This is a genomic window from Streptomyces sp. NPDC005811 (assembly GCF_040630405.1).
GTDB lineage: Bacteria > Actinomycetota > Actinomycetes > Streptomycetales > Streptomycetaceae > Streptomyces.
This window is the reverse complement of record NZ_JBEXXK010000007.1, coordinates 56,197-242,351: the sequence shown is the minus strand read 5'-3', so window position 1 is coordinate 242,351 and position 186,155 is coordinate 56,197. Positions and strand designations below refer to the sequence as shown.

Here is a 186,155-nt window from a genome sequence, read left to right as displayed (position 1 = left end):
TGAGGCGGAGACTGAAGCCGAGCCGGCCGCTGAGGCCGCGGCGGAGCCGGTGGCTGAGGCTGAGGTTGCGGCCGATGCGCCTGCCGAGGCGGAGGCGGAGGCCGAGACCACGGCAGAGCCGGTGGCTGAGGCTGAGACCGAGGAGAAGCCTTCGGCTGAGACCGAGGCGGAGCCGGTGGCTGAGGCGGAGACTGAAGCCGAGCCGGCCGCTGAGGCCGCGGCGGAGCCGGTGGCTGAGGCTGAGGTTGCGGCCGATGCGCCTGCCGAGGCGGAGGCCGAGGCGACCGCTGAGGCTGAGACCCCGGCGGAGCCGGTGGCTGAGGCTGAGGCCGAGGAGAAGCCTTCGGCTGAGACCGAGGCGGAGACTGAAGCCGAGCCGGTCACTGAGGCCGCGGCGGAGCCGACGGCTGAGGCCGGGTCGACCGCTGAGACTGAGGTTGCAGCCGGTGAGCCTGTTGAGGCGGAGCCGGTCGCCGAGGCGCCTGCTGAGACCACGGCGGAGCCGACGGCTCAGGCTGAGGCCGAGGAGGCGCCCCAGGCTGAGAAGGAGCTCGCCACCGAGGGTGAGTCCGAGGCTGCGGAGGAGTCCGCGGCTGAGGGCGACGCCCTGCCCGAGGCGAAGCCCGGGGCAGAGGAGCCGACGGCCGAGCAGGCCCCCGTGGAGGACACTGCCACCGAAGAGGCACCGGCGGCCGAAGCAACGACCGAAGCCCCCGCCGGGACGGACACCGAGCCCGAGGCCGCCGCCGAGGCCCAGCCCGAGGCGCCCGCCGAGGAGCCCCCGGCGGAAGCCGCAGTCGACGCTCCGGCCGAAGAGACCCTCCCGGCGGAGCCGGAGGCCCAGCCCGAGGCAGTCGCCGAGGCGGAGCCCGCGGCAGCCACCGTCGACACCGAGCCCGAGGCGCCCGCCGAGGAGCCCCAGGCGGAAGCCGCAGTCGACGCTCCGGCCGAAGAGACCCTCCCGGCGGAGCCGGAGGCCCAGCCCGAAACCGAGGCCGAGGCCGAGGCCGAGGCAACCATCGTCGACACCGAGCCCGAGGCAGTCGCCGACGCCGAGGCGGAGCCCGCGGCAGCCCCCGCCCCCGCCGGGACGGCCGCCGCCCCCCTCGAGCACGACGCCGCCGCTCTCGCGCTTGCGAAGGCCGGGCTCACCACTGCTCGGGCGAGCGTGTACCTCGTGCTCGACCGTTCCGCGAGCATGCGCCCGTACTACAAGGACGGCTCGGCCGCGGCGCTCGCCGATCAGACGCTCGCGCTCGCCGCCCACCTCACCCCCGAGGCCCCCTCGGTCCACGTCGTGTTCTTCTCCACCGAACTCGACGGCACCACCGACCTCACCCCCGCCTCCCCCGAGAACGCGATCGACGAGGCGCACGCGGGCCTCGGCCGCATGGGCCGTACCAGCTACCACGCCGCCGTGGCCGCCGTACTCGCCCACTACGACGAGAAGGCCGGCCCCGGCACCCCCGCCCTGGTCGTCTTCCAGACCGACGGCGCCCCGGACGCGAAGACCCCGGCCACCCAGTCCCTCACCGACGCCGCGAAGAGCCACCCCTCCGTGTTCTTCTCCTTCGTCGCCTTCGGTGATCACGACAACAAGGCCTTCGACTACCTCCGCAAGCTGAAGACCGACAACACGGCCTTCTTCCACGCGGGCCCGACCCCCCTGGAGCTCACCGACGCGGAGCTCTACGACGGCGTCCTCATCGACTGGCGCCCGTAGCAGCACGGCGAAAGCGCACCGCCTCCACCCATGCCGCCCGCTTCTCACCCCGTAAAACGGGAAGCGGGCGGCATACACATGTCGGATACGATTTCAAGGTTCGCATTAGCAGCAACAAACCGACCTGGGAGCAGCCCGCGATGGCTCGACACCTCATCACCAGCGCCCTTCCGTACATCAACGGAATCAAGCACCTGGGCAACATGGTGGGGTCCATGCTCCCGGCGGACGTGTACTCCCGGTACCTCCGCCAGCGCGGCCACGACGTCCTGTACATCTGCGCCACGGACGAGCACGGCACCCCCGCCGAGCTGGCCGCGAAGGAGCAGGGCATCCCGGTCGCCGAGTTCTGCGCCACGGCACACCACGCGCAGAAGGCGGTCTACGACGGCTTCGCGCTCGCGTTCGACTACTTCGGCCGCAGCTCCAGCCCGCAGAACGTCGAGATCACCCAGCACTTCGCCCGCCGCCTCAACGAGAACGGCTTCATCGAGGAGCGGGCGATCCGCCAGGTCTACAGCCCCGCCGACGGCCGTTTCCTCCCGGACCGCTATGTCGAGGGCACCTGCCCCCACTGCGGCTACGACAAGGCCCGCGGCGACCAGTGCGAGAACTGCACCCGGGTGCTCGACCCCACCGACCTGATCAACCCGCGCTCCGCGATCTCGGGCTCCACGGACCTGGAGGTCCGCGAGACCAAGCACCTCTTCCTGCTCCAGTCCAAGCTCCAGCACGAGGTCGAGGAGTGGGTGTCCCGCCACGAGGGCGACTGGCCGCAGCTGGCCTCCTCCATCGCCCGCAAGTGGCTGAACGAGGGCCTGCACGACCGCGCCATCACCCGTGACCTGGACTGGGGCGTCCCGGTCCCGGCCGACACCTGGCCGGAGCTGGCCGCCGAGGGCAAGGTCTTCTACGTCTGGTTCGACGCGCCGATCGAGTACATCGGCGCGACGAAGGAGTGGTCGGACCTCGACCCGGAGAACCGCGACTGGAAGTCCTGGTGGTACGAGGCGGACGCGAGCGTCCGCTACACCGAGTTCATGGCGAAGGACAACGTCCCCTTCCACACCGTGATGTTCCCGGCCACCGAGCTGGGCGTGCGCGAGCCGTGGAAGAAGGTCGACTACGTCAAGGCCTTCAACTGGCTGACGTACTACGGCGGGAAGTTCTCCACGAGCCAGAAGCGGGGCGTCTTCACCGACCAGGCCCTGGACATCCTCCCGGCCGACTACTGGCGCTACTTCCTGATCGCCAACGCGCCCGAGTCGGACGACTCGTCGTTCACCTGGGAGCACTTCACGGCCACGGTCAACAAGGACCTCGCCGACACCCTGGGCAACTTCGTCAACCGCGTCCTGTCCTTCTCCAAGAAGCGCTTCGGCGAGGAGGTCCCGGCGGGCAGCGCGCCCGGCGAGGCGGAGACCCGGCTGGGAGAGCAGATCGCCGAGCTGCTCGCCGAGTACGAGACCCAGCTGGAGGCCCTCCAGTTCCGCAAGGCGGCCGCCGCGCTGCGCGCCCTGTGGTCCGCGGGCAACTCCTACCTGGAGGAGAAGGCCCCCTGGCTGGAGATCAAGACCGACCAGGAGGGCGCGGCCCTCACCCTGCGCACGGCGATGAACCTCATCCACCTCTACGCGGTGGTGTCGGAGCCCTTCATCCCGACGACGGCGCGGACCATGCGCGAGGCCTTCGCCCTCACCGACGACACGGCCACCTGGGTCACCCCGGACGAGGCCCGCGCCCTCACCGCCGTCCCCGCCGGAACCCCCTTCACCGTCCCGCCGGTCCTCTTCGCCAAGCTCACGGACGACGACCTGGCGGCCTACAAGGAGCGCTTCGGCGGCCAGGAGGCCTAGCCAACCCTCCCAAACCCCTCCCAAGTCTCCTGCCCCGTGCGGGAGAAGCAAACCGCAGGGCATACCCCCGCACTCCCGGGCATACTTCAGCTGAACCAGGTATCAACGGGGGTACGGGGGCTGGGCAGTGGACTTCACATCCTGGGGGGACTGGCTGCGCGCATGCCTGGGTGCGGCCATCACGTTCCTCCTGATCATGCCCGGCTGGCGGCTGGTCGCGCGGGCGGCCGCCTTCGGTGATCCGCACCGGCACACGGGGCGCCGTATCGCCCTGGTACCACGCCGGGCGGTCCGGCGGCGCACGGAAGCCGTCCGCCTTCGGCTGCAGGGGGCGCGGGCGGTCCGCCGGTATTACGGTGTGGGCGCCACGACCCCGTTCGGCGAGCAGCTGGACCGTCTGGTGGAGGCGGACCGCTCGGCGCGCGTGCTGGTGGCGGGGCTCCGGGTGTGGTGCGTGGCCGTACCTCTGACGCTGCTGCTGTCCGGCGTTCTGCTCGCGGCGTGGATCATCGTCGGCGATTACGCGTTCGGCCCCTTCTACACCGTCTACGGCCCAACCCCCTACCTCGAACGGATCCTCGGCACCGACGGCTGGTACACCATGGACAGCGAGGACTGCGCCTCATGGTCCCTGCTGACCGGGTGCGAAACCGAAGCCGCGCCTTGGTGGCACGGCGCCGAGACGGGGCTGCTTTTCGGCATGGCCCTGGCGTGCGTCGGGTTCGCCTGGCTCCTGCGGCGGGCGGCGCTGCGGAGCTTCGCCGTCTGGGCGCGCCAGGAGCCGCCCCTGCTCACCTGCCTGGACGCGCTCACGGCCACCCGCGACGCCCTGCGCGTGTCACCCCCGCAAGCCACCGTTCTCGACGAGAAGGTGGCCGAACTGCGAGCCCTGCTTCTGGACTTCGCCCAGGAGGGCCTTCCCCTCGACGCGGACCGCCGTGCCGACCTGGAGGAACACTCCCGACAGGTCACCGACACGCTGAGTGAGGCCACGGGCCGGTTCCTGCGCGACGGGGCCGCCGCCCTGCCCGACCTGGTGGGGTTGCTCGCCACCCTTCAGGACCGGCTGCACGCCTCCCGTTGGCTCGCGCTGCTCGACCCGGCCCAGCTCGCTCCCGTGCCGCCGCCTCCCGGCCCGCCGCCCGCTGCCGCCCCGGCGGCGACCACTGCACCCGACACCGGCCGCTGGCAGCGCTACATGTGGGTGGCCACGGCGATGCCGACCGTTCCGGCCCTGCTGGCCCTCGGCTTCACCTGGGTGACGATCAGCCAGGCCAACGAGAACCTGGGCCTCACCAAGCGTGACCATGTGGCCACCACGTACAACGAGGCCGTCGACGGCCTGGGCGACGACTCGATCGATGTCAGGACCAGCAGCATCCTCGCCCTGCAGCGCATCATGCGCGAATCGCCGGGCGAACAGCCGGCGATCGTCAAGATACTGAGCGGCTACATAAAGAACCGCGCGAGGATGCCCGCCAAGGCGACGGCCGACCGGCTGCGCAAGCAGACCGGGACGCGCCCCGCGACCGATGTGCAGGCGGCCCTCGACGCCCTGCGCTCACGGCTGGAGGGCGGGGACGGGGAGTCGTACATCGACCTGCGCGACACCTTCCTGGTGGGCGCCGATCTCTCCAACGGCCAGTTCACCTCCGCGGACCTGCGTGGCGCCGACCTGAGCCATGCCTTTCTGACGGGCGGCCAGTTCAGCTACGTCCTCTTCAACGATGCCCGCATGGAGAGCGCCGAGCTGAGCGACGGCAATTTCTACGACTCCAACTTCACTGGCACGGATCTCACCAGGGCCTGGCTCGACGGAGCCGGTCTCGTCGACGCGGACCTCACCAGGGCCACGCTCGTCAACGCCATCGGCGCGTACGAGGGGGACATCGCGCATCTCGGCGGGGCGGACCTGACCGCCGCCGACCTGTCGAAGGCCGATCTGAGGGGGGCGGAGCTGGAGAACGCCGACCTCGGCACGGACGACGGCCAGGGCCTCCCGGCGGCGAACGTCACCGGCACGAACTTCGCCGGCGCCGATCTGGACGACGCCCGGCTGGACGGCGTGGACCGCGACAAAGCCATCTGGAAGGAACCCGCCATGGAGGACACGGCGTAGTACGGCCGCCGGGCCCGTACCCGGGTATGGAACGCGAGGGCCGGGGGCTCGTGGTTCCCGGCCCTCGCGCGTTCGGTGGGTTACCTCAGGACGCCCGCGCCCGTCGTCGTCGCCAGCGAGGTCGGGAGGTCCTTCGCGGAGGACTCCAGGCCCGCGGTGAGGGCCGGGGTCCAGTTGACCGTCGTCTTGAGGTCCTTGGAGGACGCGGCGTTGTAGGCGGCGACGAGGTCGGTCGCCGTGCCGTTGACGAGGTTGCCGGAGCCCAGGACCGCGCCGGTGCCGTCGCCGCTGAGCAGCTTGGCGACCTTCACGCTCGACGGGACCTTCCAGTAGTTGTTCTGGGCGACGACCTGGGCCTTGGCGCGGGAGTTGATGCTGTACTGCACCGCGTAGCCGTTGAGCGGCGTGACGTCGTACAGGTTGTTGTAGATGTGCACCTGGCCGACTCGGGTCAGCGGGGCGCGCTGGACGATGCCCTTCCACACGTTGTGGTGGATGGAGACCCGCAGCTTGCCGCTCGGCTCGCTGTCGCTGCTGCCGATCAGCATGGTCTTGTCGTGGTTGGTGAACTGGTTGCGTGAGACGGTCACCAGGTCGGAGCTCTTGGTGATGTCGAGGGCGCCGTCGTGGATCTGGTACTCGCGGCCGTAGTACCTGGGGTTGACGCTGTCCAGGTGGGGCGCGTCGGTGAAGCTGTTGTGGTCGGCCCAGACGTGGGTGGCGCCGCGCAGGGTCACCGAGTCGTAGTTGGAGTTCCAGTTGCCGTCGTCGCCGTCGGTCGGGTCCCACTGCGGGAAGCAGTCCTCGGTGCCGGAGAAGGCCAGGTTGCGGACGATGACGTTGTCGACGTTCTGGATCTGGAGCATGCCGCCGGCGAGGCCGGCGTTGGTGCCCGGCACGCCCACGACCGTGGTGTTGGCGGGCACCTTGAAGACGATGTTCTTCGCCTGCTTGGTCTGGGCGGCCGCGCGGGCCTTCTCCTGCGTGCCGGAGGGGAGCTTGGAGCGGCCGTAGGCGGCGGGGTCGTAGGCCTTGAGGTAGGCCGAGAGGGAGTAGCCGGTGCCCGAGGCGTAGTCGGAGCAGGTCAGCTTCTTGCCCGAGTCGTCGGTGTTGGCGTCGATGGTGCCCTTGATCTTGACGATCCGCGGGGTGGTGTCGGACGCCGAGCCCAGCGCCTTCACGAGCTGGGCACGGGTGGAGACGGTGAAGGTGTGCGCGGCGTCGGCCTTGGTGCCACCGGTGGTGCCCGTGCCGGAGGAGGCCCAGCCGTCCTTCGCGGCGAGCGTCTGGTGGTACAGGTCCACGGTCCCGGCGTTCGCGCTCATCACGATCGCCCCGGCACCGACACCGGCCGCGACGAAGGCGGCGGAGACGACGAGGGTGCGACGGGTGCGGAGCGACCGGCGGTGGGAAGCAGCTGCCACGGGGGTTCCTTACGGGGAGGAGCGGGGTTACGCCCTGTCAGTGGTCGCCGGTTCGTGAAGAGTTGCCGCCCGTCGAAAGAATTCTCGGCACCGCCGTACACAGCTTGATCGAACTCCTTCACGAATCGCTCACCAGCCACCTAAGGTGCCCATCGGGGGGCGAACAGCCCCTACGGGGAGGGGAATTCACACACATGGGCAGATCAGCGCTGCCGCCGCGCCGTCGTGTCGCGGCCACCGCACTCGCCACTGTCTCGCTCGTCCTCACCGCCGGCGCGCTCCCGGCCACGCCGGCCGCGGCGGCGACCGTACTGCCGCCGTGGAGCGGCGCGGCGATCGTCGCCTCGGTGAAGGCGGACGTCGAGGACGTCGTCGTCACCGGGGACGGCACCGCCGTGTCGCTCTGGCGGGAGAACACCTCCGGCGACCTCTACGCGTCGGTGCGCCCCGCGGCCGGCGACACCTGGAACGGCAGGGTCCGGCTCGGCGACACCGTCAACGAGGGGGCGCGCCTCGCGGCCCTGCCCGACGGATCGGTGGTCGCGCTCTGGACCACCGGCTCGGAGATCGCCTCCGCGACCCTGGGCGCCGGGCAGACGTCCTGGTCGCAGCCCACGGTGATCGCCAACGACGAGACCACGGACTTCGAGTACCCCGACCTCGCCGTGGGGCCGGGCGGGGCGGTCGCCGCCGTGTGGCGCCAGCGGGTGTGGAGCTCCGGCCGGAGCGAGGTGTACGCCGCGACCGTGATCGGGGAGGCCACCTGGTCCGCTCCGGCGCGCGTCAGCGAGGCCGCGGGGTCGGTCTCGGCGCCGCAGATCGCGTACGACGCCCAGCGCGGGCTCGTCGTGTCGTACGGGAGGGCGTACGGCACGGTCTTCCAGGTGATGAGCAACGCCCTGCCGTTCGACACGTACACCTGGCCGGCCCCGGAGGCGGTCGGCTACACCCGGCGGCAGCCCACGCTGGGCTCCGGCGCGGACGGCTCGGTCCAGCTGGTGTGGGAGGACCTGGACGGCGCGTTCCAGACGGTACGGCGGTCCGGCGCGGCCTCCGCGTGGAGCGCGCCGCAGACCGCCGCGACCGCCGTCGGCGATCCCGCCGTGACTCCGGACCCGCTGGTGGGCCCCGACGGCGATGTCACCCTCGTCTGGTACGACCGGGCCTCGGGCGCGGACGACGTACGGACCACGACCTTCGACAGCGCCGCCGGCACCTGGTCGGCGTCCAGGACCCTGTCCTCCGGCGACGCCCAGTACTCCTCGGACACGGCGATCGCCCCCGACGGCTCGGTCCACGCGCTGTGGCCCGAGCTCGAAACCGGGCAGACCACGGCGACCAGCCTCTACGAGGCCACGCTCGTCGACGGGGAGTGGACGCCGGCCCGCCGGGTGGGCGGCGGCGACCCGGCGGTACGCGGTGAGATCGCGGCCGGCTCCGCCGGTGCCGCCACCGCCGTCTGGGGCAGGTCGACAAGCGTGGGGGCCTTCCCGTACGTGTACGCCTCCCGCACCGTCTGGCCCAAGGTCACGGTGACCGGCGCCACGGTCCCGGCCACCGTCGCCCTGAAGGGCACCACCTCCTCCAGTGCCGCGTGGAAGCCTGCTTGGACGACGGACTCCGCGGTCGCCTCCTGGACGCTCACCCTCACCGACACCGCGGGCCGGACCGTGCGCACCCTCACCGGCGGCGCCGCGACCGGCACCACCGCCCTCGCCCCCGTCTGGAACGGCCGGACCGGCACCGGCGCGGTGGCCGTCAACGGCAGGCTCGGCTGGACGCTGAAGGCCGTCCAGTGGGGCTCCGGCACCGCTTCCACCCTCGCCACCGGCACGGTGACGGTGACCGGCGGCAGCCCGGCCTTCCGTGACTTCGGCGGTCACGACGGCACCCCCGACGGCCTCGGCGATCTGCTGACCCTCACCTCCTCGGGCCGGCTCCAGTGGGCCCTCGGCTCCCGCACCGGCTCTCCGGAGAGCGGTGCGGCCGCCTCGGGCTGGTCCACGAGCATCAAGGCCGTGCCGTTCGGCGACCTGAGCGGCGACCGCTGCAACGACGTCCTCGTCCGCGTCGGCGACGCCCTGCGCGCCTACCGTCCGGCCTGCGGGACCGCGCCGAAGCCGACGACGGCGTACAGGACGGTCTCCTCGACCGGCTGGAAGCAGTACGACGTCCTCACCTCCCCCGGTGACGTCACCAAGGACGGCCGCCCCGACCTGATCGCCCGCAACGCCTCCACCGGCGCGGTGTACCTGTACAAGGGCACGAGCAGCGGGACCCTGTCGGCGCGGGTGAAGCTGTACGCCGACTGGAAGACGTACAAGAAGGTCGTCGGTGCCGGGGACCTCAACGGGGACGGCATCGGGGATCTGATCGCCCAGGACAAGGCGAACAACCTCTACCGCTCCTACGGCAAGGGCAACGGCACCTTCTCCGCCCGGGTGAAGCTCTTCTCCGGCTGGGGGGCGTCGTACGACGCGGTCGTCGGCGTCGGCGACCTCAACGGGGACGGGAAGGCCGATCTGCTCGCGCGGGACACCGCGGGCACCCTCTACCGGCAGTACGGCGACGGCAAGGGGTCGTACGGCGGCCGCGTGCGGATCGGAGGGTACGGCGGCTACAAGGGGCTGTTCTGACGGACCGGCGGGGGCCGTCGCTCAGCCGCGGCCCCCGCCCGGCCCCCCGCCCCCGCCGAACCCGCCGCCCTCGGGCGCGTCACCGGCCGTGACCGAGGCGATCTCCTCGGCCGAGCCGAGGGTGCCCGCCCGGCTGTAGAGGCCGCCCGTGCCGTCGGTGGCGGAGGTGGAGCCGCCCGCGTAGATCCGGTAGGTCTTCCCGGACGTGATCGCTGACGACGAGTAGACGACGTTCTGGATCTGCTTGGCGGTGACGTACGTGGCGACGATCGCGCCGTCGGCGTCCACGACGTGCAGGGTCGTGCCCGCCGCGACGGAGGAGTCGAGGGTGGCCGACAGCCAGCCCTGGCCGGAGTCCTCGTCGGGGGCGACGGCCATGCCCGCGCTGCCCGCCGCGAGGAGCGTGCCGCCGCTGACGGTGAAGGTGCCGTTGACGTCGAGGGCGCCGTTGCCGCCCTGCTGGGGGCCGTTGACGACGATCGTGCCGCCGGTGATCTCGGCCGTGCCGTTGGAGTCGAGTCCGTCGCCCTCGGAGTCGACGACGAGGGTGCCGCCGGAGACGGTCACCTTGTAGTCGCCGACCGACTCCCCGCCGCCGGGCCCGCCGCCCCGGCCTCCTTCGGCACTTCCGTCGCTGCCGCTGGCGTTGATGCCGTCGTCGCTCGCCACGATCGACACCGAGCCGCCCGCCACCACGATGTCCTTGCCCTCCAGGCCCTCCTGCGCCCTGGTGACCTTCACCGTGCCGTCGTCGATGACGAGGTCGCCCTCCGCGTGCACCCCGTCGTCCCCGCTCGCGGCGGTCACGGTGGCCCCGGCGAAGTGGACCGCGCCGTCGCTGTGCACCGCGTCGTCGGCGGAGTCGACCGCGAGCGTGCCGCCCTCCAGGACGCCGATGACCCCGGCCTTCAGCCCCTTCGCCGAGGTGTCGTCGGCGGGCTGCGCACCGCTCCCGCCGCCGCTGCCGACGGTCAGCCGGCCGCCGGTGACGACGAGGTCGGTGGCCGCGAAGACGCCGTCGCCCTGCGCGGTGACGTCGATCGCACCGCCCGCCAGGGACACGTACCCGGAGTCCTCGTCCTCCTCGTCGTCCGAGGTCAGGCCGTCGCCGCCGGCCTCGACGGTGAGGTCGCCGTCCTCGACGACCAGGTAGTCCTTGCCGCGCACCCCGTCGTCGGCGGCGGTGACCCGGATCGTCCCGGAGGCGAGGACCAGGCCGTCCTTGCTCACGATCCCGTCGTTGCCGTTCCCCTTCACCGTCAGCGTGCCCCCGCCGCCGACGGTCAGGTCACCGGCGCTGAACAGGGCCGCGTCCGCCTCCGCGCCCTCGGCGTAGGACGCCGCGTCGGAGAGGGTGTTCGTGCTGCCGTCGGCGAGGACGACGACCAGGGCGTCCGCCTCGGTGGCCGCGAGGGCTGCCCCGGTGGAGCTGGAGATCCTCGCCCCGTCGAGCACGAGCCGTACGGTCGCGTCGGGCGCGTCCACGACGATCCGCCCGTCGGTGAGGGTGCCGGCGATCCGGTAGGTGCCGGCGGAGGTGATGGTCACCGTCGACCCGCTCGCCGTCGCCCCCTCGCCCGTCACGGTGGCGGAGTCCCCGTCGAGCGCGATGTCCACGGCACCGGAGGTGTCCTCGGAGAGGTCGGCGTCATGGGCCTTCTTGTCGGCGGCGAGAACCGTGGCGGCGCTCTGGGCACCCTCCACGGCACCGCCGGCGGAGGCCGACTCCGTGCCGCCGGCCGTCTCCTCGGTGCTCGCCGAGGAGCAGCCGGTCAGGGCGGCCGCGGCCAGGGCGACGCAGGCGAGGGCGGCGGCCAGCCTGCGCCGTACCGGGGTGGCGATGCTCATGCGGGGCTCCCGTCGAGTGCGGTGGGAAAGTGCCGGCGCAGGACCGGCAGCCAGCGGTGGGCGGGGAGTTCGGGGCGCAGGGCGGCGAGACCGGTGCCGTACTTGGAGACCGTGCAGGGCCGGTGGCCGAGCGACCACAGCAGCCGGTCGGCGCCGGAGCCGGCCCGTCCGGCCTTGGTCTCGACGACGGCCCGGTCCCCGGCGGCCAGCGCCCGCGATCCGTCGGGCAGCGCCCAGACGAGCCCGGTGTCGACCGTCATCCGGCTTCCGTCGCCGGGCAGCAGCAGGGTCGTGCGGCGGTACGTCGTGGTCAGCGCGGGACCAAAGCGCAGGGCGCGCGGGTCGATCCGGGCGCCGGTGAGGACGGCGTCGACGAAGGCGCGGCCGGCCGGGTCGAGCACGCGGTCGTCACCGTCGTACGGGATCCGCTGTTTGACGGTGGTGCCGCGCGGGCCCCGCGTCTTGACCTCCAGGAAGTCCAGGCCCGAGTCGAGATAGCTGCGGACGCGGAGCTTGAAGCGGCGCCGGCGGGACCGGGCGGCGCCCAGGTAGGCGTCCAGGCGCGGGGTGTCGTGGTAGAGCGAGCGGTAGCCGAAGTCCCGTCCGCCGTCGACCTCCAGGACCCGGACGTCCGTGCCGAGGCCACCGAGACCGCCGAGCAGGACGGGCAGATCGGCGGCCGGCAGGACGTACTTGCGGTCCACCCTGGTCAACAGCTCGGCGCGGGCCACGAGTTCGTCGAGGCCGACCGGGCGCAGGGTGCCCACGGCCGCGCCGAGCGAGTCGAGGGCCCTCATGCGGGGACCCGGCCGCGGGGCGCCCGCACCTCGGCGTCGACGACGTACCGGACCTCGACCTGGGTGGTGTCGTTGACGAGGTCGACCCCCTTGACCGACAGGTTCACCACCCGTCCGCCGAGCAGCACCTCCAGCTGGGCGCGCAGGGCGGCCTCGTCGGTGTACGCGGAGTCCAGCCGCAGACTGCGGGTGCGGTGGCGGGCGAACAGGCGGGGGTGGTCGGCGACGTAGAGCGTGCCGACGAGCAGCGCCGTCAGCGCGACCGGCAGGCCGGACGTCTCCTCGGGGATGCCGTTGAGCAGACCGATCGCGAGGGCCGCGAAGTAGTAGGCGATCTCGTGCTGGGCGATCTCGTACGACCGCAGCCGGATGATCGACAGCACCCCGAACAGGCCCATCCCGAGGCCGATCCCGACGGCGGCCTGACTGAGGGTCATCGCCACGGCGAGCACCCCGACGTTGATCCCGAGGAACGCGGTGACCAGGTCCCGCCGGTGATGGCGCGGGAAGTACACGGCGAAGGCCAGAACGGCGATCGCGGCCAGATCCGTGGCGACGAGGAGCGCTTGGGTGCCCATGCCCCGACGATCGGTCAGCCGGCTGTGAGCCTTCTTGGCGCTTCCTTAAGCCACTTTGAGAAAAGGCGGGGAAAGATAGGGGAACCTGCCGACAAAGCAAGGGAAAAGCCCTGCTAAAGTCCGCTCACTTGGGCGGGGGCAGGGGGCCCTCGTGGGGAGGACCAGCACGTGGGCAAGCACGCCCGGAGAACGGGGGGCGTGACCGCCGCCGTCTCCGCACTCGCGGTCGCGGTCGCGACCGTCGTCACCGCCGTCGGCGGCGGCACCGCCGGGGCGACGGGGTCCGGTGGCACCACCGGGATCACCCTGACCGACCCGGCTTCCGCCGCACCGCGCACCGAGCGGCCGCTGGTCGTCGGGGAGTCGGGCTATCTGCACCGGCAGAGCGGGGTCGCCGGACTGCTGTGGACGGACTTCACCACCGGTGCCACGGTCACCGTGTCGACCGGGGACGGCGTGTACGCGCCCGCCTCGCCCTGCGCCGACATCACCAGCACCTGCCGCACGGCCTGGTACGGCTCCGACGGCGACCTCGTCGCCCTGCCGACGGCCCTGTCCTCGAAGTCGGTCACCCTGTGGGACCCGGCGACGCGGACGACGTCGACCGTGTCCTCGTCGTACTCCTACCGGGCGCTGGCGGGCGGGACGGTGGTGACGGGCGGGAGCCTGATCGACTTCCCCGGAGGGGAGCGGCGCGAGCGCGTGCTGACCGGCGACGGCGCGACGACCCTCGCGGACAACACGGTGGCCGCCGCCGACTCCCGGGGCGTCCTGGTGAAGGGGAGCACCTCGCTCTCCTACGTCGACATCGCGACGGCCGTCTCGACACCGGCCTTCTCGGATCTGCCCTACGGCGTGCACGCCGTGCTGGGCGAGGACCGGTTCGGCTGGTACAACCCGGACACGGGCGGCCTGCACCTGAAGTCCCGCAGCGATCCGGCCGGTGAGGAGCAGGTGTACTCCCTGCCCTACCTCGGCGATCTCCGGGGCGCACCCCTCCTGGTCGGGGACCGTCTGCTGCTGTCCGCCGCGGCGAAGGAGGGCCTGACGGCCGTGTCCCTCGCCGACGGCACCTCGCAGACGCTGCTGGCGTCCTCCGGCGCCTACGCGCTGCCCGCACCTGGCGGCGACGCGCTGGTCAGCGGGGGCACCGGCGCGGACGACTGGTGGCTCCAGCGCATCGCGGCGGGCGAGGACGGCACGCCCGCGCCGACGAAGGTGGCACGGGTCCCCGCCGTGGAGAACACCAAGAAGGGGATCGCCCTCAGCCGGGGCAGCCTGCGGGTGGTGGAGAGCGACAACGACAGCTCCGTCCGCACCCTCACCACCGACGGCGGCGCCCTCTTGGAGTCCTCCGCCGCCACCGACAGCTCCGCGGTCAACGCCGTCTGCCCGTACACCGGCGTCTCCTGCGCCCCGCTCTGGGGCAACTCGGGCCACGAGCCGAACGACGTCTACCTCACCACGTACACCGGTGAGACCGACCAGAAGCTCGACCGGATCAAGGTCACGGGCTCCTACAACGCGATCGAGTTCGGCACCTCCGCCGGCCGGATCGTCGACGTCTCCGACGACTACGTCGTCTACCAGTCGGGCGGCGCCTCGCCCACGCAGTACGTGTGGGAGATCGGTCAGGGCCAGAAGCTGAAGCGCACCGGCCGGGCCGCCGCCCTGAACGGCTCCACCCTCTGGAGCGCCGGCACCACCGTCGGCCAGGTCACCTCGTACAGCCTCACCGAGGACAAGACCCTCACCACGGTCACGATCCCCGGCGCCGGCTGTGTCCCGACCGAGCTCCAGGCGACGGGCCGCTGGCTGTACTGGGCGTGCGGCACGGCGTCGGCGGGCGTCTACGACACCACGGCGGGCACGTCGGTCGCGGTCACCCCGGGCGATGTCCTGCTGGGCGACGGCTTCACCGTCCGCCACGACCACGCCGCCGACGAACTGGTCCTCACCGAGGCGGCCACCGGCACCACCCGCACCCTGGCCTCCGGCGTCCCCGACACCGGCCAGGACAGCGACCGCCGCTGGCGCTGGACCGTGGACGAGTACACGGGCCTGGTCGCCTGGTTCGACGGCTACGAGCGCACACAGGTCGTCACGACCGGCATCACGCCGTCCGCGCCGACCCTGGTCTCGACGGAGATCTACGGATTCGCGGCCATGGGCTCCACGGGCTACTGGAGTGCCACCTGGCGCCTGTCCCGCCCGGTCACCTCCTGGTCCCTGACGTTCACCTCGGTGCAGAGCGGCCCCACGGGCAGGGCCACCCGCACGATCACCGGCGGCGCGGCCACCGCGTACGCCTACGCCGACTGGAACGGGCTGACGTCGGCCGGCGTCCGCTTCCCCAACGGCTACACCCGGTGGACCCTGCGGACGACCGGCCTCGGCGGAACCTCCCTCACGACGACGGGCAGCGGCAGCCAGTTCATCAGCGAGGGCTCCGCGGTCCGCCACGACTACGGCAGCATGGACGGCACCGACGGCATCGGCGACCTGCTCACCCTCAACACCTCGGGCACCCTCACCGTCCACCAGGGCACCGGCGGCGGGAAGTTCTCCGAGAAGCTCAACGGCAGCGGCTGGCCCAGGACCGTCACGGCCGTCCCCGTCGGCGACCTCAGCGGCGACCGCTGCAACGACGTCCTGGTCCGGCTGAGCAGCGGCGCCCTGCGCCTCTACAAGCCGGGCTGCAACCGCGCCGTCAAACCCGCCACGGCGTACACCACCCTCGCCACCGGCGGCTGGAACCAGTACGACGTCCTCACCTCGCCCGGTGACGTCACCGGCGACGGCCGCCCCGACCTGGTCGCCCGTGCCTCCGCCACCGGCACGGTGTACCTGTTCAAGGGCACGAGCACCGGCAAGCTGTCCTCGCGGGTGAAGCTGTACGACAACCTCAGGACGTACAAGCGGATCGCGGGCGCCGGGGACCTCGACGGCGACGGCATCGGGGATCTGATCGCCCAGGACAAGGCGAACAACCTCTACCGGTACTCCGGTACCGGGAAGGGCACCTTCTCCGCCCGGGTGAAGCTGTTCGCGAACTGGGGCGCCGCCTACAACGCCGTCGTCGGCGTCGGCGACCTCAACGGTGACGGCCGCCCCGACCTCGTCGCCCGCGACACCGCCGGGAAGCTGTACCGGCAGTACGGCGACGGCAAGGGCTCGTTCGGGGCACGGACGCTGATCGGCTCGGGCTGGGGCGGGTACCGGACGCTGTCCTGACGCCTTGCGGCGCCCTGAGGTGACAGGGCGTCACCCGGCCGGGTAGTCCGCGCAGGACAACCCGGCCGGGCCGTGCTCCGCTGGACGTGTGCAGCTGCTCCCCGTGCCCGTCCGCCGGCTCGCCGCCTGGTGTGCGGTGATCCTGCTCGTCGCGGGCGTGGCGTACGTCGGGATCCGGCTGTGCGCGACGTTCCGTACGGCCGTCACGCCCGTGCTGCTCGCCCTGCTCGGGACCGCGCTGCTGCGGCCCCTGTACAAGCGGCTGGTGAAGGCGCGGATGCCGCGGTCGATGGCGGCGGCGCTGACCTGCGTGGCCGTCGTCGCGGTCGTCGGCGGCGCCGTGTACGTGGTGGTCGCCGCGCTGATCGACACCGGGGACCAGATCGTCGCCTCGCTGAAGGACGCGGCGAGGAGCGTCGCCGAGCACTTCGGGGCGGCCGGGACCTCGCTGGACGACCTCGCGTCCAACGCCGGGGACCTGCTGACGAAGTTCGGCGGGACCGCCGCCTCCAATGTGATCAGCGGGGTCAGCGTGGTCGGCGAGACGATCGCCATGGCCGTACTCGCCCTGCTGCTGGTGTTCTTCTTCCTGCGGGACTCCGACCGCGCCGCCGACGCCCTGCGCTCGGTGGCGCCGGGCGGCACGGGGGACACCCTGGAGGCGATGAGCCGACGGGCCTTCGCGGCGGTCGAGGGCTTCATGCGGGGGACCACAATCATCGCCCTCATCGACGCCCTGTGCATCACCGTCGGGCTGCTCGTCCTCGACGTCCCGGGCGCACCGGGCCTGGGCGCCCTCGTCTTCGTCGGCGCCTACATCCCCTACCTGGGCGCCTTCCTCTCGGGCGCGGTCGCCGTCCTCGTCGCCCTCGCCGACCGGGGGCTGGTCATCGCGCTGTGGGCGCTGGGCGTCGTCCTCGCCGTACAGGTCCTGGAGGGCCATGTCCTCCAGCCCGCGATCCAGAGCCGCACGGTCCAGATGCATCCCGCCGCCGTCATGCTCGCCATCACCGCGGGCGCCTCGGTGGCCGGCGTCCTCGGCATGCTCCTCGCGGTCCCCCTGACGGCGGCGGGCTTCGGGGTGCTCAGCGAACTGCGGACGCGTTACGGCGCTCCGGGGCCGTCGGAGCCGCCCGCGCCGTCGGCCTCGTAGAGCTCGAACCAGATCGTCTTGCCCTCGCCGCGCGGGGCCACCCCCCAGGTGTCCGCGAGGAGCTCGATGAGGACCAGGCCGCGGCCGGAGGAGGCGAGTTCGCCGGGGCGGCGGCGGTGGGGGAGGTCGTCGCTGGTGTCGGTGACCTCGATGCGGATGCGGCGCTCGCCGGAGGTCCCGGTGACCTCGGCGACCACGAGCGCGTCGGCGTCCGTGTGGACGAGCACGTTGGTGAGGCTCTCCGACAGCAGGAGCACGGCGGAGTCGACCTGGTCGCTGCTCGGCCAGTCGTGGAGCAGCTCGCGCAGCTGCTGGCGGCCCACCGCGACCCGCTCGGGTTCGGCCTGGGCGACGGTCAGCATGGTGCGGCGGACCGGGGTGCGGACGGGTGCGGCGGCGGCCGGGCCGCAGCCCGCCGCGCCGTGGCGGCACAGGAGCAGAAGGGCGATGTCGTCGCCGCGGCGGTCGGCGAGCGGGCCGGGGGTGTGGTGGGAGGGCGGGCCGTGCACGGCCTGGACGAGCGCGTCGGCCAGTTCCTCCAGGTCGCCCTCGTGGCCCTCCAGGATCGCGCGGACGCGGCTCCAGCCGGTGTCGAGGTCGTGACCGCCCGTCTCCAGCAGTCCGTCGGTGCACAGCATCAGCGCCTCACCGGGCTCCAGGGCGAGCCGGGTGGTGGGGTAGTCGGCTGCGGGGTCGATGCCGAGGGGGAGGCCGCCGGCGGTGGCGCGGACCATGACCGTGCCGTCGGCCATCCGCACGGCCGGGTCGAGATGCCCGGCCCGGGCCGTCTCCAGCACCCCGGTCACCGGGTCGACCTCGATGTAGAGGCAGGTCGCGAACCGCAGGTCGGTGTCGTCGCCGGCCTGGTTGATGCCGTGCAGGAAGCCGGAGGCCCGGGAGAGCACGGCGTCGGGGCGGTGGCCCTCGGCGGCATAGGCGCGCAGGGCGATCCGCAGCTGGCCCATGAGCCCGGCGGCGCGTACGTCATGGCCCTGGACGTCCCCGATGACCAGCGCGAACCGGCCTCCCCCAGGCAGCGGGATCATGTCGTACCAGTCGCCGCCGACCTGGAGCCCGCCGCCGGTCGGTATGTAGCGGGCGGCCAGGGTCATGCCGGGTATCTCGGGGCCGAGCGTGGGCAGCATCGAGCGCTGGAGGCCGTCGGTCAGCTCCCGCTGGGTCTCGGCGGCGCCCGCGCGGGTGAGGGCCTGGGCGAGCATCCGGGCGACGGTGGTGAGGACGGACCGTTCGTCGGGGGTGAAGGCCACCGGGTGGGTGAAGGCGGCCATCCAGGCGCCCATCGTCCGCCCGGCCACCGTCAAGGGCACGAACGCCCAGGACTCCCGGCCGAAGTGCGCGGCCATCGGCCAGGTGAGGGGGTAGCGCTCCTTGTACTGCCCGGGCGAGGAGAGGTACACGGCCCGGCCGGTGCGGACGACCTCGGCGGCCGGGTAGTCCGTCTCCACGGGCATATGGGTGAAGGGTTCCTCGTCGCCGGGCTGCTGTCCGTGGTGGCCGATGATCGTCAGCCGGTCCCCGTCGACCCCGAAGACGGCGAGCCCGTCCGGCGAGAACCCCGGCATCGCCAGGCCCGCCGCCACCCGCAGCACCTCCTCCGTGGACCGCGCCTCCGCCAGCGCCCGGCCGGCGTCCAGCAGGAACGCCTCCCGTGAGCGCCGCCAGTCACCGGTGACGGCGGTGCGCCCGGCGGGGGTGCCGGGGCGGGGCTCGGTGACCTCCTGGAGGGTGCCGATCAGCTCGTACGCCCGCTTCTCGGGGTCGAAGGACGGCTTGGAACGGCTGCGGACCACCCGGATGATCCGCCCCTGCTCGTCCATGATCCGGATCCGCACCTCGGCGAGGGTGCCCTCGGCGACGGCGAGCTGGATCACTCCGGTGATCTCGTTCCAGTCGACGGGGTGCAGCCGGGCCCGGGTCTGGGCCTCGCTGAGGACCGTCCCCTCGGCGGGCAGCCCGAGCAGCCGGGCGGCCTCGGCGTCGACCGTGACCTGCCCGGTGGCCGTGCTCCAGTGCCACAGGCCGGTCGCGAGGGAGGCGAGGACCTCTCCCACGGCGGGCAGGGACTCGCCAGCGCGCATTGCCCCACTCTAAGAAGACGGCGGCGAAAGGTGCCACTGATGAGCGGGTCGCTCCCCGTCGCCGGCGCCGGGGCTGATCGTCCCCGGCGCTATTGAGGGGAGGCGATCCCGGGCTGCCCGGTACCCTGGGGTTTGTTTCACGTGAAACGTGCCCCCTATCCACGAAGGCTGGATGAACGACGATGCATCGGTACAGGTCCCACACCTGCGGCGAGCTCCGCTCCTCTGACGTCGGCACCGACGTCCGGCTGAGTGGCTGGCTGCACAATCGGCGCGACCTGGGCGGCATCCTCTTCATCGATCTGCGCGACCACTACGGCATCACGCAGCTGGTGGCGCGGCCGGGCACGCCCGCGTACGAGGCCCTGGACAAGGTCACCAAGGAGTCGACGGTCCGCGTCGACGGCAAGGTCGTCTCGCGCGGCACCGAGAACGTGAACCCGGACCTGCCCACGGGCGAGATCGAGGTCGAGGTCGGCGAGGTCGAGCTGCTCGGCGCCGCCCAGCCGCTGCCCTTCACGATCAACGCCGAGGACGGGGTCAACGAGGAGCGGCGTCTGGAGTACCGCTTCCTGGACCTGCGCCGCGAGCGCATGCACCGCAACATCATGCTGCGTACGGCGGTCATCTCGGCGATCCGGCACAAGATGACGGCGCTGGGCTTCAACGAGATGGCGACCCCGATCCTGTCGGCGACCTCCCCCGAGGGCGCCCGTGACTTCGTGGTCCCCTCCCGGCTGAACCCGGGCAGGTTCTACGCGCTCCCGCAGGCGCCGCAGCAGTTCAAGCAGCTGCTGATGATCTCCGGCTTCGACCGCTACTTCCAGATCGCGCCCTGCTTCCGTGACGAGGACGCGCGCGCGGACCGTTCGCCGGGCGAGTTCTACCAGCTCGACGTCGAGATGAGCTTCGTCGAGCAGGAGGACGTCTTCCAGCCGATCGAGCGGCTGATGACCGAGCTGTTCGAGGAGTTCGGCGGCGGCCGCCACGTCACGTCCCCCTTCCCCCGCATCCCGTTCCGCGAGGCGATGCTGAAGTACGGCTCCGACAAGCCGGACCTGCGGGCCCAGCTGGAGCTGGTGGACATCACCGATGTCTTCGAGGGCTCGGAGTTCAAGGCCTTCGCGGGCAAGCACGTGCGCGCCCTGCCGGTGCCGGACGTCTCCGCCCAGCCCCGGAAGTTCTTCGACCAGCTCGGCGACTTCGCCGTCACGCTGGGCGCGAAGGGTCTGGCGTGGGTGCGGGTGGCCGAGGACGGCACGCTGTCCGGCCCGATCGCCAAGTTCCTCACCGAGGAGAACGTCGCCGAGCTGACCAAGCGGCTGTCCCTGGCCGCCGGGCACGCGATCTTCTTCGGCGCGGGCGAGTTCGACGAGGTCTCGAAGATCATGGGCGCGGTGCGCGTCGAGGCCGCCAAGCGGGCCGGCCACTTCGAGGAGGGCGTCTTCCGCTTCTGCTGGATCGTCGACTTCCCGATGTACGAGAAGGACGAGGAGACCGGCGCGATCGACTTCTCGCACAACCCGTTCTCCATGCCGCAGGGCGGTCTGGAGGCCCTGGAGACCCAGGACCCGCTGGACATCCTGGGCTGGCAGTACGACATCGTCTGCAACGGCGTCGAGCTGTCCTCCGGCGCGATCCGGAACCACGAGCCGGAGATCATGCTGAAGGCGTTCGAGATCGCCGGCTACGGCCGGGAGACGGTCGAGGAGAAGTTCGCGGGCATGCTGCGCGCGTTCCGCTTCGGCGCCCCGCCGCACGGCGGCATCGCGCCCGGCGTGGACCGTATCGTCATGCTCCTCGCGGACGAGCCGAACATCCGCGAGACGATCGCGTTCCCGCTCAACGGCAACGCCCAGGACCTGATGATGGGCGCGCCGACGGAGCTGGAGGAGGCCCGGCTGAGGGAGCTGCACCTGACGGTGCGCAAGCCGCAGCCGAAGTAGGTCACGAGGCAGGTCACAGGAAAGAGGCGGGAAACCACGGTCGGTTTCCCGCCTCTTTTCACGTTTCGGTGGCCGAAGACCTCAGGTTTCTCAGGAACGCACAGTCATCACCCATGGTCAGGACAGGCTTCTTACCTACCGTCCGGGGCATGACGGGAAACACCGAAGAGAACCTGCCCGAGAACGAGACCAAGCCCGAAGGTCCCGCGCACAAGCGGAACATGACGCGCCGTAAGGTCGTCGTCGCGGGCGGCGCGGCCGTGGTCGGCGTCGGCGCGGCGGGCGCGCTCGCGATGACCGCCTCCGCCGACGAGGCCTCGGACGCGACGGACACCGCCTCCGCGTCGAGCACCGCGGAGGTCTGTTACAAGCTCACCTCGGAGACCACCGAGGGGCCGTACTACATCGACGCGGACAAGCTCCGCCAGGACATCACTGAGGACAAGGAGGGCATCCCGCTGACCCTCAAGCTCAAGGTGATCGACTCCGAGACCTGCAAGCCGGTGGCCAACGCGGCCGTGGACGTCTGGCACTGCGACGCGCTCGGCCTCTACTCGGGCTACGAGTCCTTCTCCCAGGGCGGCGGTACGGCCCCCACGGACGCGCCCACCGGCGAGCCGCCGTCCGGTGAGCCCACCGGCGAGCCCCCGTCCGGCGGCACCGGCGGCGGTGGCGGCCACGAGGAGCCCACCAGCGACACCCGCTATCTGCGCGGCACCTGGAAGACCGACAAGAAGGGCTGTGTCACCTTCACGACGATCTTCCCCGGCTGGTACCAGGGCCGCTGTGTCCACATCCACACCAAGGTGCACGTGGACGGCGAGTGGACCGACGCCGGTTACGAGGGCGGGCACGCCTGCCACACCGGTCAGTTCTTCTTCGAGGAGGAGGCCGTGCTCCTCACGGAGGAGGTCGACCCGTACTCGACGAGCACCACGACCCGCACCCTGCTCACCGAGGACACCATCTACGACCAGAGCGGCACCACGGGCGGTCTGCTCAAGCTGAAGTACAACAAGAACAACATCGCCAAGGGCGTGACCGCGTCCATCACGATGGGCGTCGCCCCCGACGAGACCAACGACGGCACCAGCTGATCACGGACCGTCCGTAGGTCGATTTCCGGCCCCCTTTCGCGCGCACTGCGAAAGGGGGCCGTTTTCTCAGCTCTCTGACAGCCTTCACATCTAGCTTCCATGCTCATGACAGCTGAGCACCAGGAACCCCAACTGACGCATGAGACAAGTGATCTGACGCGCCGTCGGGTCGTCGCGGTGGGCGCGGGCGCGCTCGCCGTGGCGGGACTCGGCGGTGGCGCCCTCGCGGTGGACGCGGCGGCCGGAGAGAGAACCCCCGATCCGAAGGGCGGACCGGGCGGCCTCCCGGAGGACTGCTACGTCCTCACCTCGGAGACGGTCGAGGGCCCCTACTACATCGACGCGGACAAGATCCGCCGGGACGTCACGGAGGACCGCGAGGGCATCCCCCTCCTCCTCAGCCTCAAGGTCATCGACTCCGAGACCTGCCGGCCCATCCGGAACGCGGCCGTCGACATCTGGCACTGCGACGCGGTGGGCGTCTACTCGGGCTACGAGGACATGGGCAACGGCGGCGGAGGCGGAGGCGGCCCGGCCCCGACGGGCGAGCCCCCCACCGACGCGCCCACCGACATCCCGACCGGCGCGCCCCCGTCCGGCAACCCGGGCGGCCACCAGGAACCGACCGACGACACCCGCTACCTCCGCGGCACCTGGCGCACGGACCGCCACGGCCATGTCTCCTTCAAGACGGTCTTCCCCGGCTGGTACCGGGGCCGCTGCGTCCACATCCACACCAAGGTGCACGTGGACGGCGAGTGGACCGACGCCGGCTACGAGGGCGGCCACACCTGCCACACCGGCCAGTTCTTCTTCGACGAGGAGTCGGTGGTGGCCACGGAGACCGTGGAGCCGTACGCCTCGAACGAGGCGGAGCGCACCCTGCTGACCGAGGACACGATCTACGACCAGAGCGGCGCGACGGGCGGCCTGCTCAGGCTCCGCTACGACAAGCGGAACATCTCCAGGGGCGTACGCGCGACGCTGACCGTGGGCGTCGACCCCGCCACGACGAACGACGGCCAGGGCACCCCACCCCAGCCGAGCGCCTCGGCGTCCCCGTCGGCGACCTGACGCACTGTCCGTCCGGCCTGCCCCTTCCCTTGTTCCGCCCCTCTTGTCCACCCCCTTGGAAACCTCACCGGTGTCACACAGGAATCCCGGGGGGTGATCACAGCGCGCTGGCTTCTCATGGAGGAGAAGGGAGCCGACGAGGGTCGGCGGACAAGGGAGGAACGGGCCATGGTTTTCGCGACAGTGCTCTCGGTGCTGCTGATCGTCGGCGCGGTGGCAGGCGTCCTGGCCCAACGCCGCTCCCACCGCCACCGTCCCCCGTCCGACCTGGACGCGGAGGCGGAGGCCAACCACGCGCTGGTGCGCCTGACGGGCGGCCTGGTCCCGCCCGATGCCCGGGCCTGGTCGACGGCGGCGGCGGAAGAGGCGGGCGAGGCACTGACGAAGGCGGCGGAATGCCGGCGCGAGGCCCGCTCCCGCCTGGCGACAGCCCGCACGGCGGCGGAGTACGCGGAGGTGACGCGACTGGCGAGGGACGGGCTGGAGCACCTGCGCGTGGCTCAGGCGGGCCTGGGCCTGGACACGCCACCGACTCCTGCACCGACCCCGGCTCTGGCGACTACGTCTCGCTAGGGCGGAACAGATCGTCCACGCGGTCACACAGGATGGCGGCCTTGAGCCAGTGCGCCTGTGTCTCGGGGTCACCGCATCGGGCGATGCGCAGGCTGTCGCTGTCCGTCACACGGACCAGGCGCTTCTCCAACACCTGGAGGACCCCTTCGGACCGCCACCGGGCCAAGGATGTCGGTGTCGTGGCAGGGAGCGGAGTGACCGCCTCCCAGCCGTCCACCCACCCTTCCAGGTACCGCGTTTCCAGGAGGGTGCGGCTGCCTGGAAAGTGACTGCTGACGAAGAAGGCCATCAGGCGTCTTCCTCGGCCCCGCCCAACAGGTCTTCAGCCTTGTCGACCGTGCCGGCCCGTTCGAGCCAGACGTAGACGCGTGCCAGGTCCGTGCAGGCGCTGATGTGCTCACGGACATGCTCGGAGATCGCGAGGCCCCGCACCTCCAACACATGCAGAACGCTCGCCGCACTGATCCAGCAACTTCACGAGGCCGACGCATGACAGCCGCGCTCCAGTGGCAGAAATCGTCCTTCTCGAGCGGCTCGGACGGAGCCTCGTGCGTCGAGCTCGCCCACGACGACAGTTCGTTGCTCCTCCGAGAGAGCGACGACCCGACTCGAATACTTCCAGTCACGCCCACAACCCTCGCCGCCCTCCTCACCCACCTCCGCCCCGGCCACCCCTGACCTCCCCCCACGCCGGGATCTCCTCGCACGCCTCCCGCCAAGCCCGCGGCACCGCGCCCGTGCCGGTGCGGGCCGCGACCACTCCGCCCGCTATCGCGCAGGTCGTGTCCCGGTCGCCCCAGCCGCCGACCGTCTGCCAGAGAGCCTCGGGCAGGTCGTCCAGGTGGCCGGCCGCCGACCACAGGGCGAACGGGACCGTGTCCTGCGCCGACAGCAGGGTTCCCGTGCCCAGGACCGACGCCGCGTGGCGTACCGACGTCCGGTCGGGGAAGGCCGCCGCCACCCCCAGTCCCGAACGGACGTCGCTCTGCGGGACGTAGCGCATCACCTCCCGGAGGAAGTCGCCCCGCGGCGGCGCCTCCCTCTCCGCGCCGCCCGCCGCCAGTGACGCCGCGACCGCCACCGCGACCGCTCCGGCCACCGCCTCCCGGTGGGCGTGCGTCGTCAGCGCCGACAGCCAAGCCTGCGCCGCGGCCATCCCCGGCCGGTCGTGGAACCACGCCCCCAGCGGAGCCACCCGCATCGCCGCGCCGTTCCCGTGCGAGCCCAGCCCGCCGAACGCGCCCGTCGTCACCTCACGCCAGTGCTCGCCCTCCCCGATACGGCGCAGCACCCCGTGCATCGAGGGGCCGTAGCCGCGGTCCGGGTCGCGCGCGTACGCGGCGGCGAACTCCCGGGCCAGGTCGTCCTCCCGGACCTCCCCGTGCTCCGCCAGATGCGCGCACAGCACCAGCGCCATCGCCGAGTCGTCCGTCCACGGCCACGGCGCCGGGCGCGGCTCCCGCGCCGCCCACAGCCCCTCCGCGTCCTCCTCCGCCCGCAGGAACCAGCCGTCCCCGAACGCGTCCCCCAGGACCAGCCCCTCCAGGCTCCGGGTCATCAGGCCCAGCCGTACGGCGTTCACCGCGTCCACCTCCCCCGCCCTCCCTGCTCTCCCGGCTCTTCCGTCAGGAGCGTGAGCAGGCGCGTGAGTTCGTCCTGCTCGGCGGGGGCGAGGGGGGCCAGGAGTTCGCGCTGGGCGTCGGCGATGAGCTGGTCGAGGCGCTCCAGGCGGCGGCGGCCCGCGGCCGTGAGGGTGATGACGTTGCGGCGGCGGTCGGCGGGATCGGGCTCGCGGCTCACGCACGCGGCGTCGGCCAGCGCGTTGAGGACGGCGACCATGTCGCTGCGGTAGATGCCGGTGCGGCGGCTGAGTTCCGCCTGGCTGGCCGCCCCGGCCTCGGCGAGCGCGACCAGGACGGCGAAGTGCCACTTGTGGGCGCCCTCGGCGGCCAGCCGCTCCCCGACGAGCCGGTCGGCGACGGCCGCGGCCCCGGCGAGCAGCCGGCTGGGGATGGCGCGCAGCCGGGCCGGGGTGTGTTCGGGGGTCGGGCTCATCGGGGGTCCTCCGCCTCTTGTGTTAGTGCCACTAACAGTCTACCTTCGCTAGTGACACTAACGTTTATGTCACTAACATTCACGCAGCTAACGTTCGGGAGAACGACCATGATCGAGCCGTTCCGCATCCACATCCCCCAGGCCGACCTCGACGACCTCACCGACCGCCTCGCCCGCACCCGCTGGCCCGACGAGATCGCCGACGCCGGGTGGGACTACGGCTTCCCGCTCGCGCGGCTGAAGGAGCTGGCCGAGCACTGGCGCACCCGCTACGACTGGCGCGCGCACGAGGCCGAGCTCAACGAACTGCCGCACTTCACCACCGAGATCGACGGCCAGAACATCCACTTCGTCCATGTCCGGTCCCCGAGGCCGGACGCGCTCGCGCTGATCCTCACGCACGGCTGGCCCGGGTCGTTCCTGGAGTTCCTCGACGTGATCGAGCCGCTCTCGCGCGACTTCCACCTGGTGATCCCGTCGATCCCGGGATACGGCTTCTCGGGGCCGACCCACGAGCGCGGCTGGGACGCCGTCCGCACCGCGCGGGCCTGGGCCGAGCTGATGCGCCGCCTCGGCTACGACCGCTACGGCGCCCAGGGCGGCGACTTCGGCGCCGGTATCTCCCTTGCGCTCGGCGCGCTGGCACCCGAGCAGGTCGTCGCCGTGCACGTCAACTACCTGCCGACCCGCCCGGACCCGGACGCCGGCCTCACGCTGTCGGAGACGGACGAGGCCCGGCTGGACAAGGTGCGGCAGCTGATGGCGCAGCGTCCGCCGTACCAGGCCCTCCAGGCCACCGCCCCGCAGACGATCGGCTACGCGCTCACCGACTCACCCGTCGGGCAACTGGCCTGGATCGCCGAGCGGTTCGCGCAGTGGACCGACCCCCGCTCGACGATCAGCGACGACCGGATGCTCACCGACATCTCGCTGTACTGGCTGACCGCCACCGCGGCCTCCTCGGCACGGCTGCACCGTGAGACACAGCGGCAGACCCTGCCGTGCCCGGTGCCGGTCGGGGTCGCGGTGTTCGCGCACGACATCACCCGGTCGGTACGACCGCTGGCGGAGCGGCTGTACGACATCAGGCACTGGTCGGAGTTCGAGCGTGGCGGCCACTTCGCCGCGATGGAGGTGCCGGAGCTGCTCGCCGGGGACGTCCGGGACTTCTTCCTCGTCGACAGCGGGAAGGAGTGAGCACGGCCCAACTCGACGAGGTCCTGCGGCAGTCGAAGCCCCCCGCCCGGACAACTCCCCCTCACCCCACCGCCCTCGTCGGCGTGACAGGACTCAGGCGCACCAGAGCAGTTGAGCCGTAAAGTTCACAAGTAGCCGCAAAATTGGACACATCTTCCCGTGCTCGATACGGTCGAATGACAGGGCGCCATCGCCGACGGTAGTCGCGACTCGATCGAAGTCCCGGCCGGAGACGTGCCGGACCAGCCCCGCACATGGGTGAGCGAGGTCGGGCACCGCCCACAGGGCAGGCGCATCCACGCAGATCGACATCCCCCAGTGGAGACCGACATGCGGGCTTTCAGCAGGCACACCAGGACGAGGCTGCTCGGCTCCGTCGTGACCGTGACGTCATTGGCCCTCGTCGTTCCGGCGGCAGCCGTCGGCACGGCACACGCCAATCCGGCTTCGTCGAGAGTCAAGGTCACCGGCACCGCGAGCTGCGACCGATTCGAGGACGCGAGTCCGACCACGGTGACCATCACCCCCAAGGGCAAGACGGCCAAATCTGACGACCTCCCCGGCGAGGACTCGACCGAGACCTACGCGATCACGTTCACGGGCATCCCGAAGAGCAAGGGCCTGCCGGCGAACGCGAAGGTCACGTGCACGGACTCCGACGGCGACACCTTCACGTACGGCAAGAGCTTCACCATCACGAGGCCCCCGGCCGCCAACACCGAGGTGCAGACGCTCAACCTCAAGTGATCGCGTGGCCCACCAGGCGACACACACACGGGCTCCCAGGGCCGAGCAAGCCCTGGGAGCCCGTGTCCGTGACGCGCCGACGGCGGATCGGCGCCCGTTACTCCTGCGGTCCCGCCTCCGTCATCCCGTGCACCGCCGGGACGGTCCCCAGGCGGCCCTTCTGGAAGTCCTCGAAGGCCTGCATCAGCTCGTCCTTGGTGTTCATGACGAACGGACCGTAGTGGGCCATCGGCTCACGGATCGGCTGTCCGCCGAGGAGGACGACCTCCATGTCCGGGGTGTGGGAGTCCTGCTTCTCGTCCGCGCGGACGGTCAGTGAACCACCGGCCCCGAAGACCGCGGTCTGGCCGAGGTGGATCGGACGGCGTTCGGCGCCGACCGAGCCCTTGCCCGCCAGGACGTACGCCAGGCCGTTGAAGTCCTCCCGCCAGGGGAGGGTCAGCTCCGCGCCGGGGGCGAGCGTCGCGTGGATCATCGTGATCGGGGTGTGGGTGATGCCGGGGCCCGCGTGACCGTCCAGCTCACCGGCGATGACACGCAGCAGCGCGCCGCCGTCGGGGGTGGTCAGCAGCTGGACGTTGCCGCCGCGGATGTCCTGGTAGCGCGGCGCCATCATCTTGTCCTTGGCCGGGAGGTTCACCCACAGCTGGAGGCCGTGGAAGAGCCCGCCGGACATGACGAGGTGCTCCGGCGGCGCCTCGATGTGGAGGAGGCCCGAGCCGGCCGTCATCCACTGGGTGTCACCGTTGGTGATGGTGCCGCCGCCGCCCTGGCTGTCCTGGTGGTCGAAGATGCCGTCGATGATGTAGGTGACGGTCTCGAAGCCGCGGTGGGGGTGCCAGGGGGTGCCCTTGGGCTCGCCCGGCGCGTACTCCACCTCGCCCATCTGGTCCATCATGATGAACGGGTCGAGGTGGCGGTAGTGGATCCCCGCGAACGCCCGGCGCACCGGGAAGCCCTCGCCCTCGAAGCCGCTCGGCGCGGTCGTGACGCCCAGCACGGGACGCGCCACGGCCTCGGCCGACGCGGCGACACGCGGCAGCGTCAGCGGGTTCTCGACGGTCACTGCAGGCATGGTCCCTACCTCCTTGGGCGATGTGCGGCCCAGTTTAGTTGAGCATTGAACTTTCTGCCAGCCCCAACGACGAAAGCCCGGAGGACATTCCCTCCGGGCCGCGCCGTCCCTCGGACGAGGGATCAGTTGCTGAAGTACAGGTACTTCCAGGAGCCGTACGTCGTCGAGTTCACGCTGTCGCCGGACGAGCCGTTGACGTACACCGAGCGCATCCGGGCCCGGATGCCCGCCTCACCGGGCGCCCCGAGGCTGACGGCCGACTTCCCGTTCGCGCCGACGGGGAACCACTCCGAGTCCGCCGAGTACCACGAACCCTGGTAGTAGACCTGGAGGTCGAAGCGCTGCTGACGGCCCGGGTAGTAGGTCATCGTCGTGGTGAGCAGCGGGTCGGTGTTCTTGTGGAACCAGTAGTACGACGTCGAGCCGATCTTCGCCGTCCTGTAGTGCTTGGAGACGGCGGTGGAGACCTTGACCCGCGCGTAGGCCGTGGCCTTCACGGTCTTCGGGTTGTAGCGGGAGTCGCCCGTGAAGACCGCGGTGACGGTGGTGTCCCGGGTCATGTCCACCCAGGCGGCGATGTTGCCGCTGGAGTTGACCTTCCCCTTCTTGATCAGCTTCTTCGGCTTGTCGCTGCCGAAGGGGTCCGCCCAGATCTCGACCGTGCGGTTCTTGTACGTCGAGCCGAGGTGCGCGGTGAACTTCACATCGGCGCCGTAGTTGTACAGCTTGCCGTTGTTGTTCAGGGTCAGCGCTGTCGCGGCGCGCGAGACCGCCACCTTGTCCGAGGCGGAGACCGCGATGTGCTCGGCGTCACCCGCGTAGGTGACCTTGTAGGTGACCGTGCCGCCGGCCGGCGGGGTGTCCGTGAAGGAGTACGTGCCGTCCGCCTTGACCGTGACGGCGGCGAGCGCCTTGCCGCTCGGGCTGTCGAGGTCGGTGCGGGTCACGGAGAGCTTGACGCCCGCGGGCAGCGGGACCGTCGCCGAGAGCTTGCCGGTGACGGTGAGCTTCTTGGCGCGGGTCGCCGAGCTGGGGGCGTTGACCGTGAGCGTGGGCACGTTCAGCGTCGGCTGGGTGAGGGCCTTGAGCGTGAAGGTGCCGCTGCCCGGGACCAGTGCGAAGATCCGCGAGGAGTCCGGCGCCCAGCGCACCGTGCCGGCGTTGTAGTCGGAGGAGGAGCCGACGGTGTAGGTGCGCAGCGGCGTCGTGGTGTTCGGCCGGTAGACCGCGACCTTGCCGGCGGCGACCTGGGCGACCAGCCCGTTCGGCGCGATGTCGGCGGCCCACGCGCCGGGGTAGGCGCCGGCCTTGGTGAACTTCCCGTCCGCCCACGCGTCCCGGTCGGTGCCGTTGACCAGCACCTCGTCGGCGCCCGGCACCAGGTCGATGTCCCCGATGCCGCTGTTCAGGGTGTAGTCGCCGTTGTACCAGGCGGTGGCCTTGGTGGTGGCGCCCGAGACGTCGACGACGGCCATGGAGTCGGTGGAGATCCCGGTCTCGCCGACGGCCAGCAGGCCCGGCCGGTTCGGGTCGGTGTCCAGCAGCGCCTGGCCCCAGATGCCGATCGAGGTGCCCTCGGTCGGGAACTGCGCCATCGCCACCGGGTCGGTGCCGCTCGCCGGGTCCACCGCCGGGTCGATGGAGCCGATGTCGCCGTCCCACTGGTCGCCGTACGAGAACCAGGCCTTGCCGCCGGCGAAGGCCAGGTGGCGCGGGCCGGTGTCGGTCGGGATCGCGTACGTCTGCCTGACGTCCAGCGTGGCCGGGTCGAGCGCGAGGATCTGGTGCGTGTTGGGCAGCGCGGCGTACAGGGTGCCGCCGTCGTCCGAGAGGGCCAGGTCGCTGACGCTGCCGAAGCCGGCGTTCAGGTCGACGAGGGTGCCGTTGTAGTCGGAGGCGAGGATCCGGCCGTTCGCCGCGTCGCCGACGAACACCCGCTGAAGGGTGCCGTCCACGACCAGACCGCCGGCGTTGGTGACGGTGGTGGCGGCGGCCGAGGCGGTCCCCGCCGCCATGACGCTCAGCGCCGCCGAGCTGAAGAGGACCGCGAGTGCCGTCGCGGCCGAAGTGCTGCGCATGCGCACAGTGATGAACCCCCAGTGGAAACCCGGGTTCGCCGGGTTGATGAGAGCGCCGCGCGGCACCCGGACACGACCGCGGGAGAGCGGTTGCGCGCGGGGCGCGGCTGCCTGAGGGCACCCTATGGCATGACTGTGACAAACAGGGAGCGGATTTTCCCCCGACCGCCTTGCCTGTGGGGACGGCTCAGCCGTACATCCTGCGCATCGCGAACTCGACCATCTGCTCGACCGCCTTCGCGTCGAACACCATCCGGTGCTCGCCCTCCATGTCGACGACGAAGCCGTAGCCGGTGGGGAGGAGGTCGATGACCTCGGCGCCGGTGATGACGAAGTACTTGGACTCCTTGCCCGCGTACCGGCGCAGCTCCTTCAGCGAGGTGAACATCGGGATCACCGGCTGCTGGGTGTTGTGCAGGGCGAGGAAGCCGGGGTTGTCGCCGCGCGGGCAGTAGACCTTGGAGGTCGCGAAGACCTGCTGGAAGTCCTCCGCCGCCATCTGCCCCGTGGTGAAGGCGCGGACCGCGTCCGCGAGGGAGGGCGGGGACGGCTCGGGGTACAGGGGCGGCTGCTGCCCGTAACCGCCCGCCATCGGCTGCTGCGGCGGGGCGTACTGCTGCTGGGCGCCCATGTTCTGCTCGTAGCCGTACATGGGCGCAAGCGTACCGAGACCGCACGGCCGGCGGGGCGGTACGGGTGCCCCGGGGAATCGACAGCGACCCGACAGCGGCCGGGCGGGTTTCCGACAGCCGGCCGCTCGTAGCCTCCGCGGCACGCAGGAGCACGAGCAGCACGAGCACGACCGGGGCCTGTCCTACGACCTTCCCGTCCTCGCCCGCCGCCGCACGATCCGGCTGATGGCGGCGGAGGTCCCTTCGTCCGTCCCCGCGCCGCACCCCGGCGACGGCGTTCCGCTGACCGTCACCCTCACGGTCGCGGTGTGAGACGTCCGTGTGAGACGTCGGTGTGAACCGTCACAGATGACCGGATCGGGGTTGCGGCTTATTACTGACGGGTAGCATCATCGGTGCTACTAGTTGGTAAGTGAACTGGCGCGAGGATCAAGTGCCTCGCCGATCTCTCTACGGAGCCGTCGCCATGGGGCACTACAAGTCGAATCTCCGCGACATCGAGTTCAACCTCTTCGAAGTACTGGGACGCGACAAGCTGTACGGCACCGGCCCGTTCGAGGAGATGGACACCGAGACCGCGAAGAGCATCCTCGAGGAGCTCACCCGCCTCGCCGAGAACGAGCTGGCCGAGTCCTTCACCGACGCCGACCGCAACCCCCCGGTCTTCGACCCGGAGACCAACACCGCGCCGGTCACGCCGTCCTTCAAGAAGTCGTACAAGGCCTTCATGGAGTCGGAGTACTGGCGCCTGGGCCTGCCCGAGGCGATCGGCGGCACCACCGCCCCGCCGTCGCTGATCTGGTCGTACGCGGAGCTGATCCTCGGCTCGAACCCGGCCGTGTGGATGTACTCCTCCGGCCCGGCGTTCGCCGGCATCCTCCACGACGAGGGCAACGACGAGCAGAAGAAGATCGCCAAGATCGCCGTCGAGCGGACCTGGGGCTCCACCATGGTGCTCACCGAGCCCGACGCGGGCTCGGACGTGGGCGCCGGGCGCACCAAGGCCGTGCAGCAGGAGGACGGCTCCTGGCACATCGAGGGCGTGAAGCGCTTCATCACGTCCGGTGAGCACGACATGGAGGAGAACATCCTCCACTACGTCCTCGCCCGTCCCGAGGGCGCCGGAGCGGGCACCAAGGGGCTCTCCCTCTTCCTCGTCCCGAAGTACCTCTTCGACGTCGAGACCGGCGAGCTGGGCGAGCGCAACGGCGTCTACGCCACCAACGTCGAGCACAAGATGGGCCTGAAGGCCTCCAACACCTGCGAGATGACCTTCGGCGACCGGCACCCCGCCAAGGGCTGGCTGATCGGCGACAAGCACGACGGCATCCGCCAGATGTTCCGGATCATCGAGTTCGCCCGGATGATGGTCGGCACGAAGGCCATCTCGACCCTGTCGACCGGCTACCTCAACGCGCTGGAGTACGCCAAGGAGCGCGTCCAGGGTCCCGACCTCGCGAACTTCATGGACAAGAGCGCGCCCAAGGTCACCATCACCCACCACCCCGACGTGCGCCGCTCGCTGATGACGCAGAAGGCGTACGCCGAGGGCATGCGCGCCCTGGTGCTGTACACGGCGTCGGTGCAGGACGCGATCGCCGTCAAGGAGGCCGCGGGCGAGGACGCCAAGACCGAGCACGCGCTGAACGACCTGCTCCTGCCCATCGTCAAGGGCTACGGCTCCGAGAAGGGCTACGAGCAGCTCGCCCAGTCGCTCCAGACGTTCGGCGGCTCCGGGTTCCTCCAGGAGTACCCGATCGAGCAGTACATCCGCGACGCCAAGATCGACACCCTGTACGAGGGCACCACCGCGATCCAGGGCCAGGACTACTTCTTCCGGAAGATCGTCCGCAACCAGGGCGCCGCGCTGAACTCACTCGCCGAGGACATCAAGAAGTTCCTGGCGCTCGGCACGGGCGGCGAGGAACTGGCCGGTGCCCGGGAGCACCTCGCCAAGGCCGCCGTCGAGCTGGAGGCCATCGTCGGCCTGATGCTGACCGACCTCGCGGCCACCGAGCAGGACGTCAAGAACATCTACAAGGTGGGCCTGAACACCACCCGTCTGCTGCTCGCCTCCGGTGACGTGGTCGTCGGCTACCTGCTGCTCAAGGGCGCCGCGATCGCCGCCGAGAAGCTGGAGACGGCCTCGGCGAAGGACAAGTCCTTCTACACCGGCAAGATCGCGGCGGCGAAGTTCTTCGCGGCCAACGTCCTGCCCGGCGTCACCCTGGCCCGCAAGATCGCCGAGGGTGTCGAGCTGGACCTCATGGAGCTGGACGAGGCCGCTTTCTGACGTTCCGGACCATCGCGGCCCGGGGACCGGCGCGGCATGCTAGAAATGCGGCCCCGGTCCCCCACCCGGCCCCGGCTCCCCCACGGGAGCCGCCGGGCAGGGCCGCCCTCCACACCGTCCTCACGAGGGCCCGTTCCCACGACCGGGAACGGGCCCTCGTACGTCGTTAAGGTGAACCCCATGAGCGAACCCCCCCGCTTCGACCGCGGCCACACCGACGACCTGATGTCCTTCCTCACGGTGAGCCCCTCGCCGTACCACGCCGTCGCCAACGCGGCGGCACGGCTGGAGAAGGCCGGCTTCCGGCAGGTCGTCGAGACGGACGCCTGGGACGGGACGAGCGGCGGCAAGTACGTGCTGCGCGGTGGCGCGATCGTGGCCTGGTACGTCCCCGAGGGCGCCGCGCCGCACACCCCGTTCCGGATCGTCGGCGCCCACACCGACTCCCCGAACCTGCGCGTCAAGCCGCTGCCCGACACGGGCGCGCACGGCTGGCGGCAGATCGCCGTGGAGATCTACGGCGGTCCGCTGCTCAACTCCTGGCTCGACCGCGACCTCGGCATCGCGGGCCGGCTCACCCTGCGGGACGGCTCGACCCGGCTGGTGAACGTGGGCCGCCCCCTGCTGCGAGTCCCCCAGCTCGCCATCCACCTCGACCGCGCGGTCAACAGCGACGGCCTCAAGCTCGACAAGCAGCGCCACCTCCAGCCGGTCTGGGGCCTCGGGCACGAGGTGCGCGACGGCGACCTCGTCGCCTTCCTGGAAGAGGAGGCCGGGATCCCCGCGGGCGAGGTCACCGGCTGGGACCTGATGACCCACTCCGTGGAGCCGCCCGCCTACCTGGGCCGCGACCAGGAGCTGGTGGCCGGCCCGCGGATGGACAACCTGCTGTCCGTGCACGCCGGTACGGCGGCCCTGGCGGCCGTCGCGACGAGCGGCGCCGATCTGCCGTACGTCCCGGTGCTCGCCGCGTTCGACCACGAGGAGAACGGCTCGCAGTCCGACACCGGCGCCGACGGGCCGCTGCTCGGCACCGTGCTGGAACGTTCCGTTCTGGCGCGCGGCGGATCGTACGAGGACCGGGCGAGAGCCTTCGCGGGCACGGTGTGCCTGTCCTCCGACACCGGCCACGCGGTCCACCCCAACTACGCGGAGCGGCACGACCCGACGCACCACCCGCGCGTCAACGGCGGCCCCATCCTCAAGGTCAACGTCAACAACCGCTACGCCACCGACGGCACCGGCCGCGCCGTCTTCGCCGCCGCCTGCGAGAAGGCGGGCGTGCCGTTCCAGTCGTTCGTCTCCAACAACTCCATGCCCTGCGGCACGACCATCGGCCCCATCACCGCGGCCCGGCACGGGATCCGGACCGTCGACATCGGTGTGGCGATCCTGTCGATGCACAGCGCCCGCGAGTTGTGCGGCGACGCCGACCCGCATCTGCTGGCGAACGCGCTGGTGGCGTTCCTGGAGGGCTAGTTCACGAGCGAGGGGGTACCCGCAGGCGGTGGCCGGAAGGGCCGGCCGCGCCAAAGGGAGGCGAGACTCATGGGCCTCGGAGGGTGCATCATCCTCATCGCCGTGGGAGCGATCCTGACCTTCGCGACCGACTGGGACATGCAGGGGGTCGACCTCGACATGGTCGGCGTCATCCTGATGATCGTGGGGCTGATCGGCGTGACCACGTTCAGCAGCATCGCCCGGCGCCGACGGGTGGTGGTCCCGCCGCCCACCACCGTCGTCGAGGACGACCGGCGCAGGGACCCCCCTTTCTGACACCCCCTCACAAAGGGTATTCACAGGAAAAATTCAGACAACCGTGAGTAGTCCGTTACTCGGGACAACTTGTCGGGTTGTAGTAATTAAGTGAAGACTTCTGGGGACAGAAGGGGCCCGGAAGGGGTGCCGGCCCCACGACTTCACACCTGGGGGTCCCGGCGTGCTCGACCTCGCGCCACCGAGCGGTCCGCGAGCGCAGGACACGCGCCGCCACGCGGCACGCCGTGCGCACGCGGCCCCCGAGGAACCGGCCGAGCGCCCCCGGCTCGCCGTCCTGATCCCGGCGCACAACGAGGCGGACCGCATCGGCGCCGCCATCGACGGCCTGCGCGACCAGACCCGGCGACCCGACCTCGTCGTCGTGGTCTGCGACAACTGCACCGACGACACCGCCGAGATCGCCGTCGCCCACGGCGCCCAGGTCTTCCACACCCAGGGCAACACCCACAAGAAGGCCGGCGCCCTCAACCAGGCCATCGCCTGGATGCTGCCCCACCTCGACGACCGCGACCTGCTCCTCGTCCAGGACGCCGACACCGTCCTCGACCCCTGGTTCGCCGAGACCGCGCTCTCCACCTTCAACCGCAAGGTCGGCGCCGTCGGCGGGGTCTTCTACGGCGAGGAGGGCGGCGGCTTCCTCGGACTGCTCCAGCGCATGGAGTTCCACCGCTACGCCTGGGAACTGGAGCGCACCGGCGGCAAGGCCCAGGTCCTCACCGGCACCGGCACCATGTTCCGCGCCCGCGTCCTGCGCGAGGTGCGCGCCGCCCGCCGCGCCGGCGTCATCGGCGGCGGCACCAGCTACTACAGCCTCGCCTCGCTCACCGAGGACGACGAGATGACCAAGGCGGTCAAGACCCTCGGCTACCGGGCCATGTCCCCGGCCGGCTGCGCGGTCGTCACCGAGGTCATGCCCTCCCTGGGCAAGCTCTGGCACCAGCGGCTGCGCTGGCAGCGCGGCGCCCTGGAGAACCTGCGCGACTACGGCTGGACCAAGGTCACCGCCCGCTACTTCATGCAGCAGTTCCTGATGGGCTTCGGCGCGCTGTCCTTCCTGATCTACCTCACCTACATGGCCACCTTCACCACGCTGTACGGCTGGCCCGGCCTCTCGCCGTTCTGGACGGCGATCGGCCTGATCTTCGTGGTCGAGAAGACCGTCTCCGTCCGCCGCGCGGGCCCGAAGGCCGTCCTGGTCGCCGCGCTGATGGTCCCGGAGATGCTCTACGACCTCTTCCAGCACGCCGTCTACTTCACCTCGCTGTGGGGGCTGGTGCGCCGCAGCGAGGAGAAGTGGGTGGCGACGTAGGCCCCGGTGGCCTGCCTCCCGAACCCCACCCCCCTCCCCCTTGGCACCTCTCTAGGAGAAGCACGATGTACGGAAGAGTGATCGGCGCCGGAACCACGGGCGCCGGCGGCGCCACCCTGGCCGCCACCGGTCTGTGGATGAACAGCATGGCGCTGGTCGTCGCCGCCACCACGCTGGTCGCCGCGGGCGTCGCCCTGTTCAAGCTCGCCCCGCGCTCGCGGCGCGGCTGACCGCCCGGAGACCTACTGGTCGGGGTCCATCCCGGCCAGGACCAACGGCAGCCGGTCCGCCGCGCCTCGGGCGAGGCGGACCGGAACTCCCCAGTCCTGCTGGTGCACATGGCAGGCGGGGTACTCGTTCCCCGGGTCGTCGTCGCAGCTCGCCGCCATCGCGGAGACGTGCAACACCCCTTCCGTGACCGCCGGGTCGAGCTCCAGCGTGCGGAAGAGGTCCGTACCCGCGCCCTCGCCCTTCAGGAGCAGCCCGGGCGGGGTGGCGGAGACCAGCAGCCGGGTCGACGGCCCGTACCTGGTGTCCAGCTTCTGCCCGGACGGTGCCTGGAAGATCACATCCAGCCGCAGCGTGCCCGGCGCGACCTCGGTGGCGGCCCGCCGGGTGCGGTGTGCCACGGACTCCACCCGTACGGCCTCCTCCGGCAGCCGCAGCCGGGTCAGCCGGTGCCGGGCGGACTCCACGACCACGATGTCGTCCCCGACGAGCACGGCGTCGCTCGGCTCTCGCAGATCGGTGGCGAGGGTGCTGACCTCGCCCGTCGCGGGGTCGTAGCGGCGCAGGGCGTGGTTGTAGGTGTCGCTGACGGCGACGGACCCGTCGGGCAGCACGGTGACCCCCAGCGGATGCTGGAGCAGTGCCTGCCCGGCCGCCCCGTCCCGGTGCCCGAAGTCGAACAGCCCGGTGCCGACGGCGGTGCGCACGACCCCCTCCCGGTCCACCCAGCGCAGCGCGGACGTCTCGGAGTCGGCGAGCCACAGCCGCTCGCCGTCGCCGGACACGGCCAGCCCGGAGGGCTGCGCGAACCAGGCCTCGGCGACCGGCCCGTCGACGAGCCCCTCGTTGGTGGTGCCGGCGGCCACGGCCACCGTCCGCTCGACGGGGTCGTAGGCCCAGAGCTGGTGGACGCCCGCCATGGCGATCCACACCCGCCCGTCGAACACGGCCACGTCCCACGGCGAGGACAGATCGACGTCCCGGGCCGGCCTGGCCGTGGGCGACCCCTGCCACCACTGCCTCCCGGTCCCGGCGAGGGTCGTCACCTCGCCCGTCGAGAGGTCGAGCCGGCGCAGGGCGTGGTTGACGGTGTCGGCGACGACCACGGAGGAGCCGTCGAGGAGGGCGAGGCCCTGCGGCTCGTTGAAGGACGCGCTCGCGGCGGCACCGTCCTCGAAACCCCGCGCCCCCGATCCGATCCGCCGCACGAGGCTCTCCCCGTCGGCCGCCAGCTCCACCAGCTGGTGCCGGGTGGTGTCGCTGACGAGGAAGGTCCCCCCGGGCAGCACCAGCGCCTTCCCCGGGAACCGCAGGTCCGTCGGCTCCGGCTCCGGCGCCACATACGGCCCGTCACCGCGCCGCAGCGTCCCCTTCGCCCCGTGCTCGGCCTCCAGCTCCGTCACCAGCCGCTCGATCGCGTGCACATGCCCCTCCCCGGCGTGCTGCGCGACGACGTACCCCTCGGGGTCGATGACGACCAGCGTCGGCCAGGCCCGCACCGCGTACTGCTTCCAGGTCGCCAGCTCCGGGTCGTCGAGCACCGGGTGCTCCACCCCGTACCGCTCGACCGCGTCCACGACCGCCTGGTGCTCGGCCTCGTGCACGAACTTCGGCGAGTGCACCCCGACCACGACGACCGTGTCCCGGTGCCTCTCCTCCAGCTCGCGAAGCTCGTCCAGGACGTGGAGGCAGTTGATACAGCAGAAGGTCCAAAAGTCGAGGATGACGATGCGTCCTCGCAGGTCGGCGAGGGAGTACTGCGCTCCGCCCGTGTTCAGCCAGCCGCCCTTGCCGCTCAACTCGGGGGCACGGACACGGACGCGGCGGGGCGCGGGAGAGGCGGGGTTCATGTCTCCAGGGTGCCATCCGAGGCTCACGCCAGCCTGTGGCCCGTCGTCGCGTCCACGTGGGACGGGATCTCGTCGTGACGGTCGCCGACGGTGGAGGTGCCGGTGGGTTCGAGGACGAGGATCTCGGTGGGGACGGGGGCGTACGGCTTGTGCTCGGTGCCGCGCGGGACCGTGAAGACGGACCCCTTCGGGAGGACGACCGTCCGCTCGCCGGCCGCCTCGCGCAGGCCGATGTGCAGTTCGCCCGACAGGACCAGGAAGAACTCGTCGGTGTGGTCGTGGACGTGCCAGAGGTGCTCGCCCTCCACCTTGGCCACGCGGATGTCGTAGTCGTTGACGGTGGTGACGATGCGGGGGCTCCAGCGCTCGGAGAAGGACGCGAGCGCGGTGGCCAGGGAGACGGGTTCGGTGGTCATGCCGGTCATGGTCGTTCCTGGCGCCGGGCCGGGACGAGTGCTAGGAATCGCACATGCCGCAAGGATCCTCGCACCGAACCCACCGGACCCACCGGACCCACCGGCCGCACCGGGTCGTGGTGATCGTCGACGAGGGGACCAACCCCTTCGAAGTCGGGGTCGCCACCGAACTGTTCGGGCTGCCGCGGCCCGAACTGGGGCTACCGGGGCCGCTGTACGAGGTGACGCTGTGCACGCCCGCGCGTGAGGTGCGGATGAACCACGGCTTCTTCCGGCTGACCGGCGTGCCGGGGCTGGCGGCCGTCGACGGCGCGGACACCCTCGTCGTACCGGGGCGGCCGGACAACGTCGTACCGCGCGGGGACGACGTCCTCGACGCCATCCGTCGCGCCCACGCGCGCGGGGCGCGTGTCCTGAGCCTGTGCACCGGCAGCTTCGCGCTCGCCGAGGCCGGACTGCTGGACGGCCGCCGGGCGACCACGCACTGGATGTGGGCGGAGGCCTTCCGCCGGCTGCATCCGCGCGTACGGCTGGAGCCCGACGTCCTCTTCGTCGACGAGGGCGACGTCCTGACCGCCGCGGGCAGCGCCGCCGCCCTCGATCTCGGGCTGTACGTCGTCCGGCGCGACCACGGCGCCGAGGTCGCCAATGCCGTGTCCCGGCGGCTGGTGTTCGCCGCGCACCGGGACGGCGGACAGCGCCAGTTCGTGGAGCGCCCGCTGCCGGACGTGCCCGACGAGTCCCTGGCGCCGCTGCTGGAGTGGGCCCGGGCACGGCTGGCCGAGCCGCTGACCGTGGCCGGCCTCGCGGCCCGCGCCGCCGTCTCCCCCGCCACCCTGCACCGCCGCTTCCGCTCCCAGCTCGGCACCACCCCCCTCACCTGGCTGACCGGTGAACGCGTGGCGCTCGCCTGCCGGCTCATCGAGCGGGGCGAGGAACGGCTCGACGTGGTCGCGTCGAGGAGCGGGCTGGGGACCGCCGCGAACCTCCGCGCGCGCGTACGGCGGGAGACCGGCCTCAGCCCGTCGGCGTACCGGCGGCGGTTCGGGCCGGCGGGCGGGGTGACGGTGTCGTAGTCGCGTCGGTGGGAGGCGCCGTGGCCGCACCCCTCACCTGTTTCATCCATGCCGCGCTCACGGCCTTGGGGACGCTCTTCAGCAGACCGTCCTCCTTCGTGAAGGCGAGCGCCCGGCTGTAGCCGCCTCCGCCACAGCCGTCGGACTGACGGAGGAGCTTCACCTCGACGGATGCGTCGATGAAGGGGGTGGTGGCGCCCTTGCGGGTGACCCTGAAGCGGACCGGCGCGGCGTCGGGATCGGGGTCTTCCGGCAGCGTGAGGAACACGCGGGAGACGCCCTCCCGTCTCAGCGGGCCCTTGTCGCACTCACCCCGAGTGCACACCTCGGCGGAAGCGCCCGCGAGATCGCCGTAACCGTCCTGCACGAAGTACACCCCGACCTCGGTCACCACACCCCAGCCGGCGCACAGCTCGGGATCCGCGCATCCCGACAGGCCCGTGAGCAGCGCCGCCGCACCGGCCGCCGGCCCCAGCCGGTTCACCCGTCCGATCATTTCCCGCCCCCCTCCCGGAGAGATCATCCCAGCCGGGGGAAGCAGTACCGGCATGAGATTCCTCGTGCGCGACCGGCTCCTGGCCCTCGGTGACGACTACTGGATCGAGGACGACCGGGGCGAGAAGGTGTACCTCGTCGACGGCAAGGCGATCCGGCTGCGGGACACCTTCGAGCTGAAGGACACGCAGGGGCGGGTCCTGATCGACATCCACCAGAAGATGTTCGCCCTGCGGGACACGATGGTGATCGAGCGGGACGGCGAGCCGCTGGCCACCGTGCGGCGCAAACGGCTGTCGCTGCTGCGCAACCACTACCGGGTGTCGCTGGCGGACGGGCGGACCGTGCTGGACGTCAGCGGGAAGATCCTCGACCGGGAGTTCGCGATCGAGTACGACGGTGAGCTGCTCGCCGTCGTCTCCCGGCGGTGGCTGCACGTACGGGAGACGTACGGCGTGGACGTCGTACGGGAGGACGCGGATCCGGCGCTGCTGATCGCGGTGACGGTGTGCGTGATCCACCTCTCCGAGAAGGGGCGGGAGGAGGACTGAGGGGGAGGACTGAGCGGGAGGACCTCCACCATGAGGATCAAAAGACAATAGGACGCTGGTGCGTCGAAGCTGGTCGGACTCCCGGCGCCGTTACCGTGAGTGATCGAGAGGGTGCGGCACGCCCCCGGCGGTACGTGTCCCACACCCCGTCCGACCAGCGAAAAGGAATACATGTGAACGCTCGCTCCGGCACCCGGCGAAGACTGATGTTCGGGATCACGGCACTGACCGTGATCGCCGCGACGGCCGCCCCGGCATCGGCATCCGCCGACCCTTACGGGACCCCTCCGGTCGAGGACCACTGGGGTGTCATCACCCGAAACACCATCGGCTCCCCCGTCGCCGCTCTGCGGAAGGGACCGTTCGGCTCGTTCGGCGTACCCGGCCCCTCGGCGCGACCGCCCTACGGACAGGGCAGCCTCGGGATCGAGGTGGCCGACCACGCCACCAGCCTCACGCCGCCCAGTGAAAAAGCCAGTTTCGGCAACGAGGTCGACTTCTACGGCGACCCGGTGCTGGGCATCGACAACGTCGGCTTCCACGTCTTCCAGACCGGCGAGAACATCACCTACGGCGGCCCCGGAAACATGCCGAACATCACGTTCGAGATCAATCCGAGCCTCACCGCGGCCCCCACCACCACCTACTCCTCGATGGTGTGGCTCCCGGACCCCTCCCCCACGGTCAACAGCTGGAGCCCGTACCTGGACGCCACGACGACCGGCAAGTGGTTCCTCACGGGCAACGCCGGAACCGTGACCGGCTGCAACCTGACCACGACCTGCACCTTCCAGCAGCTCAGGACGGCCCTCACCGACGGAGGTGCGGAGCCGACCGTCTACACCGCCGCCGTGGGCAAGGGCCGCGACTACATGTGGATCGGGGCCGTCGACGGCCTGCGCATCAACCAGACGGTGTACGACTTCGAGCCGGACAAGGTCCGCGCCCGTCCCATCGGCTGAGCCGCGAGTCCGACACGGCAGCCGGCGGGACGGACACCGCGCCGGCTGCCGCGGTCGGATCCGGTCACGGAGCCGGGGACAGATCACGGAGCCGGGGACAGATCACGGAGCCGAGGACAGACCTTCAGCGTCGGCCGAGCACCCGGTCCTTCAGCGCCGGGAACTGTTCCCGGGTCGCGGCGACCTTCGCCGGGTCGAGGTCGACGGTGAGGATCTCCTCGCCGGGGCCCGCCTCGCCGAGCACCTCGCCCCAGGGATCCACCACGATCGAGTGACCCGCCTGGGGAACTCCGGCGTGCGTCCCGGCCGTTCCACACGCGAGCACGAACGCCTGGTTCTCGACCGCCCGCGCCTGAGCCAGCAGCGTCCAGTGCGCCCGGCGGCGCTCCGGCCAGCCGGCCGAGACGACGAGGGTCTCGGCTCCGGCGTCGACGAGACCGCGGAAGAGTTCGGGGAAACGGAGGTCGTAGCACGTGGCCAGACCGACGGTGGTCTCCGGGAGACGGACCGTCACCAGCTCCCGTCCCGCGCCCATCAGCACGGCCTCGCCCTTGTCGAACCCGAAGCGGTGGATCTTGCGGTAGGCCGCCGCCGGCTCACCGGAGGGGGAGAAGACGAGAGACGTGTTGTAGAGGGAGCCGTCAGGGTCCCGCTCGGGGATCGAGCCCGCGTGCAGCCACACGCCCGCGTCGCTCGCGGCCTTGGCCATCGCCTCGTAGGTCGGCCCCTCCAGCGGCTCGGCCTCGTCGGTGAACGCCTCGTAGGCGAAGGCGCCGGTCGTCCACAGCTCCGGCAGCACCACGAGGTCCGCGACACCGGCCTGTTCCCGTACGAGGGAGGCGACCCGCGCCCGCCGTGATTCGACCGATTCGTCCTCGTCTACGGCAATCTGGATCAGAGAGGCGCGCACAGTACCACCGTCCTGACATTCGAGTAGTCCACACGGGCCTACGATCGTCACACGAAAGCACTGCCGGGGTGCCTCACAGCAGCGTAACTTAGCGTTTCACGACACCCGCCGACAGCCGCCGACCGTCTCCGCCTCCCGTGGGCAACGCCGCCATCCGCCGCCACCATCCGCCCGTGCACCGACCGCCGAGGGGTCCCGTTCCGTGAGTCTGCATCCCACCCTCCAGCCCTACGCCGACGCCTGGACCCACTCCATCGAAGCGATATCCGAGTTGGTGCAGCCGCTCGTCGAGGGCGAGTGGAACTGGCGGACCCCGTGCCCCGGCTGGTCGGTCCGCGATGTGGTCTCGCACGTGATCGGCCTGGACAGTGAGATGTACGGCGATCCCCGCCCGATCCACTCACTGCCCCGGGACCTTTTCCACGTCACCACCGACATCCAGCGGTACATGGAGGGACAGGTCGACGTCCGTCGGCACCACACCGCGCCCGAGATGACCTCCGAACTGGAGCTGATGATCATCCGGCGCAACCGCCAGCTGCGCAACGAGTCGCGCCAGCCGGGCACGCTCGTGCGCGGCCCCCTCGGCGCGGAGCTGACGCTGGAGGAGTCGATGCGCGGCCACGCGTTCAACGTGTGGGTGCACGAGCAGGACCTGCGCGCGGCGCTCGGCCGCCCCGGCAACCTGGACTCCCCCGGCGCCCACATCGCCCGGGACGTGCTCCTCGGCGAGCTGCCGACCGTCGTCGCCGACCGCTCCGAGGCCCCGCGCAGTTCGGCGGTCGTCTTCGATGTGCACGGGCCGATCGAGTTCCTGCGCACGATCCGGGTCGACATCCAGGGCCGCGGCACCCTGGAGACCGCCCCGGCGCTGGGCCCCGCCGCCTCCTTCGCCCTCGACTGGGAGACGTACGTCCGGCTGGCCTGCGGCAGGGTGACGGCGGAGGCCGTGGCGGACCGGGTGAAGGCGGAGGGGGAGCCCCGGCTGACGGCGGCGATCCTGCGGAACTTCGCGGTGACCAGGTAGCGGTCCCGGTACCCGACACTTCACCGGGGCTTCCCCGTCACCCATGGAGAAGCGGTACGAGGGGGAGGTCGCCGGGCGTTCGGCGACCGTGGAGGCCGACGGGACGCACCGGGTGTGGTTCGCGGACGAGCTCGGCTGAGGCCGAGAGCGGGAACGCGCCGGGCCCGCCGTGTGGATCACGGCGGGCCCGGCGCGTTCGGTGCGGTGATCCGCGTCAGCTGATCTTGGCGTAGCCGTAGCTGATCAGCTTCTTGACGTCGGCCGTGCGGCTCGTCGCGTCGGGCGCGGTGAGCACGGTGCCCATGACCGACTCGCCGTTGAGCGTGGCGGCGAAGATCAGGCAGTACTTGGCCTCGGTGCCGGAACCGGTCTTCACACCGAGCGTGCCGTTCCAGCCGAGCAGCGTGTTGGTGTTGGTCCAGGCCGCCATGGTGCGGATGGCGCCGGTCTTGGTGACGGTCTTCGCCGTGTACGACTTGGTCTTCACGACGGTCTTGAAGGCGGAGCTCTTCATCACGCTGCGGGCGAGCAGCGTGAGGTCGCGCGGCGTCGAGGCGTTGGCGCCGTTGCTGAGGCCGTCGAACGAGTCGAACTTCGTGTTCGTCATGCCCAGGCTCCTGGCCATGGTGTTCATCTTGGCGATGAAGTTCTTGGTGCGGGCGGCGACCGTCGAGCCGGTCCCGAACTTGTCGGCGAGGGCCATCGCAGCGTCGCAGCCGGACGGCAGCATCATCCCGTACAGCAGCTGACGCACGGTGACCTTGTCACCGACGATCAGCCGGGCCGACGACGGGTAGCCCTCGGCCACCATGTAGTCGCTGACCGCCTGCTTGATGGTGACCTTGGCGTCCAGATTCAGGTTCGCCTGGGAGAGCACGACCTTCGCGGTCATGACCTTCGTGGTGGAGGCGGTGAGCCGCTTCGTGTCGGCGGCCTTGGTGAAGAGCGTCTTGCCCGTCGCGCTGTTCATGAGGTACGCACCCTTGGCCGTGAGGGTGGGCGCCGTGACGGCTTGCGCGGGAGCCGCGGTGAGGACTCCTCCGGCGAGCACTGCACTGGCCGTGGCGACGACGGCGGCGGCTCGAACGCGGATGCCCTTGGTGGCGGTTATCAACTGAAATACCCCGATTATGTTGAATGCCCCTGAAGTGCGGCCGGGTTGGCATGGGGAAAGTTGGTGGGGCCGCACGTGTGTGACACGTAAGTAGCACAGAAGGTTGTGCGTCCGCTGGGACGAATTTCTGATTACCCCGAGCGCGAACACCCCTGCGGGCGAACCGGGTTCCGGATGTTGGACGCTCCCCCCTTTGCGCCCATGTTGTATCTATCCTGTGGGCATGCCGTCGTCCGCTCCGCCCCGTCCCGCCGCAGCCCCCGACTCCCCGTCCGCCCCCTCCTCCGTCTCCCTCAAGCAGCCGCCCGCCGCCGACCGGGTCTACGCCCACGTCAAGCAGGGTGTGCTGGACCGCCGTTACGAGGGCGGCACCCTCCTCACCGAGGGCGAGCTGGCCGAAGCCGTCGGGGTCTCCCGGACCCCCGTGCGCGAGGCGCTGCTCCGCCTGGAGGTCGAGGGCCTGATCAAGCTGTACCCGAAGAAGGGCGCCCTGGTCCTGCCGGTCTCCGCACAGGAGATCGCGGACGTCGTGGAGACCCGGCTGCTGGTCGAGGAGCACGCGGCGCGCAAGGCGGTCCCCGCGCCCCCCGGCCTCCTGGAGCGTCTGGAGGAGCTGCTCGCGCAGCAGAAGGCGCAGGCCGCGGCGGGCGACCTCGCGGCGGCCGCGGTCACCGACCGCTGCTTCCACGCGGAGATCGTCCGCAGCGGGGGCAACGAGATCCTCTCCCGCCTCTACGACCAGCTCCGCGACCGCCAGCTGCGGATGGGCGTCGCCGTCCTGCACTCGCACCCCGACCGCATCGCGAAGACGCTGACGGAGCACGAGGAGATCCTCCAGGCGCTGCGCGCGGGCGACGCCGAGGCGGCCGTGGACATCGTCCACCGGCACGTCGGCTGGTTCTCCCACCTGGCCCGGGGCGAGGTCCGATGAGCGTCACCCGCGGTGGATCCCACTCCACCCTTCCGGGTGATCCTCCCGGCGGACGGCGCGCGATGGCCGTCTGGGGGATCGGCGTCTCGGTCTACTTCGTCGCCGTCATCTTCCGTACCTCTCTGGGGGTCGCCGGCCTCGACGCGGCCGACCGCTTCCAGGTGAACGCCTCGGCCCTGTCGACCTTCTCGATCCTCCAGCTCCTCGTCTACGCGGGCATGCAGATACCCGTCGGACTGCTGGTGGACCGGCTCGGCACCAAGCGGGTGCTGACGATCGGCGTCGTGCTGTTCACCGCGGGCCAGCTCGGCTTCGCGTTCTCCCCGTCGTACGGCACGGCGCTCGCCTCGCGCGCGCTGCTCGGCTGCGGGGACGCGATGACCTTCATCAGCGTGCTGCGGCTCGGCACCCGCTGGTTCCCGGCCCGGCGCGGTCCCCTGGTGGCCCAGTTCGCCGGTCTCGCCGGCATGGCGGGCAACCTGGTCTCCACCCTGCTGCTGGCCCGGCTGCTGCACGGGGTCGGCTGGACGGCGGCCTTCGCGGGCAGCGCCCTCGCGGGCGTGGTCGTGCTGGTCCTGCTCGTCCTCTTCCTCAAGGACCACCCCGAGGGCCACGAGCCCGAGCCCTTCCCGCACCACGGCGCCGCGTACGTCCGCCGGCAGATCGCCGCGTCCTGGCGGGAGCCGGGGACCCGGCTCGGCCTGTGGGTGCACTTCACGACCCAGTTCCCGGCGATGGTGTTCCTGCTGCTGTGGGGCCTGCCGTTCCTCGTCCAGGCCCAGGGCCTGTCCCGGGCGGCGGCGGGCGAACTGCTGACGCTGGTCGTCCTCGCCAACATGGTCGTGGGTCTGGTCTACGGCCAGATCGTCGCCCGGCACCACGGCGCCCGGCTCCCGCTGGCGCTGGGCACGGTGGGCGCGACCGCCCTCGTCTGGGCGGTGACCCTCGTCTACCCCGGCGAGCACGCGCCGATGTGGCTCCTCGTCGTCCTCTGCGCGGTCCTCGGCGCCTGCGGCCCCGCCTCGATGCTGGGCTTCGACTTCGCCCGCCCCGCGAACCCGCCCGAGCGTCAGGGCACCGCCTCCGGCATCACCAACATGGGTGGTTTCACGGCCTCCATGACGACCCTGTTCGCGATCGGCGTGCTGCTGGACGCGACCGGCGACGACTACACGATCGCCTTCTCCTCGGTGTTCGTCCTCCAGGCCCTCGGCGTCAGCCAGATCCTGCGGCTGCGCAAGCGGGCGGCCCGCCGGGAACGCGAACGGCTGGTGGCGAGCCGGGTGGAGACGGTGCACGTGCCGGCGCAGGGCGTCGGATGACAGCGGGCACGGGCGGCCGGGTGATCGGGGAAACCCGGTTGTCCGTACGCCCGTTCGGCCCTTAGCGTCGGTGTCATCGACGTGTAGCTCAACAGCAGAGCGCCGGGCTTGAGACCCGGAGGGAGCGGGGGCGGCACCCGCCACGTCGGCTTATGAACAGCGACGCTGACCAGCAGCACCTCGCGCAGGCCGACCCGGCGTACGCCTCCGGGCAGTTGGCCAGGGCGCTCAGGACCGCGCTCACCCATGACGACCCCGACACCCGCCGCCGTGCCGGGGACCGCGGGCGTTCCTGGCGGGCCGTCCTCGCCGGCATGGCGGAGGGCGTCCTGGCGATCGGCTCCCGCACGCCCGTCGCGGGACTCCCCGCCTGGGTGACCCCCGAGGTGCTGCGCGGCGGCTTCGCCACCGGCGAGCCCGCCGCCGCCGGGCCCCTGACGGAGTACGAGAAGGAGGCGGCACGCGACGCCGGGGTGCCGTACGAGCGGCAGGCGCTGTTCGCGTACTGGCTCTCCGCGGACGGCCTGGGCCGGCTCTACGCCCTGCTGGACAGCGGACGCTACGAGGTGACCGTGCCGGAGGAGGCCGCCCTGCTCACCGTGGCCTGGCTGGCCCGCACCGGGCGGACCGGGGCCGCGGCCGCCCTCGTCGCCGAACTCGCCCCGTTCGCCGGGCGGCTGCGGTTCACCCCGCGTCCGGCCGGCCGCCCCGTGCCCGGGGCCGACGCCGTGCACCGGGCGACCGTCGCCGACGCCGGGGAGACCCTGGCCCGGCGCCGTCCCAGCAAGGCCGTGGAGACCCAGCGGGAGGCGCTGACCGTCTGGCAGCCGTTCGCCGACGCGCTCCTCACGCACTGGCTGGAGACCGTCGACGACGAGGGCACCCTCCGGATACCGGAGCGGGCCGCCCACGCCGACTGGTACGAGCGCGGCTCCGCCCTGCTCGGCCGCTACCACGAGCTGGCGCGCCGGCACACGTACTGCACCAAGCACCTCGATCCCCGGCAGAACCTGACGATCCTGCGCGGCGCGCTGGAGAAGACCGTCCACGGCCGGGGACCGGACCCGCGTCGGCTGGGGCTGCTGCGGCACGCCGTCACGGCGATGGTGCGGCGGCGCGGACGGCCCGGTTCCGCCCGGCACACGGCCCTGCGCCGGGAGCAGGCCGCGCAGGCGGCGCTGCCCTCCCACCACGCGCTGGCCCAGCTGGTGCTGCGCCGGCTCTCCGGGCTGGAGCGGACGGTGGGCGTGGCCGATCCGCGGCCGCTGCTCGTGCCGGTGACGGAGGCCGAGGCGAGGGAGACCGGGCTGCCGGCGGGCGCCGTGATCCCGGCCGGGGTCCGCCGGCCCGTCGAGGGCGCGCTGAGCGCTTCCCTGGAGACGCTGGTGGAACGCGGTCTGGTGCCCTCGGCGGAGGTGCTCGCGGAGATCGTCCCGCAGCTCGTCGCCGTCACCGCCGCGCAGGCCTACCCGGAGGGCGTCCTGCGCACGCTGGCCGTCGCGCACCACCGTGCGTTCGCCGGCCGCCGCTCGCTGCTGTTGCTGAACCTCCAGCAGCAGGTGCGGATCGAGGAGCTGCCATGGGTGCGGGCCGTGGCCGGACAGCGCACCGAGGCCGGGGCCGACGGCGACGCGGTGGTCGCGCTGCGGCGGCTGGGCGAGCTGGCCGTGCAGGCGTTCCCCGCGACGATCCTGCCGAACCCGCTGGTCCGCGAACTGTCCGTGCTCGCCCGCCAGGCCGACCTCGGCGCACCCCTGGTGGAGGAGCTGGCCAACGACATCTTCATGGGCGCGTTCAGCCCGAAGTTCCTCGCCTCGGCACGGGTGGCGGCGGAGCTGCTCGGCGGCGGCTCGCTCTACGAGCGCTACTACCGCATCGACTACGCGGCCGTCCGCAACCTGGCGATCGCGGAGGTCGCCGAGGCCCTGACCCGCAAGGACCGGCCGCGGACCTCGCCGGGGTTCGGGAAGCTGTGCCGGGAGCGGGCGGAGGCCTTCTCCGCGGGGAGCCGGTCCCGGTCGTCCGGCTGGTCGGTGGCCGGGAACGGCACGGTGATCGAGCAGGCGCAGATCCTCACCACGCACAACCTGGCCACCCTGGTCCACCGGGTCGGCATCGCCCCGTCCCCGGGCTGGGCGGACCTGGCGCGCCGCAGCTTCGTCACCGTGTGCCGGCTGACCGGGCGGGTGCACGGCCAGGTGTTCCCGCTGGCCACGATCAAGGACGCGGCCTACGCCTGGCGGCAGATGATCTTCCAGCTGTCGCTGTGCGCGGCGCGGGAACGGGCCGCGACCCTCGCCTGGCTGTCCGAGGAGGCCGCCCGTCACCCGGGCCATGTCGGCGCCCGGCTCGCCCCGGCCCTGACCGGGCTGCGCCAGGTCGCCGAGGGCGGCCACGCCGACGACGGCACCGGCCGGATGTTCCTCGGCTGGGCGGTCGACGGCCACTGGCTCCAGCGGGAGCCGGAGGGGTACCGGGGCTAGGCGGTACCGCTCCGGTTCCGGTTCCGGCTCAGGTCCAGGCGATCAGCCGCTTCGGCTGCTCCAGGATCGCCGCCACGTCGGCCAGCACCTTGGACCCCAGCTCCCCGTCGACCAGACGGTGGTCGAAGGACAGCGCGAGGGTGGTGGCCTGGCGGGGCTTCACCTTGCCCTTGTGGACCCACGGCTGGAGCTTGATCGCGCCGACCGCGAGGATCGCCGACTCACCGGGGTTGAGGATCGGGGTGCCGGTGTCGACGCCGAAGACGCCGACGTTGGTGATCGTCACCGTGCCGCCCTGCATGGCGGCCGGGGACGTCCTGCCCTCCCGCGCGGTGGCGACCAGCTCGCTCAGGGACGCCGCCAGCTGCGGCAGCGTCTGGGCGTGCGCGTCCTTGATGTTCGGGACGAGCAACCCGCGGGGGGTGGCCGCCGCGATGCCCAGGTTGACGTAGTGCTTGACCACGATCTCCTGCGCCGCCTCGTCCCAGGCGGCGTTGATCTCCGGGTGGCGGCGGATCGCGACCAGCAGGGCCTTGGCGATCAGCAGCAGCGGGTTGACCCGCAGCCCCTGCATCCCGTACTTGTCGGGGTCCCGCTTGAGCTCCTCGACCAGCTTCAGCGTGCGCGTGACGTCGACCGTGATGAACTCGGTGACGTGCGGCGCGGTGAACGCCGAGCCGACCATCGCCGCCGCGGTCGCCTTGCGAACGCCCTTCACCGGGATACGGGTCTCCCGCACCGCGTCGTACGACGCGACGGGCGCCGGCGCGGGCGTGGTGACCGGTGCCGGCGCGGGGGCCTGGGCCGGGGCCGTGGTCTGCGGGGTCGCCGCCGCGTGCACGTCCTCCCGCGTGATGATGCCGTCCGGGCCGGTCGGGACCACGGAGGTGAGGTCCACGCCCAGGTCCTTGGCGAGCTTGCGCACCGGCGGCTTGGCCAGCGGCCGCTCCGTCACGGCCGGGGTGCCGGTGCCGCCGTGGCCGTTCAGCTCGGACTGCACGGCGGAGGAGGCGGCGGCCGCGGCGGGCTCCTGGGCCGGGATCGCGCTGCTCTTGCGGGGGCGGCGCTTGGTGGAGGAGGCGGCCACGCCGTACCCGACGAGCACCGGCGTGCGGCCGGAGCCCTCCGGCTTCTTCTCCTCGGGGGCCGGGGCGGCGGGGGCGGCCGGGGCTGCGGCCGTCTGCACCGGTGCCGGTGCGGGGGTGTCGGCGGGGGCCGCGCCGCCCGCCACGTCCACCGCGATGATCGACATGCCCACGTCCACCGTGGTGCCCTCGGGGAAGTGGAGCGCGCGCACCACACCGTCGTAGGGGATGGGCAGTTCGACGGCGGCCTTGGCCGTCTCGACCTCGCACACCACCTGGCCGTCGGTGACCGTGTCACCGGGCTGGACGTACCACTTGAGGATCTCGGCCTCGGTCAGGCCCTCGCCCACGTCCGGCATCTTGAACTCGCGTACGGACGCTTCCGTCATCGTCGTCACGACCCTCTCCTCAGTACGCCAGGGCACGGTCGACGGCGTCGAGCACCCGGTCCAGGCCCGGCAGGTACTCCTCCTCCAGACGGGCCGGCGGGTACGGGGCGTGGTAGCCGCCGACCCGGAGCACCGGGGCCTCCAGGTGGTAGAAGCAGCGCTCCGTGATCCGGGCGGCGATCTCCGCGCCGGAGCCGAAGAACACCGGGGCCTCGTGCACCACGACCAGGCGGCGGGTCTTCTCGACGGAGGCCTGGATCGAGTCGAAGTCGAGCGGGGAGACCGAGCGCAGGTCGAGGACCTCGAGGTTCTTGCCCTCCTCGGCGGCGGCTCCGGCCGCCTCCAGGCAGAGCTTCACCATCGGGCCGTAGGCGGCGAGGGTGAGGTCGGTGCCCTCACGGACCACCCGGGCCCTGTGCAGCTCGCCGGGGATGGCCTCGGTGTTGACCTCGCCCTTGTCCCAGTAGCGCCGCTTGGGCTCGAAGAAGATCACCGGGTCGTCGCTCTGGATGGCCTGCTGCATCATCCAGTACGCGTCGGAGGCGTTGGAGGGGGAGACCACCTTCAGGCCGGCGACGTGCGCGAACAGCGACTCAGGGGACTCGGAGTGGTGCTCGACCGCGCCGATGCCGCCGCCGTAGGGGATGCGCACGACGACCGGCATCTTGACCTTGCCCAGTGAGCGGGCGTGCATCTTGGCGAGCTGGGTGACGATCTGGTCGTAGGCGGGGAAGACGAAGCCGTCGAACTGGATCTCCACCACGGGGCGGTAGCCGCGCAGGGCGAGGCCGATGGCCGTGCCGACGATGCCGGACTCGGCGAGCGGGGTGTCGATGACACGGCTCTCGCCGAAGTCCTTCTGCAGGCCGTCCGTCACCCGGAAGACACCGCCGAGCTTGCCGACGTCCTCGCCCATGACGAGGACCTTCGGGTCGGTCTCCAGGGCGCGCCGCAGCGATTCGTTGATCGCCTTGGCCAGGGCCATGTTCTTGGATGTCGCCGTCTCAGCCATCTCAGTTACCCCCCTCGTCCGCGAACGACGCCTGGTAGGCGGCGAACTGGGCGCGCTCCTCGTCGACGAGCGCGTGCCCGTCCGCGTACACGTTCTCGAAGATGGCGAAGTGGTCCGGGTCCGGCATGGCACGGACCGCTTCGCGCACTCGCCTGCCCAACGCCTCGCTCTCGGCCTCGAGTTCCGCGAAGAATCCCTCGTCCGTGTGGTTTGAGGTCTCCAGGTGGCGGCGCAGGCGCAGGATCGGGTCCTTCGCCTCCCACGCCTCACGCTCCTCGTCGGCCCGGTACTTCGTCGGGTCGTCGGAGGTGGTGTGGGCGCCCATGCGGTAGGTGTACGCCTCGACGAGGGTCGGGCCCTCGCCGTTGCGGGCCCGCTCCAGGGCCCAGCGGGTGACCGCGAGGCAGGCCAGCACGTCGTTGCCGTCGACGCGGACGCCGGGGAAACCGAAGCCCTGGGCGCGCTGGTAGAGCGGGACGCGGGTCTGCTTCTCGGTCGGCTCGGAGATCGCCCACTGGTTGTTCTGGCAGAAGAACACCACCGGCGCGTTGTAGACGGCGGAGAAGGTGAAGGACTCGGCGACGTCGCCCTGGCTGGAGGCGCCGTCGCCGAAGTAGGCGATCACCGCGCTGTCCGCGCCGTCCTTGGCGATGCCCATCGCGTAGCCGGTGGCGTGCAGCGTCTGGGAGCCGATGACGATCGTGTAGAGGTGGAAGTTGTTGCCGTTGGGGTCCCAGCCTCCGTTGTTCACCCCGCGGAACATGCCGAGCAGGTTGGTCGGGTCGACCCCGCGGCACCAGGCGACGCCGTGCTCGCGGTAGGTCGGGAAGACGTAGTCGTCGTCGCGCAGCGCCCGGCCGGAGCCGATCTGGGCGGCCTCCTGGCCGAGCAGCGAGGCCCACAGGCCCAGCTCGCCCTGGCGCTGGAGGGAGGTGGCCTCGGCGTCGAAGCGGCGGGTGAGCACCATGTCGCGGTAGAGGCCGCGGAGCTCTTCGGGGGTGACGCCGGAGACGTACTTGTCGTACGCGGCGTTCTTGACGCGCTCGCCCTCGGGCGTCAGCAGCTGTACGAGCTCGGGCTCGGTGCCTGGCGCGTTCCTTGCGGTCGTGCGCTTGCCGGCCGTGCTCTTGGTTCCGGCGCTGCGTCGCGGTTTGCGCGCGGCAGTGCTCTCCACGGTCACGTGTGCTCCTCCGTCGGTCCGGCTACCCGGGTTCGCCGGGTTGCCAGTGCGGCTCATCTGCGCCTTCGCATCCGCACAGGGTGGGTGCGGCAAAACGGGCACAGATGTGACAGGTGCCCCGGCGAGCGCCCTGCAAGGGGCACGTTACCCAGTAGTCCACATTTCTGTGAAACCCCTCCTGACCTGCGTTTTTGCTTGGATTTCCAAGTAAATTCGCAAAATCGGGAACTCTTCCTGGTCACAGCCTTGCAGGGGGCCGGAACAAGGGCACGTTATCCCGGTGACCCAGGTCACGGGAAGAGTCCCCCGAATGCACTACGCGCGCGTGCCGCCCGGAAAGGGCTTCACGCGCGCGTGGCTGAAAAATGCCGGACGGGTCAGTTGCCCCCGAGGCCGGCGCCGAGGGTGGTGCTGCCCTGGTCGGTGCCGCCGTTCGAGGTGCCGTCGGTCGTGCCCTGGTCGGTGCCGCCGTCCGTCCCCGGGTCGCTCGTCGTCGGGTCGCTCGGCTCCTCCGAGGTCCCCGGGTCGGTCTCCGTGCCGGTCGGCTCGCTGGTGGCCGTCTCGGTGGGCGTGTACGACGGGGTGTACGAGGGGGTGTACGACGGCGTGTAGTTCGAACCGGAGTCCGAGCCGGTGCTGTCGTCGGAGGAGTCGTCCGAGGACTCCTCGGAGGCCTCGTCGCTCGGTGACTCGCTGGCCTCGGCGCTCTGGGACTGGCTCACGCTCGGGGACTCGGTGGTCTCGCTGTCGCCGCTGCTGGTGCCCTTGTTGTTCAGCGCGAGCGCCACACCGGCCGCGATGGCGATCACCGCGAGGACGGCCAGGATCCACAGCTTGCCGCGGCCGCTGCCCCGGTTCCCGTGGCCCTCGAAGCCGCCGTCGTCGCCGCTGCCGTAGCCCGTGGGCAGGATCGGCTGCGGGATCTGGGAGGTCATGCCGCCGTCGTGCTGGGGCATCATCGTGGTGCCCGCGTAGGGGCTCGCGGCGGTGCGGCCGTCGTGCATCGCGACCGGGCCGGTGTTCCAGGTGCCGGTGTGGCCGCCCTGGTCGTACAGCATCTGGAGCGCGTACTGGATGAGTCCGCGCATCTCCTCGGCCGTCTGGAACCGGTCGTCGGGCTCCTTGGCGAGGGACCGCATGACCAGTCCGTCGAGCTCCGGCGGGCACTCGCCCTCGGAGGTCTGCGACGGCGGCATCGGGATGTCCTGGACGTGCTGGTAGACCACCGACAGCGGGGTCTCGCCGATGAACGGAGGGCGCAGCGCGAGCAGTTCGTAGAGGAGGCAGCCCGTGGCGTACAGGTCGGAGCGGTAGTCGACGGCCTTGCCGAGCGCCTGCTCCGGGGAGAGGTACTGCGGGGTGCCCATGACCATGCCGGTCTGCGTCATCGTCGTGGACGCGCCGTGCAGGGCGCGCGCGATGCCGAAGTCCATCACCTTGACGGCGCCGTTGTGCGTGATGATCACGTTCGCGGGCTTGATGTCGCGGTGCACGATGCCGTGCTGGTGCGAGTAGGCGAGCGCCTCCAGCACACCGGAGACGATGATCAGGGCCTGCTCGGGCCCGGGCGCCTCGGCGTTGAGGAGGAGGTCGCGGATGGTGCGCCCCTCGACGATCTCCATGACGATGTACGGCACGCTCTGGCCGCCCACGAAGTCCTCGCCGGAGTCGTACACGGCGACGATCGCGTGGTGGTTGAGGCCGGCCACCGACTGGGCCTCGCGCGTGAAGCGGGCCTTGGAGGTGGGGTCCTCGGCGAGGTCCGCGCGCAGCAGTTTGACCGCGACGGTGCGGCCGAGTCGTACGTCCTCGGCCGCGAACACCTCGGCCATGCCGCCCCGACCGAGTCTGCGGGTCAGCCGGTACCGGCCGTCGCCGACCAGCCCGCCGTTGCCCCAGTTCTCCGGCGCGTCTGACATTCCGCCGCCAGTCGCCTCGGGGTCGGACGGGCCCTGGGGCTGCTGCTGTGCCATCAGTCCTCGCCGTCGTTTCTGCCCGCGGTGCGCGCGGTGTTGTTACGGTCTCCGTCGGCCACGCTACAGCCTTCGCGCAAGCCTCCGGTCCTGGATGAGCCCCTGCCGGGCTCCGCCGCCGGTCGGAGACGGACCGGTCATCAAACCCGTACCACCGGCCGGCGCGCAAATTCTGTGTACCGGCCGCAAGCCACCTGTAACGCTTCCGCGACGCTTCTTTCTCGTAGGGTCACGGAACGGGCACCGAGCTTGACGTGTCAGTGCCCTGCGGCAGACTTGGCCGGGAATAGCACTTTCGATCAATGACAGTCAACGGAAGAGAGACGCCCGGCGGCGGACGACGGCGCCTCAGGGCCTACGGGGGACGCGGAACATGAGCCAGGACGGCGCCCAGGGCGCGCACGCGGGGCGGGCGCTGGCCAATGGCCGGTATCAGCTGCGCGATCTGCTCGGCCAGGGCGGCATGGCCTCGGTGCACCTCGCCTACGACTCGGTCCTCGACCGTCAGGTCGCGGTCAAGACCCTGCACACCGAACTCGGCCGTGAGCAGGCCTTCCGTGAGCGCTTCCGGCGCGAGGCCCAGGCAGTGGCCAAGCTCACGCACACCAACATCGTCTCGGTGTTCGACACCGGCGAGGACGAGATGGGCGGCCTGACGACGCCGTACATCGTCATGGAGTACGTGGAGGGCCGCCCGCTCGGCTCCGTGCTCGACGAGGACGTGCGGCAGCAGGGCGCGATGCCCGCCGACAAGGCACTGAAGATCACCGCGGATGTACTGGCGGCGCTGGAGATCAGCCACGAGATGGGGCTGGTCCACCGCGACATCAAGCCGGGCAACGTGATGATGACCAAGCGCGGCGTCGTCAAGGTGATGGACTTCGGCATCGCCCGCGCGATGCAGTCCGGTGTCACGTCGATGACGCAGACCGGCATGGTCGTCGGCACCCCGCAGTACCTCTCGCCCGAACAGGCCCTGGGCCGGGGCGTGGACGCCCGCTCCGACCTGTACTCGGTCGGCATCATGCTGTTCCAACTGGTCACCGGGCGGCTGCCGTTCGACGCGGACTCGCCGCTGGCGATCGCGTACGCGCATGTACAGGAGGAGCCGGTGGCGCCCTCCTCGATCAACCGGGCGCTGCCGCCGGCCGTGGACGCGCTGGTCGCCCGCGCCCTGAAGAAGAACCCGAACGACCGCTTCCCGAGCGCCGTCGCCATGCGCGACGAGTGCCTGCGGATCGCCGCCTCGCTCCAGCCGGCGCCGCCGAGCATCGTCCCGGGCACCCCGGTGCAGAGCGGCTCGGGCGTGGGCTCCGCGGTGTTCCCGCCGGTCGGCCAGAACACGCCGCAGCCGCCCCTGGGCAACGTGCAGACGCCGTACCAGCCGGCGCCGACCCCGAACCCGTACGGCGCCCCGACCCCGCCGAACGCCTCCTACGGCTACCCGCAGCAGCCCGGCTACCAGACGCCCGCCCCGGCCTACGGCCACCAGCAGGGGCCGCCCACGCCCCCGGCGTACAACCTCTCCCCGCAGCCCCCGGCGCCCGTGCCCGCGGGCGGCGGCAAGGGCAACAAGCCGGTGGTGATCGGTTCGGTCCTGGTCGCGGTGGTGACGGTGGGCGCGTTCCTGCTGAGCCTCGCCGTCACCGACGGCGGTGACGACGAGGGCGGCACCGGCGGCACCAGCGCCTCCCCCTCGGCGACGAGGGCGGCGGGCTACCGCGGCCCGGACACCGCCAAGACGATCGAGTCGACGGAGTGCTCCGAGCCGGAGGAGTCGTACAACGACCCCGACAAGGTCCGGGTGCCGAACTTCAAGTTCAAGTACATCCAGTCGGTCAAGGCCTGCTTCCAGGCGGCCGGCTGGAAGATGAAGATCAAGTACGTGGACGAGAACACCTACGGCGACGGCGCGGTGATGGACCAGTTCCCGTCCGCCGGTACCGACGTCGACCCCTCGGACGTGCCGGAGATCGAGCTGAGCGTGTCGACGGGCGATCCGGCGTCCTGACCGGCCCGGCGGCAGAGGAAAGGGCCCGGCGTGGACGCCGGGCCCTGTTGTTGTCTACGACTGTGGAAAACGCTGCGCCCCGAGGGCTGCCGTGCCTAGAGGTACGGCCCGCCCGTGCGGCCACCCGCGCGGGGGTCGTCGACCCCCTCGTGACCGCCCACCCCCGGCGGCAGCGCCCGGCGCATCTGCTCCAACTGCGCCCGCGCGGCCATCTGCTGGGCGAACAGCGTGGTCTGGATGCCGTGGAAGAGCCCCTCCAGCCAGCCCACCAACTGGGCCTGCGCGATGCGCAGTTCCGCGTCGCTGGGGGTGGAGTCCTCGTTGAACGGCAGGGACAGCCGCTCCAGCTCCTCGACGAGCTCCGGCGCCAGGCCGTCCTCGAGTTCCTTCACCGAACTGGAGTGGATCTCCTTCAGCCGGGCCCGGCTCGCCTCGTCCAGGGGAGCCGCGCGTACCTCCTCCAGCAACTGCTTGATCATGCTGCCGATCCGCATGACCTTCGCCGGCTGCTCGACCTGCTCCGTCACCGGGATCTCACGGGAGTCCTCGTCGGCGTCGACGCCACCGAGTGCCATACCGTCCTGGCCCACGACCAGGATCTTCTGGGCGGTCTCCGGCGACCTTTCGTTCCTCGGCATCTCCATGCCGCCATTCTCTCGCACCCCTCCACCTCATCACCGTGGTGCCCCCCATGAAGGAAGATCCACCATTTCCGCACGGCACGCGTTCGGTGTAGTCCGGTATGCGGCGCTTTGGCGGGGGTGTGAGTCTGAGGGCGTGACTCGATTGCGGCGGGGGTTGTGCGCGGTGGGGGTGCTGGTGCTGCCGTACGGGGCCGTGTCGACGTACGCGGCCGTCTCGTCGTACGGAGCCGTTTCGACGTACGGGAGCGTTTCGTCGTACGGGGCCGTCTCGACGTACGGGAGCGACGCGTCGTACGGCGGTGTCCCCACGCGCGACCGGCGCGGCCGTGGGTACGGCGAGGGTGCGACCGACGACAGGGGCCCGGCGCACCACAGGGGCCCGGAGACGGCCGCCTCCCGCTCCGCCTCCGCTTCCTCCTCCCCCGAACCCGACCGGGCCGGAAGCCGGGCCGGTGAGGGGCGGGCGCGGCCCGGGCGGCCGGACGAGGAGAAGGGCGCGGCCCAGGACGAGGACGACACGGGCCAGGAGTCCGGGGACGGCGGGGACGGCGGAGACGGCGGGGAGGGGACGGACGGCACCGGCGCCACCGAGGGTTCCGGTGACACCGGCTCCGGCGACGCCGGCGACTCCGAGGGCGCCGGCGACCCGGACGCCGAGGCCGGAGCCGAGTCGCCGCCGGAGGCCGCCGTCGCGCCGGAGGCCTCCGCGCCGCAGGACGGGGCGGGACCGGCCGCCGCGGCGGGGGAGCGGGCCGACGGGCCCGTGCTGCGGATCCTGCCGCTGGGCAGCGGTCTGGTCCTCATCGGGCTCGGGCTGGGCCTCGGCCTCGCCGCGCTCCGGCTGCGGCGGTCCTGAACGGGCCCGCTACGGCACGACCAGCAGCACCTTGCCCACGTGGCCGCTCTCCTCGACGACCCGGTGCGCCGCGGCCGCGTCGCTCATCGGGATCTCCCGGTCGACGACGGGACGGACGTGGCCCTCCGCGAGCAGGGGCCAGACGTGTTCGCGCACGGCGGCGACGATGGCCGTCTTCTCCGCGAGCGGACGGGCCCGCAGCGAGGTCGCGCTGATCGCGGCGCGCTTGGTCAGGAGCGCCGCGATGTTCAGCTCGGCCTTGATGCCGCCCTGCATACCGATGATCGCGAGCCGGCCGTTGACGGCGAGGCTCTGGACATTGCGGTCCAGGTACTTCGCCCCCATGTTGTCGAGGATCACATCGGCGCCCGCGCCCCCGGTGGCCGCCTTCAGCTCGGCGACGAAGTCCTGCTCGCGGTAGTCGATCAGGATGTCCGCGCCCAGCTCGGCGCAGCGCTCCAGCTTCTCCTTGGTGCCGGCGGTCACCGCGACCTTGGCGCCGACGGCCTTGGCCAGCTGGATCGCCATGGTGCCGATGCCGCTGGAGCCGCCGTGCACGAGCAGGGTCTCGCCGGGGCGCAGCTGGGCGACCATGAACACGTTCGACCAGACCGTGCAGGTCACCTCGGGGAGGGCGGCGGCCTGCCGGAGGTCGACGCCCTCGGGCACGGGCAGCAGCTGCCCGGCCGGAACGGCGACCTTCTCGGCGTATCCGCCGCCCGAGAGCAGCGCGCACACCTCGTCGCCGACGGACCAGTCGGAGACCCCGGGGCCGAGCGCGGCGATCCGGCCGGAGCACTCCAGGCCGGGGTGGCGGGAGGCGCCGGGCGGCGGGTCGTAGAAGCCCTGCCGTTGCAGGATGTCGGCGCGGTTGACGGCGCCGGCCACCACCTCGACCAGGACCTCGCCCTCGGCGGGCACGGGATCGGGGACCTCGTCCCACACCAGCGCCTCGGGACCACCAGGTTCGGGAATCGTGATCGCATGCATGAAGGGGACGCTACCCCGCGTCCCCGACGCGGCATCCCCCGGAAATCGGCGTGCGATCACCGATGAGTTCGGTGGACGGTAAAGGTCTCCCCATGCGTAGCCCGAGTACGCGGAAGGACACCCCATGAGTCGGCACACCGCAGACCCGGCCATCGAGACCGCGGGCCTGGTGAAGACGTTCGGCGGGACCAGGGCCGTGGCCGGCGTCGACCTCACCGTGCCGGCGGGCACGGTCTACGGCCTCCTCGGCCCCAACGGCGCCGGCAAGACGACCACGGTGAAGATGCTCGCCACGCTGCTGCGGCCCGACGGCGGCGAGGCCCATGTCTTCGGCCACGACGTGGTCCGCGAGGCCGACGAGGTGCGCGGCCTGGTGAGTCTCACCGGGCAGTACGCGTCCGTGGACGAGGACCTGACCGGCACCGAGAACCTGGTGCTGCTCGGCCGGCTGCTGGGACACGCCAGGAAGGCCGCCCGGGAGCGGTCCGCGCAGCTGCTGGCCGCGTTCGGGCTGGCGGACGCGGCCGGGAAGCAGGTCAAGCACTACTCGGGCGGCATGCGGCGCCGTATCGACATCGCCGCGTCCATCCTCAGCACCCCCGACCTGCTGTTCCTGGACGAGCCGACCACCGGTCTGGACCCGCGCAGCCGCAACCAGGTGTGGGACATCGTGCGGGCGGTGGTCGCGCAGGGTACGACCGTGCTGCTGACCACGCAGTACCTCGACGAGGCCGATCAGCTCGCGTCCCGGATCGCCGTCATCGACCACGGGCGGGTGATCGCCGAGGGCACGAAGGGCGAGCTGAAGGCGTCCGTCGGCGCGGGGTCCGTGCATCTGCGGCTGCGGGACGCGGGGCAGCGGCCGGAGGCCGAGCGGGTGCTGCGGCTGGTGCTGGACGCCGAGATCCAGCGCGACCCCGATCCGGTGACGCTGACGGCCCGGCTCGCCGCGGCGCTCGGCGACACGGCCGCCGAGCAGGTCTCCCGCGCCCTCGGCGAACTCGCCCGCGCCGGGATCACCGTCGACAACTTCTCCCTCGGCCAGCCCAGCCTGGACGAGGTGTTCCTGGCCCTCACCGGACACGACACGACCGCGAACTCCCCGAAGGACGAGGTGGCGGCATGAGCACCACGACGACCACGGAGACCCGGGAACTCGCCCCGGTGAGCGCCGAGTCGCTGGCCGCGCTGCTCGTGGCCGGCGACCGGCCGGCGCGGCCCAGCGCCTGGTCGGCGTCCCTCACCTTCGGCTGGCGGGCGATCCTGAAGATCAAGCACGTGCCGGAGCAGCTCTTCGACGTCACCGCGTTCCCGATCATGATGGTGCTGATGTACACGTACCTGTTCGGGGGCGCCCTGGCCGGCTCCCCGCAGGAGTACATCCAGTTCCTGCTGCCGGGCATCCTGGTGATGTCGGTCGTGATGATCACGATGTACACGGGCGTCTCGGTGAACACCGACATCGAGAAGGGCGTCTTCGACCGGTTCCGCTCGCTGCCGATCTGGCGGCCGTCGACGATGGTCGGCTATCTCCTCGGCGACGCGCTGCGCTACACCATCGCCTCCGTCGTGATGCTCACCGTCGGACTCGCCCTCGGCTACCGGCCGGACGGCGGCGTCGGCGGGGTGGTCGCGGGGATCGCCCTGCTGGTCGTCTTCTCGTTCGCCTTCTCGTGGATCTGGACCATGTTCGGGCTGCTGCTGCGCACCGAGAAGTCGGTGATGAGCGTCAGCATGATGGTGATCTTCCCGCTCACCTTCCTGTCCAACGTGTTCGTCGACCCGCACACCATGCCCGGCTGGCTCCAGGCCTTCGTCAACAACAGCCCGGTGACCCATCTGTCGTCGGCGGTGCGGGGCCTGATGGCCGGGGACCGGCCGGTCGCCGAGATCGCCTGGTCGCTGGGGTGGGCCGGGCTGTTCGTGCTGGTCTTCGGGCCGGTCACCATGCGGCTGTACAACCGCAGGTGACGGCGGTCCGGCGCACGGCCGCTCAGTCGACGCGCACGATCGTGATGAGCCGGTCCGTCAGTTCCAGGACGCCGACGGCGGGGTCGTCGTAGGCGAGGACCCGGTGGCCGCGGACGACGCTGACCACCAGGTCGTCCGTCTCGCGCGGACCGCGGCCCGCCTCCGCCTTGGTCACGGTCCGCTCGACGAGGTCCAGCCCGCTGCCCTGCTGTATCAGGTCCTCCATCACCAGGCCGGCCGACGGGCTGAGCACGCTGAGCCCCAGCAGCCGTCCGGCCGCCCCGGCGCTGGTGATGACCTCGTCGGCGCCGGACTGCTTCAGCAGCGGCGCGTTCTCCTCCTCGCGCGCCGCGGCCACGATCTTCGCGGACGGGTTGAGCTGGCGGGCCGTCAGCGCCACCAGGACGGCCGTGTCGTCGCGCTGGGTGGCGATGACGATCTTCCCGGCCCGCTGCACCTCCGCCCGCCGCAGCACATCGCTGCGGGTGGCGTCCCCGACCACGCCCTCGTAGCCCTCGGCGGTCGCCGCGTCGATCGCCTTCGAGCTGGGGTCGATCACCACGACCTGGTCCTTGCGCAGCCCCGAGGCACAGGCCGTCCGGATCGCGGACCGCCCCTTCGTGCCGAAGCCGACGACGACAATGTGGTCGCGCAAGGGGACCTCCGGTGCGGGGAACGGACACGGGCCCTGGGACCGTGTTGCTTCATGACGGGTGGGGACCCGCCGGGAACCATGGTGCCCATCGATCGGATCACGGCCACAGGGGGCACGCGATGAAGGACCAGGAACGACAGCCCACCGGGCCGGTGCGGCTCTCTCTCGTCAGGTCCCTCTGGTACCGCTCCCGCCGTGAGGCACGCGACGACGCCGAGGCGGGGCGCTCCATCACCATGCCGGTGAGCGTCGGCGCGCCCCCGCTCCAGCAGGTGCTGCGCCGCCTCGCCATGGGACTGCTGGTGCTGGCCCTGACCACGGTGATCGTCTACGCCGACCACGAGGGCTACAACGACAACTCCGACGGTTCCGTGGACCTCCTGGACTCCGCCTACTACGCCACGGTCACCCTCTCCACCACCGGCTACGGCGACATCACCCCCGTGAGCGACACGGCCCGGCTGGTCAACATCCTCGTCATCACCCCGCTGCGCGTGCTGTTCCTGATCATCCTGGTCGGCACCACCCTGGAGGTGCTCACCGAGCGCACCCGGCAGCAGGTCCGCATCCACCGCTGGCGGATGCGCACCCGGGACCATGTCGTGGTCGTCGGATACGGCACGAAGGGCCGGCACGCGGTCCAGACGCTCGTCGGGCAGGGCATCGCCAAGGACCGGATCGTGGTCGTCGACGCCCAGCGCAAGGCCACCGAATCGGCCGGCGACGACGGGCTGGTGACCGTCACCGGGGACGCCACCCGCAGCGAGGTGCTGCGGCGGGCGGAGGTGCAGCACGCCTCCCGGGTGATCGTCGCCCCGCAACGCGACGACACGGCCGCCCTGGTGACGCTGACCGCCCGGCAGCTCAACCGGCGCGCCACGATCGTGGTGGCGGCCCGGGAGGACGAGAACGTGCCCCTGCTCCGGCAGTCCGGCGCGAACACCGTGGTCACCAGCTCCTCGTCCGCGGGACGGCTGCTGGGCGTCTCGATGGTCAGCCCGACCGTGGCGAAGACCCTGGAGGACCTGATGACCCTCGGGAGCGGACTGACCCTCTTCGAACGCCCGGTCACCGAGAGCGAGGAAGGACAGTCGCCGCGCAGCTCCACGGACCTGGTCGTGGCCGTCGTACGGGGCCGGCAACTGCTGGACTACGCCGATCCCCGCCTCACCCAGCTCCAGCAGGGGGACCGCGTGATCACGGTCCGCCGGGCGGTTCCGGCGCCCGAACAGGTGTGACGGGGTCCGCCATGCGGGTGTTTCACGTGAAACAGGCTGCCACCCCGGCTGTCGCCCACGGCAGGTCGAGGAGTTCCGTCCGCTGACCCGCCCGCGCTCCCCCCGGGGGTACGACGGCCAGCGCGTCGGCCGCCGCGACGCCCCGGAGCATCGCCGGGCCGTTGTAGTGCAGCGGGACGACATGATCGCCGCGCAGCACCACGGGAACGAGCCGGGTGTCCTGGGGATGCCCCTGCACCTCGTCCCGCAGGGGCAGCGCGTACCGCTCCTGGGCGGAACGGGCGGACAGGGTGCGCAGCAGGGGCTCGGCGAGCGTGAGCAGCCCGGAGACGGCCGCGAGGGGGTTGCCGGGCAGGCCGACGAGGTGCTGCTCGTCCTTGGTGCGGGCCAGCAGCATGGGGTGCCCCGGGCGCACCTGGACACCGTCCACGAGGAGTTCGGCGCCGATGCGGCGCAGGACGGGGTGGACGTGGTCGACGGGCCCGGAGGCGGTCCCGCCGGTGGTGAGGATCAGGTCGGCGGAGGACCTGCTGACGGCCTTGTGCAGGGCCTTCTCGTCGTCGCCGATCCGCCGCACGGCGACCACCTCGGCGCCCAGGGCCCGCAGCCACGGCGGCAGCATGGGGCCGAGCGCGTCCCGGATGAGCCCGTCGTGCGGGCGGCCCTCGGTGAGCAGTTCGTCGCCCAGCACGAACACCTCGGCCCGCGGCCGCGGTACGGCGGACAGGGTGTCGTACCCGGCGGCCGCGGCGAGGCCGAGGACGGCCGGGGTCACCACCGCGCCGACGGGCAGCAGTTGATCGCCGCTGCGGCACTCCTGCCCGCGGGGGCGGATGTCCTGGCCGTGGCTCATGTCCCGGGTCGGGTGCAGCCGGCCCTGGGCGTCGGTGCGGCCGTGCTCGCTGCGCAGGACCGCCGTGGTGTCCGGGGGGATCCGGGCGCCGGTGGCGATCCGGACGGCCTCGCCGTCGGCGAGGGGTTCGGGCGCGGTACTGCCCGCCAGCACGCCCTCGTCCCGGACCCGCCAGGGGCCGGGGCCCGCCACCGCCCAGCCGTCCATCGCGGAGGTGTCGAAGGAGGGCAGGTCGGTGAGCGCCGTCAGCGGACCGGCCAGGACCAGCCCGAGGGCGTCGCCGAGGGGCACGGAGACGGGCGCGCGGCGTGCGGCCGAGGCCCGGGACGCACGGGCGGCGACGGCCCGGGCCTCGGGCCAGGAGGTGGCGTGGTGCCGGTGGCCGTGACGTTCGGCCGCAGGGGCCGAGGCCTCCCGGGTGCGGGAGCCGTGGGTGGGGGCGGTGCCTTCGGTCCGTGCGCCGGTCTGCCCGGGGGCGGGGGCGCCGGTGGGGCGGGCGGGGCCCTTGCCGTCGTTCACGAGGGCGAGCACCTCCTCGACGTCGAAGCCCTCGGCATCGGGGGCCTCGGTGTCCTGGCCCGCACGGATGCCGCGGCGGGTCATCCGGCGTCCGGTGCCGTGTCACCGGTCCCGGTGGCGGCGGAGCCGTCGGGGCCTGCCGCCTTCGTCTTCTCCGGCTCCTCGGCCTCCTTCGCCTCGTTCGCCCAGCGCAGCGCCAGGGCGGCGGCCTTGCGGGCGGCCTCGGCGACGGCCTCGGGGCCTCCCTGGGCCTGTGCGGCCGCGTAGCCGACCAGGAAGGTGGTCAGCGGTGCGGCGGGCCGGGCCACGCCGTGGGCGGCGTCCCGGGCGAGATCGAGCAGCACCCCGGTGTCGACCTCCAGGTCGATGCCCAGCTCGTCCTTGACTGCGGAAATCCATTCGTCCAACACGTGGTCATGCTCCCTGATGCGGGCCCGGGCGGTGGCGATGTCGTCCCAGGTGTCGCAGTCGAAGGACGCGACGGGGTCGGGGACGCGGGTGAGGTCGAGTCCGGCGGTCAGCCGGCGCAGGGGCAGCCCCGTGAGGCCGCCGGGGGCGGCGCCGAGCGGCGCCAGTTCGCGGCGCAGGGCGGCGGTCCGGTACACGGCGACGAGCGGCTGGTCGCGGCCGTCGGCGTCGGTGAGCAGCGCGCCCTCCGCGGTGCCCGCGCGCAGGGCGGCCAGCAGCCGCCGCACGGTGCCGGCGGCGAGGAAGGGCAGATCGGCGGAGAGGACGAGGACGTCGTCGGCCGTGGTGCGGCGCAGTCCGGCGTCGAGCGCGGCCACCGGGCCACCGCCCGGCGGGTCCTCACGCGCCCAGCGCACGGGCCGGGCGGTGGGCCGGGGATCGGCGACCACGACGGTGGTACGGGCGTCGGCGCAGGCGGCGAGCACCCGGTCCAGCAGCGCCCGGCCGCCCACGCGCACCCCCGGCTTGTCGGCTCCGCCGAGACGCCGGGCGCCGCCGCCCGCGAGCACGACGGCGTCGTACGCGGCGGCGGCCGGCCCCGGTGGACGGCCTCCGGGGGTGCCGGGGGGTTCGGACGAGGTCACCCCCTGAGTATGCGGGCCTCCTCGATCACAGGGAACGCGGGGAGCCGCGTGATCACAGGGTGCGCAGCAGAACCGCGGGCTGTTCCACGCAGTCCGCCACATACCGCAGGAAGCCTCCGGCGGTGCCGCCGTCGCAGACCCGGTGGTCGAAGGTGAGGGAGAGCTGCACCACCTGGCGCACGGCCAGTTCGCCCTCGTGGACCCAGGGCTTGGGCACGATCCGGCCGACGCCCAGCATGGCCGCCTCGGGGTGGTTGATGATCGGCGTGGAGCCGTCGACGCCGAACACCCCGTAGTTGTTCAGCGTGAAGGTCCCGCCGGTCAGTTCGGCGGGGGTGAGCCGGCCGTCGCGGGCCACGTCGGTGAGCCGGGCGAACTCCGCGGTGAGCCCCTCGGCGTCCCGGGCGTGGGCGTCGCGGACGACGGGCACGACCAGCCCCCGATCGGTCTGCGCGGCGAAGCCCAGGTGCACCTGGTCGAACCGGACGATCTCCCGCGCCTCGAGGTCGACGGTCGAGTTCAGCTCCGGGAACCGGGCCAGGGCGGCGGTGCAGATCCGGGCCAGCAGCGCGAGGAGGGAGATCTTCGGGCCGCCGGCGGCGTTCATCGCGGCACGGGCGCGCATCAGCTCCGTCGCGTCGGCGTCCACCCAGCAGGTCGCGTCGGGGATCTCACGACGGCTGCGGGAGAGCTTGTCGGCGACGGCGCCCCGGACGCCCTTGAGGGGGACGCGATGGCCGCCGGTGAGGGCGGAGGGCACGGGGGCGGGCGAGGGTTCGGAGGTGGGCACGGGGGCGGGCTCGGGGGCGGCCACCGCCGCCCGCAGGGCGTTCTCCACGTCCACGCGCAGGATGAGGCCGTCGCGTCCGGAGCCCGTCAGCTCCCGCAGATCCAGGCCGCCCTCCCGGGCAAGGCGCCGCACCAGGGGGGAGATCACGGCGACCGGCCCCGCGGGCCCTGTGACCGGGGCGGCGGGCACGACGGGGGCGGCAGGCGCGGATGCGACCGAGCTGGGCGGCGCCAGGGATGGCGAGTGCGCGGGCCGTACTCGCCTGCGCCGCGCCGGTGCCTCCGAGGTGCCGTACCCCACCAGCACGTTGCCCGAGCCCTCGGCCGGGCCGCCGGAGGCCGGGGCGCCGGAGGCCGGGCCGCCGGCGGCCGGGGCGCCGACCGCGACCGTGATCAGCGGGGCGCCGACGGGCAGTTCGGTGCCCTCCTCGCCGAAGCGGGCGGTGACCACCCCGCCGTAGGGGCAGGGCACCTCGACCATCGCCTTGGCCGTCTCGACCTCGACGACCGGCTGGTCCACGGCGACGACGTCGCCGACCTGGACGAGCCAGCGCACGATCTCCGCCTCGGTGAGACCCTCACCGAGGTCGGGCAGCTTGAACTCCAGCACCTGTGCCATCAGTTCCCGGCCTCCCACTGCAGCCGTGCCACGGCGTCGAGGATGCGGTCGACGCCGGGCAGGTGGTGGCGCTCCAGCATCGGCGGCGGATACGGGATGTCGAAGCCGGCGACCCGGAGCACCGGCGCCTCCAGGTGATGGAAGCAGCGCTCCGTGACGCGGGCCGCGATCTCCCCGCCGGGGCCGCCGAAGGAGCCCGACTCGTGGACGACGACCGCCCGCCCGGTGCGGCGCACCGACGCGGCGACCGTCTCGTCGTCGAAGGGCACCAGGGAGCGCAGATCGACGACCTCCAGGTCCCAGCCCTCGGCCCGGGCCGCCTCGGCGGCCTCGAGGCACACGGGCACCGAGGGGCCGTAGGTGATCAGGGTCGCGCTGGAGCCGGAACGGCGCACGACGGCGCGTCCGATCGGGTCGACCGTCTGCGGATCCTCGGGGTTCCAGGTGTCCTTGGACCAGTAGAGCCGCTTGGGTTCGAGTACGACGACCGGGTCGTCGGAGGCGATGGCGGCGCGCAGCAGGCCGTAGGCGTCGGCCACCGTGGCGGGCGTGACGACGTGGAGCCCCGGGGTCGCCATGTAGTAGGCCTCGGAGGAGTCGCTGTGGTGCTCGACTCCGCCGATGCCGCCGCCGTAGGGGACGCGGATCGTGATCGGCAGCGGCATCCGGCCGCGGGTGCGGTTGCGCATCCGGACGACATGGCTGATGAGCTGCTCGAACGCCGGGTAGGCGAAGGCGTCGAACTGCATCTCGACGACCGGGCGCAGGCCGTACATGGCCATGCCGACGGCGGTGCCGAGGATGCCGGCCTCGGCGAGCGGGGTGTCGGTGCAGCGGTCCTCGCCGAACTCCTTCGCGAGCCCGTCGGTGACCCGGAAGACACCGCCGAGGGTGCCCACGTCCTCGCCCAGGACGTGCACGGCCGGGTCGGCGGCCATCGCGTCGCGCAGCGCGCGCGTGAGGGCCTGCGCCATGGTGGCGGGCTTGAGGGCGACGGTGGTCATCGGTGGGCGCCTTCCTGCTCCGCCGCGAGTTCGGCCTCCAGCAGGGCGCGCTGTTCGCGCAGCTGGGGGGTGTCCTCGGCGTACACGTGGGCGAAGAGGTCCCTCGGGTCCAGGGCCGGGTCCTGGTTCATCCGGGCGCGCAGGTCGGCGGCCATCGTCTCGGCGGCGTCCCGCGCGCTCCGCCGGGCGTCGTCGTCGAGCATCCCGCGCGCGGTGAGCTCGTGGTCCAGGAGCAGGATCGGGTCGTGCTCGCGCCAGGTCTCGACCTCGGCGTCGCCCCGGTAGCGGGTGGCGTCGTCGGCGTTGGTGTGGGCGTCGATCCGGTACGTGACGGCCTCGACGAGGGTGGGGCCGCCGCCCTCGCGGGCACGGCGCACGGCGTCGGTGAGAACCTCGTGCACGGCGGCGGCGTCGTTGCCGTCGACCAGGCGGCCCGGCATGCCGTAGCCGACGGCCTTGTGGGCGAGGGAGGGGGCGGCGGTCTGCTTGGCGAGCGGTACGGAGATCGCGAAGCCGTTGTTCTGGACGAGGAAGACGACCGGGGCCTGCCAGACGGCGGCGAAGTTCAGCGCCTCGTGGAAGTCGCCCTCGCTGGTGCCGCCGTCGCCGACCAGGGCCAGCGCCACCACGTCGTCGCCCTTGAGGCGGGCGGCGTGCGCGAGGCCCACGGCGTGCGGGAGCTGGGTGGCGAGCGGGGTGCACAGGGGAGCCACCCGGTGCTCGTACGGGTCGTAGCCGGTGTGCCAGTCGCCGCGCAGCAGGGTGAGCGCCTCGACCGGGTCGACCCCGCGGGCGACGACCGCGAGGGTGTCGCGGTAGCTGGGGAACAGCCAGTCGCGGTCCTCCAGGGCCAGCGCGGCGGCCACCTCGCAGGCCTCCTGGCCGGTGCTCGACGGGTAGACCGCGAGCCGTCCCTGCTTGGTGAGGGCGGTGGCCTGCGCGTTGTAGCGGCGGCCGAGCACCAGTTGGGCGTACAGCCGCCGCAGCAGCTCCGGATCGGCCTTCGCGGCCCGCTCGGTGCCGAGGACGCGGTAGGGCTCCGCGTCGGGCAGCAGCGGCGCGGGGTCGGTGCGGGGCTGCCAGGCGGGCGGCGGGGTCGGCCGGTACGCGCCCCGCTGCTCCATGACCGTCATGACGGCACCTCCTCGTGGGAGCGGCTCTGGGAGACGGGTCGGCTTGTGACCCGCCTCACCTACCGATTGTTCGGTCGTCGGCACATTTTGGCTACAGGCACCCTCAGGCTGTGGACAAACGGTTCTCCACAACCTGAGATGGATGCAGGACGTCCATGGCGGAGAGGCGGGGGGACATGGCACCTGAACAAATGGCCGAGCACCCGAGGAACGCGACGCCCCCGGAGAACGCGGCGGCCGGAACGGGCGGGGAGGGCGGGGAGGGCGGGGCGTACGCGCCGGAGCTGCCCCCGGCCCGGCCGCTCGACGCCATCGACCGGGACATCCTCCAGATGCTCCAGGCCGACGGCCGGGCCTCGATACGGTCGGTCGCCGAACGGGTGCACGTCTCGCGCGCCAACGCCTACGCGCGGATCAACCGGCTCGTCGAGGACGGCGTCATCCGGGGGTTCGGCGCCCGGGTCGACCATGAGCGCGCGGGCCAGGGGACGAGCGCCTACATCACCCTGAAGATCGTGCAGAACACCTGGCGGACCGTGCGCGCGCAGCTGCGCCAGCTGCCCGGCGCCTCCCACATCGCCCTCGTCGGGGGCGACTTCGACGTCCTGCTGCTGGTGCACACGCCCGACAACAGGGCGCTGCGCGAGGTGGTGCTGACCCGGCTCCAGGCCATCCCCGAGGTGCTCAGCACCCGCACACTGCTGGTGTTCGAGGAGGAGGACCTGGAACCGCAGAGCTAGGTCGTGTCCGGCCCAGGTCGTGTCCGGCCTAGTGCTCGGTGCGCAGACCTGCGAAGACCAGGCGCACCACCGCGTCGGCCACGTCGGCCTCGGCCATCCCCCGGCCGCCCGGCCGGTACCACTCGACGATCGAGTTGATCATCCCGAAGACCAGTCGGGTGGCGAGCCGCACCTCCACGTCGCCGCGCACGTCCCCGTCGGCGGCGGCCGCGTTCAGCAGGTCGGCGACCCGGTGGTCGAAGTCGCGCCGCCGCTCCAGGGCCCACCGCTCGGTGTCGGTGTTGCCGCGCACCCGCAGCAGCAGGGTGACGTACGGCAGTTCGCCGATGAGGACCTCGACCATGCGCCGTACGACGTACTCCAGGCGCTCCACCGAGCGCCCCACGCGTGCGTGCTCCTCCTCCAGGATCCCGAACAGACCGTCCAGGGCGCGGCTGACGGCCCGGCGCAGCAGTTCCTCCTTGCCGGCCACATGGTGGTAGATCGACGACTTGGAGATGCCGGCCGCCCGGGAGAGGTGCTCCATGGACGTGCCGTCGTAGCCGCGCTCGTTGAAGACCTGGACGGCGACGGAGAGCAGGGTCTCCGGGGTGTACGTGTCGCGCTTGGCGGTGGTCATGAGGCGCCGCCCTCCCGCTTGTCGGTGGCGAAGGAGTGCCGGTACAGGGCGAGGGACGGCGCGTAGCGGCCCGAAGGGTCGCGGTCGTGCAGGTCGTCCAGGAGGGAGAAGGCCCACATGCGGCCGAGGCGCCGGCTCCACTCGAAGGGGCCGAGGGGGTAGTTCACCCCAAGCCGCATCGCGGTGTCGATGTCCTCCTCGGTGGCGACGCCCTTGGCGACGGCGTCGTGCGCGAGGTCGACGATCCGGGCGACCGTCCGCGCGACGATCATTCCGGGGACGTCGCCGATGACGCTGACGTCCTTGCCGAGCGCCTGGAACAGGCCGATCGCCTCGGAGAGGGTCTGCTGCGAGGTGTCCTGGGAGGCGGACAGGGCGATCCGGGTGGCCTTGCGGTAGTCGAGGGCGAGGTCGAAGTAGACGACGTCACGGAACTCCACGGAGGTCTGGCCGTCGGCGAGGGCGAGCTGGCCGCCGCCGGGCAGCACCAGCCGGGTGCCGTGGTCCTCCTCGTCCACGCGGACCTGGATGCCCGCCTCGCGGATCAGCGCGAGCACCTCGGCGGCGGGGCCCAGGTCGCCCTCGGCGAGGACGTAGGCGGGCGCCTGCTGCTTCTCGGCGGTGTGCGGCTCGGCGCTCTCCGCCCCGGCGTCGTCGCGGTAGTCGAACCAGCCGTGGCCGGTCTTGCGGCCGAGGCGGCCGGACTCGACGAGTCGGCGCTGGGCGAGCGAGGGGGTGAAGCGCACGTCCTGGAAGAAGGACTGCCACACCGAGTGCGTGACGGACTCGTTGACGTCCTGCCCGATCAGGTCGGTCAGCTCGAAGGCGCCCATCCGGAACCCGCCGGACTCGCGCAGCACCGCGTCGATGGTGGCCGGGTCGGCGCCCTGTGCCTCGTAGACCGCGAACGCCTCGGCGTAGAAGGGCCGCGCGATGCGGTTGACGATGAAGCCGGGGGTGTCGGCGCAGGCGACCGGGGTCTTGCCCCAGGAGCGCGCGGTCTCGTACGCGCGCGTGGCCGACGTGACGTCGGTGGCGTACCCGGAGACGACCTCGACCAGCGGCAGCAGCGGCGCCGGGTTGAAGAAGTGCAGGCCCACGAAACGGCCCGGGTTGCGCAGGGCGCCGCCGATGGCGGTCACCGACAGGGAGGAGGTGTTGGTGGCGAGCAGACAGTCCTCGCCGACCACGTCCTCCAGCGCGCGGAAGAGCTCCTGCTTGACGTCCAGCTGCTCCAGGACGGCCTCCACGACCAGTCCGCAGTCCGCGAGGTCGCCGAGGCTCTCCGCGGCCGTCAGACGGGCGCGGGCGATGTCCCGGTCGGAGGCGGCGAGACGGTTCTTCGACACGAGCCGGTCGAGGCGGGCGCCGATCGCGGCGGCCGCTTCCCGGGCCCGGCCGGGGACGGTGTCGAACAGCCGTACGGGGTGGCCGGCGACCAGCGCGACCTGGGCGATGCCCTGGCCCATGGTGCCGGTGCCGACGACGGCCACGGGGCTGCTGAGGTCGAGTGCTGTCATGTGCGCGATCCTCCCGCACGGGGTTTTCCACAGATGCGGCAGGCCCCCTTGTCCCGACCGATCGTTCGGTTACTCTAGCCCTGACTGGCAGTTCCTGCCCAGGTTTCCGCCAGGTCATGAGCTCGACGGAGAGTTCTCAAGACGAGGAGTTGGTCCCGCATGGCCGCCGCCGAACCGACCGCGCACCATCTGATCGCCCAGCACCGGCCCACCCTCGACCAGGCCCTGGAAGCGATCCGCACCCGCGCGTACTGGTCCCCCCACCCGGAACACCCGAAGGCCTACGGCGAGAACGGCAGCCTGGACGCGGCGGCCGGCAAGGCCGCCTTCGACGCCCTCCTGAACACCCGTCTCGACCTCGGCCAGCCCGGCACCGACGACTGGGTGGGCGAGGAGACCTCCCCCTACGGCATCGCCCTGGGCGTGACCTACCCGCACGCGGACGTGGACGTGCTGCTGCCCGCCATGACGGCCGGACAGCGCGCCTGGCGCGAGGCGGGCGCGGAGGTCCGCGCGGTGGTCTGCCTGGAGATCCTCAAGCGGATCGCCGACCGGACGCACGAGTTCGCGCACGCGGTCATGCACACCTCCGGCCAGGCGTTCATGATGGCGTTCCAGGCGGGCGGCCCGCACGCGCAGGACCGCGGTCTGGAGGCCGTGGCGTACGCGTACGCCGAACAGGTCCGCACGCCCGGCACGGCGGAGTGGAGCAAGCCCCAGGGCAAGCGCGACCCGCTCGCGATGACCAAGACCTTCACGCCCGTCCCGCGCGGCATCGCCCTGCTCGTCGGCTGCAACACCTTCCCCACGTGGAACGGCTACCCGGGCCTGTTCGCCTCCCTGGCCACCGGCAACGCGGTCCTGGTCAAGCCCCACCCGCGCGCGGTGCTGCCGCTCGCGCTGACGGTCCAGGTCGCCCGCGAGGCGCTCGCCGCGGCCGGCTTCGACCCCAACCTCGTCGCCCTGGCCGCCGAGCGTCCGGGCGAGGGCATCGCCAAGACCCTGGCGACCCGCCCCGAGATCAAGATCATCGACTACACGGGCTCGACCTCCTTCGGCGACTGGCTGGAGGCCAACGCCCGGCAGGCGCAGGTCTACACCGAGAAGGCCGGCGTCAACACGGTCGTCGTGGAGTCCACCGCCGGCTACAAGGGCATGCTCGCCAACCTGGCGTTCTCGCTGTCCCTGTACAGCGGCCAGATGTGCACCACCCCGCAGAACCTGCTGATCCCCCGGGACGGCATCCGCACCGACGAGGGCCCGAAGACCTACGACGAGGTGGTCGCCGACCTCGCCCGCTCCGTCGACGGCCTGCTCGGCGACGACGCGCGCGCGAACGCGCTGCTCGGCGCCATCGTCAACCCGGACGTCAAGGCCCGGCTGGAGGCCGCCGCCGGCCTCGGCGAGGTCGCCCTCGCCTCCCGCGAGGTGACCCACCCGGAGTTCCCGGACGCGGTCGTGCGCACCCCGGTGATCGTGAAGCTGGACGGGGCGCGGAAGTACTGGGAGGGGGCGGACGACGAGGCCGCCTACATGGGCGAGTGCTTCGGGCCGGTCTCCTTCGCCGTCGCCGTCGACTCCGCCGCGGACGCGCTGGCGCTGCTGCGGCGGACGGTGCGGGAGAAGGGGGCGATGACCGTCGGGGCGTACACGACCGACCCGGAGTTCGAGCGGGAGATCGAGGAGGTGTGTCTGGAGGAGGCGGCTCAGTTGTCGCTCAACCTCACCGGTGGGGTGTACGTCAACCAGACGGCCGCGTTCTCCGACTTCCACGGGTCGGGCGGCAACCCGGCGGCCAACTCCGCCCTGTGCGACGGGGCGTTCGTGGCGAACCGGTTCCGGGTCGTCGAAGTGCGGAGGGACGCCTGAAGGGGTGGGGGTGCCGCGCCCCTCACGAGGCGCTCTGCGCGCCGTGACTCCAGTGGTACAGCGTCATCGCCACGCTCGTCGCCAGGTTGTAGCTGGAGACCTGGGGCCGCATCGGCAGGGACAGCAGGTGGTCGGCCCGGGCGCGTAGTTCGGTGGACAGGCCGGAGCGCTCCGAGCCGAAGGCCAGCAGGGCGTCGTCGGGGAGCTTCACGCCCCGCAGGTCGTCGCCCTCGGGGTCCAGCGCGAACAGCGGGCCGGCGGGCAGCTCGGGCACCGGCAGCCGTTCCACGGCGGTCGCGAAGTGCAGCCCCGCGCCGCCGCGCACGACGGTCGGGTGCCAGGGGTCGAGCGTGCCGGTGGTGACCACACCGGTCGCCCCGAACCCGGCGGCCAGCCGGATCACCGCCCCCGCGTTGCCCAGGTTGCGCGGGTTGTCGAGGACCACCACGGGCGCGGTGCGCGGCAGCCGCGCGAGCCTCGCCAGCTGGGCGTCGCGGGCGGGCCGTACGGCCAGGGCGGCCACGGCCGTGGGATGCGGGCGCGGCACCAGCGCCGCGTACGTCGCCGCCGGGACCTCCGTCAGCAGGGCGTCCAGGGTGCCCCGTACGTCCGGGGCCAGCTCGTCGGCCAGGGCGAGCGCCGCGTGCCGGTCGGCGGTGACCGCGACCGGCACCTCCGCCCCGAAGCGCACGGCGTGCTTGAGGGCGTGGAAGCCGTCCAGCAGGACGTGCGAGTCGGTCAGGCGGTGCCAGGTGCTGACGGGGTCGGTCATGCCGGGAGCCTACGTGGGGGAGCCCACGTGGGGGGCCTCGGAGTTCTCCGGGGTGCGCTGGCGCGGCACCGGGACGCGGCCGTCGCGCGAGAACACCAGCTCCCGCGCGCGCAGCGCCCAGCCGCCGAGCCGGTGCAGGAAGGGCGTCGGCAGGAAGACCGCGTCCGCCGCGATCATCGCCAGCGAGAAGAACGGCAGGCCGAGGATCACGGCGATCGCGGCGTGCTCGGTCATCATCACCGCGAGGAGCACGTTCTTCACCCGCCGGTTGAACAGCGTGAACGGGAAGGCGACCTGCACGACGACCGTGCCGTACGTCACCAGCATCACCATCGTGCCGCTGCTCGACAGCAGGCCGCCGAGCGCGGGCCAGGGCGAGAAGTAGTCCAGGTGCAGGGGGTAGTAGACGGCGGTGCCGTCCTGCCAGCGCGAGCCCTGGATCTTGTACCAGCCGGCCGTCGCGTAGATCAGACAGGCCTCGGCCATGATCACGACCAGGGCGCCGTTGTGCAGGATGTTCCCGATCACGTCGAGCAGGATCCTGGGCTCGGCCGACCCGGTGCGGCGCCCGACGAGCCACCACAGGGCCTGCGCGGCCCAGGCCGCCCACAGGAGCGCGGGGATCGTCCACTGGCTGTGGAAGCCGCCCGTCGCCGTCACGGTGGTCAGCACGACACCGAGGACGAGCCACAGGGCGGGCCCCACCCGGTCGGTGACCCGCTCGCCCCGCGCGCGTGCCGCCTCGGTGCGGCGCGCCCGCCGCGCGTCCAGCGACCACACCCGGCCGCAGCGGGTGAACACCAGGTAGATCGACATCAGATGCAGGACGTTGTCGCCGCCGTCGCCCATGAAGACGCTGCGGTTCTGCAGCGAGAGCACGCCGACCATGAACAGCACCGACATCGTGCGGGTGCGCCAGCCCACCAGGAGCAGGGCGCTCGCGAGGACGGCGACGGCGTACACGAGCTCGAACCAGACCCGTCCGTCCGACCACATCAGCGCCGTGAACGCGCCGTTGGTGTCGATCAGCTGCCGGGCCAGGATCCAGCTCCAGGGGCCGTCGGGGCCGTAGAGCTCCGCGCGGTGAGGCAGCTCGCGCAGCAGGAACATCAGCCAGGTCGCGCTGAAGCCGATCCGGATCACGGCGCTCTGGTACGGGCCGTGCGCGGACTCGGTCACGCGCGCGATGGCGGCGGACACCGTCAGGGTGAAGCGGTTCACGAGACACCTCCGCGGGCCTCGGCGGCCGGCACCGTCCACCAGGGCAGCACCCGGTACACCGGCGTCGACGACACCTTCTCCGTGCTCCACTTCGGCGGGGTCACGTTGACGGTCCGGGAACGGACCTGGACCCGCTGGAGCGCGCCGTCCACGCCGTCCACCTGGAGGGCGCCGCCGCGCTCCAGGCGCAGCTCGACGATCCGGCGCAGATAGGTCTCGGAGAGGTCGCCGCGCAGTCCGACGGGGCGGTTGTCGGAGCCGTGGGTGGCGGTGAAGAAGTCCCAGGCGCGGCGCAGCTCGTTCTGCTGGGTGTGGCTCGGCACGATGTTGCGGTCGATGTCCCGGCCGTCCTGCGCGGACAGGTCGTACCAGCCGGTGGTGCGCGAGCGGCCGTCGGCGGTGCGGATCTCGGCGCGGACCTGGACCGCGATGTTCTGCTGGAGCGGGTTCGGCGCGAACAGCTTCCAGTTCTGTTCGAACTCCGGGTAGACCCAGTCGTCTATCGCCTTGCCGTGTGCCTTCGTCACCGTGTTCGACGGCGCGACGTGCAGGAACACCATGCCCAGGTGCACACAGACGGCGACGGCGACGACGGCGAGCGCCAGCGCGGCGCCTATCTGGTAGCGGGGCGAGAGCGCGGCCACACCGGTACGGGGCTCGGGCGGCGGCGGGTCGTCGCGGGGCGGGTCGTCCGGGGGCGGGGCGCCCAGCGGCGCGGCGGCCGCCGGCGGAGGAACCGGGGTCCCCGCCTCCGGTGCCTCCGCCGCGCCCGGGCCCCCTGCGGCGTCAGGCCCTTTGTCGTACGCGTCCATTCCGCCCCGTTCCCCGATCCCGGTCGACTTCCCGTGCCTGCTGCGTCGCGCAATCGCGAACGGTACTCAGCCCCACCCGCTCGGCGCAGCCCCTCCCCGCCCGCAGGTTATCCACAGCGGTTGACACCTTACGACGGCCGCCCCACCATGGAATGGCGCAGACCGAACGATCGGTCGGGAGCGATCCGGGCGGACGGTCCGGAGGACAGCCGGGAAGACAGAGGGGGACCTCATGGCGACAGCCACCGCGCCCCGCGCGGCCGACGACGAGGCGTACCAGCGCACCTTCGACGCCGCCGTCGCCGCCGACGAACGCATCGAGCCCCGCGACTGGATGCCCGACGCCTACCGCGCGACGCTGGTGCGGCAGATCGCCCAGCACGCCCACTCCGAGATCATCGGCATGCAGCCCGAGGCCAACTGGATCACCCGCGCGCCCTCCCTGCGCCGCAAGGCCATCCTGATGGCCAAGGTCCAGGACGAGGCCGGGCACGGGCTCTACCTCTACAGCGCCGCCGAAACGCTCGGCGTCGGCCGCGACGAGCTCCTCGACAAGCTCCACTCCGGCCGCCAGAAGTACTCCTCGATCTTCAACTACCCCACGCTGACCTGGGCGGACGTCGGCGCGATCGGCTGGCTCGTGGACGGCGCCGCGATCACCAACCAGGTCCCCCTGTGCCGCTGCTCCTACGGGCCGTACGCCCGCGCGATGGTCCGCATCTGCAAGGAGGAGTCCTTCCACCAGCGCCAGGGGTACGAACTGCTGCTGGCCCTGAGCCGCGGCACCCCCGGGCAGCACGCGATGGCGCAGGACGCGGTGGACCGCTGGTGGTGGCCCTCGCTGATGATGTTCGGCCCGCCCGACGACGAGTCCGCGCACTCCGCGCAGTCCACGGCCTGGAAGATCAAGCGGCACTCCAACGACGAACTGCGCCAGCGCTTCGTCGACATCTGCGTCCCGCAGGCGGAGTCCCTCGGCCTCACCCTCCCCGACCCGGACCTGCGGTGGAACGAGGAGCGGGGGCACCACGACTTCGGCCCGATCGACTGGACGGAGTTCAAGGAGGTCATCAAGGGCAACGGGCCCTGCAACGAACAGCGGATCACCCAGCGCCGGCGCGCCCATGACGAGGGCGCGTGGGTCAGGGAGGCCGCCGCCGCCCACGCGGCGCGGCACAGCGGTGCGACGGCCGCGCACACCGGCACGAGCACGCACGCGAGCACGCGGAAGGAAGAGGGACGGGCATGACGCACACCGACTGGCCGCTGTGGGAGGTCTTCGTGCGCTCACGGCGCGGCCTCTCCCACACCCACGCCGGCAGCCTGCACGCGCCGGACGCGGAGTTCGCCCTGCGCAACGCCCGCGATCTGTACACCCGGCGCGGCGAGGGCGTCTCCCTCTGGGTCGTGCCGTCCTCGGCGATCACCGCCTCCTCGCCGGACGAGAAGGACCCGTTCTTCGAACCGTCCGCCGACAAGCCCTACCGGCATCCGACCTTCTACGAGATCCCGGACGGGGTGCAGCACCTGTGACCGCGACCGTCCCGGTGACCGCCGCCCTCGCCCTCGGCGACGACGCCCTGGTCCTCTCCCACCGCCTCGGCGAGTGGATGGGCCACGCGCCCGTGCTGGAGGAGGAGGTCGCCCTCGCCAACATCGCCCTCGATCTGCTGGGCCAGGCCCGCGTCCTGCTGTCCATGGCCGGTGACGAGGACGACCTCGCCTATCTGCGGGAGGAGCGCGCCTTCCGCAACCTCCAGCTCGTCGAGCAGCCGAACGGCGACTTCGCCCACACCATCGCCCGCCAGCTGTACTTCTCGACGTACCAGCACCTGCTGTACGGCGAACTGGCCGCCGGTGACGGTCCGTTCACCGGGCTCGCCGCCAAGGCCGTCAAGGAGACCGCGTACCACCGCGACCACGCCGAGCAGTGGACCCTGCGGCTCGGCGACGGCACCGACCTCAGCCATGAGCGGATGCGCACGGCGTGCACCGCGCTGTGGCGGTTCACCGGCGAGATGTTCCAGCCCGTGGAGGGGCTCGGCACTGACCCCGCAACGCTGCGGGCGCCCTGGCTGGAGGCGGTCGGCGCGGTGCTGCGGCGGGCCGGCCTCGCGGTTCCCGAGGGAGCGCAGTCCGGCGCCTGGACGGCCGGCGCGGGCCGGCAGGGCCTGCACACCGAACCGTTCGGCCGGATGCTCGCCGAGATGCAGCACCTGCACCGCAGCCACCCGGGGGCGTCATGGTGACGGCCACCGCCCTGGAGGCGGAGCTGCTCGCGCTGGCCGGCTCGGTGCCGGACCCGGAGCTGCCGGTGCTGACCCTGAGCGAGCTGGGCGTGGTGCGGGGCGTACACGTCCAGGACGCCGGCGCGGTCGAGGTCGAGCTGACCCCGACGTACACCGGCTGCCCGGCGATCGAGACGATGGCCGCCGACATCCGCCGGGCGCTGCGCGGGCACGGCGTCCAGGACGTCACCGTGCGCACGGTGCTGGCCCCGGCCTGGTCGACGGACGACATCACCGACGAAGGCCGCCGCAAGCTGCGGGAGTTCGGCATAGCGCCGCCCCGGACCACCCGGGGGACCGGCCCGGTCGCGCTCGCCCTGGGCCCCACCAGGACGCTCGACGAGGACCCGGTGCGCTGCCCGCACTGCGGCTCCGCCGACACCGAGCTGCTCAGCCGGTTCTCCTCCACCGCCTGCAAGGCGCTGCGCCGCTGTCTGGCCTGCCGTGAACCCTTCGACCACTTCAAGGAGTTGTGATGGCCCGAGCCGTGACGGCCCGTTTCCACCCGCTCCCGGTGGCCGCGGTGGACCGGCTCACCGACGACTCCGTCGCCCTCACCCTCACCGTCCCCGAAGCCCTGCGCGAGGAGTACCGGCACGCGGCCGGACAGCATCTCGCGCTGCGGCGCACGGCCGACGGCACCGAGATCCGGCGGACGTACTCGATCTGCTCGGCCGCCCCCGACCCGGCCGGCGAGGGACCGCGCACCCTGCGGGTGGGCGTGCGCCTCGTGGAGGGCGGCGTCTTCTCGACGTACGCGCTGAAGGAGATCGGCGTCGGTGACGAGCTGGAGGTGATGACCCCGGCGGGCCGGTTCACGCTCGACCCGGCTCCCGGGCTGTACGCGGCGATCGTGGGCGGCAGCGGCATCACCCCCGTGCTGTCGATCGTCTCGACCCTGCTGGCGCGTGAACCCGGCGCCCGGTTCTGTCTGATCCGCGGCGACCGTACGGCCGCGTCGACGATGTTCCTGGAGGAGGTGGCCGACCTCAAGGACCGCCATCCCGAGCGGCTCCAGCTGGTCACCGTGCTCTCGCGGGAGGAGCAGCAGGCGGGACTGCCGTCCGGACGGCTGGACCGGGAGCGGCTGACCGGGCTGCTGCCGGCGCTGCTGCCGGTGGCGGACGTGGCGGGCTGGTTCCTGTGCGGGCCGTTCGGGCTGGTGCAGGGCGCCGAGCGCACCCTGCGCGAGCTGGGGGTGGCCCGCTCCCGGATCCACGAGGAGATCTTCCACGTCGACGAGGCGGCACCCCCCGCCCGCGCGTCGGCGCCCGCGCACGCCACGGTGACGGCCCGGCTCGACGGCCGGGGCGGCAGCTGGCCCGTGCGGGACGGGGAGTCGGTGCTGGACACCGTGCTGCGCAACCGGCCCGACGCGCCCTACGCCTGCAAGGGCGGGGTGTGCGGGACCTGCCGGGCCTTCCTGGTCTCCGGTGAGGTGCGCATGGACCGCAACTTCGCGCTGGAGCCGGAGGAGACGGAGGCCGGATATGTGCTGGCCTGCCAGTCGCATCCGGTGACGGAGACGGTGGAGGTGGACTTCGACCGGTGAGGTGAGAGTGCGCGCGCCCTGTGGGACCCGCCGCGGGCGTTCCCTTCTTCTAGAACCTGTTCTATCTTGACGGACCGTCAGATCCGGTCGGAGCCATCGGAGTTCCGCCGGATCAGCCGACCCCTCGGAGAGGACAGGCCGTGGACTTCACCTTCAGCGAGGAGCAGCAGGCGGCGGCCGAGGCGGCCCGCGGGGTCTTCGCCGGGGTCGCGCCCGACGCCGTGCCGAGCCCCGCGCTCACCCAGGGCCGCCCGGTGGCCGACGGCTTCGACCGGGCCCTGTGGGACCGGCTCGCCTCGGCGGACCTGCTGAGCCTGCTGCTCGACGAGGAGTACGGCGGGGCCGGACTGGACGCCGTGGCGCTGTGTCTGGTCCTGCGGGAGGCCGGCAAGGTGCTGGCGCGGGTGCCGCTGCTGGAGAACACCGCGGCCGCCGCGGCCGTACAGGCCTACGGCGGACCGGAGTTGCGGGCCGAGCTGCTCGCGTCGGCGGGGCGGGGCGAGACCGTGCTGACGGTCGCCTCGCACGGCCGTACCGGCCACGACGCGGCCGAACTCGCGGTGACCGCCCGGCAGGACGGCCCGGGCGGCGCGGACGGCCAGGACGGCGGTGACTGGATCCTGGACGGGGTGCAGACGACGGTGCCCTGGGCCCATGACGCCGACTACGTCCTCGTCCCGGCGCGCGTCGGCGACGACCGCGACGACCGCGATGTCCACGACATCCTCGCCGTGGTCGCCCGGGAGCAGGAGGGGGTCGTCCTCGGCGAGCAGATCTCCACCACCGGGGAGCGGCTCGGCGAACTGCGGCTGGAGTCGGTGCGGATCCCGGCCCGGTACGTCCTCACCGCCGAGGGCGCCGGGGAGTGGCTGCGGCAGCTGCTGGCCACCGGAACCTGTGCGCTGGCGCTCGGACTGGGGGACCGGGTCCTCGGGATGACCGGTGACTACGCGAGCAAGCGCGAGCAGTTCGGGCACCCGATCGCCACCTTCCAGGCCGTCGCCGTACAGGCCGCCGACCGCTACATCGATCTGCGCGCCATGGAGGTCACCCTGTGGCAGGCCGCCTGGCGGATCGCCTCCGGGGCGCCGGGCGCCCTGCCCGCCTCCGGCGATGTCGCCGTGGCCAAGATCTGGGCCTCGGAAGGGGTACGGCGGATCGTGCAGACGGCACAGCATCTGCACGGCGGGTTCGGTGCCGACGTCGACTACCCGCTGCACCGCTACCACGCCTGGGCGAAGCATCTGGAGCTGTCGCTCGGACCGGCCGCGGCGCACGAGGAGACCTTGGGCGACCTGCTGGCCGCCCATCCGCTCGTCGGCTGAAGGCTCCGGCTGACCGTCAGGTCAGAGAACGGCCCCCGGCTGTCCCCCGTCCGTCACCACGGGACGGCCAAGGGCCTGCCAGAACTGCATGCCGCCGTCGACGTTGACCGCGTCGATGCCCTGCTGGACGAGGTACATCGTGACCTGCGCCGAGCGACCGCCGGACCGGCAGATCACATGGACGCGCCCGTCCTGCGGGGCCGCCTCGGTCAGCTCGCCGTAGCGGGCGACGAACTCGCTGATGGGAATGTGCAGCGCGCCTTCGGCGTGACCCGCCTGCCACTCGTCGTCCTCACGGACGTCCAGCAGGAAGTCGCCGTCCCCGACCTCGCCGACCTCGACCGTGGGCACCCCAGCTCCAAAACTCATGCCCCCGACGCTACCCGACGCGACAGGACCGGTTACCCCACGAGCCCCGCGAGCTCCGCCTCCTTCTTGGCGACGTCCGCGAGCAGCTGCTCGGCGATCTCGTCCAGCAGGCGGTCGGGGTCGTCCGGGGCCATCTTCAGCATGGAGCCGATGGCGCTGTCCTCCAGGTTCCGGGCGACCAGTGCCAGCAGCTCCTTGCGCTCGGCGAGCCACTCCAGCCGGGCGTAGAGCTCCTCGCTGGGCGTCGGGCGGCGCTCGGCGGGCGGCGGGCCCGCGGCCCACTCCTCGGCCAGCTCGCGCAGCGCGGTCTCGTCCCCGCGGGCGTAGGCGGCGTTGACGCGGGTGATGAACTCCTCGCGCCGGGCCCGCTCCTGGTCCTCCTGGGCCAGGTCGGGGTGGGCCTTGCGGGCCAGCTCGCGGTAGAGCTTGCGGGCCTCCTCGCTGGGCCGCACCCGCTCCGGGGGCCGTACCGGCTGCTCCGTGAGCATCGCCACGGCCTCGGGGTAGAGTCCGTCGCCGTCCATCCAGCCGTGGAACAGCTCCTCGACCCCCGGCATCGGCTGCACCCGGGCCCGCGCCTCCTGTGCCTGGCGCAGGTCCTCGGGGTCGCCGGAACGGGCCGCCCTGGCCTCGGCGATCTGCGCGTCCAGCTCGTCGAGCCGGGTGTACATGGGGCCGAGTTTCTGGTGGTGGAGCCGCGAGAAGTTCTCGACCTCGACGCGGAAGGTCTCCACCGCGATCTCGAACTCGATCAACGCCTGCTCGGCGGCCCGCACGGCCTGCTCCAGCCGCTCCTCGGGCCGCGACTGCTCAGCTTCGGGGGTCGTCACCCGACCAGCGTAGGCCAAGCCCGCACGACCCGAGGCGGCTCACCGCCCCCGACCGGCTACGACAGGGCCGGCGGACGGGCCGTGGGCCGGTGGTCGTTCTTCCAGTCCGCGCACACCCCGGCGAGCCCGTCGTCCTCACAGCGCAGGCCCACGGTCACCCAGCGCACCCCGCCGCCCCCGGTGGCAGCCGTTCCGCCGGCTCGGGGAGCCGCTCCAGATAGGGCCGGGGGTCGATGACCCCGGTCGGGCCCCCGGCCTCGCCGTCGAGATCCACGTACCTCACCGGGGCGTCACCCTTCTCACACCCCCGTCTCCGCCGCGATCCGTCCCGCCCGTACCGCCGTCACCAGGTCGCCGTGGTCGGCCTCCGTGCGGTCGGCGTAGGCGACGGCGAAGGCGGCGATCGCCTCGTCGAGTTCCTCGTTCTTGCCGCAGTAGCCGGCGATCAGCCGCGGGTCGGCGCTGTGGGAGTGGGCGCGGGCCAGCAGGGCGCCGGTCATCCGCCCGTAGTCGTCGACCTGGTCGGCGGCGAGCGCGGCCGGGTCGACACTGCCCTTGCGGTTGCGGAACTGCCGTACCTGGAAGGGCCGGCCCTCGACGGTCGTCCAGCCCAGCAGGATGTCGCTGACGACCTGCATCCGCTTCTGGCCGAGCACCACCCGGCGGCCCTCGTGGTCCTCGTCCGGCACCTCGAAACCGGCCGTCCGCAGATGCGGCACCAGGGCCGAGACGCGCGCCTCCTTCACCTGGAGGATCAGCGGCTCGCCCCGGTGGTCCAGGAGCAGGACGACATACGAGCGGGTACCGACGCTGCCCGTGCCGACGACCCGGAAGGCGACGTCGTGCACCGCGTGCCGGGACAGCAGCGGGTGGCGGTCCTCGGAGAGGGTGGCCAGGTAGGGCTCCAGGGAGAGGGCCACCGCCGCGGCCTCCTCGTCCGGGATCCGGCGCAGCACCGGCGGCGCGTCGACGAAGCGGCGGCCGCCGTCCTCGGTGCGGGCGGTCGACTTCGCCGCGAACCGCCCGCTGGTGTTGGCCCGCGCCTTCTCCGAGACCCGCTCCAGCGTGCCCACCAGGTCGTGGGCGTCGGTGTGGGAGACCAACTCCTCGTCGGCGATCGCGTTCCAGGCGTCCAGCACGGGCAGCCGGGCCAGCAGCCGCATGGTGCGGCGGTAGGAGCCGGCCGCGCCATGGGCGGCCTGGCGGCAGGTGTCCTCGTCGGCGCCGGCCTCCCGGCCCGCGAGCACCAGGGAGGCGGCGAGCCGCTTGAGGTCCCACTCCCAGGGGCCGTGGACCGTCTCGTCGAAGTCGTTGAGGTCGATGACGAGCCCGCCGCGGGCGTCCCCGTACAGACCGAAGTTGGCCGCGTGGGCGTCACCGCAGATCTGGGCGCCGATCCGGGTCATCGGGGTGCGGGCGAGGTCATGGGCCATGAGACCGGCCGAACCGCGCAGGAACGCGAACGGAGTGGCCGCCATCCGTCCGACCCGTATGGGCGTCAGCTCCGCGATACGGCCCTGGTTGGACTCCTCGACCGCCGTCACCGCGTCCGGGCGGGCGGCGTCCAGGTCGAGCAGGGCGTGCGAGGACCGCGCTACCGCGTCCCGCAGCGCCTTGCCCCGCTCCTTCGGCGCGCGAGCCCCGGCGCCCTCGACGGACCCGGCCCCCGCCGCGACCCCGGCCGCCGCCTCCGCCGCGAACCGCCCGGCGAATCCCCGCACGTGAGGAAGTCTGCGCGCCCCGCCCGCAACTGCCCCCGACCCGGCCTCGGTCACGGTGACCGCCTCCCCCGCATATCCGTATATCCGTACACGTCGATCAATTCGAGCCGACCGTACCGCCCGTGGCCTGCGTCACGGCAGCCCTGTTTCACGTGAAACCACGGAGATCGACAGCCTGAGACGTTCCTCACACACGGTGAGCGGCTCCGAACGCGCGGAAGCCCCCAGGTCCGAGACCTGGGGGCTTCCGTCTGGTGCGCGAGGGGGGAGTTGAACCCCCACGCCCTTGCGGGCACTGGAACCTGAATCCAGCGCGTCTGCCTATTCCGCCACCCGCGCATTGAGTGTGTCCTCCGGCTTCGGGCTTTTCACCCCGGCGCCTTCCGACATGCAGAACACTAGCACGGTGACCAGGGTGCGTTCACATCCCTTATCCGGGGCACAGGTCCCCTGGGAGACCGACGGCAACCTCGTACGTCTCGGCGGTGACTGGTTCACGTATCAACCTCGTACCTATGGCGTCCGTCTCCCCGGGAGCAGGACGAGGTCCACAGTCGGGTGCGGGACACTGGTCCTCGGCCGCCTCTACGATCCTGGGCAGAAAACCGGTACGGAAGCAGGTACGGAGACAGGTGAGGACGAGCGCGTCGACACCCGTCGACGGGGCCGACAGGGGGAACCAGCCGATTCACCGGCGCGTGGATACGATCAGTAAGCAGTACCAGGTAGGCAGCAGGACACGGGACGCAGGTCACGACGGAGGAGGTGCCCCATGGGAGTCCTGAAGAAGTTCGAGCAGCGTCTCGAGGGTCTGGTCAACGGCACCTTCGCCAAGGTCTTCAAGTCCGAGGTCCAGCCCGTGGAGATCGCCGGCGCGCTCCAGCGCGAGTGCGACAACAACGCGACGATCTGGAACCGCGACCGGACCGTCGTCCCCAACGACTTCATCGTGGAGCTGAGCGCGCCGGACCACGAGCGCCTCAGCCCCTACTCCGGCCAGCTCGGCGACGAGCTCGCCGGCATGGTGCGCGACTACGCCAAGCAGCAGCGCTACACCTTCATGGGACCGATCAAGGTCAACCTGGAGAAGGCGGACGACCTCGACACCGGCCTGTACCGGGTGCGCAGCCGTACGCTCGCCTCCTCCAGCAGCCAGGCCGCCGCGGGCGCGCCCGGCGGCGGCGGCCCGGCCCAGCGGCCCGGTGGCTACGGCTACCCGCCCGCCGGCGGCACCGCCGCTCCCCCCATGCCGTCCGCGCCCCCGCCGGCCGCCGGCGGTTACGGCTATCCGCCCGCCGCCGGTGCCCAGCGCCCCGGCGCCGCGGGCGGCGGCCTCGCCGGCGCGCCCGCGCCCGGCTCGCGTACCCGCCACTGGGTCGAGATCAACGGCACCCGCCACCAGATCTCCCGCGGCACCCTCGTCCTGGGCCGCTCCACCGAGGCCGACGTACGGATCGACGACCCCGGCGTGTCCCGCCGGCACTGCGAGATCCGGACCGGTTCGCCCTCGACGATCCAGGATCTCGGATCCACCAACGGCATCGTGGTGGACGGGCAGCACACCACCCGCGCTACGCTCCGCGACGGCTCGCGGATCGTCGTGGGCAGCACCACCGTTATCTATAGGCAAGCCGAAGGGTGAAGCGGGGGCAATGTCAGAGCTGACCCTCACGGTCATGCGGCTGGGTTTCCTGGCCGTACTGTGGCTGTTCGTGATCGTGGCCGTACAGGTCATCCGCAGCGACCTGTTCGGTACGCGCGTCACCCAGCGCGGCTCGCGACGGGAAGCCGGACGACCGCAGCAGGCACAGCGCCAGCAGGCGCCCCCGCAGCAGCGCCAGCAGCCCGCCGCTTCCAGCGGCCGCCGGGGCCGTAACGCCCCGACCAAACTCGTCGTGTCCGAGGGCATCCTCACCGGCACGACCGTCGCGCTGCAGGGCCAGACCATCACCCTGGGCCGCGCGCACGACAGCACGATCGTGCTGGACGACGACTACGCCTCCAGCCGTCATGCCAGGATCTACCCGGACCGCGACGGCCAGTGGATCGTCGAGGACCTGGGCTCCACCAATGGCACGTACCTCGACCGAACGCGGTTGACGACCCCCACGCCGATCCCGCTGGGCGCGCCGATCCGTATCGGCAAGACCGTCATCGAGCTGCGGAAGTAGTGCTACATCATGACTGAGCGCGAGCGGAGCGAGCACGCCAGGGCGGCCGGCACCCCGGTCCCGGGCGCGCTCCCGACCGGAGGGTGGGCAGTGTGGCTCGACACGACCGGCTGTACCCGGGGCCGACGGGCGAGGTGGGCATGAGTCTGTCACTGCGTTTCGCCGCCGGATCGCACAAGGGCATGATCCGCGAGGGCAACGAGGACTCGGGGTACGCCGGTCCCCGTCTGCTCGCCATCGCCGACGGCATGGGCGGCGCCGCCGCCGGTGAGGTCGCCTCCTCCGAGGCCATCTCCACCATCGTCGCCCTCGACGACGACGTGCCCGGCTCCGACGTCCTCACCTCCCTCGGCACCTACGTCCAGCGCGCCAACGACCAGCTGCGCTCCCTGGTCGAGGAGGACCCCCAGCTCGAAGGCATGGGGACCACCCTGACCGCCCTGCTGTGGACGGGCCAGCGCCTCGGTCTGGTGCACGTCGGCGACTCGCGCGCCTACCTGCTCCGGGACGGCGTACTGACCCAGATCACCCAGGACCACACCTGGGTGCAGCGGCTGGTCGACGAGGGCCGCATCACCGAGGAAGAGGCCACCACCCACCCCCAGCGCTCCCTGCTGATGCGGGCGCTCGGCAGCGGCGAGCACGTCGAGCCCGATCTGTCGATCCGTGAGGTCCGGGCCGGCGACCGCTATCTGATCTGCTCCGACGGACTGTCCGGGGTGGTCTCCCACCAGACCCTCGAGGACACCCTCGCCAGCTACCAGGGCCCGCAGGAGACCGTGGGGGAGCTGATCCAGCTCGCGCTGCGCGGCGGCGGCCCCGACAACATCACCGTCATCGTCGCCGACGTCCTCGACCTGGACACCGGCGACACCCTCGCCGGACAGCTCTCCGACACCCCGGTCGTGGTCGGCGCGGTCGCCGAGACCCAGCACCAGCTGCACGACAACGGCATCATGCAGACCCCGGCCGGCCGTGCCTCGAACCTCGGCCGCAGGCGCCACGCGGGCGGCGGGGGCGGCGAGTTCGGCCCGCCCGGCTCCGGCGGCGACATCACCGGCTTCATCCCCACCGACGGCTTCGGGGAGTACACCGACGACGACTTCGTCAAGCCGCGCAAGGGCCGCAGGTGGCTGAAGAGATCCTTCTACAGCGTCCTCACCCTCGCCGTGATCGGCGGGGGTCTCTACGGCGGCTGGCGCTGGACGCAGACGCAGTACTACGTCGGCACCAACGGCGAGCACCTCGCGCTGTACCGGGGCATCAGCCAGGACCTGGCCTGGGTCTCGCTCTCGAAGGTGGAGAAGGACCACCCCGAGATCGAACTCAAGTACCTCCCGGAGTACCAGCAGAAGCAGGTCCAGGCCACGATCCCCGAGGGCAGCCTGAGCAGCGCCCAGAAGAAGATCGAGGAACTGTCGGTCCAGGCGTCCGCGTGCCAGAAGCAGACGCAGGCCGACGCCGCCAAGGCCACGGCCAGTTCGAAGACCGGCTCCGGCCGGACCGGCGGCGGCACGGGAACCACCCCCGTGTCCCTCACGTCCAAGGCTTCACCGAGCCCGACCCCGAACCCGAGCAAGCCGTCGGGTTCGTCGTCCCCGTCCCCGTCCGCGACCGCCACTCCCAGCCCCGGCCCCACTCTCTCGGAGGAAGAGCAGAAGGTCGTCTCGCGGTGCGGTGAGCAGTAGGCAAGCCGTGAGAGGCCCTGTCACATCATGAGCAGTACTACTAATTCGCCGACGCATCACACGTCCACGATCGGCTCGATCGGCACCCCGAGCCGGCGCAACACCGAGCTCGCGCTGCTGGTGTTCGCCGTCGTGATCCCGGTCTTCGCCTACGCCAACGTGGGCCTCGCGATCAACGACCAGGTACCGTCCGGCCTGCTGAGCTACGGCCTGGGCCTCGGCCTGCTGGCCGGCGTCGCCCATCTCGTCGTACGCAAGTTCGCGCCGTACGCCGACCCGCTGCTGCTGCCGCTGGCCACCCTGCTGAACGGCCTCGGTCTCGTCGCCATCTGGAGACTGGACCAGTCGAAGCTGCTCCAGCAGATCAAGCAGGCGGGCACGGCCGCGCCCCGGCAGCTGATGTACACGGCGATGGGCATCGCGCTCTTCATCGTGGTGCTGATCTTCCTCAAGGACCACCGCGTCCTCCAGCGCTACACCTACATCTCCATGGTCGGCGCGCTGTTCCTGCTGCTGCTCCCGCTCGTCCCCGGTCTCGGCCAGAACATCTACGGCGCCAAGATCTGGATCTCGGTCGCCGGTTTCTCCATCCAGCCCGGTGAGTTCGCGAAGATCGTGCTGGCGATCTTCTTCGCCGGCTATCTGATGGTGAAGCGCGACGCGCTCGCCCTGGCCAGCCGCCGCGTCCTCGGCCTGTACCTGCCGCGCGGCCGTGACCTCGGCCCGATCATCGTGGTCTGGCTGGTCTCGATCCTGATCCTGGTCTTCGAGACGGACCTCGGCACCTCGCTGCTGTTCTTCGGAATGTTCGTCATCATGCTGTACGTCGCCACCGAGCGGACCAGCTGGATCGTCTTCGGTCTGCTGATGTCCTCGGTCGGCGCGGTCGGCGTGGCGCAGTTCGAGAGCCACGTCCAGCAGCGCGTCCAGGCCTGGCTCTCCCCGATGAACGAGTACAAGCTCTCCCAGCAGGGCGTCGTCGGCCACTCCGAGCAGGCCATGCAGGCGCTGTGGGCCTTCGGCTCCGGCGGCACCCTCGGCACCGGCTGGGGCCAGGGCCACTCCGAGCTGATCAAGTTCGCCGCCAACTCCGACTTCATCCTCGCCACGTTCGGCGAGGAGCTGGGCCTCGCCGGCATCATGGCGCTGCTCCTGCTCTACGGCCTGATCGTGGAACGCGGCGTGCGCACCGCCCTCGCCGCCCGCGACCCGTTCGGCAAGCTGCTCGCCATCGGCCTCTCCGGCGCCTTCGCGCTCCAGGTGTTCGTCGTCGCCGGCGGTGTGATGGGTCTCATCCCGCTCACCGGTATGACGATGCCCTTCCTGGCGTACGGCGGTTCGTCCGTCATCGCCAACTGGGCCCTGATCGGCATCCTGATCCGGATCAGCGACACCGCGCGGCGCCCGGCCCCGGCCCCCGCCTCCAACCCCGACGCCGAGATGACCCAGGTGGTCCGCCCGTCATGAACAAGCCCCTGCGCCGGATCGCGATCTTCTGCGGCCTGCTCGTGCTGACCCTGCTGCTGCGGGACAACTACCTGCAGTACGTCAAGGCGGACACCCTCGCGAGCGACACCAAGAACCGCCGCGTCAACATCACGCGCTACTCCACGCCGCGCGGAGACATCATCGTCGACGGCAAGGCCATCACCGGCTCCGTCGAGACCACCGGCGACTACAAGTACAAGCGCACCTGGAAGGACGGCGCCATGTGGGCGCCGGTCACCGGTTTCTCCTCGCAGGCCTTCGGCGCCAACCAGCTGGAGAAGCTCGAGGACGGCATCCTCTCCGGCAACGACGACCGGCTCTTCTTCCGCAACACCCTGGACATGATCACGGGCAAGGAGAAGCAGGGCGGCAGCGTCGTCACCACCCTCAACGCCGCCGCCCAGAAGGCCGCCTACGAGGGCCTCGGCAGCAAGAAGGGCGCCGTCGCCGCGATCGAGCCGTCCACCGGCAAGATCCTGGCCCTGGTCTCCACGCCGTCGTACGACCCCTCCAAGTTCGCCGGGTCCTCCAGCAAGGACCAGGAGGCCTGGGAGGCCGTCCAGAAGAAGAACAACGCCGACGACCCGATGCTCAACCGCGCGCTGCGCGAGACCTACCCTCCGGGCTCCACGTTCAAGGTGGTCACGGGCGCCGCGGCGCTGGAGAACGGCGAGGTCGACGGGATCGACGACAAGACCGACACCCCGGACCCGTTCCCGCTGCCGGAGTCCTCGAGCAAGCTCACCAACGAACACGGCGAGTGCAAGAACGCCTCCCTGCGGTACGCGCTCATGGTGTCCTGCAACACCGTCTTCGCGAAGATGGCCGACAACGTCGGCAACGCGAAGATGATCGAGCAGGCGGAGAAGTTCGGCTTCAACGAGGCCGAGCTGGACACCCCGGTGCGCGCCGCCGAGAGCATCTACCCGAAGGACAACCGGCCGCAGAACGCCCAGGACGGCATCGGCCAGGCCTCCAACCGCGCCACCCCGCTCCAGATGGCCATGGTCGCCTCGGCGGTCGCCAACGACGGCAAGCTGATGAAGCCGTACATGGTCGACGAGGTCAGGGCACCGAACCTGGACACCCTGGAGACGACCGAGCCGCAGCAGCTGTCCCAGGCGGTCTCCGCGGAGACCGCGCAGAAGCTCCAGGACATGATGGAGACGGTCGTCAACGACCCGCAGGGCACCGGCGGCAAGGCCAAGATCTCCGGCGTCACCGTCGGCGGCAAGACCGGTACCGCCCAGCACGGCCTGAACAACAGCGAGAAGCCGTACGCCTGGTTCATCTCGTACGCGAAGCTGTCCGACGGCAGCGCGCCCGTGGCCGTCGCGGTCGTCGTCGAGGACGGCGCGGCCAACCGTGAGGACATCACCGGTGGCGGTCTCGCCGGTCCGATCGCAAGGGACGTGATGAAGGCCGTCATCGACAGCAAGAAGTGACCCCCATCACGTTGCCTGCACATCGGTGCACGTTGCGATACCGGTCCTGCATCGGGTGACGGGCTTGGCCAGGTCACAGACCGCCGTCCGGGTACGGTATGCCCGGACGGCAGCCTTCGACCGCACACGTGTGCCGGTCGGGACCGACGGAGAGGGCTGGTAGGTAGCTATGGAAGAGCCGCGTCGCCTCGGCGGCCGGTACGAGCTGGGCCATGTGCTCGGTCGTGGTGGCATGGCGGAGGTCTATTTCGCGCACGACACCCGCCTCGGCCGCGCCGTGGCGGTGAAGACGCTGCGCGTGGACCTCGCGCGCGACCCTTCCTTCCAGGCCCGGTTCCGCCGGGAGGCCCAGTCGGCCGCCTCGCTCAACCACCCTGCGATCGTCGCGGTCTACGACACCGGCGAGGACTACATCGACGGGGTCTCGATCCCGTACATCGTCATGGAGTACGTCGAGGGCTCCACGCTCCGTGAGCTGCTCCACTCCGGCCGCAAGCTGCTGCCGGAGCGGACGCTGGAGATGACCATCGGCATCCTCCAGGGCCTGGAGTACGCGCACCGAAGCGGCATCGTGCACCGGGACATCAAGCCGGCGAACGTCATGCTGACGCGCAACGGCCAGGTCAAGGTCATGGACTTCGGCATCGCCCGTGCGATGGGCGACTCCGGGATGACGATGACCCAGACCGCGGCCGTGATCGGCACCGCCCAGTACCTCTCGCCGGAGCAGGCGAAGGGCGAGCAGGTCGACGCGCGCTCGGACCTGTATTCGACGGGTTGTCTCCTCTACGAACTGCTGACGGTCCGCCCGCCCTTCGTCGGGGACTCCCCGGTGGCGGTGGCCTACCAGCATGTACGGGAGGAGCCGCAGCCCCCGTCGGTGTTCGACCCCGAGATCACCCCCGAGATGGACGCGATCGTCCTGAAGGCGCTGGTCAAGGACCCGAACTACCGCTACCAGTCGGCCGACGAGATGCGCGCGGACATCGAGGCCTGCCTCGACGGCCAGCCGGTCGGGGCCACGGCGGCGATGGGTTCCGTCGGCTACGGCTACGGCGACGACCAGGCCACCACGGCCCTGCGCTCCGCCGACGGCGGCGCCACCTCGATGCTGCCGCCGATGAACCCGGACGACGGGGGCTACGGCTTCGGCACCTACGACGACCGCCCGGACCGCCGCCGCCAGAAGAAGTCGAACACCTCGACGATCCTGCTGGCCGTGGCCGCGATCCTGGTGCTGGTGGGTGCGATCCTGATCGGGAAGTACGCGTTCAGCGGCAAGAACGCGAGCGACGAGACGGTGAACGTCCCCAGCCTGATCAGCCAGACCGAGGCCAACGCCAGACAACAGCTGACCAATGTCGACCTCAAGGTCGGCACGGTCACCAAGAAGGCCTGCGAGAACCAGCCCGCCGGCCAGATCTGCTCGCAGGACCCCGCAGCCAAGACCGAGGTCAAGAAGAACACCGAGGTCAACCTGGTCGTCTCGACGGGCGCGCCCAAGGTGGCGGTGCCGAACGTGATCGACAAGGACGAGGAAACAGCGAAGAGTCAGCTCGAGGACAAGGGCTTCGAGGTCGAGACCAAGCAGACGGTGTCCTCCCAGGAGGCGGGCACGGTCCTCAGCCAGGACCCCGACCCGGGCACCGAGCTGGAGAAGGGCTCGACCGTGACCCTGGAGATCGCCAAGGCCGAGGAGAAGGCCACCGTCCCCGACGTCTCCGGCCAGAGCTGTGAAGCCGCCAAGAACCAGATGCAGGCCAACAACCTGACCGGCAACTGCGTCGACGTCGACACCCAGGACCAGAACCAGGTCGGCAAGGTCATCTCGACCAGCCCGTCCATCGGGTCCCAGGTCGACAAGGGCTCCACGGTGACGATCCAGGTCGGCAAGAGCAGCCAGACCCAGGTGCCGTCCGACCTCCAGGGCCTGACCCTGAAGGACGCCAAGCAGAAGCTGTCGGACGCGGGCCTGAACGTCGGCCAGATCTCCGGTTCCCAGGACGACGACGCCCAGGTCATCAGCTCCGACCCGAGCCCCGGCAGCACGGTGAACCGCGGCACGTCGGTCAACCTGATCGCCATAAAGACCGGGAACAACGACGGCGGCAACAACGGCGGCTTCCTCAACGGCGGCAACGGCTAGCCGCTGAGCCCGCACGGGCGGACGGCGAGGGGCCCGGTACTCGGATCGGACGAGTACCGGGCCCCTTGTCGTGCCGCCGGGGCGGTCAGCCGTTCAGTTCCTTCGGGGGGGTGCGCCGCGCGTCGACCTTCTGGACCCGCTCCAGTTCGCCCCACACCACATAGCGGTAGCGCGAGGTGTAGACCGGGGTGCAGGTCGTCAGGGTGATGTAGTGGCCGGCCTTCTTCTTACCGGACTCCTCGGGGATCCGGCCGAGGACCTCGACGTTGTACTTCGAGGTCTCGGGGAGGATCGCGTAGACCTTGTAGACGTACCAGTCGTCCCGCGTCTCGAAGACGATCGGGTCGCCCTTCTTGAGCTTGTCGATGTTGTGGAACTTCGCGCCGTGGCCGTCCCGGTGCGCGGCAAGGGTGAAGTTGCCGTCCTTGCCGCTGGTGGGGAGCGCGGCCTTGACGGGGTCGGTGTAGTAGCCGGCCACCCCCTCGTTGAGGACGTCCGTCGAGGTGCCCTTCTCGACCAGGACGTCGCCGTTCCTCATGGCGGGCACGTGCAGGAAGCCGATGCCGTCCTTGGTGTCGAGCGCGCCCGGCCCGGTGTCCTGCTGGGCCCAGTTGTCCCGGACCTTGTCGGCCTGCTTGTCGGCGTGCCGGTCGGCGACGACGTTCGTCCACCACAGGGAGTAGACGACGAACAGGCCGAGGACCAGGCCCGCCGTGATGAGGAGTTCACCGAAGACGCTGACGGCGAGGGCGATCCGCCCCCGCCGCGGCGGCCCCGCCGACGCGTCCGCCTGAGGATCCCGTACCTGCTCGGTGTCGCCGGTGGTCGCTGCCACGTTCATGTGCCCCTACTCGACTAGCGCATCCGGCTTGCCCTTGCTGCGCGGCCGTTCCTCGACCATCTTGCCCCAGACGATCAACCGGTACTTGCTGGTGAACTCCGGCGTACAGGTGGTGAGGGTGATGTACCGGCCCGGACCGGTGAATCCGGACTGCGGCGGTACGGCCTCCAGGACGCTGGTGTTGCTGGGCGCGGTGACCGGCAGCGAGGACATCATCTTGTAGACGAAGTACTCGTCCTGGGTCTCCACGACGATGTCGTCGCCCTTCTGGAGCCGATTGATGTAGCGGAACGGTTCACCGTGGGTGTTGCGGTGCCCGGCGAGCCCGAAGTTGCCGCTCTTGTCCTCGGGCATGGCCGTCTTCAGCGCGCCCTCGCCGTAGTGCCCGACCATGCCCTTGTCGAGCACCTTCTTGTTGCTGACGCCCTCCGCGATCGGCACGACCACGTCCAGCTTGGGGATGTGCAGGATCGCGAAGCCCTGGCCGGGGGAGAAGGTGCCCGGGTTGCGCTTGCCGTTCGCCCAGTCGTCCTGGAGGCTGTCCGCCTCCTTGCTGGCCTGGGCGTGCGCCCGCACGTTCGTCCACCAGAGCTGGTAGCTGACGAAGAGCAGCATCAGTACGCCCGTGGTGATGAACACCTCGCCGACCGCCCGGCTGGCGACGACCGCGGCGCTGGGCTTGCGCGCCTTGGCCTGTCGGCGGGCCTCCACCCGCGACAGCGGCCGCTCGTCCTGCGAGGGCGCGAACGCCGGGTCGTCCGCGTCGAGGGATTCCGCGGCGGAGCCGACGTGACGCCCGTGACGGCCCTTGGCGGCCTTCCTGCGGGCCGCCCGGCCACCCGCGGGGGTTCCAGGGGCGGGAGAGGCCGTTGTGGCGCCAGAGGCGGCTGTGGCGCCTCCGAACGGTCCGAAAGGATCGGCCCCGGCCGGCGGTGGCTCCGGTATCCGCAGCGCCACCGTCTCCTCGTCGACGGGCGGAAGCTGCTGGGTGAACGCCTCGCCCCCCACCGCACCGCTCCTCGGTCCGGCGACCGGAGCGGCTTTCCGCCGCCGCCCGGTGCCGGGGCGCGGATCGCCGGCGTACGGCTCGGCCCCCGGCGGCTGCTCCCCGGCGTACGCATCCACGCCGAAGGACTCGTACGGCGCGGTGCCGTACGAGTCCTCGCGCTCGGGGCGCAGCGCGGTCACGCCGTGGCCCTGCCCACCACCGGGGCGAGCCCCGCCGACCTCGCCACCGCGCCCTGGTCGCCGCACTCCACCAGCCAGTTGGCCAGCATCCGGTGGCCGTGCTCGGTCAGCACCGACTCCGGGTGGAACTGCACGCCCTCGACGGGCAGTTCCCGGTGGCGCAGCCCCATGACGATCCCGTCGTGGGTGCGGGCGGTGACCTCCAGCTCGGCCGGGACGGTGGCCGGCTCGGCGGCGAGCGAGTGGTAGCGGGTCGCGGTGAAGGGGGTGGGCAGTCCGCTGAAGACGCCCTTGCCCTCGTGTTCCACCAGCGAGGTCTTTCCGTGCAGCAGCTCGGGCGCGCGGTCCACGACACCGCCGTACGCCACCTGCATCGACTGCATGCCCAGGCAGACCCCGAAGACGGGGACGCCGGTGGCCGCGCAGTGGCGGACCATCTCGATGCAGACGCCGGCCTCCTCGGGGGTGCCGGGTCCGGGGGACAGCAGGACGCCGTCGAAGCCGTCCTGGGCGTGGGCCGTGGAGACCTCGTCGTTGCGCAGGACCTCGCACTCGGCGCCCAGTTGGTACAGGTACTGGACGAGGTTGAAGACGAAGCTGTCGTAGTTGTCGACGACGAGAATGCGCGCGCTCACTGGTTGTCCACCGTCACATCGTTGAAGGGAAGCAGCGGTTCGGCCCACGGAAAGACGTACTGGAACAGGGCGTAGACGACAGCGAGGGCCAGCACGATCGAGATCAGCGCCTTCACCCACGCGTTTCCCGGCAGATGCCGCCAGATCCAGCCGTACATGCCGTCCCTTCCGTCGCACCACGGCACCTGACTCACGCCGTACGCCACCAGACTAACGGCGCAGGGCCTTCGGTTCGCCTGCCTCCACGGGCTGTGTGGAGTCGAGATGCGCCCAGACGATCAGCCGATGACTGTGCCCCCATTCCGGATCGCACGTGGTCAGCGTCAGATACCGGCCCGGACGCGTGTACCCCGACTTACGTGGCACAGCGTCGATCACCTCGACGTCGGAGGGCACGGTTTTGTAGGGGCCTTTGTCGATCCGATACGTGAACCAGGTCGTGCCGTCGGTGAGCACCACCGCGTCCCCGCGCCGCAGCTCGGGGAAGTCCTTGAAGGGGTCGCCGTAGGTACGCCGGTGACCTGCGACGGAGAAGTTCCCGGGCTGGCCGAGCCGTGCCGTGCCGGCGTAGTGGCCCAGCCCCTTCTTCAGGGTGCCGGTCCCGGTGCCTTCGAGGACCGGCTTGTTCCACGTGAAACCGAGACGGGGGATGTACATCACCGCGAAGGGCTGTCCGTTCCGGTACGGCGCCGGCGGCGCGGGGGTGCTCGCCCGCGGGGCCGGCTGCCGGGTCGCCCACTGTTCGTGCAGGTCGTCGATCTGGTCGCCCATGGCCCGGTCGGCCCGCACTCCGGTCCAGAAGAGCACATAGGCGACGAAGAGCACGATGACGGCGCCGACGGTGATGCACAGCTCGCTGAACGTCCTGACGATCACCCGTAACGACACAGGCGCTCCCGCCGGTTGCTACTCCACAGGCTTCGCGTAGTGCAGATCCACTGTGCCCGAGTAGCCCGGCAGAGTCACCGTCCCGTCCTCCGTGACTTTCCAGCCGAGGCCGTAGACGTTGACGTAGACCATGTAGTTCTGGATCGCGGGCGAGTCGGCGAGCGCCTTCTGGAGCTTCTCGGGGTCGCCGACCGCCTGGATCTTGTACGGCGGTGAGTAGACCCGGCCCTGGAGGATCAGGGTGTTGCCGACGCAGCGCACGGCGCTGGTGGAGATCAGCCGCTGGTCCATGACCTTGATGCCGTCGGCGCCGCCCTTCCACAGGGCGTTGACCACGGCCTGGAGGTCCTGCTGGTGGATGACCAGGTAGTCGGGCTGGGGCGCGGGGTAGCCGGGGAGCTTGGCGGTCGCGTCGGGCGGGGCGTCGTTGAGGGTGACCGTGATCGCCCTGCCCTTGAGCTTCTGGGTGCCGGCGCTCTTCTCCAGGCCCGTGAGCTTCTGGTCCTCGGCGCTGGTGCTGCCGTCGTCGGCCTCGGCCAGGGACTCCACCTGCGCGCGCAGGGCCCCGTTGGACTCGTCCAGCTCGCCGTTCTTGCGGCTGTGCTCCTGGATCAGGTCGGAGAGCTTCAGCAGGGAGGCGTCCGTGCGGATGTTCGTACCCTTGGCCGTCTGGAAGCTGGTGACGAAGAGGAGTCCGGCGAGGGCGAAGACGCCCGCGGTGAGCATGCGCACGGGACGGTGGCGGGGCGTTGAACCCGTGCGGGGGGAGTCGGCAGAATTGCTCAACGTACCCTTATCTCCTTCGGCGCCGTAGAAGCACTACGCTAACGGACGCCCGGGGGAGCCCCTCAGTCCCCTAGTACGCAGCCCCCGAGCCCGACCAGTTACCTGCGCGGCCACGCAGCGCATCGACAGGAGAGACCCTCGTGCCGAAGTCACGTATCCGCAAGAAGGCCGACTACACGCCGCCGCCGGCGAAGCAGGCGACCGCGATCAAGCTGACAAACCGCGCCTGGGTCGCCCCGGTGATGCTGGCGATGTTCCTGGTCGGACTGGCCTGGATCGTCGTCTTCTACGTGACGGACGGCACGCTGCCGATCGACCAGCTGAACAACTGGAACATCGTGGTGGGCTTCGGCTTCATCGCGGCCGGGTTCGGCGTCTCCACGCAGTGGAAGTAGCGGTCGCCGCCGGCTCTCCCCAGGGCTGTTCACTGAGTTATCCACAGGCCTGAGCCTTCTGTCCACAGATGGGGAAAAGAAACGACGATCTGTGGATAACTCACCGGAGGTTGACGCCGGTATGACGTAACTACCGGCAGTCACCAGCCCTCGAAAGCTCGTTCGCCCCCTGCCTGACCTGCATGAACAAAGGTCACGGACAGGGGGCGTCGACGTTCCCGCACGTTGTGCACAAGATTCGCCACGCGCTGTGGACAACAGGGCGCTCAAGTGAGCTGGGCGGTCCTCAGGAGGGTCAGCACGACCACCGCGGCCAGCACCGCGGCACAGATCCCGTACTGGACGAGCGCCCGGTGCTCACGCGGGGCGTGGACCATGCCGTATCCGATGATCACGCCCGCGACGAGACCACCGATGTGGGCCTGCCAGGCGATGTTGCTCCACCCGAAGGTGAAGATCAGGTTGATCACCAACAGGGTGAGGATCGGCCGCATGTCGTAGCGCATCCGGCGCATCAGCACGGCCGTGGCGCCGAAGAGACCGAAGATCGCGCCCGAGGCGCCGAGCGACGGCTGGTTGGGCTCGGCGAGCAGATACGTCAGCGCGCTGCCCGCCAGGCCGGAGACGAAGTAGAGCGCCAGATAGCGGGCCCGGCCGAGCGCCTGTTCGAGCGGGCCGCCGAGCCACCAGAGGCTCATCATGTTGAACAGGATGTGGACGATGCCGCCGTGCAGGAACATCGGCGTCAGCAGCCGGTACCACTGCCCCTCCGCGATGCCCTCGACCCCGCCGAGGACCGGCACGTACGCCCGGCCGAGCAGCTCGAAGCTGTTGGTGAAGCGGTCGCCGACGGCCATCTGGACCAGATAGACGGCCACGCACAGCCCGATCAGGATCTTGGTGACCAGGCGGGGATCGTCCTTGAGGGCACCCCCGGCGAGGGTGCGCGGCTGGGAGGCCGCCGGCGGATGCCCCGTGCCCGAACCTTCCCGGACGCAGGTGGGGCACTGGAACCCGACCGAGGCGCTGACCATGCACTCCGGGCAGATCGGCCGCTCGCAGCGGGTGCAGCGCACGCCGGTCTCGCGGCCCGGATGCCGGTAGCAGGAGGGCAGCCCGCTGTGGGTGCCGTCCGGCCGGCTGCCTGGCGCCTGGTCCATGAGCTCCCCCAGTTCGTCGTCGGGCGGGGCGGGCATACGGGATCCGCCCTGCTCATCCTTACGGACGAGCGGGGCAAATGGTTCCTGTTCCCGCCGCGGACCGCGCTAACGCGTCTCGACGACGACCGACTCGATGACGACGTCCCGCGTCGGGCGGTGGGTGCGCGGGTTGGTCTCGGTGGCCGCGATCTCGTCCACGACCTTCTGGCCGGCCTTGTCGACAACCTCACCGAAGATGGTGTGCTTGCGGTTGAGCCAGGCCGTCGGGGCGACGGTGATGAAGAACTGGGAGCCGTTGGTGCCCGGGCCCGCGTTCGCCATGGCCAGCAGATACGGGCGGTCGAAGCGCAGTTCGGGGTGGAACTCGTCGGGGAACTGGTAGCCGGGGTCGCCGGTGCCGTTGCCCAGCGGGTCACCGCCCTGGATCATGAACCCGCTCATCACCCGGTGGAAGACCGTGCCGTCGTACAGCGGGGCGGTGGAGCGCTCGCCGGTCGCGGGGTGGACCCACTCGCGCGCGCCGGTGGCGAGCTCGACGAAGTTCGCGACCGTCTTCGGGGCGAAGTCCCGGAAGAGCCGGATCTCGATGTCGCCCCTGCTGGTTCTCAGGGTGGCGTAGAGCTGCTCTGCCACGATCCTGCCTTCCGTTGTGCTCGTGTGATCCCCCGATCCTTGCACGGACGGGAGCGGGCGGCGCCGATCCGTGGCATTGTCGACGACAAGGTCCCGTTGCCCTTATTCATCCCCTATGGCCACCCGCCCGGCACCCGGATGCCCCTCCGCACGTGCCGTGACGGACACCGGCAGGCATGATCCGTAAAAGGGTGGAAAGTCGAAATACCGTACGCCACCGAGGAGGAGGAACCCGTGACCCGCATCGAGAGCGTGCGCGCCGCGACCGGCTCGGCGAAGGACAGCGTGCTGCACGCCGCGGAAGTGGTGGCGCCCTACGCCGACACGGCCAAGGAAAGGGCCGCGCAGTACGCGCAGGAGGCCCGGGAACGGCTCGCGCCCAAGGTGTCCCTGGCCGCCGAGCAGGCCCGCACCCAGTACGACACCCATGTCGCGCCCCGGCTGGAACTGGCGCGGACGCATGTACCGCCGAAGGTCGACCAGGCCGCGCACGAGGCGGCCGTCCGGACCCGGATCGCCGCCCGGCAGGCCGCCGAGTACTCCCGGCAGGCGGCGGAGTACTCCCGGCCGAGGATCGAGCAGGCCGTCGCCGCGGCCGGACCCATGAAGGACGAGGCCACCGCCCGGGGCGTCGCCGCGGTGGCCGCGCTGCGCGGCCAGGTGACGCCGAGGGAGATCGAGCGGCTCGTGCGCCGGCACCGGCGGCGGGCCCGGGCCGGCAGGGCCGCCCGCATCCTCCTGGTCTGCGGGGCGGTCGCCGGTGGCGCCTTCGCGGCCTGGAAGTGGTGGGACAAGCAGGCCAACCCGGACTGGCTGGTCGAACCGCCCGCGCCCACGGAGGTCCCCCCCTCCGGAGGTCTGACCTCGGTGGACGGCAGCGGTGCCGTCCTGGACCCGGAGGTGCAGGCCAAGCAGGCCGAGGAGGAGGCGGCGCACCGCGACGACGACCGCGGCTGACGCCCGCACGAACGGGACGCCGCCCGCCCGGAGTTCGCCGTCCCGCGTACCCCTTTGTGTCCTTCCGGACAGGCGGGACCGTCCGTCCGACCGGTCGGGCGGGACCGCCCGCCGGTCCGTGAGAGAACCCGGGACAAGCTGAGAAAAGCCCCCCTGCTCTGCGTTTCCGCAGATCAGGGGGGCTTTCCGGTGTGGAGCCTAGGGGAGTCGAACCCCTGACATCTGCCATGCAAAGACAGCGCTCTACCAACTGAGCTAAGGCCCCGGAAGGGACGTCCGGCCGGGAACTCGTCCCGACGGCCGCCGCAGACCAGAGTACCGGGTCACCGGGGGTATCTCGCAAAAAGATTGGGGGTCCCCGTGAATGACCACTCTCCGTAAGATGCTCGACGTGGTTCGCTACAGCGAACCGTGGATGTTCTGGGGAAGCGATGGGGAGACGCAATGGACGCCGCACAACAGGAAGCGACCGCGAGAGCGCGGGAACTTCAGCGGAACTGGTACGGGGAGCCACTGGGGGCGCTCTTCCGTAAGCTCATCGACGATCTTGGCCTCAACCAGGCTCGTCTCGCGGGGGTGCTGGGGCTGTCGGCACCGATGCTGTCCCAGCTGATGAGCGGTCAGCGGGCGAAGATCGGCAACCCGGCCGTGGTGCAGCGCGTGCAGCTGCTCCAGGAGCTGGCCGGACAGGTCGCGGACGGCAGCGTCAGCGCCGCCGAGGCGACCGAGCGGATGGACGAGATCAAGCGGTCGCAGGGGGGCTCCGTGCTCAGCAACACCACCACCACGACGAGCAGTTCGGGGGCTCCCACGGTGAAGCGGGTGGTCCGGGAGATCCAGTCGCTGCTGCGCTCGGTGGCCGCCGCCGGCGACATCATCGACGCCGCCGACACCCTCGCCCCGAGCCACCCGGAACTGGCCGAGTTCCTCCGGGTGTACGGGGCGGGCCGCACCTCGGACGCCGTGACGCACTACCAGTCCCACCAGAGCTGAGCCGTACGGACTGAGCCGCCGGACTGAGCCGTCCGACCGGTCGCCGAAGGGGGTTCGGCACCGGACGCACGCGCCCGGCCGTCGGGGGACGGTCGAGGGAGTACTCGAGAAGACCACTACGGGTGCACGGGGCACCGGTACGGGTACACGGGGGACGAGTACGCGGTGGACGGGGATCCGGTACGGGTGGACGGGGATCCGGTACGGGGTACATGGGGAACCGGTACGGGGTACATGGGGAACCAGTACGGGGTACATGGGGGACGAGTACGGGGTACTCGGGGGATACATACGGGGGCACGGGGGACATACCCGAGGGGCCGGGAAGACCTTCCCACAGGACCGCGGGGACACGGGGGTCCATCGCTCGCCACGGGGGTAGCGAGGGGGTAGCAGGGGGACATCCGAGGGGGAGGAGCGACGCACTGCCATGGGTGAGGTCTTCGCCGGACGGTACGAACTGGCCGACCCGATCGGGCGCGGAGGGGTCGGCGCGGTCTGGCGCGCCTGGGACCACCGCCGCCGCCGGTACGTGGCCGCGAAGGTGCTCCAGCAGCGGGACGCGCACTCCCTGCTGCGGTTCGTCCGGGAACAGGGACTGCGGATCGACCACCCGCATGTGCTCGCGCCCGCCAGCTGGGCCGCCGACGACGACAAGGTGCTGTTCACCATGGACCTGGTGGCCGGCGGTTCGCTGGTCCACCTCGTCAACGACTACGGTCCGCTGCCGCCCGCGTTCGTCTGCGGCCTGCTCGACCAGCTCCTGTCCGGGCTCGCCGCCGTGCACGCGGAGGGCGTGGTCCACCGTGACATCAAACCGGCGAACGTGCTCCTCGAAGCCACCGGCACCGCCCGCCCCCGGCTCAGGCTGTCCGACTTCGGCATCGCGATGCGGCTCGGCGAACCGCGCCTGACCGAGACCAACCTCGTGGTGGGGACGCCCGGTTACCTCGCCCCCGAGCAGATGATGGGCGCCGAACCCGACTTCCCCGCCGACCTGTTCGCCGTGGGACTCCTCGCGCTGTACCTCCTCGAAGGCGCCAAGCCGGACGCCAAGGCGCTCGTGCAGTACTTCGCCGAGCACGGAACCCCGGGTGCCCCCAAGGGAATCCCGGATCCGCTGTGGCAGGTCGTCGCCATGCTGCTGCAACCCGATCCGCAGGCCCGCTTCCGCACGGCCACGGGGGCGCGCAAGGCGCTGGCGGCGACCGCGGAGCTCCTGCCGGAGCCCGGCCCCGACGACGAACTCATCGAGATATTCGACCAACTCGGGCCCCTTCCCCAGGGGTTCGGCCCCGAGGGGCCCCTGACGCCGCTCCCGAGGAAGCCTCCTTCCGCGGCGCCGGGATCCACCGGCCTCACGGGATCAACCGGCCACAGGGGATCAACCGGTGAGCGCCTCCTGCCCGCCCGGCCGACGACTCCCCCCGACGGGTCCCTTCCCGTACGGCCCGACACTCCCCCCGGCCAGGCCCGTCCGGGCACGGATTCCCTGCCCGCGCGGCCTCTCACGCCCCCCGGCCCGACGGGCCCGCCCGCCTTGACCGGTCCAGGCGAAACGTCCCCTCACACAGCGTCCACACCGACGCCCTCTCCCTCCGTCCCCCCACGGCCGCCGGCGCACCCTCCGACGGTCACCCCCACACCGACCCCCACGCCGACCCCGACACCGACCCCGACACCGACCCCCACTCCGACCCCGTCCATGTCGGACACCGGCAGCTTCCACCTCCCGCCGCCGCTCCCGACGGTCACGAGCACACCCACACCCACACCCACCCCGACCCCCTACGACCCCACCTTCGCCCTGGTGCCCTCCCACGGCCCGCGCGCCGCCACCGCCACCGCCTCCTACACTGCTCAGGACCCGGTCGCGGCGGCCCCTCGGCCGCGGGGGCACCGGGCCGTACGGCAGCGGCGGCCGGGCCCGCCCGTCAGGGTCACGGTCCCGGTGCTGCTGCTCGCGCTGGCCTGCTACGCCGTCGGGTTCTGGGCGCTGACGCGGATCTGAGCGGAGGCCCGGCGGCGGGCGATCAGGGTCCAGCCGCCGAGGAACAGCAGCAGCGCGCTGCCGGTGCCGATCCCGGCCGCCGCGACCGCCCGCATCACGGGGTCGTCCCCGTCCCCCGTGGATCCCCCGGGCGACCCTGTCCCCGTGTCCGTGCCGAAGACCCCGGCGGGCACGGGCCGGCCCAGGTACCCCGGCCCGGACTCCGGGGAACCCCCGAGGCGGACCCGCAGGGTCACCTCGTAGGGGCCGTCGCCGAACTGCTCGGCGATCTGCGTGGAGAGATGGACGACGAGATAGTAGGAGCCGGCGAACCGCAGACTGTTCTGCGGGTCGGTCGGCGCGTACCGGTTGGCGTACCGGACGGGTGGGACGGGATCCAGGGCGGCCGACTTCTCGCTGCCGCCGTAGCCGGTGCCCCGGGCCACCACCTTGGCGCGCACCGGGTTGTAGAGGGACAGCTCCAGCGCGTCGACCACATATCCGGTGCCGGCTCCGGCGCCGGTGCCCGAGGCGCTGCTCGTGGTGCCGCCGGCCAGGTCCGCCTCGGCGTACAGCTGCTGTCCCCAGTCGACGGGCACCCGGAAGAAGACGGTCTCGCCGGGGACCACCTCGTCGCGCCAGACGCCCTGTCCGACGGCGGTCGCCGCGGTGAAGCCGGCGCCGCCGGGCCGCACGACCGGCTCCCCGGACGGCGGTGCGGGGGTCGCGGAGTCCCAGGCCCGAGGGGTGCTCGTGTCGCCGGCCGCCGCGAGCGGGGGCTCGGTGACGGGCGCGAGTTCCAGCTCCCAGGGGTCGCCGGCGGTCTCCCCGGTGCCCGTGTCCGACCGCTCGACGACCACGTAGTACGTGCCCGCCTCCTGGCACAGCCCCTTGCCGGGCCTGATCTCCCGCGCGCCCCAGGCCGTCACGGGCTGCGGGCTGCGCGCGGCGCCGATCGTCGCCGACTCGAAGGAACAGCTTCCGCTGTCGGCGTCCTGCACGGAGACCGTGATGCCGTCGCCGACGGCGGGGGTGCTCCCGGGGCGGGGGATCGCGGTGACGGCGACGTACGCGGTGGACGCGTCGTCGAGTTCGAGGCGGTAGTACGCCTTGCTGCCGCCGTCGAGCGTGCTCTTGTACGTCGCTCCGGGCTCCAGCCGTACGGCCGCGGCGGCGCCGGTGGCGGCACGGGCCTCACGGACGTCGTCGGCGAAGGCGTACGACGGGACGTCCGGCGCGGCCACGGCGGCGGGCGCCGGCACCGTCCACCCGAGCAGCACCCCCAGGACCACGGCGCGCAGCATCACCGCCGCGCGCCCCGTACCCCCCGTACGCCGGGCCATCAGAACCCGCCCCCTCGCCTTGGTCCGATCGTGGCCCATCCTGCCCCGCCGCCCCGGCCCCCGCCCCCGCAATCCCCACGAGCGTCCGGAACGCCCGCGTCTATCCGCAAACCGGAACCTCCGCAACCGGAGGCCGTACACCAGCAACACAAAACCCCGACCGCTTCGGCGGCCGGGGTCTGATCTCGATCTCAGTCTCTGGTGTCGGTACTCACGAACCCGTGGGCACGGAGTCGGTGGCCTCCGTCCACAGGTCCTGCTCGGCGCGATCCGCCTGGATCTGCCGGTACACGAGGAGACCGCCGATGGCGGCCAGTGCGACCAGGAGCAGCTTCTTCACCGCGCGACCTCGTCTTTCCTTGACGTAGGGGACCTCTGGCGCCCGACTATACACACCGACCGATATCGATCGGTGACCTGCGTCGGCCTCCCAACTCCCTTCTTCGGCCGCTCTGTGACTCGTTTCCCCCGGTGCGCCCATACGAGTGGTGTTCATCGGAACATCGCCTCGTCGTGTGCGTCGGTCCCCCGGTTCCCCCTCGCCATACACATGATGACCAAAGTACGCAAATCGCCCAACCTGAAGGTGAGGGGCATGACCGTGAACCGGGTCATGAAGCTCTGGACCGCGATCGTCACCGCGTTCCTCGCGCTGTGCACGGCGCTCGGCTTCGTCGCTTCGACCGCCGCGACCGCGGCGGCACAGACGGGACCGACACACACGGACGCCGAGAAGACCGGCGGCACCGAGAGCCCGCGCGCCGAGAGCGCGGGCGGATCGAGTCCCGGAGGATCGAGTGCCGGAGAATCGAGCTCCGGCGGCCCGAACGCGGGCGGCTCGCACTCCGGAGTCGAGAGCAGCCGCGGTACGAGCCTCCGCGCCACGAGCCCCGAGGCGTCGAGCCCCCGCGGTGCAAGCGTCGGCGGTGCGGGCGTCGGCGGCGGGATCCCCGCCGAGGAGAACGCAGGCACTCGGGACGCCGGTTCTGCGCGCCCTGCCCGTGAGGTGCCCGCCGGCGAGCGCCCGAGCGGACCGGTCACCAGGAGCACGCCCGTCACGACCCCGTCGCCCGCCTCCGCCTGGGACTTCTTCCAGACCCGCTCCCTGCCCCCCACCATGAAGCAGCGCATCCTCGCCGAGGCCCACGGCAAGTCCCCCAGCTGCCGCCACAGCTCCCTCGACGACGCGGACGCGGCCGAGCAGGGCGCCGACTGCGACCGCGACCACACGGAGGCGGCCGAGCCGTCGATCCCGGTCCAGCGCTGAGACGTAGCCGGTACAGATGAGGCATAGCAGTAAAGAGCGGTACCACCGACGTTCGACGTGACGGCGACTTGCGTACAGACCGCACGATGCAGGCCCGGCGGCTCCGAAGCGACCGGGCCTTCGCCGCATGCACACCTCACTGGGTGATCCACGAGGACGGTACGACGGACCAGGTCCGCCCGTACGTCCCCCAGGACCCCCCAGGACCCCCAACCCCCCGTGACCTGCCGGCCCCCCTCGGCCGGACCTACCCGGCCGGCCGGCCCGCGGCGACGGACAGCCAGTGGGCCACCCGGCGCAACGTGCTCTCGTCGGCCCCGTCCACCAGGGCCCGTACGGCCGTGACGTCGTCCGGGGTGAGGTCGTACAGGCCCGCCTTGCTCAGCCCGGCCATGAGCACCTGGTGCCGGCGGCCCTCCATGCGCTCGACGAGCTTGGCGGGAGAGGCGGCCACCGGAGTCTCGGCAGCCACCGGACTCTCGGCAGCCACCGGACTCTCCGCGGCCACCGGGCTCTCCGCGGCCGGGGCGCCCGCCGGGTCGTACAGGTGCCACCCGCCGTCCTTCGGCCCCCACAGGGCGACCGTCACCGCGTCCCCCCGCGCCCGCTTGACCTGCGCCATCTCGCCCATCGCGTACAGCACGGGGGTGCGGTCGGGCGATTCGGCGGCGGGCCGCCAGGAATCCGAGGACGGGTCGTGGAACATCGCGACCCAGCGCGGGTCCCCCGGCGGCTGCGGGCTCCGGGGACTGCCCTGTCGGGCCTGTCGGGTCTGTCGGGTCTGTCGGGTCTCCATGGCGCTCACCCCTTCCATATCGCCGTATCGGCACGGCGGGGCGACCATAACTGACGGACCGTCAGCTATCCAGCCCGGCGAGGCTCCGGTAAGGCACCAGGCTCCCGGGCCTCCCTACTGCGCCGCCGCGATCGCCGCCCGGGCCCGTGCCCGGAACGCCTCCAGCTTGTCCACCGGCTCGGTCAGCTGCCGGCTGCGCGAGCGGACGCCGACGTCATGGCCTGCCGCGGCCCTGCGCAGCGCGCCGACCGTGGCCCGCTCCCGCGGGATGTGGGCGAAGGGATCGAAGGAGTACCAGCGCATCGCGTTCTCGTGGGTCATCTTCGCGATGTCCGCGTCCGGTACCGCACACTCGCGCAACACCTCGTGGAGCTGCTCGGGCGCGTCCGGCCACAGCGAGTCGCTGTGCGGGTAGTCGCCCTCCCAGCAGATGTTGTCGATACCGATGTCGTGCCGCAGCCTGACGCCCAGCCGGTCGGTGATGAAGCAGGTCAGGAAGTGCTCGCGGAAGACCTCGGAGGGGAGCTTGCCGCCGAAGTCCTGGAGGGTCCAGGTCGCGTGCATCTCGAAGGTGCGGTCGACGCGCTCCAGGAAGTAGGGGATCCAGCCGGTGCCGCCCTCGGACAGCGCGATCCGCAGGGCCGGGAACTCCTTGAGGACCCGGGACCACAGCAGGTCGGCGGCGGCCTGGACGAGGTTGATCGGCTGGAGCGTGATCATCACGTCCGGCGGCGAGTCGACGGCCGGGATGGCGAGGCGGCCGGAGGAGCCGATGTGCACCGACAGCACGGTGTTCGTGTCGCAGGCGGCCTGCCACACCGGGTTCCAGTACGGGTCGTGGAAGCTCGGATAGCCGAGGGCCGCCGGGTTCTCCGGGAAGGTCATCGAGTGACAGCCCTTGGCCGCGACCCGCCGTATCTCGGCCGCCGTGAGCTCGGCGCTCCAGATGGCCGGCAGCGCCATGGGGATGAACCGGCCGGGGTACGCCCCGCACCACTCGTCGATGTGCCAGTCGTTGTAGGCGCGCACGAGGGCCAGGGAGAAGTCGGAGTCCTCGGTGGCGAACATCCGCGCCGAGAAACCGGGGAAGGACGGGAAGTTCATCTGGGCGAGGACACCGCCCGCGTTCATGTCCTTGATCCGCTCGTGGACGTCGTAGCAGCCGGGCCGGATCTCGTCCATGCCCTGCGGGTCGAGGCCGTACTCCTCCTTGGGCCGCCCGGCGACCGCGTTGAGCGCGGCGTTGCCCACGGTGTTGTCCCGGAACTGCCACACATCGCTGCCGTCCTCGCGGTGGACGAGCTTCGGCGCGTCGTCCAGGTACCGCTTCGGCAGGTGGTTCACGAAGATGTCCGGCGGCTCGATGATGTGGTCGTCCACGCTGATCAGGATCAGATCGTCCCGTTGCATGTCAGTGCCTCCCGCACGCCCTGCTGGATCCGCACTCTCGTTTTTTGAAAACTACATTCTCACCAGGCGCGAATCAAGCATTCGGCACAGGCGGACGGCGGACGGCGGGGGCGGCATCCGGACAGCGGGGTCCAGGTCTCGGCCAAAGGTGATCGGGAACCGGCCCGGCCAGTGGATCAATGCGTGAGGGCCGCGGGCCCGGGGTAACTCAACCCGGTTCGGGAACCGAGGAGCGGAAAGTGACCGGTGCGCACTGCACACGCCATCGCGCGCACCGCACCGTTCGGCACCGGTCCCTCCCCTCGTGCGGACCGCTGCCGAACGGTGCGGATGACGTCCGGTTGCCCTTCGGATCCTGCCAGCTACGGCTCGCGGCGAGGAGGGTGCCGACCTCGGGCCCACCTCGTCGCCGCAGGTCAGCCATATAAAGTGAGTTTTCCGGTCCGGATTCCAGGTGCGGGGGAAGTAAAGGGGTGGAGGCCTTGGGCTCCGACTCAGGGGCGCGCACAGCCTTCGCGGAACGTCTCGCGCTGCTCTACAAGGAGGCCGGCAATCCGCCCCTCAAACGCGTCTCCGAGGCGGTCACGCGACTGCACCGGGTCGACGAGCGCGGGCGCCCGGTGCGGGTGTCGGCCCAGCGGATCAGCGACTGGCGCCGGGCCCGCAACGTCCCGGCCCACTTCGCCGCCCTCGCCGCCGTCCTCCACGTCCTGATACCCGACGCGCGCCGCGCCCGGCCCGTCCCCGTCTCCCCCGGCCTCTACGACCTGCCGCAGTGGCAGCGGCTGTGGGAGCGCGCGCTGGCCGACCCGGTGGCGGCCGGCGAGGGCGCCGCGTCCGCCGAGGAGACGGAGGGGGATCAGAGCGCCTCGGGCTCCGGCACCGGGACCGGCGCGGGAGCGGGACCGGGCTCCGGCTCGGGCCCGCGCTCCGGCTCGGGCTCGGGCTCGGGTGAGTCCGCCGTTCCGGGGAGCGTGTGCCCCTACCGGGGCCTGGCCTCCTACCGTCAGCAGGACGCCCGCTGGTTCTTCGGCCGGGAGCGCAGCACCGAGGCCCTCGTCGCCCAGCTGCGCGCGGCCCGGCGCACGGGCGGCCCGGTGATGCTGGTCGGCGCCTCGGGCGCGGGGAAGTCCTCCATGCTCAGCGCCGGACTGGTACCGGCCCTGCGCAAGGGCGCGCTCCGGGACGGGGACGACGAGACGGACGTACCGGAAGGGAACGTACGGGAGGCGGGCGTACGGGAAGGGGGCGTACGGGAAGGGGGCGTACGGGAGGGGAGCTCGCCGCAGGCGAACGCCCGGCAGGGGCACCCTCCGCAGGCGAACGCCCGGCAGGGGCACCACCCGCAGGGACACCCCCCGCAGGCGAACCACCCACAGGGACACCCTCCGCAGGCGAACCACCCACAGGGAAACGCCCCGCAGGAAAACCCCCCACAGGGGCACATACCGCCCGGGGATGTCCTGCATCTGGTCCCCGGTGCCGATCCCCTCGGCGAGCTGACCGCGCGGATACCCGAGCTCGTGCCCCTCGTCGAGGGCGCCCACGAGCTCTCCGACCCCGTTCCGCTGCGGTTCGCGCGGTCCGTGCGGGAGGCCGTGACCGTCTGGGCCCGCCGCGAGGCGCCGGGGAGCGGCCAGGCGGTCGTCGTCGTGGACCAGTTCGAGGAGGTCTTCACCCTCTGTTCCGACGACGCGAGCCGGCGCCTCTTCGTCCAGCTGCTGCACGCCGCGGCCACCCCGGGCGCGGGGGAGCGGGCCCCGGTGCTGGTCGTCCTCGGCATCCGCGCCGACTTCTACGAACAATGCCTCGCCCACCCCGAACTCGCCGACGCCCTCCAGCACCGGCACATGGTCCTCGGCCCGCTCACCACGACCGAGCTGCGCGAGGCGGTCACCGGTCCCGCGAAGGCCGTGGGCCTGGAGCTCGAACCGGGCCTCGCGGAACTCATCGTCCGCGAGGTCAGCGCCGACGGACCGCGCGGCGCCCACGACGCCGGGGTGCTGCCCCTGCTCTCGCACGCCCTGCTCGCCACCTGGCAGCGCCGCAAGGCCGGCCGGCTGACCCTCGCCGGCTACCGCGCCGCCGGCGGCATCCAGGGCGCGGTCGCCGCGACCGCCGAACGGGCCTGGTCCGGCCTCGACCCGGCCGCCCGCACGGCCGCGCGGCTGCTGCTGCTCCGGCTGGTCCGGCTCGGCGAGGACACCCAGGCCACCCGCCGGCGCGGCACCCGCCGCCAGCTCGCGCAGGAGTCCACCGACCCCGGCGCGACCCAGGAGTCCCTGGAGGCGCTGGTGCGCGCCCGGCTGGTGACGCTGGACGCGGAGTCCGTGGAGATCACCCACGAGGCCCTGCTGACCGCGTGGCCCCGGCTGCGCGAGTGGATCGACGAGGACCGCAGCGACCATCTGCTGCGCCAGCGCCTGGAGGAGGACGGCCGGTCCTGGGAGGGCTCGCACCGCGACTCCTCCCTGCTCTACCGGGGCTCACGGCTCGAACAGGCGCACACCTGGGCGAAGTCGGCCGGTGACACCTTCCTCACCCGCAGCGCGGTGGACTTCCTGGCCGCCTCGGTACGGCTGCGCCGGCGCACCGTCTGGATCAGCCGCGCCGCCGTCTCCGCCCTGGTGGTGCTGTCCCTGCTGGCGGTCGGCGCGGCGGTCGTCGCCTGGCAGCAGCGCAACGACGCCGTGTTCGAACAGGTGGTCGCCGAGGCCGACCGGGTGCAGTACACCGACCCGTCGCTGTCCGCCCAGCTCGACCTGGTCGCCCACCGGCTGCGGCCCGGCGACGAGGGCGCCCGCAACCGGCTGATCTCGATCGTCAACGCGCCCCTGGCCACCCCGCTCCTCGGCCACACCGGCGCGGTCTACCTCACCTCCTTCAGCCCCGACGGCAAGCTCCTCGCCACCGCGAGCTACGACCGCACGGTCCGGCTGTGGAGCCTGGCCGACCCGGCCCGCCCCAAGCCCCTCGGCAAGCCGCTCACCGGCCACACCAGCTGGGTGAGCAGCGCGGTCTTCAGCCCCGACGGCCACACGCTCGCCAGCGCCGGCGACGACGGCACGGTCCGGCTGTGGGACGTCCGCAAGCCCTCCGCTCCCCGCCCGCTCGGCAAGCCCCTCCAGGCACACGGCGGCACGGTCTACCTGATCGCCTTCAGCCCCGACGGCCGGACGCTCGTCTCCGCCAACGAGGACAGCAGGGTGCGCCTGTGGAACGTGGCCGACCCGGCCGCGCCGAAGGCCCTCGCCACCCTCACCGGCCACAGCGCCGCGGTGCGCTCCGTGGCGTTCAGCCCCGACGGCCGTACGCTCGCGACCGGCGGCGACGACAACGCCGTACGGCTGTGGAACACCGCCGACCCGGCCCGGCCGCGGCCGCTCGGCGAGCCGCTGACCGGCCACGACGGAACGGTCCACTCCCTGGCGTTCAGCCCGGACGGCGACACGCTCGCCTCCGGCAGCTCCGACGACACCGTCCGGCTGTGGAAGGTGTCGGACCCCGCGCACCCGAGCGCCCTCGGTGCCCCGCTGACCGGCCACACCGGCCCGGTCTGGTCGGTGTCCTTCTCCCCGGACGGCTCGCTGCTCGCCGGCGCCAGCGCGGACAGCACGGCCATCCTCTGGAACGTCAGCGACCCGGCGTACCCCTCCCAGCTCGGCGAACCCCTCGCGGGCAGCAGCGGCGAGATGTACGCGCTGGGCTTCAGCCCCGATGGCACCACCCTCGCCACCGGCAGCGGCGACAACAAGGTCCGGCTCTGGTCGGTCCCCACCGCGGACATGATCGGCCGCACCGGCGCCTTCCGCCCGGACGGGCGGGTGCTCGGCACGGCGGCCCGCGACGGACGCATCCGGCTGTGGAACGTGGCGCGCCCCGACCGCCCGGAACCGCTCGGCAGACCGTTCATGGCCGCGGACGGCGGCTGGCGCTCCCTGGCCTTCTCCCCCGACGGCCGCACCCTCGCCGTCCTCACCGACAACCAGGCGGTCTACCTCTACGACGTCACCGACCCGTCCCACCCCGTCGCGCACGGCGCCCCGATCGCCCTGCGCACCCGCTTCACCGGCCCGGACGCGCTCGCGTACAGCCCCGACGGCAAGACCCTCGCGACCGGCTACGACGACCGCACGATCCAGCTCTGGAACGTGGCCGACCCCGCCCATGTCACCGCCCTGGGCTCCCCGCTCACCGGCCACCGCGGCTATGTCAACGCGCTCGCCTTCAGCCCGGACGGCACGACCCTGGCCTCCGGCAGCGCGGACGCCACGATCCGCCTCTGGAACGTGACGGACCCGAGCCGTGCGACGAACATCGGCAAACCCCTCAAGGGCCACTCGGGCCCGGTCAACGCGCTCGCCTACAGCCCGGACGGCACCACCCTGGCCTCCGGCAGCGACGACGACACGGTCCGGCTGTGGGACATCACGGACCCCTCCCGGGCGGGCGGCCTGGGCTCCCCGCTCACCGGCCACACCGAGGCGGTCGTCTCGCTGACGTTCAGCCAGGACGGCGGCACGCTCGCCTCCGGCGGCAACGACAACACGGTCCGCCTCTGGAACGTCCGCACCCCTTCCGACGCCTCCCCCATCGGCCAGTCGATGAGCCCCAACGCCAAGACCGGCAACTTCCTCTCCTTCAGCCCGAACAGCCGCCTGCTGGGCGTCTCCAGCGGCGCCGACACCGTCCGCCTCTGGAACCTCGACGTCGACCGCGCCATCACCCACATCTGCGCCACCACCCGCAACGTCCTCACCGCCGAGGAGTGGCACGAGTACCTCCCCCGCCTCTCGTACGATCCTCCGTGCCCCGACCACCCCCAGAAGTGATCCCGATCACAACTCACCCCTCGGCCGGACCAGTCGCCTCCCGTTGATCAACCACCCTTGTTAGCCTTGGCCCAAGCCCGGTCGCTGGTGCATCCCCCGTCGCCAGCGACCGGGCCTTTTTGCTGCCCACTTCGCGCCACCGCGCACACAACACAGAAGACCCCCGGTTCATCCGAACCGGGGGTCTTCTCACTGTGGGGCTAACAGGATTTGAACCTGTGGCCTCATCCTTATCAGGTCGGTCACAAGGGGGCGGCGACGTTGGCCAACCGCCTCTGGTGCCCGGCTGAGGGTTCGCCCGCGTTCGCCGCTGATCGCCGCCGTTCGGAGCTGTTGGTGTCAGGCGGTGGTGTCAGCCGCCTGGGGCGGACTTGACAGCCTCGCGAACTCCCCTCGCCAACTGTGGCACGGTCATCACTCCACGCGGATCAAGCCCGTCTGGACCTCAGCCGACGACAGTCAGCCACGGCGGCGGGTGCGCCGACCGACCACGCACGCGTGTGCCTCGCTGCACCCCCCACCAACCTCAGCCACGCTACTGGTGCCGTCGATGAGAGCAAGCCCCACTGACAGTTCCGTGACCGACCGCAGCAATCCTCTCGAATCATGACAAACGTCCTACTTGCCGGATGCTGCGGTCTCATGCAATCAGATCACATCTACACGAAGACCGGCTGCAGATGATGCCGCCGTGACTACAGTCAGCTCTCACTCGGCTACATGGAACCGCACGACTGTCAGTGCGGTCAGATAGCTTCGGATCAAAGGAGGGGTAGATGACGTCCAGCAGCAACCCATACCGCAGAGTGACCACCTTCATGTACTGGCTCATTGCGGTGGCTGTCTCGATTGTTGGCGTTCTCCTCATATATCTCAGCGGCACCACTTGGTTCAAAGAGCACAGCACCGTCTCAAACCTCGCAAATCAATTGGGCGGGCTGGCTATCGTGTCGGTAGCAATCGCCATTCTTTGGGAGCTGGCCGGACGTCGCGCATTCTTTAACGAGATGCTCGAAGTTCACAAATTGAAATATGATGTCGTTGAATCTGCGCTTGAATCTATCGGCACGGATTATACGAAAGCACTTGACTGGTCGTCCACAATTTCTAACGCCCGCGAGCTGGATGTCTTTTCCGCCTGGGCAAACACGTGGCGAAATCAGAATCTTGCAGCGCTGTCTACACTGATCGCGAAGAGTAACTCTAAGGTCCGCGTGTTCGTTCCTGACCCCACAGACCGCACCTGCGTCAAGACTCTCGCCAATCGCTTTGGCTACACAGAGAGCGATGCGAGAGGGAAGATTACTGAGGCTATCGACGGGTATAAGCAACTCGATGGGCCCACTCCGTCTGGACGCGTGGAGATCTGGACCACGAGCGTGTACCGAGTTTTCACATCCTACCGAATCGATGACCGTATCGTCGTTACCCTCTACCATCACGCCGCCGGACAGCGCGTTTCAGTACCTGTCTTCGTGTGTCGCGAAGGTGGAAGCCTCTTCAAATTCTTCGAACATGACTTGGAGGTCGTGCGTGGTGCTAGTCAAAAAATTTACCCTTGACGGTACCGCCGCGACCCAAGTTCGGGTCATGTCTCACGATCTGACCGCCGCAGCGTACGAGCAAATTATTGGTGACCAATTTGCTGCTTGGGACATAGAGACGAACGGGCTCGATCCGAAGACGTCCAAGATCGGAACTTGTCAGCTATTCTCGCCGACGGCCGGCGCGTGTGTCATTACAGAGATCCACAAGCCTCCACCACGGCTGACGGCACTGCTAGAAGCTCGAGAGGTTACAAAAGTCTTTCACCATGCCCCATTTGACTTGTCATTCATGGCGCACAAGTGGGGCGCAACGCCGGATTCTGTCGTCTGCACGAAAATCGCCGCTAAGCTGATCGCCCCGGAAGCTGATCCGCGGGAGTATTCCCTCAAGCATCTAATGCGTCTCCACTTTGAAATCGACCTCAACAAGGACATGCGTTTCAGTGACTGGATGAGCGCTTCTCTATCTGATGAGCAACTCCAGTACGCGGTGGGCGACGTTCGCAAGTTGATTGACTTGTATCGACTGCTGCACGGCACGCTCGACACGATGGGTCTAGCCCAGCTCTATCGCGAGTGCTGCGACTTCCTCCCTACTCATGTGAAGCTGCGGTTGCACGGCTGCCCAGATCCGTTCAGGTACTGATCGCGGCAGATGTACTCCCGATGCGTAGGGCGATTCGAGCCTCCCGGGCAGGCGCAACGAACGTGATCCACGACAAGTGGTCATTCGCTGCGCGCGGTACGGGCGGCGGCAGGGCTGGAGCGGGGCGGAGACAGGAGCGCAGGCCCGGCCGGGGGCCGGGCCGCGCGCGGGGAGCGGAGCGAGCCGCCTTGAACCAGTAGAGAAAGTTGTAACGCAGTCGGTCACTCGGGGCCTGTGGGCTTGAAGTCGTACGCACACATCGGGAGTTCGCCGCCTTGGCGGTGTGCGATCGGCAGGAAGAGCACCGGTCGCACCGTCCATGTGATGCGCGTGCTGGCGTGGATGACGGACACAGTCCAGGGCTCGCGCCGTAAGAGCGCTCGTCGGGTGTCGATGCGGTGGTCGTAGAGCCGTTCCCATGCCTCCGCGCAGGCTGCTGTGTCGAGGGCCGGTGAGATGGTGCGGAGGATCGTCGCTACCCAGTTGTTCGCCTCCACGGCGTCGTACGCGTCGTAGGACCCGAAGAGCGCCGGCGCCTGTCGCGCGTCCAGGTTCTGTGTCCAGCACTCGCACCAGAAGCCGGGGCCGGTTGTCGTCCTCACAGATGTCCTCCTCGTCGTGGGCCTGTGAAGAGCTCCGCGGTGACCGTGTGGCCGGCCTCGCTGTCGTGGACGACGACCCGGTGGGCGATCGAGCTGACCATGCCGAGTCCGCGGCCGCGTTCGGCGTCCTGGTCCTGGTGCTCGATCTTCGGGGCCGTGCCCGTGCCTCCGTCGTCCGTCACCGAGACGGCAACCACCTGGGCGGACACCGCGACGGCCAGGTGAAAGCTGCCTTGGTCCCGGCCGCTGGCGGTGTGGAGGATCGCGTTCGCGCTCAGCTCGCTCACGATCAGCTCGGCGTCCTCGGCAAAAGGGGAGCCTCGCAGGATGTCGCGGGTCCAGCGGCGGGCCCGGCTGATCTCTTCCGGGAAACCTGGGCAAGACAGTCCCCAGACCCTCGCTGTACTCGTATACTCGTGCATACAAGTTCCTTCGTGCTGGTAGGCCGCCATGTGCAGCGGGTTCGGGCTAGACGAGTTTCACGCCGTCGTGGGCGCGGATGGCCGGCGGAGACGCCGCGTCCAAAGCGTCCAGGACGCGGATCGCGTATGCCTCGTCGGCGAGTTCGGAGACCTCTTCGCGGGTGGCCCAGCGCAGTGCGCGGGTCTCGTCGCCGGTGGTGAGCACGCCGTCGGTCGCATCGCAACGGAAGACCAGCGAGACGATCAGGCCGGTCATGTTCTTGTAGACGCCGGTGAGGGTCGCGGGAAGCGCGATCTTGATGCCGGTCTCTTCGAGGACTTCGCGCTGAAGGGCTTCGGGGATGGTCTCCTCGCGTTCGAGGACACCGCCCGGGGGCTCCCACTTGCCGTTGTCCCGGCGCTGGATCAGGAGGGCCCGGCCCTGGTCGTCGACGACGACCCCGGCCACGCTCACGGAGTGCGGGCGTTCTGTGCTCACGTTCCTCGGCCCTCTCGGATGGCTAGGCTCTCCACCGTAGCAACAACACTCGCCCACTCGTCTAGATACCTAAAGGAGTACACACGTGAGCCCTTCACTTCCTTCGGGCCTCCTCGGTGACCTCGACCCCACGAGCGATCGTGCGGTCTTCCGGCAGATCGCCGATCAGCTGCGCGAAGCCATCGACCGGGGGCGGTTCCGGGAGGGCGAGAAGCTGCCTTCGGAAGCTGAGCTGGTGGACCACTACGGGGTGTCCCGGATGACCGTCCGCAACTCCTTCTCCGTCCTCCAGGGCGAGGGCCTGGTGCACGCCGAGCACGGCAAGGGCGTGTTCGTCCGGCCGCGTCCGCCGGTGCGGCGTCTCGCCTCGGACCGGTTCGCCCGGCGCCACCGCGAGCAGGGGAAGTCCGCGTTCATCGTGGAGGCGGATGCGGCCGGCAGTCACCCCCAGGTCGACAGTCTTGAGGTGAAGGAAGAGAAGGCCGGTCAGGACGTCTCCGCCCGTCTGGGCTCTGTGCGGCGGGTGCTCGCCCGGCGGCGCCGGTACCTCCTCGACGGTCGGCCCGTCGAGTTCGCGACCTCCTACCTGCCGCTCGACATCGCGCGCGGTACGCAGATCGCCGAACCCAACCCCGGGCCCGGCGGCATCTACGCCCGCCTCGAGGAGCTGGGTCACCGCCTCGACCACTTTGAGGAGGAGATCCGTGCCCGGATGCCCTCGCCCGCCGAGGTCAAGACGCTGCACCTGGCGGCCGGCGTGCCCGTCATCCACCTGATCCGGACCGCCTTCGACACCGAGGGACGGCCCGTGGAGGTCTGCGACACGGTCATGGCGGCTGACGCCTACGTCCTGGCCTACCAGCTCCCGGCCACGTGAGCGGGTGATTGGTGGTGGTGCGCGGGGGACGCTTCTCCGAACTCGTACACCCCAACACGCTTACTCGTATAGACGAGTGGGCAAGTTGTGTGGCAGGGTGATCCTCGTGAGCCCGGGAGATCGGGTTCACAGATCGCTACATGTATAGACGAGTAGATAGGGGAGTGTGCTGTGCGCACCATCCGTGTTGAGTCCTCCGCCGCGACGATCCTGCTGACGGAGGCCCCGGAACCGAAGGTCCGCGACCGGCAGACGGGCGAGATCGCCAAGGACGCCGTGACCGGTGAGGCGCTGATGACCATCGGCGTCGTGTACATCGAGGACGGAGAGTCCTCGCTCATCAAGGTCACCGTCCCGGAGGGCGGCGTCACCGAGGGCCTGATCCTCGGCTCGCCCGTCTCGCTGCCGGGGCTCATCGCCCGGCCGTGGGAGTCGGTGTTCAACGGGCAGCAGCGTCACGGCATCGCCTACCGGGCCGCCGCCGTCACCCCGGCCGCCTTCCCGGCCGCCATGGGGGCCACGGCCTGATGACCGACCTGACGACGCTCCTGGAGGTGGGTGGTCCCCTCGCCGCGCTCGGCGGCGGGGCCGCCTACACCCGGGCCAACCACCCGGCCCTGTACTGGTCGGCGGTCGGCGGTCCGATATCCACCGTCCGCCTCCTCAACTCGTACGCCTCGGTCATGGAAGCCTGCGGCCTGACCGTGGCCCCGTCCCGGCTGCGGGTCCTCGCCGTCAAGGCCACCACCCGGCGGGAGATCCGTCCCGTGCCACCCCGGCGGGGCATCATCCGGCCCACTTCGACCGGGCTGCGGCTTCGGCTCCGCCTCGCTCCGGGGCAGGAACCCGCCGACGTCGCCGCCTCGGCCGAACGGCTGCGGCACGCCTGGGGCGTCCACGCCGTGTACGTCACCACCGTCAAGCCCGGTGTCGTCGAACTGCGGCTCGTCGGCTTCGATGTCCTGCGCAAGGTGCGGATGCCGCGCAAGCTGGGCGGCGGGTTCCTCAAGGTGCCGGTCGCGCTGCGGGAGGACGCCCTGCCCTTCTTACGCGACTACCGGACCGTGCCTCATCAACTCACCCTGGGCGCCACGCTGTCGGGCAAGTCCATGTACCTGCGCCATCTCGTCTCCGGACTCGCCCGTCAGAACGTCGCCCTGGTCGGCTTCGACTGCAAACGCGGTGTCGAGCTGGCCCCATTCGCCCCGCGGCTGTCCGCCCTCGCCACCGAGCCGGAAGAAGTCGCCGAGCTGCTGCCCGTCCTGGTCAAAGAGATGGAGCACCGATACGACCTGATCAGGGCCCGGCAAGGCATCGCCCCCGGCACCCCGGACGAGGAGATCACCTCGGACATCTGGGGCCTGCCCGAGAGCGAGCGGCCCGTGCCCGTCGTCCTGTTCGTGGACGAGGTGGCGGAACTCTTCCTCGTCGCCACGAAGAAGGACGAGGAACGGCGCGACGAGATGGTCACTCAGCTCATCCGCCTCGCCCAGCTCGGCCGCGCGGCCGGCATCTACCTCGAAGTCTGCGGGCAGCGCTTCGGCGCCGAACTCGGCAAGGGCGCCACCATGCTCAGGGCCCAGCTCACCGGCCGCGTCTGCCACCGGGTCAACGATGAAGCCTCCGCCAAGATGGCGCTCGGTGACATCGCCCCGGAAGCGGTCGGGGCCGCCTGCGCCATCGCCCCTGAGCTGCCCGGCCTCGCCGTCGCGGGGGACACCTCCGGCGGCTGGTCCCGCATCCGCACCCCCTACCTCTCCCTCGGCGACGCCGCCGACATCTGCCAGCAAACGGCCCACCTGGTGCCCGACCTGCCCGCACTGAAGCCCTTCCGGCCCGCCGTACCCGTACGGACCGTTGAGGCCCGCGTTCCGGCCGTCCAGCCGCACCCCGTCACCGACTGACGCGCTCTTCCCTCCCCGGTCGGCGTGACCGCCTCGCGCCACGTCCCTACCCCTCCCATGCCTGAACCCGGAAGGAGCCGCCCTCATGCGCGCCCAACTGGCCCGTATTGACGCGGTGCTCGTACAGGCGCTGATCGCCGCCGCGCTGTCCTTCGCCCACATCCACGACATCGCCATGGCCGCCGGACAGGACGGCTGGAAAGCCTGGGCCTACCCCGTGTCCGTAGACCTGCTACTTGTCGCCGCCTGGCGTCGACTTCGCTCCGGCGCAGGGAAGACGGCGGCCTGGTGCTGGTTCGTCATCGCCATCACCGCCTCTCTCGGGGCGAACGTCGCCACCGCCGGCCTGCTCGACCTCGCCGACGTCCCGGCCTGGCTGCGCATCCTCGTCGCGGGCTGGCCCGCCGTCGCTTTCCTCGGCGGCACGCTCCTCGCCCACTCGACACCCCAGACGGCCCCGGCCGCCGAGGCCATCGAGGACCAGGAGGACGGCCCCGAACCCGCCCCCGAGCCACCCACCCCCAACCTGCCCGCCATCGAGGCACCGCCGGAACCCCCTCCCGTCCCGGTCCCGGCCGCCCTCATCAACCACGCCCGCAAGGTCGCCGCCGAGCACCACACCCGCACCGGCGCCCCGATCGACACCCCGACCCTCCGGGCCCGCCTCGGCGTCCCGGCACCCATGGCCGAAGCCATCGCCGCCCACCTCACACCGACAGGGAGCTGACCGTGCCCCTCTTCACCTTCAACACCGCCGCCGACTACCTCGACGCCGCCCGCCAGATGGCCGCCAGCGGTCGGCCCGCACTCGCCCGACTCCTTGCCGAAGCGGCGGCCGACTGCACCCCGGACCCCGCCGACGCCGCCCGGATCCTCGACGCCTTCCCCGCCCCCACGCCGCGAGAGGAGCGCTGACATGCCCGCCAACCGCCGCTTCCGCAACGTCACCCGCATCGGCCCCGTCCAGGTCGGCACCGCCTACGACCACCGGGGCCGCGAGAAGCACACCGCCGCCTGCACCGCCCCCCGCTGCAACTTCTCCGCCGACTACGACAGCCGCGCCGCCGCCGAACTCGCCGCCCGCACTCACCGCTGCCCCGTCCGCTGAAAGGACCCCGCACCCCGTGACGCTCAACCTCCCCCTCGTCGTCGTCCTCGGCTTCTTCGCCTGGGCGGCGGTCAAGTACCTCGGCGTCCGCACCTGGATCGTCGTCCTCATCGCCCTCTTCGGCTTCTGGCTCTCGCACACCTTCCTCGCCCCCGCCATCGAGTCCGGCACACGCAACGGCGTGACCGTCATAAACGGCCAACACATCTAGACGAGTAGACAGGGGATCGCCGCCGTGTTCCTGCCCAAGTACCCGGACAACCCCACCCCGCAGCCCACCCACACCCACGCCCCCACCGACCCGGCCCCCGCCCGGCGTCCCGCGCTCCCCTCGGTCTCCCTCGATCAGAAGACCGTCGCGGCCGTCCTCTTCGGCGGAGTCGTCCTGACCGCGCTCCTGGCCGCCGTCGCCGTCACGGCCATCTCGGTCGCCGTCGCCGCCGTGGTCCTGCGCTCCCTGCTCCGCGACCACCACCGCCGCTGACCAGCGGCCCGGCCTCCGGGGCGGCATGACACGCCCAAGCATCCGCCGCCCCGGTGGCCACCCCTCCCGACCAGTGCCCGTCAGAAGGAGATCGCCATCTTCGCCCGCCCCACCCCGCCCCCACTCCCCGAACTCAGCAAGCTCGCCTCAGACGGCACCCTGCCCGGTATCCTCCGCCAGCTCTCCAGCCTCGGCGGCTGCACCCACCCGATCCGCCTCGACGGACACCGCACCGAGTACGACGTCGACACCGCCACCGGCGAGATCGGCCGCATCCTCCAGCACCTCGACTCCACCAGCCTCCCGGTCGGCCAACTCCTCGTCCGCTGCAACAACCGTCGCATCACCCGTTGCCCGGCCTGCGCCGAGGTCTACCGCCGCGACACCTTCCAGCTCATCACCGCTGGCCTGCGGGGCGGCAAGGGCATCCCCGAACACGTCGCCACCCACTCCCGCGTCTTCGCCACCTTCACCGCCCCCAGCTTCGGCCCCGTCCACAACCGCCCGTCCACCGGCCGCCCCTGCCGTTGCGGCACCCACCACGCCCAAGACGACGAGACACTCGGCACCCCGCTCAACCCGGACACCTACGACTACGCGGCGGCCGTCCTCTGGAACGCCCACGCCGGCCTCCTCTGGCGGCGCTTCTCCATCCACCTGCGCCGGGAGGTCGCCAAGCGCGCGGGCCTCGCACAACGGCGTCTCCGCGACCACGCTCGCGTGTCCTTCGCCAAGGTGGCCGAGTACCAAAAGCGCGGAGCCGTCCACTTTCACGCCGTGATCCGCCTCGACGGCCCCGGCGGTGGAGACACCCCGCCCCCTGCCTGGGCCACCGCCGAACTGCTCACCGACGCCATCAGCGCCGCCGCAGCCAGGGTCCGGGTCGACGGACCGACCATCGACGACCGCGCGCACGCCTTCACCTTCGGGCGTCAGCTCGACGTCCGCACCATCCGCTCCGCCGACTTCAACGACGGCCAGGAGCTGACCGAGCGGGCCGTAGCGGCGTACATCGCCAAGTACGCCACCAAGGGCGCCGAGACCGCCACGGGAGCTCTCGACCGACCCTTGAAGTTCGCCGCCGAACTCGCCCAGCTCGACATCAGCGACCACGCCCGCCGCCTCATCCGCACCGCCTGGGCCCTCGGCGCCCGCAAGGACCTGGAACACCTCCGCCTGCGGGCCTGGGCCCACATGCTCGGCTTCCGCGGCCACTTCTCCACCAAATCCCGCCGCTACTCCACCACCCTCGGCGCCCTCCGCGACGCCCGCGCCGAATGGCAGCGCGCTCAGACAGGAGCAGTCACCACGCCCGAAACGACGTACGTCCTCGCTCACTGGGCCTTCGCCGGCACCGGCCTCTCCGACACCGAAGCCTGGCTCTCCGCCAGCCTCCACGGCGACGCGCAGCCCACGACCGCGCAACCCACCGCCTCCCCCACGGATGGAGCCGCAGCTTGACCACCGCCGCCCCTGAACTGCTCACCGTCCCGGAGGTCATGACCCGGCTCAAGGTCGGCCGCACCAAGGTCTATGACCTCATCCGCACCCGCCGCCTGGTCTCCATCAAGGTCGACGGATGCCGCCGGATCCCGGACGACGCCGTACGCGACTTCGTCCGCCACCAGATGGGAGAGGCCGCCTGATGGCCAAGAGACGCCCCAACGGCGGCGGCACGATCTCCAAGCGCGCGGATGGCCGCTACATGGGCCGCGCGTACGTCACCGACACCGACGGCAACCGCGTCCGTAAGACCGTCTACGGCGCCACGTGGGACGACGCGAACGAGAAGCTCGGCAAGCTCCAGGACCAGGAGCGCAACGGCATCCCGGTGCCCTCGCGTACCTGGACGCTCGGCGAGTGGCTGCCGTACTGGCTGGAGCACATCGTCAAACCGGAACGGGAGCACAACACCTACGCCAAGTACGAGTCCAAGGTCCGGCTCTACCTGCTGCCCCATCTCGGCAAGAAGCCGCTCACCAAGCTGACGCCCGCCCAGCTCCGCGCTCTCATGGCCGCGCTGAGGCGGGAGGAGGTAGGCGCGGCCACCCGCTTCGAGGTGCTGCGCGTCCTCCGGAACGCCCTCAACCGGGCCATGCGCGAAGAGCTGCTCACGCGCAACGTCGCCCTCCTGGTCGACATGCCCAAGGTCGCCAAGGACAAGGGCACGGCGTGGAGCGCACGGGAAGCGATCACGTTCCTCCGCTCGACCCGCGCGCACCGCCTCTACGCGGCCGGCGTCCTGGTGCTCGTCCTCGGCCTGCGCCGCAGTGAGGTCCTGGGCCTGCGTTGGCAGGACATCGACTTCGAGAACGGCCGGTTCACCCCGGTCAAGCAGGTGCAGCGGGAGAAGGGCGTGGGCCTGGTCCTCAAGGACCTCAAGACGGAGTCCTCACAGGCCGTGCTCCCGCTCCCGGAGTTCTGCGCCCGTGCCCTGGAGGAGCGCCGGGAGCTCCAGGAGCTGGAGAAGAAGATTGCCGGTGCCCACTGGGACCAGCCGGAAGACCACGATCTGATCTTCTCCTCGGAGCACGGCGGCATGATCGACCCCACCGGCTTCTCACGGACCTTCGATCGCCTCGTCAAGCGGGCCGGCGTCCGCCGGATCACCGTCCGGCTCGCCCGGCACACCTGCGGCACCCTGCTGGCCTTCTTGAAGGTGCATCCCAAGGTCGCTCAGGCGATCCTCCGGCACAGCCAGATCAGCATGACCATGGACGTGTACACGCACGTCGTGGGCGACAGTGAGCGGGAAGCTGTGACGATGCTCGCAGAGCTGCTCGAAGACCCGCTCATCGGTTGACCGCAGCCGTTCGCCCTCGTTGGTGTCAACCATGGGTGTCAAAAGACCCCCGGACCGATGGTCCGGGGGTCTTTTGGCTGGTGGGGCTAACAGGATTTGAACCTGTGGCCTCATCCTTATCAGGGATGCGCTCTAACCAACTGAGCTATAGCCCCGCCGCGCTCTGCGGTGTGTGTCCCGCGCGCTGACTCCTGAAGATTAGCGCACGACGTGGGCAGTCCCAAAATCGGTTGTCGGGGACCGCCCACGACGGGTTCAGCGGGAGTTCACTCGTCCTCGGCCAGCGTCAGCTCCACTCCGCCGACGAAACCGGCGGAGATGTTGTAGATGAACGCGCCGAGCGTCGCGAGGGCCGTCGCCAGGACGACGTCGATGACCGCGATGATCGTCGTGAACATCAGGACGTGGGGGAGCGAGAGGAAGGACTGCAGGTCGAAGCCGTTGGACTCGTTGGAGCCGGTGGCCTCGGAGATGGTGCCGCCGACCGTCGAGAAGACGCCCATCGCGTCCATGACCATCCACAGCACCGCCGCCGCGACGATCGTGCAGATGCCCAGCGCGATCGACAGCAGGAAGCTGACCTTCATCACCGACCACGGGTCGACCTTGGCCACCCGCAGCCGCGCCTTGCGCACCCGCGGCACGGTCCGCGCGCCGGCGCCGGTGCGCGGACGCCGTACCGTGCCCGGCGGCGTCGCCTGGGTCGGGTAGGCCTGCGGCGGGTGGTACGGCGTCTCGGCGGGCTGCTGGGCCTGCCGGTCGCCGGGCAGCGGTGAGGCCTGCTGCTGGGCCTGCGGACCTCGGGTGTCCGTCACGGTTCCCCCCTGGGATCCCTGGGATCCTTGCGTGTCGGGCGAGGAGGAGGCGTCGGCGGCCGCCGGCTTGATCGCCTTCAGCTGGGTCGTGTGCGTGTCCTGCTCACGTCCCTCCGCGCCCCGCGCGCCGGTCGTGCGCGCGTCCCCCTCCGGCGCGGCGGAGCCACGGCCGCCGCCGTTCTTGTCCGTGCCGGCAGACGTACCGGCGCCCGTGGCTCCGCTCACGATGACCCACTCCTCGTGCCTACTCGGCCGAGGGCGCCTCACCCTCGTCCGTGCCGCTGCTCGCGGCTCCCTCGGCGGTCTCGTCCACGGCCACGTCGCCGTCGACCTCCTCCGCCTCGCGCCCCGCCTCGGCGTTGCGTGCGATACCGACCACGGCATCGCGCTTGCCCAGGTTGATCAGTTGGACGCCCATGGTGTCACGGCCTGTCTCCCTGACCTCGTTGACTCGCGTACGAATCACACCGCCCGACAACGTGATGGCGAGGATCTCGTCCGTCTCCTCGACCACCAGCGCGCCGACGAGCGAACCGCGGTCCTCCACGATCTTGGCGGCCTTGATACCCAGGCCGCCGCGGCCCTGGACGCGGTACTCGTCGACGCCGGTCCGCTTCGCGTACCCGCCGTCTGTGGCAGTGAACACGAACGTACCGGGTCGAACAACATTCATCGAGAGCAGCTCGTCTCCCTCGCGGAAGCTCATGCCCTTGACACCCGAAGTGGCGCGGCCCATGGGGCGGAGCGTTTCGTCCGTGGCGGTGAAGCGGATCGACTGTGCCTTCTTGCTGATCAGCAGCAGATCGTCGTCCGCCGAGACGAGTTCGGCACCGATCAGTTCGTCGTCGGAACCGTCCTCCGTCTCACGGAGGTTGATCGCGATGACACCGCCGGAACGGGGCGAATCGTAATCCTTCAGCGGCGTCTTCTTGACCAAGCCGCCCTTGGTGGCCAGGACCAGGTACGGCGCCGCCTCGTAGTCGCGGATGGCGAGGATCTCGGCGATCGCCTCGTCCGGCTGGAAGGCCAGCAGGTTGGCGACGTGCTGACCGCGTGCGTCCCGGCCGGCGTCGGGCAGCTCGTACGCCTTCGCGCGGTACACCCGGCCCTTGTTGGTGAAGAACAGCAGCCAGTGGTGCGTGGTGGAGACGAAGAAGTGGTCGACGATGTCGTCTTCCTTGAGCTTCGCCCCGCGCACGCCCTTGCCGCCGCGCTTCTGGGAGCGGTAGTCGTCCGTCTTCGTGCGCTTGACATAGCCGCCACGCGAGATGGTGACGACGATGTCCTCCTCGGCGATCAGGTCCTCAATGGACATGTCACCGTCGTAGGGCACCAGCATGGTCTTGCGGTCGTCGCCGTACTTCTCGACGATCGCGGCGAGTTCCTCGCTGACGATGCCGCGCTGGCGGACCGGCGAGGCCAGGATGTCGTTGTACTCCGCGATCTTCGCCTGGAGTTCGTCGTGCTCCTGGATGATCTTCCGGCGCTCCAGGGCGGCCAGCCGGCGCAGCTGCATCTCGAGGATGGCGTTCGCCTGGATCTCGTCGATCTCCAGGAGCTCCATCAGGCCCGTGCGCGCGATGTCGACGGTGTCGCTGCGCCGGATCAGCGCGATGACCTCGTCGATGGCGTCCAGGGCCTTCAGCAGGCCGCGCAGGATGTGCGCCCGCTCCTCGGCCTTGCGCAGCCGGAAGCGCGTACGGCGGACGACGACCTCGATCTGGTGCGTCACCCAGTGGCGGATGAACGCGTCCAGGGACAGCGTGCGCGGGACGCCGTCGACCAGGGCGAGCATGTTCGCGCCGAAGTTCGACTGCAGGTCCGTGTGCTTGTACAGGTTGTTCAGGACGACCTTGGCGACCGCGTCGCGCTTGAGCACGATGACCAGGCGCTGGCCGGTGCGCGAGGACGTCTCGTCGCGGACGTCCGCGATGCCGCCGATCTTGCCGTCCTTCACCAGGTCGGCGATCTTCTGCGCGAGGTTGTCCGGGTTGACCTGGTACGGCAGCTCGGTGACCACCAGGCACTGGCGGTTCTGGATCTCCTCGACCTCGACGACCGCGCGCATGGTGATCGAGCCGCGGCCCGTGCGGTACGCCTCCTCGATGCCCTTGCGGCCGACGACCAGGGCGCCGGTCGGGAAGTCGGGGCCCTTGATGCGCTCGATCAGCGCGTCCAGGAGCTCCTCGTGCGAGGCCTCCGGGTTCTCCAGGTACCACTGGGCGCCGGCCGCGACCTCGCGCAGGTTGTGCGACGGGATGTTGGTCGCCATGCCGACCGCGATGCCCGCCGAGCCGTTGATCAGCAGGTTCGGGAAGCGGGCGGGCAGGACGGTCGGCTCCTGGGAGCGGCCGTCGTAGTTGTCCGTGAAGTCGACGGTCTCCTCGTCGATGTCACGGACCATCTCCATCGACAGCGGCGCCATCTTGCACTCGGTGTAGCGCATGGCGGCCGCCGGGTCGTTGCCCGGGGAGCCGAAGTTGCCGTTGGAGTCGACGAGCGGCATGCGCATCGACCACGGCTGGGCCAGGCGGACCAGCGCGTCGTAGATCGAGGAGTCGCCGTGGGGGTGGTAGTTGCCCATGACGTCGCCGACGACACGGGCGCACTTGTAGAAGCCGCGCTCGGGGCGGTAGCCGCCGTCGTACATCGCGTAGAGCACCCGGCGGTGGACGGGCTTGAGGCCGTCACGGACGTCGGGCAGGGCGCGCGAGACGATGACGGACATCGCGTAGTCGAGATACGAGCGCTGCATCTCCGTCTCGAGCCCGACGGGCTCGATGCGCATCACGACGTCGCCGCCCTCTTCAGGGGTGACGGGAGTGTTCTCGTCGGTCATTGCTGGTGGGGATCCTTCCTGGTGCGGTCAGCTGAGACCGACTCAGATGTCGAGGAAGCGGACGTCCTTGGCATTGCGCTGGATGAAGGCACGGCGTGCCTCCACGTCCTCGCCCATGAGGACCGAGAACAGGTCGTCGGCCTGCGCGGCGTCGTCGAGGGTGACCTGGCCGAGGACGCGGTGCTCGACGTCCATGGTGGTCACGCGCAGCTCCTCGGCGTTCATCTCGCCGAGACCCTTGAAGCGCTGGATCGAGTCCTCGCGCACGCGCTTGCCGCGCTGGCGGCCCATCTCGATCAGCGCGTCGCGCTCCCGGTCGGAGTACGCGTACTCGATGTCGTCCCGGCCCCACTTGATCTTGTAGAGCGGAGGACGGGAGAGGTACACGTGTCCGGCCTCGACCAGCGGCCGCATGAAGCGGAACAGGAACGTCAGCAGCAGGGTGCTGATGTGCTGGCCGTCGACGTCGGCGTCCGCCATCAGGATGATCTTGTGATAGCGCAGCTTCTCGATGTCGAAGTCCTCGTGCACACCGGTGCCGAAGGCCGAGATGAGCGCCTGGATCTCCTGGTTCTGCAGGATCTTGTCGATCCTGGCCTTCTCCACGTTGAGGATCTTGCCGCGGATCGGGAGGATCGCCTGGTACTGGGGGTTGCGGCCGGACTTGGCCGAGCCGCCGGCGGAGTCACCCTCGACGATGAAGATCTCGCACTTGGTGGGGTCGTTCGACTGGCAGTCGGAGAGCTTGCCCGGGAGCGAGGCGCTCTCCAGCAGGCCCTTGCGCCGGGTCAGGTCGCGGGCCTTGCGGGCCGCCACGCGCGCGGTGGCCGCCTGGATGCCCTTGCGGACGATGTCCGCCGCCTCGACCGGGTTGCGGTCCAGCCAGTCCTGGAGGTGCTCGTAGACCGCCTTCTGGACGAAGGTCTTCGCCTCCGTGTTGCCCAGCTTGGTCTTGGTCTGGCCCTCGAACTGCGGCTCGCTCAGCTTGACCGAGATGATCGCGGTCAGACCCTCGCGGATGTCGTCGCCCGTGAGGTTGTCGTCCTTCTCACGCAGCAGCTTCTTGTCGCGCGCGTACTTGTTGACCAGGTTGGTCAGGGCCGCGCGGAAGCCCTCCTCGTGGGTGCCGCCCTCGTGCGTGTGGATGATGTTGGCGAAGGAGTACACGCCCTCGCTGTAACCGCTGTTCCACTGCATCGCGACTTCGAGGGAGAGCGCGCGCTCCTTGTCCTCGGCCTCGAGGTCGATCACCGTCGGGTGCACCGCTTCGCCCTTGCGGGAGTTGAGGTACTTCACGAAGTCGACGATGCCGCCCTCGTAGTGGTACGTGACGGTCTTGACCTCGGACTTCTCGTCGGCGCCCGCCTCGTCCGCACCGGTGACGGCCTTCGCCGACTCGCGCTCGTCCGTGAGTTTGATCGTCAAACCCTTGTTGAGGAACGCCATCTCCTGGAAGCGCCGGGAGAGCGTCTCGAACGAGTACTCGGTGGTCTCGAAGATGTCCGGGTCGGCCCAGAAGGTGACCGAGGTGCCGGTCTCCGTGATGGCCTCGTGCTGGGCGAGGGGCGCCGTGGGGACGCCCATCTTGTAGTCCTGCGTCCAGCGGTGGCCGTCGGTCCTCACCTCGACGGCGACCTTCGACGACAGGGCGTTCACGACGGAGACGCCGACGCCGTGCAGACCGCCGGAGACCGCGTAGCCGCCGCCGCCGAACTTGCCGCCCGCGTGCAGCACGGTCAGCACGACCTCGAGGGCCGGCTTGCCCTCGGAGGGCACGATGCCGACCGGGATGCCGCGGCCGTTGTCGATGACGCGGATCCCGCCGTCGGCAAGGATCGTCACGTCGATCGTGTCGGCGTGACCGGCCAGCGCCTCGTCGACGGAGTTGTCCACGACCTCGTACACCAGGTGGTGGAGGCCGCGCTCGCCCGTGGAGCCGATGTACATACCGGGGCGCTTGCGGACCGCGTCCAGGCCCTCGAGGACGGTGATGGCGCTGGCGTCGTACGAGGCGGTGACCTCGCCGTTCACGCCGGCGCCGGTGGACGGGTTGTTCTCGTTGGGGTTGCCGGAATCGGCCACGAAGCGCCCTTTCTGGCACAGCACGAGCCAGGCTCCTCGGCAGGTTGCCGGGGCGGCTGCGGCATGTTGCGTTGGTAAGCCTTGATCAGCGTTGCTCAGCTTGTCCCGGGCGGTCCCCACGTTCGGGGCGGGATTGGCTTCCAGTCTACCGGTAGCACTGACAGTGATGGGGGTTTGCCGGTACCTGAGTCCGGATGTGCCGCCCTCAACCGGTCTCCGACGGGTCCCGATATACGGAAGGGGGCTTCAAGGGGCTCACGGAGGCACTCAGCGCTTCCGGGTGTCAACCCTTGGCTACCGACGGGTCAGGTCGGAAATCACGGGAAATCGCCCCCACGTGCGAGCTCTTGCGGCGCCGTCCACAGCCTGTGGGCAACGGGCGGCGCACCGCTCGCGGCCCCCGCGCCGGGCACACGAAAAGACGGCCGGGGCGGTACGCGCGTGCCACCCCGGCCGTCTCTACGTGACGCAGATCACCCGTAGGTGTCTCCGGGGCCGGTGGATCCGGGGGCGCGCAGCGGGCCGTAACGGCGCACGGGGCCGCCGGGACCCTGCACCTTGATCTGTCTGACCCGGCCGTGCCCGAGGTCCTCGTTGAGCCGGGCGACCAGGGTCGGCGCCAGCAGCCGCAGATTCGTCGCCCAGGCCGTGGAGTCGCAGCGCACGACCAGGACCCGCTCGTCCTCGTCGTACCGCTCGGGCACACAGTGCTTGGCCACGTCCTCGCCGACGATCTCCGGCCAGCGCCCCATCACGCCGCCCACCGCGGCCGGCGCCTCCCAGCCGCGCTCGTTCAGCAGCCGGTTGATCGCCGCGCCGAGCGCCATCGGGTCGCGTCCGTCCGCCCGCGCGCCGGAGCGCAGACCGCCCCCGCGCCGCGCCTGCTTCTTCTGCTGCGCGGCGTCGCCACGCGCGCGTGCCTGTTCGCGCGCCGCCCTCAGCGCCACGCGCGCGAGGTCGACGCCGGAGGGCTCGGGGGTCCTGCGGGGTTCCTGCTCGGTCATACGCGTTCCACCGTCCCGTCCGCCACCACGTACCGCGCCCCGCTCAGGACATGCGGTACGTCGTCGTCGACCGCCGCGGTCACCAGCACCTGCTCCCCCGGCGCGACCAGCTCGGCCAGCCGCTCCCGGCGGCGCGCGTCCAGCTCGGCGAAGACGTCGTCGAGCACCAGCACCGGCTCGTTGCCCTCGGCCCGCAGCAGGTCGTAGGAGGCCAGCCGCAGCGCGAGCGCGTACGACCAGGACTCGCCGTGCGAGGCGTAGCCCTTGGCCGGCAGCTGACCCAGCTTGAGCAGCAGATCGTCCCGGTGCGGACCCACGAGGGTGACGCCCCGCTCGATCTCCTGCTTGCGGGCGTCCGCGAGCGCCGCCATGAGCTGCGCGTAGAGGTCCTCCCGCGTGTGCGCCTCGCCGGGCGCCGACGGCCGGTACTCCAGGGCCAGCGGCCCCCCGCCGGGCGCCAGCTGCTCGTACGCCTTGTCGGCCAGCGGCTGGATCGCCGCGATCAGGTCGAGCCGCTGGGCGAGCAGCTCGGCCCCCGCGCGCGCGAGGTGCTGGTCCCAGACGTCGAGCGTCGACAGGTCCATGGACCGCCCGCCGTGCCGCCGCGCCAGCGCCGCCGACTTCAGCAGGGTGTTGCGCTGCTTGAGGACGCGCTCGTAGTCGGACCGCACCCCCGCCATGCGCGGGGAGCGGGCCGTGATCAGCTCGTCCAGGAACCGCCGCCGCTCCCCGGGATCCCCCTTGACCAGCGCGAGGTCCTCGGGCGCGAACAGCACGGTCCGTACGATGCCCAGCACGTCCCGGGGTCTGACCTGCGAGGACCGGTTGATGCGGGCGCGGTTGGACTTGCCGGGGTTCAGCTCCAGCTCGACGAGCTGCTGCCGCTCGCCCTGGCGGACCTGCGCCCGGATGATCGCGCGGTCGGCGCCCATGCGGACCAGGGGCGCGTCGGAGGCGACCCGGTGGCTGCCGAGGGTGGCGAGATAGCCGACGGCCTCGACGAGGTTGGTCTTGCCCTGGCCGTTGGGGCCGACGAAGGCGGTGACGCCCGGGTCGAGCGGGACCTCGGCCCGGGTGTAGGAGCGGAAGTCGGCCAGCGACAGATGCGTGACGTGCATGGTCGTTCGCCGACCTCCCCCAGGGTTCTTTGGTGCTACTTCGTCTCGACCGCGTGGCCGCCGAACTGGTTGCGCAGCGCCGCGATCATCTTCATCTGCGGGGAGTCCTCCTGGCGGGAGGAGAACCGCGCGAACAGCGAGGCCGTGATCGCGGGCAGCGGCACGGCGTTGTCGATGGCAGCCTCGACGGTCCAGCGGCCTTCGCCGGAGTCCTGGGCGAAGCCCTTGAGCTTGTCGAGGTGCTCGTCCTCGTCGAGGGCGTTGACCGCGAGGTCGAGCAGCCAGGACCGGATGACGGTGCCCTCCTGCCAGGAGCGGAAGACCTCGCGCACGTCCGTGACGGAGTCGACCTTCTCCAGCAGCTCCCAGCCCTCGGCGTAGGCCTGCATCATGGCGTACTCGATGCCGTTGTGGACCATCTTGGCGAAGTGGCCGGCGCCGACCTTGCCGGCGTGCACCGAGCCGAAGTCGCCCGCGGGCTTGAGCGCGTCGAACACGGGCCGCACCTTGGCGACGTTCTCGGCGTCGCCGCCGTACATCAGCGCGTAGCCGTTCTCCAGGCCCCAGACGCCGCCGGAGACGCCGCAGTCGACGAAGCCGATGCCCTTGGCCGCCAGTTCCCCGGCGTGCTTCTCGTCGTCCGTCCAGCGGGAGTTGCCGCCGTCCACGACGACGTCGCCGGGCTCCAGCAGTTCGGCCAGCTCGTCGATCGTCGACTGGGTGGCGGCACCGGCCGGGACCATGACCCACACCACACGCGGGCCCTTGAGCTTGCCCACCAGTTCTTCGAGGCTGTGGACGTCGGCGAGGTCCGGGTTGCGGTCGTATCCGACGACGGTGTGGCCCGCGCGGCGGATCCGCTCGCGCATGTTGCCGCCCATCTTGCCGAGGCCGACGAGACCGAGCTCCATCAGTTGTTCCTTAGGTCGCTGTGTGGCGTGTGGGGCACCTTCGTACCCATGTCCGAGCCTAAACCCGGACGGTCACGCACACCTGTGGGCATACGCGCTCAGACGTCGACCCACGAACGCGGGCTCACCTGCGGATTCGCCCACAGGCCGGGAGTCGGTTCTCCACGGCCTGTGGACAACGTCAGGCAGCTCAGCCGCTCAGCCGCACCGGCATGATCAGGTACTTGTAGGCGTCGTCCGCCTCCGCGTCCAGCGCCGGCCTGCCGCTGAGCAGCGCGGGCTTGGTGGACGTCGTGAAGGACAGCTGGGCGACGGGGGAGTCGATCGCGCTCAGTCCGTCCAGCAGGAAGGTCGGGTTGAAGGCGATCGAGATGTCGTCGCCCTCCAGCTGGGAGTCGACCCTTTCCACAGCCTGTGCGTCGTCGCTGGAGCCTGCCTCCAGGATGAGCACGCCCTGCTCGAAGCTGAGCCGCACCGGGGTGTTCCGCTCGGCGACCAGGGCCACACGCTTGACGGCCTCCACGAAGGGGGCGGTCTCGATCACGGCGACGGAGTTGAACTCGGTCGGGAACAGCGTGCGGTACTTCGGCAGGTCGCCCTCGAGGAGCCGGGTGGTGGTGCGGCGGCCCGCGCCCTCGAAACCGATCAGACCCTCGCCCGAGCCCGAGCCGGAGAGCGCCAGGATGACGCTGTCGCCGCTCGTGAGGGCCTTGGCGGTGTCAAGGAGCGTCTTGGCGGGCACCAGGGCGACCGCGGAGGCGTCCGGGTTCTCCGGCTTCCACAGGAACTCGCGGACCGCGAAGCGGTAGCGGTCGGTGGAGGCGAGGGTGACGGTGTCGCCCTCGATCTCGATGCGCACACCGGTGAGGACGGGGAGCGTGTCGTCACGCCCGGCGGCGATGGCCACCTGGGCGGCGGCGGAGGCGAAGACCTCGCCGGGGACGGTGCCCGTCGCGTTCGGCATCTGGGGCAGCGACGGGTACTCCTCCACAGGCAGGGTGTGGAGGGTGAACCGCGAGGAGCCGCAGACCACGGTCGCCCGTACACCGTCTGTGGAGATCTCCACCGGCCGGTTGGGGAGCGCGCGGCAGATGTCCGCGAGCAGACGGCCGGAGACGAGGACCGTGCCCTCCTCCTCGACCTCGGCCTCCACGGACACGCGCGCCGAGACCTCGTAGTCGAAGCTGGAGAGGCTCAGGGCGCCGTCCTCGGCCTTCAGCAGCAGGCCCGCGAGCACAGGCGCCGGCGGGCGGGCCGGGAGACTGCGCGCCGCCCAGGCCACTGCCTCCGCGAGTACGTCGCGTTCCACCCGGATCTTCACTCTTGCCGCCTCCTGCTGTTGCCGGCGCTTCTCGGCCTGCCTGGCTTCGTCTGGTGTCGGTGTGATCGGCCCCGGCGAGGGGAAGGACCACCCGGGGTCCAGTCTGACGCACCGCACTGACAGTAGGTGCCTCTCGGGGTCAAGTCGTGACGAGGGGCAGCCGGAGGCCGGAGAGCGAGTTGTGCACAGGACCCACTTCGAAACGGATTCCGAGCTCTCTCTAGTCGTCAGTAGTAGTAGGGCCTGTGGATACCGTGGATAACCCCGTTTTCGCAGCTCAGAGGCGATTTTTTATCCACTGGCCCTGTGGGCGGAGGCGGTGGACAACCGGGCCCGTCTGTGGAGAACGGAAAGTTCTGCACACTCCGTGCACAGGGAGGGGCGAGTTCTCCCCAGCACCGTCCCCAGCTTTACCCACGTTTCCCACAGGCCAACCAGGCAACTTCGTGTGACGCCTTTCACTCGACCCGGTGAGGAGGCGCGTCAGCTTGCCGAACAGTGGACAGGCATGTGGAGAAACCGCTGATCGCTGGGGACAACCGGCCGCAGCCTGTGGGCGGCCGGTGGACAACTTCGTGCACAGCCTGTGGATCATTTTCTTGTCCACAGCCTGTGGATGTTCTTCGTCCACGAATCCACAACCTGTTGACCTGGCTGGATGCTCCTCCCACAGGCTCGCCTGTGGATACAGTCTGGACAACTTCCGGGTCCCCAGGGTGTGGACGGCAAAAAGTCACCGAATCTGTGGAGAGTGGCCGTAACCCGGCCGGTAATCGAACACCGGATGACGGACCGCCGGGACGCACGGACCTTCCCGGGCGGCTCCTCGGACCTCCCGAGCCGCTCCTCGGACCCTCCGCGGCCGCTCCCCGGACCCTCCCAGGACGCGTCACCGCTCCCCCGGACACGCGAAAGGCGCCCCGGGAGCGGCTCCCGGGGCGCCCTGTGCGGCGTCGTACGGCGGTCAGCCGGCCTTGATGCGGTTGGTCAGCTCGGTCACCTGGTTGTAGATGGAGCGCCGCTCGGCCATCAGATTGCGGATCTTGCGGTCGGCGTGCATGACCGTGGTGTGGTCGCGGCCGCCGAACAGCGCGCCGATCTTCGGCAGCGAGAGGTCCGTCAGCTCGCGGCACAGGTACATGGCGATCTGCCGGGCCGTCACCAGCGCCCGCCCGCGCGAGGTTCCGCACAGGTCCTCGACCGTGAGCCCGAAGTAGTCCGCGGTGGCGCTCATGATGGCCGTGGAGGTGATCTCGGGCGCCGAGTCCTCGCCGCCGGGGATCAGGTCCTTCAGGACGATCTCCGTCAGCCCCAGGTCCACCGGCTGCCGGTTGAGCGAGGCGAACGCGGTCACCCGGATCAGCGCGCCCTCCAGCTCACGGATGTTGCGCGAGATCCGCGAGGCGATGAACTCCAGCACCTCCGGCGGGGCGTTGAGCTGCTCCTGCACCGCCTTCTTGCGCAGGATCGCGATCCGCGTCTCCAGCTCGGGCGGTTGCACGTCGGTGATCAGACCCCACTCGAAGCGGTTCCGCAGCCGGTCCTCCAGCGTCACCAGCTGCTTGGGCGGCCGGTCGCTGGACAGCACGATCTGCTTGTTGGCGTTGTGGAGCGTGTTGAAGGTGTGGAAGAACTCCTCCTGCGTCGACTCCTTGTCCGCGAGGAACTGGATGTCGTCGACGAGCAGGATGTCCATCTCGCGGTACCGCTTGCGGAAGCTGTCGCCCTTGCCGTCGCGGATGGAGTTGATGAACTCGTTGGTGAACTCCTCCGAGCTCACGTACCGCACGCGCGTGCCGGGGTACAGGCTCCGCGCGTAGTGTCCGATCGCGTGCAGCAGGTGCGTCTTGCCGAGCCCCGACTCGCCGTAGATGAAGAGCGGGTTGTACGCCTTCGCGGGCGCCTCGGCGACGGCGACCGCGGCCGCGTGCGCGAAGCGGTTGGACGCGCCGATGACGAACGTGTCGAAGAGGTACTTCGGGTTCAGCCGGGCGGTCGGCTCACCGGGCCCGCCCGAGGACGGCGACGGCGCGGCCGGAGCCCCGGGCCGCTGCGGCGGTCCGGAACCGGCCGGCGGCTCGGGCAGCTCGCGCCGGCCCGCGTCCCGCTGGTCGTACTCGGGCCGCTTCGGCTCGTAGGGCCCGGGGTCGTACGGCGGCCGCTCCATCGACTGCGGCCGGTAGTCCTGCGGCGGCTGACCGTAGGAGTCCTGGGAGTACGGCGCTGGGGACGGTGACCCGTAGGGGTCCTGGGCCGGGGGACCGTAGGAGTCCTGGGACGGCGAGGCATACGGGTCCCGCTCGGGGAAGCCGAGCCGCTGCTGCTGCCAGCCGTAGTCGTCCCGCTGGGGCCGCGGCCAGGCGCCGGGCTCCGGACGCTGGTACTCCGAGGGGTACGCGGGCCGCGCGGTCGGCAGCTGCTCCCCGCGCGGGCCCTCGCCGGAGGGACCCGGGAGCGGCTCGGCGCGGCGCCGGCCGTAGCTCCCGTCGTACGGGCTGTCGTGGGAGGTGTCGTACGTGCTGTCGTAGCGGCCCTTGGGCTCGTCGTACGGGCCGGCCGGGAGTTCGGGCTCCTCGTAGCGCGGCTTCGGCTGCTGCTGGACCGGGGGCGCCGGCGGGGCCGGCGGCTCGCCGACGGAGTCGTCCACGGTGATCGCGATACGGATCGGGCGGCCGCACTCACGGCTCAGCGTCTCGCTGACGATCGGGGCCAGCCGGCCCTCGAGTACGCCCTTGGCGAACTCGTTCGGCACGGCGAGCAGGGCTGTGTCGGCGACCAGCGCCAGCGGCTGGCAGCGCCGGATCCAGTGCTCGTCCTTCGCCTCGACACCCTGGCCGCGGCCCTCACCGAGGAGCTGCTCCAGTACGCGTGGCCACACTGCGGCAAGATCGGCAGGTACGTCAGCCACAGGGCACGCTCTCTCGTGGGGGGTCCCACGCACGTGTGGTTGCGGGACGGGTCGGGAACCAGGGGTCGATGGAACGGATCGGAGTCCAGCCACGGTAGTCAGGGCGGCGGGTGCGGTTCAAGTTGTTGTCCCCAGGCTGTGGATAGTGTCTCCCGGTGACCCCTGGTTTGACCGGATGGCGCAGCCGCGCGTACCGTAACCAGGTCGAGTTGTCGATGGCTGCTGCCGCCTGCCTCCGATGGGCACAGATCGCGTCAGGTGATCGGGAAGCGGTGCACTCGGGCGTAACGAGAGCTACTCGTGGGCGCACGGTGACAGCCAGGACGGCACCCGCCACCACCGATTGATTTCTGGAGCCCCCGAGTGAGCAAGCGCACCTTCCAGCCGAACAACCGTCGTCGCGCCAAGACCCACGGCTTCCGCCTGCGGATGCGCACCCGTGCCGGCCGCGCGATCCTCGCGAACCGCCGCAGCAAGGGCCGCGCGAACCTGTCCGCCTGAGCCTGATCAGGTCATGACGTCGTGCTGCCTACCGAGCATCGGCTGAGGCGGCGCGAAGACTTCGCGACCGCGGTACGACGGGGTCGTCGGGCTGGACGCCCGACCCTCGTCGTGCACCTTCGTAGCGGTGCCACGGACCCGCACGCGCCTGGGGAGAGCGCTCCCCCGACGCGTGCGGGTTTCGTCGTGAGCAAGGCCGTGGGCGGGTCGGTCGTACGCAACAAGGTCAAGCGCAGACTGCGTCATCTGATGCGCGACCGAGTCGTTCTGTTGCCCCCCGGTAGCCTGGTAGTGGTACGGGCGCTGCCCGGTGCGGGCGACGCCGACCATGCACAGCTGGCCCAAGACCTGGATGCCGCCCTTCAACGGCTGCTGGGAGGGGGCGCGCGATGAAGTACCCGCTGCTGGCCCTGATCAAGCTCTATCAGTGGACGATCAGTCCCCTGCTCGGGCCCGTGTGCAAGTACTACCCGTCGTGCTCCCACTACGGATACACGGCGATCGACCGGCACGGCGCGATCAAGGGAACGGCACTCACCGCCTGGCGCATTCTGCGGTGCAACCCGTGGTCGCTGGGGGGTGTGGACCATGTCCCGCCGCGGAAGCGCCCGCGGTGGCACGAAATGCTGCGGGACGCCTGGCGTGCACGCAGGGGCGGGACCTCCGCCGCCGAAACGGCCACCGGGGAGAGCGTTTCCCCGAGCCCGGCCGCAGAGACCCCGTCCCATGCCCAAGGAGCATGATTAGTGGACACGATTGCCAGCCTCTTCAGCTTCATCACGACACCCGTTTCCTGGGTCATCGTCCAGTTCCACACGGTGTACGGCAAGATCTTCGGCCCTGACACCGGATGGGCCTGGGGCCTGTCGATCGTGTCTCTGGTGATTTTGATCCGCATCTGCCTGATCCCGCTCTTCGTGAAGCAGATCAAGGCGACCCGGGCGATGCAGACGCTCCAGCCCGAGATGAAGAAGATCCAGGAGCGCTACAAGAACGACAAGCAGCGTCAGTCCGAAGAGATGATGAAGCTGTACAAGGAGACGGGCACCAACCCGCTCTCCTCGTGCCTTCCCATCCTGGCGCAGTCCCCGTTCTTCTTCGCCCTCTACCACGTGCTCAACGGCATCGCGAACGGTGACACCATCGGCGTGATCAACCAGAGCCTGCTGGAGAGCGCGCAGAAGGCGCACATCTTCGGTGCGCCCCTGGCCGCCAAGTTCACCGACAGCGCCTCGGAGGCCACGGCCCTCGGCGCCTCCCTCACGGACGTCCGGGTCGTCACCGCGATCATGATCGTCCTGATGTCGGCCTCGCAGTTCTTCACCCAGCGCCAGCTGATGACGAAGAACGTCGACACCTCGGTGAAGACGCCGTTCATGCAGCAGCAGAAGATGCTGATGTACGTCTTCCCCGTCATGTTCGCCGTCTTCGGCATCAACTTCCCCGTCGGTGTCCTCGTCTACTGGCTGACCACCAACGTGTGGACCATGGGCCAGCAGATGTACGTGATCCACAACAACCCGACCCCGGGTTCGAAGGCCCAGGCCGCGTACCTGGAGCGGCTGTACAAGCACGTGTCGCACGCCGGCAAGACGCGCCGCCGCAGCGAGAAGACGATCATCAAGGCCATCGTCGCCAAGGGCCGCGACCGCAACGAGGCCGAGCGCAAGTTCATCAACGGTCTGACCAAGGCGGGCCTCGCGGCCCAGGCCGACGGCACCGTGGCGAAGAGCGACGCCCAGACCGTCGTGGAGACCGCCGAGGACGGCACCACCACGACCACGTCCGCGGCCGCCGCCAAGCGCCAGCAGCCGAAGCGGCAGTCCAAGTCCCAGCGCCAGACCGGCGGCCCCAAGGCGGCCGGTGAGACGACCTCGCTGAGCAAGTCCGACGAGCCCGAGGACGCCAAGCCCTCCGGCGCCGCCCGGCCGTCCGCTCCCCAGGCCGGAACCGGCGGCGGGCGCAGCAAGGCCCAGTCCGGTCAGCGCAAGGGCGGCCCGCAGCGCCCCAAGTCCCCCTCCAAGAAGTAAGAAGGAGCCCATCCCGTGACGGAAGGCACCACCTCCGCTGCCGAGGGTGCAGACACCCTGACCCGCCTGGAGCAGGAGGGCGAGATCGCGGCGGACTATCTCGAGGGTCTGCTGGACATCGCCGATCTCGACGGCGACATCGACATGGACGTCGAGGCCGACCGCGCCGCAGTGTCGATCATCAGCGACTCCGGCACCCGTGAACTGCAGAAGCTGGTCGGCCGGGATGGCGAGGTGCTGGAGGCGCTTCAGGAGCTGACGCGCCTGGCCGTGCACCGGGAGACCGGGGACCGCAGCCGGCTGATGCTGGACATCGCCGGCTACCGGGCCAAGAAGCGTGCCGAGCTCTCCGAGCTGGGTGCCAAGGCCGCGTCCGACGCCAAGAACAGCGGCGAGCCCGTGAAGCTGAAGCCGATGACGCCCTTCGAGCGCAAGGTCGTCCATGACGCGGTCAAGGCCGCGGGCCTGCGCAGCGAGTCCGAGGGCGAGGAGCCGCAGCGCTTCGTCGTCGTGCTCCCCGACTAGATTCGTTACGTACGTCACCCCCGGCCCCGTCTGTAGCGCAGGCGGGGCCGGTCTTTGTCAGCCTGGTTGTCTGGTGGTCGGCGCTGGACGCGTCGAAGCGGTACGGAAGGACGGTCCCCGTGACGGAGGCAGCGGAGCTCCCCCCTGCGCCTGAGGTGGCACGCGAGGTATTCGGTGATCGCTTCGCTGATGCGGTCCGGTACGCCGAGCTCCTGGCCGAGGCAGGTGTGCAGCGCGGCCTCATCGGCCCGCGCGAGGTGCCACGCCTGTGGGAGCGGCACATCCTCAACTGCGCGGTGCTCTCCGAGGTCGTGCCCGAGGGCGTGACCGTGTGCGATGTGGGCTCGGGCGCCGGGCTGCCCGGCATCCCCCTGGCGCTGGTGCGTGAGGACCTGAAGATCACTCTTCTGGAGCCGCTGCTGCGGCGCACCAACTTCCTCACCGAGGTGGTCGAACTCCTCGGCCTGGACCATGTCACCGTGGTCCGTGGCCGCGCCGAGGAGGTCATGGGCACCCTTTCGCCCGTCCATGTGGTGACCGCCCGCGCCGTGGCGCCCCTCGACCGTCTGGCCACCTGGGGCATCCCCCTGCTGCGCCCCTACGGCGAGATGCTCGCGCTCAAGGGCGACACCGCCGAGGAGGAGCTGAAGAGCGCGGCCACCGCCCTGAGCAAGCTGGGCGCGGTCGGTACCTCGATCCTCCAGGTGGGCGGGGATGTCGTCGATCCGCTCTCCACGGTGGTGCGGGTCGAGGTCGGGGAGAGCCCCGGTGGGGTGCGGTTCGCGGCCAAACGGGCGAAGGCCGCCCGGACGGGACGGGTCCGTCGCCGGCGCTGAACGTACTCCACACCAGCTGCCCCACCTACGTAGGACGGAGTGTCGCGTCCGTTCGGGCGTAGGCGCTGTGCATCGTGTTTCACGTGAAACGTCGCTCTTTGCTGCACGGCATCATCGGCCGCGGTCGCGCTGCGGCCGAACCCCGCAAACGAAAGCCCCTCGGTTCACTCGATGCGGGGGTGGAGTTGTCCACAGAGGTGGATTTCTCCACAGAACAACAGGCCTCACTGGTTCGCGACCCCGAAGGCATGGCAGGCTCTGTTCATTGCGAGCTTGAAGTCGAGGAGAGTGAATCCTTGCGGTCCGACGCCAACATCGCGGGACCGATGGCCGATCCGGTCCCCGGTCCCCGTACCGAGTCCCTGGGGGAGGATGTTTCACGTGAAACACCGCCCCCGATGGACGACACTCCGATCGGTCGTGCTGCCCAACTGGCGGTGGAAGCACTGGGCCGCGCCGGCGAGGGTCTGCCACGTCCGGAGCAGACCCGGATCATCGTGGTCGCCAACCAGAAGGGCGGCGTCGGCAAGACCACCACGACGGTGAACCTTGCCGCCTCCCTGGCCCTGCACGGCGGCCGTGTCCTCGTCGTCGACCTCGACCCGCAGGGCAATGCGTCCACGGCCCTGGGGATCGATCATCACGCCGAGGTCCCGTCCATCTACGACGTGTTGGTCGAGAGCCGCCCGCTCGCGGAAGTCGTCCAGCCGGTTCCCGATGTCGAAGGCCTCTTCTGCGCCCCCGCCACGATCGATCTCGCCGGTGCGGAGATCGAGCTGGTGTCGCTGGTGGCACGAGAGAGCCGACTGCAGCGCGCCATCCAGGCCTATGAGCAGCCGCTGGACTACGTCCTCATCGACTGCCCGCCCTCGCTCGGCCTGCTGACGGTCAACGCGATGGTGGCGGGCGCGGAGGTCCTGATCCCGATCCAGTGCGAGTACTACGCACTGGAGGGACTGGGCCAGCTGCTGCGCAACGTCGATCTGGTGCGGGGGCACCTCAACCCCGCCCTGCATGTGTCGACCATCCTGCTCACCATGTACGACGGCCGGACGCGCCTGGCGTCCCAGGTCGCCGACGAGGTGCGCACCCACTTCGGTGACGAAGTGCTGCGGACGAGCATTCCTCGCTCGGTCCGTATCTCCGAGGCGCCGAGCTATGGCCAGACGGTGTTGACCTACGATCCAGGATCGAGCGGCGCCCTCTCCTATCTTGAGGCGGCCCGAGAGATCGCGCTGAGGGGTGTGGGCATCAGCTATGACGCCACCCACGCTCATATCGGCGCTCAGAACAGTCCGAGCATGGTGGAGGGGATCCAGTGAATGAGCGACGGAGGGGGTTGGGACGTGGTCTCGCCGCACTGATCCCTGCCGCCCCCACGGAGAAGACGCCGGCACAGACCACGGTGGCCGGCTCGACGGCCCCGGCGGCTGTCCCGAGTCTGAACGAGCGTGGGGTGGCCGCGGCGAAGGTGGCCACACTGCCGGCTGTTTCACGTGAAACAGAGGAGCCGTCGGCCTATGACGTCGTGGAGACGCCCGGGCCGCCCATCGGGGCGTACTTCGCGGAGATCCCCCTCGACGCGATCACGCCGAACCCGCAGCAGCCGCGTGTGGTCTTCGACGAGTACGCGCTGGAAGAACTCGTCATCTCCATCAAGGAGGTCGGTCTCCTCCAGCCGGTCGTCGTACGGCAGCTGGGCCCCGGGCGCTATGAGCTCATCATGGGTGAGCGCCGCTGGCGGGCCTGCCGTGAGGCGGGGCTGGAGGCGATCCCGGCGATCGTGCGGGCCACGGACGACGAGAAGCTTCTCCTGGACGCGCTCCTGGAGAACCTTCACCGTGCGCAGCTGAACCCGCTGGAAGAGGCAGCCGCCTACGACCAGTTGCTCAAGGACTTCAACTGCACGCACGACCAGCTGGCGGACCGGATCGGCCGGTCCCGTCCACAGGTGTCCAATACGCTGCGTCTGCTGAAGCTCTCGCCGGCGGTGCAGAACCGGGTGGCGGCGGGGGTGCTGTCCGCGGGTCACGCTCGTGCGCTGCTCTCCGTGGAGGACGCGGAGGAGCAGGAGCGGCTGGCTCACCGGATCGTGGCCGAGGGGCTCTCGGTGCGGAACGTCGAAGAGATCGTGACCCTCATGGGCTCCCGGCCCCAGTCGGCCCAGCGGGCCCGTAAGCCGCGTGCCGGTGCCCTGGTCTCCCCGGCGCTGTCCGAGCTGGCCACCCGGCTCTCGGACCGCTTCGAGACCCGGGTGAAGGTCGATCTGGGGCAGAAGAAGGGCAAGATCACCGTCGAGTTCGCCTCGGTGGAGGATCTGGAGCGCATCCTCGGCACGCTGGCCCCGGGCGAGGGCTTCGCCCTGCAGAAGGGGCTGGAAGAGGAGAGCGACGCGGAGGAAGCGGACGACTGAGTCAGGGGCCGGTCCTGAGACCCCGTCACAGGGCGGCCCGTGCGTGTCCCGAGCGAGCCGTGTCCGGTGTGTCCGGAACACGGCTCGCTCTTTGCGTTCAGTCGGTATCGACGGGAATCGCATCGTGGATACGATGCGAGGGGGTATGGCGCATCCATCAGGCAGCACCTCGAAGTGGGAGGCGAGGGCCATGCGAACGATGAGCCGGACCGGACTGGTGAGCGCGGGGCTGGGGCTGGGGGCGGTCGGCGGATTCGTCGGCAGTCTGCTCAGGGAACGCAGCGCTCTGACAGCCGCTCGCGATGCCGCGGGCGAAGGAAGCGAGGAACAGCCTTCATGGGGCGTCGGCTCGTACCGCTCACGCTGGACAACCTTCAGGACCTTCCCAAGCGCTGTCGCTCGTGTGTCTTCTGGGAGCTGGATCCCGTCAGGGGTGCGGCCGCGCTGAAGGCGGGCACGGCCGCTCTGGAGAAGGAGTCCTGGATCTCCGCCGTCCTGCTGGACTGGGGGTCGTGCGGCCGGGTGGTGTACGTCGACGACCGTCCTGTGGGGTTCGTGCTCTACGCCCCGCCCGCCTATGTGCCGCGCTCGACGGCGTTTCCCACCAGCCCGGTGGCACCGGACGCCGTGCAGCTGATGACCTCGTTCATCATGCCCGGGTATCAGGGGCAGGGGCTGGGACGGGTGATGGTGCAGACGGTCGCGAAGGATCTGCTGCGGCGCGGCTTCAAGGCGATCGAGGCCTTCGGTGACGCCCGTTGGAAGGAACCGGGCTGTCTGCTCCCCGCCGATCATCTGCTGGCCGTGGGCTTCAAGACGGTGCGGCCGCATCCCCGCCACCCCCGGCTGCGGCTGGAGTTGCGGACCACGCTCTCCTGGAAGGAAGACGTGGAGATGGCCCTGGACCGGTTGCTGGGGGCCGTGCAGAAGGAGCCGGCGCTGCGACCGCTGTAGTGATGCTGTGGTGATGACGAAGGGGCCGGTCCTCATGGACCGGCCCCTCTCTGTTTCACGTGAAACAGTGCGTCACGGGAAGCCGTGCGTCACGGGAAACCGTGCGTCACTCGGAGATGAAGGTCTCCAGGTCGCGGACGAGCGCGGCCTTCGGCTTGGCGCCGACGATGGTCTTGGCGACCTCGCCGTCCTGGTAGACGTTCAGCGTCGGGATCGACATGACGCCGTACTTCGCGGCCGTGTTCGGGTTCTCGTCGATGTTGAGCTTGACGATCTCGATCTTGTCGCCGTGCTCGGCGGCGATGGCCTCGAGGGACGGGGCGATCTGGCGGCACGGGCCGCACCACTCGGCCCAGAAGTCCACCAGAACGGGCTTGTCGCTCTTGAGGACGACCTCATCGAAGTCGGCGTCGGTCACATTCTTCAGGGTGCCGGCCACAGGGGGCTCCTTCATTCCTTGTGCGGTGGGGCGGGAGAGGGGGGTCAGACAGTGGTCTTCTCGGGCTCGGCCTGCTCCTCGTCCGCGAGGGCGGCGAGGAAGCGCTCGGCGTCGAGAGCGGAGGAGCAGCCGGTTCCGGCCGCGGTGATCGCCTGGCGGTAGGTGTGGTCCACCACGTCACCGGCCGCGAAGACACCGGTCAGGTTCGTCCGGGTCGAGGGCGCGGCCACCTTCAGGTAGCCCTCCTCGTCCAGGTCGAGCTGGCCCTTGAAGAGCTCGGTGCGCGGGTCGTGGCCGATGGCGATGAACAGACCGGTGACCGCGAGGTCGGAGAGTTCGCCGGTCTTGAGGTTGCGCAGCTTCAGCCCGGCCAGCTTCGGGTCGCCCTGGATCTCGGCGACCTCGCTGTCCCAGACGAACTTGATCTTCGGGTCGGCGAAGGCGCGCTCCTGCATCGCCTTGGAGGCGCGCAGGCTGTCCCGGCGGTGGACGATGGTGACGGACTTGGCGAAGCGGGAGAGGAAGGTGGCCTCCTCCATCGCGGTGTCGCCACCGCCGATCACGGCGATGTCCTGGTCCTTGAAGAAGAACCCGTCACACGTGGCGCACCAGGAGACACCGCGGCCGGAGAGGGCGTCCTCGTTCGGCAGGCCGAGCTTGCGGTGCTGGGAGCCGGTGGTGACGATGACGGCCTTGGCGCGGTGGACCGTGCCGGCCGTGTCCGTGACGGTCTTGATCTCACCGGTGAGGTCGACGGAGACGATGTCGTCCGCGATGAGCTCGGCACCGAAGCGCTCGGCCTGGGCGCGCATGTTGTCCATGAGCTCGGGGCCCATGATGCCGTCCTGGAAGCCGGGGAAGTTCTCCACCTCGGTGGTGTTCATCAGGGCGCCGCCCGCGGTGACGGCGCCTTCGAAGACCAGCGGCTTCAGCGACGCGCGCGCGGTGTAGAGCGCGGCGGTGTAGCCGGCGGGCCCGGAGCCGATGATGATCACGTTACGGACGTCGCTCACGGCTATGTTCCTCGTCTCTGGTCTGCGTCGTTCGACCGGTGGGAGCTGCTCTGAACTCTCACCCCACCCAACGGATCCTAAGGGGCGCGCATTCCCACTGTGTCCGGGCACACGGAGGGAGGATCCCCTGGGGGGAACCGCCGGGGACGGAGTCGCAGGTGGGCCGTCAGTGACGGGTGTAGGAAGACTTCAGAAGGATCTTGGCCGGGCCGGCGGAGGCATCCGTGACACAGGTGCTGTCCATGAGGTACGCGTCGACCTTGGTGCTGTCGGAGGTGTCCGGCAGGAGGACGAGAAGCGCGTCCGTTCCCTTGTAGACGCCTTCTTCGGTGGCGAGGGCCGTGTCGCTGCGGCCGATGCCCTTCTGGACGCAGGCGGGGACGGTGGGCTCCGTGTAGACCCGGGGCCGGGGGCTGCCGGTAGTGCCTTCGATGCCCAGACTGTTCGGCGCCTTGGACCCCTGGGCCCTGCCCAGGAGATCCGTGACCTTCTGCTCCAGGGTGCCCTGGGCGAAGGTGTCGGCGGCGGTGGACTGCCCGTGTGCGGCGGGGCCAGGCCCGCTGCCGCCCGTCAGCGAGGAGAGCAGGACGCCACCGAGCCCCAGGGCGGCGGCGCCGAGAACGGCGCCCAGCACGGCGACCCTGCGGCGACCGCCCCGCTTGCCGCTCTTGCGGCCCGGGCCGGTGGTGGCGGTGCGGGCGTGACCCGAGGGCCGGTCTGCGGTGAGCGGTGTTTCACGTGAAACAAGGGGTGCCTCGGCGCCGGCGGGAGCCGCGTCGGCGGTGACGGTCGTGTTGGCCGGTTCTGCCGGGCCGGTCAGGTCGGTCGCGTCAGTCGTCGTGCCGGGGACCGCTTCGGCGGCGAGCGCTGCGTCGATGCGCCGGGCGATGTCCTCCGGCATCCGGGGCGGCTCGGGGAGAGCGCCCAGCAGGCCGCGGATCTCCTCGAGCGAGCTGTGGACGTCGGCGCAGAGCTCGCAGTCGTCGAGGTGCCGCCGTACCTCGGCGCTCCGGGACGGGGCGAGCAGGCCCTCGGCGAGGTCGGAGATCTCCGTGACGTCCGGGTGCCCGGTCGTTTCCGTCGTCGATGTCACGTTCGCCCACCTCCGCCCTTCACCGCTGCTGAATCGCCTGACCCGGCGCCGGCCGATCCCTCCTCGGGAGGATCCGCTGCCGGTGGGACGGTTGTCCCCCGCGCCCGGTTCCGCGCCCCGTCGGTTTCCTTGTCGTCGCCGGGGCTTTCCGGCCTCAGATGGGTCAGCAGCGGCAGCAGCCGGGCTCTGCCCCGGGCACAGCGGCTCTTCACCGTCCCCGTCGGCACATCGAGGATGCGGGCGGCCTCGGCGACCGGGTAGCCCTGCATGTCCACCAGGACGAGGGCCGCACGCTGGTCGGCGGGAAGGGTGCCGAGCGCTTCGAGGAGCTGACGGTGGACGTCATTGCGCTCCGCGGGGGCGGAGGCGGCCTCATGGGGTTCGAGCAGCTGCTCCAGGCGCTCGGTGTCGTCGACCGGGGAGGTCTTGCGCGAGGCAGCCTTGCGGGCCCGGTCCAGACAGGCGTTCACGGTGATGCGGTGCAGCCACGTCGTGACGGCGGACTGGCCACGGAAGGTGTGGGCGGCACGGTAGGCCGACACCAGGGCGTCCTGGACGGCGTCGGCGGCCTCCTCACGGTCGCCCAGCGTCCGCAGGGCGACCGCCCAGAGCCGGTCACGGTGCCGCCGTACGAGCTCACCGAAGGCGTCGGGGTCGCCCTCCACATGCCGGGCGAGGAGGTCCTGATCGCCGGCCGCGTCGTATCCGCCGCCCTGCGTCATGGGACCCCCTCTCCCTCCGGTGTGTCATCACCCCGTGAACTTCACATCGGTGATGGCCTGCTTGTAGCCGGCCCCGCTGTAGTCGTCCGACCCCGAGTACGGGGCCGCCGTGATCCATACGAGAACGTACCGCGTCTTCGCCGCCGTCTTGGCGGAGATCTGCAACTCCTTGCCGGTGGTCTTGGCGTCGGCGATCTTCTTCATGGAGCTGAGGGACGCCGACGACGAGAGGGAATCGGCCGCGTACAGCGTGGCGGCCGTGTAGTTCCCGCCGTAGAGCAGCCCTATCGAAGCGGACGACAGACTCTGCTCCGAACCGAGGTCGTAGACGATGCCCACGCCCTGCTTGTACGGGGCGAGCACGGGTCCTCCGTTGAAGGACTTGGACCGCCAGTACGTGGAGCTGTCGTTGTCGTACGTCAGCTTCGCATCGCCGGGGTGCTGGGCCGAGCCGTCGGGGTAGTACTCGGCGGCGCCCTGGATCTTCAGCGTGGTGACCGGCTTCGGCGAACTGCTGCTCTTGTCGCCGTCGTCCGTCGTCTGCGTCTTGTTGGTGTCGTCGGACTTGTCCTGCTCCATCAGGGCGTCCGCGAGCTGCCAGCTGCCCAGGCCGAGCGCGGCGATGAGCAGCGCGGAGACCGCCCACTTCAGGGCCCGGCCGGTGCGGCTCTGCAGCGGGGGTGGCGGGGTCGGGACCGGCTGCGTGGCACCCGGGTGGGGCGCCGGGCGGCCGTAGGTGCCCTGCTGGTACGTCGTGCGCTGGTACTCCGGCGGCGCGGTGAACGCCGGCTCCGGCGGGCGGATGCGGGGCATCTCCCCGATCGCCTTCACCAGTTCCTCCGGTGTGGTGCACGCGGCCTCGTGCCGGGACGCGGTCGCCCCGTCGTTGGCGAGCGCGCGCATGGCCAGCTCGGACAGACCCCGGTGGACGCCGGCGCGCACCTGGTCGGGTGCGATCAGACCGACGTCCTTGGGCAGCCCGGACAGGCCGTGGGCGTCGTTCTCGTACGGCCAGCGCTGGGTGAGCGCCGCGTACAGCAGGGCGCCGATCGCCTCCGTGTCGGTGCGCTGCGGGGTCTCCGAGGTGATGCCGCGCAGCGCGGCGTTGACCGCGAGCCCCCGGATGCGCCACTGGCCCGTGGAGGTGCGCAGGACCGCGCTGGGGTTCAGCCGCAGATGGGCCAGCCCCTCACGGTGTGCCGCGGCCATCGCCGACGAGAGCTGACTGACCATCTGGTACGCGTCGTGCGGCTCCAGGGGGCCGGACGCCAGCAGTGTGGTCAGCTCGGTCGCGTCGGGCAGCCACTCGTGGACCACGTAGACGAGGTCGTTCTCCTCGACCGCGTCCAGGACCTGGACGAAGCGAGGGTCGCCGAGCAGCGCCGCCGAGCGGGCCGCCGCCAGCACCGAGCGGGCGCGGGCGTGGTCCGCGGGCAGGATGTGGACCCCCACGGCACGGCGAAGTTTCTCGTCGACCGCACGCCAACTGCTGAAACCGTCCAGACGGGTGACGCACTCCTCGAGGCGGTACCGTCTGGCGAGTTTGTGGCCGCTGTGCAGTTCAGGCGGTGAGGTCCTGCCGGGATGTTCGATCCCGCCACTCCCCTGTGCCTCGTCGCTGTCCGTGTCCCGCTCCCGGTTCTTGGCCACCCCGTCGGCCGTGGACTGGTCCGCCTGCGCGGTCAGCGGCTCATCGCCGCTGTTGTCTGCCACGTCGACGGCAGCCGTGCTCCGTTCCGCCACCGTCGTTCCTGCCTCCCCATCCCATGCGCGCCGCCGACCTCGTGCGCGCCGTCCGACGCCGGATCCAATTGTGCCCACAGTCCGCCGCTATGCACGACACACGGCAGCTAACGATGGTTGTGCGACTCCCCCTGGCTCAGCGCCCCAGGCGCCCCCGGACCATGCCGACGAGGGAGTTGAGCTCCTCGATGCGCATGCGCCGGGCGGCGACGAAGAAGATGCCGAGCAACAGGGCTCCGCCGACCAGCAGGGCGGCGAAGGAGCCCATGACGCCCTGACCCAGGGTCCGGGCGATGCCGTAGCAGGCCGCACCGCTGATCAGCGCCGCCGGTACGGAGGCGATGCACAGCCGCGCGTACGTGCGCAGGACGTGGGAGCCGTCGAGGTCGCCGCCGAGCCGCTTGCGCAGCCGGTTCCAGGCGACACCGACGCCGATCGCGTAGGCCAGCCCGTAGGCGGCGGCCATGCCCGCCACGGCCCAGCGGGCCGGGAGGACGAAGTAACAGACCGCCGAGGCCGTCGCGTTGACCGCGGCCACGATGACGGTGTTGTAGAAGGGGGTGCGGGTGTCCTCGTACGCGTAGAAGGCGCGCAGGACGACGTACTGCACCGAGTAGGGGATCAGGCCGAGGCCGAAGGCCATCAGCATGAAGCCCATGTTGGTGGCCTCGCTGGTGCCGGAGGAGCCGAAGATCAGGGTGCACATCGGGATGCCGAGCGCGAGGAAGCCGAAGGCGATCGGCACGATCGCGACGGCCGTCGTGCGCAGCCCCTGTGAGATGTCGTCGCGGACCGCGCCGCCGTCGCCCTCGGCCGCCGAGCGGGAGATCCGCGGCAGCAGGGCCGCCATCAGCGACACGGTGATGATGGCCTGGGGCAGGCCCCAGATCAGCTGTGCGTTGGCGTAGGCGGCGAAACCGGTGCCGTCGACGGGCGAGGCCTTGCCGGCCGCGGTCGACAGCTGGGAGACGACGATCGCGCCCGCCTGGTTGGCGAGGACGAACAGGAACGTCCACTTGGCGAGCGTCACGGCCTTGCCCAGGCCGTGGCCCCGCCAGTCGAAGCGCAGCCGCAGCCGGAAGCCGGTCTCCCGCAGGTAGGGGATCATCGCGAGCGCCTGCACCACCAGGCCCAGCAGCACGCCGATGCCCAGGAGCCGCTGGCCCTCCGGCGGGATGGACGTGACCTTCATGCCGGAGTCGGCGGCGGTGCCGTAGACCCAGATGAACATGCCCAGCGTCACGATGATGACGATGTTGTTCAGGACCGGGGTCCACATCATCGCGCCGAACTTGCCGCGCGCGTTGAGGATCTGACCCATCACGACATGGACGCCCATGAAGAAGATCGAGGGCAGGAAGTAGCGGACGAAGGTGATGCCGACCTCGTTGGCCGCCGGATCGCTGGCGACCGGGTCGGACAGCGCCCGGATCAGCAGGGGGGCGCCGGCGACCGCGGCGACGGTCAGTGCGCCGAGCGCCACCATCACCAGCGTCAGGAGCCGGTTGGCGTAGGCCTCGCCGCCGTCCTCGTCCTCCTTCATGGCCCGCACGAGCTGCGGTACGAAGACGGAGTTGAGACCGCCGCCGACGGTCAGGATGTAGATCATCGTCGGCAGCTGGTAGGCGACCTGGAAGGTGTCGCCCAGCAGGCCGACGCCGAGCGCGGAGACGATCAGCGCGGAGCGGACGAAACCGGTGAGGCGGGAGACCATCGTGCCCGCGGCCATCACGGCACTGGACTTCAGCAGGCCGCCCGCCTTGCCGCCCTTCTTCGCGGCCGGAGCGGCGGCCGGCTCGGGAGCCGGCGCCTCGGTCACGGCGGCCGCGCTGCCGAGGTTCATGGTGCGGTCGTCCACGGGCGGCACCGGGGCCGGACCCGGGTGGCGCGGCGCGGACCCCTGGCCGCCGGGGGCCGCCGCCGGGCCCGGCACCGCGGGGGAGTCGGCCGACGGGCGGATGCCGCCCTGCTGCTGGTCCTTGAAGAGGTGCGCGAAGGCGTCGGGCTGGTGCTGCTCCTCACCGGAGTGCGACACCAGGTCGTCCACGCCCACGAACTCGGTCGTGCGCGGGTCGTCGCCGTAGGGCAGGTACTGGGTGGGGCCCTCCGGCTCGGGCGCCGGGGGCCGGGCCCACACCTGCGGGTCGGGCGCGTACGGCGACGGCGTCGGGCGGCCGTAGAGCGGCTGCTGCGGCGCGTAGGTGCCCGGGGGCGGCGGCGGGTGCGCGGCACGGTCGTAGAGCGCCTCGGCGACCGGGTCCTGCGCGGTGAGGTCCTGGGCCCCGTAGGGGTCCTGGTCGTAGGCGTCCTGGAGGTACATGTCCGCGGGGTGCTGCGGCGGCACCTGGCCGTGCTCGGGCGGCGGGCCCTCGGGGTGACCCGAGCTGCCCGCGGCCTGGCCGCGGTCACCCTCGTACGGCGCGTTCATGGCTACCCCACCTCATCGTCCCGGGCCCACCGGCCACGACATCCTCAACGGTCCACTCTCTCACCCGTCCCCGAGGGGGCCGCGCTTTCCGCTGCGGTGTCCGCTGTCCCGTCACTCGGCTGCTCCGGGTCGTCTGCCCCGGACCCGGCGGCCGATTCTTCCCCGGTGTCACCTTCGGCGTCCTCGGACGTCCCGGGGGCGCCGTCGGCCTCGGCCGCCGTGCCCTCCTCGGTGTCCTCGGAGGTCGCGGGGTCGTCGGCGTCGTCGGCGTCCTCGGCGTCGTCGGCGGCTTCCGCCTCCTGCGCCTCACGGGCCGCGGCCCGCTTGCGCTGGGTGTACATCCGGAAGCCGGCGAGCACGAGCAGCAGCACACCGCCGCCGATGACCAGCATCACCGTGGCCGTGATTTCGGTGACCTTCACGTCGAAGGTCACCGGCGCACCGTAGACCTGGCCGTCCTCGGTGTACAGCTGGGCGATCACCGTGGTCTGGCCGTTCACATTGGCGGTCGTGGTGAACTTCACCGTCGTGCTGTGCCCGCCGGAGACCTCGATGCGCTGCTCGTCGTAGTCGTCGCCGCCGATCTCCAGGCGGGTGTTGTTGGACGAGGAGAGCCGCAGGACCAGGTGGTGGACGCCCTGGACCAGGTTGTTCTGCACGGTCACGGGGATCGTGGCGCTGCGTCCGGAGAGCTTGGTCTCCGACTTGTCGATCAGCTTGACCTGGTCGGTGAGGGTGTCCAGATAGCTCTGCACGCCCTGACGGAAGGTGCTCGCAGCGGAGGAGCGGCCCCGCCACGAGGTGGACATCTCCCGGTTCGTGGCCCTGCCGAAGGGTGTCACCACCCGGGACTTGTCGGTGAGGATCACCTTGAAGCTGTCGAGCGTGTCCTGCGTGGCCGCGATCTGCTCGAAGGCCGACTTCGGCAGTTCCTGCTTGCGCAGCGCGGAGGGGTACGAGGACCGCGTGGGCACCTTGGTGGTGGCACCGCCGTCGGGCTTGGCCGTGGCGGCCGCGGAGAGGTCCTGGGACTGCGACCAGCCCGAGTCCTGGAGGGCCGTGACGGCCGCCGCCATCGCCTGGGCCTGGCCGGCGGTCGGTGTGCGCTGCGGGGCGACGACGATGCTGCGCTGCTTGTGCGTCTGGAGGTTCAGCGCCAGGCTCTGGGCGAGGAACTCCTGCACCGCGAGGGTGGACGCGGAGGCGTTCGTCAGATCGCCCTGGAAGGTCTTGGACAGGCGGGCGTCGGCCACCACCGCCGTGGTGCCGCCGCCGATGGGCCGGGCCGCGGAGGGGGTGTAGGTCAGGCTGCCGGTCTCCGCCAGGCTGTCGCTGCGGGCGATCACCTTGTCGGCGCCCGCGGAGGTGGCGACCTTCACGATCGAGGGGTCGACGGCCCCGTCCAGCGGCCAGGCGAAGTCGGTGCTCGGCGTCACGTGGAGGATCGTCTCGACGGTGGTCGCGGCGACGTCCGTGGCCGCCTTGAACTGGCTCAGCGAGCCGCTGACGCCGGTGCCGTCGTGGGCCAGGGAGGCCAGGTCGGGGTCGGCGAAGGGCAGGGCGACGACCTCCTTGTCCGCCACCGCGTCCTGGAGTGCGGCCAGCCACTTCTTGGCGACGGCCTGGTGGGTACCGGCCGTGGTGGTGTCACCGTCGGCGCGGACCCGGTAACTGCCGGTCATCGCGTCCACGGAGGCCAGCAGGTCCGGGTCGATCACCCAGGTGACGTCGAGGTCCTTGCCGAGGCTCAGCAGCTGGTCCAGGCGGCCGCCGGGGGCGATCTCCTCGGCGAGGTCGTCATTGAGGAAGACGGGCGTCTGGCTGGCGTTCGAGCCGGTCTCGGCCGTCATGTGGACGCTGGAGACCAGCGGCCACAGGATCGTCGTCCTGGTCTCCGTGTCCGCCCCGTCCGGCTGCCAGGGCAGGAAGGTCCGCTGGACGCCGAGCACCTGATCCCACTGCTGTGCGGACGTCTCGCCCGAGAGGGAGACCGCCAGCGGGTAGACGCCGTCGCCGCCGAGGTCCAGCTCGTCGACCGGTACGGAGATGCTGAAGTGCTCTGCGACCCCTGGCGTGAGCTTGTCGAACTTCGCGACGTACTTGCCGCCCACCTCGGAGTCGTAGCCGGCGGAGAGGTCCTCGGCGTCGTCGGCGGCGTCGTCGATCGCCGAGCGGGTGGTGAGCGCGGACCCCACCCGTAGGCCGACGTGCGCCTTGGTGACGGCCTGCTTGCCCTTGTTGGTCACCGTGCCGGAGACGGTCACGGTGTCGCCGTCGGTGGGGACGGCCGGGCTGAGGGAGTCGACGGCGACCGAGACCGAGCCCGTGTCGGAGGCTTCCTTGACGCCTGCCGCGGCGTCGGCGTGCGCGGGGAGTGCGGGCAGCTGCAGCAGCCCGGCCAGCAGGGGCGCCCCGGCGAGCAGTGCTCCGGTGCGCCGCAGCCAGCGGCGGGCAGGTGAGGGACTCGTCCCCGGGAAGTCTGCCGCCTCGGCCACGCGTTCGCCCGTCTCTCGTCGTCGTCAGTGGTCGTCGGAATGTGCGTCCACGCATGGTAACGATGTGCGCGGAGGTGAAGTGCCGCGGACCGGTCCACAAGATCAGGTGCGGTTCGCGTCCTGCCCTCTATCGTCGCGTATGGAGGGGAGTGCCGGTGATGAAGGTCTAAGGATGGCCTTCCAGTGCTATGGGACGGTGTGTTCCCCGGCGGTAATCGGGGCGCCCCGGGTCGGCCGGGCCACGTACCCTTTCCTGTTGTGCCGAACGCCAACGAAGACACCCCCAGCGCCCTGAGCCAGGCGCAGCACAGCGCCGTGAGCGAGCTGCTGCGGGTCGCGCCTGTCGCCGACGACCTCGCCCGCCGCTTCCAGGAGGCCGGGTTCTCCCTCGCCCTGGTCGGCGGCTCGGTCCGGGACGCGCTGCTCGGCCGGCTCGGCAACGACCTCGACTTCACCACGGACGCCCGCCCCGAGGACGTCCTGAAGATCGTGCGGCCCTGGGCGGACGCGGTGTGGGAGGTCGGGATCGCCTTCGGCACCGTCGGGGCGCAGAAGGACGGCTACCAGATCGAGGTGACGACGTACCGCTCCGAGGCGTACGACCGCACCTCGCGCAAGCCCGAGGTGTCCTACGGCGACTCCATCGAGCAGGATCTCGTCCGGCGTGACTTCACGGTGAACGCGATGGCGGTGGCGCTCCCGCAGAAGGAGTTCATCGACCCGCACAACGGCCGTGCCGACCTCGCCGCCCGGGTGCTGCGCACCCCTGGTACACCGGAGGAGTCCTTCTCGGACGACCCGCTGCGGATGATGCGTGCCGCCCGGTTCGCCGCTCAGCTCGACTTCGAGGTCGCCCCCGAGGTCGTCACGGCGATGAAGGAGATGTCCGGGCGCCTCGACATCGTCTCCGCGGAGCGGGTGCGGGACGAGCTGAACAAGCTGATCCTCTCCGCCCACCCGCGCAAGGGCCTGAGGCTGCTGGTCGACACCGGACTCGCCGGCCATGTCCTGCCGGAGCTGCCCGCCCTGCGGCTGGAGCGCGACGAGCACCACCGGCACAAGGACGTCTACGACCACACGCTGATCGTGCTGGAGCAGGCGATCGCGCTGGAGGAGAACAGCCCCGACCTCACCCTCAGGCTCGCCGCGCTGCTGCACGACATCGGCAAGCCGCGTACCCGGCGGTTCGAGAAGGACGGCCGGGTCTCGTTCCACCACCACGAGGTGGTCGGGGCGAAGATGACCAAGAAGCGCATGACCGCGCTCAAGTACTCCAACGACCTGGTGAAGGACGTCTCGCGGCTGGTCGAGCTGCATCTGCGCTTCCACGGGTACGGCACCGGGGAGTGGACCGACTCCGCGGTCCGCCGGTACGTCCGGGACGCGGGACCGCTGCTCGACCGCCTGCACAAGCTGACCCGGTCGGACTGCACGACCCGCAACAAGCGCAGGGCCACGGCTCTCTCCCGGGCCTACGACGGCCTGGAGGAGCGCATCGCCCAGCTCCAGGAGCAGGAGGAGCTCGACGCGATCCGCCCCGACCTGGACGGCAACCAGATCATGGAGATCCTCGGCGTCGGCCCCGGCCCGGTCATCGGCCAGGCGTACACGTTCCTGCTGGAGCTGCGCCTGGAGAACGGGCCGATGGAGTACGACGCGGCGGTCTCGGCGCTCAAGGAGTGGTGGACCGTGCAGAGCTGAGGCCGGGAGCCGGGGCGATGTTTCACGTGAAACACCGCCCTGATCCCTGACCTCGGTCAGCCCCCGAACGCACTGAGGCCGGTGTTTCACGTGAAACACCGGCCTCAGTCGTGGCGGTCGCTACCGCTACTTGACTTCCTTCAGGCAGAGAACCACGTCGTGGCCGCCGCCGTACTGGACGTAGGAGATCGTCGCGTCGGTGACGGCCTCGCACTTGCTGTCGTCACTGGAGCCGTCGAACTTCTGGACGACCTTGTACTGGGCCTTGCTGTCCGAGCAGTCGACCTCGTTGAGGTCCGCGTTGGAGTCCGTGCCCTCGTTGTGCATGCACGAGCCGACCGAGGTCGTCTCCGCGTCGTCACGCGTCAGGAACCAGCCCGCGCCGAACTTGAGGATGCCGATGATGACGGCGACGACGATCGCACCGACGATCCGTATCGCCTTCTTGCCCATGCGCTTGCCGGCCGGCGCGGGCGGCGGGGGAACCGGAGCGCCGCCCTGGTTCGGGAACGGGGCGTACGGCTGCTGCGGCGGGACTCCCGGCTGACCGGGCTGCTGCCCCATGGGCGCGGTGGGCTGGGCGTACGGGTTCTGGCCCTGTGGAGGCGGCGGAGTGGTCATGCTGGGTCCCCCTAGAACATGGGTGCGCTGGAACATGCGTGCGCATGGCGCCAAATAAGACTCACGTAAAGTACCGGCCACCACTGACAGCGCCCGACCACCGAGGGACTCTGTGTCTTTGATGTGACACTTACTGGCGTTCAAAGCGGGTCATAGCCGCAGCAATTGCCCCGTAGATAACGGCGACCGTTACCACCAGCGCCGCTGAGCGGCCGTCAGGCGGCAGCATCAGGGCGGCCACTCCGGCGGCGCCGACGAAGGCGACGTTGAACAGGACGTCGTAGAGGGAGAAGATCCGGCCACGGAAGCCGTCCGCCACGGACGACTGCACGATGGTGTCGGTGGCGATCTTCGCGCCCTGGGTGACCAGTCCGAGCACGAACGCCGCGACGAACGTGGTGGCTTGGGTGAAGGGCAGCATCAGGGCGAGCTCCAGCACGGCGGCCGCGGCCGAACAGACGACGATCCAGCGGCCGGGGCCCAGCCGTCCGGCCGCCGTCGGGGTCACCACGGCCGCGACGAAGAAGCCGATGCCGGAGATGGCCACGGCCACACCGAGCAGCGCCAGCCCCTTGTCCGTGTCGGTGGACCAGGCGTACCGGCACAGCATCAACACCATGACCGTCAGGGCGCCGTAGCAGAACCGCATCAGGGTGATCGCGCCGAGCGCCCAGGCGGCCTCCCTGCGCTGCGGCTCCGTCAGATGGCGTACCCCGGAGGCGAGTCCGCGGGCCGTGCCCCGGACGGCGCTCGCCCAGCCGGCCGGCACCAGGCCGCGTTCGGGCCCGAGCAGATCCGCGGCCATGGTCAGGGACATCAGCGCCGAGCACAGGTACAGCGCGCTGCCGAGCAGGACCACCGCGGCATCGGTGTCCGCGATCGCCAGGCGTACGACGAAGGCGAGACCGCCGCCCGCGACCGCGGCCAGTGTTCCGGCCGTCGGGGAGAGGGAGTTCGCGATGACGAGGCGTTCGGCGTCGACCACCCGCGGCAGCGCGGCCGAGAGGCCCGCGAGGACGAACCGGTTGACGGCGGTGACGCACAGCGCGGAGACGTAGAAGAGCCAGTCGGGGACGTGGCTGAGCATCAGGACGGCCGTCGCCGAGGCCAGCAGGGCGCGCAGCAGATTGCCGTAGAGCAGGATCTGCCGGCGCCGCCAGCGGTCCAGCAGGACGCCGGCGAAGGGGCCGACGAGGGAGTAGGGCAGCAGCAGGACGGCCATCGCGGAGGCGATCGCCGCGGCCGAGGTCTGTTTCTCCGGGGAGAACACGACGTAGGTGGCGAGCGCGACCTGGTAGACGCCGTCGGCGCACTGGGACAGCAGCCGTACGGCGAGCAGGCGCCGGAAGGCGCCGAGGCGCAGCAGGACGCGCAGATCACGGACGACGGCCATGGGGCCCAGCCTCACATACGGGGAAGGTCCCCGGGTCATACGACCCGGGGACCCTCTCAGCCCTGGCAGGAGCGAATTTTCAGCGGGTGGCGCGCCGGGGCGCGCCCCGGCGTCGAGCTAGCGCTCGACCTCGCCGCGGATGAACTTCTCGACGTTCTCACGGGCCTCGTCGTCGAAGTACTGGACCGGCGGGGACTTCATGAAGTAGCTGGACGCCGACAGGATCGGGCCGCCGATGCCGCGGTCCTTGGCGATCTTCGCGGCGCGCAGGGCGTCGATGATGACACCCGCGGAGTTCGGGGAGTCCCAGACCTCGAGCTTGTACTCCAGGTTCAGCGGGACGTCACCGAAGGCGCGGCCCTCGAGACGGACGTAGGCCCACTTGCGGTCGTCGAGCCACGCCACGTAGTCGGACGGGCCGATGTGGACGTTCTTCTCGCCGAGCTCCCGGTCGGGGATCTGGGAGGTGACGGCCTGGGTCTTGGAGATCTTCTTGGACTCCAGGCGGTCGCGCTCGAGCATGTTCTTGAAGTCCATGTTGCCGCCGACGTTCAGCTGCATGGTGCGCTCCAGGACGACACCGCGGTCCTCGAACAGCTTCGCCATGACGCGGTGCGTGATGGTGGCGCCGACCTGGGACTTGATGTCGTCACCGACGATCGGCACGCCCGCCGCGGTGAACTTGTCCGCCCACTCCTTGGTGCCGGCGATGAAGACCGGGAGGGCGTTGACGAAGGCGACCTTGGCGTCGATGGCGCACTGGGCGTAGAACTTCGCCGCTTCCTCGGAGCCGACGGGCAGGTAGCAGACGAGGACGTCGACCTGCTTCTTCTTGAGGATCTTCACGACGTCGACCGGCTCGGCCTCGGACTCCTCGATGGTCTGGCGGTAGTACTTGCCGAGACCGTCGAGGGTGTGGCCACGCCGCACCTTCACACCAGTGTTGGGTACGTCGCAGATCTTGATGGTGTTGTTCTCGGACGCGCCGATGGCGTCCGAGAGGTCCAGGCCGACCTTCTTGGCGTCCACGTCGAACGCGGCGACGAACTCGACGTCACGGACGTGGTAGTCGCCGAACTGGACGTGCATCAGGCCCGGGACCTTGGCCGCCGGGTCGGCGTCCTTGTAGTACTCGACGCCCTGCACCAGCGATGCGGCGCAGTTGCCCACACCGACGATGGCTACGCGAACCGAACCCATTCCGGTTGCTCCCTGTGTGTACGAGTGAGGCCCTGGCTGGGCGCTCACGGGGTGGTGTCGCCGGGCGTATCCGTCCCGGGGGTGTCCCCGGGACGGGGCAGGACGCCCGGCGCTCCAGTGGTGTTCTGCTGAGCGGACTCCCCGGAGGCGGAACCCTTCAGGTCCCGTCCGGCCCGCTCGCTCTCGATGAGCTCGTTCAGCCAGCGCACTTCGCGCTCCACGGACTCCATCCCGTGGCGCTGGAGCTCAAGCGTGTAGTCGTCGAGGCGCTCCCGCGTGCGTGCCAGCGAGGCGCGCATCTTCTCCAGACGCTCCTCCAGCCGGCTGCGGCGGCCCTCCAGGACGCGCATGCGCACATCGCGCGACGTCTGCCCGAAGAAGGCGAAACGGGCGGCGAAGTGCTCGTCCTCATACGCGTCGGGGCCCGTCTGCGAGAGCAGGTCCTCGAAGTGTTCCTTACCTTCGGCCGTCAACCGGTAGACGATCTTGGCGCGACGTCCGGCGAGTGGTGCGGCGAGGGCGTCCTCGGGGGTGTTCCCCGGTTCCTCGATCAACCAGCCGTTGGCGACCAGCGTCTTGAGGCAGGGGTACAGCGTCCCGTAGCTGAAGGCACGGAACACTCCCAGTGATGTATTGAGTCGTTTGCGCAGCTCATAGCCGTGCATCGGGGATTCGCGGAGCAGGCCGAGCACGGCGAACTCGAGGATGCCCGAACGTCGGCTCACCGTCGCCTCCTCTCGCCCTCAGCGCGTTTATCTCGCTCCGATGTATCGACTCGATACATCACGACGATAGAACGGCCTTCCGGATGCGACAAGAGGGACGGTGGTGAACGGGATCACATCACCGTTTCTTCGCAGCTGACTTGTCCGGTATGAGGTGAACCTTGGGACTGGGCGGGTTTTGACGGTGCGTAGTCTGTGCGCCATGCAGACCACCGGGACCCGAGGGACGCCGGGGGGCGTCGAGGCCCCTGGTGCCGTACGGGTGAATGCGCAGCCGACCGCATCCGTACTTCGGGGGGACAGGAAACCAGCCGCCCTTTTCAGGCGCGCACGGATGCGCCTGCCCTAGGAGTAATCGTTCGATGAGCGAGCACCGTCGCAAACCGCCGCAGCCGCAGGGAGGCGGACGTGCCGCGGCCCGACGTGGCCAGTCCGGGCCGTCCTCCGGCCGCCGCGCACCGCGAGGCGCCACCGGATCTCCTTCCGACTACGGGTTGGGCCAGGTGTCGGGAAGCCCGGAGGAGTCGTACGGCAGCCGTGCCGAGGCCCGGCGTGCCACCCAGCGGCCGCCCGGTGGCCGGCGCAGAGGGGCCGAGCCCGCGGGAGACCACTTCGGCGGCCCGCACGGGCCCGGCCGGGGCAGAGGCCGCTCGGCGCCCGGCAGAAAGCGCCTGATCGACTATCCGCGCGCCGACAGGTACGGCTGGCAGCGCTGGATTCCGTCCTGGAAGCTCGTCGCCGGTCTGTTCATCGGCTTCGTCGGCGGCATGGTGGCCGTGGCCGGCATCGGCTACGCCATGGTGGGCGTGCCCGACGTCGACAAGACGGCGACCGCCCAGAACAACGTCTACTACTGGAAAGACGGCTCCCAGATGGTGGCCACCGGTGGTGAGACGAACCGTCAGACCATCTCGCTCTCGCAGATCCCGCAGGAAATGCGCTACGCGGTGATCTCGCAGGAGAACAAGACCTTCTACGACGACAGCGGCATCGACCCCAAGGGCATCGCCCGGGCCCTGTTCAACATGGCCCGGGGCGGCCAGACGCAGGGTGGTTCGACCATCACCCAGCAGTACGTCAAGAACGCGATGCTGAACGACCAGTCGCAGACGATCTCCCGCAAGTTCAAGGAGATCTTCGTGTCGATAAAGGTGGGCGCCGAGGTCGACAAGGACACGATCATGGCCGGCTACCTGAACTCCGCGTACTACGGACGCAACGCGTACGGGATCCAGGCCGCCGCCCGCGCCTACTTCAACAAGGACGCGATCAAGCTCAACCCGGGTGAGTGCGCCTTCCTGGCCGCCATGCTCAAGGGCGCCACGTACTACGACCCGGCGGGCGCGACCTCGATCGACCCCGTGGGCGCCACGCCCGAGAAGAACACCCGGCGGGCCACGCTCCAGATGCAGGACACCCTGGACAAGATGGTCGAGTACGGCCACCTCGACGCCTCGGTCCGCGCCAAGTACACCAAGCTTCCCGCGTGGAAGAACCCGCGGTCGAACACCCAGCTCAGCGGTCAGATCGGCTACCTCGTCGACCTCGCCAACGGCTACCTGGTCACCCACAGCAAGGAGACCGGGATCACCCAGAACCTGCTCCAGCAGGGCGGCTACTCGATCTACACGACCTTCGACAAGAAGAAGGTCCAGCAGCTCGAGGACGCGGTGACCAAGGTCCAGAAGGCCAACATCAAGCCGAAGGAACGCCCGGACACCGACACCCACGTCCAGTTCGGCGGGGCGTCCGTGGAGCCGGACACCGGCGCCATCCGGGCCATCTACGGCGGTGAGGACGCCACCAAGCACTTCACCGACAACGCCGACGAAACCGGTGCCCAGGTCGGTTCGACCTTCAAGCCGTTCGTGCTGGCGGCCGCGATGACCTGGGGTGTGCGGGATCCCGACCTGGGCTCCTCGCAGGCGCAGGACGAGCGCACCATCGTCTCCCCGGAGAGCCTGTTCAGCGGCAAGAACAAGCTGAAGATCGAGGACTACAACCGCACGGTCTGGAAGAACGAGAAGGGCGAGGAGTGGCTCCAGACCAATGACGGCAACGAGTCGTACGGCACTGCGCCCGACTTCAAGATCGACCTGCGCGAGGCCATGCGCGAGTCGGTGAACTCGGCCTTCGTGCAGCTCGGCATGGACGTCGGTCTGGACAAGGTCAAGGACTCCGCCATCAGCGCGGGCCTGCGGGAGAGCAGCCTCGCCGGCACCACCTTCCCGTCGTTCTCGATCGGTATCTCCGACCCGAGCGCGATCCGGATGGCGGGCTCGTACGCCACCTTCGCCGCGAGCGGCAAGCAGCGTGACCCGTACTCCGTGGAGAAGGTCACCAGTGAGGACGGCCAGATCTACACGCACAAGGTCGTGTCCGAGGAGGCCTTCACCTCGAAGGTCGCCGACAACGTCACGGACGTCCTGAAGACCGTGGTCGAGCGGGGCACCGGCACCAATGCCCAGCTGCCCGGCCGTGAGGTGGCCGGCAAGACCGGTACCACCGACGGCAACAAGTCGGCCTGGTTCGTGGGCTACACCCCGCAGCTGTCGACCGCGGTCAGCATGTTCCGGCTCGACGACGACGAGAAGAACAAGAACCGCACGTTCCTGGAGATGTTCGGAACGGGTGGCCAGAAGAAGATCCACGGTGCCTCGTTCCCGGCGCAGATCTGGCACGACTACATGGCGGACGCGCTGGAGGGCACCCCGGTGAAGGACTTCCCGGAGCCCGAGCCCATCGGTGAGGTCGTGAACGCGGAGCCGTCGGCGACGCCGACCCCCACGGTCACCGAGACCGAGGACCCGGAGCCGTCCCCGACGCCGACCGCCACGGAGACGCAGATCGAGCCTTCGCCCAGCGCGACGGAGACCTGCAACAACTTCTTCCAGTGCAACAACGGCGGCACGGACAACGGCAACAACAACGGTGGCTCGGACGGGGGCTCCTCACCGACACCGACCGCGACCGAGACGGACAGCACCAGAGGCAATCAGAACGGAGGCCTCTTCTCAGGGGCGGACGGGTAGCCGCCCTTATGCCCAGCTCGGGTGTTTCACGTGAAACATGTGGATGTTCCACGTGAAACGAGAGCCGCCCCACCGAACCTGGTGGGGCGGCTCTCGGCTTTTTCCTAACTGGGTACGGCAGGATGTGCCCCATGCCCAGTGCAGAATCGACGCCCACGCGCGTGCACGAGCCGGAGCCGGTGCAGCCGACCAGGAACGACAAGGTGGCCTCGGCCGGCAGCGAGCTGATCGGCGGCCCCCTAGGACAGCGAGCCCTGATCGGGACGTCCTGGTGGACGCCCGTACGGGTCGTCGCACTCGTGGCGATCGGGATGTTCGTCCTGGGCCTGGTCCAGAAGCTGCCCTGCTATGACGGGGGCTGGTTCTTCGGCGCCAGCACGCAGTACACCCACGCCTGCTACTCGGACATCCCGCACCTCTACCAGGGGCGTGGTTTCGCCGATGGGCTGGTGCCGTACTTCGACAAGCTCCCCGGCGACATGGACTATCTCGAGTACCCGGTCCTGACCGGTGTGTTCATGGAGGTCGCCGCCTGGCTGACTCCGGGCAGCGGCAGCATCCAGCACCAGGAACAGTGGTACTGGATGGTCAACGCGGGGATGCTGATGGCCTGCGCGGCCGTCATCGCCGTCTGCGTGAGCCGTACGCACGCCCGGCGCCCCTGGGACGGCCTGCTGGTGGCCCTGGCGCCCGCCTTCGCGCTGACCGCCACCATCAACTGGGACCTGCTGGCCGTCGCCCTGACGGCCGCGGCGATGATGATGTGGTCGCGGGGACGCTCGCTCGCCTTCGGTGTCCTCCTGGGGCTCGCCACGGCCGCCAAGCTCTATCCGGTGTTCCTTCTCGGACCGCTGTTCGTGCTCTGCTGGCGCGCGGGGAAGTGGCGGGACTACGGCAAGGCCTTCGGCGGCGCGGCCGTCGCCTGGCTGGTGGTCAACCTGCCGGTGATGCTCTTCGCCTTCGAGGGCTGGTCGAAGTTCTACCGGTTCAGCCAGGAGCGCGGCGTCGACTTCGGTTCCTTCTGGCTGATCCTGGCGCAGAACTCCAGCGACCCCCTCGCCACCGACAGCGTGAACACCCTTGCCACCGTGCTGGTGGTGGTGTGCTTCGCGGGCATCGCCTGGCTGACGCTCGCCGCGCCCCGCCGCCCCCGGTTCGCACAGCTCGCCTTCCTGGTGGTGGCGGCCTTCATCGTCACCAACAAGGTCTACTCGCCGCAGTACGTCCTGTGGCTGGTGCCGCTGGCCGTGCTGGCCCGGCCGAAGTGGCGGGACTTCCTGATCTGGCAGGCCTGCGAGGTCGCGTACTTCCTGGGCATCTGGTTCTACCTCGCCTACACCACCAGCGGAGACGCCCACAAGGGACTCCCGACCGACGGCTACCACTGGGCCATCGGGGTGCATCTGCTGGGGACGCTCTACCTGTGCGCCGTGGTCGTCCGCGACATCCTGATGCCGGAGCGGGACGTGGTGCGCCAGAACGGCGACGACGACCCCTCGGGCGGGGTGCTCGACGGGGCGGAGGACGTCTTCGTCCTCGGAGCCGCGGCGCACCCGCCCCGGCACGCCTCCCACGCCGACGGGCCGCAGGTCGACTGGGGCACCCAGCACGAGGTGGAGTGGGGCAGGCAGGGCACCGCCGACGGTTCGCTCTGAGCGAACAGGGGCTCCCTACCAGCGTGAAAGAGGCCGTACACGGCGATCGTGTACGGCCTCTTCGGTGCTCCGGGAGGTACTCCGGGCGGTTTCCCGGATGGTGTTCCGGATGGCGTTCCGGTCCGCTCAGCGGTCCATGAGCCGGTCGAACTGGGTCGTGGTGTGGCGCAGATGGGCCACCAGCTCGTCGCCGACCGTGGGCTCCGGGGCGTCCGAGGGGACGAACAGGATCGACACCTGCATGTGCGGCGGCTCGGCGAACCAGCGCTGCTTGCCGCCCCAGACGAACGGGGAGAGGTTCCGGTTCACCGTGGCGAGGCCGGCCCGGGCGACGCCCTTGGCGCGCGGCATGACGCCGTGCAGGGCCTTGGGGGCCTCCAGGCCCACTCCGTGCGAGGTACCGCCCGCCACGACCACCAGGAAGCCGTCCGAGGCCGCCTTCTGCTGGCGGTAGCCGAAGCGGTCGCCCTTGGCGACGCGCGTGACGTCCAGGACCGCCCCGCGGTACTCCGTGGCGTCGTGGTCCCCCAGCCACAGCCGGGTGCCGATCCGGGCGCGGAACCGGGTCTGCGGGAACTGCTGCTGCAACCGGATCAGCTCATCGGCCTTCAGGTGGCTGACGAACATGGTGTGCAGCGGCAGCCGGGCCGCGCGCAGCCGGTCCATCCAGCCGATGACCTCCTCGACGGCGTCGGAGCCGTCGGTGCGGTCCAGCGGCAGATGGATGGCGAAACCCTCCAGCCGGACGTTCTCGATCGCGGAGTGCAGCTGCGACAGGTCCTGCTCGCTGATGCCGTGCCGCTTCATCGAGGACATCACCTCGATGACCACCCGCGCGCCCACGAGGCCGTACACACCGTCCACCGACGACACCGAGCGCACCACCCGGTCGGGCAGCGGAACGGGCTCCTCGCCGCGCCGGTACGGCGTCAGCACCAGCAGGTCGCCGCTGAAGAAGTCCTTGATGCGCGCGGCCTCGTACGTCGTGCCGACGGCGAGGATGTCCGAGCCCAGCCGGGTGGCCTCCTCCGCCAGCCGCTCGTGTCCGAAGCCGTAGCCGTTGCCCTTGCAGACCGGGACGAGCCCCGGGAACTGCTCCTGCACGTGCTTGTGGTGCGCCCGCCAGCGCGCGGTGTCGACGTAGAGCGTGAGCGCCATGGCCGGACCTGGGACCTTTCTGGTGGCTGGGAAGGGGTGGGGTGGGACGTCAGCGGCGCGACATGTAGATGTCGAGCGCCTTGTGGAGCAGCTTGTTCAGCGGGAAGTCCCACTCGCCGAGGTACTCGGCCGCCTGGCCGCCCGTGCCGACCTTGAACTGGATCAGGCCGAAGAGGTGGTCGGTCTCGTCCAGCGAGTCGGAGATGCCGCGCAGGTCGTAGACGGTGGCGCCGAGCGCGTAGGCGTCGCGCAGCATCCGCCACTGCATGGCGTTGGACGGGCGGAACTCACGGCCGATGTTGTCCGAGGCGCCGTAGGAGTACCAGACGTGGCCGCCGACGATCAGCATCGTCGCCGCCGACAGGTTCACCCCCTCGTGGCGGGCGAAGTACAGCCGCATGCGGTTGGGGTCCTCGCTGTTGAGGGCCGTCCACATGCGCTGGAAGTACGACAGCGGGCGCGGCCGGAAGTGGTCGCGCACGGCCGTGATCTCGTACAGCCGCTGCCACTCCTCGAGGTCGTGGTAGCCGCCCTGGACGACCTCGACCCCGGCCTTCTCGGCCTTCTTGATGTTGCGGCGCCACAGCTGGTTGAAGTTCTTGTGGACCTCTTCGAGGGAGCGGTTCGCCAGCGGCACCTGGTAGACGTAGCGCGGCTGGACGTCGCCGAAGCCGGCGCCGCCGTCCTCGCCCTGCTGCCAGCCCATCCGGCGCAGCTTGTCGGCCACCTCGAAGGCGCGCGGCTCGATGAAGTCCGCCTCGATGTCGCGCAGCCGCTTCACGTCCGGGTTCTGGATGCCCGCCTTGATGGACGTGGCCTCCCAGCGCCGGATGATCACCGGCGGGCCCATCTTCACCGAGAACGCGCCCTGCTGCTTGAGGTGCGCGAGCATCGGCTCCAGCCACTCGGTCAGGTTCGGCGCGTACCAGTTGATGACCGGGCCCTCGGGCAGATAGGCGAGGTAGCGCTTGATCTTGGGCAGCTGCCGGTAGAGGACGAGACCCGCGCCGACCAGTTCGCCGGTCCGCTCGTCGAACCAGCCGAGGTTCTCCGACCGCCACTCCGCCTTGACGTCGGCCCAGGCCGGCACCTGCATGTGGCTCGCCGACGGCAGGCTCTGGATGTACGCCAGATGCTGCTCGCGGCTGATCGTCCTCAGGGTCAGGCTCATTCGGGGCGCTCCTCGGGCTGGTGTGTCCCCATGGGTACAGGGGCTCCGGCTCTCGCCGAAGCCTACTGCGCCGTGCGCGGGGCCAGACTGGGCGTACGGCACCTTCGCCCCGGCCAGTTGGGGGGCCGGGGCGTTACGTCAGGGTTCGTAGGTGTCCTACGAGTCCCGCGGCGCGGACGGTGTGCGTGGTGCGGTGGTGCGCCGGCCGGGCCGGGTCAGGTCACCACAGGCTGCCGAAGAGGCCGCCGTGCGCCATTCCGAGGAAGAAGCCGACGCCGGAGGCGCCGAGACCCAGGATCAGACCGAAGCGCTGGCGGGTGGTCTCGGAGATCCACTGGCCGTACGCGCCGGTCAGGATCCCCACCAGACCGGTCCATGAGCTGAGCAGATGGAGGTTGTCGAACTGCGCGGTGACGAAGGACACGACTCCCAGGACCAGGGTCACCGCCATGAGGGTGTCCTGGACGGGATGGGGCTTTCCATCGGTGGCGAAGAGAGATCCGACTCCGGTGTTGGGTCGCAATGCCTGTGCCATGGGGCACCTCCTGCGGAAGACGGCGCACTGTAGCGCCATACACACCCGATGTGTACAGATTGGCTGCCCTCGCGGCCGGATTTCAACCGGAAGCAGGTGTGCGGGTAGTCTGTACCCTCTGCACCGGTGTCTGCCCAGGCACAGCCAGGGACTCCGCCCTGATCAGAGCGGGGACGTCGGCATCCGACCCCCGATTGTCAGTGGCGGCCGATACCGTTGCGTACGCATCACAACCCTCCTGCCACGGAACGACCGTGGCCGCTGAGTCCGAAGGAGGTGGGTTCCACATGCGTCACTACGAGGTGATGGTCATCCTCGACCCCGATCTGGAGGAGCGCGCTGTCGCCCCCCTGATCGAGAACTTCCTCTCCGTCGTCCGTGAGGGCAACGGCAAGGTCGAGAAGGTCGACACCTGGGGCCGTCGTCGTCTCTCGTACGAGATCAAGAAGAAGCCCGAGGGCATCTACTCGGTCATCGACCTGCAGGCCGAGCCTGCGGTCGTCAAGGAGCTCGACCGCCAGCTCAACCTGAACGAGTCGGTCCTCCGGACCAAGGTCCTCCGTCCCGAGACCCACTGAGCTCTCCCGCTCAGTCGATCTCGGGATTCTGAGTAGCAGCACAAGCAGCCAGCAGCAGCAAACCCGCCGAGAGGTTCCCCCATGGCAGGCGAGACCGTCATCACGGTCATCGGCAACCTTGTCGATGACCCCGAGCTGCGCTTCACCCCCTCGGGTGCGGCGGTCGCGAAGTTCCGTGTCGCGTCCACCCCCCGCACCTTCGACCGTCAGACGAACGAGTGGAAGGACGGCGAGAGCCTGTTCCTGACCTGCTCGGTCTGGCGTCAGGCGGCGGAGAACGTCGCCGAGTCGCTCCAGCGAGGCATGCGCGTCGTCGTGCAGGGCCGGCTGAAGCAGCGGTCCTACGAGGACCGTGAGGGTGTCAAGCGCACGGTCTTCGAGCTGGACGTCGAGGAAGTCGGCCCCAGCCTGCGCAACGCCACGGCCAAGGTCACCAAGACCAGTGGTGGCGGCGGCGGTGGCGGCGGACGCGGTGGCCAGGGCGGTTACGGCGGCGGTGGCGGCCAGGGTGGCGGCGGCTGGGGCGGCGGCCCCGGCGGCGGTCAGCAGGGCGGCGCGCCGGCCGACGACCCGTGGGCGACCGGTGCTCCCGCCGGTGGCAACCAGGGCGGCGGCGGTGGCTGGGGTGGAAACTCCGGCGGCAGCGGTGGCAGCGGCGGCGGCTACTCGGACGAGCCCCCCTTCTAGGGCTCGCATCCCCACTTCTTGATCACACAGGAGAAACACCATGGCGAAGCCGCCTGTGCGCAAGCCTAAGAAGAAGGTCTGCGCTTTCTGCAAGGACAAGGTCACGTACGTGGACTACAAGGACACGAACATGCTGCGGAAGTTCATTTCCGACCGCGGCAAGATCCGTGCCCGCCGCGTGACCGGCAACTGCACGCAGCACCAGCGTGACGTCGCCACGGCCGTCAAGAACAGCCGTGAGATGGCGCTGCTGCCCTACACGTCCACCGCGCGATAAGGGAAGGGTGACCGACACATGAAGATCATCCTCACCCACGAGGTCTCCGGCCTCGGCGCCGCCGGCGAGGTCGTCGACGTCAAGGACGGGTACGCCCGTAACTACCTGATCCCGCGGAAGTTCGCGATCCGCTGGACCAAGGGTGGCGAGAAGGACGTCGAGCAGATCCGTCGTGCTCGCAAGATCCACGAGATCCAGACCATCGAGCAGGCCAACCAGGTGAAGGCCCAGCTCGAGGGCGTCAAGGTCCGCCTGGCCGTCCGCTCGGGCGACGCCGGCCGTCTCTTCGGTTCCGTCACCCCGGCCGACGTCGCCTCGGCGATCAAGGCTGCCGGTGGCCCCGAGGTCGACAAGCGCCGCATCGAGCTCGGCACGCCGATCAAGACCCTGGGCGCCCACGAGACGTCCGTGCGTCTGCACCCCGAGGTTGCCGCCAAGGTCAGCATCGAGGTCGTCGCGGCCTGATCGCGCGTCCGGCGTGAACAGCTTCGGCTGAACAGCTTTGGCTGAACAGCCTCCGCTGAATCGCCTAGAAGGGGCCACACCCACCCGGGTGCGGCCCCTTCTTCGTGTTCCCGTTCTCGCGCTGCGGTCCCGCTCTCGATGTTTCACGTGAAACGCCGGTTTCACGTGAAACAGTCAGCGGGTCGCGCCCGTGACGAGCCACCGGCCGGAGCGGGCCCGCAGCCAGAGCGTCACCATCCGCACCGTCATCATCAGCGTCAGGGCGCCCCACAGCGCGGTGAGCCCGCCGCCGAGGACGGGGACGAGTAGGGCCACAGGGGTGAAGACGGCGAGGGTGAGCACCATCGCCCACGCCAGATACGGCCCGTCCCCGGCGCCCATCAGTACGCCGTCCAGGACGAAGACGATGCCGCTGATCGGCTGGGACAGCGCCACCACGAGCAGAGCGGGCAGCGCGGCGTCCTTCACCCCGGAATCGCTGGTGAACAGGGGCAGAAAGACGGGCCGGGTCAGAATGACCAGCAGTCCGAGCAGCAGGCCGACGGCGATGCCCCACTGGACCATGCGACGGCAGGCGTCCCGGGCACCCTGGGCGTCGCCCGCACCGAGATAGCGTCCGATGATGGCCTGCCCGGCGATCGCGATGGCGTCCAGGGCGAAGGCGAGCAGGCTCCACAGGGAGAGCGCGATCTGGTGCGCGGCGATGTCCGCATCGCCCAGACGGGCCGCCACGGCGGTGGCGATCATCAGGATCGCCCGCAGGGAGAGCGTACGGACCAGCAGGGGGACACCGGCCTGGGCGGACGCCCTGATGCCCGCGGCGTCGGGCCGCAGCGAGGCGCCGTGGCGGCGGGCTCCCCGGATCACCACCGCCAGATAGGCGGCGGCCATGCCGCACTGGGCGATGACGGTCCCCCACGCGGAGCCGGCGATCCCGAGTCCGGCGCCATAGACCAGGCCGACGTTGAGGGCACCGTTGGCGACGAAGCCCGCGACCGCCACATACAGGGGTGTCTTCGTGTCCTGGAGCCCGCGCAGCACTCCGGTCGCGGCCAGCACGACGAGCATGGCCGGTATGCCGGCCACCGAGATCCGCAGATAGGTGGTCGCGTAGGGGGCGGCGGTGTCCGAGGCCCCGAAGAGCTCCACGAGCGACGGGGCCGTGGGCAGGACAACGGCGACCACGGCGGCGCCGAGCAGCAGGGCCAGCCAGATGCCGTCCATGCCCTGCCGGATCGCCGAGGTGAGGTCACCGGCTCCCACGCGGCGGGCGACGGCGGCCGTGGTGGCGTAGGCGAGGAAGACGAAGACGCTGACGGCTGTGGTCAGGAGGGCGGACGCGATCCCCAGTCCGGCGAGCTGGGCGGTGCCGAGATGGCCGACGATGGCACTGTCGGCCAGGACGAAGAGGGGCTCGGCGACGAGCGCGCCGAAGGCCGGAACGGCCAGCGTGACGATCTCCCGATCGTGCTGTCGCCGGATGGCCCTGGGGGGCGCGGGAGCCTGTGTCATGGGCATCAATCTAATCGTCCACAGGTAAGAGATGCAATGCAGATGTGACCCTTACCTCTCGTTGCGTTGCGTATCGCTTCCCCCCTTGCTCGAAGCGATCTTGCGCTGACGGGAAAAGTTTTTCTTCTGCACAGCCGGTGGATCGGAAAGATGCAGGTCAGGGGCTGTCGGTAGGAAAAGAAGAGGGCTTGTTCACAGGGCTGTCCACCGGGTCGTGCACAGGTTTTGCGGAGTTGTCCACAGCATCCGGGCCGTCGTCCACATGGCCTGTGGATAACCAGATTGGCTGACGGTGCCCGCGGGCCTACCGTGGTCCGGCGCCCGTTCCGTCCACCGGCCGGTGGAACCGTCACAAAACCGACGCGTCCGAACCGGAGTTGGGCCTCTCAATTGTCAGTGCCGTGCCGTAGAACTGAGGCCACGGCGAGGTCCGCTCGGCGGACGGGAGGAGGTGGCTCGGTGAGCATTTCCGAGCCCTTGGACGACCCGTGGGCCGACAGCGGACCCAGTGATCGTCTGCCCCCCGCCCGCCGCCGCGGGGACGGCGGCCGAGGCCGTGACGAACAGCACGAGCGGGGCCGGGACAGCGGTGAGTGGGAGGGCGGCTCCACCTTCGAGCGCGTCCCGCCGCAGGACCTCGACGCCGAGCAGTCCGTCCTCGGCGGCATGCTCCTGTCCAAGGACGCCATCGCCGACGTCGTCGAGGTCCTCAAGGGCCACGACTTCTACAAGCCCGCGCACGAGACGATCTACCAGGCGATCCTCGACGTCTACGCCAAGGGTGAGCCGGCCGACCCCATCACGATCGCCGCCGAGCTCACCAAGCGCGGCGAGATCAACAAGGTGGGCGGCGCATCGTATCTGCACACCCTTGTGCAGACAGTGCCCACGGCGGCCAATGCCGAGTACTACGCCGAGATCGTGCACGAGCGGGCGGTCCTGCGCCGCCTGGTCGAGGCCGGCACCCGCATCACCCAGATGGGATACGCGGGCGACGACGACGTCGACGAGATCGTCAACCGCGCCCAGGCCGAGATCTACGCCGTCACCGAGCAGCGCACCAGCGAGGACTACCTCCCGCTCGGCGACATCATGGAGGGTGCGCTCGACGAGATCGAGGCGATCGGCTCGCGCAGCGGCGAGATGACCGGTGTGCCCACCGGCTTCACCGACCTCGACTCGCTCACCAACGGTCTGCACCCGGGCCAGATGATCGTCATCGCCGCCCGTCCCGCGATGGGCAAGTCGACGCTCGCGCTGGACTTCGCGCGGGCCGCGTCGATCAAGAACAACCTGCCCAGCGTCATCTTCTCCCTCGAAATGGGCCGCAACGAGATCGCGATGCGTCTGCTGTCCGCCGAGGCCCGGGTCGCGCTGCACCACATGCGCTCCGGCACCATGACGGACGAGGACTGGACCCGGCTGGCCCGCCGGATGCCCGAGGTGTCGTCCGCCCCGCTGTTCATCGACGACTCCCCGAACCTGTCGATGATGGAGATCCGCGCGAAGTGCCGCCGGCTCAAGCAGCGCAACGACATCAGGCTCGTCATCATCGACTACCTCCAGCTGATGCAGTCCGGCGGCAAGCGCAACGAGAGCCGTCAGCAGGAGGTCTCCGACATGTCCCGTAACCTCAAGCTCCTGGCGAAGGAGCTGGAGGTCCCGGTGATCGCGCTCTCCCAGCTGAACCGTGGCCCCGAGCAGCGCACGGACAAGAAGCCGATGGTCTCCGACCTGCGTGAGTCCGGGTCCATCGAGCAGGACGCCGACATGGTGATCCTGCTGCACCGCGAGGACGCCTACGAGAAGGAGTCGCCGCGGGCCGGCGAGGCGGACATCATCGTGGGCAAGCACCGTAACGGCCCGACGGCCACCATCACCGTGGCCTTCCAGGGCCACTACTCCCGCTTCGTGGACATGGCACAGACCTGATCCCGAAATGTGGCTGAACGATCAGCCGCAATGGCCGGATATGACGACCGCCCTGATCCGCCTGGCCGACTACCTCGACTACAGCAGCCTGCTGCCGCACGAGCTCTGGCTGGACATCTGCCGCCGCACCGGCACATCGCCCGGCCAAGGCCGACGAGAGCCGCTGCCGGCTGTTCCCACGCATCGGCGGCCTGCCAACCGAAGCCGCACCCGGCTGCCGCAAGGCCGAAGAAGCACGCTTCAGGGCGGAGGCAGCCCGCGCCGCAGTCCTGCAAACACCCGAGCCGGCCGGGGAACTGGACCGTAAGGCACGTTCACCTTGTCGGGCAGATCAACCGGATCGAGCGTGGCGCCGGCAAGATTTTCGTAGGCGGAGATCATTTCGCCCCGGCGGTGGGCAGGAGAGCGGTCGGACCAAGTACCCGTGGGGGCTCGCACCGGCGGCGGTCGAGCGGGCCTGGAGTCGGTACGGCGTGACAACCCGGGCAGCAGCTCACCCCACGTATAGTGCAGGCGTTTTGGGGAACTGACGACCACGTCGCCGAGGAGGCCGTTGCATGGAGCCCGTGACGCTGATCACCGGTGGATCGACCGGAATCGGTGCTGCCACCGCCCGCACCCTCCTCAAGCAGGGCCACCGTGTCGCGGTCACCGGACGTGACCCGGGCAAGCTGGCCGCCTTCGCCGCTTCGGCCGGAGCGGCTGAGCGGCTGCTGACGATCACTGGCGACGCGGCCGAGGCGGAGGACGTCGCCGCCGCCGTGCGCCGCGTGGTTCAGGCGTGGGGCCGACTGGACAACGTCATTGCCAACGCCGGCTTTTCGCTGCCCGGCAACCTGGAGAGCCACGCCCCCGAGGACATGCGCGCCATGGTCCTCACCAACGTTCTGGGCCCGGCCCTGCTGGTGCGCGAGACCCTGCCGCAGTTGAGGGCGTCCAAGGGTCGGATCGTGTTCATCGGTTCCGTCGCCGGGGTGCGCAACACGCCCGGCAACCTGTACTCGGTCACCAAGTGGGCTGTGCACGCGCTGGCCGAGAACACCAGGCTGCTGGTCGGCAAGGACCGCGTCGGCGTGACCGTCGTCGCCCCCGGAGTGGTGGACACCGCGTTCTGGGCCGAGCGCGGCGGCACCCCTGAGGAGGCGATGACCCCCGAGCAGATCGCGGCCACGATCGCCTTCGCGCTCAACCAGCCTGCGGGCGTGGACATCAACCAGATCATCATGCGGCCGACCGGGCAGCTTGGCTGACGCGAGCCTTGACTCCAGCGCGCGGCGCCGGGCACAACTGGCTTACGGGCAGCTGGCCACCTTGGTGACACTCACGCCGGTGAGCGGGTACTTTGCGGCAGGACAGAGAGAAGAGTTCGCATGGACTCCCGGATCGCCCGCATCCGACGCAAGCTGGCCAAGGTGCCCTACGCCGCACTGCGAAGCCACTCCTTCGGCGAAGAGAAGCACGGGTTCTGCCTCGAACCCCCGTTGCCGGACGCCAAGGTCACCGAGTTCGAGGCCGACCACCACATCGAACTGCCCGATCCCTACCGCATTTTCCTCACCACACTCGGCGGGGCCGGAGCATCGCCTTTCTACGGCCTGCTGCCGTTGCAGTCATGCCGGCTGTTCACGATGGACCCCCGAGGCGAGCCCGGCCGCCCTCGGGGCTTCACGTTCGCCGGCGGCCCCCCTCACCGAAGCGACCTTTTCCTGCACATCATCGAGGCAGGGTGCACCGACCTGGTGCTTCTCGGCATCACCGGTCCGTTGGCCGGCCGTGTCGTCACCGGAAACGCCGACGGCTTCTGGGGTCCCGACGTCTCGTCGGCCACCGACTTCCTGGCCTGGTACGAACGCTGGCTCGACCACATGCTCGACGGCCGGGACAACCGTGACCTGGAACTGACCTCGCCCGCCCTGCGAGCTCCCCTCGACCGCGCCCTGAGGAAGCACCGCAGCGATCCGGGTGAAATGAGCCGGGTGATCGAGTCCGGGGAAATGAACTCGACGCCGCGGGTTCGGGCGGGTGGACTGGGCCCATGACCACACCTCAGGAAGAGCTGCTTCCCGGCACCCGGCGTGCGCTGCTGCACCGGATCGCCGTGGCCCAGGCCGACGGGCGTGCCCCGTCGCTCGTCGCCGCGGTCGTCCGGGACGGGCGGGCCGTCTGGCACGGGGCGCGGACCTCGGTCGACGGGCACGCTCCGGACGAGAACGTGCAGTACCGGATCGGCTCGATCACCAAGACCTTCACCGCCGTTCTCGTGCTGAGACTGCGCGACGAGGGAGCGCTCGACCTCGGGGACCCGCTGGAGAAGCATCTGCCCGGCACCGCGGCGGGGGAGCTGACCATCGCCCAGTTGCTCGCCCACACGGGCGGGCTGGCGGCCGAGACGCCCGGACCGTGGTGGGAACGCACACCGGGGTCGCTGCGGCCGGAGCTCGCCGACGTCCTGGGCGAGGGAACGGCCCTGCATCCGGCGGGCCGCCGTCACCACTACTCGAACCCCGGGTACGCCGTGCTGGGCGCCCTCGTGGAGAAGCTGCGCGGAGCGTCCTGGGAGGACGTACTCCGGCGTGAAGTGCTCGAACCCCTGGGCCTCGACCGTACGAGCGTCCGACCGCAGGCCCCTGCCGCGGGCGGCTGGGCGGTGCATCCCTGGGCCGATGCGATGCAGCCCGAACCCCTCGAGGAGTACGGGCCGATGGCCCCGGCCGGCCAGCTCTGGTCCACCACCGGCGACCTCGCGCGGTTCGCCGCCTTCCTGATGCGGGGCGACGAGCGGGTGCTCGGCGAGAGGACCCTGCGGGAGATGGGGACGCCCGCGGCGCCGGCCGAGGTCGCCGATCTCGCCGACGGAGCCACCTACGGGCTCGGCATGCAGGTCCAGCACCGGGACGGACGGGTGCTCGTGGGCCACTCCGGCTCGGTCCCGGGCTTCCTGGCCAATCTCACCGTTGCCGTGGCCGACGACGTCGCGGCCGTGGTTCTCGCCAACTGCACCTCCGGCCCGCTGCTGGGGCAGGTGGGCGCCGATCTCGTGCGGCTCGTGGCGGAGGCCGAGCCGTGCATCCCTCAGCCGTGGCGGCCGCTGCGGGAGGTCGACCGGTCGGTGCTGGAGCTGGCGGGCCAGTGGTACTGGGGGACCAGCCTCAGCGTCCTGCGGGTCACGGCCGACGGACTGATCTCCCTGGGCCCGGTGACGGGCGGCGGGCGGCGCTCACGGTTCCGGGCGAACGGTGACGGCACGTGGACGGGTCTGGAGGGCTACTTCGCCGGTGAGCTTCTACGGGCCGTACGGCGGCCGGACGGGACGGTGGACCACCTGGACCTCGGGTCGTTCGTGTTCACCCGCCAGCCGTACGAGGAGGGCGCCGCCGTGCCCGGTGGGGTGGACCCGGAGGGGTGGCGGGGGATCGGCTGACCGTCCCCGTGGAGAAGGGGGCCATGTTTCACGTGAAACATGGCCCCCTTCGGGTTCTTCAGAGCGGCAACTTGAAGCCCACGTGCGAGGCCACGAACCCCAGCCGCTCATAGAAGCGATGGGCGTCGGTACGGCTGACGTCGGAGGTGAGCTGCACCAACTGGCAGTTCTCCCGCCGGGATTCCTCGATCGCCCACTCGATGAACCGCGTGCCCAGACCGCTGCCGCGTTCGTCGGCGTGTACGCGTACGCCCTCGATCACCGATCTGGTCGCACCGCGACGGGACAGGCCGGGGATGATCGTCAGCTGGAGGGTGCCGACGACGCGCCCCTCGCGTACGGCGACCACCAGTCGCTGGTTCGGATCGGCGGTGAGCCGCTCCAGCGCCTTCCGGTACGGCGTGAGGTCGTCCGGTGACTCCCGCTGTGCGCCCAGCGGGTCGTCCGCGAGCAGGGCGACGATCGCGGGGATGTCCTCGGCGGCGGCGGTTCGGATGTCGAGATCTCCCATGGCCGCACCCTACGCACGCGCGACGGGCGCGTTCTACGCGGCAGCCGGTGCCTTCAGGGTCTCCACGACACGCACCAGCGGCGCCAGTTCGGGGTTCTCTGCGGCTTCGTCGAGGGCCTCGCGCAGCGCGGAGTCATTGGTCGGCCGGGCCGCGGCGAGCAGGGTGAGGCCTTCCCCGGTGACGTTGGTGTAGATGCCCCGGCGGTCGGTGGGGCACAGGTAGCGCTCCAGGAGGCCGCGGTCCTCGAGCCGGGTGACCAGCCGGGTGGTGGCGCTCTGGCTGAGGACGACCGCCTCGGCGACCTGCTTCATCTGGAGATGGCCCCCCTCGCCGTCGTGCTGCCGGCTGAGCACGTCGAGCAGGGAGTACTCGCGCACGCTCAGGTCGTGCCCGCTCTGCAGGGCGCGCTCGACGTGGGCCTCGATCCTCCCGTGCAGCAGGGAGAGGGCACACCAGCCCTGGGCAAGGGCGGTGAGCGCGGGGTCCGTCGCGGTCATGGGCGTTCTCCTCGGTCCCGGAGCGGCTGACACCAGGATAGAGCAGCGCCGCGATAGTCGGCGGTTGCACATAGCCCGCGTCTGCAACTATTGTGAACGCACGTAAAGCGCACCTGTAATCGTCTGGGAAGGTCCACCCCCATGCCTCTCGCGCTTCTGGCCCTCGCGATCGGGGCCTTCGGCATCGGCACCACCGAGTTCGTGATCATGGGCTTGCTGCCCGAGGTCGCGACCGACTTCGGGGTCTCCATCCCCACGGCCGGCTTCCTGGTGACCGGCTACGCGCTCGGCGTCATGTTCGGCGCCCCGCTGATGACCGTCCTCGGCACCCGGGTCCCCCGCAAGCGGATGCTGATGCTGCTGATGGGCCTGTTCATCGTCGGCAACCTGCTCTCCGCCGCCGCCCCGGCCTTCTCCGTGATGCTGGTCGGCCGGGTGGTCGCCTCGCTCGCCCACGGCGCCTTCTTCGGCATCGGCTCGGTCGTCGCGGCCGATATGGTCGCCCCGGACAAGAAGGCCGGCGCCATCGCCATGATGTTCACCGGTCTGACCGTCGCCAATGTGGTCGGCGTTCCGCTGGGCACCCTCGTCGGACAGCACATCGGCTGGCGGGTCACCTTCGGGATCGTCGCCTCCCTCGGCGTGGTCGGCCTGGCCGGCATCGCCCGGCTGGTCCCCGAGATGCCACGGGCCCAGGGCGTACGCCTGCGCCACGAACTGGCCGCCTTCAAGAACGCCCAGGTACTGCTCGCCATGGCGATGACGGTCCTCGGCTTCGGCGGCGTCTTCGCGGCCATCACCTACATCGCGCCGATGGCGACCCAGGTCACCGGCTTCGCCGACGGCTCCGTCACCTGGCTGCTGGTCCTCTTCGGGCTCGGCATGGTCGCCGGCAACCTCGTCGGCGGCCGGTACGCCGACCGCGCCCTGATGCCGATGCTGTACGTCTCCCTGGGCGCCCTGGCGGTCGTCCTGGCCCTCTTCACCGTCACCGCCCACCACAAGGCCCTCGCGGCCGTCACGATCGTCCTGATCGGCGCCCTGGGCTTCGCCACCGTGCCGCCGCTGCAGAAGCGCGTCCTCGACCAGGCGCACGGCGCGCCGACGCTCGCCTCGGCCGTGAACATCGGCGCCTTCAACCTCGGCAACGCGCTGTCCGCCTGGCTCGGCGGCCTCGTCATCGCCGCCGGGCTCGGTTACACCGCACCGAACTGGGTCGGTGCCGCCCTGGCCGCCGGCGCCCTGGTCCTCGCCCTCGTCTCGTCCGCCCTGGAACGCCGTGCCGGTGTCACCGGCAGGGTCGTCGCCGCCGGCGCCCCCGCACAGCGGGCGGCCGCCCACCACTGAACCCAGCAAGCCCGCACGTCAGCCCCACCCTCTCGCACAGCAAGGACCCCGTTATGAACACCACCACCGCCGTCGCGCCGCTCACGATCGACGACGCCGAGGCCCTCGTCACGGCCGCCCGCCGGGCCGCGGAGGCGGCCGGAGCCATGGTCAGCGTCACCGTCCTGGACGCGGGCGGTCATCTGCTGGCTTTCCGGCGGGACGACCGGGCCGTGCTCATCTCGGGTGAGACGAGCACGCGCAAGGCCTACACCGCGCTCCAGCTCGACGCCTCCACCGCCGACCTCGTCGACGCCGTGCGGCCCGGAGGCCCCTTCCACACCCTGCCCACCGCGCTCGACCGCCCGCTGCTGTTCATCGCGGGCGGGATTCCGGTCCACCGCGACGGCCGCCTCGTCGGCGCGATCGGGGTCGGCGGCGGCGCCCCCGAGCACGACCATGCCTTCGCCACGGCCGCCCTGGAGGCCCTGGCCTGACGTACGGCCGCTTCTCAGCCGGCCGCCACGGTCAGCGGGGCGAAGCGCCGGCTCCAATCGCCGGGCAGCTCGGCGATGCCATGCGTCATCACCGCGTTGAAGGCGACGGACTCCAGACCCCGGGCCTTCACCCACGCCAGCAGTTCCTCGTGCCGTACGTCGATGTCCGTGCGCAGCGGCCGGTCGGTGCGGGCCGCGAGGGAGGCCAGCAGAGCCTTGGCGATCTCCGCGTCCCGGGCGATCAGCGGACCCACCACCTGGGTGTCCATGTTCGGCCAGGCAGCCGCATAGCCGATGATCCGGCCCCCGTCCTCGGCGACCCGCAGCTGGTCGGCGAAGGCGGGCAGCCGTGTGATGACGTGGGTGCGATCGGCGCCGAACACCTCCTCGTCGAGCCGGAGGATCGCGGACAGGTCCTCGGCCGTGGCCGCGCGGGTGACGACGTCCGACGGCGGGCCGTCCGGGGTGAACCGCCCGCGCACCATCTCCGCCCGGGCCGTGGTCTTGAAGCCGAGCTCCTCGTACAGCGGACGGCCGTTCGGGGTGGCGTGCAGCGTCAGCGGCACCGGTCCCATCGCGGCGACGATGTGCCGCATCAGCCGGCGGCCCACGCCCTGCCGGGCGTGCCGCTCGGCGACCAGCACCATGCCGATGGCCCCGAGCGTGGGACGGTCGGGGGAGCCGTACGCGGTGACGACGCAGGCGGTGACCAGTCCTCCGGCGGGGTCGTCGATGCCGTACCCCTTTCCGGCGGAGAGGAGGAGGCCCCACTTGTGCTCCTCGCGCGGCCACCCCCGGTCCTCGGACAAGTCGGCGCAGGCCATGAGGTCGCGGTGCGTCAGACGGCGGATGGGCAGAGCGGCGAGGGAAGGAGTCGGCACGCGGGCCAGGCTGTCCGACGGGCGCCCCTGACGTCCACCTGTTTCCCCCGGGACGCACGCGCTTTTGGCCACCGCTGTTTCACGTGAAACAGCAGCCGTCAACAGCAGCCCTCACCATCGGCCATCTGTCCCGGTTAGCCTCGGCCCATGGCGAGACTGCATCTCTTCGACCTCGACGGCACCCTGCTGCACGGCACCTCCGCGCCCCGGGAGATCTCGCGCCAACTCGGCCTGGAGGCCGAGGCGGTGGCGCTGGACCGAGCCGCGGCCGAGGGGCGGATCCAGCCGCCGGAGTACGCGCGCCAGGCGCATGCCCTGTGGACGAGCCTCACCGAGGAGCATGTGACGGCGGCCTTCGAGGGCGCTCCCTGGCTGGCGCGCATCCGCGAGGTCTGGGCGGAGATCGGCAGTCGGGGGGAGTACTGCGCCGTCGTGTCGCTCTCCCCCTCCTTTTTTGTGGAGAAACTCACGGGCTGGGGCGCGCACGCGGCCCATGGCTCACGTTTTCCCGCCCTTCCTTTCACCGAGCCGGTGGATCCGGCGGGAGTTCTCAGCGCCGCGGCGAAGGTGGTGATCGCCGATCGGCTGTGCGCGGAGTTCGGAGTGACGCGCAAGGACTGTGTCGCGTATGGCGACTCGGGTTCCGACAAAGACCTGTTCGGAGCCGTGCCGGTCTCCGTGGCGGTCAATGCGGACCACCGTCTGGCGGGCCTCGCGACGCATTCCTACGCCGGGAGGGATCTGTGGGATGCCTATGAATTGGTGCGTCACGCCCGGTAGTTGAGGGAATCGACGGTTCACCCCCCGGCCGTTTTCGCAGGGAGGGAAGGGGGGACTTGTGTGGTCCACCGCGGCCGGTATGGTCGACTCCGGTTCGCTTTCGGAGTCCGGCGCGCGAGGCTCTGCGCACCCCTTCCGAACGGGCCGGGAACAGGGCCATGCAGCCTGATGGGGCGGAGAGAACCGAAGACCGCATGTCCGGTGTGCGCGTCGGCTGTGTGCGTGCGGAACCGAACGGAAAAGCAAGCCGTCTGCGGGGGAAGCAGGCCCTTCCGAGCCAGGAAGGGCGCAGACCGACCGAAAGATGTTCGAGGCGAGGCAGACCATGGACGCTCCGACCACCAAGTCGGCCGACAACGGCACGTCCGGCGGCGGGGACGGATGGTTCTTGCCGCGCAAACAGCCGGAGCCGGCCGCGGGGGGTGAACAGGGGACGTCGGACGGCCGCCGCCTGGCCGCGCTGCGCCCGGTGGGCCGTGGGACACCCCCGTCGGACCGCGGCTCCCGCCAGGCCGACGGCGACCCACCTCGGAGCGCTCCTCCGGCCACAGGGCAACGCGGGGAGGCGGACGGGGTGCGGCAGCCGGAAAGGGGGCCACAGAGCCCCTACGGCCCGTCAGGCGCCCCTGTGGCCCCGATGACGGCCCCGCCGGAGGCCGTGGGCGCCGCCCCCGTCGGACGGCCCCCTGCGCCGCGGGACCCGCAGCCTCCCGCCGACCCCCGCATCCCCGTCCAGGCCGCACAGACCGTCCCGGCGCGCGCGGGCACGCTGGCCGAGGCTCCCCCGCAGCGGGCCGCGTCGGCCACCCCCCACCCGTCCGGGCCTGCCGAAACCCTCAACTCCCCGGTGGCGCAGCCCTCCCCGCCCGCCGAAGCGGTACGGCCCTCCGCGCCCGCCGATCCCGTGGTCCCCGCCCAGCGTCCCGCCCCAGCCCAGGAGGCCTCTCCGGACGCCGTCCTCATCCGCCGGACCATGGCCGAGGTCGGCCCGGTGGCCGACAAGGTCACCTCGTACTTCTACGCCCTCCTGTTCGTCCGCCACCCCGCACTGCGCCCGCTCTTCCCGCCCGCGATGGACGCGCAGCGCGACCGGCTGCTGAAGGCCCTGCTGACCGCCGCCGAGCACATCGACAACACCCCGGTCCTCGTCGAGTACCTCCAGAACCTCGGCCGCGGCCACCGCAAGTACGGCACCCGGGCCGAGCACTACCCGGCCGTCGGCGAGTGCCTCATCGGCGCACTCAACAAGTACGCCGACGCCGTGTGGGACGCCGACACCGAAGCCGCCTGGGTCCGGGCGTACACGACGATCTCGCAGGTCATGATCGACGCGGCGGCCGCGGACGAGCTGCGCGCCCCGCCCTGGTGGCAGGCGGAGGTCGTCTCCCACGACCTCAGGACGCCGGAGGTCGCCGTGCTCACCCTCCGCCCCGACCAGCCCTACCCCTTCCGCGCAGGGCAGTACGCGAGCCTCGAGACACCGTGGTGGCCGAGGATCTGGCGGCACTACTCGTTCGCTTCGGCGCCCCGGTCCGACGGACTGCTGGCCTTCCATGTGAAGGCCGTCCCGGCCGGCTGGGTCTCCAACGCCCTGGTGCACCGCGCCCGGCCCGGTGACGTCGTCCGGCTCGGACCGCCGGCCGGCTCGATGACCGTCGACCACACCCGGGACAGCGGTCTGCTCTGCCTGGGCGGCGGCACCGGCATAGCCCCCATCAAGGCGCTGGTCGAGGACGTGGCGGAGCACGGTGCCCGCCGTCCCGTCGAGGTGTTCTACGGCGCCCGCAGCAACCACGACCTGTACGACATCGACACGATGCTCCGGCTCCAGCAGGCGCACCCGTGGCTGGAGGTGCACCCGGTGGTCGACCGGGACGGTCTGCTCCAGCTTCCCGACGCCATACGGACCTTCGGGCCCTGGACCGCGTACGACGCCTATGTCTCCGGTCCGCCCGGCATGATCCGCAGCGGAGTGGACGCCCTGCGCGGTGTCGGCTTCCCCGTGGAGCGCATACGGCACGACTCGGTCGAGGAACTCGTCGCCTCCGGCAGCTGACGCCGGGGGCGGCCTACGGGCTCATCCGAGATCGGGCGCGTGCATGGCCCGTACGCCCTCGATGTTGCCGTCGAGGTAGTGGCGCAGCGACAGCGGCACGAGATGGACGGACGCGATGCCCACGCGGGTGAATGGTACCCAGACGATCTCGTACTCCCCGGCGGGCTCGTCGATCTCGGGGCCGTGCCGCAGGGAGGGGTCCATGGACTCCAGGCGGCAGACGAAGAAGTGCTGCACCTTCACGCCGGTCGCGCCGCCGTCCTCGCCGATGTGTTCGACGGTGTCGACGAAGCAGGGGACCACGTCGGTGATCTTCGCGCCGAGTTCCTCGTGCACCTCACGGTGCAGGGCGTCGACGACGGTCGCGTCGTCCGGTTCGACGCCGCCGCCGGGCGTGACCCAGTACGGGTCCACACCGGGCTTGGTGCGCTTGATCAGGATGAGGTCGTCGCCGTCGAGCAGAACGGCGCGGGCGGTGCGCTTGACCACAGGTCGGACGGTCATGGGAGAAATGTGGCCCCGCATGTTCCACGTGAAACATCGCGAAACGTCACCGGGGGAGCGCACCCGGTGACGGCTGCGGAAAGTCCTTCCCGGGCCCGCTCAGCACCACTCGAGAGCCGCCTCCAGCAGCCCTTCGTGGGCGCGTGCGACATGCGGCATGGCCAGGGTGCCGGTCCGCACCGCCAGGACATACGTGCGCAGCGGCGGCACCACCGGTTCGTGCGGGGCGACGACGTCCCCGCGCTCCAGGGCGGCCGCGCACAGATAGCGGGGCAGCACCGCGAGCCCCGCGCCCGCGACGGCGCAGGCGAGCACGGCGCGCAGATCGGGGACGATCACGGTGCCCGAGGCGGCGGGGTGGGAGTCGAACACGGAGGCCCAGTAGCGGGAGACGAGCGGCATCGACTCGTGCACCTCGACGACCGGGAGATTCTCCAGCGCGGAAGCACCCGTGCGGCGGAGTCTCCCCGTGTCGATCCGCTCCGCCCACTGCGGGGCGGCGATCAGGACGTGCTCCTCGTCGCACAGGGGGGTGGCCGTGAGCAGGGCGCCGCGCGGCCGGGCCGTGCTGATGGCGAGGTCGGTGTGTCCGGCCGCCAGCCCCTCCAGGACCTCCTCGGCGGTGCCG

At 70.8% G+C, this 186,155-nt stretch carries 168 protein-coding genes, 4 tRNA genes and 1 pseudogene (1 of these 173 running past the window's edge); 89 read left to right on the top strand and 84 right to left on the bottom strand.

Annotated features, from left to right (window positions below; genetic code table 11):
• Positions 1-313 precede the first annotated feature (313 nt).
• The 3 genes from ABZ490_RS10565 to ABZ490_RS10555 all read left to right on the top strand — a co-directional run bounded on the left by ABZ490_RS10565 (position 314) and on the right by ABZ490_RS10555 (position 5,698).
• A complete protein-coding gene (locus ABZ490_RS10565; protein WP_358987365.1) occupies positions 314-1,723 on the top strand; it encodes a VWA domain-containing protein in 1,410 nt (469 codons plus the stop codon).
• A 140-nt stretch (positions 1,724-1,863) separates the two neighbouring features.
• On the top strand, positions 1,864-3,579 hold the full coding sequence (gene metG / locus ABZ490_RS10560; protein ID WP_358987362.1) for a methionine--tRNA ligase: 1,716 nt from the start codon (positions 1,864-1,866) through the stop codon (positions 3,577-3,579).
• Between the two features lie 127 nt (positions 3,580-3,706).
• Entirely contained in the window at positions 3,707-5,698 is a 1,992-nt protein-coding gene (locus tag ABZ490_RS10555) for a pentapeptide repeat-containing protein (RefSeq protein ID WP_358987359.1), read from the top strand.
• A gap of 80 nt (positions 5,699-5,778) precedes the next feature.
• Here ABZ490_RS10555 and ABZ490_RS10550 read toward each other — a convergent pair whose 3' ends face one another.
• Complete coding sequence (locus ABZ490_RS10550) at positions 5,779-7,122, bottom strand: polysaccharide lyase family 1 protein (RefSeq protein ID WP_358987356.1); 1,344 nt, start codon at positions 7,120-7,122, stop codon at positions 5,779-5,781.
• 194 nt (positions 7,123-7,316) lie between these two features.
• Here ABZ490_RS10550 and ABZ490_RS10545 point away from each other — a divergent pair, with 194 nt between their 5' ends.
• Positions 7,317-9,758 carry an FG-GAP-like repeat-containing protein gene (locus tag ABZ490_RS10545; protein WP_358987353.1) on the top strand — a complete coding sequence of 814 codons (2,442 nt, stop codon included), beginning with the start codon at positions 7,317-7,319 and terminating at the stop codon, positions 9,756-9,758.
• A gap of 21 nt (positions 9,759-9,779) precedes the next feature.
• On the opposite strand, the gene ABZ490_RS10540 is transcribed toward ABZ490_RS10545, so the two are convergent.
• The 3 genes from ABZ490_RS10540 to ABZ490_RS10530 are packed head-to-tail and all read right to left on the bottom strand — an operon-like array spanning position 9,780 to position 12,981.
• Complete coding sequence (locus tag ABZ490_RS10540) at positions 9,780-11,606, bottom strand: carbohydrate-binding domain-containing protein (protein WP_358987350.1); 1,827 nt, start codon at positions 11,604-11,606, stop codon at positions 9,780-9,782.
• A complete protein-coding gene (locus ABZ490_RS10535; RefSeq protein WP_358987347.1) occupies positions 11,603-12,403 on the bottom strand; it encodes a VTC domain-containing protein in 801 nt (266 codons plus the stop codon). Before ABZ490_RS10535 ends, ABZ490_RS10540 begins: the two co-directional genes overlap by 4 nt.
• Positions 12,400-12,981, bottom strand: coding sequence for a DUF4956 domain-containing protein (locus ABZ490_RS10530; RefSeq protein ID WP_358987344.1), 582 nt, complete (start codon positions 12,979-12,981; stop codon positions 12,400-12,402). Before ABZ490_RS10530 ends, ABZ490_RS10535 begins: the two co-directional genes overlap by 4 nt.
• Before the next feature lie 198 nt (positions 12,982-13,179).
• Between ABZ490_RS10530 and ABZ490_RS10525 the strand changes: the two genes are divergently transcribed.
• Positions 13,180-16,215 (top strand): VCBS repeat-containing protein, encoded by a 3,036-nt coding sequence (locus ABZ490_RS10525; RefSeq protein ID WP_358987341.1) that lies wholly within the window; start codon positions 13,180-13,182, stop codon positions 16,213-16,215.
• Positions 16,216-16,303: 88 nt separating this feature from the next.
• Positions 16,304-17,368, top strand: a complete 1,065-nt coding sequence (locus ABZ490_RS10520; RefSeq protein WP_358987338.1) for an AI-2E family transporter — start codon at positions 16,304-16,306, stop codon at positions 17,366-17,368.
• Here the strand turns inward: ABZ490_RS10520 and ABZ490_RS10515 are convergent.
• Entirely contained in the window at positions 17,320-19,467 is a 2,148-nt protein-coding gene (locus ABZ490_RS10515; protein ID WP_358987336.1) for a SpoIIE family protein phosphatase, read from the bottom strand. The genes ABZ490_RS10520 and ABZ490_RS10515 overlap by 49 nt on opposite strands.
• A 182-nt stretch (positions 19,468-19,649) precedes the next feature.
• Between ABZ490_RS10515 and aspS the strand changes: the two genes are divergently transcribed.
• The 4 genes from aspS to ABZ490_RS10495 all read left to right on the top strand — a co-directional run bounded on the left by aspS (position 19,650) and on the right by ABZ490_RS10495 (position 24,157).
• Positions 19,650-21,413: an aspartate--tRNA ligase gene (gene aspS, locus ABZ490_RS10510; protein ID WP_358987333.1), complete on the top strand. Its 1,764-nt coding sequence runs from the start codon at positions 19,650-19,652 to the stop codon at positions 21,411-21,413.
• Positions 21,414-21,634: 221 nt separating this feature from the next.
• Entirely contained in the window at positions 21,635-22,510 is an 876-nt protein-coding gene (locus ABZ490_RS10505) for an intradiol ring-cleavage dioxygenase (protein WP_358987419.1), read from the top strand.
• Positions 22,511-22,615: 105 nt separating this feature from the next.
• On the top strand, positions 22,616-23,584 hold the full coding sequence (locus ABZ490_RS10500; protein WP_358987331.1) for an intradiol ring-cleavage dioxygenase: 969 nt from the start codon (positions 22,616-22,618) through the stop codon (positions 23,582-23,584).
• Positions 23,585-23,752: 168 nt separating this feature from the next.
• On the top strand, positions 23,753-24,157 hold the full coding sequence (locus ABZ490_RS10495; protein WP_358987328.1) for a hypothetical protein: 405 nt from the start codon (positions 23,753-23,755) through the stop codon (positions 24,155-24,157).
• On the opposite strand, the gene ABZ490_RS10490 is transcribed toward ABZ490_RS10495, so the two are convergent.
• Together ABZ490_RS10490 and ABZ490_RS10485 are read right to left on the bottom strand one after the other, a co-directional pair.
• On the bottom strand, positions 24,144-24,446 hold the full coding sequence (locus tag ABZ490_RS10490; RefSeq protein ID WP_358987325.1) for a hypothetical protein: 303 nt from the start codon (positions 24,444-24,446) through the stop codon (positions 24,144-24,146). The two genes, ABZ490_RS10495 and ABZ490_RS10490, sit on opposite strands and share 14 nt — an antisense overlap.
• Positions 24,446-24,598: a hypothetical protein gene (locus ABZ490_RS10485; protein ID WP_358987322.1), complete on the bottom strand. Its 153-nt coding sequence runs from the start codon at positions 24,596-24,598 to the stop codon at positions 24,446-24,448. The genes ABZ490_RS10490 and ABZ490_RS10485 overlap by 1 nt, the downstream gene beginning before the upstream one ends.
• Here ABZ490_RS10485 and ABZ490_RS10480 point away from each other — a divergent pair.
• Positions 24,563-24,835: a DUF397 domain-containing protein gene (locus ABZ490_RS10480; protein WP_358987319.1), complete on the top strand. Its 273-nt coding sequence runs from the start codon at positions 24,563-24,565 to the stop codon at positions 24,833-24,835. The genes ABZ490_RS10485 and ABZ490_RS10480 overlap by 36 nt on opposite strands.
• On the opposite strand, the gene ABZ490_RS10475 is transcribed toward ABZ490_RS10480, so the two are convergent.
• Entirely contained in the window at positions 24,807-25,715 is a 909-nt protein-coding gene (locus tag ABZ490_RS10475) for an ADP-ribosylglycohydrolase family protein (RefSeq protein WP_358987416.1), read from the bottom strand. The genes ABZ490_RS10480 and ABZ490_RS10475 overlap by 29 nt on opposite strands.
• A 20-nt stretch (positions 25,716-25,735) precedes the next feature.
• Positions 25,736-26,212: a MarR family transcriptional regulator gene (locus tag ABZ490_RS10470; protein WP_358987316.1), complete on the bottom strand. Its 477-nt coding sequence runs from the start codon at positions 26,210-26,212 to the stop codon at positions 25,736-25,738.
• Positions 26,213-26,320: 108 nt separating this feature from the next.
• On the opposite strand from ABZ490_RS10470, the gene ABZ490_RS10465 reads away from it, so the two are divergent.
• Together ABZ490_RS10465 and ABZ490_RS10460 are read left to right on the top strand one after the other, a co-directional pair.
• Positions 26,321-27,409 (top strand): epoxide hydrolase family protein, encoded by a 1,089-nt coding sequence (locus tag ABZ490_RS10465; protein WP_358987313.1) that lies wholly within the window; start codon positions 26,321-26,323, stop codon positions 27,407-27,409.
• Positions 27,410-27,739: 330 nt separating this feature from the next.
• Entirely contained in the window at positions 27,740-28,156 is a 417-nt protein-coding gene (locus tag ABZ490_RS10460; RefSeq protein ID WP_358987310.1) for a hypothetical protein, read from the top strand.
• Between the two features lie 97 nt (positions 28,157-28,253).
• Here the strand turns inward: ABZ490_RS10460 and ABZ490_RS10455 are convergent, their stop codons facing one another.
• From ABZ490_RS10455 to ABZ490_RS10445, 3 genes are all read right to left on the bottom strand, one after another.
• Positions 28,254-29,231, bottom strand: coding sequence for a pirin family protein (locus tag ABZ490_RS10455; protein WP_358987307.1), 978 nt, complete (start codon positions 29,229-29,231; stop codon positions 28,254-28,256).
• A 122-nt stretch (positions 29,232-29,353) separates the two neighbouring features.
• Positions 29,354-31,309: an Ig-like domain repeat protein gene (locus tag ABZ490_RS10450; RefSeq protein ID WP_358987304.1), complete on the bottom strand. Its 1,956-nt coding sequence runs from the start codon at positions 31,307-31,309 to the stop codon at positions 29,354-29,356.
• 187 nt (positions 31,310-31,496) lie between these two features.
• On the bottom strand, positions 31,497-31,961 hold the full coding sequence (locus ABZ490_RS10445; RefSeq protein WP_055638059.1) for an SseB family protein: 465 nt from the start codon (positions 31,959-31,961) through the stop codon (positions 31,497-31,499).
• On the opposite strand from ABZ490_RS10445, the gene ABZ490_RS10440 reads away from it, so the two are divergent.
• The 6 genes from ABZ490_RS10440 (at position 31,960) to ABZ490_RS10415 (ending at position 37,552) form a co-directional block, all read left to right on the top strand.
• Complete coding sequence (locus tag ABZ490_RS10440; protein ID WP_358987300.1) at positions 31,960-32,253, top strand: hypothetical protein; 294 nt, start codon at positions 31,960-31,962, stop codon at positions 32,251-32,253. The genes ABZ490_RS10445 and ABZ490_RS10440 overlap by 2 nt on opposite strands.
• 154 nt (positions 32,254-32,407) lie before the next feature.
• Positions 32,408-34,234 carry an acyl-CoA dehydrogenase gene (locus ABZ490_RS10435; RefSeq protein WP_358987297.1) on the top strand — a complete coding sequence of 609 codons (1,827 nt, stop codon included), beginning with the start codon at positions 32,408-32,410 and terminating at the stop codon, positions 34,232-34,234.
• Between the two features lie 180 nt (positions 34,235-34,414).
• The gene (locus ABZ490_RS10430; protein ID WP_358987294.1) at positions 34,415-35,713 is read left to right on the top strand and encodes a M18 family aminopeptidase; all 1,299 of its coding nucleotides are present in this window, start codon (positions 34,415-34,417) and stop codon (positions 35,711-35,713) included.
• Positions 35,714-35,782: 69 nt separating this feature from the next.
• Entirely contained in the window at positions 35,783-36,010 is a 228-nt protein-coding gene (locus tag ABZ490_RS10425) for a DUF6458 family protein (protein WP_358987291.1), read from the top strand.
• Positions 36,011-36,173: 163 nt separating this feature from the next.
• Complete coding sequence (locus ABZ490_RS10420) at positions 36,174-37,322, top strand: glycosyltransferase family 2 protein (protein WP_358987288.1); 1,149 nt, start codon at positions 36,174-36,176, stop codon at positions 37,320-37,322.
• Positions 37,323-37,387: 65 nt separating this feature from the next.
• A complete protein-coding gene (locus ABZ490_RS10415; RefSeq protein ID WP_167739008.1) occupies positions 37,388-37,552 on the top strand; it encodes a hypothetical protein in 165 nt (54 codons plus the stop codon).
• A gap of 12 nt (positions 37,553-37,564) precedes the next feature.
• Here the strand turns inward: ABZ490_RS10415 and ABZ490_RS10410 are convergent, their stop codons facing one another.
• Positions 37,565-39,400 (bottom strand): thioredoxin-like domain-containing protein, encoded by a 1,836-nt coding sequence (locus tag ABZ490_RS10410; RefSeq protein ID WP_358987285.1) that lies wholly within the window; start codon positions 39,398-39,400, stop codon positions 37,565-37,567.
• A 23-nt stretch (positions 39,401-39,423) separates the two neighbouring features.
• Positions 39,424-39,816, bottom strand: a complete 393-nt coding sequence (locus ABZ490_RS10405; RefSeq protein ID WP_358987282.1) for a cupin domain-containing protein — start codon at positions 39,814-39,816, stop codon at positions 39,424-39,426.
• Between the two features lie 53 nt (positions 39,817-39,869).
• Between ABZ490_RS10405 and ABZ490_RS10400 the strand changes: the two genes are divergently transcribed.
• On the top strand, positions 39,870-40,892 hold the full coding sequence (locus ABZ490_RS10400) for a helix-turn-helix domain-containing protein (protein WP_358987279.1): 1,023 nt from the start codon (positions 39,870-39,872) through the stop codon (positions 40,890-40,892).
• Here ABZ490_RS10400 and ABZ490_RS10395 read toward each other — a convergent pair.
• Complete coding sequence (locus ABZ490_RS10395; protein WP_358987277.1) at positions 40,834-41,388, bottom strand: hypothetical protein; 555 nt, start codon at positions 41,386-41,388, stop codon at positions 40,834-40,836. The two genes, ABZ490_RS10400 and ABZ490_RS10395, sit on opposite strands and share 59 nt — an antisense overlap.
• A gap of 52 nt (positions 41,389-41,440) precedes the next feature.
• Between ABZ490_RS10395 and ABZ490_RS10390 the strand changes: the two genes are divergently transcribed.
• Both ABZ490_RS10390 and ABZ490_RS10385 read left to right on the top strand, forming a co-directional pair.
• A complete protein-coding gene (locus ABZ490_RS10390; RefSeq protein WP_358987274.1) occupies positions 41,441-41,938 on the top strand; it encodes an LURP-one-related family protein in 498 nt (165 codons plus the stop codon).
• 173 nt (positions 41,939-42,111) lie between these two features.
• Complete coding sequence (locus ABZ490_RS10385) at positions 42,112-42,900, top strand: hypothetical protein (protein WP_358987271.1); 789 nt, start codon at positions 42,112-42,114, stop codon at positions 42,898-42,900.
• Between the two features lie 124 nt (positions 42,901-43,024).
• Here the strand turns inward: ABZ490_RS10385 and ABZ490_RS10380 are convergent, their stop codons facing one another.
• Positions 43,025-43,810, bottom strand: coding sequence for a carbon-nitrogen family hydrolase (locus ABZ490_RS10380; protein ID WP_358987268.1), 786 nt, complete (start codon positions 43,808-43,810; stop codon positions 43,025-43,027).
• Between the two features lie 202 nt (positions 43,811-44,012).
• On the opposite strand from ABZ490_RS10380, the gene ABZ490_RS10375 reads away from it, so the two are divergent.
• Positions 44,013-44,837, top strand: a complete 825-nt coding sequence (locus ABZ490_RS10375; protein WP_358987265.1) for a maleylpyruvate isomerase family mycothiol-dependent enzyme — start codon at positions 44,013-44,015, stop codon at positions 44,835-44,837.
• A 214-nt stretch (positions 44,838-45,051) separates the two neighbouring features.
• On the opposite strand, the gene ABZ490_RS10370 is transcribed toward ABZ490_RS10375, so the two are convergent.
• Entirely contained in the window at positions 45,052-45,951 is a 900-nt protein-coding gene (locus tag ABZ490_RS10370; protein WP_358987262.1) for a D-alanyl-D-alanine carboxypeptidase, read from the bottom strand.
• A gap of 223 nt (positions 45,952-46,174) precedes the next feature.
• On the opposite strand from ABZ490_RS10370, the gene ABZ490_RS10365 reads away from it, so the two are divergent.
• From ABZ490_RS10365 to ABZ490_RS10350, 4 genes are all read left to right on the top strand, one after another.
• Entirely contained in the window at positions 46,175-46,882 is a 708-nt protein-coding gene (locus tag ABZ490_RS10365) for a GntR family transcriptional regulator (RefSeq protein WP_358987259.1), read from the top strand.
• Positions 46,879-48,204: an MFS transporter gene (locus ABZ490_RS10360; RefSeq protein WP_358987256.1), complete on the top strand. Its 1,326-nt coding sequence runs from the start codon at positions 46,879-46,881 to the stop codon at positions 48,202-48,204. The genes ABZ490_RS10365 and ABZ490_RS10360 overlap by 4 nt, the downstream gene beginning before the upstream one ends.
• Positions 48,205-48,281: 77 nt before the next feature.
• Positions 48,282-48,353, top strand: a tRNA-Ser gene (locus ABZ490_RS10355).
• Between the two features lie 3 nt (positions 48,354-48,356).
• Positions 48,357-50,687, top strand: a complete 2,331-nt coding sequence (locus tag ABZ490_RS10350) for a hypothetical protein (RefSeq protein WP_358987253.1) — start codon at positions 48,357-48,359, stop codon at positions 50,685-50,687.
• Between the two features lie 28 nt (positions 50,688-50,715).
• On the opposite strand, the gene ABZ490_RS10345 is transcribed toward ABZ490_RS10350, so the two are convergent.
• From ABZ490_RS10345 to ABZ490_RS10330, 4 genes are all read right to left on the bottom strand, one after another.
• On the bottom strand, positions 50,716-52,170 hold the full coding sequence (locus ABZ490_RS10345; protein ID WP_358987249.1) for a dihydrolipoamide acetyltransferase family protein: 1,455 nt from the start codon (positions 52,168-52,170) through the stop codon (positions 50,716-50,718).
• 10 nt (positions 52,171-52,180) lie between these two features.
• A complete protein-coding gene (locus ABZ490_RS10340; RefSeq protein WP_358987246.1) occupies positions 52,181-53,173 on the bottom strand; it encodes an alpha-ketoacid dehydrogenase subunit beta in 993 nt (330 codons plus the stop codon).
• Between the two features lies 1 nt (position 53,174).
• Positions 53,175-54,353: a pyruvate dehydrogenase (acetyl-transferring) E1 component subunit alpha gene (gene pdhA, locus ABZ490_RS10335; protein ID WP_358987243.1), complete on the bottom strand. Its 1,179-nt coding sequence runs from the start codon at positions 54,351-54,353 to the stop codon at positions 53,175-53,177.
• A 377-nt stretch (positions 54,354-54,730) separates the two neighbouring features.
• On the bottom strand, positions 54,731-56,326 hold the full coding sequence (locus ABZ490_RS10330; RefSeq protein WP_358987240.1) for a protein kinase: 1,596 nt from the start codon (positions 56,324-56,326) through the stop codon (positions 54,731-54,733).
• 373 nt (positions 56,327-56,699) lie between these two features.
• Here ABZ490_RS10330 and ABZ490_RS10325 point away from each other — a divergent pair, with 373 nt between their 5' ends.
• Entirely contained in the window at positions 56,700-58,337 is a 1,638-nt protein-coding gene (locus tag ABZ490_RS10325) for a protein kinase (RefSeq protein ID WP_358987237.1), read from the top strand.
• 95 nt (positions 58,338-58,432) lie between these two features.
• Here ABZ490_RS10325 and ABZ490_RS10320 read toward each other — a convergent pair whose 3' ends face one another.
• The gene (locus ABZ490_RS10320) at positions 58,433-58,981 is read right to left on the bottom strand and encodes a bacterial proteasome activator family protein (protein ID WP_358987234.1); all 549 of its coding nucleotides are present in this window, start codon (positions 58,979-58,981) and stop codon (positions 58,433-58,435) included.
• A gap of 133 nt (positions 58,982-59,114) precedes the next feature.
• Here ABZ490_RS10320 and ABZ490_RS10315 point away from each other — a divergent pair, with 133 nt between their 5' ends.
• A complete protein-coding gene (locus ABZ490_RS10315) occupies positions 59,115-59,837 on the top strand; it encodes a hypothetical protein (protein ID WP_358987231.1) in 723 nt (240 codons plus the stop codon).
• A gap of 9 nt (positions 59,838-59,846) precedes the next feature.
• Here the strand turns inward: ABZ490_RS10315 and ABZ490_RS10310 are convergent, their stop codons facing one another.
• Positions 59,847-60,827 carry an NAD(P)H-quinone oxidoreductase gene (locus ABZ490_RS10310; RefSeq protein ID WP_358987228.1) on the bottom strand — a complete coding sequence of 327 codons (981 nt, stop codon included), beginning with the start codon at positions 60,825-60,827 and terminating at the stop codon, positions 59,847-59,849.
• Positions 60,828-60,951: 124 nt separating this feature from the next.
• Between ABZ490_RS10310 and ABZ490_RS10305 the strand changes: the two genes are divergently transcribed.
• Positions 60,952-61,953 (top strand): ATP-binding cassette domain-containing protein, encoded by a 1,002-nt coding sequence (locus ABZ490_RS10305; RefSeq protein WP_358987225.1) that lies wholly within the window; start codon positions 60,952-60,954, stop codon positions 61,951-61,953.
• Positions 61,950-62,798 carry an ABC transporter permease gene (locus tag ABZ490_RS10300; RefSeq protein WP_358987221.1) on the top strand — a complete coding sequence of 283 codons (849 nt, stop codon included), beginning with the start codon at positions 61,950-61,952 and terminating at the stop codon, positions 62,796-62,798. Before ABZ490_RS10305 ends, ABZ490_RS10300 begins: the two co-directional genes overlap by 4 nt.
• Before the next feature lie 22 nt (positions 62,799-62,820).
• Here the strand turns inward: ABZ490_RS10300 and ABZ490_RS10295 are convergent.
• Positions 62,821-63,453 (bottom strand): annotated as a pseudogene (locus ABZ490_RS10295) (NAD(P)-binding protein); the annotation flags it as partial.
• 119 nt (positions 63,454-63,572) lie between these two features.
• On the opposite strand from ABZ490_RS10295, the gene ABZ490_RS10290 reads away from it, so the two are divergent.
• Positions 63,573-64,691, top strand: a complete 1,119-nt coding sequence (locus ABZ490_RS10290; protein ID WP_358987218.1) for a potassium channel family protein — start codon at positions 63,573-63,575, stop codon at positions 64,689-64,691.
• Between the two features lie 22 nt (positions 64,692-64,713).
• Here ABZ490_RS10290 and ABZ490_RS10285 read toward each other — a convergent pair whose 3' ends face one another.
• From ABZ490_RS10285 to pdhA (ABZ490_RS10265), 5 genes are all read right to left on the bottom strand, one after another.
• Positions 64,714-66,147 (bottom strand): molybdopterin molybdotransferase MoeA, encoded by a 1,434-nt coding sequence (locus ABZ490_RS10285; protein ID WP_358987215.1) that lies wholly within the window; start codon positions 66,145-66,147, stop codon positions 64,714-64,716.
• Entirely contained in the window at positions 66,144-67,040 is an 897-nt protein-coding gene (locus ABZ490_RS10280; protein WP_358987414.1) for an NTP transferase domain-containing protein, read from the bottom strand. The genes ABZ490_RS10285 and ABZ490_RS10280 overlap by 4 nt, the downstream gene beginning before the upstream one ends.
• A gap of 127 nt (positions 67,041-67,167) precedes the next feature.
• On the bottom strand, positions 67,168-68,523 hold the full coding sequence (locus tag ABZ490_RS10275; protein ID WP_358987213.1) for a dihydrolipoamide acetyltransferase family protein: 1,356 nt from the start codon (positions 68,521-68,523) through the stop codon (positions 67,168-67,170).
• Positions 68,523-69,527, bottom strand: a complete 1,005-nt coding sequence (locus tag ABZ490_RS10270) for an alpha-ketoacid dehydrogenase subunit beta (RefSeq protein ID WP_358987210.1) — start codon at positions 69,525-69,527, stop codon at positions 68,523-68,525. The genes ABZ490_RS10275 and ABZ490_RS10270 overlap by 1 nt, the downstream gene beginning before the upstream one ends.
• A complete protein-coding gene (gene pdhA / locus ABZ490_RS10265; RefSeq protein ID WP_358987207.1) occupies positions 69,524-70,660 on the bottom strand; it encodes a pyruvate dehydrogenase (acetyl-transferring) E1 component subunit alpha in 1,137 nt (378 codons plus the stop codon). Before pdhA (ABZ490_RS10265) ends, ABZ490_RS10270 begins: the two co-directional genes overlap by 4 nt.
• Positions 70,661-70,836: 176 nt before the next feature.
• On the opposite strand from pdhA (ABZ490_RS10265), the gene ABZ490_RS10260 reads away from it, so the two are divergent.
• A complete protein-coding gene (locus ABZ490_RS10260) occupies positions 70,837-71,400 on the top strand; it encodes an Lrp/AsnC family transcriptional regulator (protein WP_358987204.1) in 564 nt (187 codons plus the stop codon).
• Positions 71,401-71,428: 28 nt separating this feature from the next.
• On the opposite strand, the gene ABZ490_RS10255 is transcribed toward ABZ490_RS10260, so the two are convergent.
• Positions 71,429-72,019: a TetR/AcrR family transcriptional regulator gene (locus ABZ490_RS10255; protein ID WP_358987201.1), complete on the bottom strand. Its 591-nt coding sequence runs from the start codon at positions 72,017-72,019 to the stop codon at positions 71,429-71,431.
• The gene (locus ABZ490_RS10250; protein WP_358987199.1) at positions 72,016-73,539 is read right to left on the bottom strand and encodes a 3-hydroxyacyl-CoA dehydrogenase; all 1,524 of its coding nucleotides are present in this window, start codon (positions 73,537-73,539) and stop codon (positions 72,016-72,018) included. Before ABZ490_RS10250 ends, ABZ490_RS10255 begins: the two co-directional genes overlap by 4 nt.
• 159 nt (positions 73,540-73,698) lie before the next feature.
• On the opposite strand from ABZ490_RS10250, the gene paaN reads away from it, so the two are divergent.
• Positions 73,699-75,408 (top strand): phenylacetic acid degradation protein PaaN, encoded by a 1,710-nt coding sequence (paaN, locus tag ABZ490_RS10245; protein WP_358987196.1) that lies wholly within the window; start codon positions 73,699-73,701, stop codon positions 75,406-75,408.
• Positions 75,409-75,430: 22 nt separating this feature from the next.
• Here paaN and ABZ490_RS10240 read toward each other — a convergent pair whose 3' ends face one another.
• From ABZ490_RS10240 to ABZ490_RS10230, 3 genes are read right to left on the bottom strand one after another with little or no spacing between them, the layout of a single operon-like run.
• Entirely contained in the window at positions 75,431-76,180 is a 750-nt protein-coding gene (locus ABZ490_RS10240) for a TrmH family RNA methyltransferase (protein ID WP_358987192.1), read from the bottom strand.
• A 9-nt stretch (positions 76,181-76,189) separates the two neighbouring features.
• Positions 76,190-77,401, bottom strand: coding sequence for an HTTM domain-containing protein (locus ABZ490_RS10235; RefSeq protein WP_358987189.1), 1,212 nt, complete (start codon positions 77,399-77,401; stop codon positions 76,190-76,192).
• Positions 77,398-78,213 (bottom strand): DUF5819 family protein, encoded by an 816-nt coding sequence (locus ABZ490_RS10230; protein ID WP_358987186.1) that lies wholly within the window; start codon positions 78,211-78,213, stop codon positions 77,398-77,400. Before ABZ490_RS10230 ends, ABZ490_RS10235 begins: the two co-directional genes overlap by 4 nt.
• A gap of 232 nt (positions 78,214-78,445) precedes the next feature.
• Between ABZ490_RS10230 and paaA the strand changes: the two genes are divergently transcribed.
• The 6 genes from paaA (at position 78,446) to ABZ490_RS10200 (ending at position 83,378) form a co-directional block, all read left to right on the top strand.
• A complete protein-coding gene (paaA, locus tag ABZ490_RS10225; protein ID WP_358987183.1) occupies positions 78,446-79,462 on the top strand; it encodes a 1,2-phenylacetyl-CoA epoxidase subunit PaaA in 1,017 nt (338 codons plus the stop codon).
• Positions 79,459-79,746 carry a 1,2-phenylacetyl-CoA epoxidase subunit PaaB gene (gene paaB / locus ABZ490_RS10220; RefSeq protein ID WP_358987180.1) on the top strand — a complete coding sequence of 96 codons (288 nt, stop codon included), beginning with the start codon at positions 79,459-79,461 and terminating at the stop codon, positions 79,744-79,746. The genes paaA and paaB overlap by 4 nt, the downstream gene beginning before the upstream one ends.
• Entirely contained in the window at positions 79,743-80,462 is a 720-nt protein-coding gene (gene paaC, locus ABZ490_RS10215) for a 1,2-phenylacetyl-CoA epoxidase subunit PaaC (protein ID WP_358987173.1), read from the top strand. The genes paaB and paaC overlap by 4 nt, the downstream gene beginning before the upstream one ends.
• Entirely contained in the window at positions 80,456-80,977 is a 522-nt protein-coding gene (paaD, locus tag ABZ490_RS10210) for a 1,2-phenylacetyl-CoA epoxidase subunit PaaD (RefSeq protein WP_358987170.1), read from the top strand. Before paaC ends, paaD begins: the two co-directional genes overlap by 7 nt.
• The gene (locus ABZ490_RS10205; RefSeq protein ID WP_358987167.1) at positions 80,977-82,053 is read left to right on the top strand and encodes a 2Fe-2S iron-sulfur cluster-binding protein; all 1,077 of its coding nucleotides are present in this window, start codon (positions 80,977-80,979) and stop codon (positions 82,051-82,053) included. The genes paaD and ABZ490_RS10205 overlap by 1 nt, the downstream gene beginning before the upstream one ends.
• Positions 82,054-82,193: 140 nt before the next feature.
• The gene (locus ABZ490_RS10200; protein WP_358987164.1) at positions 82,194-83,378 is read left to right on the top strand and encodes an acyl-CoA dehydrogenase; all 1,185 of its coding nucleotides are present in this window, start codon (positions 82,194-82,196) and stop codon (positions 83,376-83,378) included.
• A 21-nt stretch (positions 83,379-83,399) separates the two neighbouring features.
• On the opposite strand, the gene ABZ490_RS10195 is transcribed toward ABZ490_RS10200, so the two are convergent.
• The 5 genes from ABZ490_RS10195 to ABZ490_RS10175 form a co-directional block, all read right to left on the bottom strand.
• Positions 83,400-83,729, bottom strand: coding sequence for a rhodanese-like domain-containing protein (locus tag ABZ490_RS10195; protein WP_358987411.1), 330 nt, complete (start codon positions 83,727-83,729; stop codon positions 83,400-83,402).
• Positions 83,730-83,779: 50 nt separating this feature from the next.
• Positions 83,780-84,577 carry a hypothetical protein gene (locus ABZ490_RS10190; protein ID WP_358987161.1) on the bottom strand — a complete coding sequence of 266 codons (798 nt, stop codon included), beginning with the start codon at positions 84,575-84,577 and terminating at the stop codon, positions 83,780-83,782.
• 154 nt (positions 84,578-84,731) lie between these two features.
• A complete protein-coding gene (locus tag ABZ490_RS10185) occupies positions 84,732-84,860 on the bottom strand; it encodes a hypothetical protein (protein ID WP_358987158.1) in 129 nt (42 codons plus the stop codon).
• A 16-nt stretch (positions 84,861-84,876) separates the two neighbouring features.
• Positions 84,877-86,352 carry a DUF2252 domain-containing protein gene (locus ABZ490_RS10180; protein WP_358987155.1) on the bottom strand — a complete coding sequence of 492 codons (1,476 nt, stop codon included), beginning with the start codon at positions 86,350-86,352 and terminating at the stop codon, positions 84,877-84,879.
• A 198-nt stretch (positions 86,353-86,550) separates the two neighbouring features.
• A tRNA-Leu gene (locus ABZ490_RS10175) sits at positions 86,551-86,637 on the bottom strand.
• A 433-nt stretch (positions 86,638-87,070) separates the two neighbouring features.
• On the opposite strand from ABZ490_RS10175, the gene ABZ490_RS10170 reads away from it, so the two are divergent.
• The 6 genes from ABZ490_RS10170 (at position 87,071) to pknB (ending at position 95,236) form a co-directional block, all read left to right on the top strand.
• Complete coding sequence (locus tag ABZ490_RS10170; RefSeq protein ID WP_358987152.1) at positions 87,071-87,940, top strand: DUF3662 and FHA domain-containing protein; 870 nt, start codon at positions 87,071-87,073, stop codon at positions 87,938-87,940.
• 10 nt (positions 87,941-87,950) lie between these two features.
• Complete coding sequence (locus ABZ490_RS10165) at positions 87,951-88,469, top strand: FHA domain-containing protein (protein ID WP_358987149.1); 519 nt, start codon at positions 87,951-87,953, stop codon at positions 88,467-88,469.
• Positions 88,470-88,609: 140 nt separating this feature from the next.
• On the top strand, positions 88,610-90,157 hold the full coding sequence (locus tag ABZ490_RS10160) for a protein phosphatase 2C domain-containing protein (protein ID WP_358987146.1): 1,548 nt from the start codon (positions 88,610-88,612) through the stop codon (positions 90,155-90,157).
• Between the two features lie 27 nt (positions 90,158-90,184).
• Entirely contained in the window at positions 90,185-91,624 is a 1,440-nt protein-coding gene (locus ABZ490_RS10155; protein ID WP_358987143.1) for an FtsW/RodA/SpoVE family cell cycle protein, read from the top strand.
• Positions 91,621-93,090: a penicillin-binding transpeptidase domain-containing protein gene (locus ABZ490_RS10150; RefSeq protein WP_358987140.1), complete on the top strand. Its 1,470-nt coding sequence runs from the start codon at positions 91,621-91,623 to the stop codon at positions 93,088-93,090. Before ABZ490_RS10155 ends, ABZ490_RS10150 begins: the two co-directional genes overlap by 4 nt.
• 169 nt (positions 93,091-93,259) lie before the next feature.
• Entirely contained in the window at positions 93,260-95,236 is a 1,977-nt protein-coding gene (gene pknB / locus ABZ490_RS10145; protein WP_358987137.1) for a Stk1 family PASTA domain-containing Ser/Thr kinase, read from the top strand.
• An 85-nt stretch (positions 95,237-95,321) separates the two neighbouring features.
• Here the strand turns inward: pknB and ABZ490_RS10140 are convergent, their stop codons facing one another.
• Genes ABZ490_RS10140 through ABZ490_RS10115 form a run of 6 tightly spaced genes read right to left on the bottom strand, consistent with a single transcriptional unit; the run spans position 95,322 to position 99,574 of the window.
• Positions 95,322-96,077, bottom strand: coding sequence for a class E sortase (locus tag ABZ490_RS10140; protein ID WP_358987134.1), 756 nt, complete (start codon positions 96,075-96,077; stop codon positions 95,322-95,324).
• A 6-nt stretch (positions 96,078-96,083) separates the two neighbouring features.
• A complete protein-coding gene (locus tag ABZ490_RS10135; RefSeq protein ID WP_358987131.1) occupies positions 96,084-97,265 on the bottom strand; it encodes a class E sortase in 1,182 nt (393 codons plus the stop codon).
• Positions 97,262-97,900, bottom strand: a complete 639-nt coding sequence (locus ABZ490_RS10130) for an aminodeoxychorismate/anthranilate synthase component II (RefSeq protein ID WP_358987128.1) — start codon at positions 97,898-97,900, stop codon at positions 97,262-97,264. The genes ABZ490_RS10135 and ABZ490_RS10130 overlap by 4 nt, the downstream gene beginning before the upstream one ends.
• Positions 97,897-98,094, bottom strand: a complete 198-nt coding sequence (locus tag ABZ490_RS10125) for a hypothetical protein (protein WP_358987126.1) — start codon at positions 98,092-98,094, stop codon at positions 97,897-97,899. The genes ABZ490_RS10130 and ABZ490_RS10125 overlap by 4 nt, the downstream gene beginning before the upstream one ends.
• Positions 98,095-98,110: 16 nt before the next feature.
• Positions 98,111-98,788 (bottom strand): class E sortase, encoded by a 678-nt coding sequence (locus tag ABZ490_RS10120; protein WP_358987123.1) that lies wholly within the window; start codon positions 98,786-98,788, stop codon positions 98,111-98,113.
• A gap of 18 nt (positions 98,789-98,806) precedes the next feature.
• Positions 98,807-99,574 (bottom strand): DUF881 domain-containing protein, encoded by a 768-nt coding sequence (locus tag ABZ490_RS10115; RefSeq protein WP_358987120.1) that lies wholly within the window; start codon positions 99,572-99,574, stop codon positions 98,807-98,809.
• Between the two features lie 140 nt (positions 99,575-99,714).
• On the opposite strand from ABZ490_RS10115, the gene crgA reads away from it, so the two are divergent.
• Complete coding sequence (gene crgA, locus ABZ490_RS10110) at positions 99,715-99,969, top strand: cell division protein CrgA (protein ID WP_358987118.1); 255 nt, start codon at positions 99,715-99,717, stop codon at positions 99,967-99,969.
• A gap of 266 nt (positions 99,970-100,235) precedes the next feature.
• Here the strand turns inward: crgA and ABZ490_RS10105 are convergent, their stop codons facing one another.
• Complete coding sequence (locus tag ABZ490_RS10105) at positions 100,236-101,129, bottom strand: rhomboid family intramembrane serine protease (protein WP_358987408.1); 894 nt, start codon at positions 101,127-101,129, stop codon at positions 100,236-100,238.
• A gap of 105 nt (positions 101,130-101,234) precedes the next feature.
• On the bottom strand, positions 101,235-101,762 hold the full coding sequence (locus ABZ490_RS10100; protein ID WP_358987115.1) for a peptidylprolyl isomerase: 528 nt from the start codon (positions 101,760-101,762) through the stop codon (positions 101,235-101,237).
• Between the two features lie 234 nt (positions 101,763-101,996).
• Between ABZ490_RS10100 and ABZ490_RS10095 the strand changes: the two genes are divergently transcribed.
• A complete protein-coding gene (locus ABZ490_RS10095; RefSeq protein WP_358987112.1) occupies positions 101,997-102,719 on the top strand; it encodes a DUF5324 family protein in 723 nt (240 codons plus the stop codon).
• A gap of 192 nt (positions 102,720-102,911) precedes the next feature.
• Here the strand turns inward: ABZ490_RS10095 and ABZ490_RS10090 are convergent.
• Positions 102,912-102,984 (bottom strand) — tRNA-Ala (locus tag ABZ490_RS10090).
• A gap of 179 nt (positions 102,985-103,163) precedes the next feature.
• Between ABZ490_RS10090 and ABZ490_RS10085 the strand changes: the two genes are divergently transcribed.
• Entirely contained in the window at positions 103,164-103,712 is a 549-nt protein-coding gene (locus tag ABZ490_RS10085) for a hypothetical protein (RefSeq protein WP_055636222.1), read from the top strand.
• A 430-nt stretch (positions 103,713-104,142) separates the two neighbouring features.
• Positions 104,143-105,723 carry a serine/threonine-protein kinase gene (locus ABZ490_RS10080; protein ID WP_358987108.1) on the top strand — a complete coding sequence of 527 codons (1,581 nt, stop codon included), beginning with the start codon at positions 104,143-104,145 and terminating at the stop codon, positions 105,721-105,723.
• Here the strand turns inward: ABZ490_RS10080 and ABZ490_RS10075 are convergent.
• Together ABZ490_RS10075 and ABZ490_RS10070 are read right to left on the bottom strand one after the other, a co-directional pair.
• The gene (locus tag ABZ490_RS10075; RefSeq protein WP_358987105.1) at positions 105,687-107,045 is read right to left on the bottom strand and encodes a hypothetical protein; all 1,359 of its coding nucleotides are present in this window, start codon (positions 107,043-107,045) and stop codon (positions 105,687-105,689) included. The two genes, ABZ490_RS10080 and ABZ490_RS10075, sit on opposite strands and share 37 nt — an antisense overlap.
• Positions 107,046-107,256: 211 nt before the next feature.
• Positions 107,257-107,385, bottom strand: a complete 129-nt coding sequence (locus tag ABZ490_RS10070) for a DLW-39 family protein (protein WP_003999697.1) — start codon at positions 107,383-107,385, stop codon at positions 107,257-107,259.
• Positions 107,386-107,991: 606 nt separating this feature from the next.
• Here ABZ490_RS10070 and ABZ490_RS10065 point away from each other — a divergent pair.
• Positions 107,992-108,312 (top strand): DUF6344 domain-containing protein, encoded by a 321-nt coding sequence (locus ABZ490_RS10065; RefSeq protein ID WP_358987405.1) that lies wholly within the window; start codon positions 107,992-107,994, stop codon positions 108,310-108,312.
• 247 nt (positions 108,313-108,559) lie between these two features.
• Here ABZ490_RS10065 and ABZ490_RS10060 read toward each other — a convergent pair whose 3' ends face one another.
• On the bottom strand, positions 108,560-109,108 hold the full coding sequence (locus ABZ490_RS10060) for a hypothetical protein (RefSeq protein WP_358987102.1): 549 nt from the start codon (positions 109,106-109,108) through the stop codon (positions 108,560-108,562).
• 114 nt (positions 109,109-109,222) lie between these two features.
• On the bottom strand, positions 109,223-110,518 hold the full coding sequence (locus ABZ490_RS10055; RefSeq protein ID WP_358987099.1) for an amidohydrolase family protein: 1,296 nt from the start codon (positions 110,516-110,518) through the stop codon (positions 109,223-109,225).
• A 473-nt stretch (positions 110,519-110,991) separates the two neighbouring features.
• Here ABZ490_RS10055 and ABZ490_RS10050 point away from each other — a divergent pair, with 473 nt between their 5' ends.
• From ABZ490_RS10050 to ABZ490_RS10040, 3 genes are all read left to right on the top strand, one after another.
• A complete protein-coding gene (locus tag ABZ490_RS10050) occupies positions 110,992-115,350 on the top strand; it encodes a hypothetical protein (protein ID WP_358987096.1) in 4,359 nt (1,452 codons plus the stop codon).
• A 776-nt stretch (positions 115,351-116,126) separates the two neighbouring features.
• Positions 116,127-116,912, top strand: coding sequence for a hypothetical protein (locus ABZ490_RS10045; RefSeq protein ID WP_358987094.1), 786 nt, complete (start codon positions 116,127-116,129; stop codon positions 116,910-116,912).
• Between the two features lie 28 nt (positions 116,913-116,940).
• Positions 116,941-117,543 carry a ribonuclease D gene (locus ABZ490_RS10040; protein WP_358987091.1) on the top strand — a complete coding sequence of 201 codons (603 nt, stop codon included), beginning with the start codon at positions 116,941-116,943 and terminating at the stop codon, positions 117,541-117,543.
• A gap of 221 nt (positions 117,544-117,764) precedes the next feature.
• On the opposite strand, the gene ABZ490_RS10035 is transcribed toward ABZ490_RS10040, so the two are convergent.
• Genes ABZ490_RS10035 through ABZ490_RS10025 form a run of 3 tightly spaced genes read right to left on the bottom strand, consistent with a single transcriptional unit; the run spans position 117,765 to position 119,021 of the window.
• Positions 117,765-118,145, bottom strand: a complete 381-nt coding sequence (locus ABZ490_RS10035; RefSeq protein ID WP_358987089.1) for a hypothetical protein — start codon at positions 118,143-118,145, stop codon at positions 117,765-117,767.
• On the bottom strand, positions 118,142-118,567 hold the full coding sequence (locus tag ABZ490_RS10030; RefSeq protein ID WP_358987086.1) for an ATP-binding protein: 426 nt from the start codon (positions 118,565-118,567) through the stop codon (positions 118,142-118,144). The genes ABZ490_RS10035 and ABZ490_RS10030 overlap by 4 nt, the downstream gene beginning before the upstream one ends.
• 46 nt (positions 118,568-118,613) lie before the next feature.
• Positions 118,614-119,021 (bottom strand): NUDIX domain-containing protein, encoded by a 408-nt coding sequence (locus ABZ490_RS10025; RefSeq protein WP_358987402.1) that lies wholly within the window; start codon positions 119,019-119,021, stop codon positions 118,614-118,616.
• 109 nt (positions 119,022-119,130) lie between these two features.
• On the opposite strand from ABZ490_RS10025, the gene ABZ490_RS10020 reads away from it, so the two are divergent.
• The 11 genes from ABZ490_RS10020 to ABZ490_RS09970 all read left to right on the top strand — a co-directional run bounded on the left by ABZ490_RS10020 (position 119,131) and on the right by ABZ490_RS09970 (position 126,221).
• Entirely contained in the window at positions 119,131-119,922 is a 792-nt protein-coding gene (locus ABZ490_RS10020) for a GntR family transcriptional regulator (protein ID WP_358987083.1), read from the top strand.
• 171 nt (positions 119,923-120,093) lie between these two features.
• Positions 120,094-120,450 (top strand): hypothetical protein, encoded by a 357-nt coding sequence (locus ABZ490_RS10015; protein WP_358987080.1) that lies wholly within the window; start codon positions 120,094-120,096, stop codon positions 120,448-120,450.
• Entirely contained in the window at positions 120,450-121,826 is a 1,377-nt protein-coding gene (locus ABZ490_RS10010; protein WP_358987077.1) for an FtsK/SpoIIIE domain-containing protein, read from the top strand. Before ABZ490_RS10015 ends, ABZ490_RS10010 begins: the two co-directional genes overlap by 1 nt.
• A gap of 85 nt (positions 121,827-121,911) precedes the next feature.
• Positions 121,912-122,553, top strand: coding sequence for a DUF2637 domain-containing protein (locus ABZ490_RS10005; RefSeq protein WP_358987075.1), 642 nt, complete (start codon positions 121,912-121,914; stop codon positions 122,551-122,553).
• Positions 122,554-122,555: 2 nt separating this feature from the next.
• Positions 122,556-122,741: a hypothetical protein gene (locus ABZ490_RS10000; RefSeq protein WP_358987072.1), complete on the top strand. Its 186-nt coding sequence runs from the start codon at positions 122,556-122,558 to the stop codon at positions 122,739-122,741.
• Position 122,742: 1 nt separating this feature from the next.
• On the top strand, positions 122,743-122,934 hold the full coding sequence (locus ABZ490_RS09995; protein ID WP_037684465.1) for a mobile element transfer protein: 192 nt from the start codon (positions 122,743-122,745) through the stop codon (positions 122,932-122,934).
• 16 nt (positions 122,935-122,950) lie between these two features.
• Positions 122,951-123,145: a hypothetical protein gene (locus ABZ490_RS09990; RefSeq protein WP_125772584.1), complete on the top strand. Its 195-nt coding sequence runs from the start codon at positions 122,951-122,953 to the stop codon at positions 123,143-123,145.
• 24 nt (positions 123,146-123,169) lie between these two features.
• Entirely contained in the window at positions 123,170-123,418 is a 249-nt protein-coding gene (locus ABZ490_RS09985) for a SpdD protein (protein ID WP_358987068.1), read from the top strand.
• A gap of 159 nt (positions 123,419-123,577) precedes the next feature.
• Positions 123,578-124,879 carry a replication initiator gene (locus ABZ490_RS09980; protein ID WP_358987399.1) on the top strand — a complete coding sequence of 434 codons (1,302 nt, stop codon included), beginning with the start codon at positions 123,578-123,580 and terminating at the stop codon, positions 124,877-124,879.
• The gene (locus ABZ490_RS09975) at positions 124,876-125,064 is read left to right on the top strand and encodes a helix-turn-helix domain-containing protein (protein WP_351761975.1); all 189 of its coding nucleotides are present in this window, start codon (positions 124,876-124,878) and stop codon (positions 125,062-125,064) included. Before ABZ490_RS09980 ends, ABZ490_RS09975 begins: the two co-directional genes overlap by 4 nt.
• A complete protein-coding gene (locus ABZ490_RS09970; protein ID WP_358987064.1) occupies positions 125,064-126,221 on the top strand; it encodes a site-specific integrase in 1,158 nt (385 codons plus the stop codon). The genes ABZ490_RS09975 and ABZ490_RS09970 overlap by 1 nt, the downstream gene beginning before the upstream one ends.
• A gap of 78 nt (positions 126,222-126,299) precedes the next feature.
• Here ABZ490_RS09970 and ABZ490_RS09965 read toward each other — a convergent pair.
• From ABZ490_RS09965 to dnaA, 9 genes are all read right to left on the bottom strand, one after another.
• A tRNA-Ile gene (locus ABZ490_RS09965) sits at positions 126,300-126,376 on the bottom strand.
• 111 nt (positions 126,377-126,487) lie between these two features.
• Entirely contained in the window at positions 126,488-127,261 is a 774-nt protein-coding gene (locus ABZ490_RS09960) for a DUF3566 domain-containing protein (RefSeq protein ID WP_358987061.1), read from the bottom strand.
• Positions 127,262-127,280: 19 nt separating this feature from the next.
• Positions 127,281-129,875 (bottom strand): DNA gyrase subunit A, encoded by a 2,595-nt coding sequence (gene gyrA / locus ABZ490_RS09955; protein WP_358987058.1) that lies wholly within the window; start codon positions 129,873-129,875, stop codon positions 127,281-127,283.
• 42 nt (positions 129,876-129,917) lie between these two features.
• Entirely contained in the window at positions 129,918-131,981 is a 2,064-nt protein-coding gene (gene gyrB / locus ABZ490_RS09950) for a DNA topoisomerase (ATP-hydrolyzing) subunit B (protein WP_358987055.1), read from the bottom strand.
• Between the two features lie 449 nt (positions 131,982-132,430).
• On the bottom strand, positions 132,431-132,961 hold the full coding sequence (locus ABZ490_RS09945; RefSeq protein WP_055632116.1) for a DciA family protein: 531 nt from the start codon (positions 132,959-132,961) through the stop codon (positions 132,431-132,433).
• Positions 132,958-134,079, bottom strand: a complete 1,122-nt coding sequence (recF, locus tag ABZ490_RS09940) for a DNA replication/repair protein RecF (protein ID WP_358987052.1) — start codon at positions 134,077-134,079, stop codon at positions 132,958-132,960. The genes ABZ490_RS09945 and recF overlap by 4 nt, the downstream gene beginning before the upstream one ends.
• Positions 134,080-134,114: 35 nt before the next feature.
• Complete coding sequence (gnd, locus tag ABZ490_RS09935; protein ID WP_358987049.1) at positions 134,115-134,990, bottom strand: phosphogluconate dehydrogenase (NAD(+)-dependent, decarboxylating); 876 nt, start codon at positions 134,988-134,990, stop codon at positions 134,115-134,117.
• A gap of 190 nt (positions 134,991-135,180) precedes the next feature.
• Positions 135,181-136,311 carry a DNA polymerase III subunit beta gene (gene dnaN, locus ABZ490_RS09930; RefSeq protein ID WP_358987047.1) on the bottom strand — a complete coding sequence of 377 codons (1,131 nt, stop codon included), beginning with the start codon at positions 136,309-136,311 and terminating at the stop codon, positions 135,181-135,183.
• 964 nt (positions 136,312-137,275) lie between these two features.
• Complete coding sequence (gene dnaA, locus ABZ490_RS09925) at positions 137,276-139,219, bottom strand: chromosomal replication initiator protein DnaA (protein WP_358987044.1); 1,944 nt, start codon at positions 139,217-139,219, stop codon at positions 137,276-137,278.
• A 363-nt stretch (positions 139,220-139,582) separates the two neighbouring features.
• Between dnaA and rpmH the strand changes: the two genes are divergently transcribed.
• The 9 genes from rpmH (at position 139,583) to ABZ490_RS09880 (ending at position 146,478) form a co-directional block, all read left to right on the top strand.
• Positions 139,583-139,720, top strand: a complete 138-nt coding sequence (rpmH, locus tag ABZ490_RS09920) for a 50S ribosomal protein L34 (protein WP_018846094.1) — start codon at positions 139,583-139,585, stop codon at positions 139,718-139,720.
• A gap of 21 nt (positions 139,721-139,741) precedes the next feature.
• Complete coding sequence (gene rnpA / locus ABZ490_RS09915; RefSeq protein ID WP_358987039.1) at positions 139,742-140,113, top strand: ribonuclease P protein component; 372 nt, start codon at positions 139,742-139,744, stop codon at positions 140,111-140,113.
• A complete protein-coding gene (gene yidD / locus ABZ490_RS09910) occupies positions 140,110-140,463 on the top strand; it encodes a membrane protein insertion efficiency factor YidD (protein WP_067255400.1) in 354 nt (117 codons plus the stop codon). The genes rnpA and yidD overlap by 4 nt, the downstream gene beginning before the upstream one ends.
• A gap of 3 nt (positions 140,464-140,466) precedes the next feature.
• Positions 140,467-141,750, top strand: coding sequence for a membrane protein insertase YidC (gene yidC, locus ABZ490_RS09905; protein WP_358987036.1), 1,284 nt, complete (start codon positions 140,467-140,469; stop codon positions 141,748-141,750).
• Between the two features lie 15 nt (positions 141,751-141,765).
• Positions 141,766-142,275 carry a R3H domain-containing nucleic acid-binding protein gene (locus tag ABZ490_RS09900; RefSeq protein WP_358987033.1) on the top strand — a complete coding sequence of 170 codons (510 nt, stop codon included), beginning with the start codon at positions 141,766-141,768 and terminating at the stop codon, positions 142,273-142,275.
• Positions 142,276-142,394: 119 nt separating this feature from the next.
• On the top strand, positions 142,395-143,111 hold the full coding sequence (rsmG, locus tag ABZ490_RS09895; protein ID WP_358987030.1) for a 16S rRNA (guanine(527)-N(7))-methyltransferase RsmG: 717 nt from the start codon (positions 142,395-142,397) through the stop codon (positions 143,109-143,111).
• 248 nt (positions 143,112-143,359) lie between these two features.
• Positions 143,360-144,433, top strand: a complete 1,074-nt coding sequence (locus tag ABZ490_RS09890; protein ID WP_079061860.1) for an AAA family ATPase — start codon at positions 143,360-143,362, stop codon at positions 144,431-144,433.
• Positions 144,430-145,524: a ParB/RepB/Spo0J family partition protein gene (locus ABZ490_RS09885; protein WP_358987027.1), complete on the top strand. Its 1,095-nt coding sequence runs from the start codon at positions 144,430-144,432 to the stop codon at positions 145,522-145,524. The genes ABZ490_RS09890 and ABZ490_RS09885 overlap by 4 nt, the downstream gene beginning before the upstream one ends.
• Positions 145,525-145,860: 336 nt before the next feature.
• Positions 145,861-146,478: a GNAT family N-acetyltransferase gene (locus ABZ490_RS09880; RefSeq protein ID WP_133911126.1), complete on the top strand. Its 618-nt coding sequence runs from the start codon at positions 145,861-145,863 to the stop codon at positions 146,476-146,478.
• Between the two features lie 106 nt (positions 146,479-146,584).
• Here ABZ490_RS09880 and trxA read toward each other — a convergent pair whose 3' ends face one another.
• The 7 genes from trxA to ABZ490_RS09845 form a co-directional block, all read right to left on the bottom strand.
• Entirely contained in the window at positions 146,585-146,917 is a 333-nt protein-coding gene (gene trxA / locus ABZ490_RS09875; RefSeq protein WP_055632129.1) for a thioredoxin, read from the bottom strand.
• 44 nt (positions 146,918-146,961) lie between these two features.
• On the bottom strand, positions 146,962-147,930 hold the full coding sequence (trxB, locus tag ABZ490_RS09870; protein WP_358987023.1) for a thioredoxin-disulfide reductase: 969 nt from the start codon (positions 147,928-147,930) through the stop codon (positions 146,962-146,964).
• Between the two features lie 166 nt (positions 147,931-148,096).
• Positions 148,097-149,023 (bottom strand): anti-sigma factor, encoded by a 927-nt coding sequence (locus ABZ490_RS09865; protein WP_358987020.1) that lies wholly within the window; start codon positions 149,021-149,023, stop codon positions 148,097-148,099.
• Complete coding sequence (gene sigM, locus ABZ490_RS09860; RefSeq protein ID WP_358987017.1) at positions 149,020-149,745, bottom strand: RNA polymerase sigma factor SigM; 726 nt, start codon at positions 149,743-149,745, stop codon at positions 149,020-149,022. Before sigM ends, ABZ490_RS09865 begins: the two co-directional genes overlap by 4 nt.
• 27 nt (positions 149,746-149,772) lie before the next feature.
• On the bottom strand, positions 149,773-151,488 hold the full coding sequence (locus ABZ490_RS09855; RefSeq protein WP_358987014.1) for a protein kinase family protein: 1,716 nt from the start codon (positions 151,486-151,488) through the stop codon (positions 149,773-149,775).
• Positions 151,489-151,624: 136 nt separating this feature from the next.
• Positions 151,625-153,916: a murein biosynthesis integral membrane protein MurJ gene (murJ, locus tag ABZ490_RS09850; RefSeq protein ID WP_358987012.1), complete on the bottom strand. Its 2,292-nt coding sequence runs from the start codon at positions 153,914-153,916 to the stop codon at positions 151,625-151,627.
• Between the two features lie 44 nt (positions 153,917-153,960).
• Entirely contained in the window at positions 153,961-156,411 is a 2,451-nt protein-coding gene (locus ABZ490_RS09845; protein ID WP_358987009.1) for a DUF6049 family protein, read from the bottom strand.
• 258 nt (positions 156,412-156,669) lie between these two features.
• Here ABZ490_RS09845 and ABZ490_RS09840 point away from each other — a divergent pair, with 258 nt between their 5' ends.
• Positions 156,670-158,112, top strand: coding sequence for a CCA tRNA nucleotidyltransferase (locus ABZ490_RS09840; RefSeq protein WP_358987006.1), 1,443 nt, complete (start codon positions 156,670-156,672; stop codon positions 158,110-158,112).
• A gap of 126 nt (positions 158,113-158,238) precedes the next feature.
• Here ABZ490_RS09840 and ABZ490_RS09835 read toward each other — a convergent pair whose 3' ends face one another.
• The 4 genes from ABZ490_RS09835 to ABZ490_RS09820 all read right to left on the bottom strand — a co-directional run bounded on the left by ABZ490_RS09835 (position 158,239) and on the right by ABZ490_RS09820 (position 162,051).
• A complete protein-coding gene (locus ABZ490_RS09835) occupies positions 158,239-158,733 on the bottom strand; it encodes a hypothetical protein (RefSeq protein ID WP_358987003.1) in 495 nt (164 codons plus the stop codon).
• Positions 158,734-158,863: 130 nt separating this feature from the next.
• A complete protein-coding gene (locus tag ABZ490_RS09830; RefSeq protein ID WP_358987000.1) occupies positions 158,864-160,126 on the bottom strand; it encodes an MFS transporter in 1,263 nt (420 codons plus the stop codon).
• A 117-nt stretch (positions 160,127-160,243) separates the two neighbouring features.
• Positions 160,244-161,326, bottom strand: a complete 1,083-nt coding sequence (locus ABZ490_RS09825; RefSeq protein WP_358986997.1) for an inositol-3-phosphate synthase — start codon at positions 161,324-161,326, stop codon at positions 160,244-160,246.
• Positions 161,327-161,370: 44 nt separating this feature from the next.
• Positions 161,371-162,051 (bottom strand): helix-turn-helix transcriptional regulator, encoded by a 681-nt coding sequence (locus ABZ490_RS09820; protein WP_358986994.1) that lies wholly within the window; start codon positions 162,049-162,051, stop codon positions 161,371-161,373.
• A 362-nt stretch (positions 162,052-162,413) separates the two neighbouring features.
• On the opposite strand from ABZ490_RS09820, the gene ABZ490_RS09815 reads away from it, so the two are divergent.
• Together ABZ490_RS09815 and ABZ490_RS09810 are read left to right on the top strand one after the other, a co-directional pair.
• On the top strand, positions 162,414-165,083 hold the full coding sequence (locus tag ABZ490_RS09815; protein ID WP_358986992.1) for a transglycosylase domain-containing protein: 2,670 nt from the start codon (positions 162,414-162,416) through the stop codon (positions 165,081-165,083).
• A gap of 131 nt (positions 165,084-165,214) precedes the next feature.
• Entirely contained in the window at positions 165,215-166,738 is a 1,524-nt protein-coding gene (locus ABZ490_RS09810; RefSeq protein ID WP_358986989.1) for a glycosyltransferase 87 family protein, read from the top strand.
• A 126-nt stretch (positions 166,739-166,864) separates the two neighbouring features.
• On the opposite strand, the gene ABZ490_RS09805 is transcribed toward ABZ490_RS09810, so the two are convergent.
• The 3 genes from ABZ490_RS09805 to ABZ490_RS09795 all read right to left on the bottom strand — a co-directional run bounded on the left by ABZ490_RS09805 (position 166,865) and on the right by ABZ490_RS09795 (position 169,602).
• Positions 166,865-167,896 carry an alanine racemase gene (locus ABZ490_RS09805; RefSeq protein WP_358986986.1) on the bottom strand — a complete coding sequence of 344 codons (1,032 nt, stop codon included), beginning with the start codon at positions 167,894-167,896 and terminating at the stop codon, positions 166,865-166,867.
• Between the two features lie 49 nt (positions 167,897-167,945).
• Complete coding sequence (gene femX / locus ABZ490_RS09800) at positions 167,946-169,067, bottom strand: peptidoglycan bridge formation glycyltransferase FemX (RefSeq protein WP_340377688.1); 1,122 nt, start codon at positions 169,065-169,067, stop codon at positions 167,946-167,948.
• 220 nt (positions 169,068-169,287) lie between these two features.
• Positions 169,288-169,602 (bottom strand): hypothetical protein, encoded by a 315-nt coding sequence (locus ABZ490_RS09795; protein WP_067255432.1) that lies wholly within the window; start codon positions 169,600-169,602, stop codon positions 169,288-169,290.
• A gap of 287 nt (positions 169,603-169,889) precedes the next feature.
• On the opposite strand from ABZ490_RS09795, the gene rpsF reads away from it, so the two are divergent.
• The 4 genes from rpsF to rplI all read left to right on the top strand — a co-directional run bounded on the left by rpsF (position 169,890) and on the right by rplI (position 171,609).
• Positions 169,890-170,180, top strand: a complete 291-nt coding sequence (gene rpsF / locus ABZ490_RS09790; protein WP_007383258.1) for a 30S ribosomal protein S6 — start codon at positions 169,890-169,892, stop codon at positions 170,178-170,180.
• 81 nt (positions 170,181-170,261) lie between these two features.
• Positions 170,262-170,867 carry a single-stranded DNA-binding protein gene (locus ABZ490_RS09785; protein ID WP_358986981.1) on the top strand — a complete coding sequence of 202 codons (606 nt, stop codon included), beginning with the start codon at positions 170,262-170,264 and terminating at the stop codon, positions 170,865-170,867.
• Positions 170,868-170,907: 40 nt separating this feature from the next.
• Positions 170,908-171,144 (top strand): 30S ribosomal protein S18, encoded by a 237-nt coding sequence (gene rpsR / locus ABZ490_RS09780; protein WP_003949403.1) that lies wholly within the window; start codon positions 170,908-170,910, stop codon positions 171,142-171,144.
• Between the two features lie 18 nt (positions 171,145-171,162).
• On the top strand, positions 171,163-171,609 hold the full coding sequence (rplI, locus tag ABZ490_RS09775) for a 50S ribosomal protein L9 (protein ID WP_358986978.1): 447 nt from the start codon (positions 171,163-171,165) through the stop codon (positions 171,607-171,609).
• Positions 171,610-171,783: 174 nt separating this feature from the next.
• Here rplI and ABZ490_RS09770 read toward each other — a convergent pair whose 3' ends face one another.
• A complete protein-coding gene (locus tag ABZ490_RS09770) occupies positions 171,784-173,121 on the bottom strand; it encodes an MATE family efflux transporter (protein WP_358986976.1) in 1,338 nt (445 codons plus the stop codon).
• A 459-nt stretch (positions 173,122-173,580) separates the two neighbouring features.
• Here ABZ490_RS09770 and dnaB point away from each other — a divergent pair, with 459 nt between their 5' ends.
• The 4 genes from dnaB (at position 173,581) to ABZ490_RS09750 (ending at position 178,474) form a co-directional block, all read left to right on the top strand.
• Positions 173,581-175,053 (top strand): replicative DNA helicase, encoded by a 1,473-nt coding sequence (gene dnaB, locus ABZ490_RS09765; protein ID WP_358986973.1) that lies wholly within the window; start codon positions 173,581-173,583, stop codon positions 175,051-175,053.
• Between the two features lie 557 nt (positions 175,054-175,610).
• A complete protein-coding gene (locus ABZ490_RS09760; RefSeq protein ID WP_358986970.1) occupies positions 175,611-176,303 on the top strand; it encodes an SDR family oxidoreductase in 693 nt (230 codons plus the stop codon).
• A gap of 120 nt (positions 176,304-176,423) precedes the next feature.
• Entirely contained in the window at positions 176,424-177,092 is a 669-nt protein-coding gene (locus ABZ490_RS09755; RefSeq protein WP_358986967.1) for an SMI1/KNR4 family protein, read from the top strand.
• On the top strand, positions 177,089-178,474 hold the full coding sequence (locus ABZ490_RS09750; protein WP_358986964.1) for a serine hydrolase domain-containing protein: 1,386 nt from the start codon (positions 177,089-177,091) through the stop codon (positions 178,472-178,474). The genes ABZ490_RS09755 and ABZ490_RS09750 overlap by 4 nt, the downstream gene beginning before the upstream one ends.
• A 58-nt stretch (positions 178,475-178,532) precedes the next feature.
• Here the strand turns inward: ABZ490_RS09750 and ABZ490_RS09745 are convergent, their stop codons facing one another.
• Together ABZ490_RS09745 and ABZ490_RS09740 are read right to left on the bottom strand one after the other, a co-directional pair.
• Positions 178,533-178,985 (bottom strand): GNAT family N-acetyltransferase, encoded by a 453-nt coding sequence (locus ABZ490_RS09745; protein ID WP_358986962.1) that lies wholly within the window; start codon positions 178,983-178,985, stop codon positions 178,533-178,535.
• Positions 178,986-179,018: 33 nt separating this feature from the next.
• The gene (locus tag ABZ490_RS09740) at positions 179,019-179,483 is read right to left on the bottom strand and encodes a MarR family transcriptional regulator (RefSeq protein WP_358986959.1); all 465 of its coding nucleotides are present in this window, start codon (positions 179,481-179,483) and stop codon (positions 179,019-179,021) included.
• A gap of 141 nt (positions 179,484-179,624) precedes the next feature.
• On the opposite strand from ABZ490_RS09740, the gene ABZ490_RS09735 reads away from it, so the two are divergent.
• Positions 179,625-180,830 (top strand): MFS transporter, encoded by a 1,206-nt coding sequence (locus tag ABZ490_RS09735; RefSeq protein WP_358986956.1) that lies wholly within the window; start codon positions 179,625-179,627, stop codon positions 180,828-180,830.
• A gap of 53 nt (positions 180,831-180,883) precedes the next feature.
• On the top strand, positions 180,884-181,306 hold the full coding sequence (locus ABZ490_RS09730; RefSeq protein ID WP_358986954.1) for a heme-binding protein: 423 nt from the start codon (positions 180,884-180,886) through the stop codon (positions 181,304-181,306).
• A gap of 14 nt (positions 181,307-181,320) precedes the next feature.
• On the opposite strand, the gene ABZ490_RS09725 is transcribed toward ABZ490_RS09730, so the two are convergent.
• Positions 181,321-182,187, bottom strand: coding sequence for a GNAT family N-acetyltransferase (locus tag ABZ490_RS09725; protein WP_358986951.1), 867 nt, complete (start codon positions 182,185-182,187; stop codon positions 181,321-181,323).
• 147 nt (positions 182,188-182,334) lie between these two features.
• Here ABZ490_RS09725 and ABZ490_RS09720 point away from each other — a divergent pair, with 147 nt between their 5' ends.
• Both ABZ490_RS09720 and ABZ490_RS09715 read left to right on the top strand, forming a co-directional pair.
• Positions 182,335-182,967, top strand: a complete 633-nt coding sequence (locus ABZ490_RS09720; protein ID WP_358986948.1) for an HAD-IB family phosphatase — start codon at positions 182,335-182,337, stop codon at positions 182,965-182,967.
• 304 nt (positions 182,968-183,271) lie between these two features.
• A complete protein-coding gene (locus ABZ490_RS09715; RefSeq protein WP_358986945.1) occupies positions 183,272-185,023 on the top strand; it encodes a globin domain-containing protein in 1,752 nt (583 codons plus the stop codon).
• Between the two features lie 21 nt (positions 185,024-185,044).
• Here the strand turns inward: ABZ490_RS09715 and ABZ490_RS09710 are convergent, their stop codons facing one another.
• Positions 185,045-185,527 carry an NUDIX hydrolase gene (locus ABZ490_RS09710; protein ID WP_055635816.1) on the bottom strand — a complete coding sequence of 161 codons (483 nt, stop codon included), beginning with the start codon at positions 185,525-185,527 and terminating at the stop codon, positions 185,045-185,047.
• A 99-nt stretch (positions 185,528-185,626) separates the two neighbouring features.
• Positions 185,627-186,155, bottom strand: the 3' portion of a protein-coding gene (locus ABZ490_RS09705; RefSeq protein WP_358986941.1) for a LysR family transcriptional regulator. It continues 377 nt past the right edge of the window; 529 of the gene's 906 nt are visible here — the last part of the coding sequence; its start codon lies beyond the right edge, outside the window; the stop codon is at positions 185,627-185,629.

Bases quoted from the DNA above. Each gene is read 5' to 3' on its own strand.
- ABZ490_RS10285 (WP_358987215.1), bottom strand. From the start codon at position 66,147: ATGACCCGCCGCGGCATCCGTGCGGGCCAGGACACCGAGGCCCCCGAT.
- ABZ490_RS10480 (WP_358987319.1), top strand. From the start codon at position 24,563: ATGCTCGGAGATCGCGAGGCCCCGCACCTCCAACACATGCAGAACGCT.
- ABZ490_RS10275 (WP_358987213.1), bottom strand. From the start codon at position 68,523: ATGGCACAGGTGCTGGAGTTCAAGCTGCCCGACCTCGGTGAGGGTCTC.
- ABZ490_RS10410 (WP_358987285.1), bottom strand. From the start codon at position 39,400: ATGAACCCCGCCTCTCCCGCGCCCCGCCGCGTCCGTGTCCGTGCCCCC.
- ABZ490_RS10085 (WP_055636222.1), top strand. From the start codon at position 103,164: ATGGACGCCGCACAACAGGAAGCGACCGCGAGAGCGCGGGAACTTCAG.
- ABZ490_RS10535 (WP_358987347.1), bottom strand. From the start codon at position 12,403: ATGAGGGCCCTCGACTCGCTCGGCGCGGCCGTGGGCACCCTGCGCCCG.
- ABZ490_RS10300 (WP_358987221.1), top strand. From the start codon at position 61,950: ATGAGCACCACGACGACCACGGAGACCCGGGAACTCGCCCCGGTGAGC.
- metG (WP_358987362.1), top strand. From the start codon at position 1,864: ATGGCTCGACACCTCATCACCAGCGCCCTTCCGTACATCAACGGAATC.
- ABZ490_RS09815 (WP_358986992.1), top strand. From the start codon at position 162,414: ATGAGCGAGCACCGTCGCAAACCGCCGCAGCCGCAGGGAGGCGGACGT.
- ABZ490_RS10395 (WP_358987277.1), bottom strand. From the start codon at position 41,388: ATGATCGGACGGGTGAACCGGCTGGGGCCGGCGGCCGGTGCGGCGGCG.
- ABZ490_RS10060 (WP_358987102.1), bottom strand. From the start codon at position 109,108: ATGGAGACCCGACAGACCCGACAGACCCGACAGGCCCGACAGGGCAGT.
- ABZ490_RS09830 (WP_358987000.1), bottom strand. From the start codon at position 160,126: ATGGCCGTCGTCCGTGATCTGCGCGTCCTGCTGCGCCTCGGCGCCTTC.
- ABZ490_RS10445 (WP_055638059.1), bottom strand. From the start codon at position 31,961: ATGTACGGCTACGAGCAGAACATGGGCGCCCAGCAGCAGTACGCCCCG.
- sigM (WP_358987017.1), bottom strand. From the start codon at position 149,745: ATGACGCAGGGCGGCGGATACGACGCGGCCGGCGATCAGGACCTCCTC.
- ABZ490_RS09730 (WP_358986954.1), top strand. From the start codon at position 180,884: ATGAACACCACCACCGCCGTCGCGCCGCTCACGATCGACGACGCCGAG.
- ABZ490_RS10465 (WP_358987313.1), top strand. From the start codon at position 26,321: ATGATCGAGCCGTTCCGCATCCACATCCCCCAGGCCGACCTCGACGAC.
- pknB (WP_358987137.1), top strand. From the start codon at position 93,260: ATGGAAGAGCCGCGTCGCCTCGGCGGCCGGTACGAGCTGGGCCATGTG.
- ABZ490_RS10105 (WP_358987408.1), bottom strand. From the start codon at position 101,129: ATGGACCAGGCGCCAGGCAGCCGGCCGGACGGCACCCACAGCGGGCTG.
- paaA (WP_358987183.1), top strand. From the start codon at position 78,446: ATGGCGACAGCCACCGCGCCCCGCGCGGCCGACGACGAGGCGTACCAG.
- ABZ490_RS09810 (WP_358986989.1), top strand. From the start codon at position 165,215: ATGCCCAGTGCAGAATCGACGCCCACGCGCGTGCACGAGCCGGAGCCG.
- paaN (WP_358987196.1), top strand. From the start codon at position 73,699: ATGGCCGCCGCCGAACCGACCGCGCACCATCTGATCGCCCAGCACCGG.
- ABZ490_RS10495 (WP_358987328.1), top strand. From the start codon at position 23,753: ATGGTTTTCGCGACAGTGCTCTCGGTGCTGCTGATCGTCGGCGCGGTG.
- ABZ490_RS09835 (WP_358987003.1), bottom strand. From the start codon at position 158,733: ATGACCACTCCGCCGCCTCCACAGGGCCAGAACCCGTACGCCCAGCCC.
- rpsR (WP_003949403.1), top strand. From the start codon at position 170,908: ATGGCGAAGCCGCCTGTGCGCAAGCCTAAGAAGAAGGTCTGCGCTTTC.
- femX (WP_340377688.1), bottom strand. From the start codon at position 169,067: ATGAGCCTGACCCTGAGGACGATCAGCCGCGAGCAGCATCTGGCGTAC.
- ABZ490_RS09740 (WP_358986959.1), bottom strand. From the start codon at position 179,483: ATGACCGCGACGGACCCCGCGCTCACCGCCCTTGCCCAGGGCTGGTGT.
- ABZ490_RS09760 (WP_358986970.1), top strand. From the start codon at position 175,611: ATGGAGCCCGTGACGCTGATCACCGGTGGATCGACCGGAATCGGTGCT.
- ABZ490_RS10255 (WP_358987201.1), bottom strand. From the start codon at position 72,019: ATGACCACCGCCAAGCGCGACACGTACACCCCGGAGACCCTGCTCTCC.
- ABZ490_RS10160 (WP_358987146.1), top strand. From the start codon at position 88,610: ATGAGTCTGTCACTGCGTTTCGCCGCCGGATCGCACAAGGGCATGATC.
- ABZ490_RS10320 (WP_358987234.1), bottom strand. From the start codon at position 58,981: ATGGAGATGCCGAGGAACGAAAGGTCGCCGGAGACCGCCCAGAAGATC.
- gnd (WP_358987049.1), bottom strand. From the start codon at position 134,990: ATGGAGCTCGGTCTCGTCGGCCTCGGCAAGATGGGCGGCAACATGCGC.
- aspS (WP_358987333.1), top strand. From the start codon at position 19,650: ATGCATCGGTACAGGTCCCACACCTGCGGCGAGCTCCGCTCCTCTGAC.
- ABZ490_RS10270 (WP_358987210.1), bottom strand. From the start codon at position 69,527: ATGACCACCGTCGCCCTCAAGCCCGCCACCATGGCGCAGGCCCTCACG.
- ABZ490_RS10030 (WP_358987086.1), bottom strand. From the start codon at position 118,567: ATGCACGAGTATACGAGTACAGCGAGGGTCTGGGGACTGTCTTGCCCA.
- ABZ490_RS10075 (WP_358987105.1), bottom strand. From the start codon at position 107,045: ATGGCCCGGCGTACGGGGGGTACGGGGCGCGCGGCGGTGATGCTGCGC.
- ABZ490_RS10310 (WP_358987228.1), bottom strand. From the start codon at position 60,827: ATGCATGCGATCACGATTCCCGAACCTGGTGGTCCCGAGGCGCTGGTG.
- rplI (WP_358986978.1), top strand. From the start codon at position 171,163: ATGAAGATCATCCTCACCCACGAGGTCTCCGGCCTCGGCGCCGCCGGC.
- ABZ490_RS10330 (WP_358987240.1), bottom strand. From the start codon at position 56,326: ATGGCACAGCAGCAGCCCCAGGGCCCGTCCGACCCCGAGGCGACTGGC.
- ABZ490_RS10450 (WP_358987304.1), bottom strand. From the start codon at position 31,309: ATGCGCAGCACTTCGGCCGCGACGGCACTCGCGGTCCTCTTCAGCTCG.
- ABZ490_RS10290 (WP_358987218.1), top strand. From the start codon at position 63,573: ATGAAGGACCAGGAACGACAGCCCACCGGGCCGGTGCGGCTCTCTCTC.
- ABZ490_RS09890 (WP_079061860.1), top strand. From the start codon at position 143,360: ATGGCAGGCTCTGTTCATTGCGAGCTTGAAGTCGAGGAGAGTGAATCC.
- ABZ490_RS10205 (WP_358987167.1), top strand. From the start codon at position 80,977: ATGGCCCGAGCCGTGACGGCCCGTTTCCACCCGCTCCCGGTGGCCGCG.
- ABZ490_RS10260 (WP_358987204.1), top strand. From the start codon at position 70,837: ATGGCACCTGAACAAATGGCCGAGCACCCGAGGAACGCGACGCCCCCG.
- ABZ490_RS09755 (WP_358986967.1), top strand. From the start codon at position 176,424: ATGGACTCCCGGATCGCCCGCATCCGACGCAAGCTGGCCAAGGTGCCC.
- murJ (WP_358987012.1), bottom strand. From the start codon at position 153,916: ATGAACGCGCCGTACGAGGGTGACCGCGGCCAGGCCGCGGGCAGCTCG.
- ABZ490_RS10460 (WP_358987310.1), top strand. From the start codon at position 27,740: ATGCGGGCTTTCAGCAGGCACACCAGGACGAGGCTGCTCGGCTCCGTC.
- ABZ490_RS09795 (WP_067255432.1), bottom strand. From the start codon at position 169,602: ATGGCACAGGCATTGCGACCCAACACCGGAGTCGGATCTCTCTTCGCC.
- ABZ490_RS10165 (WP_358987149.1), top strand. From the start codon at position 87,951: ATGTCAGAGCTGACCCTCACGGTCATGCGGCTGGGTTTCCTGGCCGTA.
- ABZ490_RS10305 (WP_358987225.1), top strand. From the start codon at position 60,952: ATGAGTCGGCACACCGCAGACCCGGCCATCGAGACCGCGGGCCTGGTG.
- ABZ490_RS10500 (WP_358987331.1), top strand. From the start codon at position 22,616: ATGACAGCTGAGCACCAGGAACCCCAACTGACGCATGAGACAAGTGAT.
- ABZ490_RS10400 (WP_358987279.1), top strand. From the start codon at position 39,870: ATGCCGCAAGGATCCTCGCACCGAACCCACCGGACCCACCGGACCCAC.
- ABZ490_RS10415 (WP_167739008.1), top strand. From the start codon at position 37,388: ATGTACGGAAGAGTGATCGGCGCCGGAACCACGGGCGCCGGCGGCGCC.
- ABZ490_RS09880 (WP_133911126.1), top strand. From the start codon at position 145,861: ATGGGGCGTCGGCTCGTACCGCTCACGCTGGACAACCTTCAGGACCTT.
- ABZ490_RS10040 (WP_358987091.1), top strand. From the start codon at position 116,941: ATGTCTCACGATCTGACCGCCGCAGCGTACGAGCAAATTATTGGTGAC.
- paaD (WP_358987170.1), top strand. From the start codon at position 80,456: ATGGTGACGGCCACCGCCCTGGAGGCGGAGCTGCTCGCGCTGGCCGGC.
- ABZ490_RS10240 (WP_358987192.1), bottom strand. From the start codon at position 76,180: ATGACCGACCCCGTCAGCACCTGGCACCGCCTGACCGACTCGCACGTC.
- ABZ490_RS09710 (WP_055635816.1), bottom strand. From the start codon at position 185,527: ATGACCGTCCGACCTGTGGTCAAGCGCACCGCCCGCGCCGTTCTGCTC.
- ABZ490_RS10005 (WP_358987075.1), top strand. From the start codon at position 121,912: ATGCGCGCCCAACTGGCCCGTATTGACGCGGTGCTCGTACAGGCGCTG.
- gyrA (WP_358987058.1), bottom strand. From the start codon at position 129,875: ATGACCGACGAGAACACTCCCGTCACCCCTGAAGAGGGCGGCGACGTC.
- ABZ490_RS09785 (WP_358986981.1), top strand. From the start codon at position 170,262: ATGGCAGGCGAGACCGTCATCACGGTCATCGGCAACCTTGTCGATGAC.
- ABZ490_RS10325 (WP_358987237.1), top strand. From the start codon at position 56,700: ATGAGCCAGGACGGCGCCCAGGGCGCGCACGCGGGGCGGGCGCTGGCC.
- ABZ490_RS09995 (WP_037684465.1), top strand. From the start codon at position 122,743: ATGCCCGCCAACCGCCGCTTCCGCAACGTCACCCGCATCGGCCCCGTC.
- ABZ490_RS09770 (WP_358986976.1), bottom strand. From the start codon at position 173,121: ATGACACAGGCTCCCGCGCCCCCCAGGGCCATCCGGCGACAGCACGAT.
- ABZ490_RS10055 (WP_358987099.1), bottom strand. From the start codon at position 110,518: ATGCAACGGGACGATCTGATCCTGATCAGCGTGGACGACCACATCATC.
- ABZ490_RS09720 (WP_358986948.1), top strand. From the start codon at position 182,335: ATGGCGAGACTGCATCTCTTCGACCTCGACGGCACCCTGCTGCACGGC.
- ABZ490_RS09745 (WP_358986962.1), bottom strand. From the start codon at position 178,985: ATGGGAGATCTCGACATCCGAACCGCCGCCGCCGAGGACATCCCCGCG.
- ABZ490_RS10350 (WP_358987253.1), top strand. From the start codon at position 48,357: ATGAACAGCGACGCTGACCAGCAGCACCTCGCGCAGGCCGACCCGGCG.
- rpsF (WP_007383258.1), top strand. From the start codon at position 169,890: ATGCGTCACTACGAGGTGATGGTCATCCTCGACCCCGATCTGGAGGAG.
- ABZ490_RS10340 (WP_358987246.1), bottom strand. From the start codon at position 53,173: ATGGCTGAGACGGCGACATCCAAGAACATGGCCCTGGCCAAGGCGATC.
- ABZ490_RS09970 (WP_358987064.1), top strand. From the start codon at position 125,064: ATGGCCAAGAGACGCCCCAACGGCGGCGGCACGATCTCCAAGCGCGCG.
- ABZ490_RS09945 (WP_055632116.1), bottom strand. From the start codon at position 132,961: ATGACCGAGCAGGAACCCCGCAGGACCCCCGAGCCCTCCGGCGTCGAC.
- ABZ490_RS10545 (WP_358987353.1), top strand. From the start codon at position 7,317: ATGGGCAGATCAGCGCTGCCGCCGCGCCGTCGTGTCGCGGCCACCGCA.
- ABZ490_RS10455 (WP_358987307.1), bottom strand. From the start codon at position 29,231: ATGCCTGCAGTGACCGTCGAGAACCCGCTGACGCTGCCGCGTGTCGCC.
- ABZ490_RS10010 (WP_358987077.1), top strand. From the start codon at position 120,450: ATGACCGACCTGACGACGCTCCTGGAGGTGGGTGGTCCCCTCGCCGCG.
- recF (WP_358987052.1), bottom strand. From the start codon at position 134,079: ATGCACGTCACGCATCTGTCGCTGGCCGACTTCCGCTCCTACACCCGG.
- ABZ490_RS10505 (WP_358987419.1), top strand. From the start codon at position 21,635: ATGACGCGCCGTAAGGTCGTCGTCGCGGGCGGCGCGGCCGTGGTCGGC.
- ABZ490_RS09805 (WP_358986986.1), bottom strand. From the start codon at position 167,896: ATGGCGCTCACGCTCTACGTCGACACCGCGCGCTGGCGGGCGCACCAC.
- ABZ490_RS10440 (WP_358987300.1), top strand. From the start codon at position 31,960: ATGGGCGCAAGCGTACCGAGACCGCACGGCCGGCGGGGCGGTACGGGT.
- ABZ490_RS10390 (WP_358987274.1), top strand. From the start codon at position 41,441: ATGAGATTCCTCGTGCGCGACCGGCTCCTGGCCCTCGGTGACGACTAC.
- ABZ490_RS10475 (WP_358987416.1), bottom strand. From the start codon at position 25,715: ATGACCCGGAGCCTGGAGGGGCTGGTCCTGGGGGACGCGTTCGGGGAC.
- ABZ490_RS09825 (WP_358986997.1), bottom strand. From the start codon at position 161,326: ATGGGTTCGGTTCGCGTAGCCATCGTCGGTGTGGGCAACTGCGCCGCA.
- ABZ490_RS09735 (WP_358986956.1), top strand. From the start codon at position 179,625: ATGCCTCTCGCGCTTCTGGCCCTCGCGATCGGGGCCTTCGGCATCGGC.
- ABZ490_RS10425 (WP_358987291.1), top strand. From the start codon at position 35,783: ATGGGCCTCGGAGGGTGCATCATCCTCATCGCCGTGGGAGCGATCCTG.
- ABZ490_RS10470 (WP_358987316.1), bottom strand. From the start codon at position 26,212: ATGAGCCCGACCCCCGAACACACCCCGGCCCGGCTGCGCGCCATCCCC.
- ABZ490_RS10155 (WP_358987143.1), top strand. From the start codon at position 90,185: ATGAGCAGTACTACTAATTCGCCGACGCATCACACGTCCACGATCGGC.
- ABZ490_RS10045 (WP_358987094.1), top strand. From the start codon at position 116,127: ATGACGTCCAGCAGCAACCCATACCGCAGAGTGACCACCTTCATGTAC.
- ABZ490_RS10490 (WP_358987325.1), bottom strand. From the start codon at position 24,446: ATGGCCTTCTTCGTCAGCAGTCACTTTCCAGGCAGCCGCACCCTCCTG.
- ABZ490_RS09750 (WP_358986964.1), top strand. From the start codon at position 177,089: ATGACCACACCTCAGGAAGAGCTGCTTCCCGGCACCCGGCGTGCGCTG.
- ABZ490_RS10230 (WP_358987186.1), bottom strand. From the start codon at position 78,213: ATGGACGCGTACGACAAAGGGCCTGACGCCGCAGGGGGCCCGGGCGCG.
- ABZ490_RS10170 (WP_358987152.1), top strand. From the start codon at position 87,071: ATGGGAGTCCTGAAGAAGTTCGAGCAGCGTCTCGAGGGTCTGGTCAAC.
- ABZ490_RS10540 (WP_358987350.1), bottom strand. From the start codon at position 11,606: ATGAGCATCGCCACCCCGGTACGGCGCAGGCTGGCCGCCGCCCTCGCC.
- ABZ490_RS10530 (WP_358987344.1), bottom strand. From the start codon at position 12,981: ATGGGCACCCAAGCGCTCCTCGTCGCCACGGATCTGGCCGCGATCGCC.
- ABZ490_RS10515 (WP_358987336.1), bottom strand. From the start codon at position 19,467: ATGCGCGCTGGCGAGTCCCTGCCCGCCGTGGGAGAGGTCCTCGCCTCC.
- ABZ490_RS10140 (WP_358987134.1), bottom strand. From the start codon at position 96,077: ATGAACGTGGCAGCGACCACCGGCGACACCGAGCAGGTACGGGATCCT.
- paaB (WP_358987180.1), top strand. From the start codon at position 79,459: ATGACGCACACCGACTGGCCGCTGTGGGAGGTCTTCGTGCGCTCACGG.
- ABZ490_RS09715 (WP_358986945.1), top strand. From the start codon at position 183,272: ATGTTCGAGGCGAGGCAGACCATGGACGCTCCGACCACCAAGTCGGCC.
- ABZ490_RS10405 (WP_358987282.1), bottom strand. From the start codon at position 39,816: ATGACCACCGAACCCGTCTCCCTGGCCACCGCGCTCGCGTCCTTCTCC.
- ABZ490_RS10435 (WP_358987297.1), top strand. From the start codon at position 32,408: ATGGGGCACTACAAGTCGAATCTCCGCGACATCGAGTTCAACCTCTTC.
- pdhA (WP_358987207.1), bottom strand. From the start codon at position 70,660: ATGACGGTCATGGAGCAGCGGGGCGCGTACCGGCCGACCCCGCCGCCC.
- ABZ490_RS10360 (WP_358987256.1), top strand. From the start codon at position 46,879: ATGAGCGTCACCCGCGGTGGATCCCACTCCACCCTTCCGGGTGATCCT.
- ABZ490_RS10365 (WP_358987259.1), top strand. From the start codon at position 46,175: ATGCCGTCGTCCGCTCCGCCCCGTCCCGCCGCAGCCCCCGACTCCCCG.
- yidD (WP_067255400.1), top strand. From the start codon at position 140,110: ATGAAGTACCCGCTGCTGGCCCTGATCAAGCTCTATCAGTGGACGATC.
- ABZ490_RS10250 (WP_358987199.1), bottom strand. From the start codon at position 73,539: ATGACAGCACTCGACCTCAGCAGCCCCGTGGCCGTCGTCGGCACCGGC.
- ABZ490_RS10430 (WP_358987294.1), top strand. From the start codon at position 34,415: ATGAGCGAACCCCCCCGCTTCGACCGCGGCCACACCGACGACCTGATG.
- ABZ490_RS10080 (WP_358987108.1), top strand. From the start codon at position 104,143: ATGGGTGAGGTCTTCGCCGGACGGTACGAACTGGCCGACCCGATCGGG.
- ABZ490_RS10150 (WP_358987140.1), top strand. From the start codon at position 91,621: ATGAACAAGCCCCTGCGCCGGATCGCGATCTTCTGCGGCCTGCTCGTG.